The sequence below is a fragment of the Rhodococcus sp. D-46 genome, assembly GCF_011290655.1.
Classification (GTDB): Bacteria; Actinomycetota; Actinomycetes; order Mycobacteriales; family Mycobacteriaceae; genus Rhodococcus_F; species Rhodococcus_F qingshengii.
This window is the reverse complement of the sequence record NZ_JAANTF010000007.1, coordinates 1-230,686: the sequence shown is the minus strand read 5'-3', so window position 1 is coordinate 230,686 and position 230,686 is coordinate 1. Positions and strand designations below refer to the sequence as shown.

Here is a 230,686-nt window from a genome sequence, read left to right as displayed (position 1 = left end):
TAATCCGGCGCCACATCGACGACGCGATGTCGCGGGGTGGACGTGTCGTTCTCGGAGGGCTCGGCTCGATCTCCGGCCAGTACGTGCAACCGACCATCATGGTCGACGTCCCCGAAGACAGCCTCGCCGTCACGGAGGAAACTTTCGGCCCGACGATGACGATCACCAAGGTCGCCTCGATGGACGAGGCGGTGGAGTTGGTCAATGCGTCGCCATACGCATTGGGAGCAAGCGTGTTCGGCAAGGACGGAGCGGCTGTTGCCGATCGGCTCCGATCCGGAGGAGCGTCGGTGAACTCTTACGTGATGTATGCCGCGGTTCCCAACCTGCCACTGGGTGGGGTCGGAGCATCTGGTTTCGGACGCGTTCACGGCCCAGATGGTCTGAAGGAGTTCACCTACGCTCGTTCGACGACTCGGCAACGATTCCGTTCGCCCCTACCACTGACGACGTTTCGAAGGACCGCCCGAATCGACTGGCTGGTCAAGGTTCTCATCCGCGCGCTACACGGAAGGCACTGAAGCAATGACGGGACGCTTGTCCGCAATTGCGGGAACAGTCCGCGATCTGGGCATTCCACTGCCCGGACGCCGACTCGACTACGACGTCGCCGGGAAGGTCGTACTGATCACCGGTGGAGGCGACGGTATCGGTGCAGCGCTGGCGCGCACTCTCCACCGGCGTGGGGCCACCGTGGCACTGGTCGACGTCAACGAGAGTTCATTGGCAACGGCCGAGCGCTCATTCGAGTCACAGCGAGTCGTGACGGTGACGGCCGATGTCCGAGATCGGGACGGCATGACCGCAGCCGTGCAAACGATCATCGAGCAGCTGGGCAGAATCGACGTCGTGGTGGCCAACGCCGGAATCACCCCTCCCCCGGCAACATTGCGCCAGATCGATCCCGACGCCTTCGATCGTGTGCTCGACGTCAATCTCACCGGCGTCTTCAACACCGTGCATCCGACCATCGACGAGGTGATCCGCAACAGTGGGCACATCGTCGTCGTGTCATCGGCGGCGTCGTTCGCCCCCGGTTTGGGCGGCGCTTCGTACATGATCAGCAAGGCTGGGGTCGAAGCGCTCGGCCGGGCGCTGCGTCTCGAGGTTGCCGGCTACGGCGCTACTGCCGGCATCGCGTACTTCGGGATGGTGGATACACAACTTGCACGCGCAACACTCGACGACGACGAGATCGGGCGCAAACTCGACGCTCGACTACCTGGTCCCCTCCGTCATCGAATCTCCCCGGACCGTGCCGCCACCGTGATCGCCGACGCGATCGCGCGCCGCGCCGCCCGGACCCTTGCCCCCGCTGCCTGGGAACCCTGGGCGTGGGGACGCGGATTCATCAATGTCCTTGCCGACGGTTACCTGGCAAAAGACAAACAGGCACACGACCTGATCCGCGAACTCGAAGACAGAACCACCGCTGCGGCCCCGACGAATGCATCAGCCCTGCCAAAGGCATCCAGGAGAACATCATGACTACGTTGTGTGCAGCCTTCCAGCGAGTGTCGGCGGTAGCGCCCGACGCGGTGGCTTTGCGAGACATCGGCGATGCGCGAACACTGACGTGGCGCGCGTACGGCGAACAGGTTCGCGATGTTGCCGCGGGATTGGCCGGAATCGGCGTGGGACATGGCGATACGGTTGCATTGATGATGAGTAACCGCATCGAGTTCTACCCGATCGACGTCGGCGCCCAACACCTCGGCGCGACGTCCTTCTCCATCTACAACACGTCGGCACCCGAAGCCATCCAGTACATCCTCGCCAATTCCGGTGCGCGAGTGCTCGTCTGCGAGGCCCAGTACGTGGATACCGTTCGCCGATCCGGTGCCACACTCGACACGATCGTGGTCGTCGACGCGCAACCGTCTGCCCAGCAGTCCGGCACCCTGACGCTGGAGCAGATGAAGTCCTCTGCTGCCGCCGATTTCGATTTCGAGAGCACCTGGCGTGCGGTGAAACCGAACGACGTCGCCACGTTGATCTACACCTCCGGCACGACCGGCAACCCCAAGGGCGTCGAGACGACTCATGCCTGTCTGTTGTTCGAAACCACCGCCGTCAGTGCTGTACTCCCCGTCGAGTTCGGTGACCGCATCACCTCGTACATGCCGTCGGCGCACATCGCCGATCGGCTCACCTGCCTGTACATGCAAATGGTGTTCGGCGCCCAGATCACTGTCGTGCCGGATCCGAGCCAGGTAGCGGCTGCGCTTCCGGACTGTCGCCCCACGATCTGGGGCAGCGTCCCCCGTGTGTGGGAAAAGCTGAAGGTTGCAGTCGAATCGGCCGTCGCCAACGAACCGGACGACGCGCGGCGAGTGGCATTGCAGTGGGCACTCGACGTCGGTCGCACTCGGCTCGCACACTTGCGAGCCGGTGAAACAGTCCCCGCCGAACTGGAAGCGGACTACGCCCGAGCCGATGCAATGGTCCTCTCCGCTCTGCGTGCGAAACTCGGTTTTGCCGAACTGAAGTGGGCCATCTCTGGCGCCGCACCGATTCCGCCGGACACCTTGGCATTCTTTGCAGCCCTGGGAGTTCCGATCTCGGAGATCTGGGGAATGTCCGAGCTGACATGCATTGCGAGCACCGCACCGGCCGAGCCGACCAAGCTGGGAACGGTCGGAAAGTTGCTTCCAGGCATGGAAATGCGCATCGAGGCGGACGGTGAGCTACTGGTTCGAGGACCGTTGGTCATGAAGGGGTACCGCGGCGAACCGGCAAAAACGGCCGAAGCGATCAGTGCAGACGGTTGGCTTTCGACCGGAGACATCGTCACGGCCGACGCAGACGGATACCTCACGGTGATCGATCGCAAGAAGGAGCTGATCATCAATGCGTCGGGAAAGAACATGTCCCCCGCTGCCATCGAGACCGCAGTGAAGACGTCGTCGTCGTTGATCGGTGAGGTCGTGGCAATCGGAGACGGCCGAAAGTTCAACACAGCGTTGATCACTCTCAGCGCCGACGCCGCGGTCGGAGGGGCACGCTCACTGGGACTTGCGGCCGAGGCCGCGGTACTCGCCAAGGACGCTCGGATCGTCGACATCGTTGCAACTGCTGTCGCCGAGGGAAACTCGCGTCTGTCGAGGGCCGAGCAGATCAAGCGGTTTCACGTACTCACCACGTTCTGGGAGCCAGGCGGCGACGAGCTGACACCGACGATGAAGCTCAGGCGCAAGCCGATAGCCGAGAAGTACGCGTCCGAAATTGCAGCCCTCTATGCGGATTCGGTCGTAGAGGACGTCTACGAGCCTGCGCCCTGCGCATAGATCAGCGTCTCGGTGGCCTTGACCACAAACGTAGCGGCCGATCCCGGAACCAGATCGAGCTCGGCCGCTGCGCTCGCCGTGATGTCGGCAGACAAGCCCGGCTGGCCGGCTTCGTCCTCGGCTCGGACTCGGACGACATCGCCTCGATTTTCGATCTCCGCGATCGTGACCGCAAACGCGTTTCGTGGGCTCCCGTGAGGCGGATCCAGGTAGACCGACACTGCTCGCGGCTCGAAGACTGCCACGGCGGCACTGCCGGCCGGTAGGTCGGTCTCCGTCTGGCCCGCGATATCCACCCCGACCGGACTTCTGAGCATTCCGTCTCCGGCCATCGTGCCGCTGCGCAAGTTGATCCCTGCGATGCGTGCTGCAAATGCACTACGCGGGCGAGTCAGAACTGTTCGTACGTCACCACGTTCGACGACCCGGCCGCCGTCCAGCACGACAACGGTGTCGGCAAGGGCCAGCGCATCCAGAGCGTCGTGCGTGACGAGCACGGCCGTGCGATCTCCTGTTCGGAGCACTCTACGCAGCAACGACCGCAATGCCGGGGCGGAGGCGACGTCGAGCGCAGACATCGGTTCGTCGAGCAGGAGTAGTTCGGGTTCGGCAGCCAATGCCCTCGCCACTGCGACTCGTTGCGCTTGACCGCCGGAGAGCTGTGACGGCTTGCGGTCAGCCAATTCGGCGGCGTCGACTGCGTCGAGCCAGTGGCGCGCGGAATCGGCGGAATCGCGACGCGACCGCCCTGCACTGCGCGGCGCGAACGCCACGTTCGCGGCCGCACTGAGGTGGGGAAAGAGAAGTGCCTCTTGCGCGAGTAGAGCAGTGCCGCGCCGATGCGGCGCCAACGCGACTCCCCTACCGGTATCGGTGAGAACGCGGGAATTCAGTTCGATCAACCCACGCCGCGGGTGATGTAGTCCGGCAACCGCCGCCAGTACCGTCGACTTGCCTGCGCCGTTCGGTCCGAGGACAGCGGTCACCTCACCGGCCGCGACGTCGAACGTCGCAACGACGTCGCGCTCCGGAATCTCGATGTCGACGTGGAGGCCACTCACAACGAACCCGCCGATCCGCGTCCACGCACCGCAACCACGATGACCACCGCGACTACGACCAACACCAGCGAAAGCGCTACCGCTGCATCCGGATCGGTCTCACGCTGGAGATAGATTTCCAACGGCAGGGTACGCGTGACCCCTTGCAGACTTCCCGCGAACGTCAGCGTTGCACCGAACTCCCCCAGTGCGCGAGCGAAAGCCAGCACTGCCCCTGACACCAGACCGGGAAGCACCAGCGGCAAAGTCACCCGGCGAAGCACGGTGGTCGGGCGGGCTCCGAGCGTCGAGGCTACGGCCTCGTATCGTGTGCCCGCAGTGCGTAGCGCACCTTCGAGGCTGACGACGAGGAACGGTAGCGCGACAAACGTCTGCGCCAGGACCACCGCGGTTGTCGAGAATGCTATCTGGATGCCGAGCACTTCCAACTGCTCACCGATCAACCCTTTGCGCCCGAACGTGTACAGCAACGCGATACCGCCCACCACGGGCGGCAGAACCAGCGGGAGCAGAATCAAGGATCGAAGAACGGACAGTCCCCGAAAATGACTGCGCGCCAACACCGCGGCCATCGGTACGCCGAACAGGATGCACAGCAGCGTGCTCATCGCTGCTGTCTTCAAACTCAGTTTCAACGCGGCAACCGACGATTCGGAAGTCACGAGTTCCCAGAACTGCGACCACTGCACGGTGGCCAGCATCGCGGCCAAGGGAGCGATGACAAACGCCCCGCCGATCAGCGCGGGAAGGTAAATCCATACCGGCAACCCGAGCGGAGCCCGGACCGCCGGTCTTAGGTGTGTCACGGGGCAGCGAATCCCGCGTCACCCAGAACTGCCAAGCCCTTGGGGCCCTTCACGAGATCGACGAACTTGGTTGCCGTTTCCGAATTCTTCGAATCCTTCAGCACCGCAATCTGGTACAGGTTGACCACCGTGGTGGCTTCCGGGAACGCGACGGTCTGAACCTTGTCACCAGCGGACTTCGCGTCGGTGACGTAAACGATGCCGGCATCGGCCTGCCCGGACGTCACCTTGTTGAGAACGTCGGTCACCGACGATTCTTCGCTGACGGGCGAGAGGGTCTCGCCTGTGGCCGTCTCGACCTTCTTCGTAGCCGCGCCACAAGGGACCTGCGGAGCGCAGATCACCAGTTGCGTCCCCTCCTTTGCCAGATCGGCGAACGACGCGATGCCCTTCGGATTGCCCGGCGGCACAACAATCGTCAAGGTGTTGCTCGCGAAGTCCGAGGGCGACCCCGCGACGACGCCGGCGTCGGTGGCCTTGGTCATGTTGGCGGCGTCAGCCGAGGCGAACACGTCAGCCGGTGCGCCCTGGGTGATCTGAGCGACGAGGTCCGAGGACCCGGCAAAGCTGAATGTGACCGATGAACCGGGGTTCTCGGACTCGAATTCCTTGCCGAGTTCGGTGAAGCTGTTCTTGAGTGACGCCGCTGCGAAGACGGTGATGCTTCCCGTGGCACTATCACTGGAAGTGGTTGTGGTCGGAGCGGCCGACGACGTCTCCGACGAAGAATTGTCGGAGGAACTACAACCGGTCACCAGGGCAAGCGAAAAGGCACCTGCTGCAACAAGTCCGACTACACGCTTCACGAATTTCCTCCAGTATGTTCAAAAACTACGGCGTTTCCACGATGACCGTGGTGGCCTTCACGATTGCGACTCCGATACTCCCGACCTCGAGTCCGAGCTCCCGAACCGCGTCGGTACTCATCAACGAGACGACAGTGAAGGGCCCACACTGCATTTCGACCTGAGCCATCACCTTGTCGGTGACGACCTTGGTGACGAGGCCGGCGAACCGGTTGCGGGCCGAACTCGCACCCGTGAGCGGATCGGCCGGTGCGGGTCCGGCGTTGGACCGGGCGAAGCCCGCCAACTCGGCACCGTCGATGACCTTGCGGCCGGAGTCGTCCGTCGTCGCGGTGAGAAACCCACCGTCGACCCACCGCCGGACGGTGTCGTCACTGACACCGAGCAGGCCGGCAGCTTCGCGGATTCGAATGTTGGGCACCAGGTGATCGTAGGTCGCAAGTGCGGACCTAACAAGCCGAAATGCTCCGCAGATGCGTGAACTAGTCAATCATGATCACGTATCTGCGGAGCATTGTCGATAGTTGCCGTAGACGAATCAGCGCATCATTCTTCTGCCCAGGGCACACGGCAGGAGTCGGTGCTGAACCCCTGCTCGGTAATCCCCAACGCCGAATACATCCGGGCGCGCATGTTTTCGAGCCCGATCTGATAGGTCAGTTCCACGACGCCCGCTCGCCCGAACCTGCGCTCGAGATCCGCGACCTGTTCGTCCGCCACCCCGTTCTCCCCATGGGGGTCACCGGTCATGGCGTCGGCGTAGGCGATCGCGGCCCGCTCGTCTTCGCTGTACTTCGATGAATCCCGGTAGTTCGCGATCTCTTTCAACTTGTCGATGTCCAAACCGTCCAAGCGCGAGAGCATCGTCCCGAAGTCGACACACCACGAGCAGCCGACAGTCCAGGCGACGCGATAGACGGCCAGTTCACGAATGTTCGACGGCAGCACCTTCGACGCCTTCTGCACAGCCATTTCGTGGCGGGCAGCCGCTACGAACAATTTCCGATGGTTGGCCAGGACGGCAAAGGGCTCGGGGACTTCGTCGTACTGCCTGGCGGCGAATTTGTATGCCACTTTGATCAACGGACTGGCTTCTGACGGTGTCACTGCGGGAATGCGAGTCATGGCAAGCCTCCGTATGTTCTGGGGCACCGGATTCGATGCTCTCTACAGAGTTGGACGATGGCGGCGATTCAAACGTGACAAGCACCGCGTCCGAGCGGATGTGAGGATGCGGTGTCAGCCGACTAAGCTGCAAAGATGCCTTCGACGCCCCGCAACCGCACCGTCTCGCGTCTGCAGCCGTTCGCATCCACGATCTTCGCCGAGATGACAGCGTTGGCCACACTTCACGACGCGGTCAACCTCGGTCAGGGCTTTCCGGATACCGACGGTCCTGCGGCCATGCTCGAGGTAGCGCGCCGAGCCATCGCCGAGGGCGTCAATCAATACCCGCCCGGTCCGGGCATGCCCGTCTTGCGTCAGGCCATCGCGGAGGATCGGCGCATCCGCTACGGACTCGACAGTGATCCCGACTCCGAAGTTCTGGTCACCGTCGGCGCCACCGAGGCGATCAGTGCTGCGATTCTCGGACTGGTCGAACCCGGCGAAGAAGTAGTGCTGATCGAGCCGTACTACGACTCCTACGCTGCATCCGTCGCGTTGGCAGGCGCTGTACGTCGCACAGTTCCGTTGGTAACCGCGGGAGACGGATTTGCGGTCGATCTCGATGCATTGCGCGGCGCGATCACCTCCAAGACGAAGATGCTGATCGTCAACAGTCCTCACAACCCCACCGGCACCGTATTCACCGATCACGAACTTCGAGCGATCGCCGAACTCGCGTGCGAACGCGACCTGATCGTGTTGAGCGACGAGGTCTACGAGCACTTGGTCTTCGACGGCCTCACCCACACACCGATGGCGTCGCTCCCGGGCATGCGTGAGCGCACCGTCACGGTGTCCAGTGCCGCAAAGACTTTCAATGTCACCGGCTGGAAAACCGGCTGGGCGATCGGCCCGCGCGAACTCATCGACGGAGTCCGTGCCGCCAAGCAGTTCATGTCATTTGTTGCCGGTGCACCGTTCCAACCGGCCGTTGCCTACGCGCTCACCAACGAACAGCCGTGGGTCGTCGAACTTCGACAGAGCTTGCAAGGCAAACGCGACGTGCTCGGTAAAGCTCTGACCGAGGCCGGTTTCACGGTGCATTCCGGTGGCGGCACGTACTTCCTCCTTGCCGACATCAGACCGTTGGGCGAAACCGATGCGGGAGATTTCTGCCGCGCACTGCCCGAGCGGATCGGCGTCGCGGCCGTTCCGGTCGACGTGTTCGCGGACAACCGCGACGATTGGAAGCACCTGGTGCGCTTCGCCTTCTGCAAGCAGGACCACATTCTGTCCGAAGCTGCACGCCGTCTCCACCTGCTCCAAGGAGCAGCGTACCCATGACAGCGCGGACCATCCCGACCGCATTCGTCCACCGCTATCTCGCGTTCTCGCCGGACAACGACGTCGACTTGTCGGGTGCACTGCGCGCTGCCGGGATCGACCTCGAGACACTGTCCGACCCGCGCGCCCGGCTGACCCCGACTCAGGTCACCACGTTCATCCAATCCACCTGGCAGATCACCGACGACGAATTGTTCGGCCTCGGATCCGCCCCGGTCCCCCGTGGCACTTTCCGATTGATCTGCCTGACGTTGATCCATTGCCCTGATCTCGGATCGGCCTTCGCTCGAATGTCCGACGTGATCCGTGCGCTACCGGCTCTGGCCCCACTGTCGATCGAGAAGGGCGAGGAAAGCACTCGGGTGAGTTTCGCTGTCCGAGCTCGCGAAGGCGTCGCCGAACCTGATGTCGCAGAACGTGTCACAACCGATTTCGTCCTGATCTTGCTGCACCGATTTTCCGCATGGTTGATCGGAAAGCGCGTCCGACTTCGGGCGGTCGAGTTTCCGTACTCGGCACCGGATGCACGGTTGGCGCAGGACTACGACTACATCTTCGGAGCGCCGGTCACCTTCGGCGCGAAGCGCGCGGCACTGGAGTTCGACAACTCGGCCATGCGTGCACCGATCATCCAAACCGAGGAGACGTTGGAGGAGTACCTCCGAGAATCTCCGATTCAGCTCATGTCCGAACGTGATTACGACAGCACTGCGTCGGCGCAGGTACGACGGGTCCTGGAGCTCGGGGTGAAGGGGCGAACCTCCACGGCCGAGGAGATCGCGGAGATGCTCTCGATCAGCGTTCCCCATCTGCGTCGACTGCTGCGGCGTGACGGAACATCACTCAATCAACTGCGCGAGGAAGTGCTCCGCGACGTAGCCATCGCTGGTTTGCGGCGCGGAGAATCCGTCGAAGTACTCTCGGCGCGATTGGGGTTCTCCGAGCCCAGCGCCTTCCGTCGGGCCTTCAAACGATGGACCGGCGACACTCCGAGTTCGTACCGCTAGCTGACGCAGAACTCGTTTCCTTCGGGATCGGTCATCGTGATCCACACGCTCGGCCCCTGCGCTCCTCGGTGCAGGATCGTCGCCCCCACCGTCTCGAGGTGCGCTGCGACATCCTCGCGCTTGTCGCCCACTCGTATGTCGAAATGGAGCCGGTTCTTCACCGTCTTCGATTCCGGTACCAGTTGGAACAGAACGCGGGGACGTTCGGGATGCTCCGGATCGCTGATGGCCGCACCTTCGCGCCAGACGAGGACTCCCTCGAATGTCGTGGTGTCGGATTCCTTGGCGTGACCAGCGGCGACGAGGCCCCTGATGAAGTCTTCGTCGCTGGGCTCCGCTGCCCACCCGAGTGCTGCGGCCCACCACTTCGCCTGTTCGTGCGGATGTGCCGAATCTACTGTGACTTGAAATTCGTATCCCATGTTCCGACGTTAACGCCGACCACCGACACCTAGTGAAGGTTCAGCCGAGCCCGGGAGTCAGTCGACGCTCTTGATGGTCTTCATGGTGATCAACGATGTCACCCGCGAGACAGCCGGAAGCCCGCTGAGCTTGGTGACCATGAAGTTCTCATACGTCGCGAGATCTTTCACCGCGACCCGAATGAAGTAGTCGGGAATTCCGAACAACCGCCGACATTCGATCACTTCGTCGAAGGCGGCGACCTGGGATTCGAAGTCCTCGATGGTGGCCTGGTCATTGACTCCGATCTCGGCGGTGACGATCACCTGAAATCCTCGACCGAGCGCTTCCTGACTGACGATCGCCCGGTACCCGGTAATGATTCCGTCGGCTTCGAGCTTCTTCACCCGACGCAGGCAAGGTGAGGGTGTCAGACCCACCAGATCCGCCAACTCGGTGTTGGTCAAACTCGAGTCCTGGCGTAGGTGAAACAAAATTGCGTCATCCATGGCATCCATCGCACTATTATTGCGCACTGTTCAATATGTGGGCATTCTGAGCAATCGATCACCTCGATCTTTGTTATAGATTTGCGTCGTGATCGAACCAGCATCGTCGACGGCCGCACCGGCCGTCGAACTCCCACCGCGAACCCCGGCGTGGCGGCACGCCTTCCAGCTGTCGCTACCGGTTGGATTCGGCCTGCTCCCACTCGGGATCGCACTTGGCGTTCTTGTGGTCCAACAAGGGCTCAGCCCTTGGTGGGCAGTCGCTTTCACCTCGCTGATCTACGCAGGATCGCTGGAGTTTCTCGCGGTCGGAATGGTCGCGGCCATGACACCGCTGCCGTACGTCGCTCTGACCGCACTGCTGGTCAACTTTCGACATGTGTTCTACGCCTTGAGTTTTCCGCTGGAAAAGATTCGCAACCCCTTCGCCCGCTTCTACAGCATGTTCGCGCTGACCGACGAGGCCTATGCGATGTCGGTAACTGCCGATCCCAAGGCACTCACCGGACGCGTCATCGTCTACTCCCAGCTGTACCTGCACGGCTACTGGATCGGTGGCGCGATCCTGGGCGCGACGGCAGGACAGTGGATTCCGGACTCGATCGTCGGCCTCGACTTCGCCCTGACGGCGTTGTTCGTCGTCCTCTCGATCGAAGCGATTCGCGCACAAAACGGATTCGCGGTGCCGGTCGCCGCGGTCACCTGCGCTCTGGTCGCCCGGCTCGCAGCGCCGGACCACATGCTGCCAATTGCGATGGGCGCCTTCGTGCTCTTCCTGATCGGGCGCTTTGTCTACGACTCACGAAAGGCGAAGATCGATGCCTGACACCTCGTACATCTTTGCGGCGGTCGCAGTCATGGCCGTGGTCACCTTCGCGCTGCGCGCAATCCCCTTCGCCGCGCTCATGCCGCTGCGCTCCTCCGCCCTGGTCGGCTACCTCGGCATCTACATGCCGGCAGGCGTCATGTTGATCCTCGTGATGTATTCACTCAAAGGGGTGTCGATCACCGCCCCTTCTCACGGCCTACCCGAACTGATTGCAGTGTGCGCCACGATCGCCGCGCACCTCTGGCGAAAGAATGCCGTCCTGAGCATCGTCGTCGGAACGACGATCTACGTCGCGCTGGTCAATACCGTGTTCGCCTGAGCATTTCCCATCCGGGAGCAAAGCAGTTTTACCCCCGGATGGGTGATTTGTAACCTCCAGGCGCTTATCTGAACAGTTGAACACTTATACGATTTCAGTAGCGTGGCCGCCGGCCGCGACTGAAGGATCGGTGAGGTTCGATGTCCACGACAATGACCACGACGGGCACTCGAATCGCCGGTGCTTGGCACAGTCTGGATCGAGGCCAGCGTCGAAGCATCATCGGGATGACCGTCACCGTCGTAGCGCTCAACGTCGTCGGGTGGGCAGTTCTTCTCGGCCTGGTTGTCCCCGGCCACTACACGATCGAAGGCAGTGTCTTCGGCGTCGGACTCGGCGTAACGGCGTACACGCTCGGCATGCGCCATGCTTTCGACGCCGATCACATCGCCGCTATCGACAACACCACTCGGAAGTTGGTGGCGGACGGCAAGAAACCGATGTCCGTCGGGTTCTGGTTTTCGCTCGGACACTCGACCATCGTCTTCGTACTCGTCGCCCTCTTGGCTTTGGGTGTGCGGCAACTGGCCACCAGCCTTTCCGACGACAACTCCGATCTGGAGAAGTGGACCGGCTTGTTCGGCACCACCATTTCCGGCACGTTCCTGATTTTGATCGGAATCTTGAACCTTGTCTCTCTCATCGGGATTCATCGGGTGTACACGAAGTACAAGGCCGGAACCTTCGACGAGGAACAACTCGAGAAGGAACTCGACAGCCGTGGCGCCCTGAACAAGATTCTGGGCCCGGTGATGAAGATGGTTCGCAAGCCCTGGCACATGTACCCGGTCGGCCTACTGTTCGGATTGGGATTCGACACCGTCACCGAAGTCGGGCTGTTGGTGATCGCCGGCGGCGCGGCGGCGACAGGGCTCCCGTGGTATTCGATCCTCGTTCTGCCGATCCTCTTCTGCGCCGGGATGTCGCTTTTCGACTCGATCGACGGATCGTTCATGAACTTCGCCTACGGTTGGGCATTTGCTCAGCCGGTCCGAAAGATCTACTACAACATGGTGATCACCGGACTCTCGGTGGCAGTCGCCCTGCTGATCGGGTCCCAGGAAATCATCTCGATCTTCACCGACAAACTCGACATCCACGACGGGATTCTCGGCGCCATCGGGAACTTGGATCTCGGCGCGATGGGCTTCATCATCGTCGGACTCTTTGTTGTCACCTGGCTGATCGCCCTCCTCGTGTGGCGGTACGGCCGCATCGAAGAACGGTGGCAGGCTCAGTCCGGTGCAGCAGTAGCACGACGAGCGACAGCAGACGAAGCGATGTGAGTTCGACTCGGTCTACGCAGAATCATGGGCCACCCGAAAGCGAATAGCTGATGTACGTCTCGCCCCATTTCAGGTACGCGCTCGACGTCGCCTGGCCGCGGATCTGGTCGTTCTGCCACTGGTAGACAGCGCGCCACGGAAATACGGAACTTACTTGTTCCAAGGTGTACTGCTCACGATGGCCCTGCGCGAATCGCTGTTCGAGATCTTCACGAGTGCGCGGCGGGAAATTGCTGATCAGGTAGGTCCGGCCGAGAGCCTCGATGCGCCCTGGCGGCGCAAAGACATCAGCGCTGCGATAAGTGAAGGCCGCATTCAGGTAGGCCGCCACCACAATCGTTGCCAGCGCTACCGCGCCGATCTTGAATGCACGTCGAAGCAGGGTCGGCATGGCTCACAGTACAATCCAATTCTCCTGTCGAGCACATTCAGTGCGTTTCCCACATTTATCGAAAGACGCATCCCGCGGAGTTGGCGAGATGCAATAGTGGAGTTCGAACGGGGTCAGCCCCGGCTAGGAGAAAACGGTGCGGATACGTCATGCGGTAGTGGGTGTGGCAATCACGGGACTTGTTCTTGCAGTGGCAGGCTGCGGTAGCGGCGACGGCGAAGCTGCCGAGGGACCAGGGATCGCCGTGGCGGCGGAAACCAAGCAAGTTCCCGACCGGGTGACCGTGCATCGACCTGGCCTCATCGACACCAGCATTTCCCCGTTCGACGTGCCTGCATGGCCAGGGCCGCACCCCTCCGAATTCCTCGAGCCCAACCCGCCGTCGGGTGAGAGCGGTGAGATCGCCGGCAACCGAGCTGCGACAACCTACGCGGCCTCGCTCGACAACCCCGATACACTGTGGAATGTCGGCGGCACGGTGCAGTGGCTGGTTGTCGAGCCGTTTCCCTGAAGGTCTTCCATCGAGGTCTCCGCTCTGACCGACTCCAGACGATCTTTGCGAGTTCAGTCCCGCGACAACGCTGCACAGAATTCGCCGGGTTGATCGACATGCAACCGCAACCCACCGATCAGAGTGGAGCGAGATCCCTCCGACAGCCGTTTCGGGAGCGTGACCGAGAGCGGCCGATCGAAGTCTATGTCCACGACAGTGCCGTCGGGCCCCGGCAGAACCAAGCGATCGTCGACAATCACATTTGCTGTCTCACCGAACCTTCGGACCATGCTCGCCCGCGAAATCCGTGATCGGTCCACCTCGACTCGAATGCCCGTGCCGGAACGAAACACCACCGTTCGAGCCGAGACGAGATGCGGGTGCACGACGCGTCCGGCAAGCCAACCGCCAATCGCAATCAGCGACAACACCGTTGCAACGAGCAGCACGACGCGAAGCCACTGCCACGGCACCAGGAAGTGAATCGCCACGGCCTCGATCACACTCGCCGCAACAAATGCCACCGGTATCGACATTGTCCCCCTCGCGTAGCCGAAAGTCGCTGTATCACTGGAACCTCCGTCTCTCCGACCCGTCGAGAGCAACCACAGTGATCGGATCACGCCGTACCGCCTGACATGAGACGTGTTGCGACGCGCGCGACCACTTCACGTTGCGCTGAATCAGGCACCAGATCAGCGATCCCAACCGAGAATCCCACGCCTGCGGAGTCTCCGTCTGCGTACACATCGCCGAGCACCCCGTCCAGTGATTCCTCCAGTTCGTCCGACAAGTACGCGATCTCGTCTGCAACCTCGGCTACCTCGCGCCCAGCCAGAGCGGCGAAACGACGGTACAGATCGACAATTCTCTTCCGGTCGCCCTCGTCGGACAGCAATCGCGCAGCCGTGGAGAACAGTTCGTGTGGCGCTGCTCCCGAGATCGCCACCAATTCCCACATGTCACGTTCGCGCTCGAACAAGCGTCGCACCGAACCCGTGGGGGACGACGCGATCAACTCGTCGAACGCCGACAGCAGCTCCATCGGAAGCGGCGAGACCACCCTCCCAGCACCTCGCGCCGTGAGCATTTCCTGGAGGCGCACTCGCTGGTCTGCGAGGACGCGCTGCTTCCGGTCTATCTCCGCGATCAGGGAGGAAAGATCTTCGGCGAAGTCGTCCGGTTCTCGTGCATCGATCGGCGTCGGTTCGATCATCGCGGCAATGGATCCGAGTGGAATGCCGGCGGCGGTGAGCCAACGAATGCGCATCAGCCTGACCAGATCGGGAAGTTCGTAAGTTCTGTAACCGTTGGACAGTCGTCTCGGCTCGGCCAGCAACCCCAGTCGGTGATAGTGCCGAACGGTCCGCGGAGTGGTGCCTGCCGCACTGGCCACGTCGCTGATTCGCATACGAACAGCATTAACTATGACGCTACGTCATAGTCAAGGCCCGGCAGGTCGGGCCTTGAGGCATAAGGTCCTGTTCTTCCTGCCAAGAGTTTCGCAGACGAATTTCGCGGGTATTGATCACTTGCGGCGGCGATTTCCAGAGCGAGGGGTCAGCCGCGCAAGGTCTGCCCCCGGCTGTCACTCGCCGGGCGGCGGGCCGCCAAAACCAGCGGGCCGCCAGAAACTATCTGTGCCAGGCGATGATTTCGATGCAAACGACACGACTCGACACCATCCTGATTCTGATCGTCGGGACGGCAATCGGACTGAGCGTCTGGCTGGCTACGCAGGAACCATTCGCGTCGATCGGACTCGGAATCGCAACGGTAGTGATCTGCTGGATCTCTTGCTCGATGATCCATGGCTTCCCACACCGATCGACGAAGGACATGCGTCCGCGCGAGAACCAGGATCGCGAGTCACCGAAACGGCGCTGACGCCGCGTAGGGATGAGGCCAACCGTGGAGGCCCGGACACAGCGAAGTGAGTGGTTCACCTACCGCAGGTGAACCACTCACTTCGGTCAGAGGATCACACCTCGTCAGGTCGCCAGGTCGCGACGGCCCAGATCACAGCGACGTCGAGGGCGATGATCACGATCGACCACAGCGGGTAGTACGGCATCCACAGGAAATTCGCCACGATCGAAAGTGCCGCGATGACGAATGCCATCCCGCGGGCCCACGCCATGCCGACGAACAATCCCAGCGACACCGCGATGCCGATGATTCCGAGCACGATGTGGATCCAACCCCATGTCGTGACATCGAATTCGAAGGTGTAATTGACTCCGACGATCAGCAGGTCGTTGTCTGCGAGAGCCGCGATGCCCTGCAGCAACGCGACGATTCCCGCGACGAAGAGCAGGCAGGCTGCCGCCACCGTGGTCCCGATGGCAAAGCCCTGTCGGACAGGATGGTTCGCATGAGATTGGTGCGGAGCAGTCATGACGTCCCCTTCTTCGGCGAAATAGCGTGAGAACAGTATTCAAAGGTTCACGCCGACGGACATCACCCAGCAAGGATGAACAGCCGTCCAGCACTGCAATCAAAATTCATGGGAACATATGTTCGATTTCGGTGTACGGTGGAGCCTATGCCCGCCACGATGCAACCGTCTCTGTTCGACAACGGTGACCTCGGCGTTTCTTTGGCCGATCTCGACGGCACGGTGCAGCGACGTATTCTCACCGCCGGCGCATGGGTCGACCATCGCCCGGCCTGGCTGACCGGATCGGAGGCCGTGTTCGACAATCTGGAAGCTACGGTGCCGTGGCGTTCCGAACGGCGTCAGATGTACGACCGCGTTGTCGACGTCCCTCGTCTGGTGTGTTTCTACGCAGAGAATCAACCACTGCCGGACGCACTTCTCACCGAAGCCAAAGACGCGCTGAGCAGTCACTACTTCGACGAACTCGGTGAACCATTCGCCACGTCGGGTCTCTGTTTCTATCGCGACGGTTCCGACAGCGTTGCCTGGCACGGGGACGATACGGGACGAAGTCGCACCGAGGACACGATGGTGGCCATCCTGTCTCTCGGTGCGGCTCGCCCGCTCCTATTGCGCCCTCGTGGGGGCGGCGAATCCATCCGCTTCAATCTCGGACACGGAGATCTACTCGTCATGGGCGGATCCTGCCAACGCACGTGGGAACACTGTGTCCCGAAGAGTGCGCGGGCCCTCGGGCCGAGAATCAGCGTTCAATTCCGCACTCGCGGAGTTAGATAGCGTCGCGGAGTTCGTCTCGCAGCGCCTTCCGATTGAGCTTGCCGACGGCCGTCTTCGGTATGGATTCTGCAAAAACAACCCGACGCGGCTTCTTGTACGACGCCAGTCGCTCGCCGACGTGCGCGACCAATGATGCTTGCAGTACGTCGTTTTCGACGGTCCCGTCCTCGAGTACCACCACAGCCGTGACCGCCTCCACCCACTTGGCGTCGGCGGTACCCACCACGGCGACCTCACGGACGGACGGATGCGTCAGGAGTGCATCCTCGACTTCACGGGGGTAGACGTTGTATCCGCCGCTGATGATCATGTCCGAAGCTCGGTCCTTCAAGAACAAGAATCCTTCGGCGTCGAACTGACCGATGTCACGGGTGTGAACCCAGCCGTCTTCGGTGAAGGTGTCCGCATTCAGTTCCGGTGCATTGAAGTATCCGGCGATCGCCGATGGCGAGCGGATCACGATTTCACCCGGTTCTCCCTGGGGCACTTCGTTTCCCTCGCCGTCGAGCAGCCTGATCTCGACGTCGATGGCCGGCTGACCACAGGACAGCAGGCGATCTTCCGTGTGATCTTCGGGCCGTAAGACTGCAATACACAGCGGTGCCTCGGTCTGCCCGTAGTACTGGAGAAAACGGTGTTGCCCCCACGCCTGCATCGCCCGTTCGATGGTGGCCAGCGGCATCGGCGACGCACCGTAGATCACGGATTTCAGACTCGAGATGTCTGCGCTCGCAAAATCAGGGCGTTCGAGGAGCATCTGAATCATCGTCGGCACCAGATTGATTGCCGTAGCCCGATGCTCGGTTATCGAGTCCAAGAAGGTCGACGGGTCGAAACCGGGGAGGATGACGGTCTTACCGCCACGCAGCCAGAACGGAAGCACGAAGACACCGCTGGCATGAATCAGTGATGCCGCGTGCAGCATCGTGTCGTCCTGAGTCGCCGGAAGCAGATTGAGCAGAACATTGCGGCAGATGCCGGCGTAGCTGCGCTGAGTGTGCTGCGCGGCCTTCAATGTTCCCGTGGTCCCGGAGGTGAACAGCGTCAGGATCACATCGTCGGGAGCTAACTCGACGTCCGGTGTGTCCGACGGCATGCTCTGTGCTTGGTCGAGCAGCGAACGCTGCCGCGCCGAACCTGTTTCCAGCCCGATGAACGTACGTTCGGGGAACCTGGCGGACAGTTCAGCGGCGCGGTCGGCGAGGTCACTACCGAAGACGACGTGCGAGGTGTCGGTGTCCTCGAGCATTCTCGCGTGCTCGTCGAGCGAGAGACGCGAGTTGAGCGGAACCCTGTTGATGCCGGCTTTGACACAGGCAAAATCGACGGGGACGCTGGCAAGAGAGTTGTTGACCAGCAATGCAACCCGTGCACCACGCCCGATACCGAGGGCGATGAATGTATGCGCCAATCGGCTGCTGAGTTCGTCCACTTCCGTGAACGTCATCGATCGATCGCCGAAAACGACGGCTGTTCGCGATCCGTGCTGTCGCGCACCACGGGCGATCAGGTCTCTGGTTACGGGCATCATGGTTCAGTTTCCTCGTTCGAATTCGGGTTGTTCTCGAACCGGCCGTGCCGGCCGGCGCCCGCGGCGAACGCAGCAGCGCCGCGCACACCTTCGGCGATGACAATGGGATTTCCCGCGACGCCCTCGGCCCGCAGTGCTTCGGCAAGTGGTAGATCAAAAGATCGGTAGGCCGACGCGCGATCCGCGAGCATGCAGAGTTGAGGGAAAGCGGACAACTGGTGCGCAAGCTCCTTGGCTGCCTGGAGTGACTGCCCCACTGGAACAACACGATTGGCCAGTCCGAAGGCCAGCGCCTCCGGAGCGTCGACCGGGCGACCGGTCAAGATCATGTCGAGCGCTCGCCCCTGCCCGACGATTCGCGGCAGTCGCACGGTCCCACCATCGATGAGAGGAACTCCCCAGCGCCGGCAGAAGACTCCGAACACGGAATCCTCCTCGCAGATCCTCAGGTCCGCGAGCAATGAAAGCTCGAGCCCTCCTGCAACCGCGTATCCGCTGATGGCGGCGATCAATGGCTTGGACAACACCAACCGACTCGGCCCCATCGGGCCGGTGCCGCCGCCTTCCGGATGCAACTCATGCACGCGAGCGGGGTCGGAGACTGCGGTCAAATCCGCACCGGCACAAAATGTGCCGCCCGCGCCCCACAGAATCGCCACCTTCTGACTCTCGTCCGATTCGAACTCCAGGAAGGCATCACGCAACTGCGCCGCCATCGGCCCGTCCACCGCATTCTTGCGATCAGGGCGATTCATCACGATGACGGTGACGCCACCGTCACGCTCCACATAGACATCGCCACCTGGTCGATCGGAGTCGGTCACGATATTTCCTCACTGCTCGCGGATAAGGTTTCCCGGTACCCACCATGCCACTTGTAACAGAATTTGTCAGGAGTTGTTCAAAAGTTGTTACAAACTGATCGAGGAATGTCCGCAACCCGAGTTGTGCTGGACCTCGCAACAGCGAGCCCGGACACCGAGTTCAGCACCGCTGTGCTGACCCGGGCCGGCGAGATCGTCGGCGTCAGCGCATCGAGCATTCGCGTGGCAACGGGCCGCCTGTGCCGCGAGAACAAACTGCGTCGTACCGCTCGTGGAACGTACCTCCTCAACCCGGACGGCATCCCCACCTACAGCGAAGTGGAGGGGTGGCGAACTCGTACCGATCGCATACGCCCCTGGGACGGCACCTGGATCGCCGTCGAGCACTCGGGGCTCAAACGAAGCGACCGCACTGCCGCCCGCCGGCACGATCAAGCGCTGCGACTGGCGGGCTACGAGGAGTGGAAGCCCACACTCGCAGTCCGTCCGAACAATCTCCTCGGCGGCACGGACAGCGCCCGCCGCACTCTCCACCGACTCGGCGCCGCCTCCGGATCGGCCGTCATGGAAATCGCTCACCTTGCCCCCGAGGATGATTCGACAATCCGCACACTCTGGAACTCCGAAGCGCTGTTGGCCGACATCGCGGAGGCCCGTGAAGCACTCACACAGGCGCAAACACGCCTGGCGACAATCAGTCGCGAGGAGGCGGCCCGCGAATCACTTGCTCTGGGCAGCGCGGTGATCGCGGTCATCGTGCGCAATCCGCTCCTTCCGGAAGAACTCGAACCGACGCAGCCACTGCGTGAACTGATCTCGCACATGCTCGAGTACCAGGACGCATCTCGCGAACTGTGGCAGTCACTGCTCGAGTTCTGATCGATTTCTCCCAGAAGGTAATTCAGTATGTTGCGCGGCCACCGCTGGCGTCGTACACGGCGCCGGTCGAGTAACTCACCGCCGACGACGACAGCCAGGAGATCAGTTCGGCGATTTCGTCCGCCGTCCCCATCCGTGCCATCGGCGTCAAAGACTGCGAACGGGCGAGGATGGCCGGATCGGTGCCGGCATTCATAGGACTTTCCACCGCCGCCGGAGCTATCGCGTTGACCAGCACACCGGTGGTGGCGACCTCTTTGCCGAGCGATTTCGTCAGCGCGACGACTGACGCTTTGGACGCGGAATATGCACTCTGATTCGGGTTTCCGTCCTTGGCCGCGATACTCGCGAGATTGACGACCCGTCCCCACCCCGACGCAACCATTCCCGGCACGAACGCCCGGCACATCAGGAAGGTCCCTTCGACGTTGATCCGGAACGTACGCTGCCAAGCCATAAGATCTACGTCGACGAGTGGCGCTGATGGTCCGACGATTCCCGCACTGTTGATCAAGATGTCGACTCTGCCGAGCCTGGTTCGAAGCGCATCGACTGCTGCCGGATCACTCACGTCGAGTTGTTCGTCCGCGCCTTCGGCAAGATCTGCCGTTACCACCCGAACTCCCCTCTCCGTCAACAGCTTTGCACTGGCGGCGCCGATTCCGCTCGCACCGCCGGTAACGAGCGCTGTGACACCCTCTGGGTAACCCTGCATCGCATTCACTCCTGAGTTTCTGTGCGCTACGCACTCAATTTATGTTGCAAACAGGCATAATTGCCGTCACACTGTGTAGAAATTCTGAATATATGGCGTTGGTTGTCAACGTCAAATACCTGGAGGCCTTGCCGATGGAAACCCGCTGGTTGCACGCGTTTGTCGCGGTTGCGGAAGAACTTCACTTCGGGCGGGCCGCATCACGGCTCCAGATGGCCCAGTCGCCGCTCAGCCAGATGATCCGAAAGCTCGAAAAGGACATCGGCGTCAAGTTGTTCGAACGAAGCACTCGCAGCGTCGCACTCACATCCGGCGGACATGCCTTTCTCCCCCACGCCTATCGCGTCATCGAGAACATGGAGACGGCACGACACGCTACGCGCGCGTCGTCGGGAGGCGTCTACGGACGAGTCACAATCGGGTTCACCGGAGTGCTCAACTATCAAGCACTTCCGCCACTGACACGCGCGTTGCGTCAGCGTTATCCGGAAGTCGAACTGACACTCCTCGGCCGGATCATGACGCGCGACGCGGTCATCCAACTCGAGAGCGGCGCCCTCGATCTCGCCTTCGTCGGACTACCCGTGGAATCCGCATCACTGTCTACCCGGCTGATCCGACGGGAGGCATTCGGCGCTGTGCTTCCGATCGACCATCCCCTCGCAGAGAGGGACGCGATCGACCTCCGCGAATTGGCCGACGACGGATTCGTGACCACCCCGCTCTCGGCCGGCTCGGCCCTCCAGGAAACCGCGATGCGCGCCTGCATCAACGCAGACTTCAGGCCTCGCGTGGTTCAGGAGATCACCGATCCGTACATGATCCTGATGCTCGTTGCCGCCGGCGTCGGTGTAGCGCTGATGACGTCCGGTATGGCTGCTATCACCCCACCTGGCAGTGTGTTCGTCCCACTCACCGGCGAGCCGACGTTCATGAATCACGGAATTGCCTGGTCACCGCGGCACATGACCGATGCGCTCGCCGTCGCATTGGAGACATCCGAGGAAATTCTGCCGACGCCGGAGATTGAGACCAAAAACGTCATTATCTGAGACTCATTTAGTGTTGGACGCGCCATAGTCCTTCGTGGCACTGTCGTCTCAGCCGCCGAAAGGTGAGGGACGTCACCGATGCGTGGTGCATCTCCAAACGTGCCGCCACGGCCGGCCCATCGGGACGAAAGGACTTCACATGGCACCTCCGATCACCTCCACCGGATCCACGAACTCGACCGAGGAACATCCGAATGCGAACGCGCGCCGCGCCGCCGTTTCGGGCTTCCTCGGCAGCACCCTCGAGTACTACGACTTCTTCATCTACGGCTCCGCGGCCGCGCTGGTGTTCCCCAAGATCTTCTTCCCCGGCGGCGGATCAACGGCAACCCTGCTCTCGATCAGCACCTTAGGTGTCGCCTACGTCGCCCGCCCGCTCGGCGCGGTGCTGTGGGGTCACCTCGGCGATCGGTACGGACGCAAGAACGCGCTTCTCGCCTGCCTGCTCCTCATGGGTGTTGCGACGGTCATCGTCGGTTGCCTGCCGACCTACGACCAGATCGGCATCGCCGCGCCGATCATTCTCGTCTTGCTTCGCCTTCTTCAAGGGCTCTCTGCGGGCGGAGAATCACCCGGCTCTTCGGCACTGACGCTCGAACACGCACCTGATCACCGTCGTTCGTTCTTCACCTCGTTCACCATGAGCGGGATCATGTTCGGCATCGTCGTCTCCAGCCTGGTATTCATCCCAGTGGCGAGCCTGCCCGACGAAGACCTCTACTCGTGGGGTTGGCGAGTTCCCTTCTGGCTCAGCATCATCGTGACCGTCGTCGCGCTGTGGCTACGTCGCGCCCTGGATGAGCCGGAGGTATTCGAGGAACTCAAGGAACAGGACGAGACGGCCGGAATTCCCGTCGTCGAGATGTTCCGCTCGCACTGGCGCACCGTGATCCGTATCAGCATGAGCTCGACCTTCGCGATGATCAACACCATCGTCAACGTCTTCGCCCTGGCGTACGCCGTCGAATCCGGCTTCGAGCGCTCCACGATGCTGTGGGCAATCGCGACCGCCAATTTTGTTGCCGTACTGACTCAGCCGCTGTTCGGCATCCTCTCGGATCGCTACGGACGCAAGCCCATCTTCGTCGTCGGCGCGATCGGAGCCGGCCTGATGATCTTCGTCTTCTTCCATTCGATCGGAACCCAAAGCGTCCCCATGGTCTTCGCTTCGGGAATCGTCATGATCGGCATCTTCTACGCCATGCCCAACGGCACGTACCCGGCGTACTTCCCGGAGCAGTTCCCCGCGAAGGTCCGATACACCGGAATGGCCGTCAGCCTCATGCTCGGACTCCTTGTTGCCGGCTTCACACCGGCTATCGCTCAGGCGATTTCAGCCGGAGACAAGAGCAACTGGACACCGGTCGCCTGGATGTGCCTGGGCTTCGCCGTCGTCTCCGCCATCGCAGCAATGACCGGACCGGAAACGTACCGCACGCCCACAGCAGAACTGGGCCAACCGAAGCCGAGCCTGCCGATCAAGCAGGACTCAGAGCTCACCAGCAACAACGCTTGACCGGACCGGCCCCTCGCGCTGAATTGCCGCGAGGGGCCGTCCCCACTTATGCAGGAGAATGTCATGACCACCGAATACACACGTCACCGTATCGGCCTTGTCGGGTCGGGTATCGCCACCTCACTCTCGCCCGCGTTGCACGCACACGAAGCAGCAGCACTGGGACTCGACGATTACAGCTACGAACTGGTAGATCTCGAGAACCTGAACATCTCGGTCGAGAAAACCGGTGAGGTGGTGCGTGGCGCCGTCGCGGGCGATTTCACCGGACTGAACATCACCCACCCGTGCAAGCAGGTTGTCGTGGACGCGCTCGACGAGCTGTCCGACAACGCGCGGTTGCTCGGTGCCGTCAACACGGTTGTGGTCGACAACGGCCGTTTGATCGGCCACAACACCGACCACAGCGGATTCCTCACAGCACTGCAGCGCGGTTTACCCGACGCCGCCTTGGACCGAGTGGTGCTTGCCGGGGCAGGAGGGGCGGGTTCCGCTGTGGCATACGCACTCGCCGCCGCCGGCACCACGGATCTTCGCATCGCAGATATTGATCCCGCTCGCGCTGCCGATGTGTGTTCTCGCGTCGCCTCGGCCTTCCCTGGCACGCGCACAACGGCTTTGGCGATCGATGAGATCGCCGTCAACCTGACTACGTGCGACGGCGTCGTCAACGCATCTCCGATCGGCATGGTGGGTCACCCCGGAACTCCCTTCGACCCTGCGGCGTTGCATTCCGGATTGTGGGTCGCTGACATCGTTTATCGACCGATGCGCACCGAATTGCTCGACGCTGCAGCTGCTCTCGGATGCGCAGTTCTCGACGGTGGGCAGATGCTAGTGGCTCAAGCCTCTGACACCTTCACACTCCTGACTGGTGTCGAAGCCGATACGGATCGCATGCGCAGCCATCTGAGCGAGCTGCTCTCCGAGACGGCATGCGCATGAGCACAACCGAACACCTACTTTCTCGCGAAGTACCAGGAGCACTGATGAATGTGACTGCGCCGTTCGCCGAACCTCTCGACATGGGCAGCGTCCGCCTCCGAAACCGATTCGTGTCGGCTCCGATGGAACGCAACTACTGCGAAAACGACGGAACCATGACGGACGAGTACATCGCGTACCTCGCTCGCCGCGCCGAAGGCGGTGCGGCACTGATCTTCACCGAAGCGAGCTACGTGCGCGCCGACGGCAAGGGTCGCATCCGGCAGATGGGCGTCGACGTCGACGAACGGATTCCCGGCATCAAGAAGATGGCCGACGCGATCCACGCTCACGGCGCCCTCGTCGGAGTCGAACTCAACCACGGTGGACGTACGGCGCAAGGTTCTGTCAGCGGGTTTGTTCCCGTTGCCCCGACACCGATTCCGTGTTTGGTTGTCGGCGGCGAGATGCCAGAACAACTCGACGGCGACGACATCGAGCACATCATCGAATGTTTCGGTGAAGCCGCGGCACGCTGCCAGCAGGCCGGCGTCGACGTCATCTCCCTGCACGGTGGCCACGGGTATCTGATCCACCAGTTCCTCTCCCCTGCTTACAATCACCGCGACGACGAGTGGGCCGACCCCACCTTGTTCGTCAACAAGGTCATCGCCTCCGTCCACGAGCACGCACCGGGAATCACTCTGGGACTCCGATTCTCAGCCTTCGAAGGCATCGACGGCGGACTCGACGCCGAGATGACTCGCGCTCGCATCGGCGCCATCGACACCGACCGACTCGATTTCCTCGACGTCTCGGCCGGCAACTACGAAGCGGGACAGTGGATCATCCAGCCCGGTGAATGGTCGCGCGGTCTCCTCGCGCCGTACTCCGAGCAGTACCAGCGCGACTTCGACATCCCGGTGGGAGTGGCCGGACGCATCACGTCGCCGGAGATCGCTGCGCGGATCATCGAATCCGGGCAGGCGAACTTCGTCAGCATGGCTCGTACGCTGCACGCAGATCCGGACTTCCCGAATCGCGCCATCGACGGTGGCCGGTACCGCCCTTGCATTGCCTGCAACTACTGCATCGACAGCCTGGCCGCCGGCCCCATTCCCTGCTCCGTCAACCCGTGGGTCGGCCGCGAATTGGATCAGCCTACAAAGCCGGCTGATGCCACCGTGCGGGTCGCCGTCATCGGTGCCGGGCCGTCGGGAATGGCCGCTGCCCGCGACCTCGCACTTGCCGGTCACCGCGTCGACCTGTACGACGAGCGACCCAGCCTCGGTGGCGACTTCGCTCTGGCATCGAGGCTTCACGAGTATCCCGAATATGGACGAATCGTGGACTGGTACGCCGCGGAACTGGCTGAACTCGGGGTCCACTGCCACACCTCGACCCGGGTAGATGCTGCTTTGCTCTCCGGTGTCGATTTCGACGCCATAGTTCTTGCCGCCGGCGGCGTCGGCCCCGTGGTCGATCTCCCCGGAGCAGCAACCCGTACCGTTCGCGACGTCCGCGAATTCCTCGTCTCCGGCGATCCAGCTCCTGCCGCTGTCACCATCTTCGGCGCCGACCGTGAGGCTGCGGCCGTCGCCGACGATCTCCTTCAGAAGGGCACCCAGGTCGTGATGATCGGCCCGCAGGAAACCATCGCGCACGACGTCGGACGCCGCGGAAAGATCGTGCTGCTGCCGCGCCTGGCCGCAAGTGAGAACCTCACGACCTACCTCAGCTCGATCGTCACCACAGTCGCCGCTGACCGCGTCACGATTTCGACGGCCGGTGTGCTGAGCGAGGTCGATGCTCCCGGCGAACTGCTGATCTCGCAAGGCGTCGAGCCGCGTTCGGAACTTCTTGCCGAACTCCGTTCACTGGCACCACGACTCGGAGTACATACCGTCGGCGACGCGAGCGGTGACGGCGGGTCCATCCATGCCGCACTCGTGACCGCAGCCGACGTTGCCGTCGCGATCACCGCCGCCGCTGCGGCACGTCAGGAGGTTCACGCATGACCACACAGGCAGCCACACCCGTGGCAACTGCATTGCCGCCCATTGGACTCGGAACCTGGCCCCTGGTCGGTGCCGACGCCACGAACTCGGTTCTCTCCGGCATCGAGGCCGGGTACCGCCTCATCGACACCGCCGCGATCTACGGCAACGAGGGCGCAGTCGGTGTGGCGCTGGCGGAATCAGGTGTGCCGCGAGAAGAACTGTTCGTCACCACCAAACTTCGTGGCAACGACCAGGTTTCCGGCGACATTCGGGGCGCCCTCGAGCAGAGTCTGGAACTACTGGGACTCGACCAGCTGGATCTGTTCCTGATCCACTGGCCACTCCCGCGAATCGATCGCTATGTCGCGTCGTTCGAGTCGATGCTGGCCTGCCGCGACGCCGGACTGGTTCGGTACGTGGGTGTGTCGAACTTCCTGGAGCTCCACCTGCGCCGCGTCGTCGCCGAAACCGGCGAGGCACCGGCAGTCAACCAGATTCAGATGGACCCGTCGCTCGCTCGGATCCCGGTGCGCCGCGCAAACGACGAACTTGGCATCTTCACTCAGTCGTGGAGTCCGCTCGGCCGGGGTGACGTGCTCGACAACGCCGTTGTGAGCGAGATCGCCGGTCGAATCGGTTGCACACCAGCTCAAGTGGTCCTCGCTTGGCACGTCGCGCAGGGTGTGGTTCCGGTCGCGCGATCAGCAAACCCGACGCGTCAGGCCGAGAACCTGGCAGCACTCGACGTCACCCTCACCAGCGAGGACATCGAAGCACTGAACAGTCTCGACCGCGGCGAGTCTGCCGCGCGGGACGTCGAAGCAGAGGAACATTTCTGATGACGTTGAAAGTCGGAATCGTCGGCTGCGGCAAGATCGCCGGCAACCATGCCCGCGCGCTGCAACAAGTCCCCGGTGTCGAGGTGATCGGCTGCTGCGATCCCGATCTCGGACGCGCCCAGGAGTTCGCGGCAGCGCACGGCATTCCCGCAGCCGTGAGTTCAGTGGAGCAACTTCTCGCCCTCGGACTCGACGCCTGCACCGTTTGCACGCCGCACCCGGTACATGAAGAGGTAGTCGTGGCCGCTGCCGAAGCGGGTGTACATGTTTTGTGCGAGAAGCCCATCGCAGTCGATGTTGCTGCCGCCGACCGCATGATCGAGGCCGCCGACCGCGCCGGTATCACGTTCGGGGTGCTCTTCCAACGCCGATTCTGGCCGGCAGCACGTCGGATCCGCGACGCCATCGACGACGGGCGGATCGGACTACCCATGCTCGGTGAGGCGTCGGTGATCCTGCACCGCCCGTCTAGTTACTACTCGGCCGATGCGTGGCGCGGACGCTGGGACACCGACGGCGGTGGCGTGCTCATGACACAGGCCGTGCACCAGATCGACATGCTGGCCTGGTTCATGGGCGAGGCCGTCTCGGTCAGCGGCTTCATCCGCACCCACACCCACGGTGAGCACATCGAGACCGAAGACAGCGCGTCAGCTGTGATCTCCTTTGCCTCGGGCGGCACCGCCACCGTCACCGCGACTACCGGTGCCAATCACAATCTGGGTAACCGCGTGACGGTGATCGGGCGCACCGGCGCCATTGCCAGCGTCCTCGAATTTCCTGAAGGGCACGAGGGTGTCAACGAAATCTGGACCGTGCCGGGCGAAGTCGAGTTCCGGTCGCCGTACTCCGCCGACATCGACGCCAATCTCGATGTGGGAGCGGTCAATGCGGCACTGACCGACTTCCACACCCTGCAGGTTCAGGACTTCGCCGACGCGGTCCTGACCGGGCGCGAACCCGCCGTCACCGGTCGAGACGCGCGCGCGTCACTTGCCATCATCGCCGCAATCTACGAATCGTCACGAACGGGCAAGGTTGTCGAGCTGACATCGACACCGACCCTCGCAACAACTGCCAAGGAGCAGAAATGAGTAGCAGTACCCCCCTCACCTACGACGTAGTTGTCGTGGGCTCCGGCGCAGGCGGGCTTTCCACAGCAATTGCCGCAGCACATGGCGGCGCTTCCGTACTCGTCGTCGAGAAGGCCGACACCTGCGGCGGCGCAACGGCCTGGTCGGGCGGGTGGATGTGGACCCCACGCAACATGTTTGCCATCGCCGACGGGGTTGTCGAGGATCGCTCGGCACCGCGGACATATCTGGAAAACCGACTCGGCGACAACTTCGACGCCGCCAAAGTTGATGCACTCCTCGACGGCGCCCCGGAGATGGTCGAGTTCTTCGAACGCAAGACTGCTCTGAAGTTCGTGCCCGGAGCCAAGATCGCCGATATTCACGGTGACACACCGGGCGCCGGCACGGGTCACCGTTCCGTCGGACCGAAACCGGTGAGTCTGCGAAAGCTCGGACCAGATGTCGCGGCGCTACTGCGTCGGCAGCTGTACGAAACGTCGTTCCTCGGTATGGGCATCATGGCCGGGCCCGACCTGCAGGCTTTCCTGCACTCGACCCGCTCACCAAAAGCCTTTGTGCACTGTGGTGTTCGGGTGACTAAGCACATGTTCGATCTCGCCACCAAGCGTCGTGGTCAGCAACTCGTCAACGGCACTGCGCTTGTCGGCATGATGCTTCGCTCAGCGCTCGATCTCGGCGTCGAGTTTCGGGTGAAGACGTCCGCGACCGCGTTGCAGACCGATGACGACGGCCGCGTTGTCGGCGTCCGCCTCGAAGGTCCGGACGGCGCGTACTCGGTAACTGCCCGACGTGGTGTCGTACTCGCCACCGGCGGCTTCGCACAGGACATCGACCGACGACGCGAACTGTTCCCGCGCACCCCCACCGGCAACGAGCACTGGTCACTCACCCCGAAGACAACCACCGGCGACGGCATCACCCTCGGCGAATCCGTGGGTGGTCGCCTCGACCGCACACTCGCCTCCCCCGTCGCGTACTGCCCCGTCTCCATCGTTCGCTACCGCAACGGCAAGGAAGGTGTGTTCCCGCACATCCTCGATCGCGGAAAGCCCGGTGTCATCGGAGTTCTCGCGAACGGCAAGCGGTTTGTCAACGAAGCACTCGGCTATCACGACTACACACTCGCGATGGTCGAGCAGGTTCCCGAGGGTGAAGAGGTGTGCTCGTGGTTGATTGCCGATCAACAGTATGTGCGATACCTCCCGCTGGGCATGGCGAAGCCCTTGCCGATCCCGATCCAGCCGTACCTGCGCTCGGGGTACCTCACGCGTGGGCGCACTCTTCGGGACTTGGCCGAGAAGATCGGCGTCGACCCCGTGCAGTTGGAGAAAACCGTCGCAGCTTTCAATATCGGGGCCGTGGCCGGTGAAGACCCCGAGTTCGGTCGCGGTACAACACCGTTCAACCGAGGTTCCGGAGATGCTTCCAATCCGTGGCCGAACCCGTCGCTCGCGCCCTTGCAGAAGGGTCCGTACTACGCGGTGAAAGTCGTGCCAGGGAGTTTCGGCACCTTCGCCGGACTGGTCACGGACTCGTCGTCGCAGGTTCTCGATGACAACGACCGCCCCATCGAGGGGTTGCTCGCCGTCGGCGTCGATCAGGCGAGCGTGATGGGCGGGCACTACCCGTCCGGGGGCATCAACCTCGGACCGGCCATGACATTCGGTTACCTGGCCGGCCGGGAACTGGCCGGAGCCAAGACAGTTGGAGCGCACGCATGACACTCTCACTCGGACTGGCAGCCCTCACAGTGCTCGACACCGCACCGATGCAGCACGTCGCCTTGGCTGAAAAGCACGGCTTCGACACCATCGGTATCCGTCTGATGCCCGCGGCACCAGGTACGACGGCCTACCCTCTGCACGAGGACAAGCAGTCGTTGGACGAACTGGTGCGTCGACTGGGCGATTCACCGGTCGAGGTATTCGACCTCGAAATCATCCGTCTTGCAGCCGACTTCGACCCCACCGACTACGTTCCGCTGCTCGAAGCCGGAGCACAGCTCGGAGCCAAAGCCGTTCTGGTGGGCGGCGACGACCGCGACCGCGCTCGGCTCACGGACTCCTATGCCCGCCTCGCTGAACTGTGCGCGAACTACGGCATCGTCGCCTCGCTCGAATTCATGCCGTGGACTGCGGTGCCCGATGCGCGTGCGGCCATCGAGATCGTCTCGGCGGCAGACGGTCCGGCTCGCAGTGTCCTCGTCGACGCATTGCACACCGACCGCTCGGCGACAACGCTCGAGGATCTTGCGTCCATCCCGCGCGAGTGGTTGCACTACGCCCAGATGTGCGACGGTTCGACCCCCGCTCCCACTGGGGACGCAGAGCTGATCCGTCAGGCCCGCGAGGAGCGTCTGGTGCCCGGCACCGGCGGCATAGCCCTGGCCGACATCTGGTCGACTTTGCCTGCCGGACTGCCGGTCAGCATCGAACTGCCCAACGAGCCACTGCGTCAGGCCGTCGGCACGGATGCCTGGCTGGAACGCCTGGTCGAGGCCACGCGAGAAGTGTTGGCCTAGCGGCCCTGTGCGCCTTTTTGGTAGTTGGCGCTACCAGAAAGGCGCACGGGGGCGTCAGCCCCTCCGAGCCGCAACGGCCTGCGCCAGACGGTCCAACTGCGCTGCGGTGGTGGACCAGTCGATGCACGCGTCGGTGATCGACTGGCCGTAGGTGAGCTCGTCCGCCTTGCCCAAGGTCAGGTCCTGACGGCCGGCCTCGATGAAACTCTCCAACATGACGCCCGCGATTCCCTGCTCGCCCTCGGTCAGACGTCGGGCAATGTCGTCGAGCACGATGACCTGACGCTCATGGTCCTTGCTGCTGTTACCGTGGCTCGCGTCGATGACCACGCGCTCGGGCAGGTTCGACTTACGCAGGCGGGCAAGGGTGTCCGCGACGGTCTCGGCATCGTAGTTCGGTCCGTCGCTACCGCCACGAAGAATGACATGGCAGTCGGGGTTGCCCGCGGTACGGATCAAGGCAGCCTGGCCGTCGAGGTCCGTTCCGGGGAACACGTGGCTCGCTGCCGCGGCGCGGGTGCCGTCGACGGCTACCTGCACGTCACCTTCGGTGGAGTTCTTGATACCGACGGGCATGGACAGCGCGCTGCACAGCTGACGGTGAACCTGACTGGCGGCGGTCCGGGCGCCGATCGCACCGTAGCTGACCAGGTCGGCAATGTACTGAGGCATGATCGGATCAAGGAACTCGCAGCCGACAGGCAGGCCCAGGCTCGACACGTCGAGAAGCAACTTGCGGCCGATACCGAGCCCGGTGTTGATGTCGAACGTGCCGTCGAGGTGGGGGTCGTTGAGCAGGCCCTTCCACCCGAGTGTGGTGCGCGGCTTTTCGAAGTAGACGCGCATGACGATGTGCAGATCGTCCCGCAGTTCTTCGGCCTTGGCGGCCAACCGGCGGGCGTAGTCCATCGCCGCTTCCGGATCGTGCACAGAGCACGGACCGACTACGACGATCAAACGATCGTCGTCACCGTTGAGGATGTTGATGGTGTCGGCCCGACCGGTGCGCACAGTGGCGGCCGCGACCTCGTCCGGAGCGTGCTGAGCACGAACAGTCGCCGGTGACACGAGCGGACTGATACTCACAGTGCGCTGATCGTCGAGGCTGTCCGAAGCTGCGGTGGTGTCGATGGTGACAGTCATGGGGTTTTCGGTTTCCTGTTCTCAGGCCGACCCCAGAGATGAAGAGAAACTCCAGCGAGCCGGTCTGTAGTCCGGCTCTTGGGTGGAGGTTGTCAGCGCGTGGTTACGCCGGCAGGCCCACCCGGGGCCGGCCTGCTAAACCAGAAATAGACGCGCTGCATGTCGGCCACGATACCTCGAGTTCGGATCAGATGGGCGCGCCCCTCCACAACGAGCCGAATCCGAGGGGAGAGTCCCGTGGCACGAGCCCGTGACGAATGGCCAAATCCGCTGAGTGGTTGGCGCTTTCGAGTAAGGCTCCGGCTGCGAAGTTCGAATACGTTGGTCAGGCACCTGCCAATGCCCGGAACATCAGATGGAGCTGCGCCTTCTCATGCCTGTGATCGAATCGACCGAAACCTTCCACCCGACGGTGTCCCCTTCTGCGACCGAAACCCCCTTGCAGTTGACAAAAGATGTGGACGACGAATTCACCCGTCTGATCGATTCCTTGACACGACGCGGATTCCTGGCCGGTGCGGCGGCGCTCGGTGCACTAGGCGCACTGTCTGCATGTTCGGGCGAATCCAGCGGCACCGAAGCCTCGGACGAGTGGGTCGACATCGTCGTCGCGGACCAGGCCTACCGCCTGCCGCGGGACCCCAAGCGTGTCGTGGTGCTCGAAGCCCGCGGGGCCCTCGATTTTGCACTACTTGCCGAGTACCCGATCGTCGCGACCAATTGGGATCCGAAGTCTCAACTCATGCGCCAGGTACCCGCCGGCGCGGCTCGCCTCGGTGGGACGAACAACGAACCGAATGCCGAATCGATACTGAGCCACGACCCCGATCTTTTGGTCGTCGGGAAAGGCTGGTGGGATTACTACCAGGACAAGGGCCTGCTCGGCACTGACATCGCACCGGTGCTCGTCGTCGACGAGGGCACGACGAGCTCGTCGTGGAAGCAGGCCATGACCGCGCAGCTCACGGCTCTCGATCGCCGCGAAGTCGCCGAACGCGTCATCGCCCGATACGACGCCGAACTTGCGCAAGCGCGGGCCAAGATCGGTGGTCTCCTCGAAGGCAAGTCGATTGCGATCGCCGGCGCAGACAGCGGTCAGATCTGGCTGCAGAACAACACGTTCGCCGTGTCGGTTGCGCAGGACCTCGGCTTGAACGTCTTGACCGACGCTGCCCATGCCGCACCTGATCGGAAGGATTCGACTTTCTACAGCCTCGAGGAGCTTGCGATCTTCGACCAGGCCGACTTCGTCTTGCTACAGAACCCCGACGCTGTGGAAGCCGAGTCGCCCACGTGGAAACGAGTCCGCGCTGTCCAGGACGGCCATGTCGGGCATCTGCGATACGACCTCAACAACGGCCTCGCTCTGACTGCGATGGCCCTGGCCGCTGATATCGCCGAGCAGGTACAGGTCATGCGCTGACGTCTTCGGTATCGCCTTCCGAATCAGAAATCAACCGGATTCTCTGTCATACGAACAGTCGATACTGACTCACTCGGAAACGGATTATGTTGTCACCTGCCCGTGCTCTTCGCACGTCAGAGGGTGTTTCTCCGAACGCCCTGTTTCTCCGAACGCTAGGTGACCAATGACGCAGAACCCGTACTACGGCCAGCAACAACCGGTCGGCCCTCCGCCGGACAACAATCTGGTCTGGGCGATTCTCGTGACAGTGTTCTGCTGCCTCCCGCTCGGCATCGTCTCGATCGTCAAATCAAGCCAGGTCAACACTTTGTGGGCGCAAGGTCAGTTCGACGCTGCGCGAAAATCAGCTGACGATGCCAAGAAGTTCGCCTTGTGGTCAGTCGGCGCAGGTGTTGCCGTCGCTGTTCTGTACTTCCTTTTTGTCGTCGTCCTTGCCGGATCGAGTTCCCTGTGACCGCCGACGCCGACCGGCGACACTGATCGACGGCCAAACACCGAACTGCAATGACACCGAATTGTGGTGACACCGAGAACGATGACATATCACGACTCGCCGCACTGAAGGCGCCAGCGGCAGTTGCGTTCACGGCAATTGCGCTGTGCGGCTTCATCTCCTGGAGTGACCCCACCACACCTGGTGGGGTCATTCCCGTTTGTCCGACCAAAGCGCTGTTCAACGTCAATTGTCCCGGTTGCGGTAGCACTCGGATGGTGTACAGCCTCATCCACGGCGATTTCGGTGCAGCGATGCGTTTCAATGCCTTTGGCCTCGTGATGCTGCTTGCACTGGCGTTCACGTACGTCTCGTGGACGACCGCCCGCACCCGTGGAAGACCCGTCGTGCTCTGGCATCAGTTGCGCTGGTCACCGGCTGTGATCTTGACACTCGTGTTGATCTGGACGACGGTCCGCATAGCCCCGATCCCGATATTTGCCAGTCTCCGCGTCTAGGCCGGATCTCCTCACGCGTCCAAACGGAATACACCTCGCACCTGGCGTACGCCGTTGATCTGCACCTCGACGGCATGTTCGCCGGCGTAGTACTTCCGGGTGCTGATCGGTTTGAAGGAATGCCTCTTCGCGATACGGGCCGGCACCCCGGGTTCCAGCGTTCGTGTTGTCAGTTTGAAGACCTTGGGCGTCGTCTGCCCGTTGGCCTTCACGTGGTGGACGATGTAATCGATCACGACGGTGACGGACTCGCTGCCATTGTTCGTGACGGCGAAGTCGAAGGTGAGTTCTCCACCCGCATCAACTGTTTCGCGGTCGATGACGAACCCCTCGACCACGACGTCGGTGGGCGGCGAGAACCCCAAGAGGGACAGAGCATCTGGATCGCCGGCCTTGATCAACGTCCGCAATGCATGTTTGACGATTTTCAGTGTGTTGGCATCCGGTGTCTGCAGCCAACGCTTCGCAGTCGATACTGCGAGCGCAGCGTCAGCACGACTGAGATCGTTGAGATGGTTTGCGACCGAACGTCGTACATATTCCGAATCATCCCGATACAGCTCGTCGAGAATGACGATTGTCGACTCGGGACGCGCCGTCAATTCTTTCACTCGTCTTCCCCAGGGCAAACGAGTACGAGTGCCTTCGGTCGCCAAGCGCCGGACGTGTTCGTCTTCATGGCCGGTCCAGGTGAGTGCGATCGCCAGCGAACGGTCAAGGTTCGTTTCGAGAAATGTGCGAATTGCGAATTCGGCCGTCAGACGCGACGTCAGCTCGGCAAGCAGAGCCATTCCCTCGTCGAAATCCGACTCGGAGCCACTTCGTGTCGCCGTGACGGCGACGGCTTCGGTCACCGGCCAGATCATCCAACCGGTGAAGGTCTCTTCTGAAAGCGCACGGCGGATGATCTCGGCGAAGGCCGGAAGATCCTGAGGCAGTTCGGCAGTCATCGCGTCCCGCACGACGCGCGTACGTTCGCCGAGACTCATACCGTCGAATTCGGATGTACTACCCCGAACGAGGGCGAGGCGTGTGTGACCGGAGGCTCGCTCTAGACAGCCTGCCAGATCGGCGACGACGGATTTCCCGAGCAGTTCGTCAGCGGTGGGCATCAGGGGCACACCGTGAGAGCGGAAATCCGATCACCGTCGAGAGTGAAATGGTGATGTAACTGGACGGGGCTTCCGGGAAAATCACCCTCGACCTTCACCGACACGACAACGGCCGAGCCTGGGGTGTTGACCGACTCGATCTTCTGGGTGAAGGTGAACGCCGTCGACACGGCGGACTTCCACGCCACGATTTCTTCGATCCCGACATACGTCCGGCCGTCGTCACGAACCACTGCGTCTTCGGTGAAAACGCCGCGGACGTCGCCGCCGTCGAAATACGCGCGCGCTGCGCCTGGCACCTTCGCTGAGTCGATCATTCGCGAAGAGTACTGCTGGGGTCCGACAGGTTCGGCGAACTCACTGCCCGAGCAGACGCCGCCAACTGAATCTCCATCAACAGCCTGGCCGACGGCTCGGAGAGGTCGGTATCCGTGATCTCCTCGACCCTCTTGATCCGATACCTGAGGGTGTTCGGGTGAATCCGAAGCTGCTCGGATGCACGTCGGACATCGCCCGAATGTGCGAGGTAAACGGAGATGCTTTCGCGCATGTTCGACCCGTTGCGTCTGTCGTAGACGTCCAGGGCGTCGACTCTCGGATCGTGCAGTTGCTCGTCGGCCGCAATGGTGTCCATGATTTCGCCCAGCAGCACCGGTGTGCGCGAGTCCGCGAGGGTGGTCACACGAACATCACCCGACGTTCCGTCCAAGACCCGATCCACTTCGGCCCGAGCCTGGGCCACCTCCGCAAGCGTCGAAACCGGCGACGAGACCGCGGCCCGTAGCCCCGAAGGCGACACCTTGTCCAAACGCGCGACAACTTCGCGGGTCCACGAGACTGTGGATTTCACGGATTGGGTTCGCGGAAACAGCACATAGATCCGGGTGCCGACGGCACTCACCAGCGATTCACGCTGAAAGGCGCTGGCGTGCAGTCGCAAAGACGACACGAGTTCGCCCGAAGACGGCAGCCCACCGTTTCCGATACTCGCCACTCCGACCACCATCGCCGGTCCGGACATCGGGATGGTCAACGAGGCGGCGAGCGAAGGAACGTCGACACCGCCGCCGCGAACCCCGAGCAACCGCTGAATCTGTATCGCCTCGTTACTCGGCGCGTCTCGGATGCGCGAAATCAGCCGAGCAGCAACGGCCGCGGCACCGCGGAGCACGCTGTCGGCATCGCCGGCAATGGGAACCGGGCCTTCCTGCACCCAGATCGTGCCGAGAAGATCAGAGCTGAAACCGCTCTCCCCCTTGACATTGTCGGATATTCTCCGAATCGGAACCACCAACCGTCGCCTGATCGCAAGGTCGTCGTGAGCGGGCACCTCCACTACGTCGTCGCTTCGCCGCAGGCTCTCGAAGACGCCCCACTCCTGTAGCTTTCGGAGGTATTCGCGAGGTCCTTCGCGGCCGAGGATTGATTGCCGACGTAGCTCGTCCGCAGCATCTCCCGATGCCGAATAGGCCAAGACGTGGGAATGCTCGTCCTCGATGCTGACCATCCCCCGCGTGATTGCGGCGACGTTCTGCGCCAGCTCGAACAAGTCTGTGTCACTACCGAATACGATGTCGTCCGAATCCTGTCGGGACACCGAATGATCGAGCACGCCCCGGATGGTCGTGAACAATCGATCCCAACGAGCATCCGGATGGACCGCTATCAAGGCGATCCCGGCGCGCTGTGCCGCCGCACGCACCGACGTGTCCGAGGCCTCCTTCGACATGACGGCCCGAGGCGCTGATCCCTTCTGATCGAGGCGGTTCAGCCAGGCCGCCAATTCGGCTGCGCCGATACCGACAGCGAGCCAGAGCTCAGAGGATTCGACGGCCGCGGTTCTGGGGCGCGTGAGGTCCCCGACCTCTGCGAACACCACGGAGTCGACGAAGACGTCATCACCTGACGGCGCGAGGACGAGCTCGACAAAAGCTCCGCCCAGCGCCCGAAGGACCGCGTCGAGCCTGACCCCACGGATAGACACGTACCACCCACTCTCCGGACCGTCGCAACGCCTCAACTTCGAGAATAGTGCATTTTCCTGCGAAAACGGTTCAGCCGATCGGACAAACACGGACACCGATGTTTGGCCGCTCAGCGGATTACTCGCCGACGTCTTTCGACTTGACTGGTTCACGACACGACAACTGCCCACTCCTGAGTCTGCCGAAGGATCGTCATGGACGCCGTTACCAATGTCCCCCACCCAGCCAACGAACCGGTGAACAATTACGCGCCGGGAAGCCCGGAACGATCGCGCCTCCGTACGAAACTGACCGAACTGGCCGAATCGCCGACCGACATCAGGCAGGTCATCGGCGGCATCCACCGAACTGCGGAAGGTAAGCGAGAGAGCGTTGTTCAACCACACCGTCACAGTTCGGTGCTCGGATCGTATGCGGGCGCAACCCACTCGGACGTTCGTGATGCCATCGACGCCGCCACACTCGCCGCCCCGGCCTGGCGCGACCTCTCGTTCGACGACCGCGCTGCGGTCTTCCTCCGCGCCGCCGATCTACTTTCCGGCCCGTGGCGCGAAACCATCGCCGCCGCAACAATGCTCGGCCAGTCGAAGACCGCATACCAGGCCGAGATCGACGCGCCCTGCGAACTGATCGACTTCTGGCGTTTCAACGTCGCGTTCGCACGTCAGATACTCGCCGACCAACCCGTTTCCGCTCCGGGAGTGTGGAATCGCGTCGAATATCGTCCACTCGAAGGTTTCGTCTACGCGATCACTCCCTTCAATTTCACCGCCATCGCCGGAAATCTCCCCACAGCACCGGCCCTGATGGGCAACACCGTGATCTGGAAGCCGTCACCCACGCAGGCCGTCGCGGCGTACCTGACAATGCAACTACTCGAAGCTGCCGGCCTCCCGCCCGGGGTGATCAATCTTGTTCTCGGCGACGGCCCCTTGGTGTCCGAGGTCGCGCTTGCCGACCCCCGACTGGCGGGTATCCACTTCACCGGATCCACCGCAACGTTCCAGCGTTTGTGGCGTGAGGTCGGAGCCAACATCTCGAACTACCGGACGTATCCGCGTCTCGTCGGCGAAACCGGCGGCAAGGATTTTGTACTCGCACACAGTTCCGCTGACCCGGACGTACTCACGACGGCATTGATTCGCGGGGCCTTCGACTACCAGGGCCAGAAATGTTCGGCCGCATCACGGGCGTTCATCCCGAAGTCGGTGTGGGCCAAGATGGGCGACACGTTCATCGACACTGTGTCGTCGCTGAAGTACGGAGACGTCACCGACCTGACGAACTTCGGCGGCGCCGTCATCGACCAACGTTCGTTCGACCGAAACGCCGCCGCGATCGTCCGCGCCAAGTCGACCAGCAGCCTCACCATCGCAGCAGGCGGCGACTACGACGACCGCGAAGGATTCTTCATCTCGCCGACGGTCCTGCTCGGTGACGACCCCAGTGACGAGGCCTTCAGCACCGAGTACTTCGGCCCCATCCTTTCGCTTCACGTCTACGACGACTCCGCACCGAATGCCTACGCCGACATCCTCGCTCGTATCGACAGCGGATCCGCTTACGCCCTGACCGGTGCCGTGATCGCCACCGACCGTGCGGCCGTCGATCAAGCTCATCATGGTCTGCGGTTCGCCGCCGGAAACTTCTACGTCAACGACAAGCCGACGGGAGCGGTTGTCGGACAACAACCCTTCGGAGGTGCGCGGGCTTCGGGTACCAACGACAAGGCCGGTTCGCCGCAGAATCTGCTCCGTTGGGCGTCGACACGCACCGTCAAGGAAACCTTCGTTCCTCCCACCGATCATCGTTACCCCCACCAGGACGTCGATCCAGCCGAGAGCGAGAACCGTTGATGAGTGCCGTCTCGCTGAGCAACCCACTGCGCCCGGTGCTCCTCGCGGCGGCACGCTCGTCGCGACTGGAGAAGACAGTCTCCGGGATGACCTTGACCCGCAAGCTTGTAGACAGGTTCGTCGCCGGGGACGCGGAACCCGCAGCGATGTCAGCGGTGCGCGACATCCTCACCAGTGGCCGGTTCGTGACGGTCGACTACCTCGGCGAGGACACCACCGATCCGGCTCAGGCAACAGCTACCGTCGATGCCTATCTCTCCCTTCTCCGCTCGTACGCAACGCTTTCCGAGATTGCCGGGACGCAACACTCCCTGGAGGTTTCGCTCAAGCTCTCCGCGTTGGGGCAGTCACTTCCCGGTGACGGCGAGAAGATCGCCCTGGCGAACGCTCACCGAATCGTCACAGCGGCAGACGAAGTGGGCGCGTGGGTCACCGTCGATGCGGAGGATCACACCACCACCGACTCGACACTGTCCATCGTCGAAGAGTTGCGCCGCGACTTCCCGACGCTCGGCACGGTCCTGCAGGCGTACCTACACCGCACCGAGGCCGACTGCCGGCACTTCTCCGGATCAGGTTCACGAATTCGGCTGTGCAAGGGTGCATACAAGGAACCGGCCGGCGTCGCGTTCCAAAAGGCCGCCGAAGTCGACGCGTCGTACGTGCGTTGCCTGAAGGTCTTGATGGAAGGTGACGGATACCCGATGGTGGCCTCCCACGATCCCACCATGATCGACGCCGCCCTCGGACTCGCCACACTGACCGAGCGGACAGCCGCGGATTTCGAGTTCCAGATGCTCTTCGGCATCCGCGACGGCGAACAACGCAGATTGGTAGCCGAAGGCAATCACCTGCGGGTCTACGTTCCCTACGGCAGCCAGTGGTACGGCTACTTCATGCGTCGCCTGGCGGAAAGACCGGCCAACCTCATGTTCTTCATGCGCTCACTCGCTTCCAACAACTAGACACCGGAAACCGGTGGCAGCGGTGGCAACTCGAGGTTTTCGCGAAAGGTACCGCCGACGTAGTCGGATCCCACGATTCCGCGCTTGCGCAGCTCCGGCAGCAGCCCGTTCGTGACGAAATCGCGTGTACGCGGATCGGCAAGGTCACCGAGCGTGATGACGTCGAGTACGCCCGCGTCGTATCGTTCCTCGATCGCGTCCGCGAGCTGTTTCGGGGTGCCCGCCGCTGCCCAGTGGCCGGTGTCCTTGGACGCGATGATCAACTCACGCAGAGTCTTTCCTTGTGATGCGAGCTTGCCGAAGATCTCGACCCGGCCCCGTCGTCGATTCACCGACGACGGGTCCGGCAACAACGACTCCGGGATCGGCCGATCCAGCGGCAATTCCGAGAAATCCACGTCACCGCCGAACATGTCGGCAAGCCTGGTGCGTCCGGCGTCGAAGTCCGTCGATTCCTCGGCTTCTCTGACCAATCGTTCGACTTCGGCTTCGGTAGCGCCGTACGTTGCGTGGAACGAGCTGAAAATCAGTGGCAGTTCGTCCCCACGCCCCAACTCTGCCGCCCTGGCGCGGATCGTCTTCGTGTAGGTGACCGCGTCCTCGAAGGTTGCGAGAGAAGTGAATACGACCTCGGCGAAGCGAGCACCCAGTTCGATACCTCCGGCAGATTGGCCTGCCTGGAATTGGACCGGACGACGCTGCGGCAGGGATGGAATGTTCAACGGCCCCTGCACGGTGAAGTACTTGCCTCGGTGCTCGATGGGGACCACCCTCGACGGATCCAGCACCGCAGAGCCCTCTCCCCGGATCAAGGCGCCGGGCTTCCAGCTGTCGAAGAGCGCGTTGACCACCTCGAGCGATTCGGCCGCTCGGGCGTACCGCTCCTCCGGACTCGGCAGGTCCAGGTCGCTGTAGTTCTCTTCTCCGAGTGAGGAAGTGACGGCATTCCATGCGGCTCGACCATTGCTGACGTGGTCCAGGGTGCCGAACAACCGTGCCAGGTTGAATGGGTGATGAAACGTCGTCGTGACGGTGGCGATGAGCCCCACATGGGTGGTGACCGCACTCAGCGCGGCAAGGAAGATCAACGGCTCCTGCGCACCGATCGCGCCCTGCGCACCGAAACTCAGCAGGTCGGCGGCAAACAGTCCGTCGATCTTGTTCGCCTCGGCCGTCTTTGCGACGTCGATCGCGGACGCGACCGTCGAAGTCGTCGGATCGATCGCGGCGTCGTAGATACTCACCGCCCCGCTGACACCGGTCACCGTCTTGAGTGGACGCCTACGATCGGCCACCGACCATCCTCCTGGCTTCGCGAAATCTGTTCCGAATTCACAACGCTAGACCGATCCTGGCTCCCGACAAGGTATTCACTCAGCCTGGTTCTATCCCTCCGAACGCCGCTTGGTCACGCCCCGGATTTACGGGCACGATAGGCGGCGACGTGCGCCCTGTTCCCACAGTTCCCGGTGTCGCAGTATCGCTTCGAACGATTGCGCGACAAATCCACGAAGACCGCTTCGCAGTCCGGGGCCTCGCACCATCGCAACCTCGAGAATTCGTCGGTTCGGATCAGATCGAGCACACCCATCGCCGCTTCTGCGGCCATCCGGTCCACCAGTGGCGAATCGTCAGCGGTGACGTGCAGGTGCCAGCCGAGGTCGTCGTGCCTGGTGAGCCGCGGCCTCGCGCCCGATTCGAGTAGCAGTGTGTTCACCACCTCGACGGCGTCGTCCACTCCCGCGGCTTCCCAGAACTTTCGCAGTCGTGGACGCAGCGCACGAACCGCCGTCAATTCCTCCGGTGTGCCGTCCCGCCTGCCGGTCCAGCGATCCGCGTCGAGAAACCGTGTCAGCTCCTCTTGATCCGGAAGCAGTTCGGCCCCGCCGCGGGCCGTGTTGACCAACGACGCGGCGAAGACGAGCGCCGATTCCGTGTCACCAGCAAAATGCACTTTGACTCCTGAGCCGTATCAACCTAATGTCAGCATCGTAATCGCTTTTACTCCTGACGGGTGACGACGTGAACTCTCGCAACGGCTTGATCTTCGCTCTGCTGTCCGCGGCAACGTTCGGCGTATCGGGCCCGTTCGCGAAATCTCTCATCGAATCAGGGTGGTCCCCCGGCGGCGCAGTGTTCGCGCGCGTTGCAGGCGGCGCACTGGTGATGATGGTGATCGCCGTAGCCACCCAATGGCCTCGCCTACGACAGGTGAGCACCCACACGCGAACGGTACTGCTGTACGGGGTGTTCGCGATCTCGGGCGTTCAACTGTGCTTCTTCAATGCCGTGCAACATCTTTCGGTCGGCGTCGCATTGCTTCTCGAGTACCTTGCACCGATCATCGTCATCGGGTGGGTGTGGATAACCAAGGGCGCACGTCCGAGCGTGCAGACGCTTCTCGGTGCGGCGGTGGCCTTGATCGGCGCCGCCGTGGTGATCGACGTCTTCGGATCGGCAGAGATCAGTGCCGTCGGAGTCGCCTGGGGACTGGCCGCCGCGGCATGCCTTGCAGTCTATTTCGTCATTTCCGAACGTGCGGACGGTGATCTCCATCCAGTTGTTCTCGCGGCATCGGGGCTCACGGTCAGTGCAGTGGTCATCGGCGCGCTCGGACTCGTAGGCGTCCTCCCCCTCCAGTTCTCGGCCTCGAACGCCGTCGTGGCAGACCATTCGGTGAACGTGTGGCTGCCGGTGGTGGTCCTGGTCCTGGTCAGCACTGTCATTGCCTATCTCACCGGCATCGCCGCGATCACGCTGCTGGGGCCGACAATCGGGTCTCTGGTAGCGCTGACCGAAGTGCTGTGCGCGGTCGTCGCCGCGTGGATCCTGGTCGGGGAATCCGTCACCGCACTCCAAGCTGTAGGTGGCGCAGCAATCATCGCGGGGTTGGTCCTCGCGCGCCTCGGTCAGGTTGCACCGAAACAGATACCGGCCGACCCGATGACAAATGTCATGGCAGAAGAATGACGGACAGACGAGGGATCACGACCTCGAAGCGAGCAGATTCTATGTATGACCTCAACACAGGCACGGCATTCACCACAGGCACTGCATACACGCACTGAAGGATCGGCACACGATGCCGTCCGGTTGACCGGACTTCGCAAGAGTTTCGGAACCGTCGACGCCGTCAAAGGTATCGACCTGAGCATCCGCCCCGGCGAGATCGTCGCGTTCCTCGGCCCGAACGGCGCAGGCAAGACGACAACCATCGACATGATCCTCGGCCTGTCCCGGCCGACGTCAGGCGAGGTGAGCGTCTTCGGAATGTCACCTCGATCGGCGATTGCCCGCGGACTCGTCTCGGCAGTCATGCAGACCGGCGGACTACTGAAAGAGCTGACGGTTGCCGAGACTGTGCAGCTGACCGCCAGCCTGTACTCCCAATCCCGTCCGGTCGACGAAGTGCTGGGGAGAGCCGGAATCCTCGACATCTCCGATCGCCTGGTCAGCAAATGCTCAGGCGGACAACAACAGCGATTGCGATTTGCGATGGCGTTGCTGTCGAACCCGCAATTGCTCATTCTCGACGAGCCCACCACCGGCATGGACGTCGAAGGGCGTCGGGACTTTTGGTCCGCCATCCGCGCCGACGCAGATCACGGTCGCACTGTGCTTTTTGCGACGCACTACCTCGAAGAGGCCGATGTCTACGCCGACCGCATCATCCTGGTCAGGCAAGGCACCGTGGTCGCAGACGGGACCACCGCCGAGGTCAAGGCGATGGCGTCCGGACGCACCCTGCGCGCGACTGTTCCAGGCATCACCGACGAACTCCTGCGAGCCATACCGAACTCCGACGCCGTCGAGGTGCGCGGTGAGTCACTGCTCGTGCACTCGGGTGACACCGATGCCGTTGCACGGTTCCTGTTGACCAATACCCAGGCTCGCGATCTCGAAATCGTCTCGCGTGGCCTCGAAGACGCATTCATCGCACTCACGTCGAACAACTCCGAAGGACAGAAGTGATGACCACTGCAACCGAAGCGAACACCTACGGAGCCGAGCGAACCGTCGTACCTCTCGGCGGATTCAACACGACGCTACTGCGACTGGAATTTCGTCGCCTGACTCGCAACCGGCGCACGATGATCTTCACGCTCGTCATGCCGGTTGTCTTCTTCCTCGTCTTCGGTCTCGGTCAAGGCGACGACGACCACGGGATCGGGCACGGCAATGTCGCCGCGTACATCATGATCAGCATGGCTCTCTACGGCGCGATGCTGGCCACCACCAGCGGCGGCGCGATGGTCTCGATCGAACGAGCGTCCGGGTGGAGCCGACAACTTCGGCTGACTCCCCTGACCCCGGTCGCCTACATCGCCGTCAAACTGATCATGGCGATGCTGCTCGGTCTCGTCTCGATTCTCGTGGTCTACGTCGTCGGCGCGTTCACCTCGGCGCAGATGGACGGATCACTCTGGTTCACAACGGCATTGATCGCCTGGCTGGGATCGTCGATCTTCGCGGCCTTCGGCCTGTTCATGGGGTACCTACTCCCCAGTGAGAACGTCATGCAGTTGCTCGGACCGGGACTGGCTCTGCTCGCATTCGGCGGCGGACTCTTCGTACCACTCACCGACGGTTCCGTATGGGCGACCATCGCACAGTTCACCCCGATGTTCGGCATCAACGCCCTCGCCCACGCACCGTTGACGGGCAATAGCATTCACTGGACCTGGATCGTCAATATCCTGGTGTGGTTCGCCATCTTCGCCGGCGGAGCGATCTGGCGGTTCCAACGAGATACGGAGCGTGTGTAGTTGTCGCAAACGACTGACCGAGAAGATTCCGTCGCGCTCCCGCGGCGGAATCGTTTCGGCGTTCTCTTCGCGGCGGTCTGGATGGTATTTCTCGGCGGGCCGCTGATCGAGGGATGGAATCTGCGCGACGAACTGCGCGGCTGGACAGGGATTCTCGCGACGATCGCCTTCAGTGCCCTCTACCTCTACACCTTTGCCACAACGCAGCAGCGGCGTCGAATGACGATGACTCGGCCGACGATTCGCGAAGCTGCACTGGCTCTGTCCGCCTTGACCGCGTTGGCCGCTGTGATGATCGTGAGCGTCGGTCCGACGGGTTTGGCAGCAGCACCGTACCTCGCGGTGACAGCGGTGACGCTGTTGCCGACCGTCGCCGGCGGCATTCTCGCCTTGGTGTTCGCGGCCTCCGTGGAGATAGTCAGCCTCTCGTCCGGATGGGGGAACTACTCCGGACTCTCACTCGGAGTCTGCGCGGCCGCGTTCGCGACCTGGGGAATCATGTCCCTGATCAGCCGCAACTTCGCCATACTCCATGAACGCGAAGAGCAGGAGCAGCGGGCAATCATGGAGGAGCGAACGAGGATGGCGCGCGATCTGCACGACATCCTCGGGCACTCGCTGACCGTCATCACGATCAAAGCCGAACTGGCCAATCGCCTACTCGATGTCGATATCGAACGTGCGCGCAACGAACTCGACGACCTCGAAAGGCTCTCTCGAGACGCGCTGGCGGACGTGCGCTCGGCCGTCGAAGGATTTCGTGGGATTTCTCTTCCCGTCGAGATAGCCCGAGCGCGAGAGGCATTGCGTGCGGCTGGTATCGAGGACGAGGTGCCGAGCAGTACCGACATGGTTCCCACGCGTCTTCGGGAACTCTTTGCATGGACGATCCGTGAGGGCGTCACCAACGTCGTTCGACACAGCGGTGCGACCCACTGCCGGATCACGGTCGACGAAAATAGTGCGTCGGTCGTCGACGACGGACGAGGGGCCGAGTCGACGTCTTCCGGAAACGGTCTGATCGGATTGCGCGAGCGCGCCGGAGCGTCGGGCGCACGAGTGATCATCACTCATCCCCAGCCGCAGGGGTTTGCACTTCAGGTAGTCGAACAGGAGACAGAGTGAACAGCCAGGGCGATCGAGCAACCATACGGCTGCTCTTGGCGGACGATCAGGCGCTCGTGCGAGGAGCTTTGGCCGCGCTGCTCGATCTGGAATCCGACCTGTCAGTGGTGGCCGAGGTCGGTCGCGGCGACGAGGTGGTGTCCGCCGTTCTCGAACACCGCCCGGACGTCGCGCTTCTGGACGTCGAGATGCCCGGCATGGACGGAATCGCCGCGACGGCGGCCCTTCGCGAGGCAGCACCCGACACCCGGGTTCTGATCGTCACCACGTTCGGCCGTCCCGGATTTCTTCGTAAAGCCCTGCACGCCGGGGCCGGCGGGTTCGTCGTCAAGGACACCCCCGCCAGGCAGCTTGCCGACGCGGTCAGGCGTGTCCACGCCGGACTGCGCGTCGTCGATCCCACCCTTGCGGCCGACAGCCTCGTCAGCGGCGAGTCGCCCCTGACGGAGCGTGAGACCCAAGTACTGCGCGCCGCTCACGACGGCGCACCCGTGGCAGCCATCGCAGGGGCGCTCTTCCTGTCTGCCGGGACAGTTCGAAATCATCTGTCATCCGCGATGGGTAAGACGGGTGCGTCGACGCGCGCGGAAGCCGTCAGAATCGCCGAGTCGAACGGCTGGCTCTGATCCGCGCGTCTGGAATAGCCTTCCCCGGCAAATAGTTCGCCGTTCGATTCGTGATGGCGATTTGTCCAGATCACTCAAAGTAGGGACCTTCTACCCTAGGGATTTTCCCGCAAACGACCGCTTCGCGAGAATCCGAAACAGCTAATCGTTCGATACCTGGCTATGATGCAGTTAATTGAACCGACGGAGCCTGTGCGTAGCGGGGGAAGGGACGTCTCATGTCGAACCAGTTCAACGATCGCTTGAACTCGCTGTTCGAGACTGCCGACTTTCACGTCACCAACGCGATGGTCGTTCGCGGCATGACCGAGTTCGGCTGCCGTATCTCGACGCCGTACCTGTCGCAACTGCGCACCGGCGTCCGAACCAATCCGTCACCCGAAGTGGTTGCCGCCCTCGCCCACTTCTTCAAGGTCCATCCGGACTACTTCTACGCCCCGTCCGATCACACTCCGCCCGCGATCTCAGGTGGCGAGGCAGACCTCTCCCTCCTCGAACAGCTGCACAACGTGCGCCTGCGGAACCTCACCTCCCGTGTCGTCGACCTCTCACCGTCTTCACAGGATCTGCTTGTCGAAATGGCGGAGAATCTACGTTCCTCCGAAAATCTTCCGCGCGTACCACCGGACTCGAATTCCTACATGTCACGCGCATAGCGCCCTTCGCCGACTCTCCTTGACTGTTCAGGGAGGGTTGGCCTTATGCTGGTCGATGCAGCTGGTTCGCCCGGCACGGTCATGAGGAGCCCCGAAGACCGGTCCCGGCGTCGAAGCTCCGTCAGCGCAAGCTGTCGGGGTGAGAGGGAACCCGGTGAAAATCCGGGACTGTCCCGCAGCGGTAAGCAGGAACGACCGCCGTTCATGTGCACTGGGCATCCGCCTGGGAAGCGACGGCCAGTAGGTTCGATCCAACTCGATCGAGTGCCCGCGAGTCCGAAGACCTGCCGACTGTGTCGGGCACGCCGTGCCCGACGGTCCACCGCCTCGTGGAATGGGCGTGTAGATCTCCATCGGACCTCGCGTGCGGTGCGGGCAGTGCTGCCCGCTGAAACTCGGGGTCTCGTGAGGTATACCCGTCTGCCGGCAGTGGCCATCAGTGCATTGGCAATCTGGAGAAACTCCGTGACAACAACATTCACTTCGACCGTGCTGGGCTCACCGCGCATCGGTCCTCATCGAGAACTCAAGCGCGCAACCGAAAGCTACTGGGCAGGGCGCATCGACGCCGACGCCCTGCAGGCTGTCGCCCGTGACCTCCGTCGGCAGGGCTTGGCCGACCTCCGTGACCTGGGCCTCGACTCCGTCCCGGTCAATACCTTCTCCTTCTACGACCAGATGCTCGACACCGCAGTTCTTCTCGGCGCGCTGCCCGACCGCGTCGCGTCGGTCGCCGATCCGTTGGACCGCTACTTTGCCGCTGCCCGTGGGACGGACACCATCGCGCCGCTCGAAATGACGAAGTGGTTCGACACCAACTACCACTACCTGGTGCCGGAGATCTCGCCGTCCACCACGTTCGCACTCGACCCGTCCAAGGTCTTGTCCGAACTGGCAGAAGCACTTTCCGACGGCATTGCAGCCCGCCCGGTCGTCATCGGACCGGTCACCTTCCTGCTGCTCTCGAAGGCTGTCGGCACCGACGAGCCGCTGCTCTCGCGACTCGACGAACTACTCCCCCTCTACGCGGATCTACTCGGTCAGCTCGCGAAGGCCGGTGCGAGCTGGGTTCAGCTCGACGAACCGGCCCTCGTGGGCGATCGCACCGACGAGGAAATCGAAGCGGCACGCGCTGCGTACGAACAGCTTTCAGCGCTGTCCGAGCGGCCGTCGATCCTGTTGGCGTCGTACTTCGGTTCGCTGCGTGAGGCGCTGCCCGCGCTTGCGTCCACCGGCGTCGAAGGATTTGCCGTCGACCTGGTGGCCGGTCAGGATTCGATCGGCTCCGTCCCCGAACTCGCCCGCAAACTGGTCGTCGCCGGTGTGGTCGACGGACGAAACATCTGGCGGTCGGATCTGGATTCGGCACTGAGCACGTTGGGTGCTCTGTTGGGCAGCGTGGATACTCTTGCCGTCTCCACATCGTGCTCCCTGCTGCATGTTCCGTACACTCTCGACGCAGAGGCCGAAGTCGACAAGGCCCTGCGCTCGTGGCTCGCGTTCGGCACCGAGAAGGTCAAGGAAGTAGTAACTCTCGCAACCGCTCTCACACAGGGCCGAGAGTCGGTGGAGGACGAGTTCGCTCTGGCACGAGCGGCCGCGTCGACCCGCAAGGACGATCGCAGACTCAATGATGCGAGTGTTCGGGGACGCCTGGCCGCCGTGCTGAACTCGGCGACCGGTCGCGCGCCCGCCGCCGAACGTCGCGCTGCCCAGGACGAACTGCTTTCTCTGCCGCCGCTGCCCACGACGACTATCGGTTCGTACCCGCAAACCTCGAAGATCCGCATCGCTCGCGCAGCACTGCGCACGGGCGAGATCGACGAAGCCGAGTACGTCAACCGTATGCGCGCCGAAGTTGCCGAAGTTGTTGCGCTCCAGGAAAAGCTGGACCTGGACGTTCTTGTTCACGGTGAGCCGGAACGCAACGACATGGTCCAGTACTTCGCGGAGCAGTTGGACGGATTCTTCGCCACCGCCAACGGTTGGGTCCAGTCGTACGGCACCCGCTGCGTGCGTCCGCCGATTCTGTACGGCGACGTCTCCCGCCCGAAACAGATGACCGTCGACTGGATCACGTACGCGCAGTCCCTGACCGACAAGCCGGTCAAGGGCATGCTCACCGGACCCGTCACCATTCTGGCCTGGTCGTTCGTCCGCGACGACCAACCCCTCGCCGACTCGGCAAATCAAGTCGCACTGGCCATTCGAGACGAGACCGTCGACCTGCAGGCCGCCGGAATCGGAATCATCCAGGTCGACGAACCGGCTCTACGAGAACTACTCCCACTGCGTGCCGAGGATCAGCGCGCCTACCTGGACTGGTCGGTCGGCGCCTTCCGGTTGGCTACCTCGGGCGTCGCGGATTCCACCGCGATCCACACGCACCTGTGCTACTCCGAGTTCGGAGCGGTGATCGGCGCCATCGCCGGCCTCGACGCGGACGTCACGTCCATCGAGGCGGCGCGCTCACACATGGAGGTCCTCGACGATCTCAGTTCGGTCGGGTTCGACCTCGGCGTCGGCCCGGGTGTCTACGACATCCACTCGCCGCGGGTGCCGAGCGTCGACGAGATTGCCGAATCCCTGCGTGAGGCACTCAAAGCTGTTCCTGTCGAGCGGTTGTGGGTCAACCCGGACTGCGGTTTGAAGACCCGCGGTTCCGTCGAGGTCGAGGCGTCACTGCGTAACCTCGTCGAAGCCGCGAAGTTGGTACGAGCGGAGCTATAGGGGCAAAGCCCCTGTGCGCCTTTTTGGTAGTGGGCACTACCAAAAAGGCGCACGGGGGTCAGCTCAACCACGTGTTGCCGAAGAGCAGAATCCCGTCCGCACTCGGGGTCACTCCGTGGACGTTCTCGCGCCACGGGATGAAGACCTTGCCGGAGTTGACCACGGCCATCGGCGCCGTCTCGTTGACCACGGTCTGAATATCGTCGATGACGGCTCGCCGCTCATCCTCGCCCGACGCTGTTTGCAGCTTGCCGAGCAACTCGTCCATCCGAGCGTTCTTGTAACCGAGGATGTTCGACGGCGATTCGCTGAACAGGTTGCCGTACATACGCACGAACGGTGACTCTTCCAGCACGTTGAACGCGAAGTAGGACACGTCGTAGTCGTGCTTAGCGTACAGCATGGAAATCAGATCGTTGATGCTGGTTGCGTAGGTGATGTCGACCGTGAAACCCACTGCCTGCAAGAGCGACTGAAACGTCAGTGCGCTGCGCTGCGTCGCCGGATCGTTCATCCCGACGTACGTCAGTTTTCCGTCGTAACCGTCCGCCTTCGCCTCGGCGAGATACTTCTTGGCCGCCTCGGGGTCGAAGCCGTTCCCGGCCACCGATCCGTGCCACTGCGACCACGACGCGAACATGTCGGTGCCGGGTTCGCCGAAGCCGCCCTGAACTCGCTCGTTGAACGTATTCGGGTCCACCGCAGCGACAATCGCCTTACGCACGCGCTCGTCCTTCGCTGCCCGATCGTCGCGCTGATTGATTGCCAGAACTCCGGCCATGCTGGCCGAGTACACAAATCCGGGATCACCGGCTTCGAAAGCCTCGTGAATGAAGTCGGGAGACTTCAGATAGGCAACCTGGATTCCGTCGGTGTGCAATCCTTCCAGTTTGCTCTTCTCGTTGACGATTGCCGGAAAGCGCAACTTCTCGAGGTACGGCGCCCCGTCCCAGTACGTCGGACGGGCAGCGAGCACCAATTCGTCCTGGGAGGCGAACTTCTCGACGGTGAACGGGCCTGCCCCGATCGGGGTGAACGTGCCGGTAGCCATCGACGAGGGCGCGACGATCATGCCGGGACCGGTGGTGAACATGATCGGGAACTCGTCCCACGGCTGCGCCAATGTAAAGACGACCGTACTCGGATCCGGTGAATTCGTCTCGCGCACAGCGGTCTTCCACACCAGCGCGTGAGTTCCCTTCTTCTGCAGATAGTGATCGATGCTCCACAGGACTGCCGCACTGTCCATCGGAGTGCCGTCGCTGAAGGTGACGCCGTCGCGCAATTTCAGTGTCCACACCGTGTTGTCGCCGTTGGCCGACAACGACTGAGCCAAGTGGGGGACGTATTCGCCCGCCGACGTATCGAAGCGCATGAGAAGGTCGTAGATGGCTGCCATTTCGCTACCACCGGTAGCGCCGCCGTCCTGACGGTCAGCCGGATCGAGACTGCTGATCCCGTTGTAGGTGGCAAACGACACGGTGCCACCCGATCGCGGCTCTCCCCCGTTGTTCTGGTCACCGACAACTCCGACCGTCACGTCCGATGCATCCGTGGTCGTACCTTGGCTGCTACCGGCGCACCCCGTCACCACCAGCGTCGCCGACGCCAGGACAACCATCCAGATTCGAGCGCGGACTCGGTACGAGCGCTTCATTGCGACTCACTTTCACAGTTCACGGATACGTCGATCCCTGGATCGGACACCCGACATATTTGTAAGTGAATTCTAGGTAAGGTCTCGTCCTGCGTCTTCGTTTTCACAAAGCCGAAGCGATAATTCGCGTTCATGACAGCAGAAACAAGAACTGAATTCTAGGTTGCAACCGTTCAGCGAATTACCAGTCCGATGACGTCTTCGACGTTCCGCTGGGCCTCTGCGAATCCGATCCGGCCACTGGTCCACAGCGCAAGGGCCGTCAACATCGTGCCGCCTATTGCCACGGCCGCAACCCTCGCCGTCTCGGCCGGGACGCCGTCCATCAACTCGAACAGCATTCTCCGATGTGCCGCTGCGCGCAGATCCAACGACTCGATCACGAACTGATCCGAGGACGAATGGAGTTCGATCTCCAACCGAGCGAAGTAGGGCCTACGCTCGAATGCCTTCATCTCGCGGCGATGAAGTGCCAGAACCCGCTCGTACGCGTTGTTCTCACCACCGTCTGCCCGCAACTTCTCAGGACGACGGACCGATTCGAGACCGCTCCACGCCGTCATCGCCGCAGCCAGAAGTTGCTGTTTGGTCGGAAAGTAGCGATACAGCGTTCCGAGTGCGACGCCTGAACGCTCCGAGACGTCTTTCATCTGGATTCGATCCGACGGCATCTCGGCCAGCATCTCGACCACCGCCGTGGTCAGTCGTCCTCTCCGCTCGAGTTGCCCCACCGACATGAGGTCGACGTCCAAGGGAAACTCGTCGCTGCGCGCAGTCACGCGCGTCACGATAGTTCAGAATCCTGACCGCAGTGCCGGGTTGCGAAGTTTCATCGTAACCCCGAGATTTAATACACGGATTAATCAACTGCAGATCGCGCTAGGGTTAGTCCATGACTGACCGGACAACCGATGACCAGCCAACCGTCGGCGTGCTGAACTTCTGGTCGTTCATCGAACTGGCCAACAAGCGACTGGCCACCGAACACGGCTTTCGCGACCAGCTGGCCACCGAGGTACTACTGACACTCAATCGGGCTTCCAACGTGGTCACCTACGATCTCGAGTCGTCGATCCACCGCCCTCGCGGCTGGTCATGGTCCTCCTTCAGGCTGTTGTTCGTCACCTGGCTGGCCGGTCCGATCGAGCCGAAGGCTGCCGCCGAGCTCACCGGCATGAGTAGGGCAGCGGTCTCCAATCTGTCCAAGTCGCTGCTGGCAGACGGATTGATCGATCGTCGGCCCACCGAGAACGACGGCCGTTCCGTCCAGCTGTACCTGACCGACAAGGGCCGAGAAGCCATGGTCGAAGCCTTTCGCGAGCAGAACGAACGCGAACACGCCTGGGTAAGCGTCCTGAGCGAGGCCGAACAGCGAATTCTTGTCATGCTCCTGGACAAACTGATCACCAACCGCAGCCAGTTCGACGTACGCGGACGTAACTGACATAGACCCCAACCCCCTTGGAGGGTTGCGCTCATCACATCATTTTAGTTAATATGTTTACTATCTGGTGGAGGTGAGCCAGGCAGAACAGCACAGAAGGAGCCCCGTCATGGCGTTCTATCGACAACTCGGCAACATCCCACCGAAGCGTCACACCCAACACCGTGACGAGTCCGGCAACCTCTACTACGAAGAACTGATGGGAGAGGAAGGTTTCTCCTCGGATTCTTCGTTGCTGTACCACCGCGAGATCCCGTCGGCCATCGTCGACGCAACGGTCTGGGAACTGCGCGATCAGAGCACAACCCCCAACCATCCCCTCAAACCGCGCCATCTGAAACTCCACACGCTGTTTCCCGAAAGCACCTGGAACGAGACCGACGTGGTAACCGGCCGTCGTCTCATCCTCGGAAATGCCGACGTGCGATTGTCCTACGTCGTTGCGGCAGCGCCATCTCCCCTGTATCGCAACGCAATCGGCGACGAGATGGTCTACATCGAATCTGGCGAGGCGACCGTCGAGACCGTCTTCGGTGCACTCGAGGCCAGTGAAGGTGACTACGTCCTGATCCCGATGTCCACAACGCATCGATGGATCCCCAAGGGTGACAAGCCACTTCGTGCCTACGCCATCGAGGCGAACAGTCACATCGTCCCGCCCAAGCGCTATCTTTCCCGCTTCGGCCAGCTGCTCGAGAACGCACCGTTCTGTGAACGAGACCTGCACGGACCGATCGCGCCCATGATCGCCGAAGGAACCGACGTCGAGGTACTGGTCAAGCACCGAACGTCGGCGGGCATCGTCGGCACCCGAATGGTTTATCCCACGCACCCTTTCGATGTCGTCGGCTGGGACGGCTGCCTGTACCCGTACACCTTCAACATCTCCGACTACGAGCCGATCACGGGCCGTGTTCACCAACCGCCGCCGGCCCACCAGGCGTTCGAGGGAAACAACTTCGTGATCTGCAACTTCGTTCCGCGCAAGGTCGACTACCACCCCCTGTCGATCCCGGTGCCGTACTACCACTCGAACGTCGACTCGGACGAGATCATGTTCTACTGCGGCGGTGACTACGAGGCGCGCAAGGGTTCCGGCATCGGTCAGGGTTCGATATCGATTCATCCCGGCGGCCACGCCCACGGACCACAACCCGGCGCCTACGAGCGGAGCATCGGCGCCGAGTTCTTCGACGAGCTCGCCGTGATGGTCGATACGTTCCGGCCCCTCGAATTGGGTGAGGGAGCCCTTGCCTGCGAGGACGAAGCGTACGCCTGGAGTTGGGCAGGGCGGGGGCCTCGGCAATGACGATCATCTCCCCACTCCTGCGCGGCCTGTGCGACGACGCAGCACTTTTCCCACCCGGCAATGCTCCTCTCGCCGAGGCAATTCCGGCCCACGCCGCCTACCTGCAGGCAGATTACGACGCACTGGTCGGGCCTTTCGTTTTTCCCGCGCCGCGACTGAGCGAACTGGCTGCGTACGTTTCAGCGGACAGCCCGGTGACGCTGAGTCTGACCGTGCCGGCCGGCCCATCCGAAACGGCGGCCGCACTCTCGAACGCGCTCGCCATCCCTGGTGTTCACGTCGCCGCCGTCGAGGTGGGAATTCCTGACGGGTTGGACGCCGATGCGGCCTTCGAGGAACTCTCTCGTGTCCATGCCGCTCATCCCGACGTCGACATTTTTGTCGAGGTGCCTCGAGGTGATCGGCGCGCGGGCTATCTCACAGCTCTCGAAACTGCCGGGCATTCCGCAAAGTTTCGCACCGGCGGGATTGTCGCCGAGGCGTACCCGAACGAGGAAGAGCTCGCCGATGCGGTGATATCCGTTGTCCGAGCGAATATCCCGTTCAAGGCGACTGCGGGACTGCACCACGGTGTGCGCAACACCGATCCGGAAACAGGCTTCGAGCAACACGGCTTCCTCAACATCATGGTGGCCGTCGACGCGGCGAGGCGGGGCGCCGATCGTTCGGAAATTGTTGCTGCACTGTCTCAGCGCGATGGAAAATCGATCGCGCAAGCCCTGGCCGACCTCACCGAGGACGAGGCCGGCGAGGTGCGTCGCCGATTCCTCTCGTTCGGTACCTGCAGCATCTCGGACCCTCTGACCGAGCTGGAAGGCCTCGGGTTGATCGTCCGCTCCGACAAAACCGAAGGAACTCTCGTATGACTGTCACGACCATCGACATTCCCGCCGACTCACTGTTCGGTCTCGACAATCTGCCGTACGGGGTCTTCTCCCCCGCGGGAGGGTTACCGCGTGTCGGTGTGCGCGTCGCCGAATCGGTGGTCGATCTCGCAGCGACACTAGGTGATTCCGTCTTCTCCGAACCGACTCTGAACGCGTTCATGGCTCAGGGACGAGATCAGTGGGTATCGGTGCGAAACCGGATCACGGAGCTCGTGACTAGCGAAATAGACTCGAATGCAGTGTTTTCCGTTGATTCGGTGACAATGCATTTGCCGATCGCAGTGGCCGATTACGTCGACTTCTACGCCTCGGAGAATCACGCAACCAACCTCGGGCGGTTGTTCCGCCCGGACGCAGCCCCCTTGATGCCGAACTGGAAGCATCTTCCCGTCGGATACCACGGGCGCTCGAGCACCGTCGTCGTCTCCGGCACCGACATCGTTCGTCCCTGCGGACAGCGGAAGGCACCCGATCAGGAAAGCCCGGACTTCGGACCGTCCCGGCGCCTCGACATCGAAGCCGAGATGGGGTTCATCGTCGGAACTCCCTCGAAGATGGGCGATTCCATCACCCCGGACGAATTTGCCGAGTACGTCTTCGGCGCCGTCGTCGTGAACGACTGGTCTGCCCGAGACATCCAGGCGTGGGAGTACGTGCCCCTCGGTCCGAACCTGGGGAAGAGTTTCGCGACCTCCATCTCACCGTGGGTCGTACCCTTGCTCGCTCTCGAAGCAGCCCGAATCGACACTCCGGTGCAGGATCCCGAACCGCTTTCCTATCTGCGTGGTGAAGAGAAGTGGGGGCTGGACATCGACCTGGCCGTCGAATGGAACGGTCACGTCGTCTCCCGGCCGCCCTACGCCCAGATGTACTGGTCGCCTGCGCAGATGCTCGCGCACACCACCATCAACGGCGCAGCAGCGAGCACCGGCGATCTCTTCGCGTCCGGAACCATTTCCGGACCGGACAAAGATCAGCGCGGCGCCTTCATCGAGCTGACGTGGGGCGGCAAGGAACCCGTAGCTGTGGGCTCCGAGACCCGTACCTTTCTCGAAGACGGCGACACCATCGCCATCTCAGCCACCGCTCCCGGCGCCGGCGGATCACGAATCGGCTTCGGGGATGTTCACGCTCGGATCCTGCCTGCAACGCAAACCGAAAGATAGTGATTGACAACTGTTTGATTCACGCTGATCTGATGTCCGGAATTCCTTGCCTCACGATTCTCCGAAGATAAGCTGGACTAACCATCCAGAGCGATCGAGAGTCCTGGCTCCGTGACGTCGCAGCAACCCCCTCTGCTGAGGTGCGGGTGCTTTCTGCCAGGTCCGATGGAGGACTCGTGCCAGGCGATCGACCCCGTACCTCAGTGGGGACAGCAGCTGTCATCGTGATCGTGGGTGGTGGACCCCGCGGGACCGGCGTACTCGAGCGGATCCTCGCTCACGAATCGGTGAACGCCGATCCCACACCGATCGACATTCACGTTGTCGACCCGTATCCGGCAGGCGCCGGCCGTATTTGGCGAGGCAGCCAGGCGCCGCTTCTGTGGATGAATTCGACAACAGCGGACGTCACGATGTTCACCGACGAGACCACCGCCGTGATCGGCCCGGTGCTGCCGGGTCCGACCCTCGCGGAATGGGTCGCCGAGCGCTCGGCTGAGCTTGCCGAATTCCCAGAAATCGCAGCAGAAGTTCCGACGATCACCCCGTCGTCGTTTGCATCGAGGTCACTGCAGAGCCGATACCTGAACTGGGTGTTCGAGACTGCAGTCGACTCCGCGCCAGCGCACGTCGACGTTCGAGTTCATCGACGATCCGTGGTCGACATCGTGAACGTCGGCGAGACACAGACGGTTCATCTGGACGACGGAGCTGTCATCGACGCGACGACCGTCCTTCTCGCACAAGGGCACCCCGATGCGTTGCCTGCCCCACGTGAAACCGCGCTGACCAGCTTCGCGTCCGATCACGGGTTGACGTATGTGGGTCCGGGCTACACTGCCGACCTCGACGCCGATGTCATTCCCGAAGGCGAACCGGTTCTGATCGCCGGACTCGGGCTGGCTTTCGTCGACTGGATGGTTCTCCTCGCCGAGAGCCGTGGCGGCATCTTCGAACGCGGTGAAGACGGCATCCTCACTTACGCTCCCTCGGGTCGGGAACCCCTGTTGTATGCCGGATCTCGTCGCGGAGTGCCGTATCACTCCAAGATTTCGTACTCGATCGCTGACGCACGGCCACCGCTACCGCGGTTCTTCACCGCTGATCTCGTTCCCGGCGACGGACCGTTGGATTTCCGAAACGACATCTGGCCCTTGGCGTCGAAAGAACTGGCAGGCGCCCACTATCACGAGCTGTTCGCATCTCACCCGGATCGGACAGTGGGCACCTGGGAGGAGTTCGACGCCGAATTCGCCTCGCTGGCCTGGGGATCGCCTCGATTGCATGAACTGGTCGAGAACGCAGTCCCGAAGCCGGAAGACCGTATCGATCTCGAGCGGCTGAACCGCCCACTCGGCGGTGAGCGCTACGACGGGCTTGCCGAGGTCCAATCCCGGATCACCGAATACATCTCGGCAGATGTCGCGCGGAGGTCGGACCCGTATTTCAGCGCCGACGCGGCTGTCTTCTCAGCGCTGCTGTCGACGTACATGACCGTCGGAGAATTGTTGCGGCGCGGCAGAATCCCGGCCGAATCCGTCGCCAAGGACGTCGAGGGTTGGCTTCATTCGTTCTTCAGCTTCATCGCCAGTGGTCCGCCACCCGAGCGACTGGAACAGTTGATCGCCCTCAACGAGGCGGGCATCGTCCAGTTCCTCGGGCCGGATTCGGTGTTCTCCACCGAGATCGACCCGGCAACGGGGGCTGGGATCTTTGTCGCGCGCAGTGCGTCGCACACCGACATCGTGGCCGCGAACATCCTCGTCGAAGCACGCTTGCCGGTTGCGTCCATCAGCGCGAGCGGTGACTTGCTCCTGCGGACGCTTCACCGTCGGGGCGAGGCAGTCGAACTACGTGCCACCGCCGACAGTTCGGCGAAGCTCGCGGTCGACGGCACGTCACGAATTCTTCTTCAGGACAACACTGCTCATCCTCGCCGCTTCGCCGCAGGGCCGTGGGTTGCAGGCCACAACTGGTCGGCGGCTTTCCCTCGTCCCCGTACCAATGCAGGGTTCTTCCGGCATAACGATGCCCTGGCGGCGGAGATTTTGGGCGCTACGCGCCTGTGAGCGGTTAGGGAGTCCTGGGACTCCCTAACCGCTCACAGGGGGCTGTCCCCTAGCTGAACACCAACTCACCCTCGTCAACCGCGACGGTGATACTGCCGCCCTCTTCGAGGAGATCGTCGAGCAGCATGTCGGCGATCTTGTCGTCGACCACACGCTGAATCGAACGACGCAACGGGCGAGCCCCGAACTCGGGTTGATGCCCGTGCTCGGCGATCCAGTCCACTGCGTCGGCGGTGAACTCGATCTCGATGCCCTTGGACTGCAGCCGCTTCCGGCTGTCGTCGAGCAGCAGATCAGTAATCCGGTGCAGTTGCTCGGTGTCGAGCTTGCGGAAGATCACGATCTCGTCGATACGGTTGAGGAACTCCGGCCGCATCGATTCGCGCAACCTGGCCATCACGCGGTCGCGCAGTGGCTTCTCCGCCGACTCTGCGTCACCCGTGGTGAAGCCGAGTCCACCGGACTTGCTCGAGATGATGTCCGAGCCGAGGTTGCTGGTCATGATCACGACGGTGTTCTTGAAGTCCACCGTCCGACCCTGACCGTCGGTCAGACGCCCGTCGTCGAGCACCTGGAGCAAGGTGTTGAACACGTCCGGGTGTGCCTTCTCGATCTCGTCGAGCAGGATCACCGAGTACGGGTTACGACGCACCTGTTCCGTGAGCTGTCCGGCCTCGCCGTAGCCGACGTATCCGGGAGGAGCACCGACCAACCTGCTGACCGTGTGCCTCTCACCGAACTCACTCATGTCGAAGCGCAGCATCTTGTTCTCGTCACCGAAGAGTGTGGCAGCCAGAGCTTTTGCGAGCTCCGTCTTGCCGACGCCAGTGGGTCCGAGGAACAGGAAGCTACCGACGGGACGATCCGGATCGCTCATACCGGTACGGCTACGACGCACGGCACGCGCGATGGCGCGAACGGCGTCATCTTGCCCGATGACACGACCGTGCAGTTCCTCTTCCAGACGGCGCAGGCGATCTTTCTCTGCCTGAGTCATCTGGCTTGCCGGAATACCCGTTGCGCGAGCGACAACTTCGGCGATTTGTTCAGCGGTCACGTCCGGCGTTTCCTCGGAAGGAACCGAGGATCCTGCCTTCTCGAGACGCTTTGCGACGCCGTTGATCTCGTCACGCAGGGTCGACGCCTTCTCGTACAACTCGTCGGCGACGGCTTTCTCCTTGTCGCTCTCGAGCTGCTCGAGACGCTGCTGCAGCGCAGCGGTGTCTACCGTGGCCGTCTTCAAGCGAAGCCTGGCGCCGGCCTGGTCGATCAGGTCGATTGCCTTGTCCGGCAAGAACCTGTCGCCGATGTAACGTGCCGACAGCTCCACCGCAGCGGTGATCGCCTCGTCGGTGTAGTGCACCTTGTGGTGATCCTCGTACCGACTGCGCAGTCCGCTCAAGATCGCGATTGCGTCCTCGATCGACGGCTCTCCGACCTGTACGGGCTGGAAGCGCCGCTCGAGCGCGGGATCCTTCTCGATGTTCTTGCGGTATTCGTCGAGCGTGGTGGCGCCGACGATGTGCAGTTCACCGCGAGCGAGCTTGGGCTTGAGGATGTTTCCGGCATCCATCGCACCGTCTGCGCCGCCTCCGGCACCGGCGATGGTGTGCATCTCGTCGATGAAGACGATCAGCTCGTCCTTGTGTGCGGTGATCTCGTCGATCACCTTGGTCAGCCGTTCCTCGAAGTCTCCGCGGTAACGGGTACCCGAGACCATGCTCGAGAGTTCGAGCTGGACGATCTTCTTGCCCACCAACGATTCCGGGACATCCCCGTCGACGATGCGTTGGGCGAGACCTTCGACGATGGCAGTCTTGCCGACGCCGGCCTCACCCACCAGGACCGGGTTGTTCTTGGTGCGGCGGGAGAGGATCTCGATGGTCTGTTCGATCTCGTCGGCGCGGCCGATCACCGGATCGACGCCGCCGTTGCGGGCGCGATCGGTGAGATCGATGCCGTACTTGTCGAGCGTCGGTGTGGTGGACTCGTCTTCGACTGGACCGGCTGCGGGATTCTGAACCGCTGCTGCCTGCAGCTTCTCCGGCGTGATGCCGGCCGAAGCGAGCAGACGACCCGGAACATGATCGGGGTCACCGGCCAGGGCGATGAAGAGATGTTCGGGGTCGATGTACGTCGATCCCAGGGCTCGGGCCAGTTGATGAGCCTCGAGTAGAGCGGTTTTCACGGCACTGCTGAGCGCAGGAGCAGAGTAGCCCCCCTGCTCACGGCCTTGTGGCAGCCGCAGGTCGACGGCGTCGACCACGGATTTCGGGTCGGCTCCGGCGCGCTGCATGAGCGTGCGGACCGGATCCTGCTCCGCCATGACGCGGAGAACGTGCAGTGCATCGAGATCCGAATCACCGCGAGCAGCCGCTACACGTGCAGCGTCAGCCATGAGTTGCTGGGTGGCCCTGCTCATGAGCCGGGAAATATCGATGCGACCGGGACCCTCGGGCCCGAAGAATGCTGGCATTCCGAAGCCTCCTTGCAGAAAGTTGAGCGTTACTGACTCAATTAACGTGCATGGGGCTCGATCAATTCCCGCGGGCTCAGATTTGTTTCAACACCTTCGGGCCACAGATCGTTCTCAACTACCGAAGGATCCGGTAGATCGACCGACCGGGTACGCCTCGACGTGCATGATCACCGATCCCCCGCAGGGACCACTCTTGATGTCGGTACGCCACGAACCTTTCAGACTGCCATCGGGCTGAGGTGTGTAATACGCCTCGGAGTGCGCCGGTGCCCACACCTTGGGCACGCCTTCCCCCTGGTAGCAATCCCACTCCCAGTCATAGGGGTGCACCCAACTGGTTCCGTCCCAGGTGTATCGCGCAGGCTGCGGCAACGTCGGATTGGCGGGAGCCGGACCGCCGACCACTGTGGCGATACAGACTCCGCTCGAGCAGTCCGTCTCGAACGTGTATGTATCGGAGAAATCCGGCTCCCACTGGCTGGCGGCCAGACTTGTGCCCGTCTTGGTCGCGGCGAAACGCTTGAGCGAGTAATCACCGGACCAATTCGCATCCGCAGCCCCCGCGGGCATCGCTCCGGCGACAAACCACGTAGCAACGAGCGCAACCACCAGCAATGACTTTCGCATGCGTGAAGTGAATCACAAGCTATGTCCGAATTGTCGGATACTGGCCACAAGAACACCGACGACGATCAGCACCAGCGAAACCAACGGCAACGCTCCCGCACCCCTGTCCGCCAAGATCAGCCCGCCCACGACGCCGCCCGCTGCGATCGCCGCATTGAAGATCGTCACGAAAACCGATTGCGCAGTGTCCACAGCGTCGCCCGTCGTATCCGCGAGCGCCGTCTGAAGGAGAGTGGGAGCGCCTCCGAATGCCACACCCCACGCCGCAACGCTGAGTGCGATCACAGCGAAGCTGTCACCGCCGACGCCCAACGCCGTCAAAGCTGCGGCAAAGACCACCAAGCTCAGCACGGTGAGACTTCGAAGGGCCCGGTCGACAAACACCCCGACCACACCGATGCCCACGAAGGCGAAAAGTCCGAACACGAACAAGACGATTCCCAACCGATCGCCGAAACCGATGCGATCCAGAAACGCCGCCAGATACGTGTACACGATGTTGTGCGCGAGGATCCACAAGAACGCGACAAACAGAATCGGTCGTACGCCAGGCAGGACCAGGACTTTCCGCACCGGCAGCTGCCGATCCGCTTGTTGCCCGGGAAAGTCCGGCATCACCGTGAGTATCCACGCGACCAGAAGTAGCGCAGCAACCGACATCACGGCGAAGACGACGCGCCAATCGGCCAGGGTCCCGAGCCACGCCCCCATCGGAACGCCGATTGCCAACGCGATCGGCTGTCCGACGGAGGCAACCGCAACGGCCCGCCCCTGCAGGTGAGGGGGCGACATCCTGCGTGCGTACCCGGCAAGCAACCCCCACACCACACCTGCCGCCATACCGGCCAGAAACCGAACACCCAAGGTGAGAACAAGATTCGACGAAAGCGCTGTCACCAGATTGAAGACACCGAACCCCAGAATCGCCGACACCAGGACAGCACGCCGTCGCAATCCTCGGGTCAATGCGATCAGTGGTACCGCCCCGACGACGGAACCCAATGCGTATGCGGTGACCAATTGCCCTGCGCCGGAGACTGATACGGACAACCCTGACCCGATATGCACCAGTAGTCCGGCCGGCATGGTTTCGGTTGTGATCGCTATGAAGCCTGCCATTGCGAGTGCCGACAACCCGGCCAGCGGTAGTGTCCGGACGGAATCGGTCTCCGCCAGTGCCGAAGTCGCCGTCCCGTCCGAGTTCGAGCTCACCTCGTCGGTGTTTCGGGACTGCCTTCACCCGACTGGCCGGAACGGACCAGTTCTGCAATAGACGCCCAGTCCATCTCGCCCTGACCGTTCGCCAGAGCCTGAGCGAGCACGCCTCGAAGTACGCCACCGAACGGCAAATCCAGATCGACGCTGTCGGCGGCGTCGAGCGCAAGCCTCAAATCCTTGAGGCCCAGAGCTGTGGTGAATCCTGCAGGCTCGTACTGACGCGTCGCGACGAGGTTTCCGTAGCTGGAGTAGACCGGCCCCGGGAAGATCGTCGAGGTCAGCAGTTCTACGAGTTGGCTTCCGTCTACACCGGACCTCTCCCCCAATGTGATTGCCTCGCCCAAGGATTGAATCGCGGCGAGGATGAGGTAATTGCCGATGATCTTGACGATGTTGGCCTGCTCCGGACGCTCACCTTGTGGCCACGTGCGAGCACCGATGACGTCGAGGAAGGGTTGCACTCGCTCGAGGAGGGAACTGTCGCCGGCGGCGATGATGTTCAACTGGCCAGCCTGAGCAACAGAAACGCGTCCGAACACCGGCGCCGCGATGTACCCGATACCGTACTCGGCGTGCAGTGCGGCGGCGCGCTTGGCAAGGTCGACGCTGACGGTGGCCATGTTGACGTGCACGGTTCCACTCGGAACGGATGCGAGGACGGCGGGATCCAGAATGGCCGAAGACACGGCCGAATCATCTGCCAACATCGACAGCACAACACCGGACTGGAATGCCTCGGCAACGGTTTTCGCGCCGATCGCCCCTTCCTCGACCAGTTCGGCTACCGCTTCAGGGCTGCGATTCCACACCGTCACGTCGAAGCCTGCGCCCAGTAGATTTCGAGCGATGGGACGGCCCATCGCGCCCAAGCCGACCACGGAAACAGAAGTCATGGATTTCCCTCTCGAAAGTGCTGAACCATCTAAGACGGTTCAAGACTCTCATACGGGTACAGTTGCTGTCGAACCGGTTGAGATGGTTCGCCACGAAGGAGGACGAAAGTGAACGAAGCAGGAGCTGATCAATCCGCTCGGGACGTGTTTCGACTCGACAACGACACGCTCGCCTTCCGCTTCACCGCCACCCTCACCAATCGGAACGGCTCGAGGTTCGAACGACTCACGAGCCCGCAGCGACTCGAATTATGGTTACGCGCCAACGATCTGATGGGCGCCCCCGCAACCGCGACAGAAGACGACCTCCGCGGCGCGCAGGATTTACGTGAGGCCATTCATCGCATCGGAACCGCCGTATGCGAGAACCGCCGTACCTCACGCACCGATGTCGGGATCGTCAACACCGCATCCGAGCTCGGTGATGCCCACCTCGTCCTCGAGAGTGGCCGGGCCCTCTGGAAATCAGCCGGAGACAATCCGATCCGTGACGCTTTGTCGATAGTGGCTGCCGACGCGATCGCGGTGCTCGGTGGAGCCGACCGGGACCGCGTCAAAGCCTGCCAGGGCGACGGGTGCACCGGCCTCTACGTCGACACCAGTCGCGGCAACAACCGACGCTGGTGCTCGATGAACATCTGCGGAAACAAAGCCAAGAAATCCGCGATGACCGCTCGCACCGACTAGCTCATCTCACCTTCACCGCGACTCCATTTCGCCGCCACTCGGTTCCACAGCTTCTCGATCGGCGTCGACAGCAGGAGAAGAAACAGCGGGAAGTACGACGTCACCGGAACGAGCACACTGACGAGCAGCGCCACCACCATGATCAGGAAAGTGACGATTTCAGCGGTGAAATGCGGCTTCGCATTCTCTTCACTCAACGACGGGTTGCGAACCAGACCCCACGCGACCACCGCCAGGCACGCAGCACTGGCTGCCATTGTCCCGATGTAGAGAGCCCTGGTTCCGAGATCCTGCGACGGCGCCGCAACGAGCGCTGTCGGGAAGGGCAGGAACACGATGGTCATCACCCACAACCCCAGTCCGCGAACGACCACCTTGTCCGCGTCGACCACAAAACGAAGCAGCCGATGCTGCGACCACCAGAGCCGGAAGATCACCAGAAAGCTCAGGGCGAACGAGTAGAACTGCGCAGCGTGATCGCGCAGCAGTTCCGACGTGGTGCCGTGGTGGTCACTGGTGAGTTCGACCAGCGGCAGTACGAGCAGCGTGATCGCAATGGCGACAATCGCGTCGATGAAAGTGACGTAGCGCTCGAAGTAGCGGGTGCGTTCCGCAATCTCAGCCATTGCGGAAGCATAAGCCTCACAACAGGAAACAGACCGGCGACGCCACTTTACGGAAGCACGTATCCGGAAACATACAATTAACGAATCAAATTCGTTAGATCTCTTGACCGTGGCGGAGCCCATCCCCATACTTAACGAATCACATTCATTAAGTGACTCGCATCACGCCACCAGGGGTCGGTTCAGCCACCCCCTTCAGGACATGGGGTTGCCCTAGTGCCGATCAACGCTTCGACGAATACGCAGTCCGACCGGGTTCCACTCACCGCCAACCGCGGTATTGCCGTCTTCAGTATCGGCGTCATGGGGTTCATCACCGCGAACCTCACCCCCCTGATGATCGTGGCAATGGTCGAGGACCTCGGTGTCACCGAATCCGCTGCCGGTGCCGTTCTGACCGCATCGCTGCTGGTCTGCGCCGTCACCTGCCTCGCCACCACCCGAATCGCCTCGGGCCGGCATCGCCATCTCCTCGGCCGCGTCAGCCTGATCGCGATGGCAGCCGCATTCGGCGTTGCGGCCATCGCACCGTCCACGACGATCGCATGCGCCGCGATCATCGTCGGCGGTATCGGCGCTGGTGGATCCGCATCCGTTGGCGGAGCGGCACTGGCCGCGCTCACGAACCCGGACCGGGCGTCAAGCATCAGCGGCCTCGTGAACCGTGTCGTCGTCACAGCCGTCCTCGCTCTCATACCCATCCTCGGCACACACATGACCAACGCATTCGGCATCGTCGCAGTCCTGGCACTGGCTACCGCAGCAACGGTCACCTGGTTGCCGTCGTCCCCGGTGAAAGAGTCGCCGGAGACGGCGAAGTCCGCCAATACGACCACAGCTCTCCCCGCCGGGGTCAGCGCGAAACGACTCACTTTTGCCGGAACCGCATTTCTCGCGATGCTTGCAGTCTGGGCGATCAGCGAGGACTCGTTGTGGGCAGTACTCGGCATCATGGGTTCCGAGCACGCCGGGCTCTCGGATCAACAAATGAGTCTCGCACTGAGCGCATCAACGGCGGGTGGTGTGCTCGCGGCTGTTACCTTGACCGCGTTGGGTTCTCGGGTCAGTCGGACAGTATCGATCTCCGTGCTACTGATACTCGGGGCAATTCTGAAGCTGTCTGCCGGCCTCACCACCGATCCCACGATCTACCTGGTAGTGATCATTGCTTGGAACACGATCTACGCGGCCACGTTCATCGTCCTGGTTGCCATCTCGGCCGCGCTCGACGCGGCCGGCCGATGGTCGGCGCCACTACTGGGCACCTACCTCATCGGCTCCGCGTTCGCGCCGCTGTTCGGAACTTCGGTGACGGCCGGCCTCGGGTATCCGACCTTCGGAGTCATCATCTCGGGGATCAGCTTCGTTCTACTGGTCCCGTTCGCCTTGGTTTCCCGACTCTCCGCACGTACCGAAGGTGCGTATCGTCACCACAGCGCCGCCATCACTACTACCGTCATCGCGTAAGGATCACGTAGAAGTCATGAATGACAGCATCACTCACTACCGCAACGGAAAGATCTTCACGGCTGCCGACGACGGATGGGCCGAGTCGATAGTCGTCGAGGACCACAAGCTCAGATTCGTGGGCGAAACCGTCTATGCCGATATCCTGGCTCCAGACGCCGAGGTGATCGATCTCGAAGGTGCCGTCGTGCTACCCGGTTTCGTCGACGCCCATACGCATTTGGTGATGATGGGATTCGCGCTGCAGAAGTTGGATCTGCGTGATGCCGCCGATCTCGCCGACATTCAGTCCAGCATCAAGCAATTCGCGGAATCGAACCCGGACGCACCACGACTGCTGGGTCGCAGTTGGTTGTTCTCCGCGCTGGATGGAGGGCACCCGACGCGAGAGATGATCGACGCCGTCGTACCCGATCGCCCGGTGTACCTCGACGCCAACGACGTACATTCGGTCTGGGTGAACACTGCAGCACTGCGAGAACTCGGCATCGACGCGGACACTCCCGATCCGATCGGCGGTCGTATCGGCCGGGATCCGGACACCGGAGAAGCCACCGGAATGCTGTACGAGACCGCCATGATGCTCTACGTCTGGCCGAAACTGGCGGAGCTCGCATCCGACGAAGACCGGGACGCCGCCCTCGCTCTCGCCTTCCGCCACTATCTCGAGGACGGCGTGACCGGTGCGGTCGACATGGCACTCGGCGCGGACGAATTAGCCTCGCTGGAAAGAGCATTGGACGCAGGAGACGGAACACTGCCGCTGCGTGTCGCGGCTCACTGGCTGATGACCCGCGAGGACAACGAGGCCGACAACGTCGGACAAGTTCACGACGTGATCGAACTCCACGAGCGCGTCCAAGGTCCGTGGCTCCGTATCGCCGGAATCAAGATCATCATCGACGGTGTGATCGACAGCTGCACTGCCGCAATGAAAGAGCCGTACTCGGACGGCACCAACGCCGAGCCCATCTGGGATCTCGAGTCCTTGATCCCCGTCGTGACAGCCGCTGACGCCGCAGGCCTGCAGATCGCGATGCACGCGATCGGCGACGAGGCGTCGGAGATCGGTTTGACGGCACTCGAGTACGCGATCGCCGCCAACGGAGACATTCCCCGCAGGCACCGAATGGAACACTTGGAGTCCATCACCCGGGACAACGTCGAAAGGCTTGCCCGCCTGGGAATCATCGCCTCGATGCAACCGGTTCACGCTGACCCTGCAATCCAGGAGAACTGGCAGGCGATGCTCGGCGACTACCGGGTGAATCGCGCGTACCCCTGGCCTGAATTCACCGAGGCCGGAGCGGTTCTGGCCTTGGGTTCGGACGCTCCGACCGCTCCCCACCCGCCGCTGCCGAACATGTTCACAGCCACCACCCGTCGATCCGCAATCGATCCGTCGCTGGCACCCAATCTGCCGAAGTACGCTCTACCTCTCGCGGATGCGCTGGCTCACGCAACTCGCGACGCTGCTTACTCGTGCCGGTGGGAACATGTGACCGGCCAGCTGGTTCGGGGTAAAGCAGCCGATTTTGTCGTACTGAAACAAGATCCGTTCACCGAAGGGGTCGATTCTCTCCTGACCACAGAGATTGCGATGACCGTCGTTGCTGGATCCGTGCGATACGACGCGGCCGGGGCCAAGAGCACCGAAGCACGGAACACCGAGTCCGATAGCTGATCGTTACCGGTTGTTCGATAACGCACGCATGCGGCCCGGCGACAGAACGAAGGAGGGACTTGAACACGTGAACCCATACACTCTGGAGGACGCATGCGCAGGAAAGCTCCGATTTCGGCCGCCGTCGCAGCCGCTGCACTGGTGACGGCCACTGCCCTGACGGTCGCCGGTTGTGGGTCGACCGAAGGAACACCTGAAGCGGCGGCGAGTTCCACGGCAGCCAGTTCAACGGCGTCGGCGACATCGACGGCAAACGAAACCGAGACGACGGTAGCGAGCTCTCCCCCGCCACAATCGAACACCCGCACAAATGCATCCACGACGGCGACTACGACAGCAATCCCCGCTTCGGGTCCCTGTCTCGACGTCGGCTCCTCGCTCGTCACCGACGCCATCGGCACGCTGGGCACCGACATCAACGGGGGCAATTGGATACCGAGATCCGCGAGCGAAGAACAGATCGGGAATTGTCCTGACCTGCTCTGGGTTTCGGTGGACGGCGACGGCGTCGGCGATGCGACTTACCAGTCACACGTCCTGTTCTTCCACGACGGAACATACCTGGGCACGGCTACCAGTGAGCCGTACTCGTACACACACGTCATCGACAGCAACAAGGATTCGGTATCCGTCCAATACCGTTGGCTGCTGGACGACGATGCATTCTGCTGTCCCCAAGGCGGACCGAACATAGTGAACTTCACGTGGAACGGCAGCGCCGTGGTTGCCGACGGCCAGTTCCCGCCCTCCTGAACCTGCCTGGGTCCGAGTATGCCCTGAATGCAACTGTGCCCCAGCGACGACGGTCACTGGGGCACAGTCTTGTTCGATCTACTCGCCGGCGCTCCTACTCACCGACACCGAGTTCGCGCAGGCGAGTCTTGTACAGCTCGATGTTGCCGAGCTTGATGTCTTCGTAACCGCGAACCACGTCCGGCAGTGCCGCGATCTCGACGGCGCGATCGTATCCGTCGGTTGCGAGCGTACGAGAGAGGTCAGCGATCATGGCCTCGTACTCGGCGAGCAGTTCACGCTCGACCTTGCGGACGTGCATGTAGCCGAAGGGGTCGAGCTTGGTACCGCGAAGCTTCTTACCCTTGGCCAGAACCTTCAGTGCAACATGCGACTTGGGTCCGAGACCGATCTTCTTCTTGCGGCCCATCACTCGAAGGATCGGCGGGTGGAGCTTGTAGGTCAGGTTCTCCCCGGCCGGCACCTGAGACTTGACGTCCTCGAGGAATGCGGGGTCGACCAGCATACGAGCAACTTCGTACTCGTCCTTGTACGCGGTGAACTTGAACAGGCCGCGGGCAACAGCCTCGCTGAAATCGGTCCGCTCGGTTGCGGCACGTTCGGCGGTCCAGACTGCCTGAACCTGATCGATGTAACGCTGGGCGATCTTGACGGACTGGAACTCGATGAGCTGCGCCGCACGCAGTTCCACCAGTCGCAGGGTTTCACCGGTGAAGGTGGTTCCGGCGAACATGTGAGCCGGTGCGACAACGGGTTCGCGGACGGACTTGGCCGGCGTGGTGACGGCCGAGAACGCTGCGGTGTCGGCAATTGCTGCACGACCCCAACGGAATGCCGCGATGTTCGCGTCCACGGCAACGCCGTTGATGCCGATCGCTTCTTCGATGGCCTCTGCCGGCAGACGAAGTCCGCCGCTCTGGTAGGCCGCACCGATCAGCAGGAAGTTGGCTGCTGCGGTGTTACCGAACAACTCCTGTGCCGCGGCGAGTGCGTCGAACGAACGCAGGGTGCGCGACACCTTGTCGAGACGGGCGAGGAGTGACGTCTCCTCGGGGTAGCGAACAGCCTTGTCGTAGACCATGTCTCCGGTCGGCGTCTGAGACGTCGAGGCGATGGAGACCGTCTTCTCGGCGTTGCCGTAGTCGAGGTTCTTGTTGTCCGTCGCGGTCAGCAGGTCGAAGGCGACGATGCAATCCGCGCTGCCCGGAGTGAGGCGGTTGGACGGCTCGAGCGCGCTGGAGCTGAAACGCAGGTGCGAGACAACCGGTCCGGCCTTCTGGCTCAGTCCGATCTGGTCAAGGCTCTCCACCTCGAGGCCGGCGCGCAGTGCAGCCGTTGCGAGCACCTGGTTGACGGTCACGATGCCGGTGCCGCCGATGCCCGCGAGGAAAACGTTCTGCGTGCTGGTGAGCGGTCCGAAATCGGGGTCTGCGACGACGGGCGGGACGGGACGTGCGGCCTTCGGAGCCTTCTTGCCCGGTACCAATTCGACGGTCACGAACGACGGGCAATCGCCGTCCATGCAGGTGTAATCGGTGTTGCAGGACGTCTGGTCGATCTTCGTCTTGCGGCCGTACTCGGTGTCCACGGGCTGGACCGAGAGGCAGTTCGACTTCACACCGCAGTCACCGCAGCCTTCGCACACTGCCTCGTTGATGACGACGCGAGTGTTGCGAGTGGGCAGCGTGCCACGCTTGCGCTGGCGACGAGCGTCGGCCGCACAGTGCTGGTCGTAGATCAACACTGTGACGCCCTTGATCTCGCGAAGCTCCTTCTGGGCCTCGTCGAGGCGATCGCGGTGCCAGAGCTTGGTGCCCTTGGCCAGAGCGCGCTTGTTGTGACGCGAAGGCTCGTCGGCGCAGATGATGATCTGCTTGACGCCCTCGGTGGTCAGCTTGTGGCTGAGCTGAGCAACGGAGAGGGCACCTTCCGCGTCCTGTGCACCGGTCATCGCTACTACTTCGTTGTAGAGCAACTTGTAGGTGATGTTCACGCCTGCGGCGATGCATGCCTGGACAGCCAACTGACCGGAGTGGAAGAAGGTGCCGTCGCCGATGTTCTGGAACAGGTGAGGCACGTCGGTGAACGGTGCCTGCCCGATCCACTGGCTGCCCTCGCCGCCCATTTGCGTCAGGCCGGTGACAGCGCTGTCCTCACGGCCGGACATGGTGACGAGTGTGTGGCAACCGATTCCGCCGCCGCCGATGGAACCCTCGGGAATAGCGGTGGAACGGTTGTGGGGGCACCCGCTGCAGAAGTACGCGGTTCGCTTGGCGGAGAGCACGTTGAGCGACAGCGGGGCCGGGAGGGTGCGCTTGAGTTCGACGTGCGGCTTCAGTACGCGGCGCAACGGGGCGAGCAGCCGGCCTGCGGTCAGTTCACCACTGGCAGGCATGAGCAGACGGCCCTGGCCGTCACGCTTGCCGATGATGCGAGGGGCATCGTCGGTGCCGTACAGGACTTCCCGGATCTGAGCTTCGATGAACGCGGTCTTGTCCTCGACCACGACGATCTGCTCGAGACCTTCGGCGAACTCCTTGATCTTCTCGCCCACGACGGGGTAGCACATTCCGATGCGAAGGAGACGGATCCCGGCGCGGTGCAGCGCGGCATCATCGACGCCGAGGTCTGCCAGAGCTTGTCGGACGGAGTCGAAAGTTGTACCGGTGGCGGCGATACCGATCTTCGCACCGGAGGGGTTGACCTCGATCACATCGAGGTTGTTGGCAGTTCCGTACGCGTGCACAAGATCCCATCGCGGGCCGTACAGATCGGCCTCGGCGATGACACTGTCCGGCGGCGCGGCCATCTGACGCTGCTTGTAGACGAAGGGCTTGCCCTCGAACTGCACTTCCGGAACCACGATGTCGAAGTCCGCGATGCTGCCGTCGATCGTCCAGGCACCGTCTGCGACGTCGGCGACGATCTTCAGCGCTACGACGCAACCGGAGACACGCGAGAGAGCAACGGCGTGCATACCCATCGTGATGATCTCTTCGGCATTGCGTGGGAAGAGAACCGGCACGCCCATCGCGGCAAGCGAGCGCTCGCTGACGGCCGGAACCGTGGAGGACTTCGACGCGGGGTCGTCGCCCACCAGGAGGACGACGCCGCCCTTGGGGTTCACGCCGTACATGTTGGCGTGGCGAATGGTGTCGGTAGCGCGGTCGACGCCGGGGCCCTTGCCGTACCAGACGCCGGTCACGCCGTCGTGGGTCGCGGTTCCGGCAGGGAGATCCGTCTGGCTTCCCCATACCGCCGTGGCGGCGAGCTCCTCGTTGAAGCCAGGGATGAAGGTGATGTCGTGCTCGGCGAGAACCTTGGGCATGCCGTGAAGCATCTTGTCGACGCCACCGAGGGGGCTGCCCTGGTAACCGGAGACGAAGGTGGCAATACGCTTACCTGCCCGAATGTCGCGAACGTGCTGCTCGACGAAGCCGCGTGCAATTGCCTGAACACCGGTCAGCAACACCGGTCCCGATCCCGACCGGTACCGATCATCGAGGTCATAGGGCTTGGCCTGGGCTACGCCCGACACCAGTTCAGTCATCGTGGACCACCGTTCCGTCTGCAGTGCATTTCAACTACCGTGCATTTTCAACAACCGCGTAACTCGATCTGTTCAGATGATCGTGGTCGAGGTATGTGAAAGCGTCAACAGAGGCTTGTTCAACTATTCAAATTGACAATTTGTGAGCCAAATCACGTGACCTAGGTCATCGAATCAATCAGTTGGAGACCCGTTCGTGGCGATACGGCGAAACGGACATAAAACGTTCCCGACAATGCACACCGAGAACTTTCTTGACATTGACGCAACGTCAACTTGCATGCTGAATGAGCACAACCGATCCGAGAGTAGGAACTCCACGTGAGCGAATGGTCCATCCAAGAACTCGCCAAATCCGCAGGTACCACCAGCAGAACGCTGCGTCACTACGGCGATTTGGGACTCCTGGAACCGAGTCGCATCGGCGCCAACGGCTACCGCTTCTACGACGAAGACGCCCTGGTGCGACTGCAACGCATCCTTCTACTTCGGGAACTCGGACTCGGATTGCCGGCCATCGCCGAAGTCCTCACCGGCGAACGCGATACGGCCGCCGCACTGCGTACGCACCTCGAACTCCTCGAGCAAGAGCGCACGCGGATCTCGAGACAGATCGAATCGGTCAACAGGACCTTGAACAAGACGAAGAATGGTGAATCACTCATGCCGGAAGATGTTTTCGACGGGTTCGACCACACCCGATACAAGGACGAGGTCATCGAGCGTTGGGGCAAGGACGCCTACACCAGCGGCGACAACTGGTGGCGGTCGATGTCGGAGCAGGACCGTAAAGCTCATCTGCAATCTCAAGCCGACATCGCAGCGGCATTCGGAAAAGCACTGACAGCGGGGCTGTCCGCGGAAAGCGACGACGTCCAGACGATTACCCGAAGACAGTTCGAGTGGATAAAGATCGGTTGGCAGGGAAGGACTCCCAGCGCCGACGCCTTCACCGGGCTCGGCCAGATGTACGTCGACGATCCCCGCTTCACTGCAAACTACGACAAGTACGGAGAAGGCACTGCTTCGCTGGTCCGTGACGCGATGAAGGTCTACGCCGAGCGCAATCTGCACTGACGTCGATCAGTCCTGCCCACTGCCGAGGAGGTTGTGTCGGTGCGCTGCCGCGACAGCCTCTTCCCGGGAATGCGCACCGAGTTTGCGATACAAGGCTCGGAGGTGACTCTTCAGCGTGTTGTTGGATACGAACAACCGCCGCGCGATCTCACCGATCGGAATGCCGAGACCCAGTTCCACGAGAACGTCCATCTCCCGTTTCGTCAATTGGACCCGAACGATGGCCGCCGGATACATCTGCGCCGCTTCGGATTCGAGAAAGGTCGCGACGGCACTGCTCGAGCCCTCGGCCCGATCTTCGAGTTGCCTGATCAGATCACGCGGTATCGTCGCCAGGGCCGACAGGACACCGGAGGTTTCGAGCAGTCTGCGAGCTTCCTCCCATGTACTCGCGGCAGCGGGGATCCTGCCCAGTTCACACAGAGCAGCGCATTCGATCAGCAGGGATTCGAGCCGAAACCTCGTGAGATACTGCCCGCTCCAGTCGATTTCGCGGCACAATTCCAATGCCTGGGACGGCGACCCGGTCAGGAGATGCGCCCGCGCCACGGAGACCGTGACAACTGCAAACGTATGTGGCGCAGCGACTGATTCTTCCAGCGCCTTGGTACCCTCCCCGGACGCCAACAGAAGATCGATACGTGCCGCGGTGAGAAGCGCGTCACCGAGCGATCGTTCACACGGATTCACGTGCCCGTGCGTTGCCACTGCGCGCTGGAGGGAAATCAGCCCCCAGAACGGGTCCGATTGCAGCAGTGCAAATCTGGTGTAAGTGTAGGCCGCGAACGCCCACAGGTCGCCCGGCGGTGTGACCTCGGCGAGTGCGTCCATCGCGGCAGCTCCGGCGTGCAGGTCCACGCTGTCGCACGCCACCAGTGCCCGCGCGATCGCTCCCCCCATGTGCGAGGGCGGTCCCAACCATCCCGAAACGTCCGGGTGTGTGCTTTCCAGGTGCAGCCAGTCCGTCGCGTGCGCGACGTCCCCGATCAGCGCGGAGTTGAGCGCGGCATTGCCTGCGGCGTGACGCAGGACGAACTCCGGACCATGTTGCACCGCACCTTGATAGGCGAGTCGCAATTCCACCGCGGCATCACCGAGGTCACCGGTCAATTGATGCGAGACCCCCCAGATCAGCCGCAGGGCGGGCAGTTGAGACCCCAACGCGCCCAACGACTCGTCGCCGAGTCCGTACACGACGTGCGCCAATTTGCGCGTGATCTCGGTAGAGCGTTGGTACTTACCGGATGTTCTCAGCACCACCGATTGGACAGTTCCGACGTTCAACAAGCTGTGCGCATGCGGACTACCACCTATCGCACGCAATTCCGCCGGTTCCGTCGGTAATGAATCGCCGTTGATCAACTGCGGCCGCAGACGTGATTCGAGCAGGTCACGACCCACCAGAATCGAAGGGTTCGAACTGAGTACGTCATCGGGTATGGATTGCAACGCAGTCCGGACCAATCCGGTGTGATCGACCAGAAGATCAGCCCAGTGGCGCTCGAGTATGTCGAGCACCCTGGTCCACTTGCGTCCGTCCAAGGCGTAGTGAACGGCACCGGCTATATCCGAAGTCCCGAGAGCGTGATCGACGAGTACCTGGAAGGGATCTTCGAATCCATCCCCTTGTTCGGCCCGTATCTGTATGAATGCCAGTCGAACTGACGGCGCGAAGTACCAGGACGGTTCTCCCTCGAAACCATTCCGGAAGATCAGACCGAAAGACTCGAGCAAGTCCAGTTTGCCCTCCACGTCAAGATCGTCGGACAAGACACGAGCGATCTCTGGTGTCACCGTGCGGGCAGCGGCGATCGTAGTCGCGAAGTCGAACAACTCGAGCGACTTGCCCGACCGAGGAGCGGTCCGACTGACGTACGCGTGGATCGCCTGGTCCACTCGCTGCTGAACGCGTTCGCGTCCACGGCTCGGTTCACTCAGCCCCGCAACCGCACTCAGAGCAACCTTCATCAGCACGGGAACGCCGGCAACGCGTTCACAGATCGAATGGACGATGCCCGAGGGAAGGTGGATCCCTGCCTCCGCGAACAGAACGGTGGACTCGTCGAGTGTGTATCTGAGGTCGTTCGCGCACAGGTACTCGTCCACGCGGACGTCTTCGAGCAAGTCCGTCGCAGACCGATCCTGCAGCGTGACGACTACTTTCAATCCGGGAAGCCGCACGATCAGATCCACGATTCGGCGTCCCACCTCGTCACCCTCAACCAGGTCGATGCGGTTGAACACCAACACGAATGGTGCGGGCGACGAGTCGAGGAGTGATTCGATCGCGCCCACTGGATCCTCGCGCATTCGTGGCGGGGCCTCGAGTGATTCCAGCGAATCCTGAATTACTGCGAGCGCGGTGTTCCAGTACTCGAGGGGGGTCATCCGATGCGATGGCGCCGGCACCCAGACAACCGGTCTGCTCGGCACCTGCCCGAGAGTCGTGAGCCACAACGCGGCGAGTTCCGTCTTGCCGAACCCAAGCGGCGAATCGATGACAGTCAATCCCGCCGAGCGTTCCATCAATCCGAGGAGGCGGGGACGAATCGCCGTGGCTCCACGCCCGGCAAGCCGCCTTTGCAGCGTGCCCCTTCCTCGAGGATTTCGCTTTGCTCGAGATAGCTGCGATCGATTCGAAGTGGACCTCATGATGGCCGACGAACGAGCAGTCGATCCCCGCCGAACTCGAGATTTCGTTCGAGCATCGAACTCCCAACCTGTCCACCCATAACGAACAACATAGACAGCTTCGCCGCGACACGCGAGCACTGGCCGTCTCACAAATACGCCCGATTTGTCTCATTATGTGGGCTCGGTCACTATTGACGTCTATTTGCGGGAGAGTGACTGCGACCTGCGGGATCTGACATATCATGCCCGCGTGTCGATGAAATCCGCCCGCATCCGCGTGTCGACCCGATCGGTCGATCCTGCGGACGCCGACGACTTCTGGCGCAGTGTCACACGTCCGTTCTTCGTCACCGACCGAATTGACCCTGACACATCTCTCGAAGGCTCGATCACAGCGCTTTCCATCGGAACCTCGTTGATCGGTCAAACTACCTTCAACACACAGAAGTACACCCGAAACAATCGGCTGATCGCCGAGAGCGGACTCGACGATGAATACATGGTCCAGGTCGTCCTCGACGGGCAGTTGAGCGGCAACGCCGACGGAGTCGATTTCGTCGCACGTCCAGGCGATGTCACATTCTTCGACCTCGGGCGTACCTGGACCGCCGACGCGGAGGCGGAATCGACAGGGCGCACCATCACGCTCCTCGCACCGCGTTCCCTCGTCGAGGCCGAGTCGAAGGGTCGTTCTCTACACGGGACGGTACTGCGCGGAGTTCCTGCCGTCTTGCTCGCTCAGTGCATGCAATCGGTCGTACTCGCGCTACCGCATCTCGATCCCGATGCTGCGGCCGGCTACGAGGACGTCGTCGCGTCCCTCCTTCGTGTCAGTTTGGGTATCGCCGAACCTGATCTGTCGCCGCGGCCCGATCACTCTCTCCGCGATCGTGCGTACGCCCACATCGCCGAGCATCTCTCGGAGACCTGGCTCGGCCCGACGAGCATGTGCGCAGCATTGTCCGTCTCCCGGGCACAGCTCTATCGCGCATTCGCATCCGACGGCGGAATAGCTCTTGTCATTCGGCGGAAGCGTCTCGAACTCGTCTACCGCGAATTGACCAGAACCGAGATGCCGAACGAAACGATCGAAGCGTTGGCCCTGCGATGCGGCTTCACCTCGAAATCCCAGTTGGCGCGAGCGTTCAAGGACTTCTACGGGATGACCCCGAGCCAAGCCCGAACCGACGGCAGACGCACGATCGGGGACCCGTCGATCGCACGCCTGCACCGCCGACTCGAGTTCTTCAGCCCCTGAATCCGAGATACTCCACAGCCTCGGGAGCGTGCCTGTGTTCTAGTTGATCCATGAGCTGGGTCGACAAGGAACTGAGTCTGGCTGCGCTCACAGGTGCGGTCACAGGTGTCGCCGTGATGATCCCGATAGTCGGCGATGGAGCCTGGTCCTGGGTAGGACTGTTCATACCCGCCTTCATCGGAGCGCTGGCAGGGCTGATTGTCGGCTCGAGCGCTGTTGCAGGTGGGCGCTGCGCCCTGAGAACAAGCCACACATGGCCGGCGCGCACAGTCTGCTGCTGGAAGCATCGGTTCGCTGCGTGCTCTGCCTTGGCGGTGACATTGCTGGTAATCGGAGTGTCCATGGCGGCTGTCGTCGCTACTGGTGACCCGGTGCGAGATTCCGCAGGGTTCCCGATGTCCTTGATCGTACTGGCGGTCATCGCCGCAGTTACGTACGTGTTCTCCTACCTGCTCGCCCCCGCCCAGGTCTCCCAGACGCCGTAAGAACCTCTATTTCATCGCAATTCATCACTCGAACCGCGGAAGCGACGACTGAACTATCCGCACCCGGCAACGAGCTCAGATCACTTCAGCTGGAAATGAACCGGAGAACAAACTGCTCGATGCCTTCCGATATGACCTTGGTCAGCGCGGTGAAGTCGTTCGACCAGCGTTGAATATCCAAGCTGCTCATCACTTTCCTCCGTTCTTCGTCCCGCTGCCCGTGACGCACAACGTAAGCGGGACATTGGGGCGCATTGGAACTATCTGCGAGAACGCGGTTTCCGTTACCAATTGACCGATCGAACAGCGACGCAGGTTCATTCGAACCTGATACTGCAACTTCGCCGAACGGTTGCAACAACGCCGAGCAGAGTTCGAGCGAAAAGCACTATCCACCAGAAGTATTAGCTCGAAAGAACTACGATTAACTCGATTCCTGGACGCACCACACCAGACGCGCCGACTTGCGATAAGGGCGAGCTGACAGGCAACAACCGGGACAAAGCCATCCGACGATCATGCACGAAATACGGCCACGCCGCTCGAGGAATAATTCGAAGTCTTCCAAGGGATCGGCTCTGCTCACTCACTTCGCTGATTTCGCCTGGCGACGATGGCGAAGTTCAACGGTATCCGCGGAGAGTGGCTCGGCAGAGTCCATCCGTTGGCGCATGGAACGAGTTCGGGGAAGGCCGGCCAGTCCATATAGGGAAGTTCCGAAACTGATTCGATATGAAGACCCGCATCCAGCAAGGAACCAACGACCTCGCCTAGGTCGTGGCGCCATTCGTGGTTGGCAGTGTGCGCTATCTGCCCATCGGAGGTCCCGGTGTAAGTCGCCGAGTCTTCGTACGATCGCATGCCGCCTCCGGAGAGGTAGTCGTCGGTGATCATCCACGGCTCGAACGCCATTGCGCCGAGGATCGGATGATCGTCCCGGATCTGAAACACCCCACCAGGCTCGAGGAGGTCGTGGATCGACTGAGCCCAAGCGGTGAGTTCCGGCAACCAGACGATTGTTCCGGCACTGGTGACGATCGCGTCGAAACGTCGGTCGATCAGCGTCGAGGCGAATCGCGCATCACCTTCCACCCAGGTGATCTCGCGGTTGTCTGCCTTTGCGATACGAGCAGCGTGGTGCAGAGAGTTGGGTGACAGATCAAGCCCGTGTACGTCGATCGCACCAAGACGCGCCCAGGAGATCGTGTCGATCCCGATGTGGCACTGCAAATGCAGGAGCGAGTGACCTTGCACTCCTGACTGTGGCAGATGCGGGGCCAGAATCGACAAGTCGTTCTGCACAACTGTGGAAATGGTCGCTCTGTTGGCGAGAAACCCGCCGACGTCATACATTTCGGAGCGCACATGCACATCGGCGCGATCGTCCCAATTTGCCTTATTTCCGGCGATGGCTTCGGCCTCGTGCTTCGCTGCTGCCCCTTGCATGACTACCCCTCCGAGATCGGCCTGAACTGCCTTTCTAACACGTCTGTAGTCGTGTTCGCCGTCGTGTCTTCGAGGACACTTTCGTCTACCGGATCAGAAGGTAACTTCTTCGACCGGTTTCTCCTCGTGGCTCGCCGCGCCGAAGACGGCCACGGCGACGGCACCCGCGATTGCCCCGACGAAGCCGACGACGGCAAGCCATTCCAGGCCCGGTCTCGACGCGTCGCCGAGCACCACGACGCCAACGATTCCCGGAACCACCGTCTCGCCGACAACCAGAGCCGCTGTCGCTCCGTTGACGGATCCCAGTTGCAGCGCCACCGTATGCAGATAGAAGCCGCCCAGGCCCGAGACGAGGATCGCCCAGCCTGCCGGATCGCGGAGCATGGTGCCGATTTCGAACGGATCGATTCCGTAGACCACGCGTACGGCAATGGCCAGACAGCCGAACAGCACACCCGAGATCAACCCGGCGACAACTGCTGCGCGTGAGCCCAACCATCGGATCAAACCGATGCCGATCAGCAAGATCAACGCCGAGCCCACGAGGACACCCCAATGGACGACGTCGTTGGAACTCCCACCGCCCGCGTGACCTGACGACAATCCGAGCAGCAGGAGCGATCCGATCACCGCAGCGATCGCGAACCAGTCGCGACGATGCAACTGGATGCCGAGGACCACGGTCCCCAGCACTGCCGTGATGACGAGATTGGCACTGACCACTGTCTGCGACAAGAACAGTGGAATGAGCCTCGCGGAGATGGCACTTCCGGCGAATCCGACCGCATCGAGCACGGTGCCCAGGATGAACGACGCCGTCAGCGCGGCCGCGAACGTCGAACGCAAGGTCGGGCCACCCGACGCCGTCACGTGTCCGGCCTCGCCACGCTGCTCGGCGGCAGCTGCCGACTTGCGCGCGCCGTAGGCTTGCAGCACGGATGCAACGCCGTACCCGACGCATGCCACGATCGCGGCAATCAGTCCGATCAGCATCGAAATTCCACACGAAGTTCCTGGGCAATGGTCATAGAGATAGACCCTGCCCTATTTCCCCAGGCCTGACATCACCCTCAGGTATTCGAACAAGTGCTACCCGAGAAGTACACCGACCGACCCTGACCGGTACCTGGGGACACCCCGACCCCTAGTGGAATTGCTTGAGAGCCCTGATCTTGTTCATGACGTCGAGCGCCGCCACCTTGTACGCCTCGGACAGTGTCGGATAGTTGAAGACGGCGTCGACAAGGTATTCGACGGTCCCGCCGCACCCCATCACCGCCTGGCCGATATGCACGAGATCCGTTGCACCCGAGCCGAAGATATGAACACCGAGCAGTTTCAGGTCATCCGTCGACACCAGGATCTTGAGCATCCCGTAGGTGTCGCCTGCGATCTGCCCGCGTGCGAGTTCGCGGTATCGGGAAACCCCGACCTCGTACGGCACCGATTCCTTGGTCAAATCGACCTCGGTGGCGCCCACGTACGACACCTCGGGAATCGAGTAGATGCCGATCGGCTGCAGATCCATCAGCTTCGCGCCTGGTTCGTCGAAGGCATGATAGGCCGCGAGTCGACCTTGATCCATCGACGTCGCCGCCAACGCCGGGAATCCGATGACGTCACCGACGGCGTAGATGTGTTCGACCTTGGTGCGGAAATTGTCGTCGACGTAGATACGGCCACGTTCGTCGGCTTCGAGCCCGGCGTTCTCCAGCGCGAGTGGCGCCGTGAGGCCTTGCCGTCCAGCCGAGTACATCACGGTCTCGGCTGGAATCTGCTTGCCGCTGCGCAGCGTCGTGAGCGTTCCGTTCGCTCCGACGTCGACGGCCGTCACTTCTTCACCGAATCGGAAAGTGACCGCCAGATCGCGTAGATGGAATCGAAGCGATTCGATGACCTCGGGGTCGCAGAAGTCCAGCATCGACGTCCTCTTCTCGACGACGGTGACCTTGGTGCCGAGTGCCGCGAACATCGATGCGTACTCGATACCGATCACTCCCGCGCCCACGACGACCATGGTGGTCGGGATGGAGGTCAGATCGAGGATTCCGTCGGAGTCGAGCACCCGGTGACTGTCGAAGGACACCCCCGCCGGGCGAGCAGGCAACGTTCCGGTCGCGATCACGACGAACTTCGCCGTGATCGTCATCTTGTCTCCGCGCGAGGCGTCCTCGACGAGGATGGTGTGCTCGTCGACGAACGAGCCGACCCCTATCAACAATTCGACGCGGTTGCGCAGGAGCTGAGATCGAACGACTTCGATTTCTTTGGTGATGACATGCTGGGTTCGCGCCAGCAGGTCGGCCGGAGTGATGTTCTCCTTGACGCGGTAACTCGCGCCGTACAGTTCGCGTTGGTTCATCCCGGTGAGGTAGAGAACCGCCTCACGCAACGTCTTCGACGGAATGGTGCCGGTGTTGACGCACACTCCCCCGAGCATGTTGCCCTTCTCGACCATCGCTACCCGTTTACCCAGCTTGGCCGCCGCGATGGCAGCCTTCTGCCCACCCGGGCCGGAGCCGATCACAACCAGGTCGTATTCCATCGGATCAGTCATCGCTTAGAAATACCGTCTGCATACGACCGGCAGATGCCGAGCATGTCAATACTCGGTGAACAATCCGCGCGCCGAAACGACACGACGGCAGTACACGAACCCTGTTGCAATTAAAAGAGATACAGCCGAATCCATACGAAACTTGCTACACATAAACATATTCCGACGTTCGCATGCGCACATGCTTCGTCGCCGGCGGAATTCACAACGGTCTGTTGAAATTTGTTTCACCACAGAGTGATTGATCGATCAACTGACAGGTGACCAGGGCCGTAAACCGGATGTCCAGTATTCGAATTGTCCGAAATAACGAGCGGAATGTTCCTCGTCACATCCCGCACCGAAGCAGTTGCGCGGAGCCTCGGGCCGCGTTCTACTTGCCTTGACTAATCATCTGTCACTCTCGGTTACAAACATCCGCCCCGTTCACGATCCCCACCTTTCGCCATCTCGAGAGATCAGGTTTCCCAATGGAATTCACGGAACTTGCCGACTATCCCCTACCTCCAGGGACCGTCACCGAGTGGACTCCCGCCGCGGTGAATCCGCCCGAGCTGTGGCCTGTCGACCAGCGTCCCGCCAGCTACATACACGAGGCACACTTGAAACATGCCCAGCAGGCGAAACGGCAGGTGCACCATCAGACCGACGTGTGCACTCCGTCGTGGCTGGGTACCTCGTTTCGCATCCACGACCGACTCGACCGAAGGACCTGGGCGGCCGCTCTCGATCACTGGATCGATCGCCACGAAGTGCTCCGAACACACGTCGCCGTGGAGGGCGAAACGATAGTCCGACGCACCGCGGCGTCTGGAGACGTCCGGATTCTGGGCACCGAGGTCGGACACCTTGCGTCCTCGATGTCTGTCTTCACGCATCTGCAGCAACTGCTCGACCGATCGACCGATCCACTTGTCTGGCCTGCGTATCAGTTCGCGACGATCGAAGGCCCCAACCACTTCACCGTGGTTTTTGCCGCTGATCATGCTCTGCTGGACGGATATTCGGTGGCGTTGACCGCGCACGAACTGCAGACGATCTACCGATCGTTGAGCGAGGGAAGCCCTCCCTCGCCGCCGGAGACCGGAAGCTACATCGACTTCGGCACCAAGGAACGAGATCTCGTGGGACACGCGGACCGCTCTCACCCGGCAGTGCAGACGTGGCGCGAGTTCTACGCGCAGGGCGAGGCTCCGTACTTTCCAGCGCTACCCGAACCGGTCACCGGACGCCGAGTCCCTCAGCAGAGCCTGTCTGCCTGGCTTCTGAGCGCCCGGGGAGCCGAACGCCTGGCAGAAGCGAGCAAGCGCAGCAACCAAGGATTCCTGGCCGCGATACTCGCGTGCGCGGCCAAGGTGACCGGCGATCTCACCGGTGCAGACGAATTCCGCGTCGTCGTGCCGCAACACACCCGTTCGGAGCTTCGATGGGCCGCGTCGCTGGGATGGTTCATCGGTGTTGTGCCGGTGAGGATTCCGATTGCCCCCGCCGCAACCGTGAGCGATCTGGCCAAGGTTGCCGGCACGGAGATACGGCGCGTCCGCCCCGCCGCGGCACTGCCGTATTCGAAAGTGTGCGAGCTGATCGACTCCCCGCAGCACCTGCCGTTCGTGCTCTCGTACATGGACGTTCGTCACGTTCCTGGTGCCGAGCAATGGACGAGCTGGCAGACCAGGGGCCTTCGTAGTCGAGATCATTCGGGAACCGACGTCTACATCTGGCTCACGCGGACTCCCGAAGGGCTCAATCTGGCCATACGCCACCCGGGCAACGCGCGCACGAGCCGCCACATCCATCAGTTCGCGGGACTCCTACGCCGCGAAATGGAGGACTTTGCCTTCTCGACCGACACTTTCGCACCTCCGACCAACACCGCCGTACCGATCAATACCGCTGTACCGATCGAGGAGAACTCTCATGGAAATGACACCCATCGATCTCTGGGCACCGAAAGCCGGGACGCTCACCGAGTTCAGGCCTACTGAACAATCCCTGGCGGCGGCATCCGGGGCACCACGGAGCGACCAACCGCTCTCGTTCCTACAGGAAGGACACATTCGTACCGCCGATCACAAGCGCGCACAAGGCGTCGACTGGTCACCGTGGATCGGATTCACGTTCACTCTGCCCGGTGATCTCGATCGGGAGGCACTGCGTCGGGCGGTCCAGGCGTTTGTCCTGCGGCACAACACACTGCACAGTTGGTTCGAGGTGAGATCATCCGAAGATCCCGACGGTAGCGGGGTCATCGACCGTCACGTGGTGGATGCGTCGACGATCGAACTCACGCCGCACAGCGTCGGTTCTCTGAACACGACAGATGCGGTTCGCGAGCATGTGAGCCGAAGTTTCGCCGGCGATACCAGCCCATTGCAATGGCCCTCGTTCATCAGTGGCGTCGTCGAGCACGGCGCCGGCTTCACCGTCTACTACGGCGTCGATCACTCGCACACCGACGGCCTGTCGTTGATGCTGGGCGTCGAAGAACTTCGTGCGCTGTACATCGCCGAAAGCGCCGGCATCGAGGCTCAACTTCCCTCTCCCGGCAGCTACGTCGAGTACAGCGGCGAGGAACGGACATCCGCGGGGAACCTCGACCTGGCCGCGGCGCCTGTGCAGCAGTGGATTTCGATTCTCGCCGCCAACGCCGGCCAACTCCCGACGTTCCCCCTCGACCTCGGTGTCGCGCGGGGCGAACAGGCCCGGTCGACCCGCACACACATCGACGTTCTCGACAGCGACGAGTCAGCCGCGTTCGCAGCGCTGTGCAAGTCCAATGGCGTCGGCTTCTCCACGGGGATCTTCGCAGCCCTCGCCCTCACCGAGATCGAAGTTGCGGATCGAGCGAACTACTTCGCGCTCAACGCAGTCGGCACTCGCTCCGATCCGAGATACCTCTATTCCCAAGGCTGGTTCATCAATCTCGTCCCGGTCTCGTTCACGCTGAGCGGTGTCACGAACTTTACCGATGCACTCCCCCTTGCCCACGCTGCTCGCGCTGCGGTGAAGGGAGTCGCGGACGTGTCCATTCACTCGGTGATCGCCCAGGTGTCGAAGTTGACCGGATCCGACATCGGTGGAACCTCGGTCCCGCCGATGGTGTCGTACATCGACATGCGCCTGATTCCAGGTGCCGAGCACCATGACGAACTCGAGGCGCGGGCACTGGGTGGGCCAGGAACGACGGGTGATCTGTCGATGTGGATCAACCGGAAGGAAGACCGTACGTACGTGATGGTCAGTTTTCCGGACACCGAGCAGGCGCACACATCGGTGAATCGGTACCTACGACACCTTCGCAACGTCCTGAGAACGGTCGCTGATACCGGCGACTACCGTGTCGTGCGTCAGGCGGATGCACGTCAGGAAGTGGAGACCGCCTGATGCACATCACGTTTCTCGACAGGTTCGAGGCACGGCCGGGCCGCATTCTGCAGTGGACGCCGAGCGAAATCTCCACCGGAACGACGTATCCGGTTCCCCCGACCTCCAATCAACAGCTGCATCTTGCCGGCAGCCGCGGCGATACGACTTGGCTCGCTGCTACTTTCGACGTTCCCGGCCCCATCGACACGGACGCACTCAAGGCCAGCTTCGAGGAATGGACGTCCCGTCACGACGCCCTGTCGTGCTCGTTCTCCCAGGCCGAAGAATCGGGTGAATCCTCGGCACTGTTCGTCGACGTCGCCGACGTCGGCGATCTGCGCCTGCGTGAGGAAACAGTGGCTGACGCGAGAACACCGGAGCAGGTGCGAGAACTCTTGGGCGAGCGCTTGGATCGATGGTGCAATCCTTTCGCGTTTCCCGCGTACTTTCTCGGTGCCATCACCCGCGAGGACCAGTCGACAGTGATCTGCGGGTTCGACCATGCCATCTGCGACGGCTGGTCCATGAGCATCGCAATTACCGAGATCAGCACTCTGTATCGCGAATACACGCGGGCGGACCGTGATCCGATCGCGTCTGATCTCCTTCCGGAGCCCGGGAGTTTCCTCAACTACTGCTTCCGGGAATCGGCAACCGCGGATCCAGAGCCCGGCGACCACCGGATTGCGGGTTGGCGGTCCTTCCTCCGAGCATGCGGGGGTGACACTCCCCATTTTCCCGTAGATCTGGGACTGCCCGCCGGGGCGATGTCGCCCCAGGGCACAGACACCCGAATGCTCCTCGACGCCGACGAAGCCGAGCTGTTCGACCAGAACTGCGCCGATCATCGGCACTCGTCGTTCGGTGCAATTCTTGCGTCGATCGGTTTGGCCACAACACAATTGACCGGCAAGAGGGACACGCACCTACTGTTCCCTGTTCACACGCGTCGGGAACCGCGACACAACCACACCTTCGGATGGCTGGTAGCCAATGCGCCCATCACCGTGACGAGCATGGACAATCTTCACAGCACTGCCCGGGCAGTCAATCTCGCTTTCCACGAGTCACTTTCACTGTCGTCCGTCTCGTCGAGGCAGGTGTTGCGGAGCTTGGGGCCCGAGGTTTCGCCCACTCGCAGAGACATCTTCTCGGTGTCCTACGCCGACTACCGAACCATGCCCGGTGGATCTCGCCCCCGTAAATCAAAGTCCAGCGAATCACAGCCTGCGCCGATCAATCCGCAGCAACTCAGTCGCGTCTCGAACGCCGACGACGTTCAGTTCTGGTTCTCACGAACTCACGACGGATTGGCAGTGCGGACCAGGTTTCCTGCGCCCGCTGCCCGGACAGTGCACACCTTCCTCTCGCATGTCTCCGAGATCCTGTCGACGCCGTAGACGAACGGCCGCCTATCCGTAGATCTATTTGACACTTCTTTGTTGTGCACAACTTAACTGTGCGCTACAGTTGTTCTCGTGACCAACCCACTCGCTCTCGAACGCCAGGTCTGCTTCGCCCTCTATTCGGCGTCGCGGGCCACGACGGCCGCGTACCGGGCGATGCTCGACGACCTGGGAATCACGTATCCCCAGTACCTCGTCCTGTTGACACTCTGGGAACGAGACGGCCGCGGGGTGCGTGAGATCTGTGAGGCACTCGATCTCGATACCGGAACTCTGTCGCCGCTGCTCAAGAGGCTCGAGGGTCTGGGATTCATCGAGCGCCGACGCCTCACCACCGACGAGCGTCGCGTCGAGATTCACCTGACCGAGGCGGGTTCCACCCTGCGCAGCAAGGCCGAGGACATCCCAGCCAAACTCGCAGGTGCCACTGGTCTGAGCACCGACGAACTCACCGAACTTCGAGACGTTCTCACTCGTCTCGGCGAGTCGCTCCAAGCATCCAATGCCCACTCCGACGGAAAGAAGAAGTCATGAACATCGTCTACACCGCAGAAGCACTTGCCACCGGCGAAGGCCGCAACGGTCACGCTCGCACCTCGGACGGACGCCTCGATCTCGGCCTCGCCATTCCCAAGGAAATGGGTGGCAGCGGCGAAGGCACCAACCCCGAGCAGCTCTTTGCCGCCGGATACGCAGCATGCTTCCACTCCGCTCTGCAGATGGTCGCCCGTGCCGAGAAGGCCAACGTGGCTGATTCCGCAGTCGGCGCGCGGGTCGGCATCGGCCCCAACGGTGCAGGAGGCTTCGGACTCGCTGTGACGCTGGAGGTTTCACTCCCCCATCTACCTCATGATCAGGCCGTCGAGCTGACGGAGAAGGCACACCAGGTGTGCCCGTACTCCAATGCAACTCGCGGCAACATCGAGGTCACCCTCGAAGTAAGTAAGGACGACGAATGAGCACTACCACTGTCAGCCGGGAAATCCGTCTCGCTTCACGCCCGAACGGTTGGCCCACGTCGGAGAACTTCGCCACCGCCGAAGTAGAACTCCCCGAACTCGAAGACGGCCAGATCCTGGTCCGCAACATCGCCATCTCCGTCGACCCGTACATGCGCGGCCGAATGAACGACGTGAAGTCCTACCTTCCGCCGTTCCAGGTCGGTGCGCCGCTCGACGGTGGTGCCATCGGCGAGGTCGTCGAATCCAAGTCGGCTGATCGCGCCGTGGGCGACGTTGTCGTCCACGGCCTCGGATGGCGTGAATACGCCATCCTCGACGGATCCGCAGTGACTCCGGCCGACACGTCCATCGCGCCGGCGACGGCCTACCTGGGTGCCCTCGGCATGACTGGCCTCACCGCGTATGCCGGCCTCACCGCGGTTGCGGAGTTCAAGGAAGGCGATACCGTATTCGTCTCCGGCGCAGCAGGTGCCGTCGGATCGCTCGTCGGTCAGATCGCCAAGTTGCTCGGAGCGAAGCGAGTAATCGGTAGCGCCGGTTCACCGGCGAAGGTTGCCCGACTTCTCGAACTCGGATTCGATGCGGCATTCGACTATCACGACGGCCCGATCACCGAACTACTCGCCGCTGCCGCCCCTGACGGCATCGACGTGTACTTCGACAACGTCGGTGGCGAGCATCTCGAAGCCGCCATCGATGCCATGAACCAGGGTGGCCGGATTGCCCTGTGCGGAGCCATCGCTCAGTACAACACCACCGAGAAGCCCACCGCTCCCCACAACCTGGCACTGGTGATCGGCAAGCAGCTCACACTGCGCGGATTCCTCGTGGGCGGCTACCGTCACCTCGGTGGCGAATTCCGCACCCACATGGCAGGGTGGCTCGCCGACAACAAGATTCAGTGGGACGAGACCATCGTCGAAGGCCTGGAGAATGCACCGCAAGCGTTCATCGACCTGATGCGCGGCGCGAACACCGGCAAGATGGTTGTCACGCTGTAACCCGAACAACATCTAGCTCGAACGGATATGAAGGTGGCCGCGAACTTCTCGAAGTTCGCGGCCACCTTCATATCTGAATCAAATCCCGAACGAGACTCCGGTCAACTTCTCCGACAGTGTCCACAAACCCGAGGCTGTATTCGTATCGTGTGATTTCTTGTTCGACCCCACGACCTTCGGATACCCTCGCTGCTCGAACGGACCGTCCGGTCCGATGTAACTGCCGCCAAAGGCATCCGGCGCGGTTGCCGCCCACAGTTCGGGAAGGGCGCCCATCTCCGCGGACTGCGCGAAGATCGAATTGCCGATTCCCATCAGCTTGTCCTGGATCGACTCGGTGTGCCCCTGCAGGTTCGTCGACGCGTATCCCGGATGCGAAGCGAGCGCTTTGAGCGAAGATCCCGACGCCGCGAACCTGCGTTGAAGTTCGTACGTGAACAACAGATTGGCAAGCTTGGACTGCCCGTAGGCCAACCATCGGTTGTACTTCCGACGCTCGAAATTGAGATCGTCCAGATCGACAGTTCCGAGCTGATGCAGGGCACTGGACATCGTCACGACACGATCGGTGAGCTTGTCCTTCAGCAATCCGGTCAATGCGAAGTGTCCGAGATGGTTTGTGCCGATCTGCATTTCGAATCCGTCGACCGTCCGGCGGAACGGAACCGCCATCACGCCGGCGTTGTTCACCAGGACGTCGACCTTCTCCGTTGCGTCGGCGAAGGCTCGTACCGACGACAGATCCGAGAGGTCCAATTTGCGGACAACCGCGTTGGGCCCGATCTCGGCGGCTACGGCGTCGGCCTTCGTAGTGTCACGACAGGCGAGGACGACGTCGGCCCCGGCTTTGCCCAGCGCTCGTGCGACTACCTCACCCAGTCCGCTGTTCGCCCCCGTGACGACAAATGTGCGGCCGGTCTGATCGACTACGTCTTCTGCGGTCCATTTGGTCATGCTTTCCAGCGTACGTGCCTTACTCGCCGGTAGGGAGGGGTCGCCTTCCGTCATCGCCTGCGCTTGGCGCGGATGGGCTTGGCGCCCGGCAGCGGCGGTGCAGCCACTCTGGGCGACGGGGGCGCGGTCATTCCGGGAGTCGGCGACGATTCGGCTTCCTTCTGCTCCGCAGCGATGCGTCCGTACACAAAATGCTGTTGTCCCAGCGTCCAGCAGTTGTTACTCACGAAATACAGCAGGATCGCCACGGGCGCGAACGCACCGAAAGCGATCACCCCCACCGGAAACACCCACAATGCGAGCTTGTTCATGATCGCTGTTTGAGGGTTGACGGTTCCGGTGTCCACTTGGCGCGCGATGGATGCCCGCGATGTGAAATGTGTAGCGACGGCGGCGAATATCATCAGCGGTACCGCTACCAGAATGATGGAGATACGGCTTACGTCGCCGAATGCTTCCAGTTGTGCTGCCGGGCTCGAAATCATGGCGGACAACGGTGCGCCGAACAGTTTGGCGTCGAGAAAAGACTGCACGTCCGAGGCACTGAAGAAGTAGTTGGCCGTGTTCGCGTTGTCCGCCACCGACATCGGTTCGGTCGGGCTCAGAAACGGGACGTGCGATGCCGCTCCGGTCCGATTGAACGATCGCAGGACGTGATAGAGACCAATGAACACCGGTGCCTGAACCAGCATCGGCAGACAGCCGAGCAACGGACTGTAATTATGTTCTTTCTGCAGCTTGGCCATCTCTACAGTGAGTTTCTGCCGGTCACCCGAATACTTCTTCTGCAACGCCTTGATCTGAGGTTGCAGCTTCTGCATCACCAGTTGAGTGCGGACCTGCTTGACGAAGGGTTTGAACAGCAGGGCTTTGAGCGTGAAGACGAGAAATACGACCGACAACGCCCACACGACGCCGTTGTCGGGTGATCCGGAGACCAGTGAGAAGACCTTGTGCCAGAACCAGAGGATTCCGGACACGGGGTAGTAGACAAAATCGAGCATGACGAATGAACCTCACCGAAAGGCACGCTCAGAGAGATGAGAGCGCGGGAATGGTCGTGGACGCAAGACGTCTGACCGACCTACGACGAGTTCACACCCGCCGACTGCCGATCTACAGACCGATTCCCGGAGCTCGAGGTTGCGGACGACCGGGCGCGTCCGGGCTGCTCTGCCTGCGGAAAGCACCACGCAGGCAGCGTTCGTCATCAGACGGGCCAGTGGTCGAAACCGCGCACAGTTGCAGAAGTTCGTACTTCGAGGAAGTTGCGAGCGCAGCGACCACGAAGACGGCAATCGCAGTTCCCAGCACCGCGGCGCTACCCGAGGAACCAAGCGGAGGCACTGCGAGAAGAGCGATGAACGGCAGCAGAAGCAGCAACAGTGACCGTGTCACCGTTCCTGTGCTCCGCTGTTGCATGACTGCGAGAGTACAGAACGTCCGCCGAATCCAGCCAGACGCTTGCCTCACGTACTTGTTCGCGCAGCCATTTGTGCGCAGGATCGTGGTCCATCCGACCGTGCCACTGTTGAGCGTTCGGCGCTCCCGCTGCGAATCGCCTGACCGGAGCCGGGGTGAGGCCGGCCGCCGTGCCCTCCTTGATTCGGATCACGAAAGTCCGTCGAAGTTCTCGCGATCGATCAACAGGCCTTGCACCCACAATGCCGCTCGAAACAGGTATGCACCCCGTCCAACTGACCGATGCGAACACGTCGAGGCGCAACCAGGCTGAGTGTCGCAAGCCGAAGCCCGATCACACCCAGCTGGACACCTGCTTCGGGACGCATCGACGCAAAGGCAACACGAGAAATGTCGCACCACCGATTCACCGACCCCCGCACGAGGAAGCATGCACTCGGAAGAGCGCTTGTCGTCGGCGTTCTTTCCCTGACAACCCTTGCCGTGAGTATCGACACCGCGAACGCTCAGGCCCCCGTGCTTCGGGACTGGAACATCGCCGCAGTTTCCGTCGACACGAATCCGGCGAAGGTGTCAGCTTTCGCTTCCTCGGATACAGGCCGCGTATTGGCAGCCGCAGAGTCCAAGATCGGCGCTCCGTACGTCTGGGGCGCGACCGGGCCGGACTCGTTCGACTGCTCCGGTCTCGTTCAATGGGCCTATGCACAAGCGGGCGTTTCGATTCCGCGAACCAGCTACGACCAGGCGGTTGGCGGCACTCCAGTTTCCCGGGACGATCTACAGCCGGGTGACGTGGTCCTGTACTACGGCGGGGAGCATGTGGGGATCTACACCGGAGGCGGTGAGATCGTTCATGCCCCGACGTCCGGGGAGTCGGTCGAACGCGCACCCGTGGACTCGATGCCGTACTACCTCGCCCGACGTTACTGACATGAATCCCGCAAGCTCGATGAAACAGCGTGTATCGCGGCGATATTCGAATCGCTCGTCGCGAGCCGAACGATTGACACTCCCCCATTGCGCGGAATGTGATGTCATCCTCTCGCCCGCGAGCGCGGTCTGCGCCAGGTGCCGTGGGGCGCGGTTGGACGTGACGCGGTGTTGCGGAGACGGCACTGTCGTGTCCTGGCGAACGGTTCACGGCGACCCCTCGACCGTTCTCGCCATCGTGGAATTGGACGAGGGGCCGTGGCTGTACACTTTCCTCACCGAATCCCCTCGCGCGGATGCGCCTGGACCGCTACGAGTGTCGTTTCAGGGGCGTGAAGAAGGTAAGCGCTACCCGGTGTTCTGCTTGTGCGGCGACGACCGTGGTGAACTGCTATCGGACGTCAACTCCGGCCTGCTGAGCCATTGACCTCACGCGAGTCACGCTCCTGCGCGGTCGAGACGTACCACGCTGCGATCTGCGCTCTGGAACTGAATCCCAGTTTTGTCAGTACGTGTTCCACGTGTCCCTGAGCGGTGCGCAGCGAGATTACCAAGTGCTCCGCAATCGCGCGATTGGTCAACCCTTGGGCAACCAGTTCCGCAACTTGCTGCTCACGAGGAGTGAGGTGAGGCCCTTCAGCCGACGACGCAGTCGTGACACTGGAGCGCTTGTCGAGCGCATATGCGACAGCTTCACCCTCGGACATCGCAAACCCGCTGCGAAACGACTTGTCGAAAGCATCGTCACCCATGGCTTTGCGAGCAGTCTCTGCAGCAGTGTCGTGATGAGCTGACAAACCCGGCAGGCCCGCCAGCCGTCCCCCGACCTTCTGCCAATACATGGCTGCCGCGCCGAGCAGAACCGCTGCATGCTTCCAATCACGTTGCGCTGCAGCAATCCACGCCAACGGCTCGATACACCACGCCGAGTTCATCGGGGCATCGAGAATTCTCAGACTTCGAGTCAAATAGTCACTTGCGGCATCCAATTCACCTCGGAGCCAGCTCACGAGCCCGAGAGTTCCCAGCGCAAATGCCTGGAACATCATCTCGTCGGCGGGCACGGTGATCGCGAGAATCTCTTCGTTGCACTCCACAGAGCGATCAAGAGCGCCGGACAGGAAGTACGCGACTCCCAAGGTGTCCAGGCCGATCACAACATGCAGCAGATTCTTGTCGAGTCGAAACAGCGTCAACGCGGATTCCAGCTTGGCTGTAGCGGTATCGAAGTTACCTCTGAAGGTATCGACGTATCCGTCTCCCCACGTCGCCAAGCCGCGCGAGCGCACATCCGCCAAGTCGTTTGCCAGGCGCCAACTCTTTCGACCAACTCTTCTGCCCGTTCGAGTTCCCCCTGCATCGCGTGATTCACGGCGTCGATGGCCAAGACATCCACTCGGAACGGATCCAGCTCTCGATCCTCTGCATTCAAGGCTCGATCCGTCCAGTAACGCGCCTGCACAAGTAATCCACCTGCAAGCCAGAATCTGTACAACGCACCGACCATTCGCGTTGCAGATCGCGCCTCTCCGGCAGTGGAAATCGAGTACTCCAACGCATCGTTGACGTTGCGCTGTTCACGACCGAGCCTTGCGATCCAGGCAGCTTGCCGGCCACTGATCCACTCGGCTTCCGCATGAACGACCAGTGCCTCGAACCAATCACGATGGCTTCGACGCAGAGCGGAATACTCACCGGCGGACTCCAACTTTTCATGTCCGTACTCCCGGAGTAGGTCGAGGAGGTGGTACCGAACATCCCCGTCGGTTTCCTCACGAATCAGGATGGACTTCTCGACCAACGCGGTGACGAGATCGAGCACTTCGGTCGAATTCATGTCCTGCCCACACACGCCCTCAGCGGCATCGAGATCGAACCCACCCGAGAACACCGACAACCTCCCCCACAACTGCTGTTCGGTTGGCGAGCAGAGGTCGTAACTCCAATCGATCGACAATCGCAGCGTCTGTTGACGACTCGGAACGTCGCGTCCACCCGTTGTAAGAAGTCGGTATCGATCCGAGAGCCTGTTCATGATCTGCTCAGCAGACATACCACGCAGGCGAGCTGCCGCCAGTTCGATCGGAAGTGGGAGTCCATCCAAGTCGTGACAGATATGCGCAACGGCGCGCTTGTTCTCCTCGGTGAGGGTGAAACCAGGTACGACGGAAGCCGCACGCTCGGTGAACAACGACACCGATTCGTACTGGGCAATTCCCTCGAATTCGGGCGGCTGTTGCTGCGGTGTGGTGAGTGAGGGAACGCGCATCGTCACCTCACCGCCCAGGCCCAGCGATTCGCGGCTCGTCGCCAGGATCTTGACGCCGGCACATCGCCGTAGGATCGCGCCTACGAACACAGCGACGGCATCGACCAGATGTTCACAGTTGTCGAGCACCAACAGCAGACTCCGATCGGCGCAGTAGTCGATCAATGCCTGCAGCGGGTCCGCCGACGAGACCGACCGGACACCAAGGGTCACGGCGACATGATCTTCGAGGAGATCCGAATCTGTCTGCTCCCCCAGTTCCACCAACCAGGCACCGTCTCGAAACACCCTTTGCAACGCGCCCGCAAGTCGGATCGCGAGCCGTGTCTTGCCCACGCCACCGATCCCGGTGAGTGTCAACAAACGGGACGTCTCGAACAATCTCCTGGCGTCGGCCAACTCACGCCGACGACCGACGAAACTCGTCAGCTCCAAGGGCAGGTTGCCGACAACTCGCTGGTCGGCTTCTGAGCGCACAGCGGATGCCATCGACCGACTCGCTTTCTGCCATACCACTACACAACAACGCTACCCCCACGATCGGCCTCCCGAGCAGCACTCACGCGAGCATGTGATCGGAGCCCACTTGTTCTCCCCCGAGTGCGAGATGCACGACGGCCACACCGGTGTCACGCAGACGAAACAACGTATTCCTACTCTGGCAGACAGACGAAGGGAGAGCGACATGCCGCCGCGCCGTAGATCGGTACTGCTGACGCAACTGGTAATCGATGCTCCCGGAAGTCCACAACAAACGATCCTCGACGAACTGCGGCGAGTGATTCTGTCGGGTTCGGCGCCTCCGGGTACCCCGATTCCTCTCGGCGACGTGGCTGATGTGTTCGGTGTCAGTCGAATACCTGTGCGGGAATCACTGAAAACACTGGTCGGAGAGTCCTTGGTCGACCATCGACATCAATTCGGCTACACCGTTGCTCAGCTGACGCCGGCAGAACTGCGAGAGATGTACATCGTCCGCGAAACTCTCGAATCAGCTGCATTGGCCGTCGCCGTCGAGCAGGCAACCGAAGAGGATCACGAACACGCCGTCGAGGTGAACTCCCGTTTGGAGATCGCATTGCGCTACGACGACTCTCAGTCCTATCACTGCGAGAGCCGAAACTTTCATCTCGCACTGACCCGACCGTCTCAGATGCTTCGACTGCTGCACATGTTCGAAGCTGCCTGGAACATCACCGAACCAGTACAGCCGATGGTCCATGTTGCCGGCGTCGATCGCCGGGTTCTGCACTCGGATCACACCGCGATGCTGGACGCATTCCTGCGTCGGGACGCATCCGCACTTCTGAGCGCTTCCGAAATCCATCATCGCCGACTCGATACCGTGATCGCGACTCTACCGACAGACACCGGTCTATTGGCCGAAAAAGATATACCGATCACGCAATAGTCGTGCAACACAGCATCGATACCTTTCTCTCAACACAGTTTTCATCACTGACGCTGAGAGCTCGTGGCACCGTCCGCTGATTTCCTGCACTGATGCACAGGAGCTGTCATGACCGACATTCTTCCGTCCCGAACGACCACTACCCCCACTCCCCCAAAGGAAACCGGATCGGGTGACCTTGTCGAAGCCGCGGGTCACCCTGTCGGAAGCGGCCTGATCAAGCCGGGCTACGACCCTCGTTTGACCAACGAGGACTTGGCGCCGCTTCGCAAGCAGACCTGGTCGTCGTACAACATCTTCGCCTTCTGGATGTCCGACGTACACAGCGTCGGCGGATATGTCACTGCCGGTAGTCTTTTCGCACTGGGATTGGCCAGTTGGCAAGTACTCGTCGCCCTGCTGGTCGGTATCACGATCGTCTACTTCTTCTGCAATCTCGTCGCCAAGCCCAGCCAAGTTACCGGCGTGCCGTATCCGGTGATCTGCCGCAGCGTGTTCGGCGTCCTCGGCGCGAACATCCCGGCAATCATTCGTGGCCTGATTGCCGTGGCTTGGTATGGAATTCAAACCTTCCTCGCTTCAGCAGCCCTCGATGTCGTACTGATCAAACTCTTTCCGTCACTCGCGCCCTATGCCGTCGTCGAAGACTACGGATTCGCCGGACTCTCCGCACTGGGCTGGGGAAGTTTCATGCTCCTGTGGGTACTTCAGGCCTGTGTCTTCTGGCGAGGCATGGAATCGATCCGCCGCTTCATCGACTTCTGCGGGCCGGCTGTGTATGTCGTGATGTTCATGCTGTGCGGCTACCTGATCTACAAGGCAGGCTGGAGCGCCATCGATCTCACGCTCGGCGACGTCAAGTACTCGGGTTTCGACGCCGTGCCGGTCATGCTCGGTGCGATCGCTCTGGTTGTCTCGTACTTCTCCGGACCGATGCTCAACTTCGGCGACTTCTCCCGCTACGGAAAGTCGTTCGCTGCCGTCAAGAAGGGCAACTTCCTCGGTTTGCCGTTGAACTTCCTCGTATTCTCGGTGTTGGTCGTCGTCACTGCATCGTTGACGCTGCCGGTGTACGGCGAACTGATCACCGATCCCGTTGCGACCGTTGCACGAATCGACAGCACCTTCGCCATCGTTCTCGGCGCACTCACCTTCACCATCGCCACGATCGGCATCAACATCGTGGCCAACTTCATTTCCCCGGCCTTCGACTTCTCTAACGTGAGTCCGCAGAAGATCAGCTGGCGCGCCGGCGGAATGATCGCAGCGATCGGCTCGATCCTCATCACGCCGTGGAACTTGTACAACAATCCGGACGTCATTCACTACACACTCGAAACCCTCGGAGCCTTCATCGGTCCGCTGTTCGGAATTCTGATTGCCGACTACTACCTCGTGCGCAAGCAGAAGGTGATCGTCGACGAACTGTTCAGCATGTCGCCGACCGGAACCTACTGGTACAGCAAGGGATACAACCCTGCTGCAGTGACCGCCACCGTGGTGGGAGCCGTCGTCGCGATGGTCCCGGTCCTGGGCAAGGACCTCACCGGGATGTACACCGCAGCGCAGTACAGCTGGTTCATCGGTTGTGGGCTCGGATTCACCGTCTATTACCTACTCGCCGCGCGCTCTTCCTCAGCTGTCCGGAATGCTTCCTCTCCCGACACTGTGACGGTCGACTGATCGTCATGAGAATCAAGGTGATCAACCCCAACACCACGTGGGCGATGACCGCCAAGATCGAGGAATGTGCCCGGACCGTCGCAGGCTCGGGCACATTCGTCGAGGCTGTCAGCCCTGCCATGGGTCCCGCGTCGATCGAAAGCCACTACGACGAAGCTCTCAGCGTCCCCGGAATCCTGACCGAGATCGCCGCCGGAGAAAAGAACGAAGTCGACGGCTACGTCATCGCTTGCTTCGGTGACCCAGGTCTTGATGCAGCCCGAGAGTTGGCCAAGGGCCCCGTCGTAGCTGTTGCCGAAGCGGCCATGAACTACGCAAGTTTCCTGGGTCGCGGATTCAGCATCGTGACCACTCTCGGTCGAACCCGCGGCCGCGCAGCCGATCTGGTGGACCGGTACGGCATGCAGGCTCGGTGCCGGGGTATCCACTCCTGCGAGATTCCGGTTCTGGAACTCGATCGTGATCCCGACGCGCGAAAGGTGATCTTGGAAGCCTGTTTCGACGCATTGGAGCAAGACGACTCGGACGTCCTCGTGCTGGGTTGCGCCGGCATGGCGGACCTGTGCCAGGACTTGTCCGACGAACTGGGTGTCCCGGTAGTCGACGGCGTTGCCGCTGGGGTCACGATGGTTCAGTCGTTGGTCACCCTCGGACTGTCGACCAGTTCGCGCGGCGAGTTCGCACGCCCACTTCCCAAGAACTACACCGGTACACTGACACCGTTCTCGCTGTGAGCGTGCCTGAGCGAGAGTCGAACACCTGTCACCAGCAGCGCCAGGATCGCGAACAATACTCCAGCACAGACTAATTGGCGGGTTTCGAAATGCGCGAGAAACAGTCCACCGACCGCAGTGCCGAGCGTGATCCCCAGGTTGGAGAACGAGATGAAAAGGCTGTTGCCGAATTCAGGCGCGTCGACTGCATCTCGCCCCATCCAGCTCTGCGAAACCACCAGTCCACCGGAATGCACTACACCCCAAACCAACACGGCTACAACCATCGCGCCGAAGTACGGGCCCGCCAGATAGAGCATCACGTAGACGACGATGTACAGCAAGGGAAAAGCCACAACCGTGCGCACCACCCCCTTGGCGAGCAGAGCCCCGAAGACGAAGTTGCCGAAGATCATCACGACACCGAAAGCCAATAGCATCGCGCTGATCCACGATCCGCTCATGCCGGTCACTTCGCCGAGGTATTCGGCAAAGTATCCGTACACCGAGAACATGGCTGCGAAGACGAAGGTGACGGAAAGAATGGTCAACCACACGCGCGGCCGGCGAAGTATCCCGACCTGTGCACCGTACGACAGGCGTTGTGTCACAGGAGCCGAGGGCAGAAGTACGACAATCCCGAGAAACGCGAGAACGTTGACCACGGCGCCGAACACGAATGCTGTCGACACCGAAAAGTTCTCGGCCAAATAGGACGTCAAGGGCACGCCGAACGCGAATCCGACTGTGACGCCTGCAAATACCTTGGTCACCGCGGCGGTCGCCTGTTCCGGCGATACCAGACGAACCGCACTTGCAAGCGCGACAGCGAAGAAGACCGGATGAACCACGGCGGGGATGATCCGAAATGCAAACATCACCTCGAAACTCGATGTGGTCGCATACACCACATTGGAGACCGCAAAGACTGCAATCGCTACCAACAGAACGGTTCTCCTGTTGATTCCCGAGGTGATCAGCGTTGTGAACGGACCGGTCACCGCCACGACGAGTGCAAACACACCGACCAACCATCCGGCAGTCGACGCGGTGATACCGAACTTTTCGCTGATCTGAGGCAGAACCCCGATAATGCCCATCTCCGTAGTGATGATTCCGAATACACCCAACGCCAGAACCGGTATCAACAATTTCGACTTCACGACACACTCCTCACTACTTCGCCACACAAGACAGTTACATATCTATATATGTAGATATATTGGGTTGAACAACCCGACCGACGAGGGCAATTCGGCCGCTACAGCTTTTCGCGAACGAATTCCCTGAACTCGCCGATCACGGATTCGTTTCGTCGGTAATACGTCCACTTCCCGATGCGCTCGGACTCGAGCAGACCCACGTCTTTCATGCCCTGCAGATACCCCGAGATCACCGACTGGGCAAGTCCCGATCGCCCCTGGATGTCACCGACACAGACTCCGATGTGAAACCCGAGATCCTGCTGCGTATACGAGTCCTCGTCGAAATACTTCGCCGGGTGCGCGAGCCACTCCATGATCTGCAGGCGAGTCGGGTTGGACAGCGCCTTGAAGATCGCCAAAGCATCCATGGACCACACCCCTCTGCACGACAACCGGAACGCATCTACTTTTATGGATATGTTTGGCGAAGTCAAGCCCGATTCAGACCGAAAGCCGTCTGCATCACATCGAAGCATTCGAAGTGAGCTGCGACACTTACGTTTCGACGACCTGCGGAAATCTCAGCGTCGACTTTCTATCTGTGACGACTTGTTTATAGTTATCGCCAACAACGAATTGCCGGAAGTTTCCGGTTCACCTCAGAACGTCCGTGGGTGAACACAATTCGCTCAACACCAGCCGTACCCGGCTTGTCATTCGGGAGTCGAACCATGAACACACCGCATCAGTTCAGGGTCGTCACCTCATGGTGATGTCGAAGCTCGCCAAATGGCAGCTGGTCGCCCTCGTCGTGGTTGCACTCCTGGGCTTGATCTATGTCGGAGCGAAATACGTACGGCTGGACAATCTTCTGGGATTCGGCCAATACACGGTCAAAACCGAACTGGCGACGTCCGGTGGCATCTTCACCAACGCCGAAGTGACCTATCGCGGTGTACCCGTCGGACGCGTCGGTGACATGTCGCTCACGTCCGACGGAATCGAAGTCGACCTGTTGATCGACAGCAGTGCTCCGCAGATTCCCGCATCCGCGCGGGCCGTGGTGGCCAATCGCTCAGCCATCGGCGAGCAGTACGTCGACCTTCAGCCCGATACCGACCAGGGCCCGTTCCTCGAAGACGGCTCGGTGATCGCCGTGGGCGACACAACCACGCCGATCCCGATCGAGAATGTCTTGACCAGCGCCAACGGTCTGGTGCACTCCGTTCCGGTCGACGCACTCCACACCGTCGCGAAAGAACTCGGCGCGGCATTCAACGGCAAGGGCGAAGATCTGCAGGTACTTGCCGACTCGCTGTCGGGGATCTCCCAGTCGGGCCTCGACACCCTTCCCCAGACCCTCGGACTGATCCGCGACAGCCAGACGGTGCTCACGACCCAGTCCGATCAATCGTCGGCGATCAAGCAGTTCAGCACCGACCTCGACGCACTGACGGCGCAATTGCGCACCAGCGACCCCGACATCCGACGCGTGATCGACAACGGCATACCGGCCAGCGAACAAGTCGGCTCTCTCGTCACCGAAGCCGGCCCCGCGCTCACGACCAACCTCTCCAACCTCTCCGCCGTTGCAGCGGCAGCCGCACCGACACTGCCCTCGCTGCAGCCATTCCTGCTCTTCCTGCCTGCGCTCGCCGGGGCGGCGCCCACCGTTGCACCGGGAGACGGCACAGTACATCTGGGCTTGGTACTCGAGACCAACAACCCGCTCTCGTGCACCGTCGGTTACGAAGGGACCATGGCGATCCTCGACGAGATGAAGCGCAAGGACCCGAACTTCGACGACACGACGCAGAACTTCCCGTTGAACACTGCCGCCAACTGCCAGGCACCTCAGGGCAGCGAAACGGGGGTTCGTAGCGCCAACCGCATCGCGTTCGCCGACCCGAACACCTCGCAACCGTGGGACGGCAAGCCCAAGGTGGACCCGGACAAGCTCAACCTGAACCCGATTGCCACTCAACTCGCACCGATGCTCGGCGCCACCCCGAAGTAGCCGTAAACAACTGGCACCGTCGACCCTCCGCGACGATGATGATGTGATGTCGGAAGGAACGCCTGAAGGCGAGTCACAGAGCATGTCACGAGGTTTCGACGAACTTGTCGCCGAAGCGGAATCCGCCTCCGTCGACGGGTGGGATTTCTCGTGGCTCGACGGACGCGCCACGGAGCAGCGTCCGTCGTGGGGGTACCAGAGGCTGATGGGTGAACGTCTCGGCCGCGCCGGCGCCGCATTGGACATCCAGACCGGCGGCGGCGAAGTCCTCGCCGCTGGACCGTCACTCCCGCCGGTGATGGCAGCAACCGAATCCTGGCCACCGAACATCGCCAAGGCCACCGCCCTTCTGCGTCCTCGAGGTGTGGTGGTGGTCGCCGATCCGGACGAGCCGCCGCTACCGTTCGCCGATTCGGCTTTCGACCTGGTGACCAGCCGACACCCAGCGACGGTGTGGTGGACCGAAATCGCGCGGGTACTCGAACCGGGAGGAACGTACTTCGCTCAACATGTGGGTCACGCCAGCGTGTTCGAACTGGTCGAGTACTTTCTCGGTCCTCAGCCGCAGGCTCGTCGCGGACGGCACCACGAGGACGAAACTGCCGACGCGATTGAGGCCGGGCTCACCGTCGTCGACCTGCGTTTCGAGCGTCTGCGCATGGAATTCTTCGACATCGGCGCCGTTGTCTACTTCTTACGCAAGGTGATCTGGATGGTTCCGGGATTCACCGTCGCGCAGTATCGGGACCGGCTCCGCGAACTCGATCAGCAGATCCGTCGCGACGGATCTTTTGTCGCGCACTCGAGTCGATTCCTGATCGAGGCACGCAAGAGCTGAGCGCACCGCGACGGGCCGCACATCCCGAACGTGATCGATGCTGCTAGTCGGACTCGTCGGCGTCGCTCCGCGAGCCGATCGCAGCGGCAAGATAGTCGCCGAGTTCACGCTGAAGGTTCGCGTCGAGTGCCCGGGCCAGTGCCGAATGTACCGACGCCACACCGAGTTCACGCATCGTCTGGAGCATCTCGGCTGTTCCGGCAACCTCGTCGCCCTCCGGGAGCCAACCGACCCCGTGCTGATCGACGATGCGATCCTTTGCCGCCTGAATCAGGTCTTTGGCGATCCCGTCCACAGCGTTGTGAAGCTTTTCGTGCACATCGACCAGTTGATCGAGAGTGAAACCGTAGTCGAGGAGACTCGAAAATCCGCTGAGCAAAGCAGGATCGGTGAAAACGCAGTTCTCTCCTTCGATCTGTACCAGTCCGAGATCTACGAGACGATGCAGTTGACCATCTGCATCTCCCCCGAGAAACTCGCGTACGACGGCCATCTCGATACTCACGGTGTCGCTGCGGGACCATGGTTCGGTGACCGCGTGCTGCAGACCCAGCACCTCTGTCAGGTCTTTCCCGCTTTCCCACCCGGTGATGAAGTCGTCGATATGCGCAGTGGTGAAACCTCGTTGAAGAAGCGTGTCGATCAGCTTGAGGCGTTCGAGGTGCGCGTCGCCGTAGATGCCTACCCGCCCACGCTTCTCCGGCGGAGGAAGCAATCCACGTTCCTGATATGCCCGTACATTCCGCGAGGTGGTGCCCGCAGCGCGCGCTAGATCGTCGATGCGGTACTCGGTCACCGCCTCGTCTCCTCTGCCGCGTCGGTCGTCACGATTCCAACTTAGTGGCAACACCAGGCCGATCAGAACCCGGGATCAGGTCTGCGCGGTGTCTTTCTCGCGCACCGTGCTCGTGTAGTCCCGAAGATCCACCGATTTCAATTGGTTCACGTACTGGGTCGCGAAACCGGGAAACATAGTGGCATTGAATCCTTCGTCGGTGAGATACCAACTCGAACATCCCGAGTTCCACGTGGTCTTCGACAGCCGACGCTGCAACTCGACGTTGTACGCATCTTCGACATCTTGACGAACATCGAGTGCCTTGAGGTCGCGCTCGAGAACGATCTTGATCGCTTGGGCGAGATAGTCGAGTTGCGCTTCCATGTACACAAGGGCGGAGCTGTGCCCCGGACCCGAGTTGGGTCCGAAGGTGAAATACAGGTTGGGATAACCGGATACCGCAATGCTCTTGTACGCACGCGCCCCGGATTTCCACTCCTGAGCGAGCACACGTCCGTCCCGGCCGATGATCGGGACCGGTGTTCCGGTCTTGCAAACGTCGAAGCCGGTGGCGAAGACGATGCAGTCGAATTGATGCTCGATCCCTTCGACCGTGCGAATGCCATGTGGCGCCAATCTCGCGATCGGCCAGGTCACGAGTGTGCAATTGTCTTGCTGGAGAGCCGGGTAATACTCGCTGGTCATCAGCAACCGCTTGCACCCTGCCCGAAAGTCGGGAGTGAGTTGTCGCCGCAACCACGGGTCCTTCACCTGCATGCGCAGATGAAGACGCCCGACTGTTTCCACCACCCTCGTCAACGGGGATTCCCACACCACCCCGAGAGCTACCGATTCGTGTCCCCAGTACCAAGCCCGACGCGCCAGAGTCTGGACGACCGGATGACGACGGTACAGATCCTTCGTGCGAGATCGGGTGCGTAGGTTTGCTCGCGGCAATGCCCATCCCGGTGTTCGTTGGAAAACCTTCACTGATCGTGCAGTTTTCACGAGTTCAGGGACGATCTGGACGCCACTGGCCCCGGTTCCGATCACTGCGACCCGCTTGTCGGTGAAGTCGTAGTCATGGTCCCAGCGAGCACTGTGAATCTTGTGTCCTTCGTAGCTCTCCAAACCCGGAACAGCAGGAAAGCTGACGTTCGCCAGCGGACCGGACGCCATGACGACGGTCCGGGCAATGACCGCTTCACGGCCCTCGAGCGCGATCGCCCAGACACCTGTCTGCTCGTCCCACTCGACGCCCGTGACGTTGCACCGAAACCGAATCTTCGGCTCGAGGCCGAACTCTTTCACCATCGTTCGGATGTAGCCGAGGATCTCCGCGCTGGCCGAGTAGGTGTGCGACCAGTCCGGGTTCGGGGCGAAACTGTACGAGTACAGACGGGACGGAATGTCGCACGCAGCTCCCGGATACGTGTTGTCGCGCCACGTCCCGCCGACCTCCGTGCCGCGTTCGAGAACGACGAAGTCCTCGATACCGTTCTGCTTCAACCGAATCGCCGCTCCGATTCCTGCGAAACCTCCACCGATGATCGCCACTGACAGTGGCTCGGCAGTACTCATGCGAGTGGCTCGTACGTAAGTTCCTTGGCCCAGGTCGGCTCGGAATTGAGCCTGCTGCCGGAAAGTCGGCCAGTGACCTTGACCATCCGATCGGCAAGCAGATGGTAGGGATGGTTGCGATTGATGACCATGTTGCCGTGCCACTTCACCACCCGATACATCGGGACGCGGAGCGCGGCCGGACTCCGTTCGCCTACGTTCCTGAATCGCTTCATCGCGGTGTAGAGCCGTTCCTCGTTCACTCCCATGTCGACGATGTTGTCGCGCATCTTGTTCAGCAGCGGGATGTAGCGAAGTGTCCCGATGATCAACGCCGGATTCAACCAGGCGCCGACGGTTTCGACAACGAGCTTGCGCGTCGTCGAGTGCCCGAGCATCTCGATCACCGCAAAATCGACCGCCAGATGCCTGGACTCGTCTGCATTGATCTTCTTGAACACAGCCTGACAGACCGGATCCTCGATCTCGTCCATGATGAACTTGACCAGGGCTCCGTCGAGCGCCACCTCGAGCATCGGTATGACGGTCCCGAGAATCGAGAGCGACAAACCGTCGGAATGCTTGTCCAGCCAGTCGATGACGAGCTTGACGTTGATGTTGGGCTCGGGCATCTCGTCGCCGTCCAGCATTCCCCACCGACGCATCAGCGCGAGTTCGGCGTTGGCGTGCTTCTGTTCCTCGGCGTGGAAATGCCGATAGATGTCTCGGAGAGTTTCAGTCGGCGCCTTGAGAGCCATCGCAGCGAAGCCACGGGCACCGACGTTCTCGATCCACATCAGGTCCGACATGAACGGTTTCAGCTTCGCATGAAGCTCTGGACTGATCGTCTCGGCGCCCGGAGCATCCCAGTCGATGTCCACCAGAGCCCATTGGCGGTCCTTGATCTTGTGCAGCATGCCGTCGAAATCGAAGGACATGTCACGCTCCTTTCGTGCTCGGCGAGTTCGTCTCCGGCGCCGCCGAAGTTCCAGATGATCCCGACTTCTGTTTCGGTGCAAAGCGATTGAGAACTCCACAGCCCCACGTGTATGCAACGGGTAGATACCGTTTGAGTCGCCAGATCACCTTCGCATCGAACTGCGGCACCACGTAGAGTCGACCCTTGTCGTAGGCGTCGAGAGTGGTGACGGCGATGCGCTCCGGCGAAAAGCCGGTTCGCCGCATCAACGCTTGCGCCAATTGTGTTGCTTCCGCGGTGATTCGGCCGTCGAGAGCAACATTTGTCTTGACGAAGGTCGGACACAGCACCGTCACCCGCACTCCCGTACCGGCAAGTTCAGCGGACAAGGTCTCCGAGAGCGACATCACGGCGGCTTTACCGACGTTGTAGGGCGCCATCAGCGGCGCAGCCGCAAACCCAGCAGCCGAGGCCACGTTGATGAATCCCCCGGCGCCGCTCGCACGCAGTTGTGGAGCAAATATCTCACAGCCGTGCACGACACCCCACAGATTGATCCCGAGTGCCCACTCCCAATCGTCGAAACCGATCTCGCCCACCGGTTTTCCACCGATACCCACCCCGGCATTGTTGATCACCAACGAAAGCGGACCCGCAAGTTCGAGTTCCGCGAACAACGCCAGGTCCTGAACCTGCTCACGAATTGACACATCGCATTTGACGGCGTGCGCGGTACCACCGATCTCATCGATGAGTGCCACTGTGTCCTTGGCCCGTTCCAGCGAGATATCCGCGCAGATCACCTCACCGCCTCTGCGCGCCAACTCCAACGAAAAGGCACGGCCGATTCCGCTGCCGGCGCCGGTCACCACTGCGCGGGCATTGTGGGACAACTTCGATCCGCGGTTCTTGGTCGGTTTCTTGGTCGGCACCGGTCGGCTCACCTCGAAGACGCTTCGACTGCTGTGTGTTTCTCCATCTCCAAAGAGTCATCCACAACCGTGCCAGTTGTCAATGGCCTAGAATTCGATGGCGGAATACGCGGCAGTCGAACCAGTACCCGGACTGCTCGAATGAAGTCTTTTGTCGACCGACCGTGATCTAAACGGGGTGCGCGGTCTTCCAGTGCTCGGCGATGTCGATGCGCCGCGCGATCCAGACCTTCTCGTGTGACTGCACGTGGTCCAGAAATCGCTCGAGAGCGGCCGCACGGGCAGGGCGGCCGACTATGCGGCAGTGCAACCCGATCGAGAGCATCTTGGGCGATCCGGCCGTCCCCTCCGCATACAGCACGTCGAAGGCATCGCGTAGGTGCGCAAAGAACTGATCACCGCTGGGAAATCCTGCGGGAGAGGCGAAACGCATGTCGTTGGTGTCAAGGGTGTACGGAACGACCAGGTGCTTCACCGATTCTGCGCCACGCGGAACGTCGACCCAGTACGGCAGATCGTCGGCGTATGAATCGGAGTCGTAGACGAAGCCGCCGTGCTCGACGACCAATTCGCGGGTGTTCGGTGAATCGCGCCCGGTGTACCAACCGAGAGGCGCCGAACCCGTCAGATCTCGCAGAATCTGCACCGCCTCGGCCATGTCAGCGCGTTCGCGCTCGATGTCCACGGATTGGTAAGACTTCCAACGTAATCCGTGGCACGCGATCTCGTGGCCCAACTCCTGAAAAGCACTGACTGCTTCGGGGTTACGCTGCATCGCCCGCGCCACCGCAAAGACCGTGAGAGGCAGGTTTCGCCGCTCGAAGGTTCGCAGTACACGCCACAACCCGGCCCGTGAGCCGTACTCGTACAGCGATTCCATGCTCATGTGTCGATTCGGAAATGCCTCTGCCGGAGTCATTTCCGACAGAAATGTTTCCGAAGCCGCGTCCCCGTCCAGGACGTTGTTCTCGGCTCCCTCTTCGTAGTTGAGCACGAACTGAACCGCTATCCGCGCGTCGCCGGGCCAGTGCGGATGCGGCGGATGAGGGCCGTACCCCACCATGTCCCGGGGATAGTCGTCGCGCGGATAGTCGCTCATGCCAACAACTTTACCGTCAGCGCCCGGAGATCACAGCGCGAGCAGCGTCGGTGAGTACGCCGAAGACTCTCAGCCGCGCCAGGCCACCGTCCGGGAAGATGTCCAGACGAACATCGGTGACCTGGACTTCGGAATCGATCGGAAAGCGATGGCGCGTATCCGGACGCAGCGTCGTGCGCGGCAACAGTTCGATCCACTCCCCCTCCGACGTCCGCCCGGTCAGAGCGCCCTCACCTGGACTGTTTCCGAGGAAGTACGAGGTGTCGATCTCGACGAAACTCAGCACGCCTTCACCCGCGAGTTGTACTTGCACCCAGTCGTTTCCGTTGTCGCGGCGCCTGGCGGTCTCCCACCCGTCACCCATCGAAGCAGCGCGTCCGGGAAACAGGATGTTCTGCGGTGAGCTGTAAAACATGTTGGAGCAATCGGTCACGCGGCCACCGTTTTCGAGTGCTGCGAGGTCCAACGGCCCGGCATCGAGGAAACGCGGGTCCGGCCGCGCTTCGCCGTGAACACGGAATCTCGCCACGCCGCCGTCCGGGTAAATGGTCAGCTTGACGTGCGTCCACCGCTCCTCCGACGCCACCGAGAACGGATTCTCCGAGTCACCGTGCACGGTCGAGCGCTCGACGATGGTTGTCCACTCGCCGGATCCGGCCAGGTCGGCGGGATCCGGATACCCGTCGACCGAGATTGCTTCCACCGAGATCTCGGGCGGGTAATTGCCCTTGAACCACGCGGTGTCGACCACGACGCCTCGCACCACTCCGGGAACACCGAGTCGAACGATCGCCTCGTCATGGCCTGCCACCCGGCGGCGACGCGTCTCCCAACCGTCGTACACCTGCCCCTTGTGACCGAACGTCGCCGGCTGGTACCCGGCCTTGCCTGGGCGGATCAGGGCCTCACGCTCGGCAAACGCCTCGTCGTTCGCCCAGATGACGGCTCCGCCGAGGGTGCGCAGTGCGAGATCGGGCAGCAAGGTGAATTCGGTGGTGCTCATCGGTCAGTGTTCTCCTGTGATCGGTGTGGTGCGTCCTACGAGGTGACGGAGTGCGTTGGTGTCGGCGCTCGGGGCGAGCCGGAGAACTTCGGATTCCGGATAAGCCCCCGCGTCGAGCCCGCGCAGTACCACCGCTGCGAGCGCCTGGGCGGTTGCAGGTTCGTCCATCACGTCGCCACCTTGGCGCCCCAAGTACGACTGGATGCGCGGGGCAGCGGCGCCGAGCGCATTGCGATAGAAGCCGAACGTGGCGAGCCAGCGGGTGACCAGATGCCCGGGGTGCATGTCCCACCCCTGGTAGTAACCGCGTTCCAGGGACCGCGTGACGAGGCGATGGTGCCGAGTGATCGCGTCGCGGATCGCCGTGGCGCTCCCGACAGGCGCGACCTGAGTCGACCCGTCGCACACCCAGACGCCGGTCTGCGCGGCAGCAGCCAACATGACAGCCTTTGCGTGGTCTGCCACCGGATGTTCGAGCGACTGATGACGCGATGCAATTCCGCAAGCTGCACTGTAATCGTAAGTGCCGTAATGCAAACCGGTCAGACGACCGGCACCGCGATGGATGGCCTGAGCAACTGCCACCGTTCCGTCGGCCGCGATGACCGCCTGCGGGCTCTCGATCTGCAACTCGAACCGAAGCGAACCGAGCTCGAGTCCGTGCGCCTTCTCCAGCTCTTCGCAGAGCAACACCGTCGCCGTGACCTGCTCCACCGCGCGCAGTTTGGGAACGGTGAAGACAAATCCGTCCGGCACTCCGCCGGCCGCGTCGAGCACAAGCTCGAGCGTCCTGATCGAGCGCCGACGCTCACCGGCCGGCAACCCCTTGAACCTGATGCCACTCCAGTTCGGCCCGGCAGGATCAGCGCTGAGCGCGGCAAGCGTCTGTCCGGCCGACGTCGCTGCATCGTCTTCTTCTTCGTCGCTGCGGCGTCCGTACCCGTCCTCGAAATCGATCCGAAAGTCTTGGACCGGCTTGCGGCCGAGTTGAACTCGCACATCAGCGAGCGCATTCTCCGTGTCGAGATCGGCGAACACATGAGCATGGGAATCGAGAAGCGCGATCGCCTGCTCACCCCAGAGTCGAGGGGTGTCGACGGTTGCATCCGCGGCACTGACGTAAATCGTGTGCACGGGTTGGATCTCGTCACGGTTTCCCGGGTACTGCGCCGCGAGCCGCTCGTCCACCGGATCCAGAAGTCCGTCCAGACGATCGTGGACGGCGGCGGAGAGTCGGGATTCTGTCATCGGACGATCTTCTCAGAACGTCCGCGAGCCCGCAGGTTCTCACGCCGCCGATCCAATCCGAGTCAGCGGCCCCCGACGAACGGAACGTTGACGAAGCTCGGCCGGTCTGCAGCCAACTCGATGTGCTGCGGTTTGAGTTGGCTGTCGGCGAGCATCGGGCCGAGCGCCAGGTATCGCGGCACGCTGGCAGCGTAGACGTCGACGCGGAGCCGGTGCCCCGGTTGCAGCACTGCGTCCGTCGGGAGCATGTTGATGTCGACGGTGGTGACCTCACCGGGAACCACCGGCTGACGCGTGTCGATCGTCAGATAGTGGTGCGGTTCACTGTAGTCACCGTTGGCCGAGCGAGTGCTCTTCGAATCGTCGACTGCCCGCAGCGACGCAGTCAGAGCGCCGTTCGTGATCGGTGTCGATGTTCCGTCCGGTGCTACGTCGTTGACCGTCGCTGCCCAGAATCCGTCCGTCGCGTCCAGGACGGTCTCGAGGTGGACGTTGATCGGGCCCGAGAGTGAGGTCGGCTCCGTCACTGCCTCACCGGTGAACGTCAGGCCCTCCGCTTCCTGGAATCGGGAATCCTTGGAACACGTCGCACCGAGCACCACGGAGATCCCGGCAGTTCCCTGAGTTCCGTCACCGGAGCAGAAGCCTCGCAGTCCTGGTGCGACTGTCAATCGCGCTGCGGCACTGGGCGGGTCATTCGTCAGCGAACCGTCGTACGCTGCGTGGGCGGCAGTACCGCTGGGCGCAGAGTTCAGATACATACGTTCGTAGCTCGCACCGGCTCGCGGGAACTGATCGTCCGTGATCCATCCGCCGCCTTGCTGGAACATCGTCACCGGACCGTAACGATCGATTCCGTTGTCGATGCCCTTGAGCCACTTGTCGAACCACGCACGTTCGAGTACGTCGAGGCGCGGCGGCGCACCGTCCTTGCCGAATCCTCCACCGGGAGTGACGTGATAGCCGTTCCCCATGATCAACTGCTTCTGCCCGGGCGGCAGATCGATTCCGTTGTAGATCCGCGGCTCACTGTTGGCGAAGATGTCGTGCCAACCGCCGTAGACCATCGTCGGAACGGCGATGTTGCCGACGTCAGCGGCTCGGTCCTGATAGAACTGCCCGTCTTGCGCGACTTGCAGAGTCGACGGCGACACGTCCTCGATTCTCTGAGCCGTCATCGCTTGCACCAGTTCAGGAATAAGCGTTCCCGGATCCTCGAGGCGGCTCGCCAACCACAGGGGATCGAAGTTTCCTTGCAGGATGTCCTGAACGTTCGGGATGAGTTTGAGCCCGTTGACCGCGGTCAACCACAACGGCATGAACCCGACTCCGAGGCCGCCACCGGTTCCGACGATGTCGCGCAGCAGATCGTTGCCAGGTTCGACCGGGAAGATCGCCTTCAGTGCAGGTGGATTGTTGCTCGCCGCCTGCACCGAGTTGATCGCGGAGTACGAGATGCCCGCCATCCCTACTTTCCCGTCGGACCATCCTTGCTTGCTCATCCAGTCGATGACCTCGACCGAATCCTGTTGCTCGCGCTTACCGAGCACGTCCCAATTACCTTGGGAGAAGCCGGTTCCACGTGCATCGACCACTACCTGCGTGTATCCGTTCTGGACCAGATCACGGTTGACGCCGAGAACCCTGGCGCCTCCGCCGGCGATGACGCCCGTCAACTCCGACACGCCGTCGAACGGCGCCGCGAGGTCGAGCGAGTTCGCAACGTCCATCAGCGTCTCACCGACCTGCGGGATCGACAGAGCTGAATCCACCAGTGTGTCCAGCAGTTTCGTGTACGGCGTGATGTTGAGGACCGAAGGCGTCTTCGATTCCACGGCCCGCCCGGATGCATCCGCCGGTCGGTACACATTCGCTTGCAGAACTGTGCCGTCACTCATCGTGATGGGCACGTCCCACTCGATGGAGACCCCCGGATACTGCGGCGTCGCCTCCGTTGCCGCGAGCCAGGCCTGCCCGTCCGACCCTCCCGTCGGATCCGCAGAAGCGACGGCGCTCGGCACCGTCAATCCCACGACGCACAGCCCCACCGCAATCTTTGTCGACCTTCGACGTAGAAGTCGTGTCCTCACGAAAACCCCAATTTTCTGTTGTGATGACCCAGCCCTGCCCCCACGACAGTGACCGGTGTCACGAACTTACCGGATAGTAACTTCCGTCCCATATGTCGTCAATAGGTCTGAATGCCGACCGGACGGCTAGCTTTGAAGATGTGTCACGATCACCGCTTCCCGTCCGCGACGGCCTGAACCCCAGTCGCATCCGTCAGCCCGACGACGGCATGTGGACGACGACGCTCGACTACCTGCTCGAACGGTTCCCCCAGGACGCCGTCCGATTGCGGGAGAAGGTCGCAGCCGGGGAGGTCGTCGACGAGAAGGGTGTCGGAATCACCGAGACGAGCGCTTTTGCTCCCCGGCGGTTCGTCTACCTGTACCGCGACCCTCCCGTCGAAACGCGGGTGCCGTTCGAGATCGACATCCTTTATCGGGACGAAAACATCCTGGTCGTGGACAAGCCGCACTTTCTCGCGAGCACGCCCCGCGGGCGATACATCGCCGAATCGGCCTTGGTGCGGTTGCGTCGAGATCTCGATTTGCCGGAGTTGAGTCCAGCGCATCGCCTCGACCGCGTCACGGCGGGACTGCTGCTGTTCACCGTGCATCAGTCGGCCCGGCGCGGCTATCAGACCATGTTCGCCGAGCGCCGCGTCGCCAAGGAATACGAGGCCATCGCGCGTTACGACGCGCAGGTGAGCACTCCCGTGGTCGTGCGCAGTCGCATCGTGAAAGAACGCGGCGTGCTCAAGGCCGCGGAGATCGAGGGCGAACCCAACAGCGAGTCGCGGATCGAACTGATCGAAACGCGAGACGGCTTCGCGCGGTACCGGTTGATTCCCCATACCGGCAAGACCCATCAACTTCGCCTGCACATGACCTCGCTCGGGCTACCGATCCACGGCGACAACTTCTATCCCGACTTCTACGACGTTGCCGCAGAGGATTATTCGAACCCGCTGCGCCTGCTGTCGAAGGTTCTCGAGTTCGAGGATCCCACGACCGGCCGGCTGCAACGGTTCGAAAGTCGGCGGACCCTGTCCTGGCCGGACGAATCAGGCAGTGGCGACTCGCCGTAGGGACCCCGGACCCTTCCACTGCGCCTCCGATACCGGGAGGATGGAAGCGCAGACCGCACCGCAAGAGGAGACCAGATGAGCAAGACCGCCGTCGTACCCGAAGCCGTACGGGAGATCGAGCGCAAGTACGAGGCGCCGGCCGAGCAGGAAGTTCCCGCCTTGGGCGGACTTCCCGGTGTTGTCGGCGAACCGGTCCACGACTCGATACAGCTCTCTGCCACCTACTTCGACACCGCGGACTACCGGTTGCTGGCCGAGAAGATCACGCTGCGCAAGCGTGAGGGTGGCGACGACGCGGGGTGGCACATGAAACTTCCCGCAGGCCAGGACACTCGAACCGAAATCCAACTTCCCCCGGACGAGAGCACCGATGTGCCCTCGCCGCTGTCGAGTCTGATCCGGGCGATCATTCGCGGTCACGATCTGGTGCCGGTCGCCCTGATCATCACCGATCGGGAGCGCACCAGGCTCAACGGCGAAAACGGTGTGCTGCTTGCCGAAGTGGTCTCCGACACCGTCATCGCCTGCAAGGCAGACGGTTCCGGAGAGTCGACGTGGCAGGAAGTCGAGGTCGAACAAGGCGCAGGCGGGCAAGAGCTGGCCGATGCAATCGAGTCGGTTCTACTGGACGCCGGGCTGGAGCGCTCTGCGAGTCCGTCCAAACTCAAACGAGCACTGGGCACGTCGGTCACACCGTACGCCGGTCACGAGGTCACCTCGGGCAAGGCGTCGAATCCGCGGATCTTGTTGCGTAATTACCTCATCGAACAATTGCGCGCACTGGTCGCCGCGGATCTCGGCACGCGTCGGGCCGACGACGAAGCCGTTCACGACTTCCGGGTTGCGGCACGTCGCATCCGCAGCGCTCTGCAGTCGTACGCCGGCCACTCCCCCAAGACCGACGATCTCATCACGGATCTGCGGTGGATCGGTGGAAAGTTCGGTGACGCCCGCGACGTCGAGGTCCAGTGGGAGCGTCTTGTGGAACGCCTCGGCGAAATCGACGAGATGCCCGAGCGAGAAGCTGTGCGAGCTCGAATCGACGAGTTCTTCTCTGCACGTGGTGAAACCGCCCAGGAAACAGCCCTCGAGGCGCTCGATTCCGAGCGATACACCACGCTGCTCGATCGCCTCGACGAGTACGTCGGCGACCTCGAATTCGACACCGCCACCCACCGCGTCGGAAAGAAGGCATCGGCACGAGAGTTGGCCCATACCCTGCGGCACCTGGCACACAAGGTCGGTAAGCGGGTCGATCACGTCTTCGATGCCGATAGCCGCACCGAGCGTGACGAGCGAATGCACCGCGCCCGCAAGGGAGCCAAGCGGATGAAGTACGCGATCGAGGTCATGGAACCCGTGTCGAAGAGCCGAGCGAAGCGTGCACTGAAGCATTTCAGCCACTTCCAGGATGTTCTCGGCGAGCACCAGGATTCCGTTGTCGCCCAACATCATCTACTTGCAATGGCAGCCGAGCAGGAGCATACCTCGCTCACCAGTTTCGGATTGGGCATGGCCTACCGACGAGAACTGGAAATAGCCGACGGGCAATCGACCCTGCTACGCAAGACGTGGAAGGAAGCCGTGAAGTCAGCATCGTCACTCTGGTGACGTCGCTGTAACCAGTCGACCGATCTCGATCATTTCAGAGGGAGTAGACATGAACACACTTGCAGGACACCAGGATGTCGTCGCCGGTATCGACGGATCCGAGGCCTCGACGGCGGCGGCCCGGTGGGCGGCCTCCGTCGCGAACGCGGTGAACTCACGACTGATTCTGGCGCACGCCCTGCCGCAAGAGGGCCCGATCTACAGTCCCGCTGCAGTGATGTTGCAGTCACAGTTCCTCAGCCAGATCCGCGAAGACGGCGAAGCGATCGTCGATGCCGCCGCCACGGTGATTTCGGCCGAATTCCCCGAACTGACCATCGAATCCGAGATCGCGCCAGGGCCGGCGTCGACGCATATCCTCGAATCCTCGGGTACCGCACGCCTGATCGTGATGGGGTCGACCGGATCGGGCGCACTGCGCTCACGGCTGCTCGGATCGACCGCACTGAAGGTGGCCAATCATGCAACCTGTCCGGTCACCGTGTGGCGTGGTTCGGCGGAGAATCCCGGTCCGGATCAGCGTCCCGTCATCGTCGGAGTGGACGGAAGCGCGTTGAGCAAGAAGGCCGTCGAGTACGCGTTTCGTTATGCCGATCAGTTCGACGCGCCGCTCATCGCGGTCCACACCTGGCAGGGCTCGTCCACCTTCCGCGAAGGCGGAGCGGGAATCCTGATCGACTGGGAGGCTGTCGAGCAGGAGGAATCGGCGCTACTGGCGGAAAATCTAGCCGGTATGGCCGACCAGTACCCGGACGTGCCGGTCACCCGCATCAGTGAACCCGGTGCCGCTGCTCCCGTCATGCTCAAATACGCCGACGACGCACAGTTGATAGTTGTCGGAAGTCACGGACGCAGTGCGATGGCCGGCGCCGTGATGGGCTCCACCAGCCAGAATCTGCTGCACCATGCGCCAGGGCCGGTCATGATCTGTCGCGCCTGAATTGCTGTGCGCCTTTATTAACCCCCCGCGGTTAATAAAGGCGCACAGCAGGGGTCAGGCGAGACCCGTGCCCACCAACTGACCTACTCCGTACGTCACGGCCATCGCCAGCGCGCCGCCGATCACCACGCGTAGCACCGCTCTGGTCTTGCGAGCTCCGCCGAGCGTCGCGCTGATCGTCCCGGTCAGCGCAAGTGCGATCAGCACCGCGAAAAATGCGATAGGGACGCGGATGCCTGTCGGCGGCACCAGAATTGCGACCAACGGGATCGCCGCGCCGATCGTGAACGAGATTGCCGACGAAATCGCCGCGTGCCACGGATTGGTGAGATCGTCTGGATCGATACCCAATTCGACTTCTACGTGCGCCGCGAAGGCGTCGTGCTCGGTTAATTCTTCGGCGACGCGGCGGGCCGTCTCCGGACTCAATCCCTTGTTCTCGTAGATCTCGGTCAGTTCCTGAAGTTCAGCCTCCGGGGTCTCGAGGAGTTCCTTCTTCTCCTTCTGCAGGAGTGCGCGTTCGGTATCCCGCTGAGCGCTGACCGAGACGTACTCGCCCAACGCCATGGACACAGCGCCGGCAACCAGTCCAGCAAAACCTGCTGTGAAGATCGCGGAGCGCTCGGTCGTGGCTGCCGCAACACCGACCACGAGACCTGCGGTCGAGACGATTCCGTCGTTTGCACCCAGAACACCTGCACGCAGCCAGTTGAGGCGATTGTTCAAACTCGGTGCGTGAGGTTCCGATTCCCCACCGGGCGCCCCGTCGGTCAACTGCACACTGTCTCCGGACATGGCAACAGATTAGGACGATCAGTCCGGTTGCGATAGCAATCTGAGCCTGTCCTTCGCGCACTGATATATTCCGATTGGCACCCCAACCAAGCATTTGTTAGGTTTGAAATCGGCAGACATCTGGAGGCATTGTGAGCGCAGTACGCACCGCTTTTGTCAGCGGCGGAACCGGTGGAATCGGGTCGGCGATAGCCCTGACCCTTGCCGAACGCGGACACGACGTCGCCTTCACCTACCGAAACAACAAGGGCGCTGCCGAGCAACTGAGCGAGCAGATTCGAGCGCATGGCGTGCGCGCCCACTCGTACTCTCTCGACTTGACCGACGAGTTGTCGATCAGCGCCGCCGTCAACGATGCGGTCGATGATCTGGGCACATTGACGACGCTGGTCCACGCTGCGGGACCGCACGTCCCGATGACGCACCTCTCACGTGTGACGCCGGCGTTCTTCACCGAACAACTCAACCAGGAGGCCGCGGCGTTCTTCACCCTCGTCCACACCGCCCTGCCTGCGCTGCGTGCATCCTCGGGTTCGGTGGTGGCGGTGACAACCGCGGCAACGGATCGCTTTCCCGTGCGCGACGGACTCTCCGCTGGCACCAAAGGGGCTGTCGAACAACTTGTTCGCGGATTCGCCGCAGAGGAAGGACGCTACGGCGTCCGGTTCAACGCTGTAGGACCAGGCATGTTGACGGACGGAATGGCGGAGCGCCTGATCAGCTCCGCCGAACTCGACCAAGGCGCGCTCGACGTGACGATGAGCCGAATCCCGTTGAAGCGCTTCGGATCAGCTGCCGACATCGCCGAAGCAGTATGTTTCCTCGCAAGCGACGCGGCCGGATTCATCAGCGGTCAGAAGCTCAACGTCGACGGTGGCTACACCGTCTGAGCGCTATCCGCCCAACTTGCGAAAGACCAGTCGCACGGCAAGTTCCAGGTGCGCCATCACCTCGTCCGTCGTCATCCGGCCCGCAACCCACGAGACGAGACTCGACATCCAGACGTCGTCGATCACCTTCACCGCGTCCAACTGCTGCTGCGAGACTTCCTCGACACCGATCGCCTTCGCGAACATCTCGGTCACGACCCCACCGAGCGCGTTGAGTTCCGGGGTCGCCGACGCGTCCGCGAACATGTACGCCCGAACCAACGCTTCGTAACGGAGGTGATCGGTCTCGAGGACCTCCGTATTCTTGCGCAGCACAAACAGAATCCGGTCCGACGGAGTCTCGCCCGGGATTACAAAGTCTTGGAATCTGTCACGCAAACCCTCGAACATCCACAACAATGCGACGACAAGCATGTGGTTCTTGGACGGGAAATACCGGTAAACAGTGCCGATCGCGACGCCGGCGCGATCGGCCACCGATCGCATCTGCACCGCGTCGTAGCCGCCTTCGGAGGCGGATTCCATTGCGGCGTCGACAATCCGGCGAAAACGCGCTCGCTGCGACGGCGTCGTACGACGTCCGGTCACCGAGCTACGTTCGACCACCGACTGGTCTGCCTTGTCGCCACCTGCCATGTCCACAACCCTTATTAGACGTCGTTTTGCCGACTCCCAATGTAGCCGCCCAACGCAATTGTCGGGTGCATGACTGCCCGCTTCCGAACTGCCCGCCAGTGGAACTGGCCCAGATCAGGAAGCGCGCCGCGGCCGATCGGATCGGCCGCGTCTACGTGGATCTTCCGACCAGTCGCGAGAGGGTGCGCGTCGGCCCGGAGCTGGAGTCCGGCGTCTGTCGGGTTGTGGTGCCCGTCGTTCCGGTCGGCGTTGCCCAGTTGGAGCAGGCTGGGCGCGGCGAGCTGGCGGCCTCCGTCGATCGGTCTGTGGCTTCTTGGCAATGCCGAACCGAGGCTTGCCGAAGACCAGCGGTATCCAACCGCGACCGCTGCTCTCGGCCGAGGCGACAGCCTCGGGCTCACGGAAGGCTGCGTGCGCGATGAGCCCGAACATCAGCAGGGTGGTGATCATCGACGTTCCGCCCGCCGAGATGAGCGGTAGTTGCAGACCGGTCACCGGAATCAGGCCGACGACGTAGGCGATGTTGATGAACGCCTGCACGACGATCAACGTCGTTGCCGTCGCTGTCATGACTTTGAGGAACGGATCAGTGGACCGTTTCGCGATCCGCAGCCCGACGATCAGAACCGCGGCAAAGAGAGCGACGACGATCAGCGCGCCGACCAGACCCAACTCTTCACCGATCACGGCAAAAATGAAGTCGTTGTGCGCCTGCGGGAGATAGCTCCATTTGGCGTCGGACTGTCCTAGACCGCGCCCGAAGATGCCTCCGTTCGCCAGTGCGTACTTGGCCTGAGTGCTCTGGAAGTTCAAACCCTGCGGGTCGAGATCAGGATTGAGGAAAGCCTTGATGCGATCCGAGCGGTAACCAGCAGTAAGCCCGAGCACGAGAAATGCGACTGCGGAACCGAGTGTGAGGCTGATGAATGTCTTCATCCGGAACAGCCCGAACCACAGCACCGACATGAAGATGATGCCGATGGTGATGGTGGTTCCGAGGTCCTTCTCCAACACCACCAGAACCAGAACCAGCAACGTCGTACCGCCGATCACCGGCAGCGCGCGGTTGACGTCCATCCGCGCCTTCATGAACGACGCAACCGTCGCTGCGGACCAGATCGCCAGAGCAAGTTTGGCCAGCTCCGACGGCTGGAAGGAAATGCCCGCGATCACGAACCAGCTGCGAGCACCCATTTGTTCCGAGCCGATACCTGGAATCAGCACCAGGACAAGCAGAACAAGACACAGGATCAGCAGCCACGGGGAGGCTCTACGCATCGTTTCGGTCGGCAACCGCACGACTGCCACGAACATCACCAAGCCGATCGCCGCGAACATGCACTGGGGCCAGAATCTGGCATAGGACGTCCCGGACAACACATAGGATTCGACGCCCGAAGACGACAGCACCATCAGCAGTCCGAACGCGACGATCAGCACGACCAGACCGACGATCATATGGAAATCGAACAGAGGCCGATTGGTCCACATCGCCGTTCGAGCGCGGAAGGGTGTCGATGTGCGGTCACGTTTGTCCGACGATCCACGGGGTGAGTTAACTGGCTCTCCACTCCCGCGACCGTTGGGCTTGTCTTCACTGCGACCGGTCACCACACAAGTATCGTCCCACGACTCCTAACTCATGGGTAACACAAGTCCCACGAGTCACACGGGCTCGGTCTCCCGAGGGCCCTCTAGGCCTACGAAACGCCAGGTCACGTCCTTCGCCGACGGAGGTCTGCCACCGCTCCCGCCAGCGAGAGCGTCAACATGACCACGCAGACGGCAAGCGCGATCCCGAACGCACGTCCATATCCGTCGGGCGAGTATCCGAGCACACCGAGATACAACCCCGATACCGCGGCCAGCGAGATGGTCGCGGACAGTCGCTGCGACAGCTGAAGGAAACCCGCCGCAACTCCGTTCGCACCCGCCGGTGCATATTCGAGAGTCAGCACCCGATTGGGCGCGTCGACCAAACCGCTGGCAACTCCCGACAACACCGCCAGGACCACCAGCACCGGGATCAGATGTTCCCGCGGAATCAGATTGACCGCTGCGATGTACCCGAGGATGACAAGGATCTCGCCGACTATGGCAAAAACCACTGCACTTCGGCCGAACCTGGCAACCAGCCGCCATCCGAAAGCCGACGTCAATGCCATCGCGAGTGAGCTACCGGTCATGATCAACGCCGCACTCAGCGGGGCGAAGCCCAAACCTTCGATCAGATAGAGGCTGAGCACCGCGTTGACGGCGAGGATGGATCCGAACCAGAAGAGTGCAACCGTCGTACCCAGTCGGAAGCCCCGTGAGGCGATCAACGACGGAAGCAGTACCGGCGTCCCGCCGCGCTCGGCGTACCGACGTTCCCAGAACCAGAAGGCAACGGCAGCGCCGAACGCACCGATCAGGAAAGCCGCGGCGACAGTAACACTGGTCCGGGTCACGATGGGCCACAACAGGAGCCCGGTCGTAGTCGCCAGCAGACACAGCCCAACCGGATCGATCGACGCGCCCGATCGGGTGGTTCGATCACGGCGCAGAAAGCGAAACGCCAGAATCAGTGTGATCAGAGCAAACGGCACGTTGAGAACGAGAAGCAACCGCCATCCGAAGTCGGCGTCGGAATACTTCAGCAGAACGCCACCGAGGATCGGTCCGGAAACGCCGGCCAGACCACCCGCGGTGCTGTACGCGCCCAACGCCTTCGCCCGAGCCTTTCCGGACACCCGGTCGGTGATGATTCCGAGCACCTGCGAACTGATGGTGCCTGCGCCGATCCCTTGCCCCAGCCGGGCCAACACGATCATCGACGGATCCGACGCACACGCTCCGAGGATTCCCATCACCGCGAAGATGCTCAGGCCCGCCAAGAACAAGCGTCGACGCCCGACGACGTCACCGAGTCGGCCCGCCGGCACCAGGGCCAAGCCGAAAGTCAGCGAATAGCTCGCAAGGATCCACTGCACCTCCGAGGTCGACGCGTCCAGCGACGCCCGGATCGACGGAACCCCGATTCCGAGCACCGCCGAATCGAGAAGGGTGGTGAAACCCGCAGCTACGCAGACGACGATTTCCCAGCGGACGGCCGAACCGAGCTTGGTGGATTCGGCCGTCGCTGTGACTGTGTGGGACAGGACCCGTTACCCCGCAGTTTCAGACGTGGCCCGACGCGTGAGCGGCGGTCGCAACCCCAAGTGCTCTCGCAGCGTCGACGTGGAGTACTCGGTGCGGTACGCCCCACGCTCCTGCAGTTCCGGGATCAACCAGTCGACGATCTCGTCGAGCCCGGTCGGCACCAGGTACGGCGAGATGTTGAAGCCGTCCGAAGCTCCGTTGCGCACCCAATGGACCAACTGATCTGCGACCTGCCCCGGAGTGCCCGCAAAACCCGAACGCTGCGAGGTCTCGATAGCGACCTGACGTAGGGACAGATTCTTTGCCTCGGCAAGAGCACGCCATTCACGTGCGATCGCAATGGGGTCGTTGCCGTCCCGCGCGGAACCGCGCGTCTCCGAAACCGGGCGGGCAACCGGATCTTCCTCGGGGAGTGGACCGTCGGGGTCTCGATCGGAAAGGTCCTTACCCCACACCAGTCCGACGAGAGAGAGGGCAGTCTGACCGGTGAACTGGCCTTCGAGGACCCACCGTGCCTTCTCCTCGACTTCGGACTCGTTCTCCGCCAACACGATCTGCGTGCTGGGCAAGATCTTGACGTCGTCCTCCGGTCGCCCGGCTTTACGCAACCGAGCCCGAATGTCGTCGGCGAAGTCGAGCGCGCCGTCGAAATGAGTCCCGTGTCGCGAGAAGATGACGTCGGCATGGGTCGCCGCGAAATCGCGTCCACTCGGGGAATCACCCGCTTGGAAGATGACCGGATGCCCCTGGCGGCTTCGGGGAAGCGTCGGCGTCACGGAGATGTCGAACTGTGAAGTCTGCCTGCGCACGTCGCCGACGGCACCCGGAGTAGACCAGTTCTCGGACGTGCGAGAATCCGAGATCGCGTCGTCGGCCCACGAATCCCACAGTGCCCGCGCGGTTTCGATGAACTGCCCGGCACGCTCGTAGCGCAGGGAGTGGTCGAGGAAACCACCGCGACGGAAGTTCTCTCCCGTCCACGCGTTGTCGGTGGTCACCGCATTCCAGCCGGCCCGTCCGTCGGAAAGTAGGTCGAGGCCGGAGAGTCGACGCGCAAGGTCGGCCGGTTCGTTGTACGTGGTGTTCTGTGTCGCGACCAACCCGATCTTGTCGGTGATACCGGCGAGGGCGGCCAACTGCGCAATGGCGTCGGGGCGGCCGGCGATATCCAGATCGAGAATCTTGCCGTTCTGTTCACGAAGCCGCAGGCCTTCACCGAGGAAGAAGGCGTCGAACAGACCTCGCTCGGCGGTGAGTACCAACCGCCGAAACGTCTCGAAGTCGATCTGGGATCCGCTCGCGGAATCGGACCAGATGGTGGTGTGGTTGACCCCCTGGAAGAAGACACCGAGGTGAACGTGAGCGTCGGGTCGAGGTACGGCGGAGCGTGATGCAGTCATGGCCGAAATATCCTTAGCGCGAAGTCAAGTCAGGAGGAGTGGGCGAATCGATTTGAGGGCCGCTGCAGACCGAGGTTGCCCCTCAGGGTCGATCCCGGAACCGGGCGTCGCGTCAACCCGGCCTTGGACAGCGCCGGAAGCACGAATTTGGCCAGCACCGGAAGGTCCTCGTCGATCACGAGAGCATGGAAATGAACACCGTCGAGGTGTCCGGCCAATTCCTTCAGAACCACGGCCGCTTCCCCCGGATCTGCAGCCAGGAGCAGTCGGCCGGTGACGACGGCATTCCCGTACGAGTTCAGCTCGGTCCTCCGCTGCGCCGCAGACAGATTCGGCGTATCGAATGCCACATCGACCTCGGCGACCACCAATGACGCGCCCTCATCGCGCGCCTTGGCAGCCGACTGTGCAATGGTCTCCACCGAATCACCCGAAACGAGAACAACATCCGGCTGGCGTGGATCGATTTCGCCGTAGCGGCCGAACACCACCAACTGGCCTTGAGGCGGCCGCGGAACGATTGCCGGCCCCTTCACCGAGAACGTGTCGCCCTCGAAATTGACGTAATGCAGACGATCACGTTCGAGGAAACGCCCACTGAGATAGTCACGAACGACGGCGTCGTCCTCCCACGAGTCCCAGAGATCGGTCACAACGGTGACCGAATCCCGCTGCTCTTGCTGACGCGCCGACTCCGTTGTTACCGGAGCCCTCCCCCACGCCCTCGCCGCGGCATCGTCTTCGACCGGAACAGCAAGCCAGCCGCCACGCCCACGCGAGGAGTAGTCCAACGTCGCCAATTGCGAGGACGTATGAAACGGTTCGGCGTACGTGGTCCCGACGACGGGGACCAGCCCGATCGTGCTGGTTGTCGCCGCCACGTACGACGCCCTAGAGACGGCATCGATGCGGCCGACGACGTCACCACTCGGGGGGAGGATGGAATCGTCGAACGTCGCGAACGTGAAGCCGGCATTCTCGGCAGCCGCGACGCGATCGCGCACGGCTTTGCCCGTGAGCAGCTGGTCCGGGCGGTGTGAGCTTCGGCGCCAGGCAGCGGGGTGAGTGCCCTCGCCGTCCAGTTCGATACCCACGGCAAATACAGTCATGTGTCCTCCATCGGTCCTGGCGGTAGCACCCACACTGCGGTTAGGTAGCGGGTTGCTGCGGCATCATCGAGCCAGGTCTCTCAGCCACTCTGGATGGTGGATGCAATCTATGCGGGCCACGCTGGGCAAGTCAAATCATGCTTGTCGAATCATATTGACCTACAACATATTTCAATACAATCATCCTGATCGAAAGGGTTGCGCAACGCTAGCCGACGTAGACACGAAAGAGCTCCGCCCGACTCGCGCCGGACGGAGCTCTCGGTGTGCGCTGGAACGCTACTTCGCACCCATCCATGCCTGATCGAACAGCATGATGCCGGTTGCAGTCGGAACCACACCGTGCACGTTCTTCTGCCAAGCCCAGAACGACGTGAGCCCGCCGATCGGCGCCGACGGAACCGTCTCGTTCCACAGCGTCTGAATCTTGCCGATGATCGCCAGGGTCGACGAATTGTCCTTGGCTTGTTGTAGATCTGCGATCAGCTGATCCATCGCCGGGTTCGCATATCCAGCAGTATTCGCCATCGAGGTGCTGTTGGTCGTGGAGAACAATCCGAGATCGAGAATCGACTCGTACATTCCGATGCCCGCGTGCGCGAGGTCGAAATCGTGCTTGACGTAGACGTTCTGCACGATGTCGCCGGCGTTGTTGGCCAAGATCAAGTTCACCTCGAACCCGACGGCCTGCAACAGTGACTGCACGGCGAGGCCGATCGCGTGGTCCTTCGGCTCACTGAGAACGACGTAGTCGAGGCTGCCGTCGTACCCGTCTGCCTTCGCCTGATTCAGAAGTTCCTTCGACTTTTCGGGGTCGTAGGCAATACCCGGTGTGTCTACATGCCATTGAGACGTCGGACCGAACAACTCCGAGCCCGGCAGTCCCTCACCGTTTTCCACTCGCTGATCGATCAACGTGGTGTCGAGCGCGTAGCCGATAGCCTGACGGACGCGAACATCCGAGCCCGGTCGGCCCTCACGGTTGTTGACAATCTCGGCACTACCGGCATTGAGCACGTCGATGTAGCCGGGGTAACCAGCGGACTTGGCGGAATTGATCGCCGACGTGAGGCCGCGAATGTAGGCGACATCGAGCTGACCGCTGTTCAATGATTCGAGATTCGCCTGCGGACCGTTGAGCGCAACCATCCGCAACTTGTCCAGCTTGGGGGCGCCGCCGTAGTAGGACGGGTTGGCCTTGAAGATTCGCTCGACGCTCGGTGTGAAGACATCTTCGGTGAAGGGTCCGGCTCCGACGGCGGTGAACTTGTCGCCCTGCTGCGAACTCGGGGCGACGATCATCCCGTGCCCGAGAGCGAGCATCGACGGAAAACGCATCCACGGCGTCTTCAGCTTGAATTCCACTGTCGTCGGACCGCTTGCCTGCGCCGATTCCACCGAAGCCAGCCACAGTTCGGCGCCATTGCCCTTGCCCGCGTTGTACCGATCGATGCTCGCGATCACGGCGTTGGCGTCGAGGGTGGTGCCGTCACTGAACTTCACACCGTCGCGAAGTTTCAGCGTCCAGGTGGCTCCGTCGTCAGCTGTCTCGAGCGATTGAGCCAACTTGGGCTCGAACTCGCCGCTCGCAGTGTCGTAACTCATCAGGACGTCGTACACAGCAGCGAAGGCCTCACCGCCGGAACCGCCGCGCGCGGCCGTCTTCGTCGGGTCGAGTGAGGGAACGAGCACCTGTACGCCGTACGTCATGGTCCCGCCGGCCACCGCAGTTCCCGGATCGGGCTGCTCGTTGACCATGCCGGTCACGACGTCCGCCGACGCGGTCGTCGTATCGGTCCCGCTGTCGTCACCGTTGCTCGCGCAGCCCACCAACAGAACCCCGGTGCCGAACAATGCGACGGCGACCCGGCTGACTTTCCCGATGCGCCAAGATCTCGAGTGCGACACGGAGATTCCACCTCACTTTCAGTAGACGCAGCCACGGATCGGCCGCAATCGGCTAATAGTGATGTCCTCTGTGGAGTGACGCCCAGCACGTTCCCGGTGACCGGAAACATTCACGGAGACAAAGGATGCGCATAACTGAGATGATCGGGCCGAGTGGTTGACTGCGACTGACATCCGAACACGAAAAAGCTCCAACCTTATGTTCGAAGAACATGAGATTGGAGCTTTTCGATAAGAATTATGGTGGCCAGGGCCGGGATCGAACCGGCGACCTTCCGCTTTTCAGGCGGACGCTCGTACCAACTGAGCTACCTGGCCGGACGGCACCCGAACCGAATGCCTATCGCATTGCTTTGTTCTCAACCGATTGATTGAGAACAAAGCTTTGCGACCCTGACGGGACTCGAACCCGCGACCTCCGCCGTGACAGGGCGGCGCGCTAACCAACTGCGCCACAGGGCCTTGCTTTTTCCTTGCTGTGAAACCGTACTACATCTTCGAGCCGCTCCCAAACCACTGTCCTGGCCTGGAATTTGTGCATCTCAAAGCGTGTCGTGCGGGTCAAACCATACTGCATCGTTTCGCTTTCGCAAAACGTACCCCCTACGGGATTCGAACCCGCGCTACCGCCTTGAAAGGGCGGCGTCCTAGGCCGCTAGACGAAGGGGGCCCGCCGGATCTCTCCGAACTAGTACCCCAACGGCGTTCCGTTGGGAGCTTGGATAGCTTATGGCACGGCATTCGGAAATCACAAATCGCCTGTTCACGGGCAGAAAAGTGCACTATTCAGTGTCAGGGAACTCGACTTGGGGCCACCCGTCACTATGGAACGTCTCCAACCACTGCGGCGTAGCCATGGCTTCGAGGACTACTTCGAGAGACTCCTCGAACCACTCGCCCAGATCTCCACTGGAGGCAATCAGGTCTGCCATGTACCGCTGACCGGCAAGGCTCGCTGCCAGTACACGCGTGAATTTGTCCGGGTCGGCGCCTTCTCGGAGCAAACCGTCGTCCTTGGCACGCAATGCCAACTCATAGGCGGTCTTTCCCCAGACCTGCCCACCACCGGACTGCACATCCTTGTAGAACTCGGGCTCGATGATCAGCCGGAATTCCGCCTGCACGATTACCTCGGCACGGAAGACCTCGGCAATGTCGAGCACGAGACCGTGCAAAGCGACGAATGGATCGAGGTCTGTTCTCTTGGCCCAACGATCAGTAATTCCAGTGAAGGTTTCGATAGCCGAGGTCAGAACCGCTCGCGCCAAATCTTCCTTGGACTGGAAATGGAAATACATGGCGCCTTTGGTGGCGCGGGAGCCCTCGAGGATCGTGTTCACCGACGCAGCTGCATAGCCGCGCTTGGCGAATTCGACTGCAGCCGCTTCGACCAGGGCGGCGCGGGTACGCCGCGCACGCTCTTGTTGACGTGCCATTTACGGTGTTGTGCCTCTCGCAGAGTTGGTACGCAGAGCCGCCGTGATCGGCGCCTGTCATCCCCCGAAACTTCACAATATCCCCTCCAACACACCCTACGTAAGGACTAGAGCTATACCCGCCAAAAGTACTAGACGCAATCGGCTGTTCAGGGGACAAGAACCGACTTTATGCCCAAAAGACACCAAGTGGTATGGTTTTGGCCGCTCGGGTGCGCCGCAGGGGGTGCGCATCCGAGCTTTTTCGTGCCCGAGATTCTGATAATTCGACCTCGCAGACGGAACTGCTTCGCCGACCGATGGACAGCAGTCCCAAGGTTTTAAACAACTAGTGCAATTGTTTATTCCCCCTTTTCCGTCGAAACCGTACTGGCAGCATCGAAACAACACAGTTAGACTGTCTAAATGAATGTTGGAGAGGGTCGCAGCAAGGCTCGAGACGAGATCGACGTACTTTGGGACGATCTGGGTGCCTTCGTCCGACGTCTACGCACCAAACGCAACGACCACAAGCTCACGCCGAGCCAGATCCAGGCCCTCGGCCACCTCGACCGACAAGGTCCGTCGACCGCCAAAGAGTTGGCAAAATTCGAGCGCGTCACACCGCAATCAATCGCAAAGACCGTGGCCGCGCTCGAAGAACAGGGCATGGTGACGCGAAGGGCGGATCCATCGGACGGCCGCGCGGTCTTGGTCACGATGACCGAACTCGGCACATCGACCCTTCACGAAGACCGAACGAAACGAACAGAGTGGCTGGCTGAGGTCATCGACGCCGAGTGCACCGACGCCGAGCGTGACTTGCTTCTGATCGCCGGCCGAATCCTGCGCAGACTAGGCCAGGGCGAGTCCCCAGCATCGACATCGATATCAGAGGAGTCACTGATGAACTCGTGACCACCGTCGTCGAAACGCCGACCCCCCAAACTCCCGTTCCACTGAAACTGAGTCTTGCTCTCGGCTCCGGAACCGTTCTTCAAGCGCTGAACTCGTCGATGATTGCCGTGGCAATCGTCCCGATCGCCACATACTTCGGTTCCAGTTCAGGCACAGCGTGGGTCATCTCGGCCCTCTACATCGCGACTGCGGTCACGGCGCCGGCGGCTGGTCGACTCGGATCGATCCTCGGCGCCAAACGCGTCTACCTCGCCGGATTGGGCCTGATCGCTGCCGGATCGATCCTCGGCTCGCTCGCCCCGTCGCTGGGCTGGCTGATCGCCGCACGAATCCTGCTCGGAATCGGCACGGCGACACAGTATCCGAACGCAATGACCGTCATCCGCGAATACGCTGACCGCCACCGGACTCAAACCCGTTCAGCTATAGCAACACTCACCATTTGCGCTCAATCGGTCGTCGCGCTGGGGCCCACTCTCGGCGGGTTGTTGGTCGGCACACTCGGTTGGCAATCGATCATGTGGGTGAACCTCCCACTTGTCGTCGTCACTGCCGTATGGGTCTTCTTCGCCGCCCCGAGCGACTCCGCCCTGCCCGACCGGGCCGGCGCCGCTGCGTTGTTCAAATCTCTCGACCCACTCGGCATCACCCTGTTTCTCGCTCTGACGACATCGACGATGCTCTTTCTCCTCTCTCTCGCCGAGCACGCGAAGTGGTACCTCGTCCCGTCGACGGCCCTCTTCGCGTTCCTGTTCGTCTGGTGGGAACGTCGAACGGCCTCGGCGTTCATCGACGTCCGCGCCGTCGTCCGAAACCGCGCACTGAGCATGACTCTCGGCCGGACCCTGCTGACTTACACAGCGTTCTACTGCATCTTCTTCGGACTCCCCCAGTGGCTACAGGTAGCCCGCGGAATGTCACCGATCAGCGCCGGGGTCTTCATGCTGCCTGTCGCTGCGGTCGGGATCTTCGCGACCATGTCCGCGTCCAGGGTGTACGGGAAATTCGGCGCACGGATCACCCTGCTGATCGGCACCGCGGCCTTGGCCGTCGGCGGCGTTCTGATCGCCTTTGTCGAATCGAGCTCGACTCCCCTAGTGGCACTCCTGCTGATTGCGGCGATCCTGGGCATTCCCAACGGCTTCAACAACATGGGAAACCAGAACCTGATCAACTCGGTGACCACCTCCGCCGACGTCGGGACCGCGATCGGCCTTTACCGAACAATCCAGTACATCGGCGCCAACCTTGCGGCCGTCGTCATCGAGCTGACCATGCGCGGAACCATCGACGACGCGGGTCTGCATCGCACTGGCGGGACCATCGCCGTCATCGGAATCGCCCTTCTGGTGGGGGTGGTGTTTTCACGGACTCTGCGGTCCCGTTAGACTCTGCGCCGCGCCCCTATAGCTCAGTTGGTAGAGCTACGGACTTTTAATCCGCAGGTCGTAGGTTCGAGTCCTACTGGGGGCACAAACACAGACCCGGCGCCTCATTCAGAGGCGCCGGGTCTTGTGCATTCGTGCCACATCGATTCGTGCCACATGAATGCAACAGCAGGTCATCGAAGCAGGAACTCGAGGGTCACGCGCTCGAATGCCTCCTTGGCTTCGATCATCACCCAGTGCCCGCAGTTCGGAAATACATGCAGTTCGGCGTTCGGAATCAGTCGCATCGGAATCATCGGCATGTCCGGTGGACACTGCCGATCATCGAGCCCCCATGTCAGCAAGGTCGGGCATTGCACCTTGTGCATCATCGACCAGTACGGCGGCACATCCGAGTTGGACATCATCTGCTGCTGAGCGGCAAAGGCTTTGGATCCGTACATCGCGGTCAATGCCTGGTGCGAGGCCGGATCGTTGGCCGTTTGCCATCGTTCCTCGATCCGCTCCTCGGTGATCACGGATCTGTCGTAAACCATGCACTCGAGCCAGCGAACCAACTTCTCACGGCTGGGAGCGTCGGCGAATTCCTGGAGGAGACGCGTACCTTCGCTCGGGTTCTGACTGAAGATGTTCGGGCCCACGCCTCCGATGGTGACCAATCTGCGGACGCGGTCAGGGAACCTCATCGCGACGTTGACCCCGACAACTCCGCCCATCGAATTGCCGATCATCGCAGCGGATTCGATTCCCAGCGCATCCATGAATCGAACCACCGCCGAGGTTGCCGTGAGAACTGGATGACCGTCGACGGCATCGCTCACGCCGAACCCCGGGAACTCAAGGAGGTAGCAGTGGAAGTGCTTTGCGAACACCTCGAGGTTCCCCCGGTAATTCCGCCATCCACTCACGCCGATCCCGGAGCCGTGCAACAGGATCAACGGCGGACCATCGCCCGCCTCGTGATAGCGCAAAGTCCCCCTGTCGGTAGCGACTTCGCGTTTGGTCCCTTCGTAAGTCACGTCCATACCGCAAGATTAGAACGTGTTACAGATTTGCGACGGCTGATTGCGGAACTTCGCAATCACTGTCAGAAGCATCCCCCGCTGCCTCGACGCCCACTGCGATTCGTGGACTTCTGCTCGCTCGGTTTCGACTTCCCCGTCCCGGCCTTCGCACACCGGTTGGGGCGCCGCACCTGCTCGAAGTGCCCGGCGCTCACCACATGACCGGCCACGCTGACCTTGACCGGCGCGTCCGCGCGGGCGGTTCCGACTTGCGCCGATCCCAACGTCAGGGCGCAAGCAGCCACAACGACCAGCGCTACCTTCTTCGAGATCTTCATATGCACGGCCACTTCGACACGGGTCCACTCCAGATGCTGAACAGGTGCGCGCACCGAAGGAACACGCTCGGCGTCGACGATATTCAGTCAGGGTGGCCGGCCGCGATCCTTTTGCTCACCAGCATCTGAACAGTCGACGACAAAAGTTTTGGCGGCACGTCAACATCCCGAGGGCGTCAACGAGCCGACGCCCAACGTACGCACCGTTACTGAGAAATCCGTAAATCCGGGCAACCACACAGCGACGGGCGTGGACGTTCGCGTTTGGACTCGCTACGCCACAATCAAACGCCGAACCGCCTCGACTGCCGCCTCCCGACGTCGAGGGATGGAACGAGTCGACTTGAGCGCGAGCATCCGGGCGATATCCGTGATCAGCAGGATCAACTCCGTGGGATTCCACGCGGGGTCGATGTGTCCCTCGAGCTGCCCCTTGCGGATTTCCGCAACTTTAGGCCGGAAGGTCTTGCTTCGTATGTCGTCCTCGCTCATGACGTCCGGCGCTTCGAGATCCGCCCATTGCTGCAATCGGGCGTTCTCGGGATGGGCAACGTAGTTGTCGAAGAGGCGACCTGCATAGCCCGGCAAGTCGTCACCTCGAAGTGCTGTCTCCGCTGTTGTTTCGGACGTCCACTGTTCGGTCACGGCAGCGAACAACTCTTCCTTGCTTGCGAAGTACGCATAGAGGCGGTCTTTGCTGGCACGCGCTTGCGCGGCGATCCGATTGATCCGCGCGCCGGCCAGCCCGTACGTGGCAAATTCGTCCTTTGCGGCCGCCAGAATGCGGTCCCTCGTAGCTTCCCCTGCTGAGCGCATGTTCACAGCCTAGAACGAATCGACCGTTGCCGAACCATCCGGTTCGGCGTAGCGTGCAGAGTTGACGAACAATTTGGTTCGCGAACAAGTCGTGCCACTTACCGTCGACTCGAGGAGAGACATGAATCTCGATGACGCTCGAACTGCTTTTACCCGGCTCCGTGCTGCGGAAAGTGGTGTTTCACCAGCAGAACTCGACGAAGTGTGGGCCGCGCTGGAAACCGTCGCCGCCGAAGAAATCCTCGGCGAGTGGAAGGGTGACGACTTCGCCACCGGTCATCGTCTGCACGAAAAGCTGTTCGCGAGCCGTTGGTACGGCAAGACTTTCAATTCCGTCGAGGATGCCAAGCCGTTGATCTGCCGAGACGAAGACGGCAACCTCTATTCCGACGTCAAGGGCGGCAATGGCGAGGCAAGTCTGTGGAACATCGAGTTTCGTGGCGAAGTCACGGCAACGATGGTCTACGACGGTGCGCCGATCTTCGACCATTTCAAGAAGGTCGACGATTCGACGCTCATGGGCATCATGAACGGAAAATCGGCGTTGGTTCTCGACGGCGGGCAGCACTACTACTTCCTGCTCGAGCGAGCGTGATTCGCGCCGAACAGAATTCGACGTCCGCCATGCAGATGACAGCGGCGCTCTCACACGGCCCGCACTCCCCCTTCACGCTCGACACCGTCGAGATCGACGAACCCCGCACGGACGAGATTCTGGTTCGCATCGTCGCGACCGGCCTGTGCCACACAGATCTGTTCACGAAGTCGGTGCTACCGGAAAGGCTCGGCCCCTGCGTGTTCGGGCACGAAGGAGCGGGGGTGGTCGAGGCCGTCGGCTCGTCGATCGACAGCATTGCGCCCGGTGATCACGTGTTGCTGAGCTACCGCAGTTGCGGTGTGTGCAGGCAGTGCCTCAGCGGTCATCGGGCGTACTGCGAAAGCTCACACGGGCTCAACAGCTCTGGCGCACGCACCGACGGCTCGACGCCGGTCCGGCGAAGCGGAACTCCGATACGGTCCGCATTCTTCGGCCAGTCCAGCTTCGCGGAATACGTCATAGCCACTGCCGACAACACCGTCGTCGTCGATCCTGCAGTGGACCTGACCGTCGCGGCTCCGCTCGGCTGCGGGTTTCAAACCGGCGCGGGTGCCGTGCTGAATCTACTTCGCCCCGAGCCCGACTCGACGTTTGCCGTTTTCGGGGCAGGCAGCGTCGGACTCGCAGCGCTGCTGGCGGCGAGGGCTGCCGGCGTTTCCACCCTGGTCGCCGTGGACCCCGTTGCGCAGCGGCGCGAACTCGCCGAGGAATTCGGCGCCGTCACTGTCGATCCCTCGAATGAAGATGCGACCGACGCGGTCCGCGCCGCCACCGACGGAGGTTCGACACATTCCCTCGACACCACCGGAATCGGCTCCGTGATCAATCAAGCCGTCACATCACTTCGAGCACGGGGAACACTGGCGGTAGTCGGACTCGGAGCGTCCACGGTCGAGATGAACATGGCCGACATCATGCTGAGCGGAAAGACAATTCGAGGATGCATCGAAGGAGAGTCGGAAGTCTCGACGTTCATCCCCGAACTCGTCGAACTCTTCACTGGTGGCCGGTTTCCGATCGACCGCTTGGTGACGCGCTACGCCTTCTCCGACATCAACAAAGCCGTCGAAGATCAGGCGTCGGGCCGAGTCGTCAAACCCGTTCTCGTGTGGTGAGGGGCGAAATGTCTCATTCGTCGACCCGACGGAATTCGCCCTAGACTGCGCTCCTGCATTAGACGTCGGAGCAAGGTGGGGACGATGACAGAACACACCAGTACGGGCGCGGGCCACGGCCGGGCCGTTATGCCGATCATCCGGATGCGCGCACGCAGCCGCGACGAGAACCATCGCGCATCGACGCCACTCGAACTGTTCTTCGACTTGTGTTTCGTGGTTGCAGCCGCACAGGCCGGAGTTCAACTGGTGCATGCTGTCGCCGAGGGCCACTACGCCGACGGCATCGCCGGCTATATGTTCGTCTTCTTCGCGCTGTGGTGGGCGTGGGTGAACTTCACCTGGTTCGCGTCTGCCTACGACACGGACGACGTCCCCTACCGGGTCGCGACCTTCGTACAGATTTGTGGCGTCCTCGTCTTCGCCGCCGGAATCCCCGACGCATTCGACGGAACCGACCGTACGACGGCCATCGTCGGCTACCTCATCATGCGAATTGCGCTCACCTGCCAATGGCTTCGAGCCGCCAGCGGTGAATCCGGTGCAGCGCGAACCACTGCTCTGCAATATGCCGCCGGGCTCGTGATCGTCCAGGCCGGCTGGATCGTGCTGCTCCTGATGCCGGCGTCGGCGTGGATTCCGGGCTTCTTCGTTCTCATGATCGCCGAACTCGCGGTGCCGGCGATCGCCGAACGCAACCACCAGACGCCGTGGCACCCGCATCACATCGCCGAACGCTACGGCCTCTTCACCATCATCATGCTCGGCGAAACCATCGCTGCCGCCACCATCGCGGTCCAATCCGGCATCCGGGATTTCGACGCCGCCGATCTACTGATTCCGATTGCCGTCGGCGGAGTTCTGATCGTGTTCTCCGCGTTGTGGATCTACTTCGCCGTCCCGATCCACGAGTACCTCGCAGACCAAGGCAATCGCGCCGTCCTGTTGTGGGGATACGGGCACTACTTCGTATTCGGATCCGCTGCGGCCATCGGCGCCGGCATCGAAGTAGCCGTCGAGGAAGCAGTTGGCGAAGCGCACATTTCGACGTTCGCAGCATCTGCCGCGGTCACGATTCCGGCCGCGATGTTCCTGATCTTCGTGTGGCTCATGCATTCACGCCACTTCAAGCGTGACAGGATCGGGCAGGCCGTTCTACCGGTGAGTGCAATCCTGGTTCTCGCCTGCACATTTGCCGGACACTGGGCTGTCCCGCTCGCTGGACTGGTGGCGGCGGGAACCGTCGGAGTCGGTGTCGGCCTGAGTACTCGGTCGAAGAGCTGACTCAGATTTCCGGAGCCGGAGCCTCGCCCTTGCTCTGCGGCTCGTGCTGCTTGAGCTCACCGCGCATCTTGTCGAGATCCTTTCCACGCTTTTTGTACATGTAGCCGAGCGCGACAAGTCCAAGGAACAACGCAACGCCCAGGACGGCACCGACAACGGATGCTCCGCGGAATCCGGGGCCGTCGACGTCGAGGATCCGCTCGCCCGCATGCGCAGCGTTGTTGTTGCCGAGAACAACTGTCAGAGAGAGCAGATTCGGCAGCGCGAAGATCACACCCAACGCGAGAGCCGTGATCTGCATGATTCGAGCATGCTTGCGCTTGCGCACCTGCCAGACCGCCCGGAAGAAGATGAGCGGGACCAGGGTGCACACGAGACCGAACAGCAGCCCCCACGCGATTCCGGCGCTGAAACTGCCGTTCGCCAACGACGCAATGCGCTGCGCCCACCAACGCGGAAGGAAGGCGGCAAGGATGAAGTAAGCGATGACCAGGACCACCGCCATCACTGCGATCCCGATGGCCTTCTTCGCCCACGGCGGCATGCCCGGTTTTGCGGTGGCCGGTGAAGTTTCCGGTGTCGTCATGACAATTCCTCGTCTAGTCGGCGTCTGTACTGACGAATCTATCCGTTACGGGCGTTCCTCATCCGCATCGAGAACGATCCGGGCAAGCCGCTTCGGCGCAACGAGGGTGAACGAGGTGTAGATCCACTCCTCCAATTGCGACCATTTCTCCTCGGAAACGTCGGTGCCGATGTCGAGTGCAACCCACCCGTGTCGACCGAGTCCGTAGCCCGCAGCACTTGCGCCTGGTTCGGTGGCCACCACCGCTTCGGCTTCCTCCTTGCTCAGCTTGACGGTCAAGGAGGTGGCTTCGACGTTGCAGAACACGAAGTTCTTGCCGCGGACCCGGAACGTCGGGTGGCCGTCCCACGCTTCGATGTCGACGCGCTCCGCTTCCGGCAGCGACAGCGAGATCTCTTCGAGTCGACGCATGTTGTCGGGCATGGAGACGATTCTGCACGCTCGATACCGAGCTTGACACCCGCGACACAGCTAGGCTCGGCGACGACCGCGTCACCGAACTCCGAACACAGGGAGACTGGCATGCGCACGTTAGTTCATCTCGTTCTGCTCATTTGTGGAATCGCCGTTGCCGTCGGCTCGTTCATGTACGTACTGGCCGGGGTCAAACCCGACAACGTTCGCCTCGAGGACCTGCGGGACGGCTTTCCGGCCGGGTGGGCAATCGAGCAACTCGGCGATCAGTCCGTGACCTTCTACCGGTCGATGGCGATACTTCTGCTCGCCGCCGCCGTGTTGATTCTGATCGCCGCATTGTTCGGTTCTCGCATCGCAGCATGGATCGGAATTATCGTGGGATTGGGGACTCTTGGCACGTTCTACTACCGCGTGAACGATCAGTTCGACAATGTCATCAGGGAAAACTACTCCACGATCCTGACAAATCAGACAGGATTCATTCTGACGGCCGGCGGACTGATTCTCGCTCTCCTAGCGTGCCTGGTCCCCCGCGAGAAGACCCGAGCCTGACCGCTCGGCAACCGGAGGGTTACCGTCGACGCCGACATTCACTAGTGTCTGCAACAGCCGGGTACTGACGAGTAGTACCCCAGAAGAGGTAGGGCATCAATGGCATCGCTTGACGACCTTCTATCCCAGATCCCCATCGACCAGATCGCGCAGCAACTCGGCGTCGACCAGGCAACTGCCGAATCGGCGGTCAAGACTGCACTTCCGACCCTCGTCGGTGGCCTCGGCGCCAACGCGCAGGATCCCGCCGGTGCAGCCTCGCTGGAAAGCGCGTTGCAGTCTCACGCCGACACCAGCCTTCTCGACGACGGCGTCGACATCAGCAAAGTCGACACCGCTGACGGTCAGAAGATCGTCTCGAACATCTTCGGCGGCAACACCGATCAGGTCGCCAGCGCACTGGGCGGTGTCGGTGGCGGCGGTGGAAACGATCTGGTGAAGCAGTTGCTGCCGATCCTCGCTCCCATCGTCCTGGCCTACCTCGCCAAGCAGTTCACCGGTGGCGGTGCCGGCGCGCAGACTCAGGCCTCCGGTGGCGGCGGGCTCGGGGATCTCCTCGGCGGAATTCTCGGCGGCGGCGGCAATTCCGGCGGCGGCATCGGCGGCGCACTCGGCGGCATCCTGGGTGGATCCGGTGGCGGCGGCCTCGGAGACCTGCTCGGCGGCCTCCTCGGCGGCGGCAAGAAGTAAGACGCTCGACAGAACGCACTGCGGCGATCCCGTTCGGGGTCGCCGCAGTGCTCTGTTCAGTCAATCGTCGAAGATCGAAACATCCTCAGTGACAAGGCAAACGCAACCAACAGCAGCGCGCCCACAAAAGTACTGACCCCGACCCAACCGCCACCCGCGTATGCAAGACCCGCGAGGGCGCCCGCCACGGACGAACCCGCGTAGTAGGCAAACAGATACAACGCCGACGCCTCGGCCCGGTGATCGGTAGCGATCAGCCCCACCCAACCGCTGGCCACCGAATGTGCGGCGAAGAATCCTCCGGTGAAGAGCAGCATCCCCACGAGCGTCAACGCCAGATTGTCCGGAACGGTCAGTGCCAGGCCGATACCGATGACGACAACCGACCCGAGCAGCACGCTGCGCCTACCCAGTCGGTCAGAGGCCCCGCCGGCTACCGCCGAGGTGAAAGTTCCGGCAAGGTAGAAAAGGAACACCAGGCCCACAAGCGCTTCAGGAAGGCCGAAAGGTGCTGCCGTGAGCCGAAACCCGAGGAAGTTGTAAATCGACACGAAGCCGCCCATCAGGATGAATCCCAAAGCGAAGAGTGTTCGCAGCGACGGGTTCGCAAGGTGGCGTCGTAGATTCGACGCGATCGTGCGCGCCGATATCGGTTGCGGGCGAAAGAAATTCGACGCGGGAAGCCGCCGGATCATGTTGAGCGCGAACAATGCCGACAGCGCGGACGCAGTCAACAGCGCCCAACGCCACGTACTGAAATCGACGACGGCCGACGGCACGAGCCGTCCGATCAGCCCACCGATCGTCGTGCCGGCGACGTACCTTCCCATCGCTGCACCGAGGTCCTTCCGATCGACCTCCTCGGCCAGATAGGCCATCGCCACCGCCGGGACACCGGCCAGAGCAAATCCTTGTGCTGCGCGTCCGACCAGCAGAACCTCGATCGTCGGACTCAGCGGCAGAAGTAAACCGATCACACAGGACGCCGACGCCGACGCGATCATCACCCGCGTGCGACCGAAGCGCTCGGAGAGCGCACTGGCCGGAATGATTGCCAACGCCAACATGCCCGTCGTCGCAGAGACGGACAGCGCAGACACCGCAGGCGAGACGTGGAAGTCTTCGGCGAACGCAGGCAGCAACGCCTGTGCCGCGTACATCGAGATGAACGTCGACAGCCCGGCCGCGAACAACGCAACGGTCACGGTTCGATATCCCGATGTTCCGCGGCGAAGCGGCATCACTTCGGATTCGATCACATTCTCGACAGTCACCACGTACCTCCAGGCATCACTTACCTCCGGCAAGAATCCTCCCGCCCCGACTTGGCAAAAGAAAATGCATAAACTTGGTGTTCTATATGCTCTGGGGGTATATAGATTGGGTTCGTGATGCTGACCGAAGACCTCGAATGGTTTGTCGTGCTCGCCGAAACCCAACAGGTGACCGCTACCGCGGATCTGACTCACCTGTCGCAGCCGACCCTTTCGCGCAAACTCGCTCGCCTCGAACGACAGATCGGCGTGACACTCTTCGACCGTCAGGGACGCCGACTCGAACTGAACCGGTACGGCGAGATCCTCTATCGACATGCTCGCATCGCACTGCGTGCCCTCGACGCCGCGCAGACCGAAATCCAGTCGCTGGCGAGCCCCGAGAGCGGCACGGTCCGACTCGACTTCCTCCACTCGTTCGGCACCTGGTTGGTGCCGCACATGCTGCGCGGATACCGCGTCGAGTATCCCGGAGTGCGATTCGAACTGCATCAGGACAGCGCGCAGTTCCTGGTCGACAGAATCGCCGCCGGCACGTCCGACCTGGCCGTCGTCTCGCCTCAGCCGCGCGATCCGCAGGTGGCGTGGATGCAGATCGCCCAGCAGTCACTGGCATTGGCTGTTCCGGCTGATCATCGCTTTGCGAAGTTGCATTCGGTCGAGCTTGCGGACGCGGCCGACGAACCGTTCATCGGTATGCATCCGAACTTCGGGATGCGAAGAATTCTCGATGAACTGTGCGCGGCCGCAGGATTCACTCCGAATTTCGTCTTCGAGAGCAGCGAGCTGGCAACGGTCGGCGGACTGGTCTCCGCGTCCTTCGGTGTCTCGGTCATGCCGGTTCAGGATCCACCGATCTGGGCCGAAGGAGTCGTCTATGTACCGATCGAAGGAGCACAGCGAAAAATAGGGCTGATCTGGTCGAAGAGTCGCAAGCTGTCCGATCCCGCCCGGACGTTCCGCGACTACGTCGAAAGAACGACTTGGTAGTGAAAGTGCCCCCGGATAACTACGGATCGGTAACATCCCTCGAGGGGAGCAATTTTCATGCCATTCTTTTCAAACCTACGGTGCCGTAGGCTGGGGCGAAGTCGCGCATTCACTCAACATGGAGGCAAGAAATGACGAGGATTCTGACGCAGCTGGAGCTGCTACAAGAGCTGCAGCCGGTTGCCGAGGAGAACGTCAACCGCCACATCTCCATGGCCAAGGAATGGCATCCACACGACTACGTTCCGTGGGACGAGGGCCGTAACTTCGCAGCCATGGGTGGCGAAGACTGGAGTCTCGAACAGTCACAACTCGGCGAGGTAGCTCGCGCCGCGATGATCACCAACCTGCTCACCGAGGACAACCTGCCGTCGTACCACCGTGAGATCGCCGAGAACTTTTCGCAGGACGGTGCCTGGGGAACGTGGGTCGGCCGGTGGACCGCCGAGGAGAACCGCCACGGCATCGTGATGCGTGACTACCTCGTCGTCACGCGCGCAGTCGACCCCGTCGAGCTCGAGCGCTTCCGCATGGAACACATGACAAACGGTTACAGCGCACCCATCGACGAGGGCGACGCCGGCCTGCTGCACTCGGTCGCCTACGTGACCTTCCAGGAACTCGCGACGCGCGTCAGCCACCGCAACACCGGCAAGGCCTGCGACGAGCCGATTGCAGACAAGATGCTTCAGCGCATCGCCGCCGACGAGAACCTGCACATGATTTTCTACCGCAACATCTGCGCCGCCGCGCTCGATCTTGCTCCCGATCAGGCGCTCAAGGCTGTGGCGAACATCGTCCAGAACTTCCAGATGCCCGGTGCCGGCATGCCGAACTTCCGCCGCAACGGCGCTCTGATGGCCAAGCACGGCATCTACGACCTTCGCCAGCACCTCGACGAGGTCGTCTGGCCTGTCCTGCGCAAGTGGAACATCTTCGAGCGCAACGATTTCAGCGCCGAAGGCGAGAACACGCGCGAAGAGTTGGCGGCCTTCCTCGAGACACTCGCCGCCAACGCGACGAAGTTCGAGGAACAGCGCGATCGCATGCTCGCACGCGAAGCCGCCAAGCGCGAACAGCAGGCTTCTTAGTTTCACCAGCTATTCTGTGCCCGGTACCGGATTCGGTACCGGGCACTTCCAATTGTCACAAGTATTTGTTCAGAGGTAGACATGTCATCCCTTCGTATCGGTTCACTCGAGCTGCACAGCCCCGTGGTCCTCGCACCCATGGCGGGCGTCACCAACGTCGCCTTCCGCACGCTGTGCCGTGAACTCGAACTCGAACGTGCAGGCAGCACGTCCGGGCTCTACGTCTGCGAGATGGTCACCGCCCGCGCGCTCGTCGAACGCCAACCCGCCACGATGCACATGACCACGTTCGGTCCGACCGAAACGCCCAGGTCGCTGCAGCTGTACACCGTCGACCCGGATACGACTTACGCCGCGGCCAAGATGATCGTCGACGAGAACATGGCCGATCACATCGACATGAACTTCGGCTGCCCGGTACCCAAGGTGACCCGCAAGGGCGGCGGATCGGCGCTACCGTACAAGCGTCGACTGTTCGGTCAGATCGTCGCGGCAGCCGTGCGCGCCACCGAAGGCACCGACATTCCGGTCACCGTCAAGATGCGCGTCGGCATCGACCCCGAACATCACACGCACCTCGACGCAGGCCGGATCGCCGCAGCTGAAGGCGCCGCTGCCGTCGCACTTCACGCACGTACCGCGTCGCAGCGCTACTCCGGCACTGCTGACTGGAACGAGATCACGCGCCTCAAGGAACACGTCACCGACGTGCCGATCCTCGGCAACGGCGACATCTTCGACGCCTCGGATGCTGCCCGCATGATGAACGAGACCGGCTGCGACGGCGTCGTCGTCGGACGCGGCTGCCTCGGACGGCCATGGCTGTTCGCGGAACTCAGCGCAGCTCTCAACGGACAACAGATCGCCACGCCGCCGACGCTCGGCGAAGTCACCAAGATCATCGCCCGTCACGCCCAACTGCTCGCCGCACATCACGGTGAAATGAAGGGTCTGCGCGAACTTCGCAAGCACGTCTCCTGGTACATGCGTGGGTTCCCGGTCGGATCGGATCTGCGGGTCTCGATGGCTCTGGTCAGCACGTTGTCCGAACTGGACGATCTGCTCGGACAGCTCGACCACGACGTCCCGTTCCCCAAGGACGCCGAAGGCCCGCGCGGACGCCAAGGCTCACCCGGTCAGGTAGCACTCCCGGAAGGTTGGCTCGACGATCCCGAAGACGACCTTGTGCCGGTGGGAGCTGACATGATGCACTCGGGTGGCTAGCGAAAACACGCCGTCGGATTACTCACATCACTTTCTGAGTGAAGCACTCAGGATTCACCAGTAATATGGCTCCAGCTTCGTCGACAACCGGTTGACGCCGGCATCTGAATGACGAGTTACTGACAGTCGACGACGGGACAGGTTGCATCGGTGGGTGATGATCACGATTCGGGCCCACCTCCGCCCGAGAGCCGCGCCCCCTGGGAACGTCCGCTCGCAGACAAGCGCTTCCGCAACGCCCGACCGGACCAACCGGCAACGCCCCAGCGCCCTGCCACACCCCAGCGACCAACACCGCAACCACCCAGTCCCCCGGAGCGTCGCAGCAGTGGACGTACCGGGCGACGGGACTCGCCTCCGACCGACGACTCTGTTTCGGTCGCCGAGTTGGTCCGTCGGGTAGGCGACAAGAAGCCGCCACCAGCCCCGGCTACGCCGCCCAAGCCGGCGCCGAACAAATCCGTAACACCCAAGACTCAATCTTCAGCAGCGTCGTCGCCGCCCCCCGCCCGGCCGATTCCCGCCCGTCCGACCGTTCCGCCCGCCGCTGCGGACTGGATCACCGAAGAACATCCCGTCACCTCCGCAGTGCCGCGGGTAGTCGGTGACACCGGCGCCACTCGTCTGGCGCAAAGCAAGATTCGCCGCCGCCATCGCGCAAAAGTGATCGGCCGATCGGCAGTAGCGTTCCTGGCCGTCATGTCTCTCGCATTGACCGGCGTCGTGTGGGGCTATCTGCGCTCGGTCGAAGGCGGATTCGATCAGATTGCGGCACTCGACACCGAGTCCGACGACATCATCGACGCCGGTGGTCAACTCGGCGACGAGACGTACCTGATCATCGGCACCGATACCCGCGCCGGTGCGAGCGGTGAGATCGGCGCCGGAACCGTCGAAGACGCCGAAGGCGCCCGAGCCGACACGGTCATGCTGGTGAACATTCCCGCCGACCGAAGCCGCGTCGTCGCCGTCTCCTTCCCGCGTGACCTCGACGTCGAACGTCCGATCTGTCAGGGATGGGACAACGACGCCGGCAAGTACACCAGCGAAACCTTCCCGGCAGCGAGCGGGGACAAACTCAATGCGACGTACGCACTCGGTGGCCCCAAATGCCTGGTCAAGGTCATCCAGAAGATGTCCGGCCTGAAAATCGGGCACTTCGTCGGAATGGACTTCGCCGGTTTCGAGCGCATGGTCGACACCGTCGGCGGTGTGAACGTCTGCTCCCCCGGACCGATCGAAGACGGCATCCTCGGAACCGTCCTCGCCTCCGGCGGCACGCAGATGCTCGACGGCCGTACCGCCCTCAACTACGTGCGTGCTCGCCACGTCGAAGCCGAGGGCAACGGCGACTACGGGCGCATCACCCGTCAGCAGAAGTTCCTGTCGGCGCTGCTCCGCTCGGCCCTGTCCAACCAGGTCCTCCTGAATCCGAGCAAGCTCAACGGATTCATCAACGCCTTCACCAGCGACACGTTCGTCGAAAACATCGACACCAAGTCACTGGTCACCCTCGGTCGCTCGCTCCAGAACGTCGACGCAGGCGCGGTCACGTTCTTGACGGTCCCCACGGACGGCACCAACGACTGGGGCAACGAGATTCCTCGCACGGACGAGATCAAGTCCCTCTTCCAGGCGATCATCGACGACGATCCGCTTCCGGGTGAAGAGCGCGAGGACACCACACCGTCGTCCACCAGTTCCACGACAACCGCTCCTACGTCCAGCACGCCGCCGGCCGCCACTTCCGTCGAGGCAATGAGCGCCTACAACATCTCGGTCGACGTCTCCAACGCCTCGGGAATCGCCGGGCAGGCCGCGACAATCGCCGACAGCCTCGCGGCTTACGGTTTCCAGATCTCCACGGTCGGTAACTTCAGCGCAGCCACCGGCCTGGCGAATGCTCAAGCGTCGACCACCGTCGTGCGCTACGCCGCAGGTTACGAGGCTGAAGCGGTGACGGTCGCGTCGTCGATTCCCGGCGCGGTTCTGGTTCTCGCTCCGAGCATGGGAGACATGATCGAGGTCGTCGTCGGAAGCAATTTCGCCGGCACCGTCGTCGCCCCCGCGGACCCGGGAACCATCCTGGCGGCAAATCCGACGTCGGTCGACACCAGCACCTCGACGGCTCTGCCCGCCGACATCGCCAGCGTCAACGCCGGCGACACCACCTGCGACTGACACGCGTTCATTCACCTTGCGTTCACCTGGTGCTTGTGACTTGGTCTTTCACGGCACGTAGGCTCTGACCTCATGCGCGTGGCTTACAACGAACAGATGACCGAGCTTGCAGACACGCTCGGCGAGATGGCAGGACTGGCAGGTGCCGCTATGGAGCGCGCCACCCAGTCCCTGCTCCAGGCAGACCTGTCCCTGGCAGAACAAGTAATCGGCGAACACGACAAGATCACCGAACTCAGCACCATCTGCGAGGAGCGCGCGTTTGCGTTGCTCGCCTTGCAGGCTCCCGTTGCCGGAGATCTGCGCTCGGTGGTCAGCGGAATCCAGATCGTCGCCGACATCGACCGCATGGGCGCACTCGCCCTGCACGTCGCCAAGATCGCGCGCCGCCGACATCCCAACCACGTGCTTCCTGAAGAGGTCAACGGCTACTTCGCCGAGATGGGACGCATCGCTGTCTCCATCGGTGCGGCCGCCAAGGTCGTCCTCGAGACCCGCGACCCCGAGCGCGCTGCCCGTCTGCGCGAAGAAGACGAAGCGATGGACGACCTCCACCGCCACCTCTTCACCGTCCTCATGGACCGTGAGTGGAAGCACGGCGTTGCCGCCGCAGTCGACGTCACGCTGCTCGGCCGCTTCTACGAGCGATTCGCCGACCACGCCGTCGAGGTCGGCCGACGTGTCATCTTCCTGGTGACCGGCAAGCTGCCCGAAGAGCCCGAAACCACCGAGAAGGTCGACAACCTCACCTCGTACCCGGATCTCTGAACCCAACCGTCCACGTGAGTAAAAGGCGGCCGCGCACTTGCGCGGCCGCCTTTCCTATTCAGTTCTCGTGCAACCAGGTTTCCAACGTGGGTCCTGCAGTTGTGGATCCCGGCGCGGGCAGCAACGCCCCACCCTTCATCGCCTTACCCGCTCCCGGCATCGAGATCGGGATCAGCCACTTACGTCGGCCACGGTATTTCAAGATCTCGCGCGTCATGGCCGGGATCTCGAGGACCTCAGGCCCGGCGAGATCTGGAGCCCTCCCGGTCGGACCGTTCTGAGCGCACGTCACCAGAGCCTCGGCGACGGTCTTCGCTGCCACCGGTTGTGACCGCATCCGAGGAACCATAGCGATCGGCCCCAGTCCGAACAGCGCGATCGTCTTCTCGCCGAACTCGAACCACTGAGTGGATCGCAGGATCGTGAAGGGAATACTCGACGCTTCCACCGCGCGTTCCTGCGCAGCCTTCCCCTGGTAGTAACCGAAGGACTTCAATCGCGGATCGTCGCAGTTCACGATCGAGAGCAACACGTGGTGCTTCACGCCGGCCCTGGCTTCGGCCGCGACGATGTTCCTTGCTGCCGTCTCGAAGAACTCGATCGCCTTCCTCGCACTGTTGGTGACATGATCACTCACGTCGACGACCACGTCGGCGCCGGAAAATGCTTCGTCCAACCCGGCACCCGTAGAGATGTCGACTCCCGTCGATCGAGCGGCAGCGACCACGTCGTGGCCCCCTGCCTTTGCCTGCTCGACGACCAGCTTTCCCATCTGGCCGGTTCCGCCCAGAACAACAATTCGCATGATGCCTCCGTCAAACCTGTGCGCCCGGCTCTCTTCGGCCTGGTCACATACTGGACGACGCAGCCTCCCGAAGTGTGACGGTAGGGCGAATCAGTCGGTGTACTCCCGCGAAACTCGCCCACGCCACTGCGACCAGATCGGATCCAACGCTGCGCTCGCCTCATGTGCGTGATCGGCAACGGCCCGTGCCAGCATCCCTGCTCCCGCCAGCGGCGTCACGTGCCCTTCGACGTCGTCGGTAGTCTTCATCCCCAACAGCATGGTCGTACCGAGCACGCGATGGCCACCGAGAATTCCCGGCAGCGAACGGCCCGGCACGCTACGCAGGTCGAGAGTTTCCACGAGCAGCGCGTCACCGTCGACGGTAATGCGCTGATCCGAGCGAAGGGCACCGCCGGTTTCGCCGGTCCGGCCGAACACGATCATCTCGTCGAGCAGCGCAACCGCATCGGATTCCAGCGAAATATCCACGCGCCTGGTCACATCCGCGCCGCCCGCGACGACAAACGGTGCCGCGCGCCAGATCAGCGCCGCACCGGCGCCGACGCTCGCCGAAGCCGACCACGACGCCCGGCCGCCACGCGCGTTGTACGCGACGGTCCCCGACGGCTCGATCACCTCGAGGCACGTACCCGGAGCGACTACGAATTCGATACGCAGGTCGTCGCCGGCCAGCAGCGTTGCACTGTGCCCTACCAGGGCAATTCGCACGGTGAGCCCGCGAGCGTCGACGAACCGCGGGGCCAAGAAGTCGCCCGAGATCAGCTCTCGCGCAACAGCGGTGTCACCCACTCTCTCGACGACGACCCGCGTAGCTCCAGTGCGCATCAGTGAGCGTGAGAGTGGCTGTGCCCGTGACCGTGACCGTGGTCTTCTTCATCGGCATGGAAGTGCGGCGCCATCGGCCCCGGATCCTGCGGGGTGTGACTACCCGCGCGATGAGATGCGATGACCTGGCGGAGCCACGCACTGAGCTGGTCGATCGTTGAGTGATCCTTCTGGCTGAGCGCGAGAACGGGAAGTCCGTCACGCGCGGCCGTGGCATCGGCAACCATCTGGACCGCGTCGACGTCGACGTACGGGGCCAGGTCGATCTTGTTGACCACCAACAGATCTGCCCGCTCGATTCCGGGACCGCCCTTGCGTGCGACGTCTCCGCCGCCCGCGACGTCGATGCAGAAGATCTGGGCGTCGACCAGTGCCGGGCTGAACGTGGCGGTCAGGTTGTCACCGCCGCTTTCCACGATCACCATGTCGAGGGGATGGAACTGACGCTCGAGGTCTTCGACCGCAATGAGGTTCGGCGTGACGTCGTCACGAATAGCCGTGTGCGGGCACGCACCGGTCTCGACTGCGACGATGCGCTCGATCGGCAGAACGTTGGCCGCGCGCAACAGTCGCGCGTCCTCGTCGGTGTAGATGTCGTTGGTGACCACCGCGATCTCGTACTCCGCCGCGAGTTCGCGGCAGATGGTGGCGATGAGGGTGCTTTTGCCGGTGCCGACGGGGCCGGCAACGCCGAGCCTCAAACCTCTTGCAGCAGTGGTGGTGTTGTTCAGGTTGTCAAGCACGGAAAATCCTCCTGGATCGAGCGTGGTGTTCGAGTGACCATTGTTCGACCAACGGCCCTGTTGTTGCGGGTATATCTGCGACGCCCTCGACGGCTACGGCAGCCGCGGCGACGGTTTCGATGGTCGGGGCTGCTCGGAGCAACCATTCGACCGGTTCTGCCGGATCCACCGGCAGTAGCTTCAATGCCGCCGACGCCACCGTTTGGGCGTCGTCGTACAAACAAGATCTGGCTGCCTGTAGGTCGTCCATCCCGGAGACCGCCGTGAAGACGCCCAACGCGAGCGGACGCATCGGATGCCCAGACAGCGCCATGAGCATCTGCACCGCGGGGTGCTGCGGCCACAATCGCGACGCCAGTCTCGCCAGCCCACGGCCGAGCTGAATCGACGCCTCACGCAGCGGTGCGCTGGGAGTCCGAGCGAGCAGTTCCCTCGAGATGTCCTCGAGTTCGCCTGCACTACCCTCACTTACGGCCCAGCGGCGCGTGACCACCGTTGAAGCGGCCTCGACAAGTCCGACTGTTTCGAGTCGACCGCGAATGAAGTCAGGGACCTGACTCTGCAGGAGTCCGCCCGCCAGTGCCGGTTCCAACCCCGACGAGTGCGCGTGACCGCCGGTAGGCAGACGCCCGTCTGCCAAGAGCATCGATGCTATCTCGGCAGATGCCGTCTCGATCGACATGGTTTCAGAACAGCATGTAGCGCTGAGCCATCGGCACCACGTCAACGGGGTTGGGCGCGATCAGGTCGCCGTTGACCTTGATGGCAAACGTCTCCGGATCGACGTCGATGGACGGCAGCGCCGTGTTGTTCGGCATGTCCGCCTTGGTGAGGTGTCTCGTCGGACGAACACCGGTAAGGGTGCGGGTGAGACCGAGACGATCGGCCAGACCGTCCTCGATGGCCATCGGAGAGACGAACGTCGTGGACAGGTGCGGGGCCGATCCCGGAGTCGCCGCGATGGCCGGGCGAACGAACACCGGCTGCGGGGTCGGGATAGCAGCATTCGGATCACCAAGCGGCGCAGCAACTATCGCCCCGCCCTTGATCACGGCAGAAGGACGGACTCCGAAGAACGCGGGATCCCACAGCACCAGGTCCGCCATCTTCCCGGCCTCGACCGAGCCGATCTCGTGATCGATACCGTGCGCCACCGCGGGGCAGATCGTGTACTTGGCGACGTAACGCCGCGCACGCTCGTTGTCGGCCGGCATGCTGGTGCCCAGCTTGCCGTACTGGGCCTTCATGACGTGAGCCACCTGCCATGTCCGCAGGGTCACCTCACCGATACGGCCCATCGCCTGGGCATCGGACGAGGTGATCGAGATGGCCCCGATGTCGTGCAGAAAGTCTTCTGCTGCAATCGTTGTCGGCCGGATCCGAGACTCGGCAAAGGCAAGATCCTCCGGAACCCGGGGATTGAGCGCATGACACACGATGAGCATGTCGAGGTGCTCGGCAACCGTGTTGACGGTATGCGGCAACGTCGGATTGGTCGATGCCGGAAGAACGTTCGGCTCACCTGCCGTCACGATGATGTCCGGTGCGTGCCCGCCGCCGGCGCCTTCCGCATGGAACACGTGGATCCCGCGTCCGGCGATCGCATCCAAAGTGTGCTGTACGTAACCGGTTTCGTTGAGGCTGTCGGCGTGCAGCGCTACCTGAAGGCCGAACTCGTCGGCTGCGCGCAGAGCGGCGTCGATCGCGGCCGGAGTGGAACCCCAGTCCTCGTGAACCTTGAATCCGCCTGCGCCGGCGAGAGCTTCCTGACGCATGGCCTCATGACTGACGGTGCTGCCCTTGCCGAGGAGAAGAACGTTGAGCGGGATGTGGTCGAGGGCGCGGTGCATCATCGTCAAGGACCAGGCGCCGGGTGTGACGGTGGTTGCCTTGCTTCCCTCGGTGGGGCCCGTTCCGCCGCCCGCCACCGTCGTCGTACCGGTCGCGAGCGCCTCCATCATCTCGATTTCACTGAGGAAGTGCACGTGAGTGTCGATCGCACCCGCGGTGAGGATCTTCCCCTCGCCGGCGATCACGTCGGTGCTCGGCCCGATGAGCAACTTGGGGTGCACGCCATCCATGATGTCGGGGTTACCGGACTTGCCGATCGCAACGATGCGTCCGTCGCGAATTCCGACGTCTGCCCGGACGATTCCCCAGTGATCGAGAATCACCGTGTTGGTGATGACGACGTCGAGAGCACCCTGGTCGCGAGTGGTCAGGCCCTGGCCCATCGACTCGCGGATGCTCTTACCGCCGCCGAAGACCATCTCGTCGCCGGTCGCGGTGTAGTCGTGCTCGATCTCGATCCACAGATCGGTGTCGGCCAAACGGATCTGGTCGCCTGCGGTCGGGCCGTACAGGGAGGCGTAGCCGCGTCGATCGATCCTGCTCATTCGGCTGTCCTCTCAACTGTCGTCGCGGCGTCGTCCGGTGAATCCGCCTCGACTGGAACATCACTCACACGCACGTTCACCGAGGACGCTCGCAAAGGTTCTTCGACCTCGACGCCGGGCGTGCCGAACGGCATGACGGTCTTGGGCTCGCGCGCATGTGTCGGTAGGTCTTCGTCCGGCACGATCTGCAGGCCCGGAACCCTTTTGAGTCCGCCGAGCGCGATCAGTGTCACCGTTCTGCTGACCCCGGGTTCGAACCGAACCGACGTTCCCGAGGGGATGTCGAGCCGGAAGCCGTCTGCCGCTTCGCGATCGAAGGTCAACGCCGGGTTGGCCGCGGGAAGGTGGAGATGTGAACCGATCTGAATGGGGCGATCGCCGTCGTTGACGACGACCATCGTGATCTTCTCCGCGTCCGTGCCGAACTCGAGCGGTTCGGTGGACACACGTACTTCGCCGGGAATCATCGAATGGGCTCCGTCACGGTGACCAGTTTGCGACCGTCCGGGAAAGTGGCCTCCACCTGGACGTTTGCAATCATCTCGGGTACCCCTTCCATCACGTCGTCGCGGGTGAGCACTTGCCGACCGGCGTTCATCAGTTCCGCAACCGTCATTCCGTCACGCGCGCGCTCGAGAATCCAGCACGAGATCAGTGCCATCGCTTCGGGGTAGTTCAGCAGTACCCCGCGCTCGCGGCGGTCACGGGCGACCATGCCCGCGACGCTCAGGAGCAGCTTTTCGGTATCTGAAGGGGTGAGGTGCACTGACAAGCCCTTCCGGTTGTGAAACGACATCGATCGACAGCGTGCTGTCGGGCCGAGATTAGCATTGTCCGAAGCGTCGTCAGTATCCACGAGATTCACATCGTCGGCTACTTCAGCGCCCACTCGGCGCACTTGCGCTGCTCATCGAATTATTCGGGCGCCCAACGACGCTCAGCTCTGCGCACCGGAGTGGGAACTATCACCACAACCAAAAAGTTTCACCCCCGTCTCCTGTTGGAAACGGGGGTGAAACATGATCGTGCAGGGTTGATCCCGGGACCTATCCGAAGCGGCCGGAGATGTAGTCCTCGGTGGCCTTCTGCGTCGGGTTCGAGAAGATCTTCTCGGTGTCGTCGATCTCGACGAGCTGACCGGGCTTGCCGGTTGCCTCGAGGTTGAAGAATGCCGTCTGGTCACTCACACGCGCAGCCTGCTGCATGTTGTGCGTGACGATGACGATCGTGAAATCCTTCTTCAGCTCGGTGATCAGGTCTTCGATCGCGAGAGTCGAGATCGGGTCGAGCGCGGAGCACGGCTCGTCCATGAGCAGGACGTCGGGCGAGACCGCGATGGCACGCGCGATGCACAGACGCTGCTGCTGACCGCCTGAGAGGCCGCCACCGGGCTTGTCGAGGCGATCCTTGACCTCGTTCCACAGGTTGGCACCGCGCAGCGAACGCTCGGCCACCTCGTCGAGCTTCTTCTTGCTGCGCTCGCCCTGCAACTTCAAGCCCGCGACGACGTTGTCCTTGATGGACATGGTCGGGAAGGGGTTGGGTCGCTGGAACACCATGCCGATGGTCTTGCGAACACCGACCGGATCGACGTTCGAGCCGTAGATGTCCTCGCCGTCGAGCAGCACCGAACCCTCGACGCGCGCACCGGGAATCACTTCGTGCATGCGATTGAGTGAACGGAGAACGGTGGACTTGCCGCAACCGGACGGGCCGATGAAGGCGGTGACGCTCCGGGGCGGGACGGACAGGCCCACATCGGCGACGGCGTGGAACTTGCCGTAGTAGATGTTGACGTCCTTGAGATCCAGACGCTTGGCCATTACCGGCTCCCTACTGAGTTGTTGACGCTGTTGAGTACGAACATGTTCCGAGGCCGCATCACTTACTTCTGACCTGTGAGAAGTGACCGATCAGCTTCGCGACGATGTTGAGGATCGCGATCAGCAGGATCAGGGTCAGTGCTGCGCCCCAGATGCGGTTGGTGCCGGCGTCGGTGGGGTTGTTCATCTCGGCGACCATGACGGAAGGCAGTGTGCCCATTTCGCCGTTGAACAGGTCGAAGTTGATGAACGGTGCGTAGCCGACGAGGATCAGCAGCGGTGCGGTCTCACCGAGCACGCGGGCCAGGGCCAGCATGACGCCGGTGATGATGCCGGGAAGTGCCGTCGGCAGAACGATTTTCGAGATGGTCTTCCACTTCGGCACACCGAGCGCGTACGACGCCTCCCGCAGATCCATCGGGACGATGCGCAGCATTTCCTCGGTGGAGCGGATGACGACCGGGACCATCAGAAGGACCAGAGCCAGTGACACCGCAAACGCGGACTTGGGGAAGCCGAAGGTCGCGATCCACAGGGCGTAGATGAACAGCGCAGCCACGATCGACGGAACACCGCTGAGGATGTCGACCATGAACGTGGTCAGCTTGCCCAGCTTCGACTTCCGGTCGGCGTACTCCACCAGGTAGATCGCGACGAAGATACCGAGCGGGATGGAGAAGACCGCGCACACGATGCCTTGCAGCAGGGTGCCGATCAATGCGTGATAGATACCGCCGCCGTCGGCCGACGCCGTCAATCCGCTCAGCGAGTTGGTGAACCAGGTAGGCGACGTCAGAGCGGGCAGGCCCTTGGCGATGACCGTGAAGAGCACCCAGACCAACGGGATGAGCGCGATGACGACTGCCAGGCTCACCAGGATGGTCGCGATGACGTCCTTGGCACGACGACGAGCGCCGACGCCTTGGAAAGTGGGGGCCTTGACCGGCCGGTCCAGAGTGGAGGTCATGGGTCAGTCCTTCTTTCCGGCGATCACTGCGCGGGCAGCCGCGTTGACGACGAAGGTCAGTACGAACAGCACCAGTCCGGCCGCGATGTACGCGCCTGCCTGGATGTCGTTGTTGAACTCCGCGTAGCCGAGGGCGATCTTGGAGGCGATGGTCGAGCCGCCGTCGAACAGCGACCAGCCGAAGGCCTGAGAGGTGGTTCGCAGGATCAGGTAGAGCGCCATCGTCTCACCGAGTGCGCGTCCGAGACCGAGCATCGAGCCGCTGATGTAGCCGGACTTACCGAACGGGATGACCGTGGTGCGCACAACTTCCCAGCGCGTGGCGCCGAGGGCGAGTGCGGCTTCGATCTGTGATCGCGGGGTCTGGATGAACACCTCGCGGGTCACTGCGGTGATGACCGGAAGGATCATCACGGCGAGGACGATGCCTGCGGTGAAGATGGTGCCGCCACCGGTGATCGATCCGCTGCCGTCGGCAAAGAGCGGGAACCAGCCGAGAGTGTCGTTGAGCCACACCGCGACCGGGGTGATCGCCGGAGCGAAGACGAGAAGTCCCCACAGGCCGTAGACGATGGACGGCACAGCTGCCAGAAGGTCGATCGTGTACGACAGTGGCCGCGTGAGCCACTTGGGTGAGTACGAAGTCAGGAAGATCGCGATGCCCAGTGCGATCGGCATCGCGAGCACCAGTGCGAACAGCGAGACCAACACCGTGACCTGGAAAAGATCGAGGACACCGAACGCCATCGCGTTGATGTTCTGCGTGACCCATTCACGGCTGGTCAGGAAGTTGACCTGGTTCCGGCTCAAAGCAGGAACAGCACGCCAGATCAGGAACGCGCCGATCGCCGCGATGACAACCGTGATGAAGATTGCCGAACCGGATGCGAGCGAGCTGAAGATGCGGTCACCCGGACGGGTCACCGTCTTGCTGTTGCCGCTACCCGGACCGTCACCCTTCGGAGGATGCTCGGTTTCTGGAGCCTTGGTGGAAGTAATCGTGTCCTCCGTGGTGCCGTTCGGACCGCCCACCCCGGCCCCGCTGGTTGCGGGGCCGGGAGAACGAGATGTCGAGGTGATGGGCGCGTCACTCATGCGCGCTCACTTCCTTCACGTCTGAATGTAGATCCATGAGCTTGTCCGCACGAGTCTCTAGGTCAGCTGATTGCCGTGATGGACGCGTTGAGGCGATCCTGGACGTTGGACGGCAGCGGGACGTAACCCTGCTCGGCCAGGTTGGCCTGACCCTCGTTGGCCGCGCTCGTCAGGAACGACTTCACTGCTGCGGAGGTGTCCGCGTCGTAGCCCTTGGAGCAGACGATCGAGTACGTGGCGAGAACCAGCGGGTAGGCGCCGGCTTCGTTGGTCTTGAAGATCGACGCGAGGTCGAGCGTCAGGTCGCCGGTTGCGTCGGACTTGAACTTCGCGCCTGCGATCGACTTCGCGGCCGTGTCGTTGGTCAGTGCGACTGCCTCGGAGCCGGTGTTGATTTCGGCAACCGAGAGCTTGTTCTGATCGGCGAACGACTTCTCGACGTAGGTGATCGAACCCGGTGCCGTGGCAACTGCCTGTGCAACGCCCGCCGAACCCTTGGCGCCCTCACCGACGCCACCGGTGAAGTCGGACCCTGCGCCCGACGTCCAAGCACCGTTCGATGCCGCGTCGAGGTACTTCTGGAAGTTGTCGGTGGTACCCGAGGAATCGGAGCGGATCACGGTGGTGATCTTCTCGTCGGGAAGCGATGCACCGGAGTTGAGCGCGGCGATTGCCGGATCGTTCCACTTGGTGATGCCGCCGTTGAAGATCTTCGCGAGAACCTCTGCGTTGAGAACGAGCTTGTCGACGCCGTCGAGGTTGTATGCAACTGCGATCGGGCCGAAGACGAGGGGAAGGTTCCAGGCTTCGCCGCCGACGCAACGCTCCTTGGCCTTGTCGGCCTGCTCGTCCTTGATGGCCGAGTCGGAGCCGGCGAAGTCGATCTGGCCGGCGATGAACTGTGTACGACCGTCGCCCGAACCGCTGGGGTTGTACGCGACGTTGACCGTCTTGCCCTTTTCCTGGCACACGGAGATGTAAGTGGCGACGAACTGGTCCATGGCGTTCTTCTGTGCCGAGGAACCAGCGGCAGAGAGGTTGCTCTTGCCTTCGCACGTTGCGTTCGATGCGGACGCGTCCACACCCGTCGACGACGAGTTGTTGTCGCTGCCACATGCGGCCAAGGTCATGGCGCCCACGGCCACTACACCGAGCAGGGCACCACTGCGCTTGAGATTCACCAAGATCCTCCGGAAATCGCTACCGCCACGCCCACGATCGGGCGGCGACATGAGACGCAGAATGATTGAAATCTGCATCAGGCAACACGGCGCTGCCCACAGAGAAAAGTAGGCGGGCGCGGTGTCCGGCTGGACCACACATGGTTAACGGAGAATGAACAGACTGGACATTTCTGCGTGTCCGACTGTGACGTCAGAGCGCGCGGGCGTAAGCCATGTCCACGTGGAAGCGATCGAAGCCCAGTCGTTCGTACGTGTGGAGGGCGGCCGTGTTGTCGCCTTCGACGTACAGAAGGACGGTTCCGAGGCCGCGATCACGCAGGTAATGCATGCCAGCGAGAGTCAGCACTCGGCCGAGACCTCGTCCCTGCGCCGCGGGATCGATCCCCACGACGTACACCTCCCCCAGCTCCGGATCGTCACCTTCGGGTGCGTGCACCTTGGTCCAGTGAAAGCCGAGAAGAGTATCGGGATCGGTGTCCGCGAACGCCATGAACAGACCAGCAGGGTCGAACCAACCTTCGGCCGTTCTCTCGTCGATCTCCGCCTGGGTCCAGCCACCCTGCTCGGGATGCCAGGAGAAGGCCGCATTGTTGACGCGAAGGATCTCGGAATCGTCTTCGGGTCCACGATACGTCCGAATCGTCACACCTTCGGGCACAACGATTTCCGGAAGCTGCGGAGCATCGAGTGGTCGACGCAGCTGCAGGAGTTCACGAACGCTGACCAGATCGAGGGTCTTGGCGAATTCGACTGCGGCGTCGACGTTTCCGTGCGCCCAGACACGCGTGCCCGGCCGGCCCTCGTCGAATACCGCTGCGGCAAGCCTGGTTCCGATGCCGCGACGCCGCGCCTGCGGGTCGACCACCAACTCCGCCATGTCGGGATGCTCGTCCGAACCGGCTTGCAGCTGCGCATAACCGACGACTGCATCGCCGTCGAGTTCGAGGAAGTGTCGCGCGGCGCCGCGCCCGGCAACGGCATGGCGCCCCTGTTCCGACACGGGCGCCTTGCCGTCGAACTCGGTTGCGCGATCGAGAAGCGCGAAAACCTGCTCGGCGAATCCAGCCGGCAGTGAATCTGTCCAACCCACGTCAGACCACCGATCCGTCGGCCGCGTCGTAGTCGACGTCCTCGTCGTCCTCGAACTGAACGGGAGCAGCTGCGCCACCCTTGGCCCTGGTCGGACGCACTGCCTTATATCCGACATTTCGGACTGTACCGATCAAGGACTCGTATTCGGTGCCGAGTTTCGCCCGCAGACGACGCACGTGGACGTCGACCGTCCTGGTGCCGCCGAAGAAGTCGTAGCCCCACACTTCCTGCAGCAGCTGCGCCCGGGTGAATACCCGTCCGGCGTGCTGCGCGAGGTACTTGAGCAGCTCGAATTCCTTGTAAGTCAAATCAAGGGGCCGTCCACGCAGTCGTGCCGTGTACGTCCCCTCGTCGATAACCAGTTCGCCCAGCGTGATCTTTCCCGACGCTTCCGGACTGGCCACACCGCCGCTGCGGGCGACCAACAACCGCAATCGGGCGTCCACCTCAGCCGGACCGGTACCGGGAAGCAGGATGTCGTCCAACCCCCAGTCGGCGTTGACGGCAACGAGTCCGCCTTCGGTGAGGACGGCGACCACAGGTACTGCGGATCCTGTGCTTCCGAGCAATCGACACAACCCGCGTGCGGCAGCCAGATCGGTGCGCGCATCCACCAATGCCACGTCCGCGGAACTTGCCTCGAGTAGCGAGGAAACCTCTGTGGGGGCAGGCCGAACCGAGTGCGCCAGCAACGCCAACGCCGGTAGTACAGCTTCCGGGTTGGGGTCGGAGGTGAGGAGGAGCAGTTCCACACGGCCTCCTATCTAGTAGCCCGCGCAACCCGTGAGGGCAACGCTCGAGTAGTTCGACGCTTTTGGTCGGTCCCTACATTAGCGTGCCTGGTACCGGGGCCGTCGCATCGAACCCCGACCGGAGTCCGTCACAATGGTGCGGTGCGCAAACTGATCATCGGCATCGTCTTTCTCCTCGGCCTCGGACTGGTGGCCGATTTCGGCGCGGCCGCGTACGCCGAGTACCGGGTTTCCCGCGAGCTCCGAACCGGCGCATCACTCGAGTCGGATCCGGAGGTCACCTTCAACGGGTTCCCCTTCCTCACCCAGGCACTCGGCGGGAAATACAAGGACGTCTACGTCAGAGCTACCGGCGTCCAGAGCGACGTGGTGGGCGAAGTGACCGTCGAGGCCGATCTGCGCGGGGTCACCGTTCCCTTCTCCGACATCGTGAACGGCAATGTCACCCAACTCCCCGTCGACAAACTCGACGGCCGGATGGGAATCAACGCCACCGACCTCGGAAAGCTGCTCAATATCCCTGACCTGCAGGTATCTTCGCCGCCTGCCAACAAGTCGGATGGCACCGGGGGCAGCGGCGGAACCGGAGCGAGCACCGCGGGCGCCGTCGTGCTGACGGGAACGGTTGCCGTCGGCCCGGTCGAGACTGCAGTGAGCGTGCAGGCCAACCTCGTTCTGGAAGGTGGGCAGGTCAAGATCGTCGCCAGCAATCTGTACTTCGGTCCGGAGGGCAAAGCCGATTTCTCGATCCCCGCAGCACTCGAACCCGTCGTCCTCGGACTGTTCAGCTACACGATCGATCCGCAGGCACTCCCCTACGGAATTCAGCCGAGCCTGGTCTACGCGGAAGGCGGAAGAATCGTGATCGAAGGCAGCGCCGAAAACACGACGATCGATCTCGCAGAGCTGCAGAACCGATGACCGGGATCACAATTCTGCTGGTCGCGCTGGTCGCCGTCGTCGCGGTCGGGCTCTTTCTCAAGTCGCGCAACGGAAAGGTCCGAGTCACCACGCCGGCCGCGACCGGCGCGGCGGACAGTCGCCTCGAACTGCTCCGCGCCGCTGGAGTCTCTTCGCCGAACGGCGGACCCGTCGTACTGCATTTCTCTGCCGACTGGTGCGGACCGTGCGCGGCAGTACGCCGCGTCGTCGGCCAGGTCGTGATCTCAATGGCCGACGCTCCCCGTCCGCCGGTGGAGATCGAGCTCGACATCGACAAGGAACCGGCTCTGGCACGCGAGATGAGTGTCCTCTCGCTGCCCACCACCTTCATCCTCGACGGTGGCCTGGAGGAACAGTTCCGGGTGTCCGGAGTGCCATCCGCAGCCGATCTGAAAGCTGCACTCGTACCACTATCCGGACCCCACGAGCCAAAATCCGAGAATTCGGGGTAAACTCGCCGACGTGCAAACCCGCCACGAGCTGATGCTCACCCGACGCCGCGCAGTAGACCTGTGCCGCCTCGGGGGCTGTTGCTGTACCTGTTGCTGATCACCACATCCGTCAGATCTCTCTGACCTTCGAGCTTTCGCTCACGTGATCAATCCACCGAGTGGGACTTTGACGTCCCGTTTTCTCGGCCCAGGCACAGCATCATGCAATCCAGCGCAGGAGCACTCCCGATGTCCACAACCACACCCCAGCTCGAGCAGGTCGACGTCCGCGGACCTCGATTCGCCGCGTGGGTCACCACCGGCGTTCTCGTACTCACGCTCATCCTCTCGACCTTCTCACTGCCCGCCGCCACCGTCGTTCTCGCACTGCAGGCCATAGTCTTCGCGGTCGGAGCGGTACTCGGCCCCAAGCGCAGCCCGTACGGCCAGATCTTCGGCAAGCTCGTCGCCCCGCGACTCTCGCCGGTCAGCGAACGCGAACCCGTGGCGCCGCTGCGCTTCGCGCAGTTCGTCGGCTTCGTCTTCGCACTCGCCGGCACGGTCGGTTTCCTGGCCGGGTCGACGATCGTCGGCACCGTTGCCACCGGCTTCGCCTTGTTCGCGGCCCTGCTCAACGCCGCGTTCGGTATCTGCCTCGGCTGCCAGATCTATCCACTCGTCGCAAGGCTGCGAAATACCGGCCGAGCTACCACCGCGTGAAAACGCTTGCCCCACAACCCTGCTGAACCCCTGCTAGATAACGACCGATGCAAGACCACATCGAAAGGAACACCATGGCTCGCTCCGACGTCCTAGTCTCCGCTGACTGGGCTGAGCAGAACCTCAACACCCCCAAGACCGTTTTTGTCGAGGTGGACGAGGACACCAGCGCATACGACGGCGGCCACATCGAGGGTGCAGTCAAGCTCGACTGGCGCAAGGACCTCCAGGACGGCGTCCGACGCGACTTCCTGAACCAGGAGCAGTTCTCGGATCTGCTCTCCGCCAAAGGCATTGCGAACGACGACACCGTCGTTCTCTACGGTGGCAACAACAACTGGTTCGCCGCTTACGCGTACTGGTACTTCAAGCTGTACGGCCACCAGGACATCAAGCTGATCGACGGCGGCCGCAAGAAGTGGGAACTCGACGGACGCCCGCTCTCCAAGGACGCAGTCAACCGCGAAGCCACGCAGTACAAGGCCGAGACCCCCGACTTCTCGATCCGCGCTTTCCGCGACGAGGTCATCGACGCTATCGGCAGCAAGAACCTCGTCGACGTTCGTAGCCCTGACGAGTTCTCGGGCAAGATCCTCGCTCCCGCCCACCTTCCGCAGGAGCAGGCGCAGCAGCGTGGCCACGTCCCCGGAGCCATCAACATCCCGTGGAGCACCACCGCCAACGAGGACGGCACCTTCAAGTCGGACGACGACCTCGCCAAGCTGTACGCGGAAAAGGGCTTCGACGACACCAAAGAAACGATCGCCTACTGCCGCATCGGCGAGCGTTCGAGCCACACCTGGTTCGTCCTGCAGGAGATCCTCGGCAAGAACAACGTCAAGAACTACGACGGCAGCTGGGTCGAATACGGCTCACTCGTCGGCGCACCGATCGAATTGGGAGCCTGATCATGTGTGGAGCACCTACCCAGGGCCAGACCCTGCCTGCCGGCGTCGACGTCGAGAAGGAAACGGTCATCACCGGCCGCGTTCTCGCAGCTGACGGCCAGCCCATCGGCGGCGCATTCGTGCGTCTGCTCGACGGCTCCGGAGAGTTCACGGCCGAGGTCGTGGCATCGGGAACCGGCGATTTCCGCTTCTTCGCCGCTCCGGGCGAGTGGACCGTGCGTGCACTGTCCAGCTCGGGCAACGGCACCTCCACCGTCGCTCCCGAGGGCTCGGGCGTGCACAACGTGGACGTGACCGTCAGCAAGTAATTCCTGCTTTGTCAGGCGGCCCCGCACCCCTCCGGTGCGGGGCCTTCTGCATTCCGGCTCCCGATTTTTCCGGTCGGTCGCCGCGGTCTAAGATGTACCCGTGGTCATTTTCTTCGAGGTACTCCTCGCACTCGCATCCGTCATGATCGCTTGGTTCTCCGTGTACGTCGTGTACCGCTTGGTCACCGACGAGTCGTGAGTCAGGCTCCGGAGTCAGGCTCCGACGCGACCGCTGACGATTCCGCCGCTGCAGGTGCCGTGAGGCGCGGCAGCGGGGACGAAGCTGTCGCCATCGCCGTCGAGCGCTCCAAGTCGACGGCGTCGCTCAACATTCCGACCCTGCCGGACCTTCCGTTGCCGGAGGACACCGCAAACCTGCGCCTCGGCCCGGACATCAATCCCGAACTCCTCGCGCTTCTCCCCCTCGTCGGTGTCTGGCGCGGCGAAGGTGAAGGACACGACGAGAACGGCGACTACGCCTTCGGTCAGCAGATCGTCATCTCGCACGACGGCGGCCCGTACCTCAATTGGGAGTCCCGGTCCTGGCGCCTCGACGCCGAGGGCAAGTACGTGAGCCCCGATCTGCGCGAGAGCGGTTACTGGCGCATGGGCGGCGACGGCATCCCGGGCAGCGTCAACCAGGAAGTGGTCGAACTCCTGCTCAGCCACAGCTCCGGTGTCGTCGAAATGTACTACGGGCGCGCACTCACCCAAGCGTCGTGGGAACTTGCCACCGACGTGGTGATCCGCAGCCAGTCCGGTGCACTGTACGGCGGCGCGAAGCGTCTTTACGGCATCGTCGAAGGCGGCGACCTCGCGTACGTCGAAGAGCGGATCATGTCTGACGGTGGCCTGGAACCGCGTCTCTCGGCCCGCCTGACGCGCTACATCGGCTAGCTCTGCTGTGCGCCTTTATTAACCCCCGGCGGTTAATAAAGGCGCACAGCAGATTTATCCACAGGCACCGACAAATTCCACAGGCGGACTTCGGAGCGGCATCTTCGACCGATTCTTGTCGGTCCGCGATCTCACGGTATTCGCATGAGCTGCGACTACATCGATCCTGATCTCCGAAGACTCTTCGACTTCCAGCACGGGCTCGCGACCAATAAACAGCTGCGCCCTTTCGGCTATTCACCGCGGCGCATCCAACATCTGGTCGAATCGGGTCAATGGACTTCCGTCCTCCACGGCGTTCAATCCAGCACCAACGGCCCACTCAACCGAGCAATGATTCTCGAGGCCGCCCTTCTCTTCGGCGGCGGAGAGACCTACCTGAGTCACCGGACGGCAGCTGAAGAGTGGGGACTCACGCACATCGAGTCCGAACTGCCGGTCCACATCACAGTCCGATACGGCAGATCCTCGCGCTGTCAGAGTCCGACGGTCAGACCCGAACGCTCCCCGGCGCGCCCCGTTCCGTTGGGGTGGTCCACTGCCCATCCCGGAGTGATCGTTCATCGTTCACGCGCTCAGGCCCACATCGGCGTTGCCACTCAGCCTGCTCGTACTTCGCTGGCCGACACCGCAATTGACCTGGCGGTTGCAGAGCCGTCGGCTCGCGACGCCGCTCGTTCTCTGGTTCGCTCGGCCACGGCGTGCAAAGTGTCACGGATGGAATTGCGCACCCGAATGGAATGCCGACGGCCGAGGCGATATGTCAAAGCGCTGTCCTCGACATTGGACCTGTTGGATCGCGGTGTCCAGTCGGTACTCGAGCATCGCTACGCAATCGAGGTCGAGCGAGCACACGGTTTGCCGGAAGCACGACGGCAATCGCCGGTCCTCGTCGATGGGAGAACTCTCTACGAGGACGTCGACTACCGCAATTGCGGTGTCGCACTGATCGTTCGACTCGACGGATTTGCCTTCCACTCTTCTCGAGCGACTGCACTGCGTGATCGTCGGCGAGGAAACGCATCCGAACTGTCAGGCAACGCCACACTGGTCTTCGGTTGGGAGGAGGTGGAGGGGGCCTCGTGCCGAACTGCAGCCGAGGTCAGAGCCATCCTCGAGCGCGGTGGATGGTGGGGGCCTAATCCTTGTCCACGCTGTGCGCCTTTATTAACCGCCGGGGGTTGATAAAGGCGCACGGCACGAAGCGACCCCCGAGCCACACCCACGCTTTCGCGCGGATCCCGGTCGGACTGATCGGGGGCTCGGGGGTCGGGTGGCTGCCTGGGATTCGCCGGCCGCTCACGCGGTAAGTGAATTCCATCAGCGATTGCGGCTAGCTGGCAGCCACCTCACGCGTCCGTCTGTACTTCAATTTCAGACCACCTCCTTCCTTGTGTACAGGAGAAAGTACGCCCACTTCACGATGACGGCAACGTATTTTCCACAGAAACTTTTCCGACGCATATCACCTGGTCAGCTGCTGTGCCGTCCGGAAGTTGGTGGGTGACGACAACAACGGTTCGCGAAGAATCGACCAGCGTTGCGTCACGACTGAGCAACTCGCGGAGCAACTGATCGCCCGCCTCCGCGTCCATGTGCTCGGTCGGCTCGTCGAGCAGCAGCACCTCCGCAGGCGAGACGATCGCGCGTGCCAACAGCAACCGACGACGCTCACCGCCCGAAACCGCTCGCATACCGCCGACCAGGTAGGTATCGAGCCCGTCCGGCAGTTCCGACAACCAGTCGCCGAGACTAACTGCGGCAAGTGCCTTCTCCGCGTCCTCGGCGGTGAGGTCACCCCGCGCAACGCGCAGGTTCTCGAGTACCGACGTCTCGAAGAGGTGTGCGTCCTCGGCGAAGTACCCCACGTGCCGACGCAGCTCGGCCGGATCGATATCCGAAACGTCCACCGAGTCAACACGAACTGTTCCCGCGACGGGCGGCAGCAGTCCCGCCATCGTCATCAGCGCAGTGGTCTTTCCGGATCCGCTCTCGCCGACGACGGCAACACGAGCACCGCGAGGAAGATCCACCGACAGCGGTTCGGTCACCTTTCCCCCGGGCCAACCCGCCCGCAACGCGTGCACACTCAGGACCCCGTCCTCCGGCCACGCACGATTTCCTTCAACGTGTTCGGCGTCGGCTCGATCGAGTACCGCCATGATGCGTGCCGACGCCAGCCGCGCCTTGGTCAATGCCACCGCCGCGCTGGGCAGTATCGCGGTTCCCTCGAAAGCCGACAGCGGAAGCAGTACAAGGATTCCCATGGACATCGGTGACATCTCGGTGGTTCCGTACAGCGTAATTCCGATCAGCAGGGCACCGAGGACGCTCACTCCGATTGCCAGGGGCGTGGCAGCGGCGGCAAAGGCACTCGGGACCGCCGCGCGATCGGTTGCGTCGACCACATCGTTCTCGGCGGACACAGCCTCGCTCACCGCCTGATCCAAGCGACCCGATACCCGGAGCTCGGCGGAATGGTCGAGGGCGGTCACCGCGGACTCACTGAATCGCGCTGCGGCAGCAGAACTGTCGGCCTCGGCGAGTCGAGCAGCACGAGCCGACAGCCAGGGTGCCGCGATCCCGGACACCGCCAGCGCAACAGCCAGGATGAGCGCGGCCGGAACCGAGATGAACAACAGGATTCCCACCGCAGCAAACGCGAGGACAATCGAGACCGCAATCGGGATCAGTGCTTTGACGACGACGTCGCCCAGTGCATCCACGTCGGCGCCCGTACGTGAGAGCAGGTCACCGCGTCGTAGTCCGGCTGCTGCCGCGGGATCTCCTGCGGCCAACTGCTGGTAGATCCTCGATCGCGCCGCGGTGGTTCCGCGCAACGCGACGTCGTGCGTCGTCAATCGTTCGAGATAGCGGAAGACACCACGTGAGATTCCCAATGCGCGTACGGCAACTACCGCAACACTGAGATCGAGAACGGGGGGCATCTCCCAAGCACGCGTGATCAACCATGCGGACAGCGCGGCCAAGGCGAGTGCGCTACCGAGTGTTGCCACACCCGCCGCTACCGCCGTCAGTACGCGTCGTGGCCGAAGTTCCAGTAGCCGCAGAGCACGCAGAAGCGGATCGTGAGCGTCACTTCTCATGAGCGCGCACCTCGACGATCCGGTCAGCTGCGGCAAGCACACTCGGACGGTGGCCGATCACGACAACGGTGTCGCCACGCTCCGCCCGTGCTCTCAGAGAAGCCAACACTGTCCCTTCCGAATCCGAGTCGAGGTGAGCGGTGGGTTCGTCCAGGACAAGAACTGCGCGGTCCGAGGCAAGCACGCGTGTCAGTGCCAGCCGTTGCCGCTGCCCCAAAGACAGACCTGTACCGCCGACGCCGATCACGGTCTCGACGCCCGCAGGCAGCTCGGCCAGTACCGCGTCGAATCCCGTCGCAGCAGCGGCGCGGGTCAGTGCTTGCGCATCGACGACCCCGGTGAGATCGAGATTTTCACGAACGGTGCCAGGTAGGAGGACCGGATGCTGGGGAAGCCAGGCCAACTGACTCCACCACGCGTGCTCGTCCAGGTCTCGGACATCGACGCCGGCGACCGTCACGCGGCCACTGCTCGGTTCGATCAGTCCGAGTAGCGCGTGCACTGCCGTCGACTTGCCGCAGCCGTTGGGACCGGTGAGCACGGTGATCGCCCCTGGCAACGCCACGGCGGAAAGTTGAGACGGTGCGACTCCCCCACGAGAGGTCACGCCGAGTCCGTCGAAGACGATGTCGGCGCCTCGAGCGACCACCGTCGTGCTACCACCCTCCGGCGCGGCAGAATCCGCCTCGATAACCTCGAATGCCTTGTCGGCTGCCGCCATTCCGTCCTCGGCGGCGTGGAACTGGGTTCCCACCATCCGAAGTGGCAGGTACACCTCGGGGGCGAGGATCAACGCGACTATCCCCGGCTCGAGTGACATGTCGCCGTACACCAGTCGCAAGCCGATACTCACGGCCACCAACGCGACGCAGAGCGTTGCGAGCAGTTCCAGCACCATCGAGGACAGGAACGCGACGCGGAGAGCTGACATCGTCGTTCGCCGATGAGCGTCACCGAGTTCACGGACGCGCTCGGCAGGACCTTGCTGACGACCGAGCGCCCGCAGCGTCGGCAAACCGGCAAGAAGATCGAGCAGTTGCGAAGACAACGTGGTCATCGCTGCCAGCGTCTTCTCCGACTTACCCTTTGTCAGCAAGCCGATCAGAATCATGAAGATGGGGATCAGCGGCAGCGTCACGAAGATGATGACCGCAGACGTCATGTCCTGCACCGCAATGACTATCAGGGTGATGGGTGTCAGCGTCACCGACAAGACCAGGGCCGGAAGGTATCCCGTCAGGTACGGACCAAGGCCGTCGACACCTCGGGTGACCACGGTCGCGATCTCGTCACGCCGCGGATCCAGATCGCGAGGACTCATCGCCGTCGCCGACGTCAGCACGCCGTTCTTGATCTCGGCAACGACGCGAGTCGACGCCCGGTGCGCATACCTGGTCTGCAACCAGGTCCCCAGAACTCGGACCGCCACAGCTGCGGCGAGAACAACCAATTCGGTTGTCCACGAGGAAACATCCACAGTTCGAGTGGTGATCACTCCGGCCAGCACCCGGCCGATCATGAGCGCCGCGACGATGACCATCACGACGTTCACCATCGACAGAGCGACCGTGAGGATCAGATAGCCGCGCGCAGAAGCGGAATGTCGCCACAGCCGCGGGTCGATCGGCCCCCGGCGACGCTCCCGAGTGGTGGGAGCGTCGCCTACTTCGATAGTCACGTGAATTCGACCGTCAGTTCTTTCGTGATTCGAATGTTTCGTGATTCAAGGTTGGTGACTACCACGTCTTCTCCTTGAATCGCAGACCGATCGACGCCGGAATCTGCTTGGAGGAGATGCGCTGTCGGAACACCCAGTACGTCCAACCCTGGTAGATGATCACCACCGGCGTCATGAATGCCGCGGCCCACGTCATCACCTTGAGCGTGTACGGACTCGACGACGCGTTCTCGATGGTCAGGCTGTACGCCGGATCCAGCGTCGACGGCATGACGTTCGGGAACAGCGAGGCGAACAGCAGCACGACGGTGGCGATGACGGCCACACAGGTGAGAACGAAGGCCCAGCCTTCGCGCTCGGCCCGCGTCAGGAAGACGACGCCGATCAGTGCCGCAGCAGCGGCAGCTACCAGAATCCACGTCCATCCCTTGCCGTAGGCGAGTTGCGTCCACAGAACGAATCCGCCGGCAACAGGAATAGCTGGAATTGCCAGTCGTGCAGCAATTTTCACGGCATCTTCACGAACCTCGTCGGCACTCTTGAGTGCCAGGAACACTGCACCGTGGAGAGCGAACACCAGCGCGGTGGTCAGACCGCCGAGCAGCGCGTACGGATTGAGCAGATCGAAGAATCCCGACTCGACCTGCTTGTCTGCGTTGATCGCCACGCCCCGAACGATGTTCGCGAAAGCCACGCCCCAGAGAACTGCCGGGACCCAGGAGCCGAAGATGATGCCCCAGTCGCAACGCTGACGCCATTTGTCGTCGTCGATCTTGCTTCGCCATTCGATGGCACAGATACGAACGATCAAGGCCACCAGGATGATCAGCAGCGGTAGATAGAACCCGGAGAACAACGTCGCGTACCACTCCGGGAATGCCGCGAACATCGCGCCACCGGCGGTGATCAGCCACACTTCGTTGCCGTCCCACACCGGGCCGATCGTGTTGAGCGCTACCCGTCGACGCGTATCGGCCGGGAGGTCACTGCCTCTGCCGACGATCGGCATGAGCATTCCGACACCGAAGTCGAACCCTTCGAGGACGAAGTAACCGATGAACAGTACTGCGACGAGCACGAACCATACTTCTTGAAGTCCCATGATCGCCTCCTAGTACGCGAACGACAGTTGTTTGGGCTTGTCCGGATCTTCCGGCTCGTCATGATCTGTATCGCCCGGCGGATGCATGTCGTGCTCCAACGGGCCTTCCTTCGCGTACCGCACGATCAGCTTGAACCAGACGACTCCCAGCGCTCCGTACAGCAGGGTGAAGGTGATCAGCGAAGCCCAGACGGTAGCCGACGCGTGGTCCGAAACACCTTGGTCGACAGTAAGTCTGATCATGTCGACGCCGGTCGGGTTGGGATGCACCACCCAGGGCTGACGGCCCATCTCGGTGAAGATCCAACCGGCGCTGTTCGCCATGAACGGAGTGGGGATCGCGACCAGGCTGAGTATTCCGAACCACTTCTGGTCCGGGACCCGCCCCTTACGAGTGACCCACAGTCCCGCGAGAGCCAGTGCTGCCGAACCGGCGGCGAGGCCGATCATGGCGCGGAAAGACCAGTACGTGACAAAGAGATTCGGTCGGTAGTTACCCGGTCCGAAGTCCTGCTCCGCCTGCTCCTGCAGTTGGTTCACGCCTTGCAGTTCGACGCCGGTGAACTTGCCCTCGGCCAACCATGGAAGAACGAACGGCACCTTCAGAACGTGCGTCACGCTGTCACAGTTGTTGTGAGTGCCGATAGTGAGGATCGAGAAGTCCGGATCCATCTCGGTGTCGCACAGCGATTCCGCCGACGCCATCTTCATGGGTTGCTGCTGGAACATGAGCTTGCCTTGGACGTCACCGGTATAGATGATGCCGATTCCGGCCACGATCATGACGAGCAACGCGAATCGTGTTGCCGGGCGGTACATCGTCCGTGCGTCGGCTTCGAGGCGCTCGGCTTCGGCGGCCTCAGCCTGCTTGGCGCGGCGCATGTTCCGCACCATCCACCAACCACTGATGCCGGCGACGAACGTCGCCGCTGTCAGGAAGGCGCCGGCAACCGCGTGCGGGAAGGCAGCGAGAGCGGTGTTGTTGGTCAGCAGCTCCCAGATACTGGTGAGCTCGGCACGACCCGTTTCAGGGTTGTACGTCGCACCGACCGGATGCTGCATGAACGAGTTGGCCGCGATGATGAAGAACGCCGACGCGTTGACGCCGATCGCCACGAGCCAAATGCACGCCAGGTGTACAAGTTTGGGCAGCCTGCCCCAACCGAAGATCCAGAGTCCGATGAAGACGGACTCCATGAAGAAGGCGACAAGGCCTTCCAACGCGAGCGGAGCTCCGAAGACGTCACCGACGAATCGCGAGTACTCGCTCCAGTTCATGCCGAACTGGAACTCCTGCACGATGCCGGTGGCTACACCGAGTGCGAAGTTGATGAGGAAAAGCTTGCCGAAGAACTTGGTGAGCCGATACCAGTGGTCCTTTTTGGTGACCACCCACATCGTCTGCATGATCGCGATCATCGGCGCAAGTCCGATGGTCAGCGGAACAAGGATGAAGTGGTAGACGGTAGTGATACCGAACTGCCACCTGGAGACGTCCAAAGTATCCATTGGCTACTCCGAGAGTAGGGCCCTGGGACAGGCTTCGGGGTTCGAGACGCGGGCAGTCGCTCGGCCCCTGCGGACACGGTACTGCTGTCCGGTTTGGACCGCAGGACTTTGCTACTACCAAATGTAGTAGAGACCTGTCGCGATTCCTATTCGCCTATCGCCCTGCTGAATCCGAATCAATTGCACGTTCAACCAATTCCGCGAATTCCCCGGAGACCTTCGGCTCTGGCAATGTGAGCCCGTCGAGTGTATGGACGCGTGCGGCCAGCGTGACGCTCGAAACCATCCACACTCCGTCGGCCGCAATCAAATCCGCAGGTCGGAGGGTTTCGTATCGGCAATCGAAGCGAGCACTGCCGGCAACGTCGAACAGGGCGCGCTGCGTAGTGCCCATCAAAATGCCCTGTGCGGGAGGCGGTGTGATCAAAGTCCTGTCCCGAACGATCACCACCGTCGAGCGTGGCCCCTCCAACACATTGCCCTCGGAACTGACGAAGATCACATCGTCAGCACCCAAATTCGCCGCATATCGAAGCGCTGCCATGTTGGTTGCGTACGACAACGTCTTCGCGCCCAGTAGCTGCCAGGGTGCCCGGGCAGAGAGATCGACAGAGAAACCTCGCTCGAGAGTCATCACCGATAACCCCGATTCGCGGACCTGTCTGACCCGATCGGCCACCGGACCGACCATCACGAAGGCTGTCGGCTTGTCGCCGCTCTCACGGCCGCGGGTCAGAACGAGACGAAGGGCGCCTTCCTTCTCGGTCCCCCATTCCTCGGCAGCCATCTCGATCGCCAGACGCCAATCATCGAGAACCGGAGCGGGCAGGCCGAGTGCCCGTGCGCTCAGAACCAGTCGACTCAGGTGTCCCTCGACCACCCGGGCGCGGCCGTCGCGTACCAACAGCGTCTCGAAGACTCCGTCGCCGCGCACCACCGCCAGGTCGTCGGCGTGCAGAAACGGTGCGTCAGCATCGAGCACCTCATGGTCGAGAGTCACCAATACGCGATCAGGCATGCCATCAACCCTAACGATCCGCCAAGCCGCCGGGGCCGCCCTGTAACCGCGATCCCGCCCACACTCCTAGACTGGTCTCGTGGTCGACAACGCTCTTGTGCCCAACAGCCCACTTCTGACTTCCCCCGGCGCGGTCACCGCACCGGACGGTTCGGCCGACATCGGTGTCGCGTGGCACTACGGCGATCCTCTCGGCGAACAGCGAACCGCGCAGCGCGCAGCAGTGGTGGTCGACCGCAGTCACAGATTCGTGATCGCCATTCCCGGCGACGAACGCCTCACGTGGCTGCACACGATTTCGAGCCAGCACATCGCCGCGCTCCCCGACGGCAAGAGTGCCGAGAACTTGAGCCTGGACGTCAACGGACGCGTCGAGCACCACTTCGTGCAGACGGACCTGGCAGGTGTCACCTGGATCGACACCGAGGCGAACCGCGGACCCGACCTTCTCTCCTTCTTGAAGAAGATGGTGTTCTGGTCCAAGGCCGAACCTCGAGACGGCAACGAACTCGCGGTCCTGAGCCTGATCGGACCCGAAGCGTCAACTGTCCTCGCCGCACTCGAGGTTCAGACACCCACCGAGGCCTACGACGCTCACGCCTTGGCCGACGGCGGATTTGTCCGCCGCATGCCGTGGCCTACCGAGAACTCTTTCGATCTTCTCGTCCCACGTGAGCAACTGGCAGCGTGGTGGACCAGGCTGACCGATGCCGGCGCCAAGCCCGCCGGCAGTTGGGCCTTCGAGGCACTGCGCGTCGAAGCGACGAGGCCTCGCCTCGGACTGGACACCGACGAACGGACCATCCCGCACGAGGTCCACTGGATCGGTGGGCCGGCCGAGCACGGCGCCGTCCACCTCGACAAGGGGTGCTACCGCGGTCAGGAAACCGTCGCCCGAGTTCACAATCTCGGCAAGCCCCCGCGCCATCTCGTCATGTTGCACCTCGACGGCAGCGCCGAAGCCGTCCCGGAACCGGGTGACCCGATCACGGCGGGCGGACGGGCCGTCGGACGCGTCGGGACCGTCGTCAATCATCACGAGCTCGGCCCCATCGCACTCGCTCTGATCAAGCGGAACATCCCGGTCGACACCGAACTGATGGCCGGCCCCAGCGCTGCGTCCATCGATCCGGATTCGATCGTCGCGGACGACGCACCCCAGGCCGGACGTGAGGCTGTCAACCGATTGCGCGGAAAGTGACGGGCACGGTCGACGCGGTCTGCGTCGTCCACACCGAACGTGACAGTGGCGTCAGGCGAGTCCCCCGTACCGCGATCGACAAGCGTCCCGTCGACGGCCGCGTCGCGGTAGGACGACTCGGTCTGGGTGGCGACTACGTCTGCGACACCGAGTTCCACGGCGGTGCCTTCCAAGCTGTCTACGCGTATCAGCGCGACGAAGCGCAGCGTTGGTCGGACGAATTGGGCCGACCTCTCGGCCCCGGATGGTTCGGCGAGAATCTTCACATCAGCGGGATGCTCGTCACGGACGCCGTGATCGGCGAGCGTTGGCACATCACCGGAGCCGAGGCGTCGGACGTTCTCGAACTCGAGGTGACCGCGCCCCGCGTCCCGTGCGGCACCTTCGGCATCTGGGCCGCGGAAAAGGGCTGGGTCAAAAGATTCACCGAGCGGACCGACGTCGGCGCCTACCTTCGCGTCAACCGGACCGGCACGATCGCCGCGGGCGATTCGGTCACCCGAGTCCACGTACCGGATCACGGAGTGACTGTTCGAGAGGTCTTCGCCGGAACGGATCCTGAGCGGCTTCGACGGCTCCTCGCAGAACACACCGACCTTGCACCGAACGTCACCGCGCGCGTCCACAGGTTCATCGAACAAGCAGAAGCGCAGGTGCACTCGTGAGTATCGAATTGGTGGAAGTGGTCCGCTCCGGATTCCGCGAATGCGTGCATCGCGGATCGGCCGTCATTCTCGGCGCCGACGGCGAGGTCGTTGTCGGACTCGGGGAAATTCACACACCCATCTACCCGCGCTCGGCGAACAAGCCGCTGCAAGCCGTCGCTGCGCTTCGTAACGGCTTTGCACCCACCAGCCCGGAAGAGCTGGCCGTCGCGTCGTCCTCACATGCGGGCGAGGCCGATCACATCGAACTGGTCGCAGCGCTTCTCGCTCGCTACCAACTCGGTGTCGACCAGTTGCAGTGCCCCTCCGATCTGCCGGGCAACGAACTGGCCCGAGCCGAACTGATCGCAGCGGGCGAGCTTCCCAGCCCGATCTACATGACCTGCTCGGGCAAGCACTCCGCGATGCTCGCCACGTGCGTCGTGAACGACTGGCCGCTCGAGACGTACATGGAGCCGACTCATCCCCTCCAACTCGCGATCCAGGAGACGATCTTCGATCTCAGCGGCGAGGAAGAGCAGGAACTCGGCATCGACGGTTGTGGTCTCCCGATCGTGCCGCTCTCGCTCACGAACCTGGCTCGGGCATTCGGACGCCTGCCCTCGGCTGAGCCCGACTCACCCGAACGAGCTGTGGCCGACGCGGTCCGCGAGAACCCCTTCCTCGTCTCGGGCACCGGCCGCAACGATCAGCGCCTGATGTCCGCCGTGCCGGGTCTGTTCTCCAAGACCGGATACGACGGCATCTACGCCGGAGCGCTTCCCGACGGTTCCGCTTTCGCCCTCAAGATCGACGACGGTCACGAGCGGGCGCTCCTGCCCTTGGCGGCAGCTCTGCTCAAGCGGATGAACACCGAGTGGACCGAGGAGTTGGCGGCTCTCGCATCCGCTCCGGTCTTCGGCGGCGACGCCCGAGTGGGGACGATTCGCGCAATTCCCGGAAACTTCTGAGCAGTTCTCACAAAGTTCTGACGAGTTCTTTCAGCATCCTGGCAGCTCGCGGCCATAGTGAGAGCAATCAGACACGGCGGTGAGGCCTTCGTGGAAGCGGAAGCGACTTTTCCACGCTAGAGTGTGTGTCAGGAAACTTACACACTCAAACGGGGCCGCCAAATTCCCCAGGCCGCCCCGCGAAAGCGCGAGGGGGTCAGCCATGGGCCGCGGCCGGGCTAAGGCAAAGCAGACCAAGGTTGCACGCGAATTGAAATACAGCGTACCGACCACGGATTTCGACAGCCTGCAAAGAGAGCTCGCAGGTGGATCGACCAACTCGCATCGGAGCAGTGTCCGATCGGACCAGACTTCCGATAGGGAAGGGCATGCGCGAGAGGACGACTACGACGACTGGCGGCGTTGACCGCGCACTGCCACCGCGCAGACTGTGAAATGAGGAAGAGCTGATCGCTCTTCCTCATTTTTGCGTTCCATTTTCCGCCTCGCGTCTGCTTGCACGGACACACAAAACTGCCCCACCGGATCTCTCCGATGGGGCAGCTGACGTTGCGGTCTAGAAGCGCGGGTGGTCTCCGGCCAGGAACGCACGCTCTGCAGCGGCGTCCGACGCCTTCTTGACGCTACCGAGCGTCCAGCAGTCGATGTGGCGTGCGGTGAGGACGGCAAGTGCGCGGTCGACGTCCTCGGGTGCGACGACGGCGACCATGCCGACGCCCATGTTGAACGTCTGCTCCATCTCGGCGCGCTCGACGCGTCCGCGCTGCGCGATCATGGCGAAGACCGGAGCGGGGCTCCAGGTTCCGCGATCGAGTTCGGCGACCAAGCCCTTGGGCATGACGCGCGCGAGGTTGTTGGCGAGGCCGCCACCGGTGACGTGGCAGAACGTGCGCACGTCGGTCTCGGCAGCGAGTGCCAGGCAGTCCTTGGCGTAGATCTTGGTGGGCTCGAGCAGCTCCTCACCGAGCGTGCGGCCGAACTCGTCGACGTGTGCGCTCAGGTTCATGCGGTCGATCTCGAGCAGGACCTTGCGGGCCAGTGAGTAACCGTTGGAGTGCAGTCCCGAAGAACCCATCGCGATGACGACGTCGCCGGGGCGAACGCGATCCGGTCCGAGCAGCTTCTCTGCCTCCACGACGCCGACACCGGTGGCGGAAAGGTCGTAGTCACCGTCGGCCATGATGCCGGGGTGCTCGGCGGTCTCGCCGCCGAGGAGAGCGCAGCCGGCCTGGATGCAGCCCTCGGCGATTCCGCTGACCAATTCCGCGACGCGCTCGGGGATGACCCGGCCGACGGCGATGTAGTCCTGGAGGAACAGCGGCTCGGCGCCACAGACGACGAGGTCGTCGACAACCATGGCGACGAGGTCGAGTCCGACCGTGTCGTGCTTGTCCATCGCCTGCGCGACAGCGAGCTTGGTTCCGACGCCGTCGGTCGATGCGGCGAGCAACGGCTCCTTGTAGTCACCCTTGAGGGAGAACAAGCCGGCGAAACCACCGAGGCCACCCATGACCTCGGGGCGGCTGGCCTTCTTGGCCAGAGGGGCGAAGAGTTCCACCGCCCGGTCGCCTGCGGCGATATCGACTCCTGCTGCCGCGTAGGAGGCGCCTGCGGTGCGGTGACTGTCCTCGGTCATCGGGTTACTACTCCAGCCTTGTATTTCTCGCGAGCACGTATTGCTCGTGCACAGGTAAGTGGTCTTGCAATGTGAAGTGTTTGCAATCCTCGTGACGCGAGATGGATCGTTCGACTCGAGACCCAGAGCGCGCACACAAATACCGACGATTACGCCCATACGCTACCGGACCGGCCCCCTCGGTGAGACCTCGCGTACCCCGAGACGTCAGTTCTGCAGCCGCGCACCGATCGAGGCGTGCAGTGCGCGCAGACTGTTCTGCCCGAGTGCGACCGTCTCGGATTCGATGTGTTTGAGGAGGTGTCCGTCGTGGACGACCTTCTCGCTCGACTGGATCAGTACCGTCCCGGCTCCGGTGAAATCGAACTGGCGTTCTTCGCCGGTATTCGCGCCGAACATGCTTCCGCGAACCGCGCCCAGGAAGCTCTGCATCCAGTCGGCATCGAAGTGGTGGGACGGCGACGGGCAGTCGGCCCAACCCACCAACGCCTGCGGGTCGATGCGCAGCGGCGGCTCCGCGAACATGACCGGGCCATTGGACGACGCCAGGAACTTGCCTGTCCCCAGTAGCGTCAAAAAGCCTGGGACGATGGACTGTTTGAGGTCCAGGCTCGTCTCGAAGGCGAGGAGATTGGCCGCGCGAATCGTGAGGTTGCCGTCGTCGAGGTCGTAGGAATTGATGTTGAATCCGCGGTCCCCGAGGATCAACTTGCCCTGTCCCTGAGCGAGCACCCAGTCGTCCGCGTAGAGCGGTGAAGAAAACCTGGCCGCGACGATCGCCGTCATGCTCGTGCGCCCGAGCGGCTCGAAGTTGATGTTTCCGTAGTACGCGATCATCGCACCCTTGGACGTGAACCACGGTTGTCCGGCCATCTCGACGCAGAAGGCGTAGTCGTTGCCCGGGACGTTGTCGTTGGCGGGCAGAGATGCCGGATTGTGAATTTCGATACCCATGCTCTGTGCCCTCTCAGAACTTCTGCTCGGACGCCTGGACCCAGACGGTGCCGGCGCCGGTCATCTTCAGCTGGATGGACTCCCCCGAGCCCTTGCCGACGGCCTCGCGCCAACCGACGTTCGCGGAGATGTCGACGTTGATCTGACCGATGTGGCACACGTATGCCTGCGGGTCGACGACGACCTGAGGATTGTTCGGACCGACCTGCAACGGAATCGCGCCCCCGTGCGAGAGAACCGCGACGCTTCCCTGGCCGTGCAACTGCGTCGTGAACAGTCCTTGACCGGTCATGGCGCCGCGTACTGCTCCGCGCACACCGCCCTGCGACGTGAGAGCGACTATCGAACTCTGGAGGTAACCGTCGTGTGCGAGGAGTCGGTCGGCTTCGACGGTGAGCATTGACGACCCGTCGAGGTGGATGACCTCGACGTACAAGCCGGCGTGCCCGTAGAAGACCTCACCGTTTCCCTCGGCCGCCATCATGCGTGCGTGTTCGCCGGACATCATGCGGCCGGCCATCCCGGCGATCCCGCCCATGTTCGGCATGGCGCCGGGCCCACCGCCCATGCTGTGCGGGATGAAGCGGACGTCGCCGGTGTAGTAGAGCATCGACCCGGTGCGGGCGAGCACGTTCTGTCCCGGTGCGAGGGTCGACTTGACGACCTTGCTGTTCACCAATTCCAACGGCATGGGTCAGCGCTCCTCAGGCTGGATGTAAACGACACCGGATCCGTCGAATCGCAGCGAGAACGCTTCACCGCTGCCACCGCCGATCGCGGAGCGCCAGGTGACGTCGGTGACGAAGCTCTGGTTCAGCTGACCGCGGTGAGCGACGAAGGCGTCGGGATCGGCAACCAGCGGATACTGCGGGCTGACTTCGAGCGCGATGATCGGTCCGCCCTTCGACAGCACCGCCACCAGACCGGTGCCGCTGACGACCGTCGTGAACAAGCCCTGTCCGGAACCTGCGCCGCGGAGGCCGGCAAATTTCACATCGGTTCGCAGCTGTCCGACCAGTGCGAGCAATTGTGAGGCTTCGACGTGCAAAGCGTCGTTGTTGAGCTCGATGATCGTGATGTCCTGGGCGTCGACCGCGAAGTAGACGGTGCCTTGTCCGCTGACTTCCATCAGGGACAGTGATTCACCTGCCGCCTTCTGTTTCAGCGCGGCACGTAACCCACCGCCACCGCCCATTCCGGCGTTCTTGAAGGTAATCGCACCCTCGTACGCCACCATCGAGCCGTTGATCGCTTTGATGGTGTCCCCCACCAGGTCTGCGACCAGGACCCGGTGCCCATCCATTCTCAGTTGCGCCACGGAGGGCACTATGCCAGATGCTCACGACGTATGCCGTGTCGTGGAACAGAAAGTCGTGAACAGAAAATCTGCCGCCCACATGCTGTGGACGGCAGATTCTCGGCTGTCGAATTTCAACGATTCTGACGTTCAGGGGCGGCTGAGCGCGCTCGCATTGTCGTTGTCGCGAGTGGCCGTCGAACCTGCGGTGCTCTCGAGCATCCCCTCGAGGACGTTCTTGCCGATCGAGGTTTCCTTGGGAAGCGCGATCGGGTAGGTCCCGTCGAAGCACGCGGCGCACAGACGGCTGGCCGGCTGCTCGGTGGCGGCGATCATGCCCTCGGTGGAGATGTATCCGAGGGTGTCAGCTCCGATGGAACGACGCACGCCGTCGAGCATTTCCTCGAACGTCGCGTCCTGTCCGCCTGCGCCGTTGGCAATCAACTCGGCCGGTGAGGCGAAGTCGATACCGTAGAAGCAGGGCCACTTGACCGGCGGCGAGGCGATACGGACGTGAATTTCGAGGGCGCCGGCTTCGCGGAGCATCCGGATGAGCGCACGCTGAGTGTTACCGCGGACGATCGAATCGTCCACCACCACAAGCCGCTTGCCGCGGATGACTTCCTTGAGCGGGTTGAGCTTGAGCCTGATACCGAGCTGACGGATCGTCTGCGACGGCTGGATGAAGGTACGGCCGACGTAGGCGTTCTTCATCAAACCCTGGCCGTAAGGAATGCCCGAACCCTGGGCGTACCCGACGGCTGCGGGGGTGCCGGACTCGGGAACAGGGATGACCAGATCACCTTCGGCGGGATGCTCGCTGGCGAGCAGACGGCCGATCTCGACGCGGGTCGAGTGGACCGAACGGCCACCGATGACGCTGTCGGGACGCGCGAGGTAGACGTACTCGAAAACACAGCCCTTGGGAGTCGGATTCGCGAAACGTGAGGAGCGAACGCCGTCGGCGTCGATCGCAAGCAGCTCACCGGGTTCGATGTCGCGAACGAACGACGCACCGACGATGTCGAGTGCTGCCGTCTCGCTGGCGACTACCCAACCGCGGTCGAGTCGACCGAGGCAGAGCGGGCGGATGCCGTGCGGATCGCGCGCTGCGTACAGCGTGTGCTCGTCCATGAAGGTGAGGCAGAACGCGCCCTCCAACGTGGGAAGCAATTCCATTGCGGCCTGTTCGATGGTGCTGTCGCCGGCAGCGTGTGCCAGGAGACCACCGATGAGGTCGGAGTCGGAAGTCGCTGCGTTGGGGCGCTTGTCGTTGACCAGGCCGGCTGCACGGGTGCGGCTCGCGAGTTCAGCGGTGTTGACCAGGTTGCCGTTGTGGCCGAGCGCGATGCCGGTACCGGCAGTGGTGGTACGGAAGATGGGCTGCGCGTTCTCCCACGTCGTGGAACCGGTGGTGGAGTAACGGCAATGTCCGACGGCGACGTGACCTGGCATCGCTGCGAGGGTCTGCTCGTCGAATACCTGGCTGACCAGGCCGAGATCCTTGAACACCAGCACCTGGGAGCCGTCGGCTACCGCAATGCCGGCAGCTTCTTGACCACGGTGCTGAAGTGCGTACAGGCCGTAATAAGTGAGCTTCGCCACATCCTCTCCCGGCGCCCAGACGCCGAATACACCGCATTCTTCGCGGGGCTCGTTCTCGTCCTCGTCGGACGGGTTCGAAGCGAGGAGATTTGGACTGTTGACCGACAGATCGGCACGAGTCACCGGGCGCTCCCTTTGTGGGCAGGGGTTGGGGGGCATCCACAGTCTACGGCCATTTTGGGACTCACTTCCCCTGAGGGCTGCCTTGGGTCTCAGATCACGCCGAAGCGAACCGGATGGTCTCTCTCTGTTACTGCGTCAACCACTCTGTCACTGCGCCAACCCCTCTGTTGCTAGGTCAACCGCAGCAGTGGGAGCCAGTGCGCAATTTCGGGAGCGCGGCTACCTGAGGCGTCGACTCTTCCGTCACCTGAGGCCTCGGAGAACTCGAGCAATCCGGTGACCATCTGCAACCACGTCCGAGCGTCCGTCTCGACGACGTTGGGCGGGGTTCCGCGCGTGTGACGCGGACCTTCGATGCATTGCACCGCAACAAACGGTGGGACCCGCACCTCGACGCTCGATCCGGGGGCGATCTGTTCGAGAGTGCGCGCACTCATCTTCACTGCCGCACCGAGTTCACTGCGCGAAGGCTTCGGCAGTTCCGGATCTCGAAGCCACGGGCCGACGGCCAGGACGGCGGCACGAAATTCGGCGGGGTCGACGGCGCGGCGGGGCGGCATCAGTTCACTCCCTGTCTGCGAGTAGCGATACGAACGGCAAGTGCGCCACCGGCATTCGTGGCCAGGTGCAGCAGGGCGGGGGCAAGTACGCTGCCGCCACGGCGGTGCAGCCACTCGAACAGCAATGCCGAAGCGCCGGTGAACGCCACTGCTGCGGGAACGTTGTCGCCGGCACCGCGAGCGGGAGCGACGTGCCACAGCCCGAAGGTCAGTGCGTGAACAGCCTGCGCGGTCGGCCTGTTCAGTTCGCGGCTCCAGACGGCCGACATCGCGCTACGGAACAACAGTTCCTCGGAGAGCACCGTCCCGAACGGGATGTGCAGGATGATCCATTCGAGGAAGTCTTCGCGGCCGTCTGCTCGCTCGTCGGCAGCGAGAGTCGCGCGCAAGGACGGAACGGCCAAAGCGACGCTGTAGCCGGTAAGGACCGCCCCCGCCGCGGCTCCGCCGAACTGAGCACCACCACGAATGCCGGTGTGCGCCAAGCCGAGTTCCTCGCGGGTGTAACCACGTGCGAGTAGGACTCCGATGGCCGACAGACCGGCCGCGGTGTTGACCACGGCGCGGGCTCGGGGCGAAAGACCGAATGCCGGAAGCACGACGTTGCTCCAGGTGATCGCGGTAGCGGAGAGCGCGATCGAGGCGACTCCCCTCACTTCTCGGGGCCCTCTGATTTCACGGCGACAACCAATGCCGACCGCACTCGCTCGGTTTCTGCGGCCGTCCACCCCTCGGGCTGGGCAACGCTGATCCAGGCGTCCAGAACGGAGGTTCCGTAATTGTGACCATGGCCGTCCGGAACTCCCGCGGCGTTGCCGAGGTCGGCCGACACCTGCCAGAACGTCACGACCGGGAACCATTTCATCGACGGCGAGCGGTCGAAACCGGGCACTTCCTTGAGCCACTCGGGCCGATTGAACATGAGGTCGGGTGACCACCACACCACTGGATCGGAAGGGTGCTGGACAAACAGAACCCGCGGCTGCGGCCACGTCATCCCGTCGGTCGGAATGTCTTCGGAGCGATCCGCGAACCGCACGCCGGCCAAGCCGTCCGCGTAGACAGGAGCTACTTCGGGAGTGCCTGGATCGCGCCTCTTCTCGATCGAACGCCACAACTGCGTCGCGTTCGGCGGGCCCACCCACAGAATTCCGTCGGCGGTATCGCGCGCCGCCTGCAGTGTGTCGAAGGCTCCGGCGCCGGCCATGACGCCGAGGCTCTCGCCGTAGACCATGAACTTCGGCCTGGTGGCTTCCGGTTCCTGGAGCCATCTTTCGTGTACCCGCTCGATCAACAGGCGTCCGGCAGCTTGCGCCTTCTCCTGGTCGGCGAGGAACGAGATCCAACTCGGCAAGTACGAGTACTGGCTGGCGACAAGAGCAGTGTCGCCGTCATGCACAAGTTCGATTGCCTGTGCCGCAGTGGGATTGACCCACCCCGTACCCGTCGTCGGAATGACCACGAGGACCTTGCGTTGGAAGGCGCCGGTTCGCTCCAGCTCCTTGATGACCAGATCCATACGCTCTTCGGGATCTTCGGCGCTTTCAAGTCCGGCATATACGCGAATCGGATCCATCGCAGGCTTACCGGTTGCCGCTTCGAGTTCCTGCGCGTCGAGTCCGCGCGAGACGAAGTTTCGTCCCTCGAACCCCAATGTGTCCCAGGGAGCGGCTGATTCGGGGCTACCCGATTTCATCGGATCCTGCGGTTCGACGACGCCGTCGCGAGTGGTCGAGTTCTGCAGACTGAAGATCGAGTTGGTCGCTGCATAGATTCCGCGGACCAGGACGCCGTCGACCAGCATGAAGAACAGGACGGTGACAACCAGGGCACCGACGCCATTGGCCACCGACCGTGACCAGTGGAACCGCCGCATCAGCTGTCGGGCAATCAGTTTCACCAGATCGTGGAGGACCCGCCAGATCGAGATGAGCAGGCCACCGACGAGCAGGCTCAGTCCGAGGGTTCGGATGTAGCCGGAAGTGGTCGTGCCTTCGGCATCGGTCAGTGCCGCGATTTCACGTTGCCACCCGGCCGCGTAGACCAGCATGATGATCGCCGCGACGATGGACGCGACCGGAACGAAGACCTTGATCGCGGAAGGCACCGGCTCGGGCAGTGGCCACCACCGTCGCCCGCTGAGCAGGTATCGCTCGACAGCCCAACCGATCGCAGTACCGACGCCGTAGCCGATGGCCGAGTTGATTCCGCCGATCAGACCTTGGAAAAGCCAATCACGCGGCAACAGCGAAGGGGTCAACGACCAGCAGAAGAAGAACGCGGCAAACGCGATGCCGGTGAAGTCGAGTTTGAGGAGCCCCCACGCCCACTCGGTGAAGCGGTTGTCGAGCTTCTCGAGGGGTGCGGGAACAGCCAGCCGCAGGTGGTGTTCCTGCGGCTGGCTGTCAGAAGAAGTCAGTTCTCCGGAATCGACCATCTATCACCCGAACAGTGCGGGCAGCGTTCCCTCGAAGGCCTCACGGAGCTTGGCCATCGTGACGGAGAAGTGTCCCTGGACCTCGACGGAGTCGCTGCCCTCGTCGACGACCCCGATACGCGTCCACGGCAAGCCGCGGGCGGTGCACATACCGGTGAAGCGAGTCTCCTCGGTACGCGGAACTGCAACGAGGACACGTCCCGACGATTCCGAGAACAGGGTCACGAACGGATCTGCGCCCTCGGGAATCAGGATGCGGCAACCGGTTTCGCCGGCCAGCGCGGCTTCGACGACAGCCTGGGCCAGTCCACCCTCGGAGAGGTCGTGGGCTGCGGTGACGAGACCGTCACGCGAAGAGGCGAGCAGAATGTCGGCGAGCAGTTGCTCACGGGCGAGGTCGACCTTCGGCGGCACGCCACCGAGGTGACCGTGCTCGACCTGCGACCAGATGGAGCCGTCGAACTCGTCGTGGGTGTCGCCGAGCAGGATCAGCGTCTCGCCGGGCTCGAGTCCGAGGCCCGTCGGGATGCGGCGGTGAACGTCGTCGATCACACCGAGGACGGCAACCACCGGCGTCGGCAGGATTGCCGTGGATCCGGTCTGGTTGTAGAAGCTGACGTTGCCGCCGGTGACGGGGATGCCGAGGGTGGCGCAGCCGTCGGCAAGGCCGCGAACGGCCTGCTGGAACTGCCACATGACACCCGGGTCCTCGGGAGAACCGAAGTTCAGGCAGTTGGAGACGGCCTTGGGCGTTGCGCCCGTGACTGCCACGTTGCGGAAAGCCTCGGCCAACGCGAGCTGCGCACCGGTGTACGGGTCGAGCGCGGTGTAGCGGCCCGAAGCGTCGGTGGACAGTGCGATCCCGCGTCCGGTCTTCTCGTCGATGCGGATGACACCGCCGTCGGCGTTCTCGGCCAGGACGGTGTTTCCGCGGACGTAGCGGTCGTACTGCTCGGTGATCCACTTGCGGCTGCACAGGGCAGGCGAGGCGATCATCTTCAGCAGGGTCGCTTCGAGCTCGGCGTCGGTTTCGGGACGCTTCAGTCCGGCAGTCGTATTCGCGATCAAGGCATCCTGCGTTGCCGGACGCTCGACGGGGCGGTGGTAAACCGGACCCTCGTGCGCGACGGTGCGCGGGGGAACGTCGACGACGGTCTCGCCGTGCCAGGAGATGGTGAGGTGCTCACCGTCGGTGACCTCGCCGATGTCGGTGGCCAGGACGTCCCACTTCTTGCAGACCTCCATGAACGCATCGACGTTCTCGGGCGTGACCACGGCGCACATGCGCTCCTGCGATTCGCTCGAGAGCACCTCGGCCGGGGTCATTCCGGTGGCGCGCATCGGAACCTTCTCGAGGTTGATGTGCATGCCGCCGTCGCCGGCCGCGGCCAGCTCGGAGGTGGCGCAGGACAGCCCGGCGCCGCCGAGGTCCTGGATGCCGACGACGAGGCCGGCCTTGTAGAGGTCGAGACAGCATTCGATGAGCACCTTCTCGGTGAACGGGTCGCCGACCTGAACCGCGGGCAGCTTCTTACGTCCGCCGGTGTCTCCACCCTCGTCGTCGAACGTCGCCGACGCGAGGACCGAGACGCCGCCGATTCCGTCGAGACCGGTGCGTGCGCCGAACAGGATGATCTTGTTGCCCGCGCCCGAAGCGAAGGCCAGATGCAGATCCTCGACGCGCATGACGCCGGCAGCGAGGGCGTTGACCAGCGGGTTACCTGCATAGGACTCGTCGAAGACCGTCTCGCCGCCGATGTTCGGCAGGCCGAGGGAGTTTCCGTATCCACCGACACCACGCACGACACCGTCGACGACGCGACGGGTATCGGGGGCGTCAGCAGCACCGAACCGAAGCTGATCCATGACGGCGATCGGACGAGCACCCATGGCCATGATGTCGCGGACGATGCCGCCGACACCGGTCGCCGCACCCTGGTAAGGCTCGACGTACGACGGGTGGTTGTGGCTCTCGACCTTGAACGTGACTGCCCAGCCGTCACCGATGTCGACGACGCCGGCGTTCTCACCGATACCGGCCAGCATGTTGGCGCGCATCTCGTCGGTGGTGGTCTTGCCGAAGTATCCGAGGTGGACCTTCGAGGACTTGTACGAGCAGTGCTCGCTCCACATCACCGAGTACATCGCCAGTTCGGCGTCCGTGGGACGGCGGCCCAGGATCTCCTTGATGCGTGCGTATTCGTCGTCCTTGAGACCGAGCTCCTTGAACGGCTGAGCGGCATCGGGATCAGCCGATGCGTGCGTGACGGTATCGACCTGGTGAGCAGACACTGGAGAGTGGTCCCTTCCCTACGGGAGTCAAGAGGCAAGCCGGCGCGGAGCGGGACACCACGAATGTGCCCAACGAAAGAACGTGCCGGGGGACAGTCTATCGGTGTGGGCCGACGACTTCCGCAGACGGCAGCACCCGCAACACCTCCGGGCCTGCGAAGTATCGCCCGTCACACCCGCCCCGGTTGGGTGATCCGGTCGGTTTTCCTAAAGTCAGGGCCGGCCCACTCTCTCCCTCGAAAGGCCTCGCATGCCCCAGGATGTTCGTCAGTCCGACCTCACGGCACAGTCCCAGTCGGTGACCACTCCCCTCACTCCGGCTGCAATTTTCCTGGTCGCGACCGTAAATCCGGGTGGTGAGAACACCACACGAGAACTACTCGCCGACGTCGCCGGCCTGCAGCGCGCCGTGGGGCTGCGCGTCCCCGGATCAGGTTTGGATGTGGTGACAAGCATCGGTTCGTCGGTTTGGGATCGACTGTTCGCCGGTCCGCGCCCCGCGCTACTGCACCCGTTCGCCGCTCTACAGGGTGACGTTCACTCGGCGCCGTCGACTCCCGGCGATCTGCTCTTCCACATCCGCGCGATGAGCATGGATGCGTGTTTCGAGGTGGCTCGGCAGATCACGAAGCGACTGCACGGCGCAGCCACGGTGGTCGACGAGGTTCACGGCTTCCAGTACTTCGAGAACCGAGACCTCATCGGCTTCGTCGACGGCACCGAAAATCCGGTGGGCCGCGACGCCGTCGCCGCCGTGACTGTCGGAGACGAAGATCCTGCGTTCACCGGAGGAAGCTACGTCCATATCCAGCGCTACGTCCACAAGATGCGGGACTGGGAAGCAATCACCGTCGACGAGCAGGAACGTGTGATCGGACGCAGCAAGCTCGAGGACATCGAGATGACGTCCGAAGTGAAGCCGGCCAACTCGCACGTAGCCCTCAACGCAATCAAGGACGAGAACGGCAAGGCTCTCGAGATCCTGCGTGCCAACATGCCGTACGGGCGCCTCGGTGACGACGAGATCGGCACCTTTTTCATCGGCTACTGCCGCACGCCGGCGATCACCGAACGGATGCTCGAGAACATGTTTCTCGGCAACCCTCGCGGCAATTACGACCGTCTGCTCGATTTCTCGACGGCCGTGACGGGCTCGATGTTCTTCACTCCGAGCGCCGACTTCTTCGAGGATCTACCGGCTGCACCCGCTGGGCTCTCAGCCGTTTGACTGCCCGCTCCCAGCTACCCACCCTCTAACTACGCGGCGTGAGGAACGCACCGAGCGCGTCGGCATACATGCGGACATCTGCCGCGCCCATCAGCTCGCGGGCAGAGTGCATCGCGAGCTGAGGCGCGCCGACGTCGACGGTGGACAGTCCGGTGCGTGATGCCGTGATCGGTCCGATGGTGGAGCCGCACGGCAAATCGGCGCGGTGGACGTAGCGCTGCATCGGCACTCCCGCCTGATCGCACGCGAGCGCGAATTCGCCGGCACCGGCCGCATCGGTGGCGTAGCGCAGGTTCTGGTTCACCTTGAGTACCGGCCCACCGTTGATCTCGATCCGATGAGCGGGCTCGTGGCGGTCCGGGTAATTGGGGTGCGTCGCGTGTGCCATGTCGCCCGACGCGCATACCGAGCCGGCCATCGCCTGCAGGAATTCTTCGCGGCCACCACCGCGTCCCAACACGATCCGCTCGAGCACGGTGTTCAGCAGGTCCGAGAAAGCTCCGCGATCGGACATGCTGCCGACCTCTTCATGATCGAAGAGAGCAAGCACTGGGACCTGCTGACCGGGCGACTCAGCCGCGGCCAAAAGTGCTTGTGTCCCTGCATAACACGTGCCCTGATTGTCGAGCCTGGGGGCGCTGACCAATTCCTTGTCCACCCCCACGACTGCGCTGGGCGCAAGGTCGTGTGTCATCAATTCCCAGCCGAGAACCGACGACGCGGCTACACCCGCACGCTCGGCGACAAAGCCGATGAACGACTTGGGCTTCGAACCCACGCCCCAGATTCCGTTGACGTGCCTCTGCGGATCCAGCGTCACACCCTTGCGATCTTCGGACAGGTGGATAGCCAGCTGCGGAACACGAAGAATCGGGTCGTCGATGCGAACCAGCTTCTGCTCCACAGTGTTTCCCACCCGGACACTCAATCGTCCGGAGATACCGAGATCGCGGTCGAGCCAGGAGTTCAGCCACGCACCGCCATACGGTTCGAGGCCCACCATCTGCCACCCGGCCGAAGTGAGGTCGGGATGCTGTTTGACCCGCAGGTTGGGGCTGTCGGTATGACCTCCGACAATCCGGAACGGAGCGGCGTTTCCCACGCCCTCGGTGCTCCAGGCGATCAGCGAACCGCCTCGCACGAGGAAGTACCGTCCGGGCTCGGCTGGCCACGACTGCGTTTCGTGGACTTCGACGAACCCGCCGGCCGTCAGCTCGGTCGCCACCGTCGCGCACACATGGAACGGCGACGGTGACGAATCGACGAAGCTGCACAAGCCGTCTGCGTCGGCCCCGGTCCGAGAAGTCTGAGAAGTCATGCCCCTCATCATGCCCGAATCGGTGTCCGCGAAATCAGTGGGCACGAAATCAGTGGGCGGAATCGGGCGAGCTCAGAACCTGTCAGCTCAGGCGTGAGGACCCGACACGCAGAACTGATTCCCATCAGGATCGAGGAGCGTCACCCAGCGGAAACCGTCCATGTTCTCGCGGTGGTGCTCAGTTGCCCCGGCCTCGACGAGCCGCGCCACCTCGGCGTCGAGATCCGGACTCCCCAAATCGAGATGGATGCGATTCTTACCGGCGGTGGGGTCCGGGACCTTCTGGAATGCGAAGTTGGTGGCGCTGTCAGGGACCGCGACGATGTAGAACCAACCGTCGTTCTCCTCGACGATGTTTCCGCCCAACTGCTCCGCCCACCACGTTGCGAGCGGACCGGGATCGAGACTGTCGAAAGTGATCATGCCGAGTGTGAGAGTCATGCGCACAAGCTAATGCAAGCCACCGACAAAAAGTCTTGATCTCGGGCTGAGATGAGACGATCCTCGAATGCGATTCACGACGCTGCGCGACCGTGTTGCAGAACCACTCTTCGCAGTTTTCATCGCGACCGGATTACTCCTGAGCGTCCTCGGAGTGCTCGCCTGGCGATTTGCCACGCCATCCACGCGAACAGAACATGTCGGAATCCAACCCCCACCACCGCCGCCGATGGAGGACGGCAAGACCGGATACATGTGGGTGATCGACGGCTACAGCTACTCTGACGCGCCACATTGGTTCCCCGCAACTGCGTGGTTTCTGACAGTCGGAACCGCTGTCGCCGTTGCCGTCTCGGCGATACTGAACGCGACGGGATGGCGGCTGGCCCGTGACACACGCGGTAAAAAATTTGCTCTTCCGCTTGCACTTTCAGCTTTCGGCACAGCCTACGGACTCGCGGTCGCCGTTGTCGGACGAATCTGGCCGCCCACCTTCTATTCGGTGGTCCTTCCCGAACCTCGTGACCCGCAGAAGCCCTACCCCGAATCGGCCATCATCCACTTCGACCTCGAGCCGAACCTGATCACCTTCACCGCAACAGGTCTTGCCGTCGGCCTTCTCGCGGCCGCCCTGCTTTATGTCCGGAACTACTCGCTCATTCGATCGAACTAGCAGATCGGTAGATCACTCGACCGCTTCGAGTTCCGCGACACTCCCGTCCGAGATCACCCGGACGTGGCGGGTGATCTTCTCGATCGGCCAGTCCCACCACGCAATTCGCACCAACTTCTCGATGTCTTCGGCACTGAAGCGGCGCTTGATCTCCGTTGCCGGGTTGCCGCCGACAATTGCGTAGTCCGGGACGTCGCGCGTTACGACGGCGCCAGTGGACACGATCGCCCCGTGACCGATCCGGACACCGGGCATGACTGTCACGTTCCCGCCGAACCACACGTCGTTCCCGACGACGGTGTCACCGCGTGACGGCAGATCCTGCACCAAATCCATGTGCCTGGCCCAATCACCGCCCATGATCGGAAACGGGTAGGTGGAGACACCGTTCATACGATGGTTCGCGCCGTTCATGATGAAGGTGACACCGGTGGCCAGGGCGCAGAACTTGCCAATCACCAGTTTGTCGGGACCGTAGTGATGCAACACGTTTCGAGTCTCGAACTCTTCGGCGAACTCCGGATCGTCGTAGTAGGTGTACTCCCCTACCTCGATCAACGGGTTGTCGATCAACGGCTTCAGCAACACCACTCGCGGTTGCCCGGCCATCGGATGAACATTTGTGGGATCCGGCGCGTTCACTGCTTACTCCGATCCGTCGGCGCGGTGTCGCCGACCGCAGCAAGACTATCTGGTTCCTGCTGCGATCGACCGACAAGCGAAAACGTACCGGTGTCAGCCCAGGAGACCCTTGGCGATATGGGTGACCTGAATTTCGTTGCTGCCCGCATAGATCATGAGCGACTTGGCATCACGCGCCAACTGCTCGACTCGGTACTCGGCCATGTAGCCGTTTCCACCGAACAGCTGCACGGCTTCCATCGCGACCTCGGTCGCTGCGCGCGAGGAGTACAGCTTCATCGCCGACGCCTCCGCCAGGCTCACTTTGTCTCCGGCTGCGGTGCGCTCGATCGCATTGAAGACCATGTTCTGCACGTTGATTCGAGCGACCTCCATCTCGGCGAGCTTGAGCTGGATGAGCTGGAACTGCCCGATCTCGCGTCCCCACAGTTTGCGGGACTTCGCGTATTCGATACTCAGACGGTGGCATTCGTTGATGATGCCGAGAGACAGGGACGCGATGCCGATGCGTTCGGCGGCGAAGCTCTCCTTGGCGCTGGATTTGCCGTCCGACTTTCCGCTGTCCTCGGTCTCGCCGAGCAGACGGTCCTTGGTGATGCGGACGTTGTCGAAGAACAGCTCACCTGTGGGTGAGGAGTTCATGCCCATCTTCTTGAACGGCGGGCTCTGGGTGAGACCCTCCATGCCCTTGTCGAGGATGAAGGCGAGCACCTTGCGATCGCGACGATCAACCGACGCATCGCCCTCGTCGAGCTTTGCGTACACGATCATCACGTCGGCGTACGGACCGTTGGTGATGAAGGTCTTGTTGCCGTTGAGAATGTAGTCGTCGCCGTCGCGGCGTACGTAGGACTTCATGCCGCCGAAGGCATCCGAGCCGGAGTCCGGTTCGGTGATCGCCCAGGCGCCGACGGTCTCGAATGTCACCAGGCCGGGGAGCCAGCGTTCCTTCTGCGCGAGTGTGCCGCGGCTGCGGATAGTTCCGGCGGCCAATCCGAGGCTGACACCCAACGATGCGACCAGGCCGAGGCTGACTCCGGCCAATTCGCTGTTGAGCACGACGCCCATGCTGCCGGCGCCGCTGAAGGCGCTCGACTTCTCACCGTCACCGGAGGGCGCATCGCCGCGCTCGCGTGCCAGCGACTTCTCGAGGCCCTCGCGTGCCATGTCGGCCAGACCGAAGGTCGAGTACAGCTTGCGAATGATGTCGAACGGCGGCAGCGCACCGCTTTCGAGCTCGTCGACGTGAGGTCGCACCTCTTTGTCGATAAAGCCCCGCAAGGCGTCGCGGAACATCAGGTCGGTGTCGGACCACTCGTACATGTGCCTGAACTCCAGTCGGTGAACGATCGAGAGACTGCCGAACGGCAGCCACACACCGAATATAGAACACGTTCCAAAACCGGAACAGGATTCAGCTGATCAGTCCCATTCGCTGCGAGATCCACGTCAGCTCCTGCTCGACGCCGGCCGACCACACCGAAAAGCTGTGACCACCGGGAAGCTCGAGATACCTGGCGTCCATTCCGGCCGCTTTGGCCGCTTCGTACACCTTTTGCTGACCGGGCTTGAACTCATTGTCATCTGTTCCGACGACGAACACTCCGCCCGAGTTCGGGAACTTCCGAGTCGCCAGCAGGTCCATCGGATTCACCTTCACGAACGCCGCTTCGTCGCCGCCGAATATCTCGTCGACGGTTCGCTGTCGGTCACCGAGCGAAGGCTCCAATTGACCGGACAGATCGAGGAATGTCGGGTACACCTCGGGGTAATTGGTCGCCATCTGCAGTGAGCAGGTGCCACCGTAGGAGAGCCCGCCGATTGCCCACGCTCGCGGATTCGTGTCGATCTGGAACGCATTCGCCACCGCAGCGGGCAAGTCCTTTGCCAGATACGTGCCGACCTTGCCCTGTGACGAGTCGGTGCACAGCGGATTGGCCATCTGCGACCCTGTTCCATCGGCTATCACGACGACTGGAGCCAACCCCTCGTGATCTCGTGCAAAGGCATCCATTGTCGCGGTCAGCTTTCCGCCCTGGAGCCAGTCCTCGGGCTTGCCAGGCTGACCTGCCATGAGCACGAGCACGGGAAGAAGCGGACGCGGATTGGTGAAGTACGACGGCGGCAGATACACCTGCGCGTCGCGCGCGGAGAATCCTGAAATCGTCCCGGGGACAGGCAAAGTCGTGACCCGTCCGCGAATCGGCATGCCCTCCGGCGCTTTCCACACAGTGTCGGTGGGATCGCCGGTGACAACAGGATCGGTCGGACCGGGAACTTCACTGAGTGAGATGCGGTCGAAATCGTCGTGTCCGAACGCAATTCCCACAGTCGGATACGCGGCGAAAACCAGATTGATCTGCGTCGCGGCAGTGATGACGACCAGAACCGTCGCGATCACGGACAGGAGCGCTTTCGCGACGGTTCCGCCCGCCTTGATTCGCGGCCCGAGAAGTAGCAGCGCGTAGATACCGAGACCGATCCACACGTAGATCGACATCTCGATGGGATCGGGGAACGGCACGATCACCTTTTCGACGGTGATCCACACGGCGATCATGATCACCAGCGCAATCAGCCCCGCGATCGGCACCGCTCTGCGGTAGTACCAGCGCACGTTCGAACCGAGCAGCCACACGCCACCCAGGACCCCAAGGACAGTCAGGATCACCGGCAGCGGTCCCGAGATCAAACTGATTCGGTAGAGCCAGTCCACGTCAAACCTCTCGCGCGTAGAAATGTCGCACGCACGAGGCTAGACGACGACGCTAGTACTCTGTATCAGGTGACATTCATCAAGGTCTGTGGCCTACGCGACGTTGACACGGTCGACCTCACGGTGGGCCTGGGCGTCGACGCCATCGGTTTCGTCTTCGCCGAGAGCGTCCGCAAAGTCGACCCCACACTCGCAGTCGCTCTGCTCGCGCGAGTTCCCGATCACATCCGTGCAATCGGAGTCTTTCTCGGCAACCCGATCGGACAGATCCTCGAGATCGCGAAGATCACCGGGCTTCGCACCGTACAGGTTCACGATCTTGTCGACGCCGAGCAAGTGCAGCGGCTGCACGATGCCGGCCTCACCGTCATCCGCGCGGTCGTCTCCAGCAACGTCCGCGACGGTTACAATCTCGACCTCGGCGAGGACGAACTCCTGATCGACGGCGCAGACGCCGGATCAGGGGTGCCGTGGAACTGGGCCCAACAGCAATCGCGCCCGCAAGGCAAGTGGATCCTGGCGGGCGGACTGTCCCCGGACAACGTTCGCGACGCACTCGATGCCACCGGAGCCTGGGGCGTCGACGTCTCCAGCGGCGTCGAATCCTCCCGCGGCGTCAAGGACCACGCGTTGATCGAGAAGTTCGTGAGCGCTGTCCGCCAGACCGATCACTCGAAATAGGACGCGTAGTCACTGAAAGCGACTTGACCGGTGGGACTCGCTTTCACGGCGTCGGCAACGGCAGGCGGAATGGGAGCCCAGTGCGCAGGCATGGCCGCCGCCAGTGACGGCTTCAAGATGTAGAGCAGTGCGAAGTTCACTATCCAGAGCGGCGGTGCCATCGACATGCCGACTTCCGAATTCACATCGCCTTTGGTGTTGGCCACCAGCTGCGCTGCTCCCGAAATCTGTTGCGCTGCAAATCCGTAGACTGCCTGCACCGTGTATGCCGACTGATAGAGCGCAATCAGAGTGTGCGTTGCACCGTTGTTGCGCAACCAGGTGCCCACGAAACCGCCAGGGGCGATCAGCGTATTCACCTGTCGCGTCGGCGCATCCGCGTTGGCCGGACTCTCCAGCAATCCGTCGGGATTCACGTACAACCCGTAACTGGCCAGAACCGACGGCGTAGTGCCGGAATAGAGGGGCCGCCCGTTCGTATTGGTGAGAATCCGGGCGCATTCGTCGATCACCTCGGCATCCTCGAGATTGCCACCGACCCCACCACCGGCCATGAGGTCGCGATACTGCTCCTCGGTCAAAGCGTCGGCTTGCTCGAGTCCGATCTGCGCGGCAATCTCTTCCGCAGTCTGCTGACCGAGTGGCTGGTTGAGTTGATCCGGAGTAGTCATCTGCGTGGGCGCGACGCTCTCGTAGACCGGTGCCCCGGCAAAAGGGATCACGAACCCGGTATCGACATTCTCTGCAACCGGTTGCGCGCCGGCCATCTGAGTGGTGGCAAACGAAAGTACGCACACCCCAACCAAAGCCAGAACCGAGACGGTCCCGCGATGAGACCGTGCTCCACGTCTACAGCCCTCGCCTGAGAAAGCCTTGCCTGCAATTCCATTGCCGCGCATAGGTCAACCTCCCGGAACGCAGTCGGGCGAATCAACTCGAGCTTGCATCTCAGTCAAACGCTGTGAACAGCGCCGTGTCAAGACACAGGTCAGGTCGAGGCACGGCGACAGCTCGCTCGATACAGGCGACAGCTCGCCCGCTACAGTGATGCTTCCATCTGAAGTGACCTCACCCCATTTGAATTGCATGACATCTCTGGAGGCGAGCAGTGTCTGACAAGCGCGGGACCGTATTGATCACCGGTGTCGGTCGGAGCAAGTCGATCGGAGCGAGCCTCGCATTGGGCCTTGCCGAGGATGGTTGGGATCTGGCTATCGGCTACTGGGAGCCTTACGACGAACGCGTCGGGTTCGGGCGCGGAGCGCACGATCCGCAAGACATTGCCGAGAAGTGTCGCGCACTCGGAAGCCGTGTCGACCTGGTTCCCGGAGATCTGGCCTCGCCCGACGTGGCCGATCAGCTCGTTGACGCTGCCGCAGCGCGGAACGACCTCCGTGGGCTGGTGCTCTCACATTGCGAAAGCGTCGACAGCTCGATCCTCGATACCACCGTCGAGAGCTGGGAACGACATTTCGCCGTCAACGCTCGCGCCTCCTGGCTGCTGATCAAAGCGTTCGCTGAACGGCTTCCGGAACAGCGCGACGTCAGTCAGGTGGCCGGGCGGATCATCGCACTCACCAGCGACCATGCGGCCCACAATCTTCCGTACGGGGCCAGCAAGGGCGCTCTCGACCGCATCGTCATCGCCGCCGCAGTCGAACTTGGATCACGCGGCATACGCGCCAACGTCGTCAACCCAGGACCTATCGACACAGGATGGATGACACCCGAGATCAGACAGGCCACAACCCTCCAGACGCCTGCCGGCCGGCTGGGTACTCCCGGCGACACTGCAAACCTCGTTCGGTTTCTGATGTCCGACGCCGGAGGCTGGATTACGGGACAACTCCTTCACTCCAACGGCGGATTCAGTACGAACTGAGCCTTGGCCGGACTCAGTTCAGGCTTTGTAGGTCGGTAGCGTCTGCCCGAGCCTCTTACCCATTTCGGCAGCCAAAGCCGCGAGCCCGCTGGCCGGACGCACCATGACCTCGAAATCGACGATCTTGCCGTCCTCGTCGAATTCGACCATGTCGATTCCCTTGAGACTTTTGTCGCCGATGTTCGCACTGAATTCGAGCACGACCTGTCGACCGTTGGCTCCGGCGAACTGACGGTGGTACTCGAAGTTCTCGAACACCTGGATCACCGTATTGAGAATGAGCACAACGGCATCCGCGGACTGGTACGGCTTGAATCCCGTGGGCGATCGGAACTGCGCGTCGGGCGCGACGATCGTCGGTAGCGCCGACAGATCGCCGGTTTCGATCATGGTGTGCCACAACTTCAGTGCAGCTTCGACTTTCGGTTCGAGCGTCAATTCCGTGCTCATGCTTCTACCCTTCCCTCGACGTTACCTGCCGCTTGATTTACCGGCACTTGACTTGCGACGGACCACGCACTCAACACAGTTCGCACCCCGGTCACGAGTTGCAACGGCTGATCGATCATGACGTGATGTCCGGCTTCGGGAATCTCCGCCACGATGGCCTCCGTTCCGAACAATCCGCGCATGTGCTCCATGAGTCGATCGGACACGATGCCGTTCTCGGCTCGGAAATAGGCTACGCGGCAACGTGGTTCACTGTCGAGAACATCTTCGGCGCCTACTCGGAGAAAGAAATTCGGATCGAACTTCCACGACCAACCGCCCTTGACTTCCTCCATCGACGTGGCCGCCACATGGTCACGCACCGCAGGCAGACCCGAATCCTGCGGCGGAACGAAGCGGAACCGGCCCATCGCGTCTTCCCTGGTGGGATAAACCTTCTTGGGGCCGAACGCATTCTGGCGTCGAGCCGCCTCCTCTTCGGGCGTACGCGCCTTGAGCGGAGAATCGATGATGACAACCCCGTCCAACAGTTCGCCATGCAGATGCGAGGCCACGAAAGAAACAATCCCACCCATACTGTGCCCCACCAGAATCGGCTTGCCGTCGATTCCCCCTGCCTCGGCCGCTGCCAGCACTTCGCGAGCCCACTGGGACATCGCGTAGGCGTCGCGAGTGTCACTGTCGCCGTGGCCCGTCAAGTCGAGAGCGACGACGCGGCGCCCCTCGGCGAACTGCGGCGCAATGTGGTCCCACCAGCGACTGTGGGCTGCGCCGCCGTGAATCAGCACGATTCCCGGCCCCGCCGGCCCCCAAGCCCGAAAGTGCACCGAGGCGCCCTCGACCTCCACCGACCCCGTCTCGACCGGCGCTGCCAACGCCCGAGTGAACCAACCAGGCGCGTCTTCGACCACATTGCTCATCGATCGAACATACATAGTCGTCAATCGGTTCATCCAACTCTTCCCAGTTCGTGATCCATCACCTATATTGAATCCGGCCTCAAGTTCAATTCGTTTCGCCGAAGGGGAGAGATGACCAACCGCCAAGTACGCCTCGCCGCCCGCCCGACAGGACTTCCCGACGCTTCCACCTGGGAATACGTCGATGCCGAGATCCCGTCCGCCGGACCGGGCGAGTTTGTCGTCAAGGTCGAATACCTCTCCCTCGACCCCGCGATGCGCGGTTGGCTCAACGACGTCAAGTCGTACGTTCCGCCGGTCAAGCTCGGTTCCGTCATGCGCGCCCACGGCGTCGGACGCATCACCGAATCACAGCACCCCGATTACCAGGTCGGGGACATCGTGGCCGGATCCTTCGGCGCTTCCGAGTACGGCGTTTCCGACGGTACAGACGTCACTCGGGTCGACGAATCGATCGCTCCCCTACCGACCTGGCTCGGCGCTCTCGGATTCCCCGGCGTCACTGCGCATTTCGGATTGCTCGAGGTCGGAAAGCTGAAAGACGGTGACACCGTCGTCGTGTCCGGTGCCGCGGGTGCGGTCGGCAGTCTGGTCGGCCAGATCGCAAAGCTTCACGGATGCAAGGTCATCGGCATCGCCGGCGGTCCGGAGAAGTGCGCGTGGCTCACCGAGGACCTCGGCTTCGATGTCGCCATCGACTACAAGAACGAATCCGTATACAAGGCGCTCAAGTCCAACGCTCCCGACGGAATCGACGTGTACTTCGACAACGTCGGCGGAGAAATTCTCGACGCCGCTCTCTCCCGTCTGCGCCTCGGCGCTCGGGTGGTCATCTGCGGCGCCATCGCGGGCTACAACGCCACCGAACCTCAGCCAGGCCCTGCTCACTACCTGTCACTTCTCGTCAACCGCGCCACGATGGCCGGCTTCGTGGTCTTCGACTACCTCGACCGCTACGCAGAAGCACAAGAGCAGATCGGAAAGTGGATCAAGAGTGGCGAATTGACTGCTCGCGAGCACGTCGTCGACGGCGGTATCGACGCGTTCGGCAACAGCCTCAATCTTCTCTTCGCCGGAGCGAACACCGGAAAGCTGGTCTTGAAGGTCAGCTGAGTCGGCCACACACGCAGATCGGCCACCGGTATTCCGGTGGCCGATTCGCTTGGGTCAACTGACTCCGGACGGAGTGGGAACGCTGTCCTCCCCCAACCGCGGCGGGGCCGACCGATAGGTTGCCGGCGTGCCGCTCATCCGAATCGGATTGGCTACCTGCCGAGTCGGTGCATCGCGACGCGGGTCGTCGATGGACACCACCGGATCGAGATTCAGCCGTTCCGCCAGCGCTATCGCGTCGGCGATGTCGTTGAGAGGCCCACACGGAACACCTCGCTCGGTCAGTGCCTCGAACCACGAGTCCGCAGAGCCCTTGGCCAATGCAGCAGTGACGGCGTCGAACAGTTCTTCTCGATGCGCAACCCTGTCGCTGTTGGACGCGAAACGCGCATCAGCGGCAAGTTCGGATACTCCGAGAACCTCTGTCAACGAACTGAATTGCCGATCATTGCCGACCGCGAGGACCAGCGGACGGTCCGCGGTGTCGAATACCTCGTATGGTGCGATGCTCGGATGCCGGTTGCCCATTGCCTGCGGCACCACGCCCGCGGCCACGTAGCCGGACGACTGGTTGGCCAGTGCGGACAGCAACGAGGACAACAGATTGACCTCGACGTGCTGCCCTTCGCCTGTGCGATCGCGATGGCGCAGCGCTGCAAGGATTCCCACGCTGGCATGCAGGCCGGTGATGACGTCGACCACCGCGACACCGACCTTGGTGGGAGTCTTGGGATCGGGTCCGGTGATACTCATCAATCCGCCGACCGCCTGAATCAACAGGTCGTATCCCGGCAGAGAGTTGTTGCCACCGAAGCCGCTGATCGAGCAGTAGACCGCACGCGGATTCATTTCTCGGACAGCGTCGTAGCCCAGCCCCAGACGGTCCATCGTTCCCGGCAGGAAGTTCTGCACCACGACGTCCGCATTGCGAACCAGCTCGCGTGCACTCTCCAGATCCTCGCGCTCGCGCAGGTCCAGAGTGACCGACTTCTTGTTGCGGTTCACCGACAGAAAGTAGCTCGACTCGTCCCCCACCCACGGTGGGCCCCAGCTGCGAGTGTCGTCCCCGACACCCGGCCGCTCGATCTTGACGACCTCGGCACCCAGGTCGGCGAGAATCATCGTGGCGTACGGACCGGCGAGGACGCGGCCGAAATCAGCGATCACCAACCCGTCGAGCGCTCCGACAGCGTCTGCCGTCACCGGAAAGCTTCTTCACCGGTGAGAGCGCGGCCGATCACGAGCTGGTGAACCTCGGACGTGCCCTCGTAGGTGAGAACGGATTCGAGGTTGTTGGCGTGCCGGATCACGGGGTACTCGAGCGTGATGCCGTTGGCGCCCAGAATGGTTCGGCATTCACGGGCGATCTTGATGGCCTCGCGGACATTGTTGAGCTTGCCGGTGCTGACCTGCTCGGGGCGAACCCTCCCGGCGTCCTTGAGGCGCCCGAGGTGGATGGCGAGCAACTGCCCCTTGCCCAATTCGACTGCCATGTCGGCGATCTTGGCCTGGGTGATCTGATACGCGGCGAGCGACTTGTCGAAGACCTTGCGATCACGTGCATAGGAGATCGCAGTCTCGAGGCAGTCACGTGCTGCACCCATTGCCCCGAAGATGATGCCGAAGCGTGCCTCGTTGAGGCAGCCGAGCGGGCCGGACAGTCCGCGAGCCTTGGGCAGCATCGCCGAGGCAGGCAGACGCACGTCCTCGAGCACCAGTTCCGAGGTGACCGACGCCCGGAGCGACATCTTGTTCTTGATCTCGGGGGCGGAGAATCCCGGAGTGTCGGTGGGAACGACAAATCCGCGCACGCCGTCGTCGGTTCGAGCCCAGACCACGGCGACGTCCGCGATGGAGCCGTTGGTGATCCACATCTTGGTGCCGTTGAGGATCCAGTCGTCGCCGTCACGCTTGGCGTTGGTTCGCATACCGCCGGGGTTGGATCCGAAATCGGGTTCCGTGAGACCGAAGCAGCCGATGGCTTCACCCGCCGCCATTCGCGGGAGCCATTCTTCCTTCTGCTCTTCACTTCCGTTGTGGTGGATCGCGAACATGGCGAGCGAGCCCTGGACCGAGACGAGGCTGCGAATGCCCGAATCGACAGCTTCGAGTTCCTGGCAGGCCAACCCGTACGCCGTGGCGCTCATCCCGGCACAGCCGTAGCCCTCGAGGTGCATGCCCAGTACGCCGAGCGCGCCCAGTTCCTTGGCCAGCTCACGAGCCGGCAGTGCTGCCGCTTCGAACCATTCACCTACGTGCGGGCGAATGCGATCGTCGACCATCTTGCGGACCGTGTCGCGGATCGCGATCTCCTCGGCGTCCAGCAGGGTGTCGATGGCAAAAAGCTCGGACAGGGACTGCGGCGTGGTCACGGGGCCTCCAGTGTTCTCGGGCGCAATCCTTTGCGAGAACGATTGCGCAATCGTTTGCATCGCCTAGAGTAGAGCCCGGTTGCGCACCCGTCAATCCCCGAACTGCCGACCGACACCGAACCAACTCAGAACCGACGCAGACCAGGAGCCACGACGCAGATGACGCCCGATCCGTCGAACCGCAGCAACGGCCGTCCGCCGACGTTGCGCGAAATCGCCGACCAGGCCGGGGTCCACATCTCGACGGCGTCGCGGGTCCTCCGTCAGCCCGAGCCCGCCGACGGTTGGTCCGACTCCGCACTCCGAGTTCGTCAGGTTGCCGAGGAACTCGGTTACCAACCGAACCTGTGGGCAGCCAGCCTGCGTACCCGCAAGACCACCACCATCGGCGTCGTGATGCCGAGACTGACAGACGTTGTAGTGGCCACCATGTTCCAAGGCATCGAGGAAGCCGCCACCGCAGCCGGGTACTCCGTCTTGCTCTCCAGCCCGCCCGACGATCTGGAAGCGCAACGCAAAGCGGTCGAGTTCCTGGTGAGCCGACAGGTCGACGGTCTCATGCTGAGCAGCATCCACCTGCCGGGTACCGATTTCGTCGACTCGCTCCCCCTGCGCTCACTGCCGATCCTGCTGCTGAACCGGCACATCGACTCGGCGACGTCATCCGTCAACCGAAGCCTTCCCTTTGTCAGCGGCGACGACCGCCTCGGCGGCTACCTCGCGGGGAAGCATCTACTGGACTGCGGCTATCGCGATCTCGGAGTGATCGCGGGGCCGGATCACGCCAGCACGTCGCGGGAACGCGTCGCGGGTTTCCGCGATGCCCTGACCGAAGCCGGTCTGGAACTGCCGCCGAACCGAATAGTGGCCTCCGAGTTCGAAGTTCAAGGGGGTGTCGATGCGGCTGCCACACTGCTCAGCGGGAACACGCGCCCTGACGCCGTTTTCACGGTGAGCGACACCATCGCGATCGGCGTACTCGGTGTGGCCCGTGATCTCGGGTTGAGCATTCCCGACGATCTTGCGTTGGTCGGCTACAACGACATTCCGGTTGTCTCCCAACTCCCGGTGCCCCTGACGACGGTCAGGTCCCCCGCCCGAAAGATCGGTGCGACCGGGCTCGAGCACCTACTCGCACTGATCTCCGGCAAGAACGTCGAATCCGTGAAGCTTCCCGTCGAACTGATCGCGCGAGCCTCCACCAGAAAGCCTGCCAGTCACAAACTCTGAGCAGCTACCAGACCTGAGATTCGTCGATGCCCAACTGTCGCGCGTAACCGGAGTTGAGTGCGTCCCAGCCGTACTCGCGCGCCCGTTCACCCACGATCGGTCCGAAGGGCTCGCCTGCCAGCAGGGCATCGAGTACGTCGAAGCACAGATGCCACCCCGCAGCGAGCGCCGACGCCATCCCCTCGGCGCGCGACCTCTGCGTCAGCACGACGCGGGTACCGCCTTCGATCGGGGTCAGGTCCCACACCAATTCGTCCGGGCCCCACTCGTGTTCGAGCCGCCGAGTGGTCTCCACGACGTGAACGGTGACCGGCAGCGACATTTCGGGGGCGCCGTCCTCGGTGAGCATGGTGATCACCGCATCACCGGTACGGCTCAGATTCCGATCGGCGGTGTACGGCGTCCATTGCGCCAACATCTCCGGGTCGGTGATCGCCTCCCACACCTTCTCGACGGAATACGGCAGAACCCGAGGAAAGCTGACGACTGTGTCGTCACCGTCGACGCTCACCATGACGTCGGACAGGGCACTGGGCTGATACGGCTGGGCACTCATGGTTCGATCTCACCAGGAACCACCGACACGGGCAACCGCCCGCTCGGCGTTCAGAACGCAAACACCGCCGATGCGGCCGCGACTGTCTCCTCCACCACCGGAAATTTCACCACGGACAAGTCGTGTCGAGCTCCTTCGAACTCCACCAGACGCGTCGCGGCGGGAATCAAGGCGAGTGCTGCCCGCATCTCCTCCGTTGTCGCGAACTCGTCCTTCGATCCGTGGACGACAACGGTCGGTGTGTTCAGTTCGGGCAGGTGTTCGGTTCTGAGCTTCTCGGGCTTCTTCGGTGGATGCAGTGGATAGGAGAGAAGGACCAGGCCGTCGACAAGTCCCGGGTTCTCCGCCGCAAGCATCGACGCCTGCCGACCGCCGTACGAATGTCCGCCGAGCAGAACGGGTCCGGGCACCGAGTAGTCCTTGCGAACAGCAGCAATCACCTCGGCAATGCCCGCGCGATCCTCTGCAGCACGCGACGGATGCGGAGGCCCCGAAGCTCGACGCACCCGAAACGCGAGATCGAAGCGCAGAACTTGCACTCCTGCCGCAGCAAAGCCGTCGGCAACAGCACGCAACAGCACGGTGTCGCAGTTACTTCCTGCGCCGTGAGTCAGTGCAAGCGTGGCGACGGGCGACGCGAAGGACACAGAAGCAGGTCGATGAAGGAAACCGTGCACCGCACCTTCGTCGACCGTTTCGACAGTAGTCATGGACGCATCCTTGTCCGACCCGCTCGGGCCTGTTCGACCGCGGCAGTCATGCTGCCCTCGTAAACCGGACCGTGTCCGGGAAACAGCACGCCGGCAGGTGCAGCGGCGATATTGTCCAACGCCTGGTCGGTCGCTTCACGGTCATGATTGAAGGGGCACACCAGAAATTGTGGTCCGGCAACGCTCGACGTCGCGTGTCCGGTCACCAGAGCGTCACCCGACGCGATCACTCCTGCGTCGGGAACAAGGTAAGCGCTGTGGCCGTCGGTATGCCCATGAGTGGGAATCGGCACGATCCGACCGGGAACGTCCAGCGCACCACCGGACGCAAAGGACTGTGCCCGAGGCAGTTCCGCACCTTTCAACGCGCCGACTCCGATCACGTCGCGAAGCCATTTCGGAGCACCTCGCCGCCACAACAGCAACGGAACTCCGGCCGGCGACAACTGTTGCAGATACTCCCGCTTCGCATGAGGCACTTCCAACGGATCCATCAGGACCGGAACCTCGAGCCGAGTCACGATGTCCGCGATCCCACCGATGTGATCGATGTGCGCGTGAGTGACGAGAATTGCCCGAACATCCCCGAGCTGGTGACCGATCTGTTCGATCGAGCGTTCGACGTCGGTGCCGTTGGCCGGATATCCGCCGTCGATCAAGGTCAGATCGGACCCCTCTTCGACCAGGACCCAATTGGCGTGACCGCACCGAACCAGATGTGTGTTCTCGATCTGCGTGATCGACAGTGCCGCAGTAGTCATGCTTGGTAGTCTGCGCCACGTGTCGGAATCCGTGAAGCAGGCCAGCAGCCGCAGCATTCGAGATCGCGCCGAAGCATCCTTGGTGGCAGCCGCATTCGCACTGCCCAGCGCGGTGAAACGTCGAATCACCGGACCACCCGTCGTCATCGAGGGCAACACGCTCGACGCCGACGCACACCTTCTGCTCACGCTCGCGAAGACGCGGCCACTCCCCTCGCATTCAAACGATCCCCAGTCACTCGCCGCTGCTCGCGCCAATCTCACCCGAACCGCGATCATGATGGGCGGCAGGCCCACGCCCGTCCACACCGAGGAGATCTCCGTTTCGGGTGCCGACGGCCCGCTTCGCGCCCGGCTCTACGTCCCGACAGCCGACACAGGCGCTCTGCTCGTCTACTTCCACGGCGGCGGGTGGGTACAGGGCAGCATCGAATCCCACGATGCCCCGTGCCGCCTGTTGGCCGAAACCTCCGGCGCACGGGTCATCTCGGTCGACTACCGGCTCTCACCCGAATTCGCTTTCCCCACACCGGTACACGATGCCTACGCCGCATACCTCGATATCGTCGACCGCGCCGACGAGTTCTGCGCAGACCCGACGCGCATCGCTGTCGGGGGCGACAGCGCGGGCGGGCATCTTTCCGCAACGGTCGCGCTGCGTGCCCGCGACGACGGCAAGACCCCACCGGCGGCGCAGCTGTTGATCTACCCCGCGACCGACTTTCACGAGAAGGCCCCCTCGCGAACGACGTTCGGTGAAGGTTTCTTCCTGACCGAGGCCAACATGAACTTCTACGAGTCCAGCTTCCTCGGCAGCAATGCCGATCGACTCGATCCGATGGTGTCGCCGCTACGCGCCCCCGACGCGACCGGACTGCCGCCGGCCATCGTGATCACGGCGGGATTCGATCCACTCCGGGACGAAGGCGAAGCCTACGCAGCTCGATTGCGCGACAACGGTGTTCACGTGACCGATCGACGCTATCGCGGGTTCATCCACGGCTTCGTCAACGTTCTGGGACCGAGCGCCGGTTCGCGCACCGCCGTCGCCGAGATCGGCGGAATGCTCCGCGTTCTACTCACCCACCCAGCAAAATCTCCCGCAACGTATCCACCAGCGGATCAACCGGCAGCTCAGGGCTGATCGCACGCTGTAGCCCCAAACCGATTCCGACGCTGAGTATGCGCAGTGCCGCGGCGTTCGGGTCCAGTGCCGGCGTCACGCCGTTGGACTCGGCAAGATGTTGCACCACTCCGGCAATCAATCCGCGCACCTGATCGGCACCCGTCGCGATCTTTTCGCGGATCTCTTCGCTGTGCCGCGATCGCACCGAGAACTCGACTTCGAGCAACGTCCATCTCTTGTCCCCGATGGTTCGCTCGGCCCATCGCGCGAACTCGGCCACCGCCTCGTCGAGCGTCGAATTGGCTCCGAGCTGTGAGGTGATCTCGCCGACCTTGGTCAACCTGATTCGGCCGAGCACCTCGGCGCACAACTCGTCCTTGTTCTTGAAGTTCGAGTACACCGCACCTTTGGAATAACCGGCATCCTCAGCGATCTGATCGAGCGACGCGGCGGCGTACCCGCGATCGAGGAAATGTTCGACGGCCGTCGCCAACAAGGTCTCGCGGGTCATCGCCTGCGCTTCCTGCCTGGTCAATCGCGCCATCGGAACCTCCTCGCGGTTCTGAGTATCGAGATTCCAACGGTAGCCGAATACCGGAAGCGCACCGCAGGCGCACTCCCGAAACCCAAATTTGGGGTACCCACGTTATTCAGATACTGATAGTCTCCGAAATATGACTTCAGAAGTGACCGGCACCACCGCGCCCGGGTCCGGACGACACAGCGCGCCTAGACGGGGATTGGCAATCGGATGCGGCGGCACCCTCGGCTTCGCCTGGACCGTTGCTGCCCTCGCCTCGGTTCGGGACGCCCTCGACTGGGATCCCCGCGAAGCCACCGCCATCATCGGCACGTCCGCCGGAGCCGAGTTCGTGACAATGCTCGGCAGCGGAGTCGGCGTCGACGAGTTGGTAGCCATGCAACTCGGAGAGCCCGCCGCACGTCCCGAACTCCTCGCCCACACAGCATCGGCGCCCGGAAGAATCCCGCCACTTCCGAGTTTGGGGATCGGCAATCCACGACTGGTGACACGTCGAGATCTTCCCGTTCTGAGCCGGATGAGCGGTATCGCACCGCGTGGTGGCGGCGACCCGTCCTGGCTCACCACGCTCGCCGAATCTCTTGCCCCTGGCGATTCGTGGCTCCCACATCCGTGCGCGTACATGGTATCCATGGACTACAGAACCGGGCGACGGGTCGCGTTCGGGGCACAGGGGGCTCCGAAAGCGACAGTCGGTGAAGCGCTTCGAGCGTCTTGGGCGATTCCCGGCTGGTTCCCACCTGTCACCATCGACGGCGTCAGGTACATCGACGGCGGCGCGGCGTCCACGGCATCGGTAGACCTCCTGCTCCCCCTCGAACTCGACGAGCTGGTTGTACTGGCGCCCATGGCATCTCGAACACTGAAGCCGGCGCGCGGCGCCGCCCGTATCGAACGCGGCGCCCTGCGGAACTCCATGTCCAAGGGCCTCGACCGGGAAATCGAACTGGTGCGCGCTGCGGGAACCAGGGTCTTGCGCATAGACGCCACCGACGACGATCTCGCCGTCATGGGCGCCAACTTCATGGACGGCCGACGGCGGCTCGCCACCTTCGAATCATCCCTACGTACAACACGTGCGAGCGTGAAACGCGAACTCGATGCGCGCCCGTTCCACTCCACCCCGTCCCACCAGTGAAAGCGCAGACTCAGTGAACAACAGAACTGACCACTTCGAGGTCGTGATCATCGGTGGCGGGATCTCCGGGATCGGTGCCGCAATTCACCTGCAGCGCCTCGGGATCGACAATTTTGTCCTGCTCGAGAAAGCGGACTCCCTCGGCGGCACCTGGCGCGCCAACACCTATCCCGGTTGTGCCTGCGACGTCCCGTCCGGCCTGTACTCGTATTCCTTTGCCGCCAATCCGGATTGGACCCGACTGTTCGCGGAGCAGCCGGAGATCCGCGAGTACATCGAGGACACGGCCGTCCGCCACGGGGTCGACAAGCACGTTCGCTTCGGGGTAGAAATGCTCTCCGCACAGTGGGACGCATCGCAATCACTCTGGAAGATCACAACTTCCAGCGGTGAACTCACTGCTCGTTTCGTGATAGCCGCCGCCGGCCCGTGGAACGAACCCCTGACGCCGGCGATTCCCGGGCTGGAAACGTTCGAGGGCGAGGTGTTTCATTCCTCGCAGTGGAATCACGACTACGACTTGACCGGAAAGCGCGTCGCCGTCGTAGGTACCGGCGCTTCCGCAGTCCAATTCGTGCCGCGCATCGTCTCCGACGTGTCCGCCCTTCACCTTTACCAACGCACCGCTCAATGGGTCCTTCCCAAACCCGATCACTACGTACCGCGGATCGAAAGGTCCGTCATGCGATTCGTACCGGGAGCGCACAAGGCTCTACGCAGCATCGAATACGGAATCATGGAAGCGCTTGGATTGGGGTTCCGCAATCCGTGGATCCTGCGAATCGTGCAGAAACTCGGGTCGGCCCAATTGCGCTTGCAGGTGCGCGATCCGAAGCTACGCAAGGCGCTGACTCCCGACTACACCCTCGGTTGCAAGCGACTACTCATGTCGAACTCGTACTACCCGGCCCTCGGCAGACCCAACGTGACCGTCCATGCCAACGCAGTCGAAGAGATCCACGGCAACACCGTGATCGGAGCCGACGGAGTGGAATCGGAAGTGGACGCGATCATCTTCGGAACGGGCTTCCACATCCTCGACATGCCCATTGCATCAAAGGTATTCGACGGAGAAGGTCGATCACTCGACGATCATTGGCAGGGAAGCCCGCGGGCGTACTTCGGTTCCGCCGTCAGCGGATTCCCCAACGCGTTCATTCTGCTGGGCCCGAGCCTCGGCACCGGACACACGTCGGCCTTCATGATTCTGGAAGCCCAACTGAACTATGTGGCACAGGCGATCGGCCACGCTCGTCGGCACGGCTGGAAAACCATCGACGTGCGCCCGGAAGTACAGGCAGCCTTCAACTCTCAAGTTCAGGAGGCATTGGGTACCACAGTCTACAACGCCGGTGGTTGCGAAAGCTATTTCTTCGACGTCAACGGCCGCAACAGCTTCAACTGGCCGTGGTCGTCAGGAGCCATGCGTCGACGGCTACGGGCCTTCGATCCATACGCCTACAACCACACGCTGTCCGATAACCCTGCGTCAGACGACACCCCCGCTGAGCCCACCACCACCCCCGAACCGGAGTACACCACATGAGCCTTTTCGGCACCACCTACCCGCCGATCGATCTCGACGGAGCAGTCGTCGTCATCTCCGGAGGTGGCCGCGGAATCGGCCGGGCCACAGCGGAGTTGTTCGCAGCTCGCGGCGCACTCGTCTGCGTCGGCGACCTCGACGAGGAGACGGCCGTCGACACCGCCGCATCCATCGGCGCACGGGCCCGCGGGTACGCTCTGGACGTCACCTCACGCGAATCCTGGGATGTGTTCGTCTCCACAGTGATCGGCGAATTCGGTCACATCGACATTCTGGTCAACAATGCGGGCGTGATGCCGCTCGGCAGCTTCCTCGACGAGTCCGACGCCACCAGTCGAGTAACCCTCGACGTCAATGTCTGGGGCCCGATTCACGGGATGCGCACCGTGCTGCCCGGCATGGTGGATCGGCGACGCGGCCACGTCGTCAACATCGCATCCATGGCAGGCAAGCTACCGGTGCCAGGAATGGCCGTGTACAACGCAAGCAAGTTCGGTGCGGTGGGCCTTTCCGCCTCTGCTCGTGTCGAATTCGCAGATTCCGGCGTCAGCGTCAGCGCCATCCTGCCCAGCGCGGTGCGCACCGGGCTCTCCTCCGGTGTGCCACTCGGAAAGGGCATGCCGACGGTTGAACCCGAGGTCGTGGCCAAAGCTGTCGTCGACACGGTCGCGCACCGGCGAGCCGAAACTACTGTTCCGCGTTACCTTGCGGGCTGGGACCTCATCGACGCTGTAGTACCCGAATGGATGATCAACATCGGACGCCGGGTGATCGACGATCGCCGCGCGCTGACATCGGTAGATCCGAACGGGCGTGCGGATTACGAAAAGCGAGTGGCACGTCAGGCCGAAAACGAGGAGCACGATCGGAGATGAAGCGGGTAGTTTCGTGGCCATGTACATCCGCCGCGAAACTTCTTCCGACCGTGACGCAATCTATTCACTGCTCGGGGCGGCGTTTGCCGACCAAGCGCCGCCCGGCGAGTCTCCCTACGAGATCGAACTGACACGTCAGCTCTTCGCCTCGAACGACTACTTACCGAAGTTGTCCCTTGTCGCCGTCGCCGGTGATGAGATCGTTGGTTTCGTGATCGGAACACGCGGATGGGTCGGTCCCGTTGAGGCGGTTGGCCTCGGCCCGTTGGCAGTCACACCGGACAACCAACGCAGCGGCGTCGGTTCGGCGCTGATGCACGCGGTGATCGGTGCGTCCGACGCTCTGGACGTGCCACTGCTCGCCCTCCTGGGCAGCACCGAGTACTACCCGCAGTTCGGGTTCGTCACCAGCACGGACGCCGGGATCGATTCTCCGGAAGCCGAGTGGGGCGAGCACTTTCAGATCAGGACCCTCACCACGCACCGCCCCGATCAGACGGGGAAGTTTTCATACGCAGCGCCTTTCGGGGTCGCTTGACCCTCAGCGCGATGTAAGAGTTCTTTGACATCCAGCGCACGTAGACCTACGCTCAGGCATGTCAAAGAACTCTTACACCTGGGAGGCTTCATGAGCACCACGGCACGGTGGAGCCTGATCATCGGTATCGGCGTCGCAGCAACGCTAGCCTTCAGCTTTTTTGCAGCATCGACCGCCGATGATCGGAAGACGTTGGCCTTCATCGTCTTCGCAATCGTCATGGCACCGGCTTGTATCGGGTCGGCGTGGGCCCTTTTTCCATCGGAGAACGACAAGGCCCCCGCCTACCCCGAGGACACCGTCGAAACAGAATGGAGTCGCAAGGCCGGCTTCGGCGCGTTCACCGACTTGATCACTGCCATGGGGATCGCGCTGATCGCGCACAATGTCTTCGGCGCTCCCGAACTGCCGCTCGTAATGTTTACAGCCCTCGGGCTGGCCGACTTCGGAATCCGGTACTGGGCAGTGTCGAGGGACCGCACCCCACAATCGAGATCTGACGAGATCTGATGCGCAACAACCTTCAAGAACTTCGTACGGCAGCCGGATTGTCACAGCAAGCGTGCGCCGACGCGCTCGGCATCACACGCCAGACCGTCATCTCGATCGAGAAGGGACACTTCGACCCGCGTCTGTCACTGGCGTTCCGAATCGCCGAATACTTCGACAAACGCGTAGACGACATTTTCTCCAGCTGACGCCGTCTCGAACTGACGGAAGATCAGTCGAGCTGCGGTTTCAGTCGAGCTGCGGTTTCAGTCGAACAGAGTTGGCGATCCGTTTTCGTCGTTCCCGTCTTCGACGGCCGTTGCCTTCTTGCCCGAGCCCTTGCGGACGACGGTCAACGTCGTCGTTCGACGCGACAACCTGTGCCCGTCACTGTGTTCGAGCAGCGCCATCCCCTGGCGAACTTCGACTACCGTCCACGGACCCGCATGGCCGGCTGCCTGCACGAGGTCACCGGACTCCACCTCAGTTGCCATGACCACTCCTTGTTCGTCGTGTCCTGCACGTTCTCCTTCCCATTATCGACGCGGCCACCTGGTAGTCGACGCGCAGGGTACCTACGCTGCAGCTGCAACCTTGACCGCATGGCCGACTTCGGCTCGGAATGCCGCGTATTCGGGTGAGCCTCGGAGATCGTCGGGATCGACGCCGGTTCGTGGCAGATCGATTTTCAGGTCGAGCGCGACCTTGCCCGGTCGGCTTGTCAGAACTACGACGCGGGAGCCGAGAAAGGCCGCCTCGTCGGCACTGTGAGTGACGAAGACACTTGTTCGCCCCGATTCGGCACTGACACTGCGCAGGTCCTCCTGCAGACGCTCGCGAGTGAGGGCGTCCAGCGCGGCAAAGGGTTCGTCCAACAGGAGCAACGACGTTTCCGCCGCCAAGGCACGAGCAATTGCCACCCGCTGCTGCTGCCCGCCGGAGATTTCCCAGATACGCCGGTCCGCAGTGCCGACCAGACCGACGCGGTCGAGAAGCTCGTCACGCCTTTGCCCGCGTTCGCTCTTCGCAACGCCGGCGTATTTGAGTGCCAGATCGATGTTGCCGCCCACCGATTTCCACGGAAAGAGCCGTGGCTGCTGAAACACCACTCCCGCACTCGACCCGGGAATCGGATCGGATCCGGAGACTTGAACCGTTCCACTGGAAGGATTTTCGAAACCCGCGATCAGCCGCAGCAATGTGCTCTTGCCGCAACCCGACGCTCCGACGAGAACCAGAAACTCACCAGGTGTGACGTCGATCGATACGGGCCCGAGTGCCGTGACGGACTCTCGACCGTGGCCGTACCTGTGCGAGACGGTGTCGATTCGGATCGCGCCCGGGCGGTCGGGGGCGAATCCTCCCGAGGCCTGCTGTGCGGTCACGCTACTGGTCAAGGACATCGGGAAGCCCCTTCACATAGAGAGCATTCTGAAAGACCGCCAGATCAGGCACACTGTCGATCTGCTTCTGCTCGGCCAGGAATTGCGCTGCACTCTGCAGGTTCACTGCCAGATTCCCGGGAGCGCCCTCGGTGCCCAACCATTCCGGCGAAGAGATCTGCTCCGGAGTGAGGAACACACCCTGTTTCAACTGCGCTGCCGCGTCGTCCTTCGAGGCGCCTAATTGTGCGGCAACAGCTTCCGCTGCCGCGTTCGGATCAGTGGCGATCGTCGTGAGCGCGCGGGCCTGAACCTGGCGCCAGGTGTCGACGATCTCGGGGTGATCCTTGGCAAACGCAGTCGACACCACACCAAGATCGAGTGTCGGCTTTCCTGCTGTCGCGAGCTCACGGCTGGCGATCAACTGTGTTCCGTCCTTACGGAGTTCGTCGAGCGTGGGCAGCCAGGTGTAGACGGCATCGATGTCACCGCGCTGCCAGGCTGCGAGGGATGCTTGCGGCTGGAGATCCACCAACTGGACGTCGTCGGCACTGAGTCCGGCCTGGTTCAGCGCTGCCAGCAGACTGTAGTGCGCGGTCGAGGAGAATGCCGTGGCCACTTTCTTGCCGCGCAGATCTGCGACGGTCTTGATTCCGGTTGCGTTGCGCGCCACCAGGGCTTCGTTGTCGCCGGCCACGTCGAGAACAAACGCGACCTGGTACGGAATGTTCAGCGGTGCCGAGAGTCCACGAGCAACCGGACTCGAACCGATTGCGCCGAAATCGATTTCACCGGCGATGAAGGCGGTGTTGATGTCGGCTCCCGAATCGAACTTCGTCCACTTCACGTTGTACTCGGGCAGTGCGTCTTCGAGCCAGCGATTGTTCTTGACTATCAAGTCGCCGCTCGGGAACGACTGGTAAGCGATACGGATTGTTTCCTTGGACGAATCCTGGCCCGAATGATCCACCGAGCACGCACCGAGAACAAGGGCAAGGACGCCGATCAGCACCGTGAACGCCGTCCGGGCAGCCCTTCCTTCATTGGGCGTCGAATTACTGCTGCGCTTCAGATTGCTGCTGGCGTGTTTCTGATTGTCAGTCATACTTTTCCCCTCCAGGGAACGGCGCGGCGCTCTGCAGCCCGCAGCAGTCCGTCGATGATCAGGCCGGAGAATCCGATGGCAAAGATCCCCACCAGCACGACCGGTGTGTTGTTGTAATTGCTTGCATCCTTGACCATTCCGCCGATTCCGGGGACGCCGTTGAACAGTTCGGCCGCGACCACCGACGAGTACGCCATACCTACCGACAGCCGAATGCCCGTGAAAGTTTCCGGTAAGGCCGACGGGACGACGACGTCCCGGATCACTTGCGCCCGTGAGGCTCCCAGGGCCCTGGCCGCTTCGACCAGTCCGACCGGCGCCGCGACCACAGCAGCTGTGGTGGCCACCGCTGCCGGCGGAAGAGCAGCGAGCGCCAGCAATGTAATCTTCGGCGCCTCGTCGATTCCCAGCCAGATCACCAGCAGGAAGAAATACGCCAGGGGCGGCAGTGCGCGCAGGAACGTCAACCACGGTTCGAGCAGGCTCCGCAGCCATGTCACCGATCCCATGGCCAAACCGAGGATCACGCCCAATCCGACGCCGATGATCACACCGACCAGCACCCGTCGCAGCGTCATGTAGAGGTGCTCCCAGAGCAGGTAACCCTGGTAGCCGCGCACTCCGTCGTGCGTGGTCATCGTGTTGACGAAGGCATGCCAGACCGTGCTCGGGAACGGCACGAAGGTCTCACTCCAGGTGCCGCTCGCGGCAGCGACCTGCCACAGGGCCAAGAATGCGATCACGGAAAGCACCGGCAGTCCGACAGTGGTCGCACTCGAAGTCCACGGCCGACGCGGCTCACGGTTCGGTTCCGTGACTGATGTTGGTTCTATTGCTTCGACAGGAGTCGACATCGCTGTTCTTCCTCGACGTACGGAAAATTCCGGCACACATGCAGCAACGGGCGCATATGCAGGGGCGAAGGCGCACAGAGCGGCGCCATTCTCACTCAGGAGAGTCGGAAGGAATCAACAGCAACAGCAGTTGGCACCAAGACGGCACAGGTCGACGGCGATGCGTCGTGTCAGTGGCGTCGAGGGCATGGGGGTAATTACTACCTGTGTCTGCAATTACCCGCAAATGCGGGGGAAATAGGCGTCAGTCGGCCAAGCGAACCGACAGCGAATACATGAGCGGGATCTCGGGTCGTCCGGCCGGGACTCCCCAACGCTTGCCGCCGAGTTCAGCCATCTCCTCGAATCCTTGCCAACCGTTGGCGTACGGGTACTCGTCGAAGGACTCGAGCGTCAATCCGGCGCGCCGCAAAGCTCCTAGCACCTCGGAAATGGACCAGTTGAATTCACATGAGGGGAAAGGATTTTCGAAGTTCTCGACTCCGTTTCCCTCAGCGCCTGGCAAGATGAGATCGGCCGAATCTGCCACGTAGTCGCCCACGCCACGGGGTTCGGTCACGGGAGTCCCGCCTCCGTACGGGTATGTCAGCGACCACTTCTCGTCGAAACACATGGCAAACGGATGAAACTCCACCAGAACGAATCGACCGTTCGGCGCGAGAACACCGGCAATCCCCTCGGCCCACTCGTCGAGATCGGGTAACCAGATCACCGTTCCGTACGAAGAAAAGACTCGGTCGAACTTTCTCTGGCCAGCGGCAGCAGCGCGGAGCCACGCAGATACATCGGCACGCTCGAAATCGGCGGCAATTCCGGATTCCGCGGACAAGGTTCGGGCGAAGTCGATCGCGGAATCCGCGATGTCGACGCCGGTCACCGCGGCACCGAGAGCGGCCAAACTCAACGAATCCTGACCGGAATTGCACTGCAGATGAAGAATCGAGGAGCCGTCGATCTCGCCGAGCAGCGCCAGTTCTTCCGGATACAAGGTCGACCCGCCGTTGCGAAAGAACTGTGCCTGGTCTCCTTTGCGACTGTTGTGAGCGACGGTCGCCGCATTCCACGACAACCGATTCATCTCCGCTGCATCCATCACTACTGCATCCACCTCTACTGCATCCACTTCTCGACCCACAACAAGTCCGCCCGAGTTCACCACGTCCCCGGTCACGTCGGCAATCGATTTACTGGGCTGGAAACCTATCCGAACGAAGATGCAACAGGTTACAGTTTTTCGACGGACCATCGAAGGAGAACCAGTGCGCTACGGACTCAGCCTGTTCACCAGTGATCGCGGCATCCGCCCTGCCGATGCAGCAAAGGCTGCGGAGGCGAATGGATTCGACGCCTTTTACGTTCCGGAGCACACTCACATCCCCGTCTCGAGGGATTCCGATCACCCCGGAACCCAGTCGGCCGAATTGCCCGACGACCGTTACATGCGCACACTCGACCCCTGGGTTGCCCTCGGCACCGCCGCGTCGGTCACGAACACCATCCGATTGGGCACCTCCGTGGCCCTCCCCCTCGAACACGATCCGATCACTCTCGCGAAAACCATCGCATCGCTGGACCATCTTTCCGGCGGACGCGTGGTCTTCGGCGTCGGATTCGGCTGGAATGCAGAGGAACTCGCCGACCACGGCGTACCGCCCAACAAACGCCGGACCGCACTCCGCGAGTATCTCGAAGCCATGGGCGAACTGTGGTCGAAGGAAGAAGCGTCGTACGACGGCCAATTCGTGAAGTACGGACCCAGCTGGGCGTGGCCCAAACCAGTTCAGAAGCCCCGTCCTCCCATCCTCTTGGGCGGCGGCGGCAACGAGAAGACTTTCAAGTGGATCGCAAAGTCTGCCGACGGGTGGATCACCACACCCATCGAGCAGGAGATCGACGGAAACGTGGAACTGCTCCGAAAGATCTGGGCCGAAGCAGGTAGAGTCGGCGAGCCTGAAATAACCGTCCTGGCAGGCAAACCCGATTCGGAGAAGCTCGCCCACTGGGAAGACATCGGTGTCACCGAAGCAATGTTCGGCACTCCGGACAAGAGCCCCGAAGAGGTTGTCGGATACATGGAACGCCTGGCAGCCAAGCTCGGACGGTGAGGTCCGCCACAGCATCTTGACCTCAACTGCACTCGAGGTTTTAACGTCGGTATTGCACAAGACAGTGCAACGGCAGCAAAACCCGAGACAGAAGAGGGGCGAGGAGTGACCACAAAACTGGTTGGCACCCAATCTGTTTCGGGCGACTCTGTTGATGCGGAGCCGTCCATCCGAAACTCCTTCGTCGAGGCGTTCCGGAACCATCCCGCCGGCGTCTCGATCATCACCGCAACGGGCGATGACGGCCCGGCCGGCATCACGTCATCGTCGGTGATCTCGATCAGCGCCGATCCTGCAGTTCTGGCGTTTTCACTACAGTCGTTGCGAGGCTCTGCGAGCGTCATCGCTTCCGCCCGCAGTTTTGTTGTTCACCTGGCAAATTCGGCGAACGAACGACTGGCTTCCACGTTCGCAACCCGCGGCGCTGTGCGCTTCGGAGACGATATGCCCTGGTCGTTTCTCTCGACGGGTGAACCGTTCCTACATGGGACAGGCCACGCCCTGCGTGCGGTTCCCTTGAATGCCACTACATGTGGCGCCGCAGTGATCGTCACTGCACGCGTCGTCGACGTCATCGATCCGCAGCACATGTCAGCGCCGCTCGTCTATCACAATCGAACCTATCGAAATCTCTCGACTCACAACATTTCCTCAAAGGAAGGCATGTCACATGACTGAATACGTTCTCCCCGAACTGGATTACGACTACGCCGCTCTCGAACCGCACATCTCCGGCGAGATCATGGAACTGCACCACAGCAAGCACCACGCCACGTACGTGGCGGGCGCCAACAGCGCAATCGAGCAGTTGGCTGCTGCGCGCGAAGACGGCACGATCACCGCGAAGGCGCCGCTGCTCAGCAAGAACCTCGCCTTCCACCTCGGCGGCCACACCAATCACTCCATCTTCTGGAAGAACCTCTCCCCCAACGGCGGTGAGCGGCCAGAGGGCGAGTTGGCAGCCGCAATCGACGAGCACTTCGGCACCTTCGACGCATTCGTCAACCACTTCTCCGCTGTAGCAACCACTTTGCAGGGGTCCGGCTGGGCGGTACTGGCCTACGACACGGTCGGGCAGCGCCTGGTCATCGAGCAGCTCACCGACCAGCAAGGCAACATCAGCATCGGTATCGTTCCATTGCTCATGCTCGACATGTGGGAGCACGCTTTCTACCTGCAGTACAAGAACGTCAAGGCCGACTACGTGAAGGCCTACTGGAACGTCATCAACTGGGAAGACGTTGCACAGCGATACGCGACGGCCACAGCCTCGACCGGCTTGATCGTCCCCGCCTGATCGTCCCCACCCGATCACTGCCATATCACCCCGATCAGCCCAGCTCGGCACGGTGGCTCCGTTGCCGAGCTGGGTTTTTACACCCCCGAGATCGATGTATGTGAAGGCAGGTAACATACACCGAGCGCGGCTGACTCGGCCGTCCGCCGATTCGACTCCGAGGGGAACCAGTGCTCGATATCAGTGGTTTGATCGCGACGTGGCGTCCGACGCTGGACACCGCAGCACGCAATGCATGGGGACTCTCCTTCGGCGACGGTGTCGAGAAGACCGAACGCACCCCGTCCGTACTGATCAGCGAAGGTCCACACCGCGATCTGTATCGCTTCGGCGCATTGTGGAGGCCAAGAGGTAATCCGGTTCTCCTCGTACCGCCCCTCGCGGTTTCAGCCGACTGTTACGACCTTCGTGCGGGCCAAAGCCTCGCCGCGCACCTACTGGATGGGGCGAACACGCCCTACCTCCTCGACTACGGGACCATGCGGTACTCCGACCGCGGGATGGGTTTCGAGGCCTGGGTCGACGACATCATCCCCGAAGCGATCCGTACGATCTCGGATCTACACGACGGCGCACCGGTTTCGCTGATCGGGTGGAGCCTCGGCGGGACCATGTCTCTGCTCACGGGCTCCGCTCACTCCGACCTGCCGATCGCATCGATCACGGCAATCGGAACGCCAATCGATTACACGAAGATTCCCGCTATCAGCCCCTTGAGGCTGATCGGCAAATACACGGGCGACACCCCACTCACGTCCGCGACCAATCTTGTCGGCGGACTACCTGCTCCACTCGTTCAGGCGAGTTACAAGGTGACGGCGTTGCAGCGCGAAGTTCTCAAGCCATGGTTCATCATGCGCAACCTCCACAACACCGAGACACTGGCTCGCATGGAATCGATAGACAAGTTCATGGCAGCCATGCCTGGATACCCTGGCAAGGCTTTTCAGCAGATCTGCGAACAACTCATGCTCGGCAACAATCTCTACAACGACGCCGTCACGCTTGCCGGACGCGAGATCAAACTGTCAGCTCTGAGCGTTCCCGTTCTCGCGATCGGCGGCACCACTGACGTGATTGCACCCATCGCTTCGGTGGAAGCAATCACGTCGGTCCTCACCGGCGCGCCGTCGGTCCGGTTCGAGAAGGCGCCGGGAAGTCACCTCGGGCTCGTTGCCGGCCCCACCGCGAGAGACTCCACCTGGGCGCACATCGACGAATCCTTGAAAGAGAATGCACCGCAGTTGGTTTCGACCAGCTAAATCACGGCGTTGTGATGCCCGCGGCTACAGCTGCCTTGTGCCAATCCGGGAATTCACTCAGCAAACGGGTGTACAACTGGGCGTCGTCGACGGTGTCGATGTCGTCCAGCGCGAAGAATCCGGCATTGTCGACCACCCTGCCGTCGAGGTCGTCGAGCTTCTCCAGCACTCCGTAGTTGGCCTTGCCGATTCCGACGAACTGCCAAAAGGCCGGGAGCCCAGACGCTTCGCGCATCAATTTCGTGATTTCCTTGCGCTCGCTGAAGCCTCCGTCGGTGAAGAACAGGACGAGCGTCGGCGCGGAACCACGTGTCAGGCCGGAAAGAATCTCAGTCATGATCGGCACTTCACGATTTGCGGCGCCGATCTTGTCGTAGTTGAATCCGCCGTGCGAGCCGCGCAAGTGCAGGTAGGTATCCGACCACTCTTCCGCGTCATGGACAGAGATCTCGGGAAGTTTGACGAAGCTGACTGCATACAAGTACGGCTCCAGCTTGCCGTCGTCATCGAGTTGGATCGCAACGGGAATCATGCGTTCGACAACACGATGCACCACTCTGGTGCGGTACTGCTTGGCCATACTTCCGGTTTTGTCGATCACCAGGACCACCCGTGCCCGAATTCCGTTGCCACCCTTGGTCAGCAGGACCTTGGCCACTTCGCGCTTTCGGAGGTCCAGCTTCTCCCGCTTCACCATGGAGAGTTTGGCTTCGTCGGGCACGGTCCGGATACCGCCTGTCGATTCAGCAGAGCCGGCGGGTCGAGCCGGCGGTTCCTCGTCGACCGAAACGCCGAATGCTGTTACCAGGTCCGCCAATCCGCTGTCCCAGCCAGCTGACACGTTTCGCAGCTTCCAGCCCGTGCCGCGGCGATAGATCTCGACGAGAACCGCTGCTCTCTCACTCGTCAACCCCAAAGCCTGAGCCACGATGGCGGTGGAACCAACCTGCTCCACCACGACCCCAAGGCCCCCGACAGCAGACAGGGTTCCGTTTGCCGCCGCATCAAGTGCCACGGCAACACTCAGCTGATGGATGTCAGCGGGCAACCTCGCAATGTCGATTTCGATGACGCCGCCGGACTCCAAGCGCACCGCGCCTTCGGGTGAGACCGGCTGATTGAAGAAGACAAAATCTGCGTCGTCCCGTACTTTGTTCCGTTCGTCGAGCTGGAACACCATCAGGTCTACCGTGCCCGGGGCGCTACCGTTCACCGCCACCTTCAGCGAAGTTCCCTCAACGACTGTGTTCGCTCCACGCGCCAGCTCCATACCGGAAGATTAGCTGGCCACCAAAGAATCCACGGCCCCGCGGTCGGAAGAATCACAGCACACTTTCAGCAATCGCGAGGATTCTCGAGGCAGACTGTTCGTGGAAGATTTGTCGCACGCGGGACCAAGAGCCTGAACATCGACAGAATCCTAGGGTCGATCAGGAGGTCAAAATGCCGCACGGCCAGACGCGCACCATCCCGATGTTGCCACTCTTGCCACCTCTGACGAATTTCGACGACGCAAGTCGCTCGGTCGTGTCCTACCTCGACGAATATCTTCCGCTGGCACTGTGGTCGATCACGCGGTTCGACGGGTCCAATCAAATCTTTCTCACCGTCTCACCCAACCCACTTCACATCGAAGTCGGCGAGACCCGGGCTTGGCCAAACACCATGTGCAGCGAGGTGGTACTCGGAAATGCGCCGCCAGTCTCATCGAATCGCGCGCTCGTGCGCGCACTGTCCCGTGATGGCAGATGGGAAGGCATTGGCGCATACGTCAGCATCCCAATCCTCCACAACGACGGCAGTCTCTTCGGCACTCTGTGTGGCGCCGACCCGAGTGCGGGCGACTCCGCGCTCGAGGACAACCTAGCCCTCCTCAATCTCCTGTGCCGACTTCTCGGAACCATTCTCGATGTCGACTATCAGCGCGCGCAGTCAGTCCGACTGGCCGAAACTGCGCAACTCGATGCCGAGACCGACCCGTTGACAGGTCTTCTCAATCGGCGCGGGTGGAATCGCATCCTCGAGGCCGAGCAAACTCGGTACCGCCAATTCGCCGATCCGGGAGCTATCATCATCGTCGATCTGGACGGCATGAAGACCATCAACGACGAACTCGGCCACGCCGCGGGCGACGAATACGTTCAAAGGGCCGGCAAGATCTTGGCAGCATGCGCGCACCCTGGTGCGGTGGTTTCACGGTTGGGCGGAGACGAGTTCGGAATCGCTCTGCCCGATACACAGCCGCGCGCCGTCGACTACCTGCTCGAGTGTTTGGAGAAGGCGTTCCGGAATGCCGACGTCTGTTGTTCGATCGGTCGAGCCGACTTTTCCATGACCCAAAGCCTTTCCGAGACTTGGGATACGGCCGATGCGGAGATGTACCGCCACAAGCGCTCGAAGCACTGATTCGACTCCTCCACGGCCGGTTGGCACCGCATCGGAGGATCCCTTCGATGCGGTGCTCGGTCCGTGTTCTGTTGTCGCCAAAGAGGTTTGACCTCTCAGGTTTTGAAGGTGGTGTTCGCCGGCCTGGGTTGCTGTCCGGGGTCGATCGAGGGCGGCGGGATGAACCAGGGTTTGTTGTCGACTCCGATTCGGATTTCCCATTTCCCGACGAACCCTGATTTTCGGTGCATCAGCCGGTGGTGTGAACGGCACAGCAGGACCAGGTTGTTCATCACCGTCGGGCCACCGTTCGCCCAGTGCCGGATATGGTGCGCATCAGTCCACGCCGGCACGCACGTGCAGCCCGGGAAGGCGCAGCCCTTGTCTCGGGCGATCAACGCGACGCGTTGTTCGGCGTTGACCAACCTCTTTCCTGGTTGCGCATCGAGCGGTGCGCCGTGATCGTCGAGCAGAACGGTGGAGAGGAAGCAGTCGCAGCCGAGAAGTCGGGTCTGTGACACGGACAGTGGCCCGAGCCAGGGCATGTGCCCGACATCAAGATCCGACACAGCCATTCCGTCATCAGCAGTGGAGGGTGTTGCGGCGCAGTCCCGATGCTCCGCCAGATCCCGAGCATTGATGTGCACATTCACGTGCGGACGCTGACCACCATCGGTACCGGTTTTCGCGCAGTCCAGGTAACGGCGGATCAGTTCGGCGAACCCGTCCGCCGTGCGCTTCGCCGTCGACCGAGAATCCGGGGTTCCATCCGGTGCCGGGGTGGGCATCGTCAGATTCGACAATGCCGACAGCAGCATTTCACCGGTCAGGGCGTCGAAATCGCCGCGCACCACCACCCGGCCATTGAGCGTCGACGCGATCCGCAACTCATTGAGATCGACATCCTCGGCGGGCGGGATCTCATCCGATTCGAACAACCGCTCCAACGTCGCGATCACGTTCCGCACCTTCGTCGTCGTCGCCTCCACACCCGACGCAGCAGCCAACAACAAATCGATACACTTCGGTAATGCCTCCTCCGGCATGCCCTTCGGTGGTGACTCGCAGAACGCCACGATCAACACGGCATGCTCGAAGGAGCAGTCCCCGCAATCGAACCGAGCCGCCACCGCCGGAAACGGCCGCAAAGCCGCACCCAATGCGGCGATCTTCTTCCCGTCCCGAACCTGCAGCATCGTGTTCGCCGCCAACCAGGACCCCACACCGCGGCTCGCGATCACCTGATCATCCGGGCGCAACGACAACTCGTCCACCACCGCCACTCGAACGGCTTCCAGGCGCAGAATCTCCGCACTCGCCGACACCGCAGCAGCGCGCAACTCGGCAGCAGTCAACTGCCACAGGCGTCCGCGTAACCCCACCGCAGAACCAGACACCACGTCCGACAACAAGACACTCATTGAATCCCCCGATCCCCTCCCCAAATTATACTCGAACATGCGTTCGAGTCAATACCTCGCTACCAGCGCAAATAAGAGCAAGGAATAGTTCGACCGTCACACGCGTATTATTTGAGTAAGCAATACTTGCGGTCGCAAATAAATGGAGGGCGTCACCGATGACAACTGATGAACACGTACGTGGTCGTGTGTGGCGCGACCTCGTCGTCTCCCACAGCGTCATCCTCGGCAAGATGGAGGCGGATCTTCGAACCACCACCGGGCTCACCCTTGGCCAGTACGACGTTCTGCTCCGACTGCACGAAGCTCCGGGAAACACGATCCGAATGGGCGATCTGGCCGAACTGGTCCTGGTCACCACCAGTGGCGTGACGCGCGTCGTCGATCGATTGGTCGAGGCAGGACTGGCAGAGCGCGTTCGCCCGGAAAACGATCGACGCGTCGTGACGGTGTCAATGACGCCTGCGGGCAAGAAGACGCTTCGAAAAGCGTCCGCCATACACACGCGAGGGATCGCCGAATACTTCTCCGATCTCATTGAAACCGAGGAGCTTCCGGTGCTCGAACGCTTCTTCTCCCGACTTGCCACACATCACACGAATCAAGGCGGCGCATGCGATGCGCACGTAGAACAGCTTTCCATCACCCCCACGAACAGATAGCGAGAAACAACATGGCTTTCGAATTGGGCGTCTACCATTTCGGTGAACTCACCCCAGATCCCACCACCGGCGCGATGATGAATCCCGGTGTCCACCTTCGTCATTTGGTGGAGCAGGCAACCGTTGCCGATCAGGTTGGACTCGATGTCTTCGGCGTCGGCGAGCACCATCGCACCGACTTCGCAGTCTCAGCCCCTGCCGTTGTGCTCGCGGCAATGGCTCAGGCTACCGACAACATCAAGCTGTCCAGCGCCGTAACCGTACTCAGTTCCGACGATCCCGTACGTGTGTTCCAACAGTTCGCGACAGTCGACCTGCTTTCCGAAGGCCGTGCCGAGATCATTGCCGGCCGAGGTTCGTACACGGAGTCATTTCCGCTCTTCGGGTACGACTTGTCCCAGTACAACGAACTCTTCGCCGAAAAGCTTGATCTACTACTGAAACTGCGCGACGAAAACCCGATCAACTGGGAAGGACAACTTCGCCCACCACTGATCGACGGTGACGTGACGCCCCGCCCGGACCGTCAGATTCCGGTGTGGATCGCAGTCGGAGGTACTCCGGCCTCTGTCGTCCGTGCCGCGAAACTGGGCCTGCCCCTCTCACTGGCCATCATCGGTGGAAGTTACCAACAGTTCGAACCGTTCGTCGATCTATACCGCAGGGCTGCAGCGGAGTTCGGACACGATCCGAAGAAACTGGCTGTCTCGATTGCTTCGCCAGGATTTGTCGATACCTCGAAGCAAACAGCACTCGACACGTCGTACCCGTACTTCCAGGCCGGGTGGATGCAGAATCATCATCAGCGCGGAAACGGAGTTCCCATGCCGCGCAGGGCATATGAAGCGCAGGCAACCACCGCGGGTGCGTTCTTCCTCGGCGGCCCGCAGGAAATCATCGACAAGACGATGGCGCAGTACGAACTGTTCCATCATGACCGCATCATGATCCAGATGGGGTTCGGCAACGTGCCACAGAAGGACATGCTGCGGGCGATCGAGATCCTCGGCACCGAAGTAGCCCCCGTTGTGCGTAAGGAAATCGAATCGCTGAAGTCGTCCCAAAAATAGGAGTTTCGATGAGCACACCGCTCAAAATTGTTGCCGTTGTCGGCAACCTCCAAAAACCCTCCAAGACTCGCGCCCTCGTCGACCTGATCGTCGAAACCTTGGGAGACTTCGAGCAGATCGACACACGAGTTTTCGAAATCGTGGATCTGATTCCAGGTCTTGCATCTGCTCTGGATCGCGATCACGTCGACTCAGTGACCGCCGAAGCGCTGGCAGCAGTCGAGTCCGCCGATATCGTCATCGCGGCGTCACCGGTGTTCCGCGGTTCGTACACGGGAATGTTCAAGCATTTTTTCGATCTCGTCGACCAGTACGCGCTTGCCAACACTCCGGTGATTCTTGCCGCTACAGGTGGCAGCGACCGCCATGCTCTCGTGTTGGATCATGCCCTGCGGCCACTGTTCGCTTTCTTCCAAGCGCTGACCGCTCCGGTCGGGATCTATCTCAGCTCAGGTGATTTCGACGGAACGACTATCCTCAACCCCGAGGTATTCGAACGTATCGAGATGGCAGCAAAGGACGTCCTGCCGGTAGCCAGGATGCTCGCGGAGCGGCATCGAGTTGCGCTGACGTGAACGCCCCTCGTCTGCACAACAATGACCCGGAACCACCACCAGCGGTCACGACTGGCAATGCGGCTGATCCAGCACACTTACGCCGCTGATCCACATCGCATCACCGAACACCGTTTTTCAGTGATTCTTCAGCTCCATCGCAGTAGCGTCGAAAGGGCCACCTCATGTCAGGAGCCCCCACGACCACCCCGGATCAACCCACTGTCCAGCAATCCGTTCCTCAGCACCCGATTCGACCACCCGTCAATGCGGGCTGGGCAGTGGTCTCGCTGCTGTTCTTCTGGCCGCTTTCCTTCTCCGCTTTCACGCACGCCTTCAACGTGTATCCGCTGTGGGCTGACGGCGATGTGGCCGGGTCGCGGTATGCGTCCGATCGAGTGAAACGGCTCGGTCAGATCTCGCTGTGGATCGCAGGCGGCCTACTACTCCTGGTCTGCATCCTGTACGCGATTGCGGCAATCGTGTGGTTCGCCAACGGTGGCCACGATTACGGTCCGCGGCGTATGCGCTGAACAGCCACCCTGGACAACCACACCACCAGGACATCACCTCATCAATCGATCGACGAACTCCATGGTCTGGTCCATCGAAGCGACCGTCGTTTGACCGTGGCTGATTCCGGCGAGTTCTTGATACTCGAACTGCGTTCCCCGCGAACGCATGTCGACCAGTTGCGCCCAGGTAAGGGCGACAGGAACCGTTGTGTCCGACACGCTCTGCACCACGCGCAGTGGACGGTCGTAGCCGTCGACCGGCACCTGCATCATCTCGCGGAACAGGTCGTACATGCGCGGCGTCCATACTGACCGAGAAAACAACGAGCTCAACTGGATTCGTTCGGCTCGAATGTGTCGGCCGAGATCTCCGGCGCACAGTGTCCGAGCCTTTTCCATCCACTCGATCCCCTGCGGCGAGAGAACCTCGCGAATGTTCTCTTCGGGTCGTTGATCGTCGATCCCAGCCAGGACGTACAGCGCATATCCCACCAGCCCGGTGATACCGATGTCGGGAAACAGCGGGCCGCCCAACGGAAACAGCCCTTCCATGTGTGTGGGGCCTGCGACGACAACCGAGCCACGGAAATCCAATTCCGGCGCACGAGTGGTGGCATCGTGTCCCGCGAAGTACGCCGCATGACCACCTTCGGACAAACCCGCGACCATCCACCGCGGACTCAGCACATTGCCGTACAACTCGTGCGCGGCCCGCACGATGTCGACGGCATTCGCGCCGGCGGCATGTCCGTCGAGATAGGCCAGCACCCCGTCGGTACCAACTCCCGAGTAGTCGGTAGCGACCACCGCGTACCCCTGCTCCAACCAGCGTTCGATCGGTTCGATCTCGCCCGGACCGAATCCGGTCGACGAGGGTGCACACTGATCCGCACTGCCCAAAGTTCCGTGGGCATAGGAGATGACGGGCCAACCGCCCGCCGGTGGGGCGCCTTCCGGCAGAAACACGGACCCTGACGACTCTCCCCATCTGTCAGCGGTACGCAGAGTTCGATAGACGACCCGCTGCGTCTCACCGGCGCCGACCGGAAACACTGCGGCCGAGAGTTCGCCATAGGACTCCAGCGCGCCCGCGACTTCCGGTTCGTCCGCCGTCGCCACTGCAACACCTGACCCCCACCCGAGACCCGACAACAGAATGCTCGCCACCACGGCCGCAACAGAGGTTCTACCCGAACGACTCACCACGCCAACCCCTCCCGACCTATGCAGAGCATGATGTCGATATGCAGATCATCATCACCGGTCACAGCCTGCCCGGACGTGAGTGTTCCGAAACCGCAACCTTCGAAGAGCGCAGCAACATCCACGTCGGCGTTCAGCGCCGAGGCAAGCCACACGAAATCCTCGACCTCGTACCGGGAGATACCGAGACAGTGCGATGGGAACTGACAGCGAGTCTGGAGCGAAAGTCCGGTGCCTGGGACTTACTCGGTCCATACATCCAGGGTCCACCTCGCGGACGCTTCATCTACCTGTCCTGGGTGACGGTATCCGATGACCAGACGTTCGAGATGTTTCGGCGCGCAAAGCTGATGCTCGACGCGATCCCCGAACACATCGCCGAGGAGGCCGACGCTTCCGGCATGCTCCACGGAGACCTCGGCCTCACCGACGCCGCAGGTAAACCACTGTGTGCGGCTATCCGACCGCCGACGATCACATGGTCACCCTCGCCTTACTGAGCATCGTTCAGTAGTGTGGAGATCGAACACTTAGTCTGCCCGGTGGCCCCACACGATCGATACGGAGTCCGAACTGATGAGCACCGAACACCTCGATGTCCTGATCGTCGGCGCCGGCTTGTCCGGCATCGGTGCTGCGTATCGACTCCAGACCGAGCTTCCCGGCAAGTCGTACGCAATCCTCGAGGCCCGTGCGAACAGTGGCGGAACCTGGGACCTCTTCAAATACCCTGGCATCCGATCGGATTCCGACATGTTCACGCTCGGCTACCCGTTTCGGCCGTGGACAGATGCCAAAGCAATCGCCGACGGTGATTCGATCCTCCGGTACGTGCGCGACACCGCGCGAGAGAACGGGATCGACAAGAAGATTCGGTACAACCGGAAGGTGACGGCCGCATCATGGTCGTCAGCGGACTCGACGTGGTCAGTCACGGTCACGACCGGCGACGAAGACGAAACACTGACCTGCAACTTCCTCTATCTCTGCAGCGGTTACTACAGCTACGAGGGCGGATACACCCCCGACTTCCCCGGACGTGAATCGTTTGCCGGCGAGGTTGTGCACCCGCAGTTCTGGCCCGAAGAACTCGATTACTCCGACAAGAAGGTCGTTGTGATCGGAAGCGGCGCCACCGCAGTCACTTTGGTCCCCACGATGTCACGGGACGCAAGCCACGTCACGATGCTCCAGCGATCACCGACATACATTCTGGCTCTGCCGTCCAGCGACAAATTATCGGACATTATTCGCGCAGTACTGCCGAATCAACTCGCGCACAGCATCGCTCGATGGAAGAGCATCGTAGTGAACCTGAGTTTCTACCAACTGTGCCGGCGCAGTCCTGCGCGTGCAAAGCGGTTGCTGAACCTCGCGATCAGTCGCCAACTCCCGGAAGAGATCCCACTCGATCCTCACTTCACACCCACCTACGATCCCTGGGATCAACGCTTGTGCGTCGTACCGGACGGCGATTTGTTCAAAGCCCTCCGATCCGGCAAGGCCTCGATCGAGACCGATCGCATCGACACTTTCACCGAGACCGGAATTCGTCTCGCGTCAGGTCGCGAACTCGAAGCTGACATCATCGTCACTGCAACAGGATTGAAGATGGAAGCGTGCGGCGGGATGTCGATCGAAGTGGACGGCGAACCCGTCACCCTCGGTGATCGTTACGTCTACAAGGGCATGATGATCAGCGACGTACCGAACTTCGCGATGTGCGTCGGCTACACCAACGCCTCGTGGACTCTGCGAGCAGATCTCACGTCGATGTACGTCTGCCGACTGCTGACGGAGATGGACAAGCGCGGCTATTCGAAGTGCGTGCCGCACGCGAGCGAAGAGATGGACCAGCGGCCGATCCTGGACCTGGCGTCGGGGTACGTCATGCGTGCTGTGGAACAGTTCCCGAAGCAGGGATCGAAGTCACCGTGGAACATGCGTCAGAACTACATCCTTGATCGTCTTCACTCCACGTTCGGGAGCATCAACGACCACATGACGTTCTCGAAGGCGCCAGCTCGACAGTCGACGCCGGAACCGAGCAAGAGTTGAGCGGACCACGAACAACCAGGTAGAGCAATCGGGCGAAGCCACCAATCGATCCGACGACAAAGAACACACCCGAACCTGCGACTACTGCACAGAGCGCACCGAGAACGATGATCGCCGACGCCTCTACCATTCGACCGGCGGACTCCGATCCGAGAACGTGTATTTCATCAACTCCTTCGTCCATAAAACTATTTTCAGCCGACCGTCCAGCCGGTTTGTAGGGACTTTAGTCGCGAGTCGGATCAAAATGGACTCATAATTGCAGGTCAAGCGTTCAGTTGGCCATTCCGGCCGGATGATCTCCAGTCCGTTCCGTTGTGATGGTCGGCAACAGAGTGCTGGTCGAATAAATGGACGATTCACGAATCGACACGGTCGTATCAAATCTCCGTGCCTCTCCACCCACTCTTACGCAGGGTGTGGCCCAGCAGCGTGACCACCAGTGAAAACATCGGCAGGGCAATGATCACCCTCGCGGCAAACACCCCCGATCTTCCCGGCCGCGTCCTTCGCAGCGACAAGATCAACGAACTCGCGCAGGCCTGACAGCTTGACCTCGAAAGACGAAACCGCGGGCGACAAGTTCCAACGCCACGGCCACCGAGCAGGTTTGTGCCAACAACAACCCTGCCAATACAAGAATTTGCACAGCACCGGCCTGAACGGCCGATCCCGTCGCGAGCAACACACCGACAAAGGCTCCGGGCAATGTCACGAGGCCGACGGTGCGCGTCTGGTCGACTCCAGGCAGCAGAGCATCGGAGGCAGCGGTGCGGGCTACCTCCCACCGCGCATCTCGTTGGGAAAATCCAAGGCTCAGTGCTGCTTCCACTTCCCCGTACCGGTCGTCGACGGCGTCGAGTCCGCGTTTGGCTGCCATCGATGTTGCAGTCATCGCGCCACCCAGAACAATGCCGCCGATCGGCACCAGAGCGACGCCTTGCAGCGGAACCACTCCGGACAGCAGCATCAGTGGCAGAACCACACCGATTCCCGACGCCAACGCGATGGTCAGCCAAACTCCGGACGTCCCCGCGTTCGAGCGTCGTGCCGCGGTGAAAGACGCCGCAACGAACATGCCGGCGAGCACGAGGAGCGCCGACCAGATGTGGGCCAAGGCGGCGGCAAGGATCAACGAAATCGCAGCCAGCTGAAGAGCGCCACGAGCGAGGGCACCGGGGACCACCCGAACGCTACCGAGATAGGTGAATCGGTAGACGAGCGTGGCGACAAGTGCCATGACGATGCAGAGCACAGCCAGACGGATGCCGGAGTCGGCTATCGAAAGGCTCATGGGTCTCAGTGTTCCCTACGAGCCGAGTCCGATCCGAATTCGAGAACCGCTCAGAACACCCAACCGCGAAGGGCGACGAATCGCAGGCCACCGACAATTCCGCTCACGGCGATCACAAGCCCGGCTTGAAGAAGCCCGTCGGCGCCCGGGAGAAGGAAGCCGAGCGCACTGATGGCGGCAGAACTGGCGATCAACCCGACCAGTGCGAGTCCACCGCCTTCCCACTGCGCGGTGAACCAGTTGACGCGATCCGCGGCATGGAAGGTGAGCCGGCGATGCAGTTCGTTGGCCAGAATGGTGCTCAAGACTGCACCAACTGCGTTGGCGACCAGCGCTCCGTCACCGCGCAGCGCCAGAAAAGCGGCAAAGTACAAGATGTTGCTGGCTCCGCCGACGAGGGCAAAACGAACGAGCTGAGCAAAGGCGCCGTCGCCGGCAAGAGCGCGAAGCCTCGTTGCCGCGAAACCTGCACTCCGCGTACCCACCATCGAGATCGGATTGCTCCCGACCCAGATGTCAGACGTGCTCATATCGGCTTCTCTCATACGGACAATCGGAACCACACGTTCCGCTTAGTAATATAGCACTAACGGAATCGATCATTCCGCTTAGTGCCGTAGACTGTGAGGATGCCGACAACACACCCCGACGCTTCTCATGCGGGGACCTCGGCCGACTGCTCACAGCCGCGCCTTCGGTCCGACGCCAAGGCCAACCTCGAGCGCATCCTCAACTCCGCTCGCGAGGTGTTCGCTGCCCAAGGACTCGACGCCACGCTGGCAGACGTCGCGAAGCACGCCGGCGTCGGCGTCGGCACCGTCTATCGCCGCTTCGCCAGCAAGGACGAACTGATCCAGGCACTGTTCGACACGCGGTGTTCCGAGATCGAAACGATCGCCGCCACCGCCCGAGAGATGCCCGACGCCTGGGAAGGTCTTGTCTACTTTCTCGACGTGATCTCTCTGCGCATGGCAGACAACCGCGGATTCGGCGATCTCCTGATGGACGGACGCTTCACGTCCGACACCTTCGCTCGCGCGCGCGCCGGGATCGCTCGACACACTGCGGTACTTGTCAATCGCGCCAAGGAACAGGGCACCCTGCGCAGCGACTTCGAAGTCAACGACATTCCACTTCTCATGCAGGTCGTCAAGATGGCCCAGAAGTTCGGTGGCGACGAGGCCCCTCAGGCTTACCGCCGCGCACTCGGGTTCATGATCGACGGACTCTGCGCGTCCCGCACCGACCATCGGGAACTGCCCGTGCCGGCGCTGTCCTCCGAGCAACTCGATCACGTCCTTCATCGGTTTCAGGCAACGCCCGGGAAGAACTGCTGAGTCGATTTCGGGGTCGACGCCATTGCGGCGTCGACCCCGAAATTTGCTGTCAGTGGGCGATTACCGGTTCACCTTCCGGCGAATCCGGAAGCAGTCCACTCCGAAGAACCAGTCCGGTCAAGACCGCGCCGACCGCGAATATGCCTGCGGCCCAATAGAACGTCGTGGTGTAACTCTCGACGGCGGCCTGCGCCTGAGTCAGCGGATTCATCTCGCGGCCCACCAGGTAGTTGGTGGAAGCCGAGGCGGCAATCGTGCTGAGCAGTGCAGTTCCGATCGAGCCGCCCACCTGCTGCATCGTGTTGACCGTGGCAGATGCGACGCCGGCATCTTCGTGATGCACGCCTGAAGTTGCTCCCTGCATCGACGGGGCGAAAATGCTGCCCATGCCGAGTCCGGTGACGACGAGCCCCGGCAGAATGTGGACTGCATAGGCGCTGTCCACCGAGATCTGGGCCAGCAGAGTCATTCCGATCGCCGCGATGACCATTCCGCTCACGATCAGCACTCGCGGACCGACGCGCGGCAGCAAAACCGCTGTCGAAAGCGTTGCCGCTGTCACGATTCCGAACACCATCGGCATGAATGCGAGGCCGGTCATGATCGGGCTGTACCCGAGGATCAGCTGCATGTAGTACGTCAGGAACAGGAAGACTGCGAACATGCCTGCGCCGGAAAGGAAGATCGCCAGGTACGAGCCAGCCCGGATTCGGTCGAGGACCACCCGCAGCGGAAGAAGTGGGTGCTCGGACTTGGTCTGCCAGTAGATGAACGCCGCCATGAACACGACGCCGGCAACGAGCCACGAGATAGTGGGAGTTGCACTCCACCCGTCCGACTCGGCCTTCGAGAATCCGAAGACGATGCTGAACAAGCTGATCGACACCAGGATCGTTCCGGGGATGTCGAGCTTGGGTCGCGAGTCACTGGTGTGCGGCGCGAGCAACAGGACTGCTCCGACCAGAGCGATCGCCGCGAAGAAGAGATTCACGAAGAGGCACCAGCGCCAGTCGACCCACTCGGTGAGTGCGCCGCCGAGCAGCAGTCCGATGGCGCCACCACCGCCGGCAACGGCACCGAAGATACCGAACGCCTTGGCACGCTCACCTGGATCCGTGAATGTCACGGACAGCAGCGACAGGGCTGCCGGGGCAAGGAGCGCACCGAATACGCCTTGGCCGGCACGAGCGGCAACAAGCATTTCGAAGTTGACGGCTGCGCCACCGATGGCGGAAGCGACTGCGAAGCCGATCAGGCCGACGATGAAAGTTCGCCTGCGCCCGAACAAGTCGCTCAATCGACCGCCGAGTAGCAGCAAACTGCCGAACGCCAATGCGTATGCCGTGATGATCCACTGGCGGTCCGAATCACCGAACTCCAGTGAGCGCTGCGCAGCAGGCAGCGCGATGTTGACGATGGTGGCATCCAAGACCACCATCAGCTGCGCAATTCCCAGAACCGCGAGAACCAGCCACCGCTTTGCGTGGTTGTCCCCTGAAGGCGCTGAGGACTGCTCGAATTCAGTCCGTTCAGCAATGTCTGACATAGTCCCTCGCCCAACCTATGCGGAGATGGCTTCTCCGGTTAGCAAAAACGCTACACGAAAACGGAGAGGCTGTCTCCACTTGGCGGGTAGAGTGGGGACATGAGTACCGCAATGGAGCGCCCCCTTCGCGCCGATGCTGCACGTAATCGGCAGTTGATCATCGACGCCGCACGTGAATTGTTCGCCGAAGAAGGGATCGACGTCACACTCGACGACGTCGCCCGGCGCGCGGGGGTCGGCGTCGGAACGGTCTATCGGCGGTTCGCCAGCAAAGAAGAATTGATCGACGGAGTCTTCCAGCAGAACTTCGCCGACATGGCAGCGGCCGCGGACGCGTCACTTGCCAATCCGGATCCGTGGGACGGACTTGTCACCTTTGCCGAATTCGCCTGCAGCCGTATGTCGGTCAACCGCGGACTCAAAGACGTCCTGAACGGAACCGACGAGGGATGCGAGCAAGTCGCATGCCAACGATCCATCATCGAACCGTCGGTCGAGAGGATCTTCTACCGGGCCCAGGAGGCCGGGATGCTGCGCACCGACGCCGTACCGACGGACCTGTTCGGCCTCATCTTCATGGTGGGCGCAGTCACCGAATTTGCTCAGCCCGTCAACCCGACCGTGTGGCGTCGATACCTCTCGGTAATGCTCGACGGCCTACGCACGGAGGGCCTGCACCGTGACGCACTGCCCCTTCCTCCACTGAGTTCGGAGGAATTGCACGAGGCCAAGCAATGCCTGAAAGACCGCCGCCGTTGAGCGGTTCGGTCAGATCTGCTCACGAGGAATGAAAATCCACATCACGATGTAGATCAGAAACTGCGGGCCGGGCAGCAGGCACGAGAGTACGAACAGCAAGCGGACAGTCGACGACTTCCAACCGAAGTACCGAGCGATTCCGGCGCACACCCCACCGAACATTGCTCCCGAGCGGGCGCGGGTGAGCTTGCGGGTATTCATCGGGGAGGTCATGTGTTGTTTCCTTTCAACGGAACTCGCGGTTCATCCGCGTCGACCTCCACTATCCGCTGCCGATCCACCTGTGCGCATCAGGCCATGGACCCATCTTTTCCGACGCGGTGTGTCCTCAGGTACGAGTCCGTCCCCGCGTCGGACTCAGGGTTCTCCCCCACACCCCGGCCTCGGACCTCAGCTTCGCACCTCAGCAGGGAAACATGCGTCGAAGCCGTTTCGGAGCCGCAAAAGGTTGCCAGTTGTCGACGTCCTGCGCCAGACGATCGGCAACGGTCCACAACGCCGACGGGTTGTGGGTCAACCCCATGTGACTGCCTTGCACCGCAATGCTTTCCGACAGGCCTGCCGAGGTTTCACAGCACGCTTGCCATGGAACGATACCGTCGTGCCTGGAGTAGACCGACGTGGCGGGAACGGAAATAGGCGATCCCTGTTCGGATTCGATGCCGTCGACCGGAGGCAGTATCGCGTGATTGCCGGACAAACGAGCGTAGAGAGATCCGACTCTCGTCTGCTCCAGACTGGTGAGACCGAAAGGACTTCCCAGTGTCACTACCTGACGCACCGAATCCGGCAGGTCCCTCGCCAGCTTTCGAGCGTAGATACCGCCCAGACTCCAGCCAATTACCGACACCTTCTGCTCGTATCGATCTGCTACCTCGGCCAATGCGGCAGGCAGTCCGTCGACCACCGTCGCCGTCGGACCGGTGTTCAGACCCAGATTCCAACCGTGAACCCGGTATCCGAGAAAGCTCAAGTATGTCCTCAAGGCGAGAGTCGAAACGTCCGAAGTCAGCAATCCGGGGAGAACGAGGACCGGATGCCCGTCCCCACGCGGCGATCGAAGCAACCACGGAGCCGCGAGAAGCAGTGAAGCGATGTCGACCAGTCCGCGCGTCGGTTCGCTCAGACACATCGCCAAGGATGGTGGCCCCGGAACGAGTGGGTCGACTTCACGAATCAGCGTCGATCGCTGTGCCCAATCGAATTCGGTCTCCGCGAAATCGATCGCCGAGACTTCCGCAACTACGGACACCTGAACTCCTGTCGGCCGGTGCCCTCGTCGGGGCGTGTGGTTGGGCGGTTCCGCGAGCTGTGTGCTCAACCCGCGGAACCTTGTCCTCATCCACCACCGGTAGCGAACCAGGACCCGTTCTGCCCACAGATTCGTGACCAAAGGCCTCTCGACCACACGAACACTGTGTGATCCAGAACACTAGTTTTGGTTACGTTGCATCTACGTTGCGTAGATGTTTCATCGCTACCAAGGAGAATCTCGACAAGTCTTGTCAAGCACTGCGGTAGGCCGTTTCCTCCGGCAGAGCCGTCGGCGCTGCAGGTCCGAAGGGTCTGAGTGAAGTCATGCGGCCAATCGGTTGCGTCTCGATTGATCCCCTTTTCCAGTCGCTGCAACCAGCCTGGAAGCCATGATCGGTACAGACAGCGGTACCCAGATCCGACAGTTCGCATGCCGGATCTGTTTGTCGCGACGTTTGTCGGCGCAGACATTCCCACCGATCCGCAAGACAGCTGTCAGCCTGAAGCCTCGAAAGTCCAGTTCCGGCAGTGGGTCAGGCGCCTACGGCGATGTGCCAGGCCTGGCGTCCCGGCGCGTGACTGATTTCCATTGGCGGCCGGATCGGGGCAACGAGAACAGCAGCAGCACAACTACTCCAGCGAGCACGATACCGATCAGATTGACACCGAGCTGAGCCAGCGAACTCAGCACGACATTCCACTTACCTGCGAAGACCGCAACGA

223 protein-coding genes, 4 tRNA genes, 2 pseudogenes and 2 riboswitches (1 of these 231 cut by a window edge) are annotated in these 230,686 nt (G+C 62.2%); of the genes and pseudogenes, 111 read left to right on the top strand and 118 right to left on the bottom strand.

Going from position 1 to position 230,686, the window contains the following annotated elements; translation table 11 throughout:
• The 3 genes in view from G9U53_RS19420 to fadD11 are tightly spaced (at most 4 nt apart) and all read left to right on the top strand, a layout consistent with a single transcriptional unit that may run on beyond the window.
• Positions 1–521: the 3' portion of an aldehyde dehydrogenase family protein gene (locus G9U53_RS19420; protein WP_165639079.1), read on the top strand. Its footprint begins 913 nt before the window's first position; 521 of the gene's 1,434 nt are visible here — the last part of the coding sequence; the start codon falls outside the window, past its left edge; the stop codon is at positions 519–521.
• A gap of 4 nt (positions 522–525) precedes the next feature.
• The gene (locus G9U53_RS19415; RefSeq protein ID WP_064073968.1) at positions 526–1,488 is read left to right on the top strand and encodes an SDR family oxidoreductase; all 963 of its coding nucleotides are present in this window, start codon (positions 526–528) and stop codon (positions 1,486–1,488) included.
• On the top strand, positions 1,485–3,287 hold the full coding sequence (gene fadD11, locus G9U53_RS19410) for a fatty acid--CoA ligase FadD11 (protein WP_064073967.1): 1,803 nt from the start codon (positions 1,485–1,487) through the stop codon (positions 3,285–3,287). The genes G9U53_RS19415 and fadD11 overlap by 4 nt, the downstream gene beginning before the upstream one ends.
• On the opposite strand, the gene G9U53_RS19405 is transcribed toward fadD11, so the two are convergent.
• From G9U53_RS19405 to G9U53_RS19385, 5 genes are all read right to left on the bottom strand, one after another.
• The gene (locus tag G9U53_RS19405) at positions 3,263–4,348 is read right to left on the bottom strand and encodes an ATP-binding cassette domain-containing protein (RefSeq protein ID WP_007733546.1); all 1,086 of its coding nucleotides are present in this window, start codon (positions 4,346–4,348) and stop codon (positions 3,263–3,265) included. The two genes, fadD11 and G9U53_RS19405, sit on opposite strands and share 25 nt — an antisense overlap.
• On the bottom strand, positions 4,345–5,154 hold the full coding sequence (locus G9U53_RS19400) for an ABC transporter permease (RefSeq protein WP_020970514.1): 810 nt from the start codon (positions 5,152–5,154) through the stop codon (positions 4,345–4,347). The genes G9U53_RS19405 and G9U53_RS19400 overlap by 4 nt, the downstream gene beginning before the upstream one ends.
• Positions 5,151–5,960, bottom strand: a complete 810-nt coding sequence (modA, locus tag G9U53_RS19395) for a molybdate ABC transporter substrate-binding protein (protein WP_042451258.1) — start codon at positions 5,958–5,960, stop codon at positions 5,151–5,153. Before modA ends, G9U53_RS19400 begins: the two co-directional genes overlap by 4 nt.
• A gap of 25 nt (positions 5,961–5,985) precedes the next feature.
• Positions 5,986–6,381 (bottom strand): TOBE domain-containing protein, encoded by a 396-nt coding sequence (locus G9U53_RS19390; RefSeq protein WP_064073966.1) that lies wholly within the window; start codon positions 6,379–6,381, stop codon positions 5,986–5,988.
• A gap of 125 nt (positions 6,382–6,506) precedes the next feature.
• Positions 6,507–7,085, bottom strand: a complete 579-nt coding sequence (locus tag G9U53_RS19385) for a carboxymuconolactone decarboxylase family protein (protein ID WP_165639078.1) — start codon at positions 7,083–7,085, stop codon at positions 6,507–6,509.
• Between the two features lie 135 nt (positions 7,086–7,220).
• Here G9U53_RS19385 and G9U53_RS19380 point away from each other — a divergent pair, with 135 nt between their 5' ends.
• Both G9U53_RS19380 and G9U53_RS19375 read left to right on the top strand, forming a co-directional pair.
• Positions 7,221–8,411: a pyridoxal phosphate-dependent aminotransferase gene (locus G9U53_RS19380; protein ID WP_165639077.1), complete on the top strand. Its 1,191-nt coding sequence runs from the start codon at positions 7,221–7,223 to the stop codon at positions 8,409–8,411.
• Positions 8,408–9,418, top strand: a complete 1,011-nt coding sequence (locus G9U53_RS19375) for an AraC family transcriptional regulator (RefSeq protein ID WP_003940556.1) — start codon at positions 8,408–8,410, stop codon at positions 9,416–9,418. The genes G9U53_RS19380 and G9U53_RS19375 overlap by 4 nt, the downstream gene beginning before the upstream one ends.
• Here G9U53_RS19375 and G9U53_RS19370 read toward each other — a convergent pair.
• Positions 9,415–9,840, bottom strand: coding sequence for a VOC family protein (locus tag G9U53_RS19370; protein WP_003940409.1), 426 nt, complete (start codon positions 9,838–9,840; stop codon positions 9,415–9,417). The genes G9U53_RS19375 and G9U53_RS19370 overlap by 4 nt on opposite strands.
• 57 nt (positions 9,841–9,897) lie before the next feature.
• Positions 9,898–10,338 (bottom strand): Lrp/AsnC family transcriptional regulator, encoded by a 441-nt coding sequence (locus G9U53_RS19365; protein ID WP_020970517.1) that lies wholly within the window; start codon positions 10,336–10,338, stop codon positions 9,898–9,900.
• A 79-nt stretch (positions 10,339–10,417) separates the two neighbouring features.
• Between G9U53_RS19365 and G9U53_RS19360 the strand changes: the two genes are divergently transcribed.
• The 3 genes from G9U53_RS19360 (at position 10,418) to G9U53_RS19350 (ending at position 12,763) form a co-directional block, all read left to right on the top strand.
• Complete coding sequence (locus G9U53_RS19360; RefSeq protein ID WP_003940360.1) at positions 10,418–11,155, top strand: AzlC family ABC transporter permease; 738 nt, start codon at positions 10,418–10,420, stop codon at positions 11,153–11,155.
• Positions 11,148–11,477: an AzlD domain-containing protein gene (locus G9U53_RS19355; RefSeq protein ID WP_003940007.1), complete on the top strand. Its 330-nt coding sequence runs from the start codon at positions 11,148–11,150 to the stop codon at positions 11,475–11,477. Before G9U53_RS19360 ends, G9U53_RS19355 begins: the two co-directional genes overlap by 8 nt.
• A gap of 140 nt (positions 11,478–11,617) precedes the next feature.
• On the top strand, positions 11,618–12,763 hold the full coding sequence (locus G9U53_RS19350; RefSeq protein WP_165639076.1) for a HoxN/HupN/NixA family nickel/cobalt transporter: 1,146 nt from the start codon (positions 11,618–11,620) through the stop codon (positions 12,761–12,763).
• A gap of 22 nt (positions 12,764–12,785) precedes the next feature.
• Here the strand turns inward: G9U53_RS19350 and G9U53_RS19345 are convergent, their stop codons facing one another.
• Positions 12,786–13,154 (bottom strand): hypothetical protein, encoded by a 369-nt coding sequence (locus G9U53_RS19345; protein ID WP_165639075.1) that lies wholly within the window; start codon positions 13,152–13,154, stop codon positions 12,786–12,788.
• 136 nt (positions 13,155–13,290) lie between these two features.
• Between G9U53_RS19345 and G9U53_RS19340 the strand changes: the two genes are divergently transcribed.
• Complete coding sequence (locus G9U53_RS19340) at positions 13,291–13,665, top strand: hypothetical protein (RefSeq protein ID WP_165639074.1); 375 nt, start codon at positions 13,291–13,293, stop codon at positions 13,663–13,665.
• 53 nt (positions 13,666–13,718) lie between these two features.
• On the opposite strand, the gene G9U53_RS19335 is transcribed toward G9U53_RS19340, so the two are convergent.
• A complete protein-coding gene (locus tag G9U53_RS19335; RefSeq protein WP_165639073.1) occupies positions 13,719–14,183 on the bottom strand; it encodes a hypothetical protein in 465 nt (154 codons plus the stop codon).
• A gap of 83 nt (positions 14,184–14,266) precedes the next feature.
• A complete protein-coding gene (locus tag G9U53_RS19330) occupies positions 14,267–15,058 on the bottom strand; it encodes a MerR family transcriptional regulator (protein WP_042921734.1) in 792 nt (263 codons plus the stop codon).
• Positions 15,059–15,306: 248 nt separating this feature from the next.
• On the opposite strand from G9U53_RS19330, the gene G9U53_RS19325 reads away from it, so the two are divergent.
• Positions 15,307–15,534, top strand: a complete 228-nt coding sequence (locus tag G9U53_RS19325; protein WP_020970523.1) for a hypothetical protein — start codon at positions 15,307–15,309, stop codon at positions 15,532–15,534.
• Positions 15,535–15,628: 94 nt separating this feature from the next.
• Here G9U53_RS19325 and G9U53_RS19320 read toward each other — a convergent pair whose 3' ends face one another.
• Positions 15,629–16,045: a hypothetical protein gene (locus G9U53_RS19320; RefSeq protein ID WP_007733561.1), complete on the bottom strand. Its 417-nt coding sequence runs from the start codon at positions 16,043–16,045 to the stop codon at positions 15,629–15,631.
• A 147-nt stretch (positions 16,046–16,192) separates the two neighbouring features.
• Here G9U53_RS19320 and G9U53_RS19315 point away from each other — a divergent pair, with 147 nt between their 5' ends.
• The gene (locus G9U53_RS19315; RefSeq protein ID WP_054188888.1) at positions 16,193–16,825 is read left to right on the top strand and encodes an alpha-ketoglutarate-dependent dioxygenase AlkB; all 633 of its coding nucleotides are present in this window, start codon (positions 16,193–16,195) and stop codon (positions 16,823–16,825) included.
• Here G9U53_RS19315 and G9U53_RS19310 read toward each other — a convergent pair.
• Together G9U53_RS19310 and G9U53_RS19305 are read right to left on the bottom strand one after the other, a co-directional pair.
• Positions 16,818–18,356, bottom strand: coding sequence for an AMP-binding protein (locus G9U53_RS19310; protein ID WP_165639072.1), 1,539 nt, complete (start codon positions 18,354–18,356; stop codon positions 16,818–16,820). The two genes, G9U53_RS19315 and G9U53_RS19310, sit on opposite strands and share 8 nt — an antisense overlap.
• On the bottom strand, positions 18,353–19,180 hold the full coding sequence (locus tag G9U53_RS19305) for a crotonase/enoyl-CoA hydratase family protein (RefSeq protein ID WP_047270980.1): 828 nt from the start codon (positions 19,178–19,180) through the stop codon (positions 18,353–18,355). The genes G9U53_RS19310 and G9U53_RS19305 overlap by 4 nt, the downstream gene beginning before the upstream one ends.
• Before the next feature lie 105 nt (positions 19,181–19,285).
• Between G9U53_RS19305 and G9U53_RS19300 the strand changes: the two genes are divergently transcribed.
• The gene (locus G9U53_RS19300) at positions 19,286–20,059 is read left to right on the top strand and encodes a hypothetical protein (RefSeq protein ID WP_064073964.1); all 774 of its coding nucleotides are present in this window, start codon (positions 19,286–19,288) and stop codon (positions 20,057–20,059) included.
• Between the two features lie 22 nt (positions 20,060–20,081).
• On the opposite strand, the gene G9U53_RS19295 is transcribed toward G9U53_RS19300, so the two are convergent.
• Positions 20,082–20,774 carry an SDR family NAD(P)-dependent oxidoreductase gene (locus G9U53_RS19295; protein WP_063316053.1) on the bottom strand — a complete coding sequence of 231 codons (693 nt, stop codon included), beginning with the start codon at positions 20,772–20,774 and terminating at the stop codon, positions 20,082–20,084.
• Positions 20,775–20,908: 134 nt separating this feature from the next.
• Between G9U53_RS19295 and G9U53_RS19290 the strand changes: the two genes are divergently transcribed.
• The 8 genes from G9U53_RS19290 to G9U53_RS19255 all read left to right on the top strand — a co-directional run bounded on the left by G9U53_RS19290 (position 20,909) and on the right by G9U53_RS19255 (position 30,723).
• Positions 20,909–21,826: a LysR family transcriptional regulator gene (locus G9U53_RS19290; protein ID WP_039973351.1), complete on the top strand. Its 918-nt coding sequence runs from the start codon at positions 20,909–20,911 to the stop codon at positions 21,824–21,826.
• 139 nt (positions 21,827–21,965) lie between these two features.
• Complete coding sequence (locus G9U53_RS19285) at positions 21,966–23,342, top strand: MFS transporter (RefSeq protein WP_047270985.1); 1,377 nt, start codon at positions 21,966–21,968, stop codon at positions 23,340–23,342.
• Between the two features lie 63 nt (positions 23,343–23,405).
• Entirely contained in the window at positions 23,406–24,287 is an 882-nt protein-coding gene (locus G9U53_RS19280) for a shikimate dehydrogenase (RefSeq protein ID WP_047271196.1), read from the top strand.
• A 44-nt stretch (positions 24,288–24,331) separates the two neighbouring features.
• On the top strand, positions 24,332–26,284 hold the full coding sequence (locus G9U53_RS19275) for an FAD-dependent oxidoreductase (protein ID WP_207624446.1): 1,953 nt from the start codon (positions 24,332–24,334) through the stop codon (positions 26,282–26,284).
• The gene (locus G9U53_RS19270; RefSeq protein ID WP_042921744.1) at positions 26,281–27,105 is read left to right on the top strand and encodes an aldo/keto reductase; all 825 of its coding nucleotides are present in this window, start codon (positions 26,281–26,283) and stop codon (positions 27,103–27,105) included. Before G9U53_RS19275 ends, G9U53_RS19270 begins: the two co-directional genes overlap by 4 nt.
• Entirely contained in the window at positions 27,105–28,199 is a 1,095-nt protein-coding gene (locus G9U53_RS19265) for a Gfo/Idh/MocA family oxidoreductase (protein ID WP_007733574.1), read from the top strand. The genes G9U53_RS19270 and G9U53_RS19265 overlap by 1 nt, the downstream gene beginning before the upstream one ends.
• Entirely contained in the window at positions 28,196–29,923 is a 1,728-nt protein-coding gene (locus G9U53_RS19260; protein ID WP_042451278.1) for an FAD-dependent oxidoreductase, read from the top strand. The genes G9U53_RS19265 and G9U53_RS19260 overlap by 4 nt, the downstream gene beginning before the upstream one ends.
• Positions 29,920–30,723 carry a TIM barrel protein gene (locus G9U53_RS19255; RefSeq protein ID WP_042921750.1) on the top strand — a complete coding sequence of 268 codons (804 nt, stop codon included), beginning with the start codon at positions 29,920–29,922 and terminating at the stop codon, positions 30,721–30,723. Before G9U53_RS19260 ends, G9U53_RS19255 begins: the two co-directional genes overlap by 4 nt.
• A gap of 54 nt (positions 30,724–30,777) precedes the next feature.
• Here the strand turns inward: G9U53_RS19255 and G9U53_RS19250 are convergent, their stop codons facing one another.
• Positions 30,778–31,866: a 3-deoxy-7-phosphoheptulonate synthase gene (locus tag G9U53_RS19250; RefSeq protein ID WP_003940571.1), complete on the bottom strand. Its 1,089-nt coding sequence runs from the start codon at positions 31,864–31,866 to the stop codon at positions 30,778–30,780.
• A gap of 373 nt (positions 31,867–32,239) precedes the next feature.
• On the opposite strand from G9U53_RS19250, the gene G9U53_RS19245 reads away from it, so the two are divergent.
• The 3 genes from G9U53_RS19245 to G9U53_RS19235 all read left to right on the top strand — a co-directional run bounded on the left by G9U53_RS19245 (position 32,240) and on the right by G9U53_RS19235 (position 34,243).
• The gene (locus G9U53_RS19245; protein ID WP_242692599.1) at positions 32,240–33,289 is read left to right on the top strand and encodes an ABC transporter substrate-binding protein; all 1,050 of its coding nucleotides are present in this window, start codon (positions 32,240–32,242) and stop codon (positions 33,287–33,289) included.
• Between the two features lie 166 nt (positions 33,290–33,455).
• Positions 33,456–33,746, top strand: coding sequence for a CD225/dispanin family protein (locus G9U53_RS19240; RefSeq protein ID WP_003940575.1), 291 nt, complete (start codon positions 33,456–33,458; stop codon positions 33,744–33,746).
• A 50-nt stretch (positions 33,747–33,796) separates the two neighbouring features.
• On the top strand, positions 33,797–34,243 hold the full coding sequence (locus G9U53_RS19235) for a DUF2752 domain-containing protein (RefSeq protein WP_165639070.1): 447 nt from the start codon (positions 33,797–33,799) through the stop codon (positions 34,241–34,243).
• 11 nt (positions 34,244–34,254) lie between these two features.
• Here G9U53_RS19235 and G9U53_RS19230 read toward each other — a convergent pair whose 3' ends face one another.
• The 3 genes from G9U53_RS19230 to G9U53_RS19220 are packed head-to-tail and all read right to left on the bottom strand — an operon-like array spanning position 34,255 to position 37,339.
• A complete protein-coding gene (locus G9U53_RS19230) occupies positions 34,255–35,355 on the bottom strand; it encodes a hypothetical protein (protein ID WP_064688104.1) in 1,101 nt (366 codons plus the stop codon).
• The gene (locus tag G9U53_RS19225; RefSeq protein WP_007733586.1) at positions 35,355–35,672 is read right to left on the bottom strand and encodes a nuclear transport factor 2 family protein; all 318 of its coding nucleotides are present in this window, start codon (positions 35,670–35,672) and stop codon (positions 35,355–35,357) included. The genes G9U53_RS19230 and G9U53_RS19225 overlap by 1 nt, the downstream gene beginning before the upstream one ends.
• On the bottom strand, positions 35,669–37,339 hold the full coding sequence (locus G9U53_RS19220; RefSeq protein ID WP_047270998.1) for a PucR family transcriptional regulator: 1,671 nt from the start codon (positions 37,337–37,339) through the stop codon (positions 35,669–35,671). Before G9U53_RS19220 ends, G9U53_RS19225 begins: the two co-directional genes overlap by 4 nt.
• 195 nt (positions 37,340–37,534) lie before the next feature.
• On the opposite strand from G9U53_RS19220, the gene pruA reads away from it, so the two are divergent.
• Positions 37,535–39,196 carry an L-glutamate gamma-semialdehyde dehydrogenase gene (gene pruA / locus G9U53_RS19215; RefSeq protein ID WP_058037794.1) on the top strand — a complete coding sequence of 554 codons (1,662 nt, stop codon included), beginning with the start codon at positions 37,535–37,537 and terminating at the stop codon, positions 39,194–39,196.
• Positions 39,196–40,161: a proline dehydrogenase family protein gene (locus G9U53_RS19210; RefSeq protein WP_003940479.1), complete on the top strand. Its 966-nt coding sequence runs from the start codon at positions 39,196–39,198 to the stop codon at positions 40,159–40,161. Before pruA ends, G9U53_RS19210 begins: the two co-directional genes overlap by 1 nt.
• Here the strand turns inward: G9U53_RS19210 and G9U53_RS19205 are convergent.
• Together G9U53_RS19205 and G9U53_RS19200 are read right to left on the bottom strand one after the other, a co-directional pair.
• Positions 40,158–41,456 (bottom strand): NtaA/DmoA family FMN-dependent monooxygenase, encoded by a 1,299-nt coding sequence (locus tag G9U53_RS19205; protein WP_165639069.1) that lies wholly within the window; start codon positions 41,454–41,456, stop codon positions 40,158–40,160. The two genes, G9U53_RS19210 and G9U53_RS19205, sit on opposite strands and share 4 nt — an antisense overlap.
• 113 nt (positions 41,457–41,569) lie before the next feature.
• Complete coding sequence (locus tag G9U53_RS19200; RefSeq protein WP_003939872.1) at positions 41,570–42,115, bottom strand: CGNR zinc finger domain-containing protein; 546 nt, start codon at positions 42,113–42,115, stop codon at positions 41,570–41,572.
• A 68-nt stretch (positions 42,116–42,183) separates the two neighbouring features.
• Here G9U53_RS19200 and G9U53_RS19195 point away from each other — a divergent pair, with 68 nt between their 5' ends.
• The 7 genes from G9U53_RS19195 to metE all read left to right on the top strand — a co-directional run bounded on the left by G9U53_RS19195 (position 42,184) and on the right by metE (position 50,064).
• The gene (locus tag G9U53_RS19195; RefSeq protein ID WP_003940332.1) at positions 42,184–43,131 is read left to right on the top strand and encodes an EamA family transporter; all 948 of its coding nucleotides are present in this window, start codon (positions 42,184–42,186) and stop codon (positions 43,129–43,131) included.
• 45 nt (positions 43,132–43,176) lie between these two features.
• Positions 43,177–44,133 carry an ABC transporter ATP-binding protein gene (locus G9U53_RS19190; protein WP_042921758.1) on the top strand — a complete coding sequence of 319 codons (957 nt, stop codon included), beginning with the start codon at positions 43,177–43,179 and terminating at the stop codon, positions 44,131–44,133.
• Positions 44,133–44,927 carry an ABC transporter permease gene (locus G9U53_RS19185; RefSeq protein WP_019745005.1) on the top strand — a complete coding sequence of 265 codons (795 nt, stop codon included), beginning with the start codon at positions 44,133–44,135 and terminating at the stop codon, positions 44,925–44,927. Before G9U53_RS19190 ends, G9U53_RS19185 begins: the two co-directional genes overlap by 1 nt.
• Positions 44,928–46,052, top strand: a complete 1,125-nt coding sequence (locus G9U53_RS19180) for a histidine kinase (RefSeq protein ID WP_054831249.1) — start codon at positions 44,928–44,930, stop codon at positions 46,050–46,052.
• The gene (locus G9U53_RS19175; RefSeq protein WP_003940330.1) at positions 46,049–46,678 is read left to right on the top strand and encodes a response regulator transcription factor; all 630 of its coding nucleotides are present in this window, start codon (positions 46,049–46,051) and stop codon (positions 46,676–46,678) included. The genes G9U53_RS19180 and G9U53_RS19175 overlap by 4 nt, the downstream gene beginning before the upstream one ends.
• A gap of 218 nt (positions 46,679–46,896) precedes the next feature.
• Positions 46,897–47,334: a helix-turn-helix transcriptional regulator gene (locus G9U53_RS19170; RefSeq protein WP_003940179.1), complete on the top strand. Its 438-nt coding sequence runs from the start codon at positions 46,897–46,899 to the stop codon at positions 47,332–47,334.
• A 105-nt stretch (positions 47,335–47,439) separates the two neighbouring features.
• Positions 47,440–47,641: riboswitch (cobalamin riboswitch) on the top strand.
• Positions 47,642–47,799: 158 nt separating this feature from the next.
• Positions 47,800–50,064, top strand: coding sequence for a 5-methyltetrahydropteroyltriglutamate--homocysteine S-methyltransferase (gene metE / locus G9U53_RS19165; protein ID WP_165639068.1), 2,265 nt, complete (start codon positions 47,800–47,802; stop codon positions 50,062–50,064).
• A 58-nt stretch (positions 50,065–50,122) separates the two neighbouring features.
• On the opposite strand, the gene G9U53_RS19160 is transcribed toward metE, so the two are convergent.
• Positions 50,123–51,721: an ABC transporter substrate-binding protein gene (locus G9U53_RS19160; protein ID WP_063315878.1), complete on the bottom strand. Its 1,599-nt coding sequence runs from the start codon at positions 51,719–51,721 to the stop codon at positions 50,123–50,125.
• A gap of 173 nt (positions 51,722–51,894) precedes the next feature.
• Positions 51,895–52,509, bottom strand: coding sequence for a TetR/AcrR family transcriptional regulator (locus tag G9U53_RS19155; protein ID WP_003939912.1), 615 nt, complete (start codon positions 52,507–52,509; stop codon positions 51,895–51,897).
• Between the two features lie 104 nt (positions 52,510–52,613).
• On the opposite strand from G9U53_RS19155, the gene G9U53_RS19150 reads away from it, so the two are divergent.
• The 5 genes from G9U53_RS19150 to G9U53_RS19130 all read left to right on the top strand — a co-directional run bounded on the left by G9U53_RS19150 (position 52,614) and on the right by G9U53_RS19130 (position 58,596).
• Positions 52,614–53,165, top strand: a complete 552-nt coding sequence (locus G9U53_RS19150; protein WP_003939926.1) for a MarR family transcriptional regulator — start codon at positions 52,614–52,616, stop codon at positions 53,163–53,165.
• Positions 53,166–53,274: 109 nt separating this feature from the next.
• A complete protein-coding gene (locus G9U53_RS19145; protein ID WP_030535304.1) occupies positions 53,275–54,474 on the top strand; it encodes a homogentisate 1,2-dioxygenase in 1,200 nt (399 codons plus the stop codon).
• Positions 54,471–55,340 carry a hypothetical protein gene (locus tag G9U53_RS19140; RefSeq protein ID WP_030535303.1) on the top strand — a complete coding sequence of 290 codons (870 nt, stop codon included), beginning with the start codon at positions 54,471–54,473 and terminating at the stop codon, positions 55,338–55,340. Before G9U53_RS19145 ends, G9U53_RS19140 begins: the two co-directional genes overlap by 4 nt.
• Positions 55,337–56,527: a fumarylacetoacetase gene (gene fahA / locus G9U53_RS19135; RefSeq protein WP_030535302.1), complete on the top strand. Its 1,191-nt coding sequence runs from the start codon at positions 55,337–55,339 to the stop codon at positions 56,525–56,527. Before G9U53_RS19140 ends, fahA begins: the two co-directional genes overlap by 4 nt.
• Before the next feature lie 176 nt (positions 56,528–56,703).
• Positions 56,704–58,596 carry an FAD/NAD(P)-binding protein gene (locus G9U53_RS19130; RefSeq protein WP_232329908.1) on the top strand — a complete coding sequence of 631 codons (1,893 nt, stop codon included), beginning with the start codon at positions 56,704–56,706 and terminating at the stop codon, positions 58,594–58,596.
• Positions 58,597–58,645: 49 nt separating this feature from the next.
• On the opposite strand, the gene G9U53_RS19125 is transcribed toward G9U53_RS19130, so the two are convergent.
• From G9U53_RS19125 to G9U53_RS19110, 4 genes are all read right to left on the bottom strand, one after another.
• Positions 58,646–61,072: an ATP-dependent Clp protease ATP-binding subunit gene (locus tag G9U53_RS19125; protein WP_118603269.1), complete on the bottom strand. Its 2,427-nt coding sequence runs from the start codon at positions 61,070–61,072 to the stop codon at positions 58,646–58,648.
• Positions 61,073–61,186: 114 nt separating this feature from the next.
• Positions 61,187–61,702 (bottom strand): hypothetical protein, encoded by a 516-nt coding sequence (locus tag G9U53_RS19120; RefSeq protein WP_118603266.1) that lies wholly within the window; start codon positions 61,700–61,702, stop codon positions 61,187–61,189.
• A 12-nt stretch (positions 61,703–61,714) separates the two neighbouring features.
• On the bottom strand, positions 61,715–62,914 hold the full coding sequence (locus tag G9U53_RS19115; RefSeq protein WP_165639067.1) for an MFS transporter: 1,200 nt from the start codon (positions 62,912–62,914) through the stop codon (positions 61,715–61,717).
• Positions 62,911–63,813: an NAD(P)-dependent oxidoreductase gene (locus tag G9U53_RS19110; RefSeq protein ID WP_003939725.1), complete on the bottom strand. Its 903-nt coding sequence runs from the start codon at positions 63,811–63,813 to the stop codon at positions 62,911–62,913. Before G9U53_RS19110 ends, G9U53_RS19115 begins: the two co-directional genes overlap by 4 nt.
• A gap of 108 nt (positions 63,814–63,921) precedes the next feature.
• On the opposite strand from G9U53_RS19110, the gene G9U53_RS33965 reads away from it, so the two are divergent.
• A complete protein-coding gene (locus G9U53_RS33965) occupies positions 63,922–64,500 on the top strand; it encodes a CGNR zinc finger domain-containing protein (RefSeq protein ID WP_165639066.1) in 579 nt (192 codons plus the stop codon).
• Here the strand turns inward: G9U53_RS33965 and G9U53_RS19100 are convergent.
• The gene (locus tag G9U53_RS19100; protein ID WP_030535295.1) at positions 64,497–65,126 is read right to left on the bottom strand and encodes a TMEM175 family protein; all 630 of its coding nucleotides are present in this window, start codon (positions 65,124–65,126) and stop codon (positions 64,497–64,499) included. The two genes, G9U53_RS33965 and G9U53_RS19100, sit on opposite strands and share 4 nt — an antisense overlap.
• Before the next feature lie 216 nt (positions 65,127–65,342).
• On the opposite strand from G9U53_RS19100, the gene G9U53_RS19095 reads away from it, so the two are divergent.
• From G9U53_RS19095 to G9U53_RS19085, 3 genes are all read left to right on the top strand, one after another.
• Positions 65,343–66,593 (top strand): MFS transporter, encoded by a 1,251-nt coding sequence (locus tag G9U53_RS19095; protein ID WP_165639065.1) that lies wholly within the window; start codon positions 65,343–65,345, stop codon positions 66,591–66,593.
• A gap of 16 nt (positions 66,594–66,609) precedes the next feature.
• Complete coding sequence (locus G9U53_RS19090; protein WP_165639064.1) at positions 66,610–68,277, top strand: amidohydrolase; 1,668 nt, start codon at positions 66,610–66,612, stop codon at positions 68,275–68,277.
• 93 nt (positions 68,278–68,370) lie between these two features.
• Positions 68,371–69,030 carry an LppP/LprE family lipoprotein gene (locus G9U53_RS19085; RefSeq protein WP_003940243.1) on the top strand — a complete coding sequence of 220 codons (660 nt, stop codon included), beginning with the start codon at positions 68,371–68,373 and terminating at the stop codon, positions 69,028–69,030.
• A 94-nt stretch (positions 69,031–69,124) separates the two neighbouring features.
• On the opposite strand, the gene G9U53_RS19080 is transcribed toward G9U53_RS19085, so the two are convergent.
• Entirely contained in the window at positions 69,125–72,580 is a 3,456-nt protein-coding gene (locus G9U53_RS19080) for an indolepyruvate ferredoxin oxidoreductase family protein (protein WP_165639063.1), read from the bottom strand.
• A 321-nt stretch (positions 72,581–72,901) separates the two neighbouring features.
• Here G9U53_RS19080 and G9U53_RS19075 point away from each other — a divergent pair, with 321 nt between their 5' ends.
• On the top strand, positions 72,902–73,657 hold the full coding sequence (locus G9U53_RS19075; protein WP_003940632.1) for a MerR family transcriptional regulator: 756 nt from the start codon (positions 72,902–72,904) through the stop codon (positions 73,655–73,657).
• A gap of 6 nt (positions 73,658–73,663) precedes the next feature.
• On the opposite strand, the gene G9U53_RS19070 is transcribed toward G9U53_RS19075, so the two are convergent.
• Entirely contained in the window at positions 73,664–76,183 is a 2,520-nt protein-coding gene (locus G9U53_RS19070; protein WP_165639062.1) for a LuxR C-terminal-related transcriptional regulator, read from the bottom strand.
• A gap of 364 nt (positions 76,184–76,547) precedes the next feature.
• Between G9U53_RS19070 and G9U53_RS19065 the strand changes: the two genes are divergently transcribed.
• Positions 76,548–77,549 (top strand): helix-turn-helix domain-containing protein, encoded by a 1,002-nt coding sequence (locus tag G9U53_RS19065; protein WP_207624440.1) that lies wholly within the window; start codon positions 76,548–76,550, stop codon positions 77,547–77,549.
• 50 nt (positions 77,550–77,599) lie between these two features.
• Positions 77,600–78,034: a hypothetical protein gene (locus G9U53_RS19060; RefSeq protein WP_165639060.1), complete on the top strand. Its 435-nt coding sequence runs from the start codon at positions 77,600–77,602 to the stop codon at positions 78,032–78,034.
• Between the two features lie 582 nt (positions 78,035–78,616).
• Here G9U53_RS19060 and G9U53_RS19055 read toward each other — a convergent pair.
• The 3 genes from G9U53_RS19055 to sthA form a co-directional block, all read right to left on the bottom strand.
• Complete coding sequence (locus G9U53_RS19055; protein ID WP_165639059.1) at positions 78,617–79,480, bottom strand: class I SAM-dependent methyltransferase; 864 nt, start codon at positions 79,478–79,480, stop codon at positions 78,617–78,619.
• A gap of 93 nt (positions 79,481–79,573) precedes the next feature.
• Positions 79,574–80,476 (bottom strand): hypothetical protein, encoded by a 903-nt coding sequence (locus G9U53_RS19050; protein WP_054188915.1) that lies wholly within the window; start codon positions 80,474–80,476, stop codon positions 79,574–79,576.
• A gap of 151 nt (positions 80,477–80,627) precedes the next feature.
• A complete protein-coding gene (sthA, locus tag G9U53_RS19045; RefSeq protein WP_050654762.1) occupies positions 80,628–82,040 on the bottom strand; it encodes a Si-specific NAD(P)(+) transhydrogenase in 1,413 nt (470 codons plus the stop codon).
• Between the two features lie 470 nt (positions 82,041–82,510).
• On the opposite strand from sthA, the gene G9U53_RS19040 reads away from it, so the two are divergent.
• The 6 genes from G9U53_RS19040 (at position 82,511) to G9U53_RS19015 (ending at position 88,775) form a co-directional block, all read left to right on the top strand.
• Positions 82,511–84,025 (top strand): condensation domain-containing protein, encoded by a 1,515-nt coding sequence (locus G9U53_RS19040; protein ID WP_165639058.1) that lies wholly within the window; start codon positions 82,511–82,513, stop codon positions 84,023–84,025.
• Positions 83,964–85,424: a condensation domain-containing protein gene (locus tag G9U53_RS19035; protein WP_242692598.1), complete on the top strand. Its 1,461-nt coding sequence runs from the start codon at positions 83,964–83,966 to the stop codon at positions 85,422–85,424. The genes G9U53_RS19040 and G9U53_RS19035 overlap by 62 nt, the downstream gene beginning before the upstream one ends.
• Positions 85,424–86,806 (top strand): condensation domain-containing protein, encoded by a 1,383-nt coding sequence (locus tag G9U53_RS19030; protein WP_118603241.1) that lies wholly within the window; start codon positions 85,424–85,426, stop codon positions 86,804–86,806. The genes G9U53_RS19035 and G9U53_RS19030 overlap by 1 nt, the downstream gene beginning before the upstream one ends.
• A 78-nt stretch (positions 86,807–86,884) precedes the next feature.
• Positions 86,885–87,346 carry a MarR family transcriptional regulator gene (locus G9U53_RS19025; RefSeq protein ID WP_042451335.1) on the top strand — a complete coding sequence of 154 codons (462 nt, stop codon included), beginning with the start codon at positions 86,885–86,887 and terminating at the stop codon, positions 87,344–87,346.
• A complete protein-coding gene (locus G9U53_RS19020) occupies positions 87,343–87,771 on the top strand; it encodes an organic hydroperoxide resistance protein (RefSeq protein WP_003939720.1) in 429 nt (142 codons plus the stop codon). Before G9U53_RS19025 ends, G9U53_RS19020 begins: the two co-directional genes overlap by 4 nt.
• Positions 87,768–88,775, top strand: a complete 1,008-nt coding sequence (locus G9U53_RS19015; RefSeq protein WP_047271041.1) for an NADP-dependent oxidoreductase — start codon at positions 87,768–87,770, stop codon at positions 88,773–88,775. The genes G9U53_RS19020 and G9U53_RS19015 overlap by 4 nt, the downstream gene beginning before the upstream one ends.
• Before the next feature lie 78 nt (positions 88,776–88,853).
• On the opposite strand, the gene G9U53_RS19010 is transcribed toward G9U53_RS19015, so the two are convergent.
• From G9U53_RS19010 to G9U53_RS19000, 3 genes are all read right to left on the bottom strand, one after another.
• A complete protein-coding gene (locus G9U53_RS19010) occupies positions 88,854–89,729 on the bottom strand; it encodes an oxidoreductase (RefSeq protein ID WP_007733943.1) in 876 nt (291 codons plus the stop codon).
• A 50-nt stretch (positions 89,730–89,779) separates the two neighbouring features.
• Positions 89,780–90,733: a membrane protein insertase YidC gene (yidC, locus tag G9U53_RS19005; protein WP_003939695.1), complete on the bottom strand. Its 954-nt coding sequence runs from the start codon at positions 90,731–90,733 to the stop codon at positions 89,780–89,782.
• 112 nt (positions 90,734–90,845) lie between these two features.
• Complete coding sequence (locus G9U53_RS19000; RefSeq protein ID WP_065455270.1) at positions 90,846–91,151, bottom strand: DUF6412 domain-containing protein; 306 nt, start codon at positions 91,149–91,151, stop codon at positions 90,846–90,848.
• A 390-nt stretch (positions 91,152–91,541) separates the two neighbouring features.
• On the opposite strand from G9U53_RS19000, the gene G9U53_RS18995 reads away from it, so the two are divergent.
• Both G9U53_RS18995 and G9U53_RS18990 read left to right on the top strand, forming a co-directional pair.
• Entirely contained in the window at positions 91,542–92,081 is a 540-nt protein-coding gene (locus G9U53_RS18995; RefSeq protein WP_030535282.1) for a C40 family peptidase, read from the top strand.
• A 190-nt stretch (positions 92,082–92,271) separates the two neighbouring features.
• A complete protein-coding gene (locus G9U53_RS18990; RefSeq protein ID WP_007733940.1) occupies positions 92,272–92,508 on the top strand; it encodes a hypothetical protein in 237 nt (78 codons plus the stop codon).
• On the opposite strand, the pseudogene G9U53_RS18985 reads toward G9U53_RS18990, so the two are convergent.
• Positions 92,483–94,839 (bottom strand): annotated as a pseudogene (locus G9U53_RS18985) (LuxR C-terminal-related transcriptional regulator). The gene G9U53_RS18990 and the pseudogene G9U53_RS18985 overlap by 26 nt on opposite strands.
• A 196-nt stretch (positions 94,840–95,035) precedes the next feature.
• On the opposite strand from G9U53_RS18985, the gene G9U53_RS18980 reads away from it, so the two are divergent.
• The 3 genes from G9U53_RS18980 (at position 95,036) to G9U53_RS18970 (ending at position 98,178) form a co-directional block, all read left to right on the top strand.
• On the top strand, positions 95,036–95,761 hold the full coding sequence (locus G9U53_RS18980; RefSeq protein WP_042451513.1) for a GntR family transcriptional regulator: 726 nt from the start codon (positions 95,036–95,038) through the stop codon (positions 95,759–95,761).
• A 108-nt stretch (positions 95,762–95,869) separates the two neighbouring features.
• Positions 95,870–97,444, top strand: a complete 1,575-nt coding sequence (locus G9U53_RS18975) for an NCS1 family nucleobase:cation symporter-1 (protein WP_050654766.1) — start codon at positions 95,870–95,872, stop codon at positions 97,442–97,444.
• 5 nt (positions 97,445–97,449) lie between these two features.
• Positions 97,450–98,178, top strand: coding sequence for an aspartate/glutamate racemase family protein (locus tag G9U53_RS18970; RefSeq protein WP_007733934.1), 729 nt, complete (start codon positions 97,450–97,452; stop codon positions 98,176–98,178).
• On the opposite strand, the gene G9U53_RS18965 is transcribed toward G9U53_RS18970, so the two are convergent.
• Positions 98,145–99,320, bottom strand: a complete 1,176-nt coding sequence (locus tag G9U53_RS18965; RefSeq protein WP_165639056.1) for an MFS transporter — start codon at positions 99,318–99,320, stop codon at positions 98,145–98,147. The genes G9U53_RS18970 and G9U53_RS18965 overlap by 34 nt on opposite strands.
• Positions 99,321–99,418: 98 nt before the next feature.
• Positions 99,419–99,730, bottom strand: a complete 312-nt coding sequence (locus G9U53_RS18960) for a metalloregulator ArsR/SmtB family transcription factor (protein ID WP_007733929.1) — start codon at positions 99,728–99,730, stop codon at positions 99,419–99,421.
• Positions 99,731–100,071: 341 nt separating this feature from the next.
• Between G9U53_RS18960 and G9U53_RS18955 the strand changes: the two genes are divergently transcribed.
• Positions 100,072–101,319, top strand: a complete 1,248-nt coding sequence (locus G9U53_RS18955) for an MlaD family protein (RefSeq protein WP_030535278.1) — start codon at positions 100,072–100,074, stop codon at positions 101,317–101,319.
• An 82-nt stretch (positions 101,320–101,401) separates the two neighbouring features.
• Positions 101,402–102,157 carry a methyltransferase domain-containing protein gene (locus G9U53_RS18950; protein ID WP_165639131.1) on the top strand — a complete coding sequence of 252 codons (756 nt, stop codon included), beginning with the start codon at positions 101,402–101,404 and terminating at the stop codon, positions 102,155–102,157.
• Between the two features lie 43 nt (positions 102,158–102,200).
• On the opposite strand, the gene G9U53_RS18945 is transcribed toward G9U53_RS18950, so the two are convergent.
• The 8 genes from G9U53_RS18945 to G9U53_RS18910 all read right to left on the bottom strand — a co-directional run bounded on the left by G9U53_RS18945 (position 102,201) and on the right by G9U53_RS18910 (position 111,729).
• On the bottom strand, positions 102,201–102,953 hold the full coding sequence (locus tag G9U53_RS18945; RefSeq protein WP_007733922.1) for a MerR family transcriptional regulator: 753 nt from the start codon (positions 102,951–102,953) through the stop codon (positions 102,201–102,203).
• Positions 102,954–103,028: 75 nt separating this feature from the next.
• Entirely contained in the window at positions 103,029–104,516 is a 1,488-nt protein-coding gene (locus G9U53_RS18940) for an NAD(P)/FAD-dependent oxidoreductase (protein ID WP_007733920.1), read from the bottom strand.
• Positions 104,513–105,433, bottom strand: a complete 921-nt coding sequence (locus tag G9U53_RS18935; protein ID WP_030535274.1) for a hypothetical protein — start codon at positions 105,431–105,433, stop codon at positions 104,513–104,515. Before G9U53_RS18935 ends, G9U53_RS18940 begins: the two co-directional genes overlap by 4 nt.
• A gap of 1 nt (position 105,434) precedes the next feature.
• Complete coding sequence (locus tag G9U53_RS18930; RefSeq protein ID WP_050654767.1) at positions 105,435–106,346, bottom strand: SDR family NAD(P)-dependent oxidoreductase; 912 nt, start codon at positions 106,344–106,346, stop codon at positions 105,435–105,437.
• Between the two features lie 169 nt (positions 106,347–106,515).
• Positions 106,516–107,445, bottom strand: coding sequence for an allantoinase PuuE (puuE, locus tag G9U53_RS18925; RefSeq protein WP_003940421.1), 930 nt, complete (start codon positions 107,443–107,445; stop codon positions 106,516–106,518).
• A gap of 16 nt (positions 107,446–107,461) precedes the next feature.
• Positions 107,462–108,448, bottom strand: coding sequence for an allantoicase (gene alc / locus G9U53_RS18920; protein ID WP_030535271.1), 987 nt, complete (start codon positions 108,446–108,448; stop codon positions 107,462–107,464).
• Between the two features lie 3 nt (positions 108,449–108,451).
• Positions 108,452–109,696, bottom strand: coding sequence for an aldolase/citrate lyase family protein (locus tag G9U53_RS18915; protein ID WP_007733914.1), 1,245 nt, complete (start codon positions 109,694–109,696; stop codon positions 108,452–108,454).
• 62 nt (positions 109,697–109,758) lie between these two features.
• Positions 109,759–111,729, bottom strand: coding sequence for a CocE/NonD family hydrolase (locus tag G9U53_RS18910; RefSeq protein ID WP_347570818.1), 1,971 nt, complete (start codon positions 111,727–111,729; stop codon positions 109,759–109,761).
• A gap of 197 nt (positions 111,730–111,926) precedes the next feature.
• Here G9U53_RS18910 and G9U53_RS18905 point away from each other — a divergent pair, with 197 nt between their 5' ends.
• The 3 genes from G9U53_RS18905 (at position 111,927) to G9U53_RS18895 (ending at position 115,401) form a co-directional block, all read left to right on the top strand.
• Positions 111,927–112,850 carry a pseudouridine synthase gene (locus tag G9U53_RS18905; RefSeq protein ID WP_042922243.1) on the top strand — a complete coding sequence of 308 codons (924 nt, stop codon included), beginning with the start codon at positions 111,927–111,929 and terminating at the stop codon, positions 112,848–112,850.
• A 75-nt stretch (positions 112,851–112,925) separates the two neighbouring features.
• Positions 112,926–114,461 carry a CYTH and CHAD domain-containing protein gene (locus G9U53_RS18900; RefSeq protein WP_007733905.1) on the top strand — a complete coding sequence of 512 codons (1,536 nt, stop codon included), beginning with the start codon at positions 112,926–112,928 and terminating at the stop codon, positions 114,459–114,461.
• A gap of 49 nt (positions 114,462–114,510) precedes the next feature.
• Positions 114,511–115,401: a universal stress protein gene (locus G9U53_RS18895; RefSeq protein ID WP_047271050.1), complete on the top strand. Its 891-nt coding sequence runs from the start codon at positions 114,511–114,513 to the stop codon at positions 115,399–115,401.
• 54 nt (positions 115,402–115,455) lie between these two features.
• Here G9U53_RS18895 and G9U53_RS18890 read toward each other — a convergent pair whose 3' ends face one another.
• On the bottom strand, positions 115,456–116,196 hold the full coding sequence (locus G9U53_RS18890; RefSeq protein WP_007733901.1) for a VIT family protein: 741 nt from the start codon (positions 116,194–116,196) through the stop codon (positions 115,456–115,458).
• 131 nt (positions 116,197–116,327) lie between these two features.
• On the opposite strand from G9U53_RS18890, the gene G9U53_RS18885 reads away from it, so the two are divergent.
• Positions 116,328–117,086, top strand: coding sequence for an SDR family oxidoreductase (locus G9U53_RS18885; RefSeq protein ID WP_007733899.1), 759 nt, complete (start codon positions 116,328–116,330; stop codon positions 117,084–117,086).
• Positions 117,087–117,089: 3 nt separating this feature from the next.
• On the opposite strand, the gene G9U53_RS18880 is transcribed toward G9U53_RS18885, so the two are convergent.
• The 10 genes from G9U53_RS18880 to G9U53_RS18835 form a co-directional block, all read right to left on the bottom strand.
• Positions 117,090–117,722, bottom strand: a complete 633-nt coding sequence (locus G9U53_RS18880; protein ID WP_007733896.1) for a TetR family transcriptional regulator — start codon at positions 117,720–117,722, stop codon at positions 117,090–117,092.
• Positions 117,723–117,836: 114 nt separating this feature from the next.
• Entirely contained in the window at positions 117,837–119,213 is a 1,377-nt protein-coding gene (gene ftsW, locus G9U53_RS18875) for a putative lipid II flippase FtsW (protein WP_064687643.1), read from the bottom strand.
• A gap of 224 nt (positions 119,214–119,437) precedes the next feature.
• Positions 119,438–120,799 carry an MFS transporter gene (locus G9U53_RS18870; RefSeq protein WP_083056806.1) on the bottom strand — a complete coding sequence of 454 codons (1,362 nt, stop codon included), beginning with the start codon at positions 120,797–120,799 and terminating at the stop codon, positions 119,438–119,440.
• A 69-nt stretch (positions 120,800–120,868) separates the two neighbouring features.
• The gene (locus G9U53_RS18865) at positions 120,869–122,263 is read right to left on the bottom strand and encodes an NtaA/DmoA family FMN-dependent monooxygenase (protein WP_165639054.1); all 1,395 of its coding nucleotides are present in this window, start codon (positions 122,261–122,263) and stop codon (positions 120,869–120,871) included.
• A gap of 29 nt (positions 122,264–122,292) precedes the next feature.
• Entirely contained in the window at positions 122,293–123,372 is a 1,080-nt protein-coding gene (locus G9U53_RS18860; protein WP_083056804.1) for an LLM class flavin-dependent oxidoreductase, read from the bottom strand.
• Between the two features lie 4 nt (positions 123,373–123,376).
• Positions 123,377–123,472, bottom strand: a riboswitch (SAM riboswitch).
• A 179-nt stretch (positions 123,473–123,651) separates the two neighbouring features.
• Positions 123,652–125,280, bottom strand: a complete 1,629-nt coding sequence (locus G9U53_RS18855) for an ABC transporter substrate-binding protein (protein WP_165639053.1) — start codon at positions 125,278–125,280, stop codon at positions 123,652–123,654.
• Positions 125,281–125,521: 241 nt separating this feature from the next.
• Positions 125,522–125,598, bottom strand: a tRNA-Phe gene (locus G9U53_RS18850).
• Positions 125,599–125,668: 70 nt separating this feature from the next.
• Positions 125,669–125,742, bottom strand: a tRNA-Asp gene (locus tag G9U53_RS18845).
• Positions 125,743–125,877: 135 nt separating this feature from the next.
• Positions 125,878–125,950, bottom strand: a tRNA-Glu gene (locus G9U53_RS18840).
• A 112-nt stretch (positions 125,951–126,062) separates the two neighbouring features.
• Entirely contained in the window at positions 126,063–126,716 is a 654-nt protein-coding gene (locus tag G9U53_RS18835; protein WP_165639052.1) for a TetR/AcrR family transcriptional regulator, read from the bottom strand.
• Positions 126,717–127,121: 405 nt separating this feature from the next.
• Here G9U53_RS18835 and G9U53_RS18830 point away from each other — a divergent pair, with 405 nt between their 5' ends.
• The 3 genes from G9U53_RS18830 (at position 127,122) to G9U53_RS18820 (ending at position 129,086) form a co-directional block, all read left to right on the top strand.
• Positions 127,122–127,613 (top strand): MarR family transcriptional regulator, encoded by a 492-nt coding sequence (locus tag G9U53_RS18830; RefSeq protein WP_165639051.1) that lies wholly within the window; start codon positions 127,122–127,124, stop codon positions 127,611–127,613.
• Entirely contained in the window at positions 127,610–129,001 is a 1,392-nt protein-coding gene (locus tag G9U53_RS18825) for an MFS transporter (protein ID WP_054780995.1), read from the top strand. Before G9U53_RS18830 ends, G9U53_RS18825 begins: the two co-directional genes overlap by 4 nt.
• Positions 129,002–129,013: 12 nt before the next feature.
• Positions 129,014–129,086 (top strand) — tRNA-Lys (locus G9U53_RS18820).
• Between the two features lie 88 nt (positions 129,087–129,174).
• On the opposite strand, the gene G9U53_RS18815 is transcribed toward G9U53_RS18820, so the two are convergent.
• The 3 genes from G9U53_RS18815 to G9U53_RS18805 all read right to left on the bottom strand — a co-directional run bounded on the left by G9U53_RS18815 (position 129,175) and on the right by G9U53_RS18805 (position 131,159).
• Complete coding sequence (locus G9U53_RS18815) at positions 129,175–130,026, bottom strand: alpha/beta fold hydrolase (RefSeq protein ID WP_030535259.1); 852 nt, start codon at positions 130,024–130,026, stop codon at positions 129,175–129,177.
• 62 nt (positions 130,027–130,088) lie between these two features.
• Positions 130,089–130,343 carry a hypothetical protein gene (locus G9U53_RS18810; RefSeq protein ID WP_207624412.1) on the bottom strand — a complete coding sequence of 85 codons (255 nt, stop codon included), beginning with the start codon at positions 130,341–130,343 and terminating at the stop codon, positions 130,089–130,091.
• A 273-nt stretch (positions 130,344–130,616) separates the two neighbouring features.
• Positions 130,617–131,159 carry a TetR family transcriptional regulator gene (locus tag G9U53_RS18805; protein WP_042451377.1) on the bottom strand — a complete coding sequence of 181 codons (543 nt, stop codon included), beginning with the start codon at positions 131,157–131,159 and terminating at the stop codon, positions 130,617–130,619.
• Positions 131,160–131,280: 121 nt separating this feature from the next.
• Between G9U53_RS18805 and G9U53_RS18800 the strand changes: the two genes are divergently transcribed.
• From G9U53_RS18800 to G9U53_RS18790, 3 genes are all read left to right on the top strand, one after another.
• On the top strand, positions 131,281–131,754 hold the full coding sequence (locus tag G9U53_RS18800; protein ID WP_165639049.1) for a DUF4334 domain-containing protein: 474 nt from the start codon (positions 131,281–131,283) through the stop codon (positions 131,752–131,754).
• A gap of 29 nt (positions 131,755–131,783) precedes the next feature.
• Complete coding sequence (locus tag G9U53_RS18795) at positions 131,784–132,872, top strand: NAD(P)-dependent alcohol dehydrogenase (RefSeq protein ID WP_042922362.1); 1,089 nt, start codon at positions 131,784–131,786, stop codon at positions 132,870–132,872.
• 84 nt (positions 132,873–132,956) lie between these two features.
• Positions 132,957–134,156 (top strand): low temperature requirement protein A, encoded by a 1,200-nt coding sequence (locus G9U53_RS18790; protein WP_165639048.1) that lies wholly within the window; start codon positions 132,957–132,959, stop codon positions 134,154–134,156.
• A gap of 1 nt (position 134,157) precedes the next feature.
• Here G9U53_RS18790 and G9U53_RS18785 read toward each other — a convergent pair whose 3' ends face one another.
• Together G9U53_RS18785 and G9U53_RS18780 are read right to left on the bottom strand one after the other, a co-directional pair.
• Positions 134,158–134,742 carry a hypothetical protein gene (locus G9U53_RS18785; protein ID WP_003940111.1) on the bottom strand — a complete coding sequence of 195 codons (585 nt, stop codon included), beginning with the start codon at positions 134,740–134,742 and terminating at the stop codon, positions 134,158–134,160.
• Between the two features lie 45 nt (positions 134,743–134,787).
• Complete coding sequence (locus tag G9U53_RS18780) at positions 134,788–135,165, bottom strand: MmcQ/YjbR family DNA-binding protein (protein ID WP_007733864.1); 378 nt, start codon at positions 135,163–135,165, stop codon at positions 134,788–134,790.
• A gap of 99 nt (positions 135,166–135,264) precedes the next feature.
• Between G9U53_RS18780 and G9U53_RS18775 the strand changes: the two genes are divergently transcribed.
• Both G9U53_RS18775 and G9U53_RS18770 read left to right on the top strand, forming a co-directional pair.
• Complete coding sequence (locus tag G9U53_RS18775) at positions 135,265–135,711, top strand: hypothetical protein (RefSeq protein WP_003939955.1); 447 nt, start codon at positions 135,265–135,267, stop codon at positions 135,709–135,711.
• A 99-nt stretch (positions 135,712–135,810) separates the two neighbouring features.
• Positions 135,811–136,401, top strand: coding sequence for a DUF937 domain-containing protein (locus tag G9U53_RS18770; protein ID WP_003940105.1), 591 nt, complete (start codon positions 135,811–135,813; stop codon positions 136,399–136,401).
• A 56-nt stretch (positions 136,402–136,457) separates the two neighbouring features.
• Here the strand turns inward: G9U53_RS18770 and G9U53_RS18765 are convergent, their stop codons facing one another.
• Entirely contained in the window at positions 136,458–137,642 is a 1,185-nt protein-coding gene (locus G9U53_RS18765) for an MFS transporter (RefSeq protein WP_165639130.1), read from the bottom strand.
• A 147-nt stretch (positions 137,643–137,789) separates the two neighbouring features.
• On the opposite strand from G9U53_RS18765, the gene G9U53_RS18760 reads away from it, so the two are divergent.
• The 5 genes from G9U53_RS18760 (at position 137,790) to phoU (ending at position 143,929) form a co-directional block, all read left to right on the top strand.
• Complete coding sequence (locus tag G9U53_RS18760; protein ID WP_080726688.1) at positions 137,790–138,665, top strand: LysR family transcriptional regulator; 876 nt, start codon at positions 137,790–137,792, stop codon at positions 138,663–138,665.
• A gap of 131 nt (positions 138,666–138,796) precedes the next feature.
• Positions 138,797–139,756, top strand: coding sequence for an acyl-ACP desaturase (locus G9U53_RS18755; protein WP_003940492.1), 960 nt, complete (start codon positions 138,797–138,799; stop codon positions 139,754–139,756).
• A gap of 81 nt (positions 139,757–139,837) precedes the next feature.
• Positions 139,838–140,980 carry a tRNA dihydrouridine synthase DusB gene (dusB, locus tag G9U53_RS18750; protein ID WP_003939756.1) on the top strand — a complete coding sequence of 381 codons (1,143 nt, stop codon included), beginning with the start codon at positions 139,838–139,840 and terminating at the stop codon, positions 140,978–140,980.
• Between the two features lie 150 nt (positions 140,981–141,130).
• Positions 141,131–143,161, top strand: a complete 2,031-nt coding sequence (locus G9U53_RS18745) for an LCP family protein (RefSeq protein WP_064073420.1) — start codon at positions 141,131–141,133, stop codon at positions 143,159–143,161.
• A 72-nt stretch (positions 143,162–143,233) separates the two neighbouring features.
• On the top strand, positions 143,234–143,929 hold the full coding sequence (gene phoU, locus G9U53_RS18740; RefSeq protein WP_003940130.1) for a phosphate signaling complex protein PhoU: 696 nt from the start codon (positions 143,234–143,236) through the stop codon (positions 143,927–143,929).
• A gap of 58 nt (positions 143,930–143,987) precedes the next feature.
• Here phoU and G9U53_RS18735 read toward each other — a convergent pair whose 3' ends face one another.
• From G9U53_RS18735 to G9U53_RS18675, 13 genes are all read right to left on the bottom strand, one after another.
• The gene (locus tag G9U53_RS18735; RefSeq protein ID WP_165639047.1) at positions 143,988–144,734 is read right to left on the bottom strand and encodes an SDR family oxidoreductase; all 747 of its coding nucleotides are present in this window, start codon (positions 144,732–144,734) and stop codon (positions 143,988–143,990) included.
• A 90-nt stretch (positions 144,735–144,824) separates the two neighbouring features.
• A complete protein-coding gene (locus G9U53_RS18730; protein ID WP_207624411.1) occupies positions 144,825–145,562 on the bottom strand; it encodes an urease accessory protein UreD in 738 nt (245 codons plus the stop codon).
• A complete protein-coding gene (ureG, locus tag G9U53_RS18725; protein ID WP_003939705.1) occupies positions 145,562–146,305 on the bottom strand; it encodes an urease accessory protein UreG in 744 nt (247 codons plus the stop codon). The genes G9U53_RS18730 and ureG overlap by 1 nt, the downstream gene beginning before the upstream one ends.
• A complete protein-coding gene (locus G9U53_RS18720) occupies positions 146,298–146,987 on the bottom strand; it encodes an urease accessory UreF family protein (RefSeq protein ID WP_165639046.1) in 690 nt (229 codons plus the stop codon). The genes ureG and G9U53_RS18720 overlap by 8 nt, the downstream gene beginning before the upstream one ends.
• Before the next feature lie 4 nt (positions 146,988–146,991).
• The gene (locus G9U53_RS18715) at positions 146,992–148,701 is read right to left on the bottom strand and encodes an urease subunit alpha (RefSeq protein WP_030535249.1); all 1,710 of its coding nucleotides are present in this window, start codon (positions 148,699–148,701) and stop codon (positions 146,992–146,994) included.
• Positions 148,698–149,168, bottom strand: coding sequence for an urease subunit beta (gene ureB / locus G9U53_RS34200; RefSeq protein WP_007733849.1), 471 nt, complete (start codon positions 149,166–149,168; stop codon positions 148,698–148,700). The genes G9U53_RS18715 and ureB overlap by 4 nt, the downstream gene beginning before the upstream one ends.
• Positions 149,165–149,467 (bottom strand): urease subunit gamma, encoded by a 303-nt coding sequence (ureA, locus tag G9U53_RS18705; protein WP_003939800.1) that lies wholly within the window; start codon positions 149,465–149,467, stop codon positions 149,165–149,167. Before ureA ends, ureB begins: the two co-directional genes overlap by 4 nt.
• Positions 149,468–149,747: 280 nt before the next feature.
• Positions 149,748–150,524 (bottom strand): phosphate ABC transporter ATP-binding protein PstB, encoded by a 777-nt coding sequence (pstB, locus tag G9U53_RS18700; protein WP_003939968.1) that lies wholly within the window; start codon positions 150,522–150,524, stop codon positions 149,748–149,750.
• 58 nt (positions 150,525–150,582) lie between these two features.
• Complete coding sequence (gene pstA, locus G9U53_RS18695) at positions 150,583–151,491, bottom strand: phosphate ABC transporter permease PstA (protein WP_003940100.1); 909 nt, start codon at positions 151,489–151,491, stop codon at positions 150,583–150,585.
• Between the two features lie 3 nt (positions 151,492–151,494).
• Positions 151,495–152,586, bottom strand: coding sequence for a phosphate ABC transporter permease subunit PstC (gene pstC / locus G9U53_RS18690; RefSeq protein WP_007733846.1), 1,092 nt, complete (start codon positions 152,584–152,586; stop codon positions 151,495–151,497).
• 62 nt (positions 152,587–152,648) lie between these two features.
• Entirely contained in the window at positions 152,649–153,767 is a 1,119-nt protein-coding gene (gene pstS, locus G9U53_RS18685; protein WP_003940482.1) for a phosphate ABC transporter substrate-binding protein PstS, read from the bottom strand.
• A 193-nt stretch (positions 153,768–153,960) separates the two neighbouring features.
• Entirely contained in the window at positions 153,961–154,860 is a 900-nt protein-coding gene (gene mshD / locus G9U53_RS18680) for a mycothiol synthase (protein ID WP_165639045.1), read from the bottom strand.
• Between the two features lies 1 nt (position 154,861).
• A complete protein-coding gene (locus G9U53_RS18675) occupies positions 154,862–155,614 on the bottom strand; it encodes a response regulator transcription factor (protein ID WP_003939728.1) in 753 nt (250 codons plus the stop codon).
• Between the two features lie 141 nt (positions 155,615–155,755).
• On the opposite strand from G9U53_RS18675, the gene G9U53_RS18670 reads away from it, so the two are divergent.
• The 7 genes from G9U53_RS18670 to G9U53_RS18640 all read left to right on the top strand — a co-directional run bounded on the left by G9U53_RS18670 (position 155,756) and on the right by G9U53_RS18640 (position 161,005).
• A complete protein-coding gene (locus G9U53_RS18670) occupies positions 155,756–156,535 on the top strand; it encodes an LmeA family phospholipid-binding protein (protein ID WP_003939847.1) in 780 nt (259 codons plus the stop codon).
• On the top strand, positions 156,532–157,008 hold the full coding sequence (locus tag G9U53_RS18665; RefSeq protein ID WP_003939684.1) for a thioredoxin family protein: 477 nt from the start codon (positions 156,532–156,534) through the stop codon (positions 157,006–157,008). The genes G9U53_RS18670 and G9U53_RS18665 overlap by 4 nt, the downstream gene beginning before the upstream one ends.
• Positions 157,009–157,236: 228 nt before the next feature.
• Complete coding sequence (locus G9U53_RS18660; RefSeq protein ID WP_003940408.1) at positions 157,237–157,707, top strand: DUF4395 domain-containing protein; 471 nt, start codon at positions 157,237–157,239, stop codon at positions 157,705–157,707.
• A gap of 74 nt (positions 157,708–157,781) precedes the next feature.
• Positions 157,782–158,615 (top strand): sulfurtransferase, encoded by an 834-nt coding sequence (locus G9U53_RS18655; protein ID WP_003939859.1) that lies wholly within the window; start codon positions 157,782–157,784, stop codon positions 158,613–158,615.
• Between the two features lie 2 nt (positions 158,616–158,617).
• On the top strand, positions 158,618–158,923 hold the full coding sequence (locus G9U53_RS18650) for a DUF1416 domain-containing protein (protein ID WP_003939797.1): 306 nt from the start codon (positions 158,618–158,620) through the stop codon (positions 158,921–158,923).
• 258 nt (positions 158,924–159,181) lie between these two features.
• Positions 159,182–159,820, top strand: a complete 639-nt coding sequence (locus G9U53_RS18645; RefSeq protein WP_039973378.1) for an FABP family protein — start codon at positions 159,182–159,184, stop codon at positions 159,818–159,820.
• A gap of 144 nt (positions 159,821–159,964) precedes the next feature.
• Positions 159,965–161,005: a type IV toxin-antitoxin system AbiEi family antitoxin domain-containing protein gene (locus G9U53_RS18640; RefSeq protein ID WP_165639043.1), complete on the top strand. Its 1,041-nt coding sequence runs from the start codon at positions 159,965–159,967 to the stop codon at positions 161,003–161,005.
• Between the two features lie 233 nt (positions 161,006–161,238).
• Here the strand turns inward: G9U53_RS18640 and cydC are convergent, their stop codons facing one another.
• The 5 genes from cydC to G9U53_RS18615 form a co-directional block, all read right to left on the bottom strand.
• Positions 161,239–162,927 carry a thiol reductant ABC exporter subunit CydC gene (cydC, locus tag G9U53_RS18635; RefSeq protein ID WP_165639042.1) on the bottom strand — a complete coding sequence of 563 codons (1,689 nt, stop codon included), beginning with the start codon at positions 162,925–162,927 and terminating at the stop codon, positions 161,239–161,241.
• Positions 162,917–164,605 carry a thiol reductant ABC exporter subunit CydD gene (gene cydD / locus G9U53_RS18630; RefSeq protein ID WP_165639041.1) on the bottom strand — a complete coding sequence of 563 codons (1,689 nt, stop codon included), beginning with the start codon at positions 164,603–164,605 and terminating at the stop codon, positions 162,917–162,919. Before cydD ends, cydC begins: the two co-directional genes overlap by 11 nt.
• Before the next feature lie 58 nt (positions 164,606–164,663).
• The gene (cydB, locus tag G9U53_RS18625; protein ID WP_003939727.1) at positions 164,664–165,707 is read right to left on the bottom strand and encodes a cytochrome d ubiquinol oxidase subunit II; all 1,044 of its coding nucleotides are present in this window, start codon (positions 165,705–165,707) and stop codon (positions 164,664–164,666) included.
• A gap of 9 nt (positions 165,708–165,716) precedes the next feature.
• Positions 165,717–167,216, bottom strand: coding sequence for a cytochrome ubiquinol oxidase subunit I (locus G9U53_RS18620; RefSeq protein ID WP_007733830.1), 1,500 nt, complete (start codon positions 167,214–167,216; stop codon positions 165,717–165,719).
• 154 nt (positions 167,217–167,370) lie between these two features.
• Entirely contained in the window at positions 167,371–168,234 is an 864-nt protein-coding gene (locus G9U53_RS18615; RefSeq protein WP_007733829.1) for an aminodeoxychorismate lyase, read from the bottom strand.
• 79 nt (positions 168,235–168,313) lie between these two features.
• On the opposite strand from G9U53_RS18615, the gene G9U53_RS18610 reads away from it, so the two are divergent.
• The 4 genes from G9U53_RS18610 to G9U53_RS18595 all read left to right on the top strand — a co-directional run bounded on the left by G9U53_RS18610 (position 168,314) and on the right by G9U53_RS18595 (position 171,456).
• Positions 168,314–169,435, top strand: a complete 1,122-nt coding sequence (locus G9U53_RS18610; RefSeq protein WP_007733828.1) for a folate-binding protein YgfZ — start codon at positions 168,314–168,316, stop codon at positions 169,433–169,435.
• Complete coding sequence (locus G9U53_RS18605; protein ID WP_050654783.1) at positions 169,432–170,100, top strand: MOSC domain-containing protein; 669 nt, start codon at positions 169,432–169,434, stop codon at positions 170,098–170,100. The genes G9U53_RS18610 and G9U53_RS18605 overlap by 4 nt, the downstream gene beginning before the upstream one ends.
• A complete protein-coding gene (locus G9U53_RS18600) occupies positions 170,097–171,050 on the top strand; it encodes an asparaginase (protein ID WP_003940365.1) in 954 nt (317 codons plus the stop codon). The genes G9U53_RS18605 and G9U53_RS18600 overlap by 4 nt, the downstream gene beginning before the upstream one ends.
• A 202-nt stretch (positions 171,051–171,252) precedes the next feature.
• On the top strand, positions 171,253–171,456 hold the full coding sequence (locus G9U53_RS18595; RefSeq protein ID WP_003940337.1) for a DUF3073 domain-containing protein: 204 nt from the start codon (positions 171,253–171,255) through the stop codon (positions 171,454–171,456).
• A 150-nt stretch (positions 171,457–171,606) separates the two neighbouring features.
• Here the strand turns inward: G9U53_RS18595 and purM are convergent, their stop codons facing one another.
• The 9 genes from purM to purL all read right to left on the bottom strand — a co-directional run bounded on the left by purM (position 171,607) and on the right by purL (position 181,954).
• Complete coding sequence (gene purM / locus G9U53_RS18590; RefSeq protein ID WP_003940225.1) at positions 171,607–172,686, bottom strand: phosphoribosylformylglycinamidine cyclo-ligase; 1,080 nt, start codon at positions 172,684–172,686, stop codon at positions 171,607–171,609.
• 207 nt (positions 172,687–172,893) lie between these two features.
• Positions 172,894–173,640, bottom strand: coding sequence for an AIM24 family protein (locus G9U53_RS18585; RefSeq protein WP_165639040.1), 747 nt, complete (start codon positions 173,638–173,640; stop codon positions 172,894–172,896).
• A gap of 13 nt (positions 173,641–173,653) precedes the next feature.
• A complete protein-coding gene (locus G9U53_RS18580) occupies positions 173,654–174,331 on the bottom strand; it encodes an AIM24 family protein (RefSeq protein ID WP_003939918.1) in 678 nt (225 codons plus the stop codon).
• A gap of 3 nt (positions 174,332–174,334) precedes the next feature.
• Positions 174,335–174,943 carry an AIM24 family protein gene (locus G9U53_RS18575; RefSeq protein WP_003940441.1) on the bottom strand — a complete coding sequence of 203 codons (609 nt, stop codon included), beginning with the start codon at positions 174,941–174,943 and terminating at the stop codon, positions 174,335–174,337.
• Positions 174,944–175,087: 144 nt separating this feature from the next.
• On the bottom strand, positions 175,088–176,665 hold the full coding sequence (purF, locus tag G9U53_RS18570; RefSeq protein ID WP_003940541.1) for an amidophosphoribosyltransferase: 1,578 nt from the start codon (positions 176,663–176,665) through the stop codon (positions 175,088–175,090).
• Between the two features lie 170 nt (positions 176,666–176,835).
• Positions 176,836–177,225: a sterol carrier family protein gene (locus G9U53_RS18565; RefSeq protein WP_007733822.1), complete on the bottom strand. Its 390-nt coding sequence runs from the start codon at positions 177,223–177,225 to the stop codon at positions 176,836–176,838.
• Entirely contained in the window at positions 177,225–177,881 is a 657-nt protein-coding gene (locus tag G9U53_RS34195) for a CPBP family intramembrane glutamic endopeptidase (protein ID WP_007733821.1), read from the bottom strand. The genes G9U53_RS18565 and G9U53_RS34195 overlap by 1 nt, the downstream gene beginning before the upstream one ends.
• Positions 177,878–179,662: an alpha/beta-hydrolase family protein gene (locus G9U53_RS18555; RefSeq protein ID WP_162114540.1), complete on the bottom strand. Its 1,785-nt coding sequence runs from the start codon at positions 179,660–179,662 to the stop codon at positions 177,878–177,880. Before G9U53_RS18555 ends, G9U53_RS34195 begins: the two co-directional genes overlap by 4 nt.
• Before the next feature lie 3 nt (positions 179,663–179,665).
• Positions 179,666–181,954, bottom strand: coding sequence for a phosphoribosylformylglycinamidine synthase subunit PurL (purL, locus tag G9U53_RS18550; protein WP_003940379.1), 2,289 nt, complete (start codon positions 181,952–181,954; stop codon positions 179,666–179,668).
• Positions 181,955–182,204: 250 nt separating this feature from the next.
• Here purL and G9U53_RS18545 point away from each other — a divergent pair, with 250 nt between their 5' ends.
• Positions 182,205–183,182, top strand: a complete 978-nt coding sequence (locus G9U53_RS18545; RefSeq protein WP_081558361.1) for a Dyp-type peroxidase — start codon at positions 182,205–182,207, stop codon at positions 183,180–183,182.
• A gap of 25 nt (positions 183,183–183,207) precedes the next feature.
• Here the strand turns inward: G9U53_RS18545 and G9U53_RS18540 are convergent, their stop codons facing one another.
• Positions 183,208–184,500, bottom strand: coding sequence for a M18 family aminopeptidase (locus G9U53_RS18540; RefSeq protein ID WP_073512791.1), 1,293 nt, complete (start codon positions 184,498–184,500; stop codon positions 183,208–183,210).
• Between the two features lie 87 nt (positions 184,501–184,587).
• On the bottom strand, positions 184,588–184,941 hold the full coding sequence (locus tag G9U53_RS18535) for a VOC family protein (RefSeq protein WP_165639039.1): 354 nt from the start codon (positions 184,939–184,941) through the stop codon (positions 184,588–184,590).
• Between the two features lie 67 nt (positions 184,942–185,008).
• Between G9U53_RS18535 and G9U53_RS18530 the strand changes: the two genes are divergently transcribed.
• On the top strand, positions 185,009–185,614 hold the full coding sequence (locus G9U53_RS18530) for a hypothetical protein (protein ID WP_165639038.1): 606 nt from the start codon (positions 185,009–185,011) through the stop codon (positions 185,612–185,614).
• Between the two features lie 12 nt (positions 185,615–185,626).
• Here the strand turns inward: G9U53_RS18530 and G9U53_RS18525 are convergent, their stop codons facing one another.
• The 3 genes from G9U53_RS18525 to G9U53_RS18515 all read right to left on the bottom strand — a co-directional run bounded on the left by G9U53_RS18525 (position 185,627) and on the right by G9U53_RS18515 (position 188,972).
• Complete coding sequence (locus G9U53_RS18525) at positions 185,627–186,223, bottom strand: CatB-related O-acetyltransferase (protein WP_124567832.1); 597 nt, start codon at positions 186,221–186,223, stop codon at positions 185,627–185,629.
• A 126-nt stretch (positions 186,224–186,349) separates the two neighbouring features.
• Positions 186,350–187,579 (bottom strand): acyl-CoA dehydrogenase family protein, encoded by a 1,230-nt coding sequence (locus tag G9U53_RS18520; RefSeq protein ID WP_007733810.1) that lies wholly within the window; start codon positions 187,577–187,579, stop codon positions 186,350–186,352.
• 91 nt (positions 187,580–187,670) lie between these two features.
• Positions 187,671–188,972 (bottom strand): alpha/beta hydrolase-fold protein, encoded by a 1,302-nt coding sequence (locus G9U53_RS18515; RefSeq protein WP_030535234.1) that lies wholly within the window; start codon positions 188,970–188,972, stop codon positions 187,671–187,673.
• 69 nt (positions 188,973–189,041) lie between these two features.
• Here G9U53_RS18515 and G9U53_RS18510 point away from each other — a divergent pair, with 69 nt between their 5' ends.
• A complete protein-coding gene (locus G9U53_RS18510) occupies positions 189,042–189,653 on the top strand; it encodes a phosphoribosylanthranilate isomerase (RefSeq protein ID WP_058037744.1) in 612 nt (203 codons plus the stop codon).
• On the opposite strand, the gene G9U53_RS18505 is transcribed toward G9U53_RS18510, so the two are convergent.
• On the bottom strand, positions 189,641–190,552 hold the full coding sequence (locus G9U53_RS18505; protein ID WP_165639036.1) for a hypothetical protein: 912 nt from the start codon (positions 190,550–190,552) through the stop codon (positions 189,641–189,643). The genes G9U53_RS18510 and G9U53_RS18505 overlap by 13 nt on opposite strands.
• Before the next feature lie 209 nt (positions 190,553–190,761).
• Here G9U53_RS18505 and G9U53_RS18500 point away from each other — a divergent pair, with 209 nt between their 5' ends.
• On the top strand, positions 190,762–191,535 hold the full coding sequence (locus G9U53_RS18500; protein ID WP_003940420.1) for an SDR family oxidoreductase: 774 nt from the start codon (positions 190,762–190,764) through the stop codon (positions 191,533–191,535).
• 18 nt (positions 191,536–191,553) lie between these two features.
• Here G9U53_RS18500 and G9U53_RS18495 read toward each other — a convergent pair whose 3' ends face one another.
• Both G9U53_RS18495 and G9U53_RS18490 read right to left on the bottom strand, forming a co-directional pair.
• Positions 191,554–191,985, bottom strand: a complete 432-nt coding sequence (locus tag G9U53_RS18495) for a nuclear transport factor 2 family protein (protein WP_003940510.1) — start codon at positions 191,983–191,985, stop codon at positions 191,554–191,556.
• The gene (locus G9U53_RS18490) at positions 191,982–192,905 is read right to left on the bottom strand and encodes an alpha/beta hydrolase (RefSeq protein WP_165639035.1); all 924 of its coding nucleotides are present in this window, start codon (positions 192,903–192,905) and stop codon (positions 191,982–191,984) included. Before G9U53_RS18490 ends, G9U53_RS18495 begins: the two co-directional genes overlap by 4 nt.
• Positions 192,906–193,016: 111 nt before the next feature.
• On the opposite strand from G9U53_RS18490, the gene G9U53_RS18485 reads away from it, so the two are divergent.
• Positions 193,017–194,018: an NADP-dependent oxidoreductase gene (locus tag G9U53_RS18485; protein WP_165639034.1), complete on the top strand. Its 1,002-nt coding sequence runs from the start codon at positions 193,017–193,019 to the stop codon at positions 194,016–194,018.
• Between the two features lie 54 nt (positions 194,019–194,072).
• Here G9U53_RS18485 and G9U53_RS18480 read toward each other — a convergent pair whose 3' ends face one another.
• Positions 194,073–195,221, bottom strand: a complete 1,149-nt coding sequence (locus G9U53_RS18480) for a CoA transferase (RefSeq protein ID WP_003939934.1) — start codon at positions 195,219–195,221, stop codon at positions 194,073–194,075.
• Positions 195,218–196,390, bottom strand: a complete 1,173-nt coding sequence (locus G9U53_RS18475) for an acyl-CoA dehydrogenase family protein (RefSeq protein WP_165639033.1) — start codon at positions 196,388–196,390, stop codon at positions 195,218–195,220. Before G9U53_RS18475 ends, G9U53_RS18480 begins: the two co-directional genes overlap by 4 nt.
• 159 nt (positions 196,391–196,549) lie before the next feature.
• Between G9U53_RS18475 and G9U53_RS18470 the strand changes: the two genes are divergently transcribed.
• Positions 196,550–197,620 carry a LacI family DNA-binding transcriptional regulator gene (locus tag G9U53_RS18470; RefSeq protein WP_165639032.1) on the top strand — a complete coding sequence of 357 codons (1,071 nt, stop codon included), beginning with the start codon at positions 196,550–196,552 and terminating at the stop codon, positions 197,618–197,620.
• Between the two features lie 4 nt (positions 197,621–197,624).
• Here G9U53_RS18470 and G9U53_RS18465 read toward each other — a convergent pair whose 3' ends face one another.
• The 3 genes from G9U53_RS18465 to G9U53_RS18455 are packed head-to-tail and all read right to left on the bottom strand — an operon-like array spanning position 197,625 to position 199,647.
• Positions 197,625–198,176 carry an SRPBCC family protein gene (locus tag G9U53_RS18465; RefSeq protein ID WP_165639031.1) on the bottom strand — a complete coding sequence of 184 codons (552 nt, stop codon included), beginning with the start codon at positions 198,174–198,176 and terminating at the stop codon, positions 197,625–197,627.
• 50 nt (positions 198,177–198,226) lie between these two features.
• Positions 198,227–198,886: an alpha/beta fold hydrolase gene (locus G9U53_RS18460; RefSeq protein WP_118606554.1), complete on the bottom strand. Its 660-nt coding sequence runs from the start codon at positions 198,884–198,886 to the stop codon at positions 198,227–198,229.
• On the bottom strand, positions 198,883–199,647 hold the full coding sequence (locus tag G9U53_RS18455) for an MBL fold metallo-hydrolase (protein WP_003940355.1): 765 nt from the start codon (positions 199,645–199,647) through the stop codon (positions 198,883–198,885). The genes G9U53_RS18460 and G9U53_RS18455 overlap by 4 nt, the downstream gene beginning before the upstream one ends.
• Before the next feature lie 19 nt (positions 199,648–199,666).
• Between G9U53_RS18455 and G9U53_RS18450 the strand changes: the two genes are divergently transcribed.
• A complete protein-coding gene (locus G9U53_RS18450; RefSeq protein WP_333823095.1) occupies positions 199,667–200,791 on the top strand; it encodes an alpha/beta hydrolase in 1,125 nt (374 codons plus the stop codon).
• Here the strand turns inward: G9U53_RS18450 and G9U53_RS18445 are convergent.
• A complete protein-coding gene (locus G9U53_RS18445) occupies positions 200,727–201,317 on the bottom strand; it encodes a TetR/AcrR family transcriptional regulator (RefSeq protein ID WP_099697830.1) in 591 nt (196 codons plus the stop codon). The two genes, G9U53_RS18450 and G9U53_RS18445, sit on opposite strands and share 65 nt — an antisense overlap.
• Before the next feature lie 130 nt (positions 201,318–201,447).
• Here G9U53_RS18445 and G9U53_RS18440 point away from each other — a divergent pair, with 130 nt between their 5' ends.
• The 6 genes from G9U53_RS18440 to G9U53_RS18415 all read left to right on the top strand — a co-directional run bounded on the left by G9U53_RS18440 (position 201,448) and on the right by G9U53_RS18415 (position 206,109).
• A complete protein-coding gene (locus G9U53_RS18440) occupies positions 201,448–202,452 on the top strand; it encodes a patatin-like phospholipase family protein (RefSeq protein WP_042451435.1) in 1,005 nt (334 codons plus the stop codon).
• Between the two features lie 13 nt (positions 202,453–202,465).
• A complete protein-coding gene (locus G9U53_RS18435; RefSeq protein ID WP_054187715.1) occupies positions 202,466–203,998 on the top strand; it encodes an NAD(P)/FAD-dependent oxidoreductase in 1,533 nt (510 codons plus the stop codon).
• Entirely contained in the window at positions 203,995–204,873 is an 879-nt protein-coding gene (locus tag G9U53_RS18430) for an SDR family oxidoreductase (RefSeq protein ID WP_007733788.1), read from the top strand. Before G9U53_RS18435 ends, G9U53_RS18430 begins: the two co-directional genes overlap by 4 nt.
• A gap of 19 nt (positions 204,874–204,892) precedes the next feature.
• The gene (locus G9U53_RS18425) at positions 204,893–205,411 is read left to right on the top strand and encodes an N-acetyltransferase (RefSeq protein WP_050654796.1); all 519 of its coding nucleotides are present in this window, start codon (positions 204,893–204,895) and stop codon (positions 205,409–205,411) included.
• 90 nt (positions 205,412–205,501) lie between these two features.
• Positions 205,502–205,921: a hypothetical protein gene (locus tag G9U53_RS18420; protein ID WP_054187716.1), complete on the top strand. Its 420-nt coding sequence runs from the start codon at positions 205,502–205,504 to the stop codon at positions 205,919–205,921.
• Positions 205,921–206,109 (top strand): helix-turn-helix transcriptional regulator, encoded by a 189-nt coding sequence (locus tag G9U53_RS18415; protein WP_003940277.1) that lies wholly within the window; start codon positions 205,921–205,923, stop codon positions 206,107–206,109. Before G9U53_RS18420 ends, G9U53_RS18415 begins: the two co-directional genes overlap by 1 nt.
• A gap of 57 nt (positions 206,110–206,166) precedes the next feature.
• On the opposite strand, the gene G9U53_RS18410 is transcribed toward G9U53_RS18415, so the two are convergent.
• The 5 genes from G9U53_RS18410 to G9U53_RS18390 all read right to left on the bottom strand — a co-directional run bounded on the left by G9U53_RS18410 (position 206,167) and on the right by G9U53_RS18390 (position 210,412).
• Positions 206,167–206,394, bottom strand: a complete 228-nt coding sequence (locus G9U53_RS18410; RefSeq protein WP_007733785.1) for a hypothetical protein — start codon at positions 206,392–206,394, stop codon at positions 206,167–206,169.
• 81 nt (positions 206,395–206,475) lie between these two features.
• Positions 206,476–207,303, bottom strand: a complete 828-nt coding sequence (locus G9U53_RS18405; RefSeq protein ID WP_081558371.1) for an ABC transporter ATP-binding protein — start codon at positions 207,301–207,303, stop codon at positions 206,476–206,478.
• Positions 207,287–208,387, bottom strand: coding sequence for an aliphatic sulfonate ABC transporter substrate-binding protein (locus G9U53_RS18400; RefSeq protein WP_099697832.1), 1,101 nt, complete (start codon positions 208,385–208,387; stop codon positions 207,287–207,289). The genes G9U53_RS18405 and G9U53_RS18400 overlap by 17 nt, the downstream gene beginning before the upstream one ends.
• Positions 208,384–209,241, bottom strand: a complete 858-nt coding sequence (locus G9U53_RS18395; protein WP_099697833.1) for an ABC transporter permease — start codon at positions 209,239–209,241, stop codon at positions 208,384–208,386. The genes G9U53_RS18400 and G9U53_RS18395 overlap by 4 nt, the downstream gene beginning before the upstream one ends.
• A 244-nt stretch (positions 209,242–209,485) precedes the next feature.
• Positions 209,486–210,412 (bottom strand): class I SAM-dependent methyltransferase, encoded by a 927-nt coding sequence (locus G9U53_RS18390; protein WP_058037735.1) that lies wholly within the window; start codon positions 210,410–210,412, stop codon positions 209,486–209,488.
• Between the two features lie 88 nt (positions 210,413–210,500).
• Here G9U53_RS18390 and G9U53_RS18385 point away from each other — a divergent pair, with 88 nt between their 5' ends.
• From G9U53_RS18385 to G9U53_RS18370, 4 genes are all read left to right on the top strand, one after another.
• On the top strand, positions 210,501–211,346 hold the full coding sequence (locus G9U53_RS18385; protein WP_007733781.1) for an LLM class F420-dependent oxidoreductase: 846 nt from the start codon (positions 210,501–210,503) through the stop codon (positions 211,344–211,346).
• A 105-nt stretch (positions 211,347–211,451) separates the two neighbouring features.
• Positions 211,452–212,024 (top strand): flavin reductase family protein, encoded by a 573-nt coding sequence (locus tag G9U53_RS18380; protein WP_007733780.1) that lies wholly within the window; start codon positions 211,452–211,454, stop codon positions 212,022–212,024.
• The gene (locus tag G9U53_RS18375) at positions 212,017–212,643 is read left to right on the top strand and encodes a superoxide dismutase (RefSeq protein ID WP_003940303.1); all 627 of its coding nucleotides are present in this window, start codon (positions 212,017–212,019) and stop codon (positions 212,641–212,643) included. Before G9U53_RS18380 ends, G9U53_RS18375 begins: the two co-directional genes overlap by 8 nt.
• 170 nt (positions 212,644–212,813) lie before the next feature.
• Complete coding sequence (locus G9U53_RS18370; RefSeq protein WP_165639029.1) at positions 212,814–213,905, top strand: alpha/beta fold hydrolase; 1,092 nt, start codon at positions 212,814–212,816, stop codon at positions 213,903–213,905.
• Between the two features lies 1 nt (position 213,906).
• On the opposite strand, the gene G9U53_RS18365 is transcribed toward G9U53_RS18370, so the two are convergent.
• Entirely contained in the window at positions 213,907–215,175 is a 1,269-nt protein-coding gene (locus G9U53_RS18365; RefSeq protein WP_065351361.1) for a VWA domain-containing protein, read from the bottom strand.
• Positions 215,176–215,348: 173 nt separating this feature from the next.
• Here G9U53_RS18365 and G9U53_RS18360 point away from each other — a divergent pair, with 173 nt between their 5' ends.
• Positions 215,349–216,311, top strand: coding sequence for a sensor domain-containing diguanylate cyclase (locus G9U53_RS18360; protein ID WP_058037733.1), 963 nt, complete (start codon positions 215,349–215,351; stop codon positions 216,309–216,311).
• A gap of 95 nt (positions 216,312–216,406) precedes the next feature.
• Here G9U53_RS18360 and G9U53_RS18355 read toward each other — a convergent pair whose 3' ends face one another.
• Entirely contained in the window at positions 216,407–217,711 is a 1,305-nt protein-coding gene (locus G9U53_RS18355; protein WP_058037732.1) for an HNH endonuclease signature motif containing protein, read from the bottom strand.
• Between the two features lie 158 nt (positions 217,712–217,869).
• On the opposite strand from G9U53_RS18355, the gene G9U53_RS18350 reads away from it, so the two are divergent.
• From G9U53_RS18350 to G9U53_RS18335, 4 genes are all read left to right on the top strand, one after another.
• A complete protein-coding gene (locus G9U53_RS18350) occupies positions 217,870–218,373 on the top strand; it encodes a MarR family transcriptional regulator (RefSeq protein ID WP_058037731.1) in 504 nt (167 codons plus the stop codon).
• 11 nt (positions 218,374–218,384) lie between these two features.
• Positions 218,385–219,443: an LLM class flavin-dependent oxidoreductase gene (locus G9U53_RS18345; protein ID WP_054781093.1), complete on the top strand. Its 1,059-nt coding sequence runs from the start codon at positions 218,385–218,387 to the stop codon at positions 219,441–219,443.
• Between the two features lie 8 nt (positions 219,444–219,451).
• Positions 219,452–220,018 carry an FMN reductase gene (gene msuE / locus G9U53_RS18340; RefSeq protein ID WP_007731485.1) on the top strand — a complete coding sequence of 189 codons (567 nt, stop codon included), beginning with the start codon at positions 219,452–219,454 and terminating at the stop codon, positions 220,016–220,018.
• A 164-nt stretch (positions 220,019–220,182) separates the two neighbouring features.
• Positions 220,183–220,530, top strand: coding sequence for a CD225/dispanin family protein (locus G9U53_RS18335; RefSeq protein WP_058037729.1), 348 nt, complete (start codon positions 220,183–220,185; stop codon positions 220,528–220,530).
• Positions 220,531–220,563: 33 nt separating this feature from the next.
• Here the strand turns inward: G9U53_RS18335 and G9U53_RS18330 are convergent, their stop codons facing one another.
• Positions 220,564–221,718, bottom strand: a complete 1,155-nt coding sequence (locus G9U53_RS18330) for a lipase family protein (protein ID WP_042922323.1) — start codon at positions 221,716–221,718, stop codon at positions 220,564–220,566.
• Between the two features lie 38 nt (positions 221,719–221,756).
• Between G9U53_RS18330 and G9U53_RS18325 the strand changes: the two genes are divergently transcribed.
• Both G9U53_RS18325 and G9U53_RS18320 read left to right on the top strand, forming a co-directional pair.
• Complete coding sequence (locus tag G9U53_RS18325) at positions 221,757–222,215, top strand: DUF5990 family protein (protein WP_058037728.1); 459 nt, start codon at positions 221,757–221,759, stop codon at positions 222,213–222,215.
• A 76-nt stretch (positions 222,216–222,291) separates the two neighbouring features.
• Positions 222,292–223,773: an NAD(P)/FAD-dependent oxidoreductase gene (locus G9U53_RS18320; protein WP_058037727.1), complete on the top strand. Its 1,482-nt coding sequence runs from the start codon at positions 222,292–222,294 to the stop codon at positions 223,771–223,773.
• Between the two features lie 523 nt (positions 223,774–224,296).
• On the opposite strand, the gene G9U53_RS18310 is transcribed toward G9U53_RS18320, so the two are convergent.
• Both G9U53_RS18310 and G9U53_RS18305 read right to left on the bottom strand, forming a co-directional pair.
• On the bottom strand, positions 224,297–225,067 hold the full coding sequence (locus G9U53_RS18310) for an ABC transporter permease (protein WP_007731470.1): 771 nt from the start codon (positions 225,065–225,067) through the stop codon (positions 224,297–224,299).
• Between the two features lie 50 nt (positions 225,068–225,117).
• Entirely contained in the window at positions 225,118–225,555 is a 438-nt protein-coding gene (locus G9U53_RS18305; RefSeq protein WP_020908979.1) for a GtrA family protein, read from the bottom strand.
• Positions 225,556–225,696: 141 nt separating this feature from the next.
• On the opposite strand from G9U53_RS18305, the gene G9U53_RS18300 reads away from it, so the two are divergent.
• A complete protein-coding gene (locus tag G9U53_RS18300) occupies positions 225,697–226,404 on the top strand; it encodes a TetR/AcrR family transcriptional regulator (protein ID WP_007731468.1) in 708 nt (235 codons plus the stop codon).
• A gap of 49 nt (positions 226,405–226,453) precedes the next feature.
• On the opposite strand, the gene G9U53_RS18295 is transcribed toward G9U53_RS18300, so the two are convergent.
• Positions 226,454–227,950 carry an MFS transporter gene (locus tag G9U53_RS18295; RefSeq protein WP_165639028.1) on the bottom strand — a complete coding sequence of 499 codons (1,497 nt, stop codon included), beginning with the start codon at positions 227,948–227,950 and terminating at the stop codon, positions 226,454–226,456.
• A gap of 99 nt (positions 227,951–228,049) precedes the next feature.
• Here G9U53_RS18295 and G9U53_RS18290 point away from each other — a divergent pair, with 99 nt between their 5' ends.
• Complete coding sequence (locus G9U53_RS18290; protein WP_080712681.1) at positions 228,050–228,709, top strand: TetR/AcrR family transcriptional regulator; 660 nt, start codon at positions 228,050–228,052, stop codon at positions 228,707–228,709.
• A gap of 9 nt (positions 228,710–228,718) precedes the next feature.
• Here G9U53_RS18290 and G9U53_RS18285 read toward each other — a convergent pair whose 3' ends face one another.
• The 3 genes and pseudogenes from G9U53_RS18285 to G9U53_RS18275 all read right to left on the bottom strand — a co-directional run.
• Positions 228,719–228,922, bottom strand: coding sequence for a PspC domain-containing protein (locus G9U53_RS18285; RefSeq protein WP_003939828.1), 204 nt, complete (start codon positions 228,920–228,922; stop codon positions 228,719–228,721).
• Positions 228,923–229,112: 190 nt separating this feature from the next.
• Positions 229,113–229,961 (bottom strand): alpha/beta hydrolase, encoded by an 849-nt coding sequence (locus G9U53_RS18280; protein WP_020970664.1) that lies wholly within the window; start codon positions 229,959–229,961, stop codon positions 229,113–229,115.
• Positions 229,962–230,504: 543 nt separating this feature from the next.
• Positions 230,505–230,686 (bottom strand): annotated as a pseudogene (locus G9U53_RS18275) (DUF389 domain-containing protein); the annotation flags it as partial.

Bases quoted from the DNA above. Each gene is read 5' to 3' on its own strand.
- G9U53_RS19415 (WP_064073968.1), top strand. From the start codon at position 526: ATGACGGGACGCTTGTCCGCAATTGCGGGAACAGTCCGCGATCTGGGC.
- fadD11 (WP_064073967.1), top strand. From the start codon at position 1,485: ATGACTACGTTGTGTGCAGCCTTCCAGCGAGTGTCGGCGGTAGCGCCC.
- G9U53_RS19385 (WP_165639078.1), bottom strand. From the start codon at position 7,085: ATGACTCGCATTCCCGCAGTGACACCGTCAGAAGCCAGTCCGTTGATC.
- G9U53_RS19380 (WP_165639077.1), top strand. From the start codon at position 7,221: ATGCCTTCGACGCCCCGCAACCGCACCGTCTCGCGTCTGCAGCCGTTC.
- G9U53_RS19375 (WP_003940556.1), top strand. From the start codon at position 8,408: ATGACAGCGCGGACCATCCCGACCGCATTCGTCCACCGCTATCTCGCG.
- G9U53_RS19370 (WP_003940409.1), bottom strand. From the start codon at position 9,840: ATGGGATACGAATTTCAAGTCACAGTAGATTCGGCACATCCGCACGAA.
- G9U53_RS19365 (WP_020970517.1), bottom strand. From the start codon at position 10,338: ATGGATGCCATGGATGACGCAATTTTGTTTCACCTACGCCAGGACTCG.
- G9U53_RS19355 (WP_003940007.1), top strand. From the start codon at position 11,148: ATGCCTGACACCTCGTACATCTTTGCGGCGGTCGCAGTCATGGCCGTG.
- G9U53_RS19350 (WP_165639076.1), top strand. From the start codon at position 11,618: ATGTCCACGACAATGACCACGACGGGCACTCGAATCGCCGGTGCTTGG.
- G9U53_RS19345 (WP_165639075.1), bottom strand. From the start codon at position 13,154: ATGCCGACCCTGCTTCGACGTGCATTCAAGATCGGCGCGGTAGCGCTG.
- G9U53_RS19335 (WP_165639073.1), bottom strand. From the start codon at position 14,183: ATGTCGATACCGGTGGCATTTGTTGCGGCGAGTGTGATCGAGGCCGTG.
- G9U53_RS19330 (WP_042921734.1), bottom strand. From the start codon at position 15,058: ATGCGAATCAGCGACGTGGCCAGTGCGGCAGGCACCACTCCGCGGACC.
- G9U53_RS19325 (WP_020970523.1), top strand. From the start codon at position 15,307: ATGCAAACGACACGACTCGACACCATCCTGATTCTGATCGTCGGGACG.
- G9U53_RS19320 (WP_007733561.1), bottom strand. From the start codon at position 16,045: ATGACTGCTCCGCACCAATCTCATGCGAACCATCCTGTCCGACAGGGC.
- G9U53_RS19315 (WP_054188888.1), top strand. From the start codon at position 16,193: ATGCCCGCCACGATGCAACCGTCTCTGTTCGACAACGGTGACCTCGGC.
- G9U53_RS19310 (WP_165639072.1), bottom strand. From the start codon at position 18,356: ATGATGCCCGTAACCAGAGACCTGATCGCCCGTGGTGCGCGACAGCAC.
- G9U53_RS19300 (WP_064073964.1), top strand. From the start codon at position 19,286: ATGTCCGCAACCCGAGTTGTGCTGGACCTCGCAACAGCGAGCCCGGAC.
- G9U53_RS19295 (WP_063316053.1), bottom strand. From the start codon at position 20,774: ATGCAGGGTTACCCAGAGGGTGTCACAGCGCTCGTTACCGGCGGTGCG.
- G9U53_RS19290 (WP_039973351.1), top strand. From the start codon at position 20,909: ATGGAAACCCGCTGGTTGCACGCGTTTGTCGCGGTTGCGGAAGAACTT.
- G9U53_RS19285 (WP_047270985.1), top strand. From the start codon at position 21,966: ATGGCACCTCCGATCACCTCCACCGGATCCACGAACTCGACCGAGGAA.
- G9U53_RS19280 (WP_047271196.1), top strand. From the start codon at position 23,406: ATGACCACCGAATACACACGTCACCGTATCGGCCTTGTCGGGTCGGGT.
- G9U53_RS19275 (WP_207624446.1), top strand. From the start codon at position 24,332: ATGAATGTGACTGCGCCGTTCGCCGAACCTCTCGACATGGGCAGCGTC.
- G9U53_RS19270 (WP_042921744.1), top strand. From the start codon at position 26,281: ATGACCACACAGGCAGCCACACCCGTGGCAACTGCATTGCCGCCCATT.
- G9U53_RS19265 (WP_007733574.1), top strand. From the start codon at position 27,105: ATGACGTTGAAAGTCGGAATCGTCGGCTGCGGCAAGATCGCCGGCAAC.
- G9U53_RS19260 (WP_042451278.1), top strand. From the start codon at position 28,196: ATGAGTAGCAGTACCCCCCTCACCTACGACGTAGTTGTCGTGGGCTCC.
- G9U53_RS19255 (WP_042921750.1), top strand. From the start codon at position 29,920: ATGACACTCTCACTCGGACTGGCAGCCCTCACAGTGCTCGACACCGCA.
- G9U53_RS19250 (WP_003940571.1), bottom strand. From the start codon at position 31,866: ATGACTGTCACCATCGACACCACCGCAGCTTCGGACAGCCTCGACGAT.
- G9U53_RS19245 (WP_242692599.1), top strand. From the start codon at position 32,240: ATGCCTGTGATCGAATCGACCGAAACCTTCCACCCGACGGTGTCCCCT.
- G9U53_RS19240 (WP_003940575.1), top strand. From the start codon at position 33,456: ATGACGCAGAACCCGTACTACGGCCAGCAACAACCGGTCGGCCCTCCG.
- G9U53_RS19235 (WP_165639070.1), top strand. From the start codon at position 33,797: ATGACACCGAATTGTGGTGACACCGAGAACGATGACATATCACGACTC.
- G9U53_RS19230 (WP_064688104.1), bottom strand. From the start codon at position 35,355: ATGCCCACCGCTGACGAACTGCTCGGGAAATCCGTCGTCGCCGATCTG.
- G9U53_RS19225 (WP_007733586.1), bottom strand. From the start codon at position 35,672: ATGATCGACTCAGCGAAGGTGCCAGGCGCAGCGCGCGCGTATTTCGAC.
- pruA (WP_058037794.1), top strand. From the start codon at position 37,535: ATGGACGCCGTTACCAATGTCCCCCACCCAGCCAACGAACCGGTGAAC.
- G9U53_RS19210 (WP_003940479.1), top strand. From the start codon at position 39,196: ATGAGTGCCGTCTCGCTGAGCAACCCACTGCGCCCGGTGCTCCTCGCG.
- G9U53_RS19190 (WP_042921758.1), top strand. From the start codon at position 43,177: ATGACCTCAACACAGGCACGGCATTCACCACAGGCACTGCATACACGC.
- G9U53_RS19185 (WP_019745005.1), top strand. From the start codon at position 44,133: ATGACCACTGCAACCGAAGCGAACACCTACGGAGCCGAGCGAACCGTC.
- G9U53_RS19170 (WP_003940179.1), top strand. From the start codon at position 46,897: ATGTCGAACCAGTTCAACGATCGCTTGAACTCGCTGTTCGAGACTGCC.
- G9U53_RS19160 (WP_063315878.1), bottom strand. From the start codon at position 51,721: ATGAAGCGCTCGTACCGAGTCCGCGCTCGAATCTGGATGGTTGTCCTG.
- G9U53_RS19150 (WP_003939926.1), top strand. From the start codon at position 52,614: ATGACTGACCGGACAACCGATGACCAGCCAACCGTCGGCGTGCTGAAC.
- G9U53_RS19145 (WP_030535304.1), top strand. From the start codon at position 53,275: ATGGCGTTCTATCGACAACTCGGCAACATCCCACCGAAGCGTCACACC.
- G9U53_RS19140 (WP_030535303.1), top strand. From the start codon at position 54,471: ATGACGATCATCTCCCCACTCCTGCGCGGCCTGTGCGACGACGCAGCA.
- fahA (WP_030535302.1), top strand. From the start codon at position 55,337: ATGACTGTCACGACCATCGACATTCCCGCCGACTCACTGTTCGGTCTC.
- G9U53_RS19125 (WP_118603269.1), bottom strand. From the start codon at position 61,072: ATGCCAGCATTCTTCGGGCCCGAGGGTCCCGGTCGCATCGATATTTCC.
- G9U53_RS19120 (WP_118603266.1), bottom strand. From the start codon at position 61,702: ATGCGAAAGTCATTGCTGGTGGTTGCGCTCGTTGCTACGTGGTTTGTC.
- G9U53_RS19110 (WP_003939725.1), bottom strand. From the start codon at position 63,813: ATGACTTCTGTTTCCGTGGTCGGCTTGGGCGCGATGGGCCGTCCCATC.
- G9U53_RS19100 (WP_030535295.1), bottom strand. From the start codon at position 65,126: ATGGCTGAGATTGCGGAACGCACCCGCTACTTCGAGCGCTACGTCACT.
- G9U53_RS19090 (WP_165639064.1), top strand. From the start codon at position 66,610: ATGAATGACAGCATCACTCACTACCGCAACGGAAAGATCTTCACGGCT.
- G9U53_RS19085 (WP_003940243.1), top strand. From the start codon at position 68,371: ATGCGCAGGAAAGCTCCGATTTCGGCCGCCGTCGCAGCCGCTGCACTG.
- G9U53_RS19080 (WP_165639063.1), bottom strand. From the start codon at position 72,580: ATGACTGAACTGGTGTCGGGCGTAGCCCAGGCCAAGCCCTATGACCTC.
- G9U53_RS19070 (WP_165639062.1), bottom strand. From the start codon at position 76,183: ATGGAACGCTCGGCGGGATTGACTGTCATCGATTCGCCGCTTGGGTTC.
- G9U53_RS19065 (WP_207624440.1), top strand. From the start codon at position 76,548: ATGAAATCCGCCCGCATCCGCGTGTCGACCCGATCGGTCGATCCTGCG.
- G9U53_RS19060 (WP_165639060.1), top strand. From the start codon at position 77,600: ATGAGCTGGGTCGACAAGGAACTGAGTCTGGCTGCGCTCACAGGTGCG.
- G9U53_RS19055 (WP_165639059.1), bottom strand. From the start codon at position 79,480: ATGCAAGGGGCAGCAGCGAAGCACGAGGCCGAAGCCATCGCCGGAAAT.
- G9U53_RS19050 (WP_054188915.1), bottom strand. From the start codon at position 80,476: ATGCTGATCGGACTGATTGCCGCGATCGTGGCATGCGTCGGGTACGGC.
- sthA (WP_050654762.1), bottom strand. From the start codon at position 82,040: ATGACTGATCCGATGGAATACGACCTGGTTGTGATCGGCTCCGGCCCG.
- G9U53_RS19040 (WP_165639058.1), top strand. From the start codon at position 82,511: ATGGAATTCACGGAACTTGCCGACTATCCCCTACCTCCAGGGACCGTC.
- G9U53_RS19035 (WP_242692598.1), top strand. From the start codon at position 83,964: ATGACACCCATCGATCTCTGGGCACCGAAAGCCGGGACGCTCACCGAG.
- G9U53_RS19030 (WP_118603241.1), top strand. From the start codon at position 85,424: ATGCACATCACGTTTCTCGACAGGTTCGAGGCACGGCCGGGCCGCATT.
- G9U53_RS19020 (WP_003939720.1), top strand. From the start codon at position 87,343: ATGAACATCGTCTACACCGCAGAAGCACTTGCCACCGGCGAAGGCCGC.
- G9U53_RS19015 (WP_047271041.1), top strand. From the start codon at position 87,768: ATGAGCACTACCACTGTCAGCCGGGAAATCCGTCTCGCTTCACGCCCG.
- G9U53_RS19010 (WP_007733943.1), bottom strand. From the start codon at position 89,729: ATGACCAAATGGACCGCAGAAGACGTAGTCGATCAGACCGGCCGCACA.
- yidC (WP_003939695.1), bottom strand. From the start codon at position 90,733: ATGCTCGATTTTGTCTACTACCCCGTGTCCGGAATCCTCTGGTTCTGG.
- G9U53_RS19000 (WP_065455270.1), bottom strand. From the start codon at position 91,151: ATGCAACAGCGGAGCACAGGAACGGTGACACGGTCACTGTTGCTGCTT.
- G9U53_RS18995 (WP_030535282.1), top strand. From the start codon at position 91,542: ATGTCGCACCACCGATTCACCGACCCCCGCACGAGGAAGCATGCACTC.
- G9U53_RS18980 (WP_042451513.1), top strand. From the start codon at position 95,036: ATGCCGCCGCGCCGTAGATCGGTACTGCTGACGCAACTGGTAATCGAT.
- G9U53_RS18975 (WP_050654766.1), top strand. From the start codon at position 95,870: ATGACCGACATTCTTCCGTCCCGAACGACCACTACCCCCACTCCCCCA.
- G9U53_RS18970 (WP_007733934.1), top strand. From the start codon at position 97,450: ATGAGAATCAAGGTGATCAACCCCAACACCACGTGGGCGATGACCGCC.
- G9U53_RS18960 (WP_007733929.1), bottom strand. From the start codon at position 99,730: ATGGATGCTTTGGCGATCTTCAAGGCGCTGTCCAACCCGACTCGCCTG.
- G9U53_RS18950 (WP_165639131.1), top strand. From the start codon at position 101,402: ATGTCACGAGGTTTCGACGAACTTGTCGCCGAAGCGGAATCCGCCTCC.
- G9U53_RS18940 (WP_007733920.1), bottom strand. From the start codon at position 104,516: ATGAGTACTGCCGAGCCACTGTCAGTGGCGATCATCGGTGGAGGTTTC.
- G9U53_RS18935 (WP_030535274.1), bottom strand. From the start codon at position 105,433: ATGTCCTTCGATTTCGACGGCATGCTGCACAAGATCAAGGACCGCCAA.
- puuE (WP_003940421.1), bottom strand. From the start codon at position 107,445: ATGAGCGACTATCCGCGCGACGACTATCCCCGGGACATGGTGGGGTAC.
- alc (WP_030535271.1), bottom strand. From the start codon at position 108,448: ATGAGCACCACCGAATTCACCTTGCTGCCCGATCTCGCACTGCGCACC.
- G9U53_RS18915 (WP_007733914.1), bottom strand. From the start codon at position 109,696: ATGACAGAATCCCGACTCTCCGCCGCCGTCCACGATCGTCTGGACGGA.
- G9U53_RS18900 (WP_007733905.1), top strand. From the start codon at position 112,926: ATGAGCAAGACCGCCGTCGTACCCGAAGCCGTACGGGAGATCGAGCGC.
- G9U53_RS18895 (WP_047271050.1), top strand. From the start codon at position 114,511: ATGAACACACTTGCAGGACACCAGGATGTCGTCGCCGGTATCGACGGA.
- G9U53_RS18890 (WP_007733901.1), bottom strand. From the start codon at position 116,196: ATGTCCGGAGACAGTGTGCAGTTGACCGACGGGGCGCCCGGTGGGGAA.
- G9U53_RS18880 (WP_007733896.1), bottom strand. From the start codon at position 117,722: ATGGCAGGTGGCGACAAGGCAGACCAGTCGGTGGTCGAACGTAGCTCG.
- ftsW (WP_064687643.1), bottom strand. From the start codon at position 119,213: ATGTGGACCAATCGGCCTCTGTTCGATTTCCATATGATCGTCGGTCTG.
- G9U53_RS18865 (WP_165639054.1), bottom strand. From the start codon at position 122,263: ATGACTGCATCACGCTCCGCCGTACCTCGACCCGACGCTCACGTTCAC.
- G9U53_RS18860 (WP_083056804.1), bottom strand. From the start codon at position 123,372: ATGACTGTATTTGCCGTGGGTATCGAACTGGACGGCGAGGGCACTCAC.
- G9U53_RS18835 (WP_165639052.1), bottom strand. From the start codon at position 126,716: ATGGCACGTCAACAAGAGCGTGCGCGGCGTACCCGCGCCGCCCTGGTC.
- G9U53_RS18830 (WP_165639051.1), top strand. From the start codon at position 127,122: ATGAATGTTGGAGAGGGTCGCAGCAAGGCTCGAGACGAGATCGACGTA.
- G9U53_RS18815 (WP_030535259.1), bottom strand. From the start codon at position 130,026: ATGGACGTGACTTACGAAGGGACCAAACGCGAAGTCGCTACCGACAGG.
- G9U53_RS18810 (WP_207624412.1), bottom strand. From the start codon at position 130,343: ATGAAGATCTCGAAGAAGGTAGCGCTGGTCGTTGTGGCTGCTTGCGCC.
- G9U53_RS18805 (WP_042451377.1), bottom strand. From the start codon at position 131,159: ATGCGCTCAGCAGGGGAAGCTACGAGGGACCGCATTCTGGCGGCCGCA.
- G9U53_RS18800 (WP_165639049.1), top strand. From the start codon at position 131,281: ATGAATCTCGATGACGCTCGAACTGCTTTTACCCGGCTCCGTGCTGCG.
- G9U53_RS18795 (WP_042922362.1), top strand. From the start codon at position 131,784: ATGCAGATGACAGCGGCGCTCTCACACGGCCCGCACTCCCCCTTCACG.
- G9U53_RS18790 (WP_165639048.1), top strand. From the start codon at position 132,957: ATGACAGAACACACCAGTACGGGCGCGGGCCACGGCCGGGCCGTTATG.
- G9U53_RS18785 (WP_003940111.1), bottom strand. From the start codon at position 134,742: ATGACGACACCGGAAACTTCACCGGCCACCGCAAAACCGGGCATGCCG.
- G9U53_RS18780 (WP_007733864.1), bottom strand. From the start codon at position 135,165: ATGCCCGACAACATGCGTCGACTCGAAGAGATCTCGCTGTCGCTGCCG.
- G9U53_RS18775 (WP_003939955.1), top strand. From the start codon at position 135,265: ATGCGCACGTTAGTTCATCTCGTTCTGCTCATTTGTGGAATCGCCGTT.
- G9U53_RS18770 (WP_003940105.1), top strand. From the start codon at position 135,811: ATGGCATCGCTTGACGACCTTCTATCCCAGATCCCCATCGACCAGATC.
- G9U53_RS18765 (WP_165639130.1), bottom strand. From the start codon at position 137,642: ATGCCGCTTCGCCGCGGAACATCGGGATATCGAACCGTGACCGTTGCG.
- G9U53_RS18755 (WP_003940492.1), top strand. From the start codon at position 138,797: ATGACGAGGATTCTGACGCAGCTGGAGCTGCTACAAGAGCTGCAGCCG.
- dusB (WP_003939756.1), top strand. From the start codon at position 139,838: ATGTCATCCCTTCGTATCGGTTCACTCGAGCTGCACAGCCCCGTGGTC.
- phoU (WP_003940130.1), top strand. From the start codon at position 143,234: ATGCGCGTGGCTTACAACGAACAGATGACCGAGCTTGCAGACACGCTC.
- G9U53_RS18735 (WP_165639047.1), bottom strand. From the start codon at position 144,734: ATGCGAATTGTTGTTCTGGGCGGAACCGGCCAGATGGGAAAGCTGGTC.
- G9U53_RS18730 (WP_207624411.1), bottom strand. From the start codon at position 145,562: ATGCGCACTGGAGCTACGCGGGTCGTCGTCGAGAGAGTGGGTGACACC.
- G9U53_RS18720 (WP_165639046.1), bottom strand. From the start codon at position 146,987: ATGTCGATCGAGACGGCATCTGCCGAGATAGCATCGATGCTCTTGGCA.
- G9U53_RS18715 (WP_030535249.1), bottom strand. From the start codon at position 148,701: ATGAGCAGGATCGATCGACGCGGCTACGCCTCCCTGTACGGCCCGACC.
- ureB (WP_007733849.1), bottom strand. From the start codon at position 149,168: ATGATTCCCGGCGAAGTACGTGTGTCCACCGAACCGCTCGAGTTCGGC.
- pstB (WP_003939968.1), bottom strand. From the start codon at position 150,524: ATGGCCAAGCGTCTGGATCTCAAGGACGTCAACATCTACTACGGCAAG.
- pstA (WP_003940100.1), bottom strand. From the start codon at position 151,491: ATGACCTCCACTCTGGACCGGCCGGTCAAGGCCCCCACTTTCCAAGGC.
- pstC (WP_007733846.1), bottom strand. From the start codon at position 152,586: ATGAGTGACGCGCCCATCACCTCGACATCTCGTTCTCCCGGCCCCGCA.
- G9U53_RS18665 (WP_003939684.1), top strand. From the start codon at position 156,532: ATGACCGGGATCACAATTCTGCTGGTCGCGCTGGTCGCCGTCGTCGCG.
- G9U53_RS18660 (WP_003940408.1), top strand. From the start codon at position 157,237: ATGTCCACAACCACACCCCAGCTCGAGCAGGTCGACGTCCGCGGACCT.
- G9U53_RS18655 (WP_003939859.1), top strand. From the start codon at position 157,782: ATGGCTCGCTCCGACGTCCTAGTCTCCGCTGACTGGGCTGAGCAGAAC.
- G9U53_RS18650 (WP_003939797.1), top strand. From the start codon at position 158,618: ATGTGTGGAGCACCTACCCAGGGCCAGACCCTGCCTGCCGGCGTCGAC.
- G9U53_RS18640 (WP_165639043.1), top strand. From the start codon at position 159,965: ATGAGCTGCGACTACATCGATCCTGATCTCCGAAGACTCTTCGACTTC.
- cydC (WP_165639042.1), bottom strand. From the start codon at position 162,927: ATGAGAAGTGACGCTCACGATCCGCTTCTGCGTGCTCTGCGGCTACTG.
- cydB (WP_003939727.1), bottom strand. From the start codon at position 165,707: ATGGGACTTCAAGAAGTATGGTTCGTGCTCGTCGCAGTACTGTTCATC.
- G9U53_RS18620 (WP_007733830.1), bottom strand. From the start codon at position 167,216: ATGGATACTTTGGACGTCTCCAGGTGGCAGTTCGGTATCACTACCGTC.
- G9U53_RS18615 (WP_007733829.1), bottom strand. From the start codon at position 168,234: ATGCCTGATCGCGTATTGGTGACTCTCGACCATGAGGTGCTCGATGCT.
- G9U53_RS18595 (WP_003940337.1), top strand. From the start codon at position 171,253: ATGGGCCGCGGCCGGGCTAAGGCAAAGCAGACCAAGGTTGCACGCGAA.
- purM (WP_003940225.1), bottom strand. From the start codon at position 172,686: ATGACCGAGGACAGTCACCGCACCGCAGGCGCCTCCTACGCGGCAGCA.
- G9U53_RS18585 (WP_165639040.1), bottom strand. From the start codon at position 173,640: ATGGGTATCGAAATTCACAATCCGGCATCTCTGCCCGCCAACGACAAC.
- G9U53_RS18580 (WP_003939918.1), bottom strand. From the start codon at position 174,331: ATGCCGTTGGAATTGGTGAACAGCAAGGTCGTCAAGTCGACCCTCGCA.
- G9U53_RS18575 (WP_003940441.1), bottom strand. From the start codon at position 174,943: ATGGATGGGCACCGGGTCCTGGTCGCAGACCTGGTGGGGGACACCATC.
- G9U53_RS18565 (WP_007733822.1), bottom strand. From the start codon at position 177,225: ATGCCGCCCCGCCGCGCCGTCGACCCCGCCGAATTTCGTGCCGCCGTC.
- G9U53_RS18555 (WP_162114540.1), bottom strand. From the start codon at position 179,662: ATGGTCGATTCCGGAGAACTGACTTCTTCTGACAGCCAGCCGCAGGAA.
- G9U53_RS18545 (WP_081558361.1), top strand. From the start codon at position 182,205: ATGCCCCAGGATGTTCGTCAGTCCGACCTCACGGCACAGTCCCAGTCG.
- G9U53_RS18540 (WP_073512791.1), bottom strand. From the start codon at position 184,500: ATGACTTCTCAGACTTCTCGGACCGGGGCCGACGCAGACGGCTTGTGC.
- G9U53_RS18535 (WP_165639039.1), bottom strand. From the start codon at position 184,941: ATGACTCTCACACTCGGCATGATCACTTTCGACAGTCTCGATCCCGGT.
- G9U53_RS18530 (WP_165639038.1), top strand. From the start codon at position 185,009: ATGCGATTCACGACGCTGCGCGACCGTGTTGCAGAACCACTCTTCGCA.
- G9U53_RS18525 (WP_124567832.1), bottom strand. From the start codon at position 186,223: ATGGCCGGGCAACCGCGAGTGGTGTTGCTGAAGCCGTTGATCGACAAC.
- G9U53_RS18520 (WP_007733810.1), bottom strand. From the start codon at position 187,579: ATGTACGAGTGGTCCGACACCGACCTGATGTTCCGCGACGCCTTGCGG.
- G9U53_RS18505 (WP_165639036.1), bottom strand. From the start codon at position 190,552: ATGCGCGGCAATGGAATTGCAGGCAAGGCTTTCTCAGGCGAGGGCTGT.
- G9U53_RS18495 (WP_003940510.1), bottom strand. From the start codon at position 191,985: ATGAGCACGGAATTGACGCTCGAACCGAAAGTCGAAGCTGCACTGAAG.
- G9U53_RS18490 (WP_165639035.1), bottom strand. From the start codon at position 192,905: ATGAGCAATGTGGTCGAAGACGCGCCTGGTTGGTTCACTCGGGCGTTG.
- G9U53_RS18485 (WP_165639034.1), top strand. From the start codon at position 193,017: ATGACCAACCGCCAAGTACGCCTCGCCGCCCGCCCGACAGGACTTCCC.
- G9U53_RS18470 (WP_165639032.1), top strand. From the start codon at position 196,550: ATGACGCCCGATCCGTCGAACCGCAGCAACGGCCGTCCGCCGACGTTG.
- G9U53_RS18465 (WP_165639031.1), bottom strand. From the start codon at position 198,176: ATGAGTGCCCAGCCGTATCAGCCCAGTGCCCTGTCCGACGTCATGGTG.
- G9U53_RS18460 (WP_118606554.1), bottom strand. From the start codon at position 198,886: ATGACTACTGTCGAAACGGTCGACGAAGGTGCGGTGCACGGTTTCCTT.
- G9U53_RS18455 (WP_003940355.1), bottom strand. From the start codon at position 199,647: ATGACTACTGCGGCACTGTCGATCACGCAGATCGAGAACACACATCTG.
- G9U53_RS18445 (WP_099697830.1), bottom strand. From the start codon at position 201,317: ATGGCGCGATTGACCAGGCAGGAAGCGCAGGCGATGACCCGCGAGACC.
- G9U53_RS18440 (WP_042451435.1), top strand. From the start codon at position 201,448: ATGACTTCAGAAGTGACCGGCACCACCGCGCCCGGGTCCGGACGACAC.
- G9U53_RS18430 (WP_007733788.1), top strand. From the start codon at position 203,995: ATGAGCCTTTTCGGCACCACCTACCCGCCGATCGATCTCGACGGAGCA.
- G9U53_RS18425 (WP_050654796.1), top strand. From the start codon at position 204,893: ATGTACATCCGCCGCGAAACTTCTTCCGACCGTGACGCAATCTATTCA.
- G9U53_RS18420 (WP_054187716.1), top strand. From the start codon at position 205,502: ATGAGCACCACGGCACGGTGGAGCCTGATCATCGGTATCGGCGTCGCA.
- G9U53_RS18415 (WP_003940277.1), top strand. From the start codon at position 205,921: ATGCGCAACAACCTTCAAGAACTTCGTACGGCAGCCGGATTGTCACAG.
- G9U53_RS18410 (WP_007733785.1), bottom strand. From the start codon at position 206,394: ATGGCAACTGAGGTGGAGTCCGGTGACCTCGTGCAGGCAGCCGGCCAT.
- G9U53_RS18405 (WP_081558371.1), bottom strand. From the start codon at position 207,303: ATGTCCTTGACCAGTAGCGTGACCGCACAGCAGGCCTCGGGAGGATTC.
- G9U53_RS18400 (WP_099697832.1), bottom strand. From the start codon at position 208,387: ATGACTGACAATCAGAAACACGCCAGCAGCAATCTGAAGCGCAGCAGT.
- G9U53_RS18395 (WP_099697833.1), bottom strand. From the start codon at position 209,241: ATGTCGACTCCTGTCGAAGCAATAGAACCAACATCAGTCACGGAACCG.
- G9U53_RS18375 (WP_003940303.1), top strand. From the start codon at position 212,017: ATGACTGAATACGTTCTCCCCGAACTGGATTACGACTACGCCGCTCTC.
- G9U53_RS18365 (WP_065351361.1), bottom strand. From the start codon at position 215,175: ATGGAGCTGGCGCGTGGAGCGAACACAGTCGTTGAGGGAACTTCGCTG.
- G9U53_RS18360 (WP_058037733.1), top strand. From the start codon at position 215,349: ATGCCGCACGGCCAGACGCGCACCATCCCGATGTTGCCACTCTTGCCA.
- G9U53_RS18355 (WP_058037732.1), bottom strand. From the start codon at position 217,711: ATGAGTGTCTTGTTGTCGGACGTGGTGTCTGGTTCTGCGGTGGGGTTA.
- G9U53_RS18350 (WP_058037731.1), top strand. From the start codon at position 217,870: ATGACAACTGATGAACACGTACGTGGTCGTGTGTGGCGCGACCTCGTC.
- G9U53_RS18345 (WP_054781093.1), top strand. From the start codon at position 218,385: ATGGCTTTCGAATTGGGCGTCTACCATTTCGGTGAACTCACCCCAGAT.
- msuE (WP_007731485.1), top strand. From the start codon at position 219,452: ATGAGCACACCGCTCAAAATTGTTGCCGTTGTCGGCAACCTCCAAAAA.
- G9U53_RS18335 (WP_058037729.1), top strand. From the start codon at position 220,183: ATGTCAGGAGCCCCCACGACCACCCCGGATCAACCCACTGTCCAGCAA.
- G9U53_RS18325 (WP_058037728.1), top strand. From the start codon at position 221,757: ATGCAGATCATCATCACCGGTCACAGCCTGCCCGGACGTGAGTGTTCC.
- G9U53_RS18320 (WP_058037727.1), top strand. From the start codon at position 222,292: ATGAGCACCGAACACCTCGATGTCCTGATCGTCGGCGCCGGCTTGTCC.
- G9U53_RS18310 (WP_007731470.1), bottom strand. From the start codon at position 225,067: ATGAGCCTTTCGATAGCCGACTCCGGCATCCGTCTGGCTGTGCTCTGC.
- G9U53_RS18305 (WP_020908979.1), bottom strand. From the start codon at position 225,555: ATGGTGGGTACGCGGAGTGCAGGTTTCGCGGCAACGAGGCTTCGCGCT.
- G9U53_RS18300 (WP_007731468.1), top strand. From the start codon at position 225,697: ATGCCGACAACACACCCCGACGCTTCTCATGCGGGGACCTCGGCCGAC.
- G9U53_RS18295 (WP_165639028.1), bottom strand. From the start codon at position 227,950: ATGTCAGACATTGCTGAACGGACTGAATTCGAGCAGTCCTCAGCGCCT.
- G9U53_RS18290 (WP_080712681.1), top strand. From the start codon at position 228,050: ATGAGTACCGCAATGGAGCGCCCCCTTCGCGCCGATGCTGCACGTAAT.
- G9U53_RS18285 (WP_003939828.1), bottom strand. From the start codon at position 228,922: ATGACCTCCCCGATGAATACCCGCAAGCTCACCCGCGCCCGCTCGGGA.